The 227,641-nt window shown below is 56.9% G+C and carries 224 protein-coding genes and 2 tRNA genes (1 of these 226 only partly in view); 98 read left to right on the forward strand and 128 right to left on the reverse strand.

The window, feature by feature from the left end; all coding sequences use genetic code 11:
• A protein-coding gene (locus ACR0DG_RS03685; RefSeq protein ID WP_480694414.1) for a DMT family transporter crosses the window boundary here: on the reverse strand, window positions 1-826 show its 5' portion. It extends 110 nt beyond the left edge of the window; the window shows 826 of its 936 coding nt (coding positions 1-826); the start codon lies at window positions 824-826; the stop codon falls past the left edge of the window.
• A 152-nt stretch (window positions 827-978) separates the two neighbouring features.
• Between ACR0DG_RS03685 and ACR0DG_RS03690 the strand changes: the two genes are divergently transcribed.
• Window positions 979-1,992, forward strand: a complete 1,014-nt coding sequence (locus ACR0DG_RS03690) for a hypothetical protein (RefSeq protein WP_480694416.1) — start codon at window positions 979-981, stop codon at window positions 1,990-1,992.
• A gap of 6 nt (window positions 1,993-1,998) precedes the next feature.
• On the opposite strand, the gene upp is transcribed toward ACR0DG_RS03690, so the two are convergent.
• The 7 genes from upp to ACR0DG_RS03725 all read right to left on the reverse strand — a co-directional run bounded on the left by upp (window position 1,999) and on the right by ACR0DG_RS03725 (window position 8,382).
• The gene (gene upp, locus ACR0DG_RS03695; protein ID WP_480694418.1) at window positions 1,999-2,631 is read right to left on the reverse strand and encodes a uracil phosphoribosyltransferase; all 633 of its coding nucleotides are present in this window, start codon (window positions 2,629-2,631) and stop codon (window positions 1,999-2,001) included.
• Window positions 2,628-3,614, reverse strand: coding sequence for an adenosine deaminase (locus tag ACR0DG_RS03700; RefSeq protein WP_480694420.1), 987 nt, complete (start codon window positions 3,612-3,614; stop codon window positions 2,628-2,630). The genes upp and ACR0DG_RS03700 overlap by 4 nt, the downstream gene beginning before the upstream one ends.
• Entirely contained in the window at window positions 3,611-4,822 is a 1,212-nt protein-coding gene (locus tag ACR0DG_RS03705) for a phosphopentomutase (protein WP_480694422.1), read from the reverse strand. The genes ACR0DG_RS03700 and ACR0DG_RS03705 overlap by 4 nt, the downstream gene beginning before the upstream one ends.
• A complete protein-coding gene (locus ACR0DG_RS03710; RefSeq protein ID WP_480694424.1) occupies window positions 4,819-6,126 on the reverse strand; it encodes a thymidine phosphorylase in 1,308 nt (435 codons plus the stop codon). Before ACR0DG_RS03710 ends, ACR0DG_RS03705 begins: the two co-directional genes overlap by 4 nt.
• 4 nt (window positions 6,127-6,130) lie before the next feature.
• Window positions 6,131-6,523, reverse strand: a complete 393-nt coding sequence (locus ACR0DG_RS03715; RefSeq protein WP_480694426.1) for a cytidine deaminase — start codon at window positions 6,521-6,523, stop codon at window positions 6,131-6,133.
• A 103-nt stretch (window positions 6,524-6,626) separates the two neighbouring features.
• Entirely contained in the window at window positions 6,627-7,718 is a 1,092-nt protein-coding gene (locus ACR0DG_RS03720) for a cupin domain-containing protein (RefSeq protein ID WP_480694428.1), read from the reverse strand.
• A complete protein-coding gene (locus ACR0DG_RS03725; RefSeq protein ID WP_480694430.1) occupies window positions 7,693-8,382 on the reverse strand; it encodes a hypothetical protein in 690 nt (229 codons plus the stop codon). The genes ACR0DG_RS03720 and ACR0DG_RS03725 overlap by 26 nt, the downstream gene beginning before the upstream one ends.
• 176 nt (window positions 8,383-8,558) lie before the next feature.
• Between ACR0DG_RS03725 and ACR0DG_RS03730 the strand changes: the two genes are divergently transcribed.
• From ACR0DG_RS03730 to ACR0DG_RS03740, 3 genes are all read left to right on the forward strand, one after another.
• Window positions 8,559-10,832 carry an NADP-dependent malic enzyme gene (locus tag ACR0DG_RS03730; protein WP_480694432.1) on the forward strand — a complete coding sequence of 758 codons (2,274 nt, stop codon included), beginning with the start codon at window positions 8,559-8,561 and terminating at the stop codon, window positions 10,830-10,832.
• Window positions 10,833-11,101: 269 nt separating this feature from the next.
• Complete coding sequence (gene prpE, locus ACR0DG_RS03735; RefSeq protein WP_480694434.1) at window positions 11,102-12,991, forward strand: propionate-CoA ligase PrpE; 1,890 nt, start codon at window positions 11,102-11,104, stop codon at window positions 12,989-12,991.
• Window positions 12,992-13,084: 93 nt separating this feature from the next.
• The gene (locus ACR0DG_RS03740; RefSeq protein WP_480694436.1) at window positions 13,085-14,518 is read left to right on the forward strand and encodes an amidase family protein; all 1,434 of its coding nucleotides are present in this window, start codon (window positions 13,085-13,087) and stop codon (window positions 14,516-14,518) included.
• A 247-nt stretch (window positions 14,519-14,765) separates the two neighbouring features.
• On the opposite strand, the gene ACR0DG_RS03745 is transcribed toward ACR0DG_RS03740, so the two are convergent.
• Window positions 14,766-15,572: an NAD kinase gene (locus ACR0DG_RS03745; RefSeq protein ID WP_480694437.1), complete on the reverse strand. Its 807-nt coding sequence runs from the start codon at window positions 15,570-15,572 to the stop codon at window positions 14,766-14,768.
• A 122-nt stretch (window positions 15,573-15,694) separates the two neighbouring features.
• Between ACR0DG_RS03745 and glyA the strand changes: the two genes are divergently transcribed.
• The gene (gene glyA / locus ACR0DG_RS03750) at window positions 15,695-16,990 is read left to right on the forward strand and encodes a serine hydroxymethyltransferase (protein WP_480694439.1); all 1,296 of its coding nucleotides are present in this window, start codon (window positions 15,695-15,697) and stop codon (window positions 16,988-16,990) included.
• Window positions 16,991-17,039: 49 nt separating this feature from the next.
• Here glyA and ACR0DG_RS03755 read toward each other — a convergent pair whose 3' ends face one another.
• On the reverse strand, window positions 17,040-17,414 hold the full coding sequence (locus tag ACR0DG_RS03755; RefSeq protein ID WP_480694441.1) for a hypothetical protein: 375 nt from the start codon (window positions 17,412-17,414) through the stop codon (window positions 17,040-17,042).
• Between the two features lie 91 nt (window positions 17,415-17,505).
• Between ACR0DG_RS03755 and ACR0DG_RS03760 the strand changes: the two genes are divergently transcribed.
• Window positions 17,506-18,264, forward strand: a complete 759-nt coding sequence (locus ACR0DG_RS03760) for an alpha/beta fold hydrolase (RefSeq protein WP_480694443.1) — start codon at window positions 17,506-17,508, stop codon at window positions 18,262-18,264.
• On the opposite strand, the gene ACR0DG_RS03765 is transcribed toward ACR0DG_RS03760, so the two are convergent.
• The 5 genes from ACR0DG_RS03765 to ACR0DG_RS03785 form a co-directional block, all read right to left on the reverse strand.
• Complete coding sequence (locus ACR0DG_RS03765) at window positions 18,261-18,638, reverse strand: rhodanese-like domain-containing protein (protein ID WP_480694445.1); 378 nt, start codon at window positions 18,636-18,638, stop codon at window positions 18,261-18,263. The two genes, ACR0DG_RS03760 and ACR0DG_RS03765, sit on opposite strands and share 4 nt — an antisense overlap.
• 70 nt (window positions 18,639-18,708) lie before the next feature.
• Window positions 18,709-20,061 (reverse strand): HlyD family type I secretion periplasmic adaptor subunit, encoded by a 1,353-nt coding sequence (locus tag ACR0DG_RS03770; protein WP_480694447.1) that lies wholly within the window; start codon window positions 20,059-20,061, stop codon window positions 18,709-18,711.
• Window positions 20,062-20,067: 6 nt separating this feature from the next.
• Window positions 20,068-22,284 carry a type I secretion system permease/ATPase gene (locus ACR0DG_RS03775; protein ID WP_480694449.1) on the reverse strand — a complete coding sequence of 739 codons (2,217 nt, stop codon included), beginning with the start codon at window positions 22,282-22,284 and terminating at the stop codon, window positions 20,068-20,070.
• A gap of 37 nt (window positions 22,285-22,321) precedes the next feature.
• Window positions 22,322-24,265: a type I secretion protein gene (locus ACR0DG_RS03780; RefSeq protein ID WP_480694450.1), complete on the reverse strand. Its 1,944-nt coding sequence runs from the start codon at window positions 24,263-24,265 to the stop codon at window positions 22,322-22,324.
• A 140-nt stretch (window positions 24,266-24,405) separates the two neighbouring features.
• Window positions 24,406-26,790, reverse strand: a complete 2,385-nt coding sequence (locus ACR0DG_RS03785; protein ID WP_480694452.1) for a hypothetical protein — start codon at window positions 26,788-26,790, stop codon at window positions 24,406-24,408.
• Between the two features lie 597 nt (window positions 26,791-27,387).
• Between ACR0DG_RS03785 and ACR0DG_RS03790 the strand changes: the two genes are divergently transcribed.
• Together ACR0DG_RS03790 and ACR0DG_RS03795 are read left to right on the forward strand one after the other, a co-directional pair.
• Complete coding sequence (locus ACR0DG_RS03790; RefSeq protein WP_480694454.1) at window positions 27,388-28,128, forward strand: helix-turn-helix transcriptional regulator; 741 nt, start codon at window positions 27,388-27,390, stop codon at window positions 28,126-28,128.
• Window positions 28,121-28,618 (forward strand): hypothetical protein, encoded by a 498-nt coding sequence (locus ACR0DG_RS03795; RefSeq protein WP_480694456.1) that lies wholly within the window; start codon window positions 28,121-28,123, stop codon window positions 28,616-28,618. The genes ACR0DG_RS03790 and ACR0DG_RS03795 overlap by 8 nt, the downstream gene beginning before the upstream one ends.
• Before the next feature lie 9 nt (window positions 28,619-28,627).
• Here the strand turns inward: ACR0DG_RS03795 and ACR0DG_RS03800 are convergent.
• Window positions 28,628-28,713 (reverse strand) — tRNA-Leu (locus ACR0DG_RS03800).
• A gap of 208 nt (window positions 28,714-28,921) precedes the next feature.
• Window positions 28,922-28,997: transfer RNA gene (locus ACR0DG_RS03805), tRNA-Thr, on the reverse strand.
• 163 nt (window positions 28,998-29,160) lie between these two features.
• On the opposite strand from ACR0DG_RS03805, the gene ACR0DG_RS03810 reads away from it, so the two are divergent.
• Window positions 29,161-30,057 (forward strand): hypothetical protein, encoded by an 897-nt coding sequence (locus tag ACR0DG_RS03810; protein WP_480694458.1) that lies wholly within the window; start codon window positions 29,161-29,163, stop codon window positions 30,055-30,057.
• 152 nt (window positions 30,058-30,209) lie between these two features.
• Here the strand turns inward: ACR0DG_RS03810 and ACR0DG_RS03815 are convergent, their stop codons facing one another.
• Window positions 30,210-31,319: an HlyD family secretion protein gene (locus ACR0DG_RS03815; protein WP_480694459.1), complete on the reverse strand. Its 1,110-nt coding sequence runs from the start codon at window positions 31,317-31,319 to the stop codon at window positions 30,210-30,212.
• 129 nt (window positions 31,320-31,448) lie between these two features.
• Here ACR0DG_RS03815 and ACR0DG_RS03820 point away from each other — a divergent pair, with 129 nt between their 5' ends.
• Complete coding sequence (locus tag ACR0DG_RS03820; protein WP_480707043.1) at window positions 31,449-31,592, forward strand: hypothetical protein; 144 nt, start codon at window positions 31,449-31,451, stop codon at window positions 31,590-31,592.
• Window positions 31,593-31,660: 68 nt separating this feature from the next.
• On the opposite strand, the gene ACR0DG_RS03825 is transcribed toward ACR0DG_RS03820, so the two are convergent.
• Together ACR0DG_RS03825 and ACR0DG_RS03830 are read right to left on the reverse strand one after the other, a co-directional pair.
• Window positions 31,661-31,870, reverse strand: a complete 210-nt coding sequence (locus ACR0DG_RS03825) for a hypothetical protein (protein ID WP_480694461.1) — start codon at window positions 31,868-31,870, stop codon at window positions 31,661-31,663.
• A 317-nt stretch (window positions 31,871-32,187) separates the two neighbouring features.
• Window positions 32,188-32,457: a DUF2312 domain-containing protein gene (locus tag ACR0DG_RS03830; RefSeq protein WP_480694463.1), complete on the reverse strand. Its 270-nt coding sequence runs from the start codon at window positions 32,455-32,457 to the stop codon at window positions 32,188-32,190.
• 162 nt (window positions 32,458-32,619) lie between these two features.
• Between ACR0DG_RS03830 and ACR0DG_RS03835 the strand changes: the two genes are divergently transcribed.
• Window positions 32,620-32,838, forward strand: coding sequence for a hypothetical protein (locus ACR0DG_RS03835; RefSeq protein ID WP_480694465.1), 219 nt, complete (start codon window positions 32,620-32,622; stop codon window positions 32,836-32,838).
• A 9-nt stretch (window positions 32,839-32,847) separates the two neighbouring features.
• Here the strand turns inward: ACR0DG_RS03835 and ACR0DG_RS03840 are convergent, their stop codons facing one another.
• Window positions 32,848-33,063: a hypothetical protein gene (locus tag ACR0DG_RS03840; protein ID WP_480694467.1), complete on the reverse strand. Its 216-nt coding sequence runs from the start codon at window positions 33,061-33,063 to the stop codon at window positions 32,848-32,850.
• Window positions 33,064-33,308: 245 nt separating this feature from the next.
• Here ACR0DG_RS03840 and ACR0DG_RS03845 point away from each other — a divergent pair, with 245 nt between their 5' ends.
• Genes ACR0DG_RS03845 through ACR0DG_RS03860 form a run of 4 tightly spaced genes read left to right on the forward strand, consistent with a single transcriptional unit; the run spans window position 33,309 to window position 35,497 of the window.
• On the forward strand, window positions 33,309-34,172 hold the full coding sequence (locus tag ACR0DG_RS03845) for an MBL fold metallo-hydrolase (RefSeq protein ID WP_480694469.1): 864 nt from the start codon (window positions 33,309-33,311) through the stop codon (window positions 34,170-34,172).
• A gap of 30 nt (window positions 34,173-34,202) precedes the next feature.
• Window positions 34,203-34,625 (forward strand): YeeE/YedE family protein, encoded by a 423-nt coding sequence (locus tag ACR0DG_RS03850; protein WP_480694985.1) that lies wholly within the window; start codon window positions 34,203-34,205, stop codon window positions 34,623-34,625.
• Window positions 34,625-35,056 carry a DUF6691 family protein gene (locus tag ACR0DG_RS03855; protein WP_480694471.1) on the forward strand — a complete coding sequence of 144 codons (432 nt, stop codon included), beginning with the start codon at window positions 34,625-34,627 and terminating at the stop codon, window positions 35,054-35,056. The genes ACR0DG_RS03850 and ACR0DG_RS03855 overlap by 1 nt, the downstream gene beginning before the upstream one ends.
• A 9-nt stretch (window positions 35,057-35,065) precedes the next feature.
• On the forward strand, window positions 35,066-35,497 hold the full coding sequence (locus ACR0DG_RS03860; RefSeq protein WP_480694473.1) for a protein tyrosine phosphatase family protein: 432 nt from the start codon (window positions 35,066-35,068) through the stop codon (window positions 35,495-35,497).
• 7 nt (window positions 35,498-35,504) lie between these two features.
• Here ACR0DG_RS03860 and ACR0DG_RS03865 read toward each other — a convergent pair whose 3' ends face one another.
• The 5 genes from ACR0DG_RS03865 to ACR0DG_RS03885 all read right to left on the reverse strand — a co-directional run bounded on the left by ACR0DG_RS03865 (window position 35,505) and on the right by ACR0DG_RS03885 (window position 41,403).
• Window positions 35,505-36,590 (reverse strand): FliM/FliN family flagellar motor C-terminal domain-containing protein, encoded by a 1,086-nt coding sequence (locus ACR0DG_RS03865; RefSeq protein ID WP_480694475.1) that lies wholly within the window; start codon window positions 36,588-36,590, stop codon window positions 35,505-35,507.
• Between the two features lie 78 nt (window positions 36,591-36,668).
• On the reverse strand, window positions 36,669-39,347 hold the full coding sequence (locus tag ACR0DG_RS03870; protein ID WP_480694477.1) for an ATP-binding protein: 2,679 nt from the start codon (window positions 39,345-39,347) through the stop codon (window positions 36,669-36,671).
• Window positions 39,335-39,649 (reverse strand): hypothetical protein, encoded by a 315-nt coding sequence (locus tag ACR0DG_RS03875; protein ID WP_480694479.1) that lies wholly within the window; start codon window positions 39,647-39,649, stop codon window positions 39,335-39,337. The genes ACR0DG_RS03870 and ACR0DG_RS03875 overlap by 13 nt, the downstream gene beginning before the upstream one ends.
• Window positions 39,646-40,026 carry a response regulator transcription factor gene (locus ACR0DG_RS03880; protein WP_480694481.1) on the reverse strand — a complete coding sequence of 127 codons (381 nt, stop codon included), beginning with the start codon at window positions 40,024-40,026 and terminating at the stop codon, window positions 39,646-39,648. The genes ACR0DG_RS03875 and ACR0DG_RS03880 overlap by 4 nt, the downstream gene beginning before the upstream one ends.
• Window positions 40,027-40,104: 78 nt before the next feature.
• A complete protein-coding gene (locus ACR0DG_RS03885) occupies window positions 40,105-41,403 on the reverse strand; it encodes a short-chain fatty acyl-CoA regulator family protein (RefSeq protein WP_480694986.1) in 1,299 nt (432 codons plus the stop codon).
• Window positions 41,404-41,616: 213 nt separating this feature from the next.
• On the opposite strand from ACR0DG_RS03885, the gene ACR0DG_RS03890 reads away from it, so the two are divergent.
• From ACR0DG_RS03890 to aat, 4 genes are all read left to right on the forward strand, one after another.
• Window positions 41,617-42,153 (forward strand): helix-turn-helix transcriptional regulator, encoded by a 537-nt coding sequence (locus tag ACR0DG_RS03890; protein WP_480694483.1) that lies wholly within the window; start codon window positions 41,617-41,619, stop codon window positions 42,151-42,153.
• A 150-nt stretch (window positions 42,154-42,303) separates the two neighbouring features.
• Window positions 42,304-42,804, forward strand: coding sequence for an acetyl-CoA carboxylase biotin carboxyl carrier protein (accB, locus tag ACR0DG_RS03895; RefSeq protein ID WP_480694485.1), 501 nt, complete (start codon window positions 42,304-42,306; stop codon window positions 42,802-42,804).
• A gap of 9 nt (window positions 42,805-42,813) precedes the next feature.
• Window positions 42,814-44,163, forward strand: a complete 1,350-nt coding sequence (gene accC / locus ACR0DG_RS03900; protein WP_480694487.1) for an acetyl-CoA carboxylase biotin carboxylase subunit — start codon at window positions 42,814-42,816, stop codon at window positions 44,161-44,163.
• A 52-nt stretch (window positions 44,164-44,215) separates the two neighbouring features.
• Window positions 44,216-44,848, forward strand: a complete 633-nt coding sequence (gene aat / locus ACR0DG_RS03905; protein ID WP_480694489.1) for a leucyl/phenylalanyl-tRNA--protein transferase — start codon at window positions 44,216-44,218, stop codon at window positions 44,846-44,848.
• Here the strand turns inward: aat and ACR0DG_RS03910 are convergent.
• The 6 genes from ACR0DG_RS03910 to ACR0DG_RS03935 all read right to left on the reverse strand — a co-directional run bounded on the left by ACR0DG_RS03910 (window position 44,803) and on the right by ACR0DG_RS03935 (window position 48,566).
• Window positions 44,803-45,171 carry a DUF2155 domain-containing protein gene (locus tag ACR0DG_RS03910; protein WP_480694491.1) on the reverse strand — a complete coding sequence of 123 codons (369 nt, stop codon included), beginning with the start codon at window positions 45,169-45,171 and terminating at the stop codon, window positions 44,803-44,805. The genes aat and ACR0DG_RS03910 overlap by 46 nt on opposite strands.
• Window positions 45,168-45,620: an outer membrane lipid asymmetry maintenance protein MlaD gene (gene mlaD, locus ACR0DG_RS03915; protein WP_480694493.1), complete on the reverse strand. Its 453-nt coding sequence runs from the start codon at window positions 45,618-45,620 to the stop codon at window positions 45,168-45,170. Before mlaD ends, ACR0DG_RS03910 begins: the two co-directional genes overlap by 4 nt.
• 12 nt (window positions 45,621-45,632) lie before the next feature.
• Entirely contained in the window at window positions 45,633-46,016 is a 384-nt protein-coding gene (locus ACR0DG_RS03920; RefSeq protein WP_480694495.1) for an NADH:ubiquinone oxidoreductase subunit NDUFA12, read from the reverse strand.
• 79 nt (window positions 46,017-46,095) lie between these two features.
• On the reverse strand, window positions 46,096-46,470 hold the full coding sequence (locus tag ACR0DG_RS03925) for a Rid family hydrolase (protein WP_480694497.1): 375 nt from the start codon (window positions 46,468-46,470) through the stop codon (window positions 46,096-46,098).
• A 63-nt stretch (window positions 46,471-46,533) separates the two neighbouring features.
• Window positions 46,534-47,799, reverse strand: coding sequence for an ATP-dependent Clp protease ATP-binding subunit ClpX (gene clpX, locus ACR0DG_RS03930; protein WP_480694499.1), 1,266 nt, complete (start codon window positions 47,797-47,799; stop codon window positions 46,534-46,536).
• Window positions 47,800-47,933: 134 nt separating this feature from the next.
• Complete coding sequence (locus tag ACR0DG_RS03935) at window positions 47,934-48,566, reverse strand: ATP-dependent Clp protease proteolytic subunit (protein ID WP_480694501.1); 633 nt, start codon at window positions 48,564-48,566, stop codon at window positions 47,934-47,936.
• A gap of 340 nt (window positions 48,567-48,906) precedes the next feature.
• On the opposite strand from ACR0DG_RS03935, the gene ACR0DG_RS03940 reads away from it, so the two are divergent.
• Window positions 48,907-49,248 (forward strand): ArsR/SmtB family transcription factor, encoded by a 342-nt coding sequence (locus ACR0DG_RS03940; RefSeq protein ID WP_480694503.1) that lies wholly within the window; start codon window positions 48,907-48,909, stop codon window positions 49,246-49,248.
• Window positions 49,249-49,270: 22 nt separating this feature from the next.
• Here ACR0DG_RS03940 and ACR0DG_RS03945 read toward each other — a convergent pair whose 3' ends face one another.
• Window positions 49,271-50,440 carry a zinc ABC transporter substrate-binding protein gene (locus ACR0DG_RS03945; protein WP_480694505.1) on the reverse strand — a complete coding sequence of 390 codons (1,170 nt, stop codon included), beginning with the start codon at window positions 50,438-50,440 and terminating at the stop codon, window positions 49,271-49,273.
• Between the two features lie 92 nt (window positions 50,441-50,532).
• Between ACR0DG_RS03945 and ACR0DG_RS03950 the strand changes: the two genes are divergently transcribed.
• The 4 genes from ACR0DG_RS03950 (at window position 50,533) to ACR0DG_RS03965 (ending at window position 52,769) form a co-directional block, all read left to right on the forward strand.
• Window positions 50,533-51,012: a transcriptional repressor gene (locus ACR0DG_RS03950; RefSeq protein ID WP_480694507.1), complete on the forward strand. Its 480-nt coding sequence runs from the start codon at window positions 50,533-50,535 to the stop codon at window positions 51,010-51,012.
• The gene (locus ACR0DG_RS03955; RefSeq protein WP_480694509.1) at window positions 51,009-51,764 is read left to right on the forward strand and encodes an ATP-binding cassette domain-containing protein; all 756 of its coding nucleotides are present in this window, start codon (window positions 51,009-51,011) and stop codon (window positions 51,762-51,764) included. Before ACR0DG_RS03950 ends, ACR0DG_RS03955 begins: the two co-directional genes overlap by 4 nt.
• Complete coding sequence (locus tag ACR0DG_RS03960) at window positions 51,764-52,558, forward strand: iron chelate uptake ABC transporter family permease subunit (RefSeq protein WP_480694511.1); 795 nt, start codon at window positions 51,764-51,766, stop codon at window positions 52,556-52,558. The genes ACR0DG_RS03955 and ACR0DG_RS03960 overlap by 1 nt, the downstream gene beginning before the upstream one ends.
• A 73-nt stretch (window positions 52,559-52,631) precedes the next feature.
• Entirely contained in the window at window positions 52,632-52,769 is a 138-nt protein-coding gene (locus ACR0DG_RS03965) for an entericidin A/B family lipoprotein (RefSeq protein ID WP_480694513.1), read from the forward strand.
• A 1,086-nt stretch (window positions 52,770-53,855) separates the two neighbouring features.
• On the opposite strand, the gene ACR0DG_RS03970 is transcribed toward ACR0DG_RS03965, so the two are convergent.
• From ACR0DG_RS03970 to lepA, 5 genes are all read right to left on the reverse strand, one after another.
• Window positions 53,856-54,308: a hypothetical protein gene (locus ACR0DG_RS03970; RefSeq protein ID WP_480694515.1), complete on the reverse strand. Its 453-nt coding sequence runs from the start codon at window positions 54,306-54,308 to the stop codon at window positions 53,856-53,858.
• Window positions 54,309-54,419: 111 nt separating this feature from the next.
• Window positions 54,420-54,728: an SMR family transporter gene (locus ACR0DG_RS03975; protein ID WP_480694988.1), complete on the reverse strand. Its 309-nt coding sequence runs from the start codon at window positions 54,726-54,728 to the stop codon at window positions 54,420-54,422.
• Window positions 54,729-54,905: 177 nt separating this feature from the next.
• A complete protein-coding gene (locus ACR0DG_RS03980; RefSeq protein ID WP_480694517.1) occupies window positions 54,906-55,388 on the reverse strand; it encodes a hypothetical protein in 483 nt (160 codons plus the stop codon).
• Between the two features lie 284 nt (window positions 55,389-55,672).
• The gene (locus ACR0DG_RS03985) at window positions 55,673-56,590 is read right to left on the reverse strand and encodes an LAPAL motif-containing putative phage structural protein (RefSeq protein WP_480694519.1); all 918 of its coding nucleotides are present in this window, start codon (window positions 56,588-56,590) and stop codon (window positions 55,673-55,675) included.
• A 163-nt stretch (window positions 56,591-56,753) separates the two neighbouring features.
• Complete coding sequence (lepA, locus tag ACR0DG_RS03990) at window positions 56,754-58,553, reverse strand: translation elongation factor 4 (protein ID WP_480694520.1); 1,800 nt, start codon at window positions 58,551-58,553, stop codon at window positions 56,754-56,756.
• A gap of 253 nt (window positions 58,554-58,806) precedes the next feature.
• Here lepA and ACR0DG_RS03995 point away from each other — a divergent pair, with 253 nt between their 5' ends.
• On the forward strand, window positions 58,807-59,115 hold the full coding sequence (locus tag ACR0DG_RS03995) for a hypothetical protein (protein WP_480694522.1): 309 nt from the start codon (window positions 58,807-58,809) through the stop codon (window positions 59,113-59,115).
• 66 nt (window positions 59,116-59,181) lie between these two features.
• Window positions 59,182-60,123 carry a LysR family transcriptional regulator gene (locus ACR0DG_RS04000; RefSeq protein ID WP_480694524.1) on the forward strand — a complete coding sequence of 314 codons (942 nt, stop codon included), beginning with the start codon at window positions 59,182-59,184 and terminating at the stop codon, window positions 60,121-60,123.
• Here ACR0DG_RS04000 and ACR0DG_RS04005 read toward each other — a convergent pair.
• Window positions 60,120-60,563: a low molecular weight protein-tyrosine-phosphatase gene (locus tag ACR0DG_RS04005; protein WP_480694526.1), complete on the reverse strand. Its 444-nt coding sequence runs from the start codon at window positions 60,561-60,563 to the stop codon at window positions 60,120-60,122. The two genes, ACR0DG_RS04000 and ACR0DG_RS04005, sit on opposite strands and share 4 nt — an antisense overlap.
• Window positions 60,564-60,590: 27 nt before the next feature.
• On the opposite strand from ACR0DG_RS04005, the gene ACR0DG_RS04010 reads away from it, so the two are divergent.
• Both ACR0DG_RS04010 and ACR0DG_RS04015 read left to right on the forward strand, forming a co-directional pair.
• The gene (locus tag ACR0DG_RS04010; RefSeq protein WP_480694528.1) at window positions 60,591-61,286 is read left to right on the forward strand and encodes an NAD-dependent deacylase; all 696 of its coding nucleotides are present in this window, start codon (window positions 60,591-60,593) and stop codon (window positions 61,284-61,286) included.
• Window positions 61,287-61,348: 62 nt separating this feature from the next.
• Window positions 61,349-61,957 (forward strand): HdeD family acid-resistance protein, encoded by a 609-nt coding sequence (locus ACR0DG_RS04015; RefSeq protein ID WP_480694530.1) that lies wholly within the window; start codon window positions 61,349-61,351, stop codon window positions 61,955-61,957.
• Between the two features lie 81 nt (window positions 61,958-62,038).
• Here the strand turns inward: ACR0DG_RS04015 and ACR0DG_RS04020 are convergent, their stop codons facing one another.
• From ACR0DG_RS04020 to meaB, 5 genes are all read right to left on the reverse strand, one after another.
• The gene (locus ACR0DG_RS04020; RefSeq protein ID WP_480694532.1) at window positions 62,039-62,512 is read right to left on the reverse strand and encodes a copper chaperone PCu(A)C; all 474 of its coding nucleotides are present in this window, start codon (window positions 62,510-62,512) and stop codon (window positions 62,039-62,041) included.
• Between the two features lie 38 nt (window positions 62,513-62,550).
• Window positions 62,551-62,901, reverse strand: a complete 351-nt coding sequence (locus ACR0DG_RS04025) for a hypothetical protein (RefSeq protein ID WP_480694534.1) — start codon at window positions 62,899-62,901, stop codon at window positions 62,551-62,553.
• Between the two features lie 83 nt (window positions 62,902-62,984).
• Window positions 62,985-63,134, reverse strand: a complete 150-nt coding sequence (locus ACR0DG_RS04030) for a hypothetical protein (RefSeq protein ID WP_480707046.1) — start codon at window positions 63,132-63,134, stop codon at window positions 62,985-62,987.
• Window positions 63,135-63,310: 176 nt separating this feature from the next.
• Entirely contained in the window at window positions 63,311-63,598 is a 288-nt protein-coding gene (gene rpmB, locus ACR0DG_RS04035) for a 50S ribosomal protein L28 (RefSeq protein WP_480694536.1), read from the reverse strand.
• A 351-nt stretch (window positions 63,599-63,949) separates the two neighbouring features.
• Window positions 63,950-64,927, reverse strand: a complete 978-nt coding sequence (gene meaB, locus ACR0DG_RS04040) for a methylmalonyl Co-A mutase-associated GTPase MeaB (protein ID WP_480694538.1) — start codon at window positions 64,925-64,927, stop codon at window positions 63,950-63,952.
• An 84-nt stretch (window positions 64,928-65,011) separates the two neighbouring features.
• Here meaB and ACR0DG_RS04045 point away from each other — a divergent pair, with 84 nt between their 5' ends.
• The 4 genes from ACR0DG_RS04045 to ACR0DG_RS04060 all read left to right on the forward strand — a co-directional run bounded on the left by ACR0DG_RS04045 (window position 65,012) and on the right by ACR0DG_RS04060 (window position 70,373).
• On the forward strand, window positions 65,012-65,719 hold the full coding sequence (locus ACR0DG_RS04045; RefSeq protein WP_480694540.1) for a DUF3108 domain-containing protein: 708 nt from the start codon (window positions 65,012-65,014) through the stop codon (window positions 65,717-65,719).
• A gap of 41 nt (window positions 65,720-65,760) precedes the next feature.
• A complete protein-coding gene (hrpB, locus tag ACR0DG_RS04050) occupies window positions 65,761-68,193 on the forward strand; it encodes an ATP-dependent helicase HrpB (protein WP_480694542.1) in 2,433 nt (810 codons plus the stop codon).
• 149 nt (window positions 68,194-68,342) lie between these two features.
• The gene (locus ACR0DG_RS04055; RefSeq protein WP_480694544.1) at window positions 68,343-68,801 is read left to right on the forward strand and encodes an NUDIX hydrolase; all 459 of its coding nucleotides are present in this window, start codon (window positions 68,343-68,345) and stop codon (window positions 68,799-68,801) included.
• A 93-nt stretch (window positions 68,802-68,894) separates the two neighbouring features.
• Window positions 68,895-70,373: an inorganic phosphate transporter gene (locus ACR0DG_RS04060; RefSeq protein WP_480694546.1), complete on the forward strand. Its 1,479-nt coding sequence runs from the start codon at window positions 68,895-68,897 to the stop codon at window positions 70,371-70,373.
• 9 nt (window positions 70,374-70,382) lie between these two features.
• Here ACR0DG_RS04060 and ACR0DG_RS04065 read toward each other — a convergent pair whose 3' ends face one another.
• The 3 genes from ACR0DG_RS04065 to ACR0DG_RS04075 form a co-directional block, all read right to left on the reverse strand.
• Window positions 70,383-71,342, reverse strand: a complete 960-nt coding sequence (locus ACR0DG_RS04065; RefSeq protein WP_480694990.1) for a 2-dehydropantoate 2-reductase — start codon at window positions 71,340-71,342, stop codon at window positions 70,383-70,385.
• Window positions 71,343-71,418: 76 nt separating this feature from the next.
• Complete coding sequence (locus tag ACR0DG_RS04070; protein ID WP_480694548.1) at window positions 71,419-72,381, reverse strand: pirin family protein; 963 nt, start codon at window positions 72,379-72,381, stop codon at window positions 71,419-71,421.
• A gap of 117 nt (window positions 72,382-72,498) precedes the next feature.
• Complete coding sequence (locus tag ACR0DG_RS04075) at window positions 72,499-73,377, reverse strand: phytanoyl-CoA dioxygenase family protein (protein WP_480707048.1); 879 nt, start codon at window positions 73,375-73,377, stop codon at window positions 72,499-72,501.
• Window positions 73,378-73,500: 123 nt separating this feature from the next.
• Between ACR0DG_RS04075 and ACR0DG_RS04080 the strand changes: the two genes are divergently transcribed.
• Window positions 73,501-73,980, forward strand: a complete 480-nt coding sequence (locus ACR0DG_RS04080; RefSeq protein WP_480694552.1) for a twin-arginine translocation pathway signal — start codon at window positions 73,501-73,503, stop codon at window positions 73,978-73,980.
• 3 nt (window positions 73,981-73,983) lie between these two features.
• Window positions 73,984-74,583 carry a ferric reductase-like transmembrane domain-containing protein gene (locus tag ACR0DG_RS04085; protein WP_480694554.1) on the forward strand — a complete coding sequence of 200 codons (600 nt, stop codon included), beginning with the start codon at window positions 73,984-73,986 and terminating at the stop codon, window positions 74,581-74,583.
• On the opposite strand, the gene argF is transcribed toward ACR0DG_RS04085, so the two are convergent.
• Both argF and ACR0DG_RS04095 read right to left on the reverse strand, forming a co-directional pair.
• Entirely contained in the window at window positions 74,580-75,506 is a 927-nt protein-coding gene (gene argF / locus ACR0DG_RS04090; protein WP_480694556.1) for an ornithine carbamoyltransferase, read from the reverse strand. The genes ACR0DG_RS04085 and argF overlap by 4 nt on opposite strands.
• 28 nt (window positions 75,507-75,534) lie before the next feature.
• A complete protein-coding gene (locus ACR0DG_RS04095) occupies window positions 75,535-76,722 on the reverse strand; it encodes an acetylornithine transaminase (RefSeq protein ID WP_480694558.1) in 1,188 nt (395 codons plus the stop codon).
• A gap of 288 nt (window positions 76,723-77,010) precedes the next feature.
• On the opposite strand from ACR0DG_RS04095, the gene ACR0DG_RS04100 reads away from it, so the two are divergent.
• Window positions 77,011-77,901, forward strand: coding sequence for a DMT family transporter (locus ACR0DG_RS04100; protein WP_480694560.1), 891 nt, complete (start codon window positions 77,011-77,013; stop codon window positions 77,899-77,901).
• Here the strand turns inward: ACR0DG_RS04100 and ACR0DG_RS04105 are convergent.
• Window positions 77,883-78,686 carry an ABC transporter permease gene (locus tag ACR0DG_RS04105; protein WP_480694562.1) on the reverse strand — a complete coding sequence of 268 codons (804 nt, stop codon included), beginning with the start codon at window positions 78,684-78,686 and terminating at the stop codon, window positions 77,883-77,885. The two genes, ACR0DG_RS04100 and ACR0DG_RS04105, sit on opposite strands and share 19 nt — an antisense overlap.
• A 125-nt stretch (window positions 78,687-78,811) precedes the next feature.
• On the opposite strand from ACR0DG_RS04105, the gene ACR0DG_RS04110 reads away from it, so the two are divergent.
• Window positions 78,812-79,387 carry a GcrA family cell cycle regulator gene (locus ACR0DG_RS04110; RefSeq protein WP_480694992.1) on the forward strand — a complete coding sequence of 192 codons (576 nt, stop codon included), beginning with the start codon at window positions 78,812-78,814 and terminating at the stop codon, window positions 79,385-79,387.
• Window positions 79,388-79,785: 398 nt separating this feature from the next.
• On the opposite strand, the gene ACR0DG_RS04115 is transcribed toward ACR0DG_RS04110, so the two are convergent.
• The 3 genes from ACR0DG_RS04115 to ACR0DG_RS04125 are packed head-to-tail and all read right to left on the reverse strand — an operon-like array spanning window position 79,786 to window position 81,910.
• Entirely contained in the window at window positions 79,786-80,601 is an 816-nt protein-coding gene (locus tag ACR0DG_RS04115; protein WP_480694564.1) for a 3-methyl-2-oxobutanoate hydroxymethyltransferase, read from the reverse strand.
• A gap of 4 nt (window positions 80,602-80,605) precedes the next feature.
• On the reverse strand, window positions 80,606-80,920 hold the full coding sequence (locus ACR0DG_RS04120; RefSeq protein WP_170714131.1) for a MocE family 2Fe-2S type ferredoxin: 315 nt from the start codon (window positions 80,918-80,920) through the stop codon (window positions 80,606-80,608).
• 27 nt (window positions 80,921-80,947) lie between these two features.
• Entirely contained in the window at window positions 80,948-81,910 is a 963-nt protein-coding gene (locus ACR0DG_RS04125) for a fatty acid desaturase (protein ID WP_480581725.1), read from the reverse strand.
• Between the two features lie 234 nt (window positions 81,911-82,144).
• Between ACR0DG_RS04125 and ACR0DG_RS04130 the strand changes: the two genes are divergently transcribed.
• Window positions 82,145-83,188, forward strand: coding sequence for a LacI family DNA-binding transcriptional regulator (locus ACR0DG_RS04130; RefSeq protein WP_480707050.1), 1,044 nt, complete (start codon window positions 82,145-82,147; stop codon window positions 83,186-83,188).
• 3 nt (window positions 83,189-83,191) lie between these two features.
• On the opposite strand, the gene ACR0DG_RS04135 is transcribed toward ACR0DG_RS04130, so the two are convergent.
• On the reverse strand, window positions 83,192-84,229 hold the full coding sequence (locus tag ACR0DG_RS04135) for a LacI family DNA-binding transcriptional regulator (protein WP_480581721.1): 1,038 nt from the start codon (window positions 84,227-84,229) through the stop codon (window positions 83,192-83,194).
• A gap of 168 nt (window positions 84,230-84,397) precedes the next feature.
• Here ACR0DG_RS04135 and ACR0DG_RS04140 point away from each other — a divergent pair, with 168 nt between their 5' ends.
• The 5 genes from ACR0DG_RS04140 (at window position 84,398) to ACR0DG_RS04160 (ending at window position 89,161) form a co-directional block, all read left to right on the forward strand.
• A complete protein-coding gene (locus ACR0DG_RS04140) occupies window positions 84,398-85,393 on the forward strand; it encodes a TRAP transporter substrate-binding protein (protein WP_480581719.1) in 996 nt (331 codons plus the stop codon).
• Window positions 85,394-85,457: 64 nt separating this feature from the next.
• Complete coding sequence (locus ACR0DG_RS04145; protein WP_170410378.1) at window positions 85,458-85,961, forward strand: TRAP transporter small permease; 504 nt, start codon at window positions 85,458-85,460, stop codon at window positions 85,959-85,961.
• A gap of 1 nt (window position 85,962) precedes the next feature.
• Complete coding sequence (locus ACR0DG_RS04150) at window positions 85,963-87,243, forward strand: TRAP transporter large permease (protein WP_170410381.1); 1,281 nt, start codon at window positions 85,963-85,965, stop codon at window positions 87,241-87,243.
• A gap of 149 nt (window positions 87,244-87,392) precedes the next feature.
• Complete coding sequence (locus tag ACR0DG_RS04155; protein ID WP_170410384.1) at window positions 87,393-88,283, forward strand: NAD(P)-dependent oxidoreductase; 891 nt, start codon at window positions 87,393-87,395, stop codon at window positions 88,281-88,283.
• Between the two features lie 14 nt (window positions 88,284-88,297).
• A complete protein-coding gene (locus tag ACR0DG_RS04160; RefSeq protein ID WP_170410387.1) occupies window positions 88,298-89,161 on the forward strand; it encodes a sugar phosphate isomerase/epimerase family protein in 864 nt (287 codons plus the stop codon).
• A gap of 404 nt (window positions 89,162-89,565) precedes the next feature.
• On the opposite strand, the gene ACR0DG_RS04165 is transcribed toward ACR0DG_RS04160, so the two are convergent.
• Window positions 89,566-90,642, reverse strand: a complete 1,077-nt coding sequence (locus ACR0DG_RS04165) for a DUF2235 domain-containing protein (protein ID WP_480694570.1) — start codon at window positions 90,640-90,642, stop codon at window positions 89,566-89,568.
• Window positions 90,620-92,911, reverse strand: coding sequence for a xanthine dehydrogenase family protein molybdopterin-binding subunit (locus tag ACR0DG_RS04170; RefSeq protein WP_480694994.1), 2,292 nt, complete (start codon window positions 92,909-92,911; stop codon window positions 90,620-90,622). The genes ACR0DG_RS04165 and ACR0DG_RS04170 overlap by 23 nt, the downstream gene beginning before the upstream one ends.
• Before the next feature lie 139 nt (window positions 92,912-93,050).
• On the opposite strand from ACR0DG_RS04170, the gene ACR0DG_RS04175 reads away from it, so the two are divergent.
• From ACR0DG_RS04175 to ACR0DG_RS04185, 3 genes are all read left to right on the forward strand, one after another.
• Window positions 93,051-96,224: a valine--tRNA ligase gene (locus ACR0DG_RS04175; RefSeq protein WP_480694572.1), complete on the forward strand. Its 3,174-nt coding sequence runs from the start codon at window positions 93,051-93,053 to the stop codon at window positions 96,222-96,224.
• A gap of 111 nt (window positions 96,225-96,335) precedes the next feature.
• The gene (locus tag ACR0DG_RS04180) at window positions 96,336-97,514 is read left to right on the forward strand and encodes a benzoate/H(+) symporter BenE family transporter (protein ID WP_480694574.1); all 1,179 of its coding nucleotides are present in this window, start codon (window positions 96,336-96,338) and stop codon (window positions 97,512-97,514) included.
• A gap of 39 nt (window positions 97,515-97,553) precedes the next feature.
• Window positions 97,554-97,886: a DnaJ family domain-containing protein gene (locus tag ACR0DG_RS04185; protein WP_480694576.1), complete on the forward strand. Its 333-nt coding sequence runs from the start codon at window positions 97,554-97,556 to the stop codon at window positions 97,884-97,886.
• On the opposite strand, the gene ACR0DG_RS04190 is transcribed toward ACR0DG_RS04185, so the two are convergent.
• Together ACR0DG_RS04190 and ACR0DG_RS04195 are read right to left on the reverse strand one after the other, a co-directional pair.
• A complete protein-coding gene (locus tag ACR0DG_RS04190) occupies window positions 97,887-98,669 on the reverse strand; it encodes a crotonase/enoyl-CoA hydratase family protein (protein WP_480694578.1) in 783 nt (260 codons plus the stop codon).
• Window positions 98,670-98,729: 60 nt separating this feature from the next.
• A complete protein-coding gene (locus ACR0DG_RS04195) occupies window positions 98,730-99,806 on the reverse strand; it encodes an SMP-30/gluconolactonase/LRE family protein (protein WP_480694580.1) in 1,077 nt (358 codons plus the stop codon).
• A 92-nt stretch (window positions 99,807-99,898) separates the two neighbouring features.
• Here ACR0DG_RS04195 and ACR0DG_RS04200 point away from each other — a divergent pair, with 92 nt between their 5' ends.
• Complete coding sequence (locus tag ACR0DG_RS04200) at window positions 99,899-100,999, forward strand: pyridoxal phosphate-dependent aminotransferase (RefSeq protein ID WP_480694996.1); 1,101 nt, start codon at window positions 99,899-99,901, stop codon at window positions 100,997-100,999.
• Between the two features lie 18 nt (window positions 101,000-101,017).
• Here the strand turns inward: ACR0DG_RS04200 and ACR0DG_RS04205 are convergent, their stop codons facing one another.
• From ACR0DG_RS04205 to ACR0DG_RS04230, 6 genes are all read right to left on the reverse strand, one after another.
• Window positions 101,018-102,208 carry a pyridoxal-phosphate-dependent aminotransferase family protein gene (locus ACR0DG_RS04205; RefSeq protein WP_480694582.1) on the reverse strand — a complete coding sequence of 397 codons (1,191 nt, stop codon included), beginning with the start codon at window positions 102,206-102,208 and terminating at the stop codon, window positions 101,018-101,020.
• A gap of 51 nt (window positions 102,209-102,259) precedes the next feature.
• The gene (locus tag ACR0DG_RS04210) at window positions 102,260-102,892 is read right to left on the reverse strand and encodes a bifunctional 4-hydroxy-2-oxoglutarate aldolase/2-dehydro-3-deoxy-phosphogluconate aldolase (protein ID WP_480694584.1); all 633 of its coding nucleotides are present in this window, start codon (window positions 102,890-102,892) and stop codon (window positions 102,260-102,262) included.
• 4 nt (window positions 102,893-102,896) lie between these two features.
• Window positions 102,897-104,702: a phosphogluconate dehydratase gene (gene edd, locus ACR0DG_RS04215; protein ID WP_480694586.1), complete on the reverse strand. Its 1,806-nt coding sequence runs from the start codon at window positions 104,700-104,702 to the stop codon at window positions 102,897-102,899.
• A 2-nt stretch (window positions 104,703-104,704) separates the two neighbouring features.
• On the reverse strand, window positions 104,705-106,150 hold the full coding sequence (zwf, locus tag ACR0DG_RS04220) for a glucose-6-phosphate dehydrogenase (RefSeq protein ID WP_480694588.1): 1,446 nt from the start codon (window positions 106,148-106,150) through the stop codon (window positions 104,705-104,707).
• Between the two features lie 152 nt (window positions 106,151-106,302).
• Entirely contained in the window at window positions 106,303-108,546 is a 2,244-nt protein-coding gene (gene ptsP / locus ACR0DG_RS04225) for a phosphoenolpyruvate--protein phosphotransferase (protein ID WP_480694590.1), read from the reverse strand.
• A 330-nt stretch (window positions 108,547-108,876) separates the two neighbouring features.
• Window positions 108,877-110,115: an aspartate kinase gene (locus ACR0DG_RS04230; RefSeq protein ID WP_480694592.1), complete on the reverse strand. Its 1,239-nt coding sequence runs from the start codon at window positions 110,113-110,115 to the stop codon at window positions 108,877-108,879.
• Window positions 110,116-110,280: 165 nt separating this feature from the next.
• Here ACR0DG_RS04230 and ACR0DG_RS04235 point away from each other — a divergent pair, with 165 nt between their 5' ends.
• The gene (locus ACR0DG_RS04235) at window positions 110,281-110,637 is read left to right on the forward strand and encodes a hypothetical protein (protein ID WP_480694593.1); all 357 of its coding nucleotides are present in this window, start codon (window positions 110,281-110,283) and stop codon (window positions 110,635-110,637) included.
• On the opposite strand, the gene ACR0DG_RS04240 is transcribed toward ACR0DG_RS04235, so the two are convergent.
• The 5 genes from ACR0DG_RS04240 to ACR0DG_RS04260 form a co-directional block, all read right to left on the reverse strand.
• Window positions 110,631-111,269 (reverse strand): SDR family NAD(P)-dependent oxidoreductase, encoded by a 639-nt coding sequence (locus tag ACR0DG_RS04240; protein WP_480694595.1) that lies wholly within the window; start codon window positions 111,267-111,269, stop codon window positions 110,631-110,633. The two genes, ACR0DG_RS04235 and ACR0DG_RS04240, sit on opposite strands and share 7 nt — an antisense overlap.
• Before the next feature lie 2 nt (window positions 111,270-111,271).
• A complete protein-coding gene (locus ACR0DG_RS04245) occupies window positions 111,272-111,727 on the reverse strand; it encodes a DUF1178 family protein (protein WP_480694597.1) in 456 nt (151 codons plus the stop codon).
• A 71-nt stretch (window positions 111,728-111,798) separates the two neighbouring features.
• Window positions 111,799-112,263 (reverse strand): NUDIX hydrolase, encoded by a 465-nt coding sequence (locus ACR0DG_RS04250; RefSeq protein ID WP_480694599.1) that lies wholly within the window; start codon window positions 112,261-112,263, stop codon window positions 111,799-111,801.
• 124 nt (window positions 112,264-112,387) lie between these two features.
• A complete protein-coding gene (locus ACR0DG_RS04255; protein ID WP_480694601.1) occupies window positions 112,388-113,131 on the reverse strand; it encodes an EcsC family protein in 744 nt (247 codons plus the stop codon).
• Window positions 113,132-113,182: 51 nt separating this feature from the next.
• A complete protein-coding gene (locus ACR0DG_RS04260) occupies window positions 113,183-113,677 on the reverse strand; it encodes a GNAT family N-acetyltransferase (protein ID WP_480694603.1) in 495 nt (164 codons plus the stop codon).
• Window positions 113,678-113,749: 72 nt separating this feature from the next.
• Between ACR0DG_RS04260 and ACR0DG_RS04265 the strand changes: the two genes are divergently transcribed.
• Window positions 113,750-114,355 (forward strand): flavin reductase family protein, encoded by a 606-nt coding sequence (locus tag ACR0DG_RS04265; protein WP_480694605.1) that lies wholly within the window; start codon window positions 113,750-113,752, stop codon window positions 114,353-114,355.
• Between the two features lie 131 nt (window positions 114,356-114,486).
• Here ACR0DG_RS04265 and ACR0DG_RS04270 read toward each other — a convergent pair whose 3' ends face one another.
• A complete protein-coding gene (locus ACR0DG_RS04270; RefSeq protein WP_480694607.1) occupies window positions 114,487-116,121 on the reverse strand; it encodes a SulP family inorganic anion transporter in 1,635 nt (544 codons plus the stop codon).
• Between the two features lie 165 nt (window positions 116,122-116,286).
• Between ACR0DG_RS04270 and ACR0DG_RS04275 the strand changes: the two genes are divergently transcribed.
• Together ACR0DG_RS04275 and ACR0DG_RS04280 are read left to right on the forward strand one after the other, a co-directional pair.
• Window positions 116,287-116,844 (forward strand): hypothetical protein, encoded by a 558-nt coding sequence (locus ACR0DG_RS04275; RefSeq protein WP_480694609.1) that lies wholly within the window; start codon window positions 116,287-116,289, stop codon window positions 116,842-116,844.
• A 76-nt stretch (window positions 116,845-116,920) separates the two neighbouring features.
• Window positions 116,921-117,793, forward strand: coding sequence for an S-methyl-5'-thioadenosine phosphorylase (locus tag ACR0DG_RS04280; protein WP_480694611.1), 873 nt, complete (start codon window positions 116,921-116,923; stop codon window positions 117,791-117,793).
• Here the strand turns inward: ACR0DG_RS04280 and ACR0DG_RS04285 are convergent.
• Window positions 117,788-118,660 (reverse strand): alpha/beta hydrolase, encoded by an 873-nt coding sequence (locus ACR0DG_RS04285; RefSeq protein ID WP_480694613.1) that lies wholly within the window; start codon window positions 118,658-118,660, stop codon window positions 117,788-117,790. The two genes, ACR0DG_RS04280 and ACR0DG_RS04285, sit on opposite strands and share 6 nt — an antisense overlap.
• 238 nt (window positions 118,661-118,898) lie before the next feature.
• On the opposite strand from ACR0DG_RS04285, the gene ACR0DG_RS04290 reads away from it, so the two are divergent.
• Both ACR0DG_RS04290 and ACR0DG_RS04295 read left to right on the forward strand, forming a co-directional pair.
• Window positions 118,899-119,915, forward strand: coding sequence for a DUF418 domain-containing protein (locus ACR0DG_RS04290; RefSeq protein WP_480694615.1), 1,017 nt, complete (start codon window positions 118,899-118,901; stop codon window positions 119,913-119,915).
• A gap of 52 nt (window positions 119,916-119,967) precedes the next feature.
• Window positions 119,968-120,597, forward strand: a complete 630-nt coding sequence (locus tag ACR0DG_RS04295; RefSeq protein ID WP_480694616.1) for a LysE family translocator — start codon at window positions 119,968-119,970, stop codon at window positions 120,595-120,597.
• A gap of 3 nt (window positions 120,598-120,600) precedes the next feature.
• Here the strand turns inward: ACR0DG_RS04295 and ACR0DG_RS04300 are convergent, their stop codons facing one another.
• Window positions 120,601-120,774 carry a hypothetical protein gene (locus ACR0DG_RS04300; RefSeq protein ID WP_480694618.1) on the reverse strand — a complete coding sequence of 58 codons (174 nt, stop codon included), beginning with the start codon at window positions 120,772-120,774 and terminating at the stop codon, window positions 120,601-120,603.
• A 106-nt stretch (window positions 120,775-120,880) separates the two neighbouring features.
• On the opposite strand from ACR0DG_RS04300, the gene ACR0DG_RS04305 reads away from it, so the two are divergent.
• The 3 genes from ACR0DG_RS04305 (at window position 120,881) to ACR0DG_RS04315 (ending at window position 122,281) form a co-directional block, all read left to right on the forward strand.
• Window positions 120,881-121,015 carry a hypothetical protein gene (locus ACR0DG_RS04305; RefSeq protein ID WP_480694620.1) on the forward strand — a complete coding sequence of 45 codons (135 nt, stop codon included), beginning with the start codon at window positions 120,881-120,883 and terminating at the stop codon, window positions 121,013-121,015.
• A gap of 78 nt (window positions 121,016-121,093) precedes the next feature.
• The gene (locus tag ACR0DG_RS04310) at window positions 121,094-121,633 is read left to right on the forward strand and encodes an adenine phosphoribosyltransferase (protein ID WP_480694622.1); all 540 of its coding nucleotides are present in this window, start codon (window positions 121,094-121,096) and stop codon (window positions 121,631-121,633) included.
• A gap of 168 nt (window positions 121,634-121,801) precedes the next feature.
• The gene (locus ACR0DG_RS04315; RefSeq protein ID WP_480694624.1) at window positions 121,802-122,281 is read left to right on the forward strand and encodes a fasciclin domain-containing protein; all 480 of its coding nucleotides are present in this window, start codon (window positions 121,802-121,804) and stop codon (window positions 122,279-122,281) included.
• A gap of 34 nt (window positions 122,282-122,315) precedes the next feature.
• Here the strand turns inward: ACR0DG_RS04315 and ACR0DG_RS04320 are convergent, their stop codons facing one another.
• The 11 genes from ACR0DG_RS04320 to coxB form a co-directional block, all read right to left on the reverse strand.
• The gene (locus ACR0DG_RS04320; RefSeq protein ID WP_480694626.1) at window positions 122,316-123,731 is read right to left on the reverse strand and encodes an FAD-binding oxidoreductase; all 1,416 of its coding nucleotides are present in this window, start codon (window positions 123,729-123,731) and stop codon (window positions 122,316-122,318) included.
• Window positions 123,732-123,769: 38 nt separating this feature from the next.
• Window positions 123,770-124,588, reverse strand: coding sequence for an MBL fold metallo-hydrolase (locus tag ACR0DG_RS04325; RefSeq protein ID WP_480694628.1), 819 nt, complete (start codon window positions 124,586-124,588; stop codon window positions 123,770-123,772).
• A gap of 103 nt (window positions 124,589-124,691) precedes the next feature.
• Complete coding sequence (locus ACR0DG_RS04330; protein WP_480694998.1) at window positions 124,692-125,276, reverse strand: GNAT family N-acetyltransferase; 585 nt, start codon at window positions 125,274-125,276, stop codon at window positions 124,692-124,694.
• On the reverse strand, window positions 125,276-126,538 hold the full coding sequence (locus ACR0DG_RS04335) for a M16 family metallopeptidase (protein WP_480694630.1): 1,263 nt from the start codon (window positions 126,536-126,538) through the stop codon (window positions 125,276-125,278). The genes ACR0DG_RS04330 and ACR0DG_RS04335 overlap by 1 nt, the downstream gene beginning before the upstream one ends.
• Window positions 126,535-127,923 (reverse strand): threonine synthase, encoded by a 1,389-nt coding sequence (gene thrC, locus ACR0DG_RS04340; RefSeq protein ID WP_480694632.1) that lies wholly within the window; start codon window positions 127,921-127,923, stop codon window positions 126,535-126,537. Before thrC ends, ACR0DG_RS04335 begins: the two co-directional genes overlap by 4 nt.
• Entirely contained in the window at window positions 127,920-128,597 is a 678-nt protein-coding gene (locus tag ACR0DG_RS04345) for an SURF1 family protein (RefSeq protein WP_480694634.1), read from the reverse strand. Before ACR0DG_RS04345 ends, thrC begins: the two co-directional genes overlap by 4 nt.
• 156 nt (window positions 128,598-128,753) lie before the next feature.
• Window positions 128,754-129,569, reverse strand: coding sequence for a cytochrome c oxidase subunit 3 (locus ACR0DG_RS04350; RefSeq protein ID WP_480694636.1), 816 nt, complete (start codon window positions 129,567-129,569; stop codon window positions 128,754-128,756).
• A gap of 22 nt (window positions 129,570-129,591) precedes the next feature.
• Window positions 129,592-130,167 (reverse strand): cytochrome c oxidase assembly protein, encoded by a 576-nt coding sequence (locus ACR0DG_RS04355; protein WP_480694638.1) that lies wholly within the window; start codon window positions 130,165-130,167, stop codon window positions 129,592-129,594.
• Complete coding sequence (locus tag ACR0DG_RS04360) at window positions 130,167-130,328, reverse strand: hypothetical protein (RefSeq protein WP_480694640.1); 162 nt, start codon at window positions 130,326-130,328, stop codon at window positions 130,167-130,169. The genes ACR0DG_RS04355 and ACR0DG_RS04360 overlap by 1 nt, the downstream gene beginning before the upstream one ends.
• Window positions 130,325-131,281 (reverse strand): heme o synthase, encoded by a 957-nt coding sequence (cyoE, locus tag ACR0DG_RS04365; protein WP_480694642.1) that lies wholly within the window; start codon window positions 131,279-131,281, stop codon window positions 130,325-130,327. The genes ACR0DG_RS04360 and cyoE overlap by 4 nt, the downstream gene beginning before the upstream one ends.
• Window positions 131,282-131,353: 72 nt before the next feature.
• Entirely contained in the window at window positions 131,354-132,265 is a 912-nt protein-coding gene (coxB, locus tag ACR0DG_RS04370; RefSeq protein ID WP_480694644.1) for a cytochrome c oxidase subunit II, read from the reverse strand.
• A gap of 176 nt (window positions 132,266-132,441) precedes the next feature.
• Between coxB and tldD the strand changes: the two genes are divergently transcribed.
• From tldD to ACR0DG_RS04400, 6 genes are all read left to right on the forward strand, one after another.
• The gene (tldD, locus tag ACR0DG_RS04375; protein ID WP_480694646.1) at window positions 132,442-133,863 is read left to right on the forward strand and encodes a metalloprotease TldD; all 1,422 of its coding nucleotides are present in this window, start codon (window positions 132,442-132,444) and stop codon (window positions 133,861-133,863) included.
• A 240-nt stretch (window positions 133,864-134,103) separates the two neighbouring features.
• Window positions 134,104-135,237, forward strand: coding sequence for a DNA-processing protein DprA (gene dprA, locus ACR0DG_RS04380; RefSeq protein WP_480694648.1), 1,134 nt, complete (start codon window positions 134,104-134,106; stop codon window positions 135,235-135,237).
• A 151-nt stretch (window positions 135,238-135,388) separates the two neighbouring features.
• Entirely contained in the window at window positions 135,389-138,004 is a 2,616-nt protein-coding gene (gene topA / locus ACR0DG_RS04385) for a type I DNA topoisomerase (RefSeq protein WP_480694650.1), read from the forward strand.
• A 121-nt stretch (window positions 138,005-138,125) separates the two neighbouring features.
• Complete coding sequence (locus ACR0DG_RS04390; protein ID WP_480694652.1) at window positions 138,126-138,653, forward strand: superoxide dismutase family protein; 528 nt, start codon at window positions 138,126-138,128, stop codon at window positions 138,651-138,653.
• A gap of 111 nt (window positions 138,654-138,764) precedes the next feature.
• On the forward strand, window positions 138,765-139,469 hold the full coding sequence (locus ACR0DG_RS04395; RefSeq protein WP_480694654.1) for a CoA transferase subunit A: 705 nt from the start codon (window positions 138,765-138,767) through the stop codon (window positions 139,467-139,469).
• Window positions 139,469-140,095 (forward strand): CoA transferase subunit B, encoded by a 627-nt coding sequence (locus ACR0DG_RS04400; protein WP_480694656.1) that lies wholly within the window; start codon window positions 139,469-139,471, stop codon window positions 140,093-140,095. Before ACR0DG_RS04395 ends, ACR0DG_RS04400 begins: the two co-directional genes overlap by 1 nt.
• Before the next feature lie 49 nt (window positions 140,096-140,144).
• On the opposite strand, the gene ACR0DG_RS04405 is transcribed toward ACR0DG_RS04400, so the two are convergent.
• Entirely contained in the window at window positions 140,145-140,960 is an 816-nt protein-coding gene (locus ACR0DG_RS04405; protein ID WP_480695000.1) for a lytic transglycosylase domain-containing protein, read from the reverse strand.
• Window positions 140,961-141,359: 399 nt separating this feature from the next.
• Here ACR0DG_RS04405 and ACR0DG_RS04410 point away from each other — a divergent pair, with 399 nt between their 5' ends.
• The 15 genes from ACR0DG_RS04410 (at window position 141,360) to pdeM (ending at window position 156,605) form a co-directional block, all read left to right on the forward strand.
• On the forward strand, window positions 141,360-141,572 hold the full coding sequence (locus ACR0DG_RS04410) for a Flp family type IVb pilin (RefSeq protein ID WP_480694658.1): 213 nt from the start codon (window positions 141,360-141,362) through the stop codon (window positions 141,570-141,572).
• Between the two features lie 80 nt (window positions 141,573-141,652).
• A complete protein-coding gene (locus tag ACR0DG_RS04415) occupies window positions 141,653-141,880 on the forward strand; it encodes a hypothetical protein (protein ID WP_480694660.1) in 228 nt (75 codons plus the stop codon).
• A gap of 153 nt (window positions 141,881-142,033) precedes the next feature.
• Entirely contained in the window at window positions 142,034-142,909 is an 876-nt protein-coding gene (gene cpaB, locus ACR0DG_RS04420; RefSeq protein WP_480694662.1) for a Flp pilus assembly protein CpaB, read from the forward strand.
• A 191-nt stretch (window positions 142,910-143,100) separates the two neighbouring features.
• The gene (locus tag ACR0DG_RS04425) at window positions 143,101-144,507 is read left to right on the forward strand and encodes a type II and III secretion system protein family protein (RefSeq protein WP_480694664.1); all 1,407 of its coding nucleotides are present in this window, start codon (window positions 143,101-143,103) and stop codon (window positions 144,505-144,507) included.
• 17 nt (window positions 144,508-144,524) lie between these two features.
• The gene (locus ACR0DG_RS04430; RefSeq protein WP_480694666.1) at window positions 144,525-145,148 is read left to right on the forward strand and encodes an OmpA family protein; all 624 of its coding nucleotides are present in this window, start codon (window positions 144,525-144,527) and stop codon (window positions 145,146-145,148) included.
• 198 nt (window positions 145,149-145,346) lie between these two features.
• Complete coding sequence (locus tag ACR0DG_RS04435) at window positions 145,347-146,582, forward strand: CpaE/TadZ family protein (RefSeq protein ID WP_480694668.1); 1,236 nt, start codon at window positions 145,347-145,349, stop codon at window positions 146,580-146,582.
• 24 nt (window positions 146,583-146,606) lie between these two features.
• Entirely contained in the window at window positions 146,607-148,046 is a 1,440-nt protein-coding gene (locus ACR0DG_RS04440; RefSeq protein WP_480694670.1) for a TadA family conjugal transfer-associated ATPase, read from the forward strand.
• Window positions 148,047-148,058: 12 nt separating this feature from the next.
• Window positions 148,059-149,027 (forward strand): type II secretion system F family protein, encoded by a 969-nt coding sequence (locus tag ACR0DG_RS04445; RefSeq protein ID WP_480694672.1) that lies wholly within the window; start codon window positions 148,059-148,061, stop codon window positions 149,025-149,027.
• Between the two features lie 10 nt (window positions 149,028-149,037).
• Complete coding sequence (locus ACR0DG_RS04450) at window positions 149,038-150,018, forward strand: type II secretion system F family protein (RefSeq protein WP_480694674.1); 981 nt, start codon at window positions 149,038-149,040, stop codon at window positions 150,016-150,018.
• Window positions 150,019-150,067: 49 nt separating this feature from the next.
• Complete coding sequence (locus tag ACR0DG_RS04455) at window positions 150,068-150,607, forward strand: tetratricopeptide repeat protein (protein ID WP_480694676.1); 540 nt, start codon at window positions 150,068-150,070, stop codon at window positions 150,605-150,607.
• A 28-nt stretch (window positions 150,608-150,635) separates the two neighbouring features.
• The gene (locus ACR0DG_RS04460; protein WP_480694678.1) at window positions 150,636-151,487 is read left to right on the forward strand and encodes a tetratricopeptide repeat protein; all 852 of its coding nucleotides are present in this window, start codon (window positions 150,636-150,638) and stop codon (window positions 151,485-151,487) included.
• Between the two features lie 4 nt (window positions 151,488-151,491).
• Complete coding sequence (locus tag ACR0DG_RS04465; RefSeq protein ID WP_480694680.1) at window positions 151,492-152,037, forward strand: prepilin peptidase; 546 nt, start codon at window positions 151,492-151,494, stop codon at window positions 152,035-152,037.
• A 115-nt stretch (window positions 152,038-152,152) separates the two neighbouring features.
• A complete protein-coding gene (locus ACR0DG_RS04470; RefSeq protein WP_480694682.1) occupies window positions 152,153-153,460 on the forward strand; it encodes a P-loop NTPase family protein in 1,308 nt (435 codons plus the stop codon).
• A gap of 40 nt (window positions 153,461-153,500) precedes the next feature.
• Entirely contained in the window at window positions 153,501-155,924 is a 2,424-nt protein-coding gene (locus tag ACR0DG_RS04475; protein WP_480694684.1) for a ligase-associated DNA damage response DEXH box helicase, read from the forward strand.
• Between the two features lie 18 nt (window positions 155,925-155,942).
• Window positions 155,943-156,605, forward strand: a complete 663-nt coding sequence (pdeM, locus tag ACR0DG_RS04480; protein WP_480694686.1) for a ligase-associated DNA damage response endonuclease PdeM — start codon at window positions 155,943-155,945, stop codon at window positions 156,603-156,605.
• A gap of 6 nt (window positions 156,606-156,611) precedes the next feature.
• On the opposite strand, the gene ACR0DG_RS04485 is transcribed toward pdeM, so the two are convergent.
• The 14 genes from ACR0DG_RS04485 to ybgC all read right to left on the reverse strand — a co-directional run bounded on the left by ACR0DG_RS04485 (window position 156,612) and on the right by ybgC (window position 170,211).
• Window positions 156,612-157,355: a LytTR family DNA-binding domain-containing protein gene (locus ACR0DG_RS04485; protein ID WP_480694687.1), complete on the reverse strand. Its 744-nt coding sequence runs from the start codon at window positions 157,353-157,355 to the stop codon at window positions 156,612-156,614.
• 219 nt (window positions 157,356-157,574) lie between these two features.
• Complete coding sequence (gene folD / locus ACR0DG_RS04490) at window positions 157,575-158,465, reverse strand: bifunctional methylenetetrahydrofolate dehydrogenase/methenyltetrahydrofolate cyclohydrolase FolD (RefSeq protein ID WP_480694689.1); 891 nt, start codon at window positions 158,463-158,465, stop codon at window positions 157,575-157,577.
• A 51-nt stretch (window positions 158,466-158,516) separates the two neighbouring features.
• A complete protein-coding gene (locus ACR0DG_RS04495; protein ID WP_480694691.1) occupies window positions 158,517-158,822 on the reverse strand; it encodes a chorismate mutase in 306 nt (101 codons plus the stop codon).
• A 57-nt stretch (window positions 158,823-158,879) separates the two neighbouring features.
• The gene (locus tag ACR0DG_RS04500) at window positions 158,880-160,556 is read right to left on the reverse strand and encodes a formate--tetrahydrofolate ligase (RefSeq protein WP_480694692.1); all 1,677 of its coding nucleotides are present in this window, start codon (window positions 160,554-160,556) and stop codon (window positions 158,880-158,882) included.
• A gap of 186 nt (window positions 160,557-160,742) precedes the next feature.
• Window positions 160,743-161,318, reverse strand: coding sequence for an MOSC domain-containing protein (locus ACR0DG_RS04505; protein WP_480694694.1), 576 nt, complete (start codon window positions 161,316-161,318; stop codon window positions 160,743-160,745).
• A 95-nt stretch (window positions 161,319-161,413) separates the two neighbouring features.
• Window positions 161,414-163,330 (reverse strand): ATP-dependent zinc metalloprotease FtsH, encoded by a 1,917-nt coding sequence (ftsH, locus tag ACR0DG_RS04510; protein WP_480694696.1) that lies wholly within the window; start codon window positions 163,328-163,330, stop codon window positions 161,414-161,416.
• A gap of 76 nt (window positions 163,331-163,406) precedes the next feature.
• Window positions 163,407-164,660, reverse strand: a complete 1,254-nt coding sequence (gene tilS / locus ACR0DG_RS04515; protein ID WP_480694698.1) for a tRNA lysidine(34) synthetase TilS — start codon at window positions 164,658-164,660, stop codon at window positions 163,407-163,409.
• Window positions 164,657-165,481, reverse strand: a complete 825-nt coding sequence (ybgF, locus tag ACR0DG_RS04520; RefSeq protein WP_480694700.1) for a tol-pal system protein YbgF — start codon at window positions 165,479-165,481, stop codon at window positions 164,657-164,659. Before ybgF ends, tilS begins: the two co-directional genes overlap by 4 nt.
• A 4-nt stretch (window positions 165,482-165,485) precedes the next feature.
• A complete protein-coding gene (gene pal, locus ACR0DG_RS04525; protein ID WP_480694702.1) occupies window positions 165,486-166,004 on the reverse strand; it encodes a peptidoglycan-associated lipoprotein Pal in 519 nt (172 codons plus the stop codon).
• Window positions 166,005-166,092: 88 nt separating this feature from the next.
• Window positions 166,093-167,412, reverse strand: a complete 1,320-nt coding sequence (gene tolB, locus ACR0DG_RS04530) for a Tol-Pal system beta propeller repeat protein TolB (protein WP_480694704.1) — start codon at window positions 167,410-167,412, stop codon at window positions 166,093-166,095.
• Complete coding sequence (locus ACR0DG_RS04535) at window positions 167,409-168,509, reverse strand: energy transducer TonB (protein ID WP_480694705.1); 1,101 nt, start codon at window positions 168,507-168,509, stop codon at window positions 167,409-167,411. Before ACR0DG_RS04535 ends, tolB begins: the two co-directional genes overlap by 4 nt.
• Before the next feature lie 9 nt (window positions 168,510-168,518).
• Window positions 168,519-168,995 carry a protein TolR gene (gene tolR, locus ACR0DG_RS04540; protein ID WP_480694707.1) on the reverse strand — a complete coding sequence of 159 codons (477 nt, stop codon included), beginning with the start codon at window positions 168,993-168,995 and terminating at the stop codon, window positions 168,519-168,521.
• 1 nt (window position 168,996) lies between these two features.
• On the reverse strand, window positions 168,997-169,692 hold the full coding sequence (tolQ, locus tag ACR0DG_RS04545) for a protein TolQ (RefSeq protein ID WP_480694709.1): 696 nt from the start codon (window positions 169,690-169,692) through the stop codon (window positions 168,997-168,999).
• A gap of 111 nt (window positions 169,693-169,803) precedes the next feature.
• The gene (ybgC, locus tag ACR0DG_RS04550) at window positions 169,804-170,211 is read right to left on the reverse strand and encodes a tol-pal system-associated acyl-CoA thioesterase (protein WP_480694711.1); all 408 of its coding nucleotides are present in this window, start codon (window positions 170,209-170,211) and stop codon (window positions 169,804-169,806) included.
• Window positions 170,212-170,404: 193 nt separating this feature from the next.
• On the opposite strand from ybgC, the gene ACR0DG_RS04555 reads away from it, so the two are divergent.
• On the forward strand, window positions 170,405-172,111 hold the full coding sequence (locus ACR0DG_RS04555; protein ID WP_480694712.1) for a SulP family inorganic anion transporter: 1,707 nt from the start codon (window positions 170,405-170,407) through the stop codon (window positions 172,109-172,111).
• A 17-nt stretch (window positions 172,112-172,128) separates the two neighbouring features.
• On the opposite strand, the gene ACR0DG_RS04560 is transcribed toward ACR0DG_RS04555, so the two are convergent.
• From ACR0DG_RS04560 to ruvC, 4 genes are read right to left on the reverse strand one after another with little or no spacing between them, the layout of a single operon-like run.
• Window positions 172,129-172,752, reverse strand: coding sequence for a hypothetical protein (locus ACR0DG_RS04560; RefSeq protein WP_480694714.1), 624 nt, complete (start codon window positions 172,750-172,752; stop codon window positions 172,129-172,131).
• A gap of 60 nt (window positions 172,753-172,812) precedes the next feature.
• Window positions 172,813-173,832, reverse strand: a complete 1,020-nt coding sequence (gene ruvB, locus ACR0DG_RS04565; RefSeq protein WP_480694716.1) for a Holliday junction branch migration DNA helicase RuvB — start codon at window positions 173,830-173,832, stop codon at window positions 172,813-172,815.
• A 4-nt stretch (window positions 173,833-173,836) separates the two neighbouring features.
• Complete coding sequence (gene ruvA / locus ACR0DG_RS04570) at window positions 173,837-174,514, reverse strand: Holliday junction branch migration protein RuvA (RefSeq protein WP_480694718.1); 678 nt, start codon at window positions 174,512-174,514, stop codon at window positions 173,837-173,839.
• Entirely contained in the window at window positions 174,511-175,008 is a 498-nt protein-coding gene (gene ruvC / locus ACR0DG_RS04575) for a crossover junction endodeoxyribonuclease RuvC (protein ID WP_480694720.1), read from the reverse strand. The genes ruvA and ruvC overlap by 4 nt, the downstream gene beginning before the upstream one ends.
• 333 nt (window positions 175,009-175,341) lie before the next feature.
• On the opposite strand from ruvC, the gene ACR0DG_RS04580 reads away from it, so the two are divergent.
• Window positions 175,342-175,554, forward strand: a complete 213-nt coding sequence (locus tag ACR0DG_RS04580) for a DUF1127 domain-containing protein (RefSeq protein ID WP_480694722.1) — start codon at window positions 175,342-175,344, stop codon at window positions 175,552-175,554.
• A gap of 109 nt (window positions 175,555-175,663) precedes the next feature.
• Here the strand turns inward: ACR0DG_RS04580 and ACR0DG_RS04585 are convergent, their stop codons facing one another.
• The 4 genes from ACR0DG_RS04585 to ACR0DG_RS04600 form a co-directional block, all read right to left on the reverse strand.
• A complete protein-coding gene (locus ACR0DG_RS04585; protein WP_480694724.1) occupies window positions 175,664-176,008 on the reverse strand; it encodes a hypothetical protein in 345 nt (114 codons plus the stop codon).
• A 100-nt stretch (window positions 176,009-176,108) separates the two neighbouring features.
• On the reverse strand, window positions 176,109-176,987 hold the full coding sequence (locus ACR0DG_RS04590; RefSeq protein ID WP_480694726.1) for a 50S ribosomal protein L11 methyltransferase: 879 nt from the start codon (window positions 176,985-176,987) through the stop codon (window positions 176,109-176,111).
• Window positions 176,988-177,051: 64 nt separating this feature from the next.
• Window positions 177,052-178,284 (reverse strand): MFS transporter, encoded by a 1,233-nt coding sequence (locus tag ACR0DG_RS04595; protein ID WP_480694728.1) that lies wholly within the window; start codon window positions 178,282-178,284, stop codon window positions 177,052-177,054.
• 79 nt (window positions 178,285-178,363) lie between these two features.
• Complete coding sequence (locus ACR0DG_RS04600) at window positions 178,364-180,559, reverse strand: primosomal protein N' (RefSeq protein WP_480694730.1); 2,196 nt, start codon at window positions 180,557-180,559, stop codon at window positions 178,364-178,366.
• Between the two features lie 88 nt (window positions 180,560-180,647).
• On the opposite strand from ACR0DG_RS04600, the gene fsa reads away from it, so the two are divergent.
• The 4 genes from fsa to ACR0DG_RS04620 all read left to right on the forward strand — a co-directional run bounded on the left by fsa (window position 180,648) and on the right by ACR0DG_RS04620 (window position 183,891).
• Window positions 180,648-181,301 (forward strand): fructose-6-phosphate aldolase, encoded by a 654-nt coding sequence (gene fsa / locus ACR0DG_RS04605; RefSeq protein WP_480694732.1) that lies wholly within the window; start codon window positions 180,648-180,650, stop codon window positions 181,299-181,301.
• A gap of 201 nt (window positions 181,302-181,502) precedes the next feature.
• Window positions 181,503-182,210 (forward strand): DUF484 family protein, encoded by a 708-nt coding sequence (locus ACR0DG_RS04610; RefSeq protein ID WP_480694734.1) that lies wholly within the window; start codon window positions 181,503-181,505, stop codon window positions 182,208-182,210.
• On the forward strand, window positions 182,207-183,127 hold the full coding sequence (locus tag ACR0DG_RS04615) for a tyrosine recombinase XerC (RefSeq protein WP_480694736.1): 921 nt from the start codon (window positions 182,207-182,209) through the stop codon (window positions 183,125-183,127). The genes ACR0DG_RS04610 and ACR0DG_RS04615 overlap by 4 nt, the downstream gene beginning before the upstream one ends.
• Before the next feature lie 68 nt (window positions 183,128-183,195).
• Window positions 183,196-183,891: a CDP-alcohol phosphatidyltransferase family protein gene (locus tag ACR0DG_RS04620; RefSeq protein WP_480694738.1), complete on the forward strand. Its 696-nt coding sequence runs from the start codon at window positions 183,196-183,198 to the stop codon at window positions 183,889-183,891.
• Between the two features lie 2 nt (window positions 183,892-183,893).
• Here ACR0DG_RS04620 and ACR0DG_RS04625 read toward each other — a convergent pair whose 3' ends face one another.
• The 8 genes from ACR0DG_RS04625 to ACR0DG_RS04660 form a co-directional block, all read right to left on the reverse strand.
• A complete protein-coding gene (locus tag ACR0DG_RS04625) occupies window positions 183,894-184,361 on the reverse strand; it encodes a hypothetical protein (protein WP_480694740.1) in 468 nt (155 codons plus the stop codon).
• Window positions 184,362-184,436: 75 nt separating this feature from the next.
• Window positions 184,437-184,892: a methylated-DNA--[protein]-cysteine S-methyltransferase gene (locus ACR0DG_RS04630; RefSeq protein WP_480695001.1), complete on the reverse strand. Its 456-nt coding sequence runs from the start codon at window positions 184,890-184,892 to the stop codon at window positions 184,437-184,439.
• Window positions 184,893-185,026: 134 nt separating this feature from the next.
• Window positions 185,027-187,939 (reverse strand): isoleucine--tRNA ligase, encoded by a 2,913-nt coding sequence (gene ileS, locus ACR0DG_RS04635; protein WP_480695003.1) that lies wholly within the window; start codon window positions 187,937-187,939, stop codon window positions 185,027-185,029.
• A gap of 165 nt (window positions 187,940-188,104) precedes the next feature.
• Complete coding sequence (locus ACR0DG_RS04640) at window positions 188,105-190,795, reverse strand: DUF2339 domain-containing protein (RefSeq protein ID WP_480694741.1); 2,691 nt, start codon at window positions 190,793-190,795, stop codon at window positions 188,105-188,107.
• A 136-nt stretch (window positions 190,796-190,931) separates the two neighbouring features.
• A complete protein-coding gene (locus tag ACR0DG_RS04645) occupies window positions 190,932-191,642 on the reverse strand; it encodes a VIT1/CCC1 transporter family protein (RefSeq protein ID WP_480694743.1) in 711 nt (236 codons plus the stop codon).
• Window positions 191,643-191,696: 54 nt separating this feature from the next.
• The gene (locus tag ACR0DG_RS04650; protein WP_480694745.1) at window positions 191,697-192,686 is read right to left on the reverse strand and encodes a YcjF family protein; all 990 of its coding nucleotides are present in this window, start codon (window positions 192,684-192,686) and stop codon (window positions 191,697-191,699) included.
• Window positions 192,679-193,134 carry an N-acetyltransferase family protein gene (locus ACR0DG_RS04655; protein ID WP_480694747.1) on the reverse strand — a complete coding sequence of 152 codons (456 nt, stop codon included), beginning with the start codon at window positions 193,132-193,134 and terminating at the stop codon, window positions 192,679-192,681. The genes ACR0DG_RS04650 and ACR0DG_RS04655 overlap by 8 nt, the downstream gene beginning before the upstream one ends.
• Window positions 193,131-194,543 carry a YcjX family GTP-binding protein gene (locus ACR0DG_RS04660; protein ID WP_480694749.1) on the reverse strand — a complete coding sequence of 471 codons (1,413 nt, stop codon included), beginning with the start codon at window positions 194,541-194,543 and terminating at the stop codon, window positions 193,131-193,133. Before ACR0DG_RS04660 ends, ACR0DG_RS04655 begins: the two co-directional genes overlap by 4 nt.
• 107 nt (window positions 194,544-194,650) lie before the next feature.
• On the opposite strand from ACR0DG_RS04660, the gene truA reads away from it, so the two are divergent.
• A complete protein-coding gene (gene truA / locus ACR0DG_RS04665; RefSeq protein WP_480694751.1) occupies window positions 194,651-195,418 on the forward strand; it encodes a tRNA pseudouridine(38-40) synthase TruA in 768 nt (255 codons plus the stop codon).
• Here truA and ACR0DG_RS04670 read toward each other — a convergent pair.
• From ACR0DG_RS04670 to ACR0DG_RS04685, 4 genes are all read right to left on the reverse strand, one after another.
• A complete protein-coding gene (locus ACR0DG_RS04670; RefSeq protein WP_480694753.1) occupies window positions 195,415-196,326 on the reverse strand; it encodes a nickel/cobalt transporter in 912 nt (303 codons plus the stop codon). The genes truA and ACR0DG_RS04670 overlap by 4 nt on opposite strands.
• Window positions 196,311-196,958 (reverse strand): DUF1007 family protein, encoded by a 648-nt coding sequence (locus ACR0DG_RS04675; RefSeq protein WP_480707053.1) that lies wholly within the window; start codon window positions 196,956-196,958, stop codon window positions 196,311-196,313. The genes ACR0DG_RS04670 and ACR0DG_RS04675 overlap by 16 nt, the downstream gene beginning before the upstream one ends.
• A 72-nt stretch (window positions 196,959-197,030) precedes the next feature.
• A complete protein-coding gene (locus tag ACR0DG_RS04680) occupies window positions 197,031-197,837 on the reverse strand; it encodes a thioesterase family protein (RefSeq protein WP_480694757.1) in 807 nt (268 codons plus the stop codon).
• An 8-nt stretch (window positions 197,838-197,845) separates the two neighbouring features.
• Window positions 197,846-199,081 carry an acyl-CoA dehydrogenase family protein gene (locus ACR0DG_RS04685; RefSeq protein WP_480694759.1) on the reverse strand — a complete coding sequence of 412 codons (1,236 nt, stop codon included), beginning with the start codon at window positions 199,079-199,081 and terminating at the stop codon, window positions 197,846-197,848.
• Between the two features lie 106 nt (window positions 199,082-199,187).
• Between ACR0DG_RS04685 and ACR0DG_RS04690 the strand changes: the two genes are divergently transcribed.
• Entirely contained in the window at window positions 199,188-200,144 is a 957-nt protein-coding gene (locus ACR0DG_RS04690) for a 2-hydroxyacid dehydrogenase (RefSeq protein ID WP_480707055.1), read from the forward strand.
• Between the two features lie 7 nt (window positions 200,145-200,151).
• On the opposite strand, the gene ACR0DG_RS04695 is transcribed toward ACR0DG_RS04690, so the two are convergent.
• The gene (locus ACR0DG_RS04695) at window positions 200,152-200,541 is read right to left on the reverse strand and encodes a hypothetical protein (RefSeq protein WP_480707056.1); all 390 of its coding nucleotides are present in this window, start codon (window positions 200,539-200,541) and stop codon (window positions 200,152-200,154) included.
• Between the two features lie 143 nt (window positions 200,542-200,684).
• Here ACR0DG_RS04695 and ACR0DG_RS04700 point away from each other — a divergent pair, with 143 nt between their 5' ends.
• From ACR0DG_RS04700 to ACR0DG_RS04710, 3 genes are all read left to right on the forward strand, one after another.
• A complete protein-coding gene (locus ACR0DG_RS04700; protein ID WP_480694764.1) occupies window positions 200,685-201,518 on the forward strand; it encodes a bifunctional allantoicase/(S)-ureidoglycine aminohydrolase in 834 nt (277 codons plus the stop codon).
• An 89-nt stretch (window positions 201,519-201,607) separates the two neighbouring features.
• Window positions 201,608-201,931 (forward strand): hypothetical protein, encoded by a 324-nt coding sequence (locus ACR0DG_RS04705; protein WP_480694766.1) that lies wholly within the window; start codon window positions 201,608-201,610, stop codon window positions 201,929-201,931.
• A 54-nt stretch (window positions 201,932-201,985) separates the two neighbouring features.
• Complete coding sequence (locus tag ACR0DG_RS04710) at window positions 201,986-202,972, forward strand: type I glyceraldehyde-3-phosphate dehydrogenase (protein WP_480694768.1); 987 nt, start codon at window positions 201,986-201,988, stop codon at window positions 202,970-202,972.
• A gap of 116 nt (window positions 202,973-203,088) precedes the next feature.
• On the opposite strand, the gene ACR0DG_RS04715 is transcribed toward ACR0DG_RS04710, so the two are convergent.
• Complete coding sequence (locus tag ACR0DG_RS04715; protein WP_480694770.1) at window positions 203,089-203,571, reverse strand: ureidoglycolate lyase; 483 nt, start codon at window positions 203,569-203,571, stop codon at window positions 203,089-203,091.
• A complete protein-coding gene (gene puuE / locus ACR0DG_RS04720) occupies window positions 203,568-204,986 on the reverse strand; it encodes an allantoinase PuuE (RefSeq protein WP_480694772.1) in 1,419 nt (472 codons plus the stop codon). Before puuE ends, ACR0DG_RS04715 begins: the two co-directional genes overlap by 4 nt.
• 209 nt (window positions 204,987-205,195) lie before the next feature.
• On the opposite strand from puuE, the gene uraH reads away from it, so the two are divergent.
• Window positions 205,196-205,549: a hydroxyisourate hydrolase gene (gene uraH / locus ACR0DG_RS04725; RefSeq protein WP_480694774.1), complete on the forward strand. Its 354-nt coding sequence runs from the start codon at window positions 205,196-205,198 to the stop codon at window positions 205,547-205,549.
• 207 nt (window positions 205,550-205,756) lie between these two features.
• On the opposite strand, the gene ACR0DG_RS04730 is transcribed toward uraH, so the two are convergent.
• Window positions 205,757-206,680 (reverse strand): LysR family transcriptional regulator, encoded by a 924-nt coding sequence (locus ACR0DG_RS04730; RefSeq protein WP_480694776.1) that lies wholly within the window; start codon window positions 206,678-206,680, stop codon window positions 205,757-205,759.
• A gap of 96 nt (window positions 206,681-206,776) precedes the next feature.
• Here ACR0DG_RS04730 and ACR0DG_RS04735 point away from each other — a divergent pair, with 96 nt between their 5' ends.
• From ACR0DG_RS04735 to ACR0DG_RS04745, 3 genes are all read left to right on the forward strand, one after another.
• Window positions 206,777-208,000 (forward strand): urate hydroxylase PuuD, encoded by a 1,224-nt coding sequence (locus ACR0DG_RS04735; RefSeq protein ID WP_480694778.1) that lies wholly within the window; start codon window positions 206,777-206,779, stop codon window positions 207,998-208,000.
• A 159-nt stretch (window positions 208,001-208,159) separates the two neighbouring features.
• Window positions 208,160-209,965 (forward strand): autotransporter assembly complex protein TamA, encoded by a 1,806-nt coding sequence (locus tag ACR0DG_RS04740; RefSeq protein ID WP_480694780.1) that lies wholly within the window; start codon window positions 208,160-208,162, stop codon window positions 209,963-209,965.
• The gene (locus ACR0DG_RS04745) at window positions 209,962-214,041 is read left to right on the forward strand and encodes a translocation/assembly module TamB domain-containing protein (RefSeq protein WP_480694782.1); all 4,080 of its coding nucleotides are present in this window, start codon (window positions 209,962-209,964) and stop codon (window positions 214,039-214,041) included. The genes ACR0DG_RS04740 and ACR0DG_RS04745 overlap by 4 nt, the downstream gene beginning before the upstream one ends.
• On the opposite strand, the gene ACR0DG_RS04750 is transcribed toward ACR0DG_RS04745, so the two are convergent.
• From ACR0DG_RS04750 to ACR0DG_RS04770, 5 genes are all read right to left on the reverse strand, one after another.
• Window positions 214,035-214,547: a thioesterase family protein gene (locus tag ACR0DG_RS04750; protein WP_480694784.1), complete on the reverse strand. Its 513-nt coding sequence runs from the start codon at window positions 214,545-214,547 to the stop codon at window positions 214,035-214,037. The two genes, ACR0DG_RS04745 and ACR0DG_RS04750, sit on opposite strands and share 7 nt — an antisense overlap.
• Entirely contained in the window at window positions 214,540-215,328 is a 789-nt protein-coding gene (locus ACR0DG_RS04755) for a cyclase family protein (protein WP_480694786.1), read from the reverse strand. Before ACR0DG_RS04755 ends, ACR0DG_RS04750 begins: the two co-directional genes overlap by 8 nt.
• Window positions 215,329-215,424: 96 nt before the next feature.
• Complete coding sequence (gene fdhF, locus ACR0DG_RS04760) at window positions 215,425-218,208, reverse strand: formate dehydrogenase subunit alpha (protein WP_480694788.1); 2,784 nt, start codon at window positions 218,206-218,208, stop codon at window positions 215,425-215,427.
• A gap of 14 nt (window positions 218,209-218,222) precedes the next feature.
• On the reverse strand, window positions 218,223-219,926 hold the full coding sequence (locus tag ACR0DG_RS04765; RefSeq protein ID WP_480694790.1) for an NAD(P)H-dependent oxidoreductase subunit E: 1,704 nt from the start codon (window positions 219,924-219,926) through the stop codon (window positions 218,223-218,225).
• Window positions 219,927-220,011: 85 nt separating this feature from the next.
• Entirely contained in the window at window positions 220,012-220,893 is an 882-nt protein-coding gene (locus ACR0DG_RS04770; protein ID WP_480694792.1) for a LysR family transcriptional regulator, read from the reverse strand.
• Window positions 220,894-221,038: 145 nt separating this feature from the next.
• Here ACR0DG_RS04770 and ACR0DG_RS04775 point away from each other — a divergent pair, with 145 nt between their 5' ends.
• A complete protein-coding gene (locus ACR0DG_RS04775; protein WP_480694794.1) occupies window positions 221,039-221,503 on the forward strand; it encodes a MaoC family dehydratase in 465 nt (154 codons plus the stop codon).
• Between the two features lie 26 nt (window positions 221,504-221,529).
• Complete coding sequence (locus tag ACR0DG_RS04780) at window positions 221,530-221,886, forward strand: YybH family protein (protein ID WP_480694796.1); 357 nt, start codon at window positions 221,530-221,532, stop codon at window positions 221,884-221,886.
• Window positions 221,887-221,908: 22 nt separating this feature from the next.
• Here the strand turns inward: ACR0DG_RS04780 and ychF are convergent, their stop codons facing one another.
• A complete protein-coding gene (ychF, locus tag ACR0DG_RS04785; protein ID WP_480694798.1) occupies window positions 221,909-223,006 on the reverse strand; it encodes a redox-regulated ATPase YchF in 1,098 nt (365 codons plus the stop codon).
• Window positions 223,007-223,199: 193 nt separating this feature from the next.
• On the opposite strand from ychF, the gene ACR0DG_RS04790 reads away from it, so the two are divergent.
• The 5 genes from ACR0DG_RS04790 (at window position 223,200) to pth (ending at window position 227,587) form a co-directional block, all read left to right on the forward strand.
• Window positions 223,200-223,685, forward strand: coding sequence for an acyloxyacyl hydrolase (locus ACR0DG_RS04790; protein ID WP_480694800.1), 486 nt, complete (start codon window positions 223,200-223,202; stop codon window positions 223,683-223,685).
• A gap of 78 nt (window positions 223,686-223,763) precedes the next feature.
• A complete protein-coding gene (gene trpA / locus ACR0DG_RS04795; RefSeq protein ID WP_480694802.1) occupies window positions 223,764-224,555 on the forward strand; it encodes a tryptophan synthase subunit alpha in 792 nt (263 codons plus the stop codon).
• A 160-nt stretch (window positions 224,556-224,715) separates the two neighbouring features.
• A complete protein-coding gene (locus tag ACR0DG_RS04800) occupies window positions 224,716-225,882 on the forward strand; it encodes an alpha-hydroxy acid oxidase (protein ID WP_480694804.1) in 1,167 nt (388 codons plus the stop codon).
• A gap of 229 nt (window positions 225,883-226,111) precedes the next feature.
• A complete protein-coding gene (locus ACR0DG_RS04805) occupies window positions 226,112-226,768 on the forward strand; it encodes a 50S ribosomal protein L25/general stress protein Ctc (protein WP_480694805.1) in 657 nt (218 codons plus the stop codon).
• A 138-nt stretch (window positions 226,769-226,906) separates the two neighbouring features.
• Window positions 226,907-227,587: an aminoacyl-tRNA hydrolase gene (gene pth, locus ACR0DG_RS04810; RefSeq protein WP_480695005.1), complete on the forward strand. Its 681-nt coding sequence runs from the start codon at window positions 226,907-226,909 to the stop codon at window positions 227,585-227,587.
• The last annotated feature ends 54 nt before the right edge of the window (window positions 227,588-227,641 follow it).

The raw sequence follows: 227,641 nt of genomic DNA on the forward strand, positions 1-227,641 counted from the left end.
CCAAAACGGCCCAAGCGAACAAAGGACCAAACACCATGACCGAGTATTCAAAAACCGCGACGTAGGACGGCTCACCGATCTGGTAGGCCCGGATCAGCATGAAAACCGCAATCGTTGATCCGACGGCCTGCACGATGATCCAAGGCAAAGCTGGTTGCATGGCCCAAACCCAGCCGCGGCTTACAAAACCCTCGGCACCCTCGGGTGAAGCAACTGGCCAAACGGACAAAAAAATCAGGCCGGCAGCCCCCGCAGAACCCAGCGTCACAACCATTGCGGCAAGCAACGCAACTGTGCTTTCACCAGCACAATGCGTGCGCGTCACGATTGCGCTAAGAGCGTAGAACAGCCCCCCGGCCACCGGCAGAAGGGTCAGAAAATCGAACTCGTAAGGGTTGGGTTGCAGGACGCATAGGATGCCAGCGAAACCAACAAAAACGGCCAGGATGCGCCAGCGACCAATTCTCTGCTTCATCGCCAACGCCGAGATCAAAAGGACGAAGATCGGCGAGGTGAATAGCCCGGCCAGTGCTTGCGCAATCGGCATCAGCGCAAGCGAAGCGAAATAGAACAGCATCGCCAGCGTGATCAGAATACTGCGCACCATCACCGGCGTCAGACGGTTGGGCCGTAAGGTGCCGAACCCCAACAGAGACAACCCCACAATCAACGGTAACATCAGCAGCGCACGACTAAGGTGGAACTGCCACAACCCAATCGTGTCAGCGAGCAGGATCACCACGTTATCGACCACACCAATGATCGCCATAGAACCTATCATCAAAATCGATGCCAGGATCGGAGAAGTCTGGGTGTCAGTCTGCATCTTGGGTCCTAAAGCGAACGGGAACGCCGGACTTCGATCTGCCGCGCGTCCGGATATCCAGCACATTTTCGGAACATCGCGCAACAGGTTTGCGCCACTGGATTTTTGCGTGCTAAACTGACCGTAATTCATAACGAGCAGTTCCAACCGTGATGACGGCCCTCAAACAGTACCAGCGGATCGAAGCCACCGGTCTGTGGCGCCCCTCGCCTGATGTGCAACGGCGCGAGGTCGTTGTGTCCATTGGCGAAGCAACACTGACCATCTCGGACTTCAACGACCGCGCATTGACGCATTGGTCGCTGGCTGCGTTGGTACGGCAAAACCCAGGCGCGTATCCGGCAATTTACAACCCGGACGGCGATCCGGACGAAACACTGGAACTGGCCGAAACCGAAACCACGATGATCGAGGCGATCGATCGCCTGCAACGTGCTATCGACCGTGCACGGCCACATCCCGGGCGATTGCGCTGGTTCACAGTGGCAGGGGTTATCGCCGCCGTCGCGATCTTGTTGGTTCTCTGGGTCCCGGTCGCGTTGCAAAGCCACGTGGTATCGGTCGTGCCGGAAATCAAACGGCACGATATTGGCGACGCAATTTTGCACCGAATTGAACGTGTATCCGGTCGCGCTTGTTCATCTGGCGACGCGCAGGACGCGCTGGATCAGCTGGCTGCACGAACCGGAGTGCGTGAGGTCGTCATTTTGCCCGCAGGTGTTCAAAGCAGCCTGAGCCTGCCGGGTGGAATCGTTCTGCTGAACAGATCTCTGGTCGAGGATCACGAAGACCCATCGGTGGCTGCCGGTTACATCATAGCTGAACGTGCACGTGTACTGGCCGAGGATCCCTTGGACGATCTTCTGGACCGCACCGGTGCAATGACAGCCTTCCGCTTGCTAACGACCGGAGAACTGACCCCCGAGATTGTCGATGCATATACCGAAGAAGTGCTGTCAGAGCCGCGCCCATCTTTGCCCGACAGTGATCTGCTTGAGGTTTTTGCCCAGGCCGCGCTGCCCTCGACGCCATTCGCCTACGCGATGGATGTCACGGGTGAGACTGTATTGGGGTTGATTGAGGCCGACCCGATGGCGGGTCGTCCCCTGCAGCAAGTGCTTCCCGACCGCGATTGGGTTCGGTTGCAGAATATCTGTGGCGAATAACGCAGGTTACTTGGTGCCGAACATCCGGTCACCAGCATCCCCCAGCCCCGGCATAATGTAACCTTTCGAGTTCAGCTCGCGATCCAAAGAGGCCGTGACGATCTTCACGTCAGGATGGGCTTCTTTCATGCGTTCGACACCTTCCGGCGCGGCAAGAAGGCAGAGAAAGCGAATATCGGTCGCACCGGCTTCTTTCAGCAAGTCAATTGCGGCGGCCGAACTGTTCCCGGTCGCCAGCATCGGGTCGACCGCAATCACCAGCCGGTCTTTAAGACCTTCGGGCGCTTTGAAATAGTACTGAACAGGTTTCAGCGTCTCTTCGTCACGGTATAGCCCGACAAAGCCGACACGAGCCGAGGGGATAAGCTCGAGCACGCCGTCCAGCATACCGTTTCCGGCGCGCAGGATTGAAACCAGCGCCAGTTTTTTACCCGCCAGAATTGGCGCATCCATTTCCTCCATCGGGGTTTCGATGTGGCGCGTCGTGAGCTTCAGCTCACGCGTGACCTCGTAAGCAAGCAACAATGTGATCTCACGCAGCAGCTGACGGAAAACAGCGGTCGAGGTGCCCTTGTCCCGCATGAGCGTCAGTTTGTGCTGGACCAGTGGGTGGTCAACGACGGTCAGATGTTCGCTCATGTTTTCTCCAGTCTTTTCTTGACCCGCGCACGGGTTTCTTCATCGCAAAAGGCCGCGTTCAGGGCCGTTTCATTCAGGGCAGCAAAATCTTCGGCGGTCCAACCGAAGGCCGCGGCCAGCATCTCATATTCGCGCCGCATGTTAGTGTGAAAAAACGGCGGATCGTCGGTAGACACGGTGACATTGACACCGTGATCGCGCAACCGGGCAATCGGATGCGCTGCGAAATCGGGAAAGAGGCCCAATACCACATTGGACCCCGGGCAGACTTCAAGCGTCACGTCCCGGTCGACGATTTCGTGGATCAAGTCCGGGTCTTCGATCGCACGCACACCGTGGCCGATGCGCTCAACACCCAAATCACGGATCGCGTCCCGTACACTGTGCGGCCCTGCGAACTCACCTGCATGTGTTGTCAGGCGCAGCCCCGCCTCACGCGCGCAATCAAAGGCCCATTTGTAATCGCCCTGCGCGCCCACGGATTCGTCACCGCCCATCCCGAAACCTGTCACCCAGTCCCCGGCGGTTTCCGCAGCGCATATGGCGCTGCGCTTGGCCTGATCAGGTCCGAAGTGGCGCACACATGTGATGACACCTCGCAGGGTAATATCATGCTTTCGCTCGGCCTCATCCGCCGCGTCCTGAATAGCGCTCAGGTAATCGCGCCATGCATGCAGATCGCCGCCACCGCAAAAATCCGGGCTTAGGAAGGTTTCGGAATAAACCACACCGTTCGCGGCACTTTCTGCAAGAATAGCGAGCGTAAGGCGGCGGAAATCCTCAGGCGATTTCAATACTTCGCAAGCGGCCTCATACACGCTGAGGAAATGCGCAAAGTCCCGAAAATCATAACTGCCATCGGGCTTGAAAATTCCGCTTAAATCCACGCGTTTTTCATGGGCGAGTTGGCGGATAAAGGCCGGAGGGGCAGCACCTTCATGGTGAAGGTGCAGTTCCACCTTGGGCAAGTCTGCAACGGTCATAGAAAACTCCGCCCCGGACCCTGCGCCGGGATATTCAGGTGCTGCGCGATACTGGCGGCTATGTCGGCAAAGTTAACCGCGCCAATCTGGCCCGCCCCCAGACCCGCGACCAGCACGGGCACTTGTTCGCGCGTATGATCTGTTCCGATCCAACTAGGATCATTGCCGTGGTCAGCCGTCAGCACCAACATGTCGCCCAGCCGCAACCGTGGCAGGATCTTACCGATCTCATGGTCAAACCATTCCAGCGCGCGGGCATACCCGCTGATATCGCGGCGGTGGCCGTATAGGCTGTCAAATTCGACGAAATTGGCGAATGTCAGGCTGCCCTCTTCGGCCTCATCTATAAGCTCCGAAAGGTGCCCCATCAGCTCGGCGTCCGACCCTTTGCGCAGCGTGTCGATCCCCTGCATCGAGAAGATGTCGCCAATCTTGCCGACCGCGTGAACTTTGCGCCCGGCATCCTGTACCCAGTTGGTCAGCACCGGTGCGGGGGGCAGAATGGCGAAATCCTTACGGTTGGTTGTTCGCGTAAAGCCTTGCTCGGGCGAACCGACAAAGGGGCGTGCAATCACACGACCCACTTTCATCTCATGCAAAATCGGCGCAAGGGTTCGGCACATCTGTAGCAGGCGATCAAGGCCAAAACTTTCTTCGTGCGCCGCGATCTGGAAAACGCTGTCTGCCGACGTGTAGCAGATCGGCCAGCCGGTGCGCAAATGTTCAGCCCCAAGCTCGGCGATGATGGTTGTACCGGACGCGTGGCAATCGCCAAGTATCCCCTCAGTACCAGCGGCTTTGGCTGCGGCCTGCCTCAGGTCAGGTGGAAATGACGGCTTTGTATCCGGAAAAAAATGCCAATCCCAAGGCACCGGCAAACCGGCCAGTTCCCAGTGTCCCGACGGCGTGTCCTTGCCGGGCGAATGCTCTTGCGCGCATCCCCACAAGCCAGTTGGTTCCGTCTGCAATCCCGGCGTATCAGCCCCCGAAGCCAAACGCGCCGCAGCGCCCAGCCCCAATGCATCCAGATTGGGAACATGCAATGGGCCGGAACGCCCTTCTTCGGCTTTGCCGTCTGCACACGCTTGCGCAATATGCGCAAGTGTGTTTGCCCCAGTATCTGGCACATCCCCGTTAAAGAACTGATCGGCGTCGGGTGCACCACCGATACCGACCGAGTCCATCACCACCAAAAAGGCCCGCGTCACGGCCTGATCCTTTCATGGACCAGGCCAGGTACGCTAGGTTTGGCGGGTCCGAGTTTAACCGCCCCCAACACTGCTTCTGATGCCCGCTGCGCGGCGTCTTCGCGCGCGGCATGCACCACAGCCAGTGGCGCGCCCTTTTCGATCCTGTCCCCAAGTCTGACGATATTCGACAACCCGACAGCGGGGTCAATCACGTCGCCCTCGACTTGACGACCGCCACCCAGCGCGACCACTGCCAAGCCTAACGCCTCACCATCCATTTGGGTGACATACCCGCTGGTCGGAGACGACACCTCTAGGATTACGCTGGCTTCCGGCAAGTAGCGGGACCAATTCTCAATGAACTGGAGCGGTGCGCCAACGGCGGCCATCATCCGGCCAAAACGCTCGGCAGCGCGTCCATTTCGGATTATTTCAGCCACATTGTCGCGGCCTTCTTCCACCGTCGAGACCATCCCGGCATCGTTTAGCAGAACGCCGCCCAACTCCGCTGAAATCTCGGCAAGTGGGGCATCCTGCCCGCTGGTGAGCACCTTCATGACCTCGCAAACCTCCAGCGCGTTACCTAATGCTGGCGCCAGCGGTTGGTTCATATCGGTGATTACGGCTGATGTGCGACACCCGGCTGCGTTTGCGGTTTCCGACAAGGCCTGCGCCAGATTGCGCGCGTCTTCATGGGTTTTCATGAACGCACCGCTGCCGACTTTAACGTCCAACACCAAAGCATCCGGGCTGGCCGCAAGCTTTTTGGACAGGATGGAAGCTGTAATCAAATCCAGGCTCTCGACCGTCGCTGTCACGTCGCGGATCGCATATAAACGTTTGTCAGCCGGTGCGATTTGCCCCGTTGCGCCTACGATAGCCGCGCCAGTGTCCCGTAGGATCTGCGCCAACCGTTCCTGGCTGATCTGAGTACTCACGCCCGGAATGGCCTCGAGCTTGTCCAGCGTCCCACCGGTATGTCCCAGCCCGCGCCCTGAGATCATAGGGACATAAGCACCAAGCTCGGCCAGAGCAGGCGCCAGAACAAGACTCACGCTGTCACCCACCCCACCGGTTGAGTGTTTATCGATCACCGGGCCGTCCACATCCCAAGTCAGGACATCGCCACTGTCGCGCATGGCCAGGGTCAAATCCGCCCGACCTTGCGCCCCCAACCCGCCCATGCAGACCGCCATTGCAAACGCCCCGGCCTGTGCGTCGCTGACCCCTCCGTCTGCAAGGCCCTGGGCAAACCACGACAACTCTCCCGCGGTTGGAACCTCGGACCGGCGCAGCTTTGCGATGATCGAACGCGCATCCATGGGATCAGATATCCTCCATATGCGAGGCACCGAACGCGCCGGGCAACAGGTCACCGATTGTGGTTTCCAGTTCGGCACCATCAACGCTGGCCAACGTCACCTTGACATCTGGCTTGCCAAATTCTGCCAGCTTCTGACGACACCCGCCACAAGGCGGAACCGGTTGCGGGGATGAGGCGACAACGTACACCTCAGCCAGTTCCTGATCCCCCGCAGCGACCATTGCAGCGATCGCACCAGCCTCGGCACAGGTACCCTCGGGGTAGGCGACATTCTCAACGTTGCAGCCGGCGTAAACCGCACCGGACACCGCCCGAATAGCTGCGCCAACCTTGAAATTCGAATAGGGCGCATATGCCTTTTCCCGAACCGAGAGGGCCGTGTCTTTCAAGCTCATTGCGATTCCTCGATTTTTTGATCATCTGGTCAGAAAAATGCAGTCTTACGCAAGCGACGCGGGGAATTGAAGCCCCACAGGCAGATTTCCCCAACCAAATGCCTTAGTCCAGCACCGTGTTAAACGTTCCGGGCAACGTCACCTCGAGCAGTTCAATGTCATCCGAAGGGTCGGCCAACCGCGTCCGCATTCCCGGCGGAATGACAAAGGCGTCACCCTGCTCCAGACGATATGGATCGCGCCCTTCACCTTCCAGCGTGACCTGACCGTTCATGACAAAGGTAAAGTGGATATCCGTATCGTGGGTGGCCCAAGCGGGCGTCCCCTGCCCTTTGCGTACAACCTGAACCCCTGCCACACCCTTGGTGTTCTCGGCGATCGTTGTGTCGCGGCAGACATACCCCGGCAGACGGAATTCCGTCCATTCGGCACCTTCGGCCTGATTGAACACAAACCGTTGCCCCTGCCATTCACGTTCGGGCCGGTACTGCGCTGTGGGCAGCGTCATTTCGTGGTCAATCTCGGTGACATGCTCGGCTGGAACGCCGATTTCGATGACCTGAACGTTGTCGGATGCCTCCAACACGCGGTGGCGAATCTCGGGCGGTTGGATAAAACAATCCCCTGCTGTCAGCCGCATTTTCTCGCCCTGATCTTCGTAAACCACATCAACCCAACCGTGGATGCAAAAGATCAACTGAAACCCGACCTTATGGAAATGCACCATATCGGGCACGGGCCCACCATCCGGAATACGAATGTGGCTGGCGATGATCGACCCACCCAAACGGTCTGGCACCAGATCGCGGTAGTGCATCCCCGCACGACCAATAATCCACGGCGCCTGATCTTTGAGCCTGCGTACCACAAAAGAATGTACCGTTTCCGGCATCGCCATAGGCGGATTGAGTTCATCAATCTCCACCCGCGTTCCGTTTGGTGCCAAAAGGCTACGCTGACCATCCGCAAAAGCGTCCGGGTCATCCGTCAGAATTCTGAGGGTACCCGGGCTCTCAGCCGCGCCTTTTTCGACGCGTACCCGCACCCCGTGACCAGAAAAAACGGCTATGCGCGGGTCATCCGCCGGATAGATCATATCCATCCGCATCCCCAGCACCTTGGTGAAGAATGGAATGTCGTCGCGCAGTTCCTGGGTTGGCAGGCGAAATTCAGCTCGGGTTTGGCTGTCGGTCATTTAGTGTCTCTTCGGTCTTGTCTTTTGGCCATCCGATCAGAACGGCGGCCAAAATGCCAATCGAAAAGAACATCTCAAGCGTTTCTTCCAGCACAAACAACCGCATCATCATAGTTTGCGACAACGTACCGCCATACATGCCGGATAGTTCCTCAAGCAGCTGCGCCACAACCGCGCACAATCCAGCTATGAAAAACACAACCAAGAAAGGCGCGCGCTGCTTCAACGCCTGCCACCCGTTCGGAACGCCATGCCAAACAAGACCGCCCAGCACCGCAATCCCCAGAACGACGCGGACCACAGTCATGTCCAGTGCCGCGTCCAATCCGCTTAGAATCATTTGTGGAAAGCTGCCAACTGCGTAAACGTCGGCCTCAAGCTCGCGCTCAGCCAGCAGCAGGCACACCACACCAATATACAGACGGGCAATACCCGGGAACCTGTAGAAAGCCGCAAGGCCCGCTGCCAAAAGCGCAAAGGCGGAACCGGTTTCGATCAATCCACCTTCCTGATTGAAGGTCGAGGCCTGCTCGGGCCAAATTGAAATCACGACCAGTAGAGCGACAGCTACCAAAATAGCCATGCCAACGGGATAACGTCGGGTTGTCACGCGCGCGCCGCCTGAAACGTCAGGCTCGGGATGTAATTCGTCGTTATAGCTCATACTGGGCCCGGTGCGTCACTTTGAATTTGAAGTTGTGCGAACGTAAACGTTTTGTGAATGCTTTCAACTAGGGACCCCAACCCCGGCCGCATACTGTTGCAAAATGACGTAACGTAGCCAAGCCAGAAAAAATAGTTTAACGATCAAACAAATTTCGGAACGGAGATGAATCGCCAATGTCTGACACACCCAGCCTGCGGCAGGCCGCGCTTGACTATCACGCCCATCCAAAGCCCGGAAAGCTTGAGATCAAAGCCACCAAACCCATGGCCAACGGCCGCGATCTGGCCCGCGCCTATTCGCCGGGAGTGGCCGAAGCCAGCCTTGAGATCAAGGCCGATCCTGCCAATGCCGAGCTATATACCGCTCGCGGAAATCTTGTGGCGGTGGTCTCAAACGGGACAGCGGTGCTGGGTCTGGGTGATATCGGCGCTTTGGCCTCAAAACCGGTGATGGAGGGCAAGGCCGTCCTGTTCAAAAAGTTTGCCGGGATCGACTGTTTCGACATTGAAGTGGACCAACCGGACCCCGAAAAGCTGGCCGATATTGTCTGTGCGCTGGAACCCACCTTCGGCGCGATCAACCTTGAGGACATCAAAGCGCCCGATTGCTTCATCGTCGAAAAGCTTTGCCGAGAGCGCATGAACATCCCGGTTTTCCATGACGACCAGCACGGTACTGCCATCGTTGTTGGGGCGGCGGCTAAAAACGCGCTTCATGTGGCAGGTAAAAACTTTGAAGACATAAAGGTCGTGTCCACCGGTGGCGGAGCAGCGGGGATCGCTTGCCTCAGCATGTTGGTCAAACTGGGTGTCAAACGCGAAAACATTTGGCTGTGCGACATACATGGGTTGGTCTACGAGGGCCGCGCCGAAGATATGAACCCGCACAAGGACCAGTTCGCGCAGAAATCCGATCTGCGCACTCTGGATGACGTGATCGCTGACGCCGATTTGTTTCTTGGCCTGAGCGGACCGAATGTGCTCAAGCCGGAAATGGTTGCCAAGATGGCCAGCCGCCCGATCATCTTTGCGCTGGCCAATCCAACACCTGAAATTCTGCCGGACGCCGCGCGAGAGGTCGCACCCGATGCGATCATTGCCACAGGCCGGAGCGATTTTCCCAATCAGGTGAACAATGTCTTGTGCTTTCCCTTTATCTTTAGGGGCGCGCTGGATGTCGGAGCAACCGAGATCAACGACGAGATGCAGATCGCCTGCGTCGACGGCATCGCCGAAATGGCGCGTGCAACCACGAGTGCCGAGGCGGCGGCAGCGTATAAGGGCGAGCAGCTGACTTTTGGCCCCGACTACCTGATCCCCAAACCTTTTGACCCGCGTCTTGTTGGCGTTGTTTCTTCCTCTGTTGCCAAAGCGGCGATGGCCAGCGGCGTAGCGAGGCGCCCAATCGAGGACATCGAGGCATATAAAGAAAGCCTGAATCAGACAGTCTTCAAATCCGCCCTGATTATGCGCCCTGTATTCGAGGCAGCCGCAGCCGCCTCACGCCGTATCGTCTTTGCCGAAGGCGAAGATGAGCGTGTCTTGCGCGCGGCACAGGCAATTCTTGAGGAAACAACCGAAACGCCGATCCTGATTGGACGCCCGGATGTGATTGATGCGCGGTGCGAACGACTTGGGCTGACGGTCCGCCCCGGCGAGGATTTCCAAATCGTGAACCCGGAAAATGATCCTCGTTATTACGACTACTGGACCTCATATCATCAAGTTATGCAGCGCCGCGGTGTTACGCCGGATCTGGCCAAGGCGATCATGCGCACCAACAGCACCGCCATCGCTGCAATCATGGTCCAGCGGGGTGAAGCGGACAGCATGATTTGCGGAACCTTTGGTGAATACCGCTGGCACCTGAATTACGTTGAGCAGGTTCTGGATGACGGCGAACTACGTCCTCATGGCGCTTTGTCTTTGATGATTCTCGAGGACGGCCCCCTGTTTATCGCCGATACACATGTCAGACAGCTGCCAACCCCCGAGGAACTGGCAGAGTCGACCATAGGTGCCGCGCGACACGTCCGTCGCTTTGGACTTGAGCCCAAGATAGCCTTTTGCTCTCAGTCTCAGTTTGGCAATCAGGCCGAGGGCTCCGGGAAACGCCTGCGGGCCGCATTGGACATTCTGGATTCAGAGCCTCGCGATTTCACCTACGAGGGCGAAATGAATCTGGATGTCGCGTTGGACCCCGAATTGCGGTCGCGGATCTTCCCCAACTCGCGCCTGAAGGGTGCGGCCAATGTCCTGATCTTTGCCCATGCCGACGCTGCCAGCGGCGTTCGCAATATCCTCAAAATGAAAGCCGATGGGCTTGAGGTCGGTCCAATCCTGATGGGCATGGGCAACAAGGCCCATATCGTAACACCGTCGATCACAGCGCGTGGCCTGCTGAACATGGCCGCCATCGCAGGCACGCCGGTCGCGCATTACGGTTAAGCAACCTTGGAAACACAAACCGGACGCCCGATCGGGCGTCCGGAGTGATTCTTGGTTCGGTTTGCACGAAAAACTTTGCAGATTTGCAAACGCCTCCCGTTTGCGTCGAACGAAACTGCCCTGAAAGTGAATTTGCAAAACTTTGCAGGTCAAAATCGGCGATTCTGCAAATTTTTTGCGATAAAGTGACGCTCCGTAACGCCCCTCGCTTGTCCGATGGCGTCTCTCCCCCTTACACACTGCACAGGGAATTTACGGAGGAGGTCACCGTGGCTTATCAGGACGTTTACGAGAACTGGAAATCCAACCCCGAGGCATTCTGGATGGAAGCTGCGCAGGGTATTGATTGGGTTCGCCCACCGACCAAAGCGCTGTTCGATGATAATGCGCCGCTCTATGAATGGTTCTCTGACGCCCGGGTCAACACCTGCTGGAACGCAGTCGACCGCCACGTTGAAAACGGTCGGGGTGAACAGACCGCGATCATCTACGACAGCCCAATTACCCACACCAAAAGAGAGATCTCTTACGTAGAGCTGCGCAACCGCGTCGCCAACCTGGCCGGGGCACTACGCGCCAAGGGTGTCGAAAAAGGTGACCGCGTCATCATCTATATGCCCATGATCCCCGAGGCGCTTGAGGCGATGTTGGCCTGTTCCCGTCTCGGTGCCGTGCATTCGGTGGTGTTTGGTGGCTTTGCCAGCAATGAACTTGCGGTCCGGATCGATGACGCCAAACCCAAAGCCATCATCGCCGCGTCTTGCGGGATGGAGCCGGGGCGCGTTGTTCACTACAAACCTCTGCTGGACGGTGCGATCGACCTCGCCACCCACAAGCCGGACTTCTGCGTGATCTTCCAGCGCGAGCAGGAAGTCGCCCAATTGATCGAAGGGCGTGACTATAACTGGCACGGTTTCCAATACGGTGTTGAGCCCGCCGAATGTGTGCCTGTGGACGGTAACGATCCGGCCTATATCCTGTACACTTCGGGCACCACTGGCGCGCCAAAGGGTGTCGTTCGTCCGACCGCAGGCCATTTGGTCGCGCTGAACTGGACGATGAAGAATATCTATGACCTCGACCCGGGCGATGTCTTCTGGGCCGCGTCAGATGTCGGCTGGGTGGTGGGGCACTCCTACATCTGCTACGCCCCGCTGATCCACGGCAACACGACCATCGTTTTCGAAGGCAAGCCCGTGGGAACGCCGGATGCAGGCACTTTCTGGCGTGTCATCTCTGAACATAAGGTCAAAAGCTTCTTTACTGCCCCGACAGCGATCCGCGCCGTAAAGCGCGAAGATCCTTCTGGCGAGCTGATCGGCAAATACGACCTGTCGAACCTGCGTGCCATGTTCCTGGCCGGCGAACGTGCTGATCCGGATACCATCGAATGGGCGCAAAAAGCGCTGCAGGTGCCGATCATTGACCATTGGTGGCAAACGGAAACCGGATGGGCGATCGCAGGTAACCCGCTTGGTATCGAAGAGCTTCCGGTCAAACTGGGCTCGCCCGCCAAGCCGATGCCCGGTTATGACGTCCAAATCCTTGATGAAGGCGGACATCCGGTACAAGCTGGCGAGCTGGGTGCAATCGCGGTCAAATTGCCTTTGCCTCCGGGTACGTTACCGACCCTTTGGAATGCAGAAGAACGTTTCAAGAGTTCGTATCTGAACCACTTCCCCGGATACTATGAGACCGGCGATGCAGGCATGATCGACGAAGACGGATACCTGTATATCATGGCGCGCACAGACGACGTCATCAACGTGGCGGGTCACCGCCTGTCTACCGGTGGCATGGAAGAGGTGCTGGCCGGGCACCCCGATGTGGCCGAATGCGCGGTTATCGGAGTGACCGATCAGCTGAAAGGTCAGATGCCTGTTGGGTTCCTGTGCCTCAACGCAGGGTGCGACCGTGACCACGGCGAAGTCGTGCAGGACGTCGTCAAACTGGTACGTGAAAAGATCGGCCCTGTTGCTGCCTTCAAACAGGCCGTGGTGGTAGACCGTCTGCCCAAAACCCGGTCGGGCAAAATCCTGCGGGGCACGATGGTGTCGATTGCCGACAATAAAGAATACAAAATGCCGGCTACGATAGATGATCCCGCCATTCTGGATGAGATCACCGACGCGCTGAAAACCATCGGCTACGCTCAGTAAAAAGGCCAAGGGGCGATACCAATCGCCCCACCCCGCCTTTCTCTTGCAACCTGACAATGGGCCACTACTGTCTGACCAAGACAGTGAGGTCCCATGACATCAACCGACATCTGGCGTTTGACCGCCACCGAACTGACCGCCCTGACCCGCAACCGGGAACTCAGCGCCAAAGAGGCGGTCCAATCTGCCATCGATAGAATGCGGCAGGTTAACCCTTCGCTGAACGCAGTGGTCGAACACCTGAGCACCGAGGCTTTAGCTCGCGCCAAGGATCTGGACACTGCGGTGTCACAAGGTGCCCAACCCGGCCCACTGCATGGCGTTCCCGTAACCATCAAGATCAATGTAGACCAAACAGGGCACGCAACGTCGAACGGGGTCGTGGCCCTGAAGGATGTTATTGCGCCTGACGACGCACCGGTTGTGTGCAATCTGCAAAAGGCCGGAGCCGTCGTAATCGGACGCACAAATACGCCCGAGTTCTCTTTTCGCGCAGATACAGACAACCCATTGCACGGCAGGACCGTAAATCCTTGGGGCCCCCATATTTCGCCCGGCGGGTCGTCTGGTGGCGCCGGGGCATCTGTAATAGCGGGAATCGGGGCATTGGCCCATGGGAACGACATAGGTGGTAGTCTGCGGTTTCCGGCTGCTGCAAATGGGGCGGTCACAGTCAAACCCGGCCTTGGGCGCGTACCCGCGTGGAACCCAAGTCAAAAAGCCGAGCGCGGTTTGCTGGCGCAATCCATGTCCGTACAAGGGTTGATCACCCGTTCGGCGGCTGATCTGCACCTGTCAATGCCAAGCCTGATCGCACCTGACCCGCGCGATCCGTTCCACGTACCTTTGCCTTGGCGTGGAGATTCATTGGAAGGGTCGATCAAGGTGGCCTTTTCAAAGGAAACCTACGGCTACGATCTCCATCCGGAGGTCGACAAAGCCTTGGATGCCGCGCGCGACGCGTTGGTCGACGCAGGTTATACGGTCGAGGAAGTCACCCTACCCGATGTGTTCGAATGTGGGCGCAATGGATATCGCGCGTTGATGGGCGAAGTGCTGACCTTACTGAAAAACGATATCGAGGCCGCAGGCTCGCAGACAATTCGCGATATCTTTGACGTATACTTTCAGGAATTCCCTCCGATCACAGGCACGGACCTGATCGAGATGATGGCCAAACGCAGCCACTATGCCCGCGTGTGGTCCATGTTCCTGCAGGATTACCCACTGGTCCTGTCACCGTTCTTGCCGCAACCATTCTTCAAACCGGACCGTGACACAGAGGGCCCCGAGGGCGTGCACGAGGTTTTGGGATGTGCTGTCTATTCCTATGCGATGAACTTCCTTGGATTACCGGCAGCCTGCGTCCCCGCGCGGCTGGCTGAATTGCCGCAAGGGCCGCAGCCAATCAATGTTCAGATTGCGGCCCGACGCTGGCGTGAGGATTTGGCCGTAGACGCAGCGCTGGCAGTCGAGACACGTATAGGCCCGATGTGCCATCCCTTGTGGGAACGAATGGAAGCCTGAAAAGAAATTGACCCCGGGGTTTTGTGCCCGGGGTCCGCTTTCTTAAATATGCCTAGAGATCCAATAACAAGCGTAGCACCACCTACCCTTGCCAGCGCGTAAACTGCGCGTTCATTTCGAAAACACCGTTGGCGGCCACTCACTCCCGCCGTGATGTATCTCCGGGCATGTTCAGATTAATCAAACCTTAATCAAACTCCTGTGAACTGGTTCACATAAGTCGAAAAAAACGTATCGGTTTGCAGATTTAGGTGAATTGTTCGGAGATCAGACGCTCTTCCAGACCGTGACCCGGGTCAAAAAGGATCCGATGTTGGATGGACGGCTCGGATCGGATTTCGACCCAGTCTATATCCGGGAAAGATACCGAATCGGCATCAGCCATGACCGGGCGTTTTTCGGCATCCAGAACGTCAAATCGTACCTTGGCAATCTTAGGCAGCAATGCCCCCCGCCATCGGCGTGGACGAAAAGCCGCAATCGCCGTCAGGGCCAGAACATCCGAGCCTATAGGCAAGATCGGACCATGCGCAGAATAGTTATATGCGGTAGATCCGGCCGGCGTTGACAGCAACGCTCCGTCGCAAACCAATTCGTTCATGCGAACCCGACCATCAACGCTGATTTTCAGCCGCGCCGCCTGCGGACCCGCCCGCAACAGCGAAACCTCATTAATGGCCAACGCCTCGTGCAGCTTGCCGGACTGATCCATCGCCCGCATGGTCAGAGGATTGATCACCTCTTCTTCGGCATCGGCAAGACGCTCCATCAGGTCGTCTTCATGAAACTCGTTCATCAGGAACCCGATCGTGCCCCGATTCATTCCGTAAACCGGTGTATCGAGGTGCTGCATGTTGTGTAGCGTGTGCAGCATAAAGCCGTCCCCGCCCAAGGCGACGACAACGTCTGCGTCCCGCGGCGCGGCATTGCCATACAGTTTAACAAGGCTGTCCCGCGCGGATTGCGCCACTTTGGCGTCGCTGGCCAGAAAAGCGATTCTTTTTGTCATCCGTTCCCGTTTCCGGTGCTGCACATTTGGTTCCGAAACAAACATACCTTTCCCCAATAGGCCAGACTTGACGCCCCAGAGAACCAAATCGTCGCTTTACCACTTTTTCCCCCGCTTCGTTTCCGATAGGAAATCCGCAAGTCAATCCCCAGCCATGTGGAGCCACAATGAACGCCAATCTTCGTGATACCGGTTTCTTCACCCAATCCCTGTCCGCGCGTGATCCAGAGCTGTTCGGCTCGATCACGTCCGAATTGGGCCGCCAGCGTGATGAGATCGAACTGATCGCTTCGGAAAACATCGTCTCTGCCGCCGTAATGGAAGCGCAGGGTTCGGTCATGACCAACAAATACGCCGAAGGCTACCCCGGTCGTCGCTATTATGGCGGATGCCAGTTTGTCGACGTGGCGGAAAACCTTGCCATCGACCGCGCCAAGCAATTGTTTGGCTGTGAGTTCGCAAACGTACAGCCGAATTCCGGCAGCCAGGCGAACCAAGGTGTCTTTCAGGCCCTGATCCAGCCCGGCGACACCATTCTGGGCATGTCGCTGGACGCAGGTGGGCACCTGACCCACGGTGCGCGCCCCAACCAGTCTGGTAAATGGTTCAACGCTGTCCAGTACGGTGTGCGCCAGCAAGACAACATGCTGGACTATGATCAGGTTGAAGCACTGGCCAAAGAGCACCAGCCCAAACTGATCATCGCTGGTGGATCGGCAATCCCGCGTCAGATCGACTTTGCCCGGATGCGTGAAATCGCAGACATGGTCGGTGCCTATCTGCATGTGGACATGGCCCATTTCGCCGGTCTGGTTGCTGCGGGTGAACACCCCAGCCCCTTCCCGCACGCCCATGTTGCGACCACAACCACGCATAAAACCCTGCGCGGACCACGTGGCGGCATGATCCTAACCAATGACGAAGCGATCGCCAAGAAAGTGAACTCGGCCATCTTCCCCGGCATTCAGGGTGGACCTTTGATGCATGTCATCGCAGGTAAAGCCGTGGCGTTCGGCGAGGCCCTGCGCCCCGAGTTCAAAACCTACATCCAGCAGGTCATCACCAACGCGCAGGCGCTATCGGATCAGCTGATCAAGGGCGGTCTGGACACCGTGACCCACGGCACCGATACCCATGTCGTGTTGGTTGATCTGCGCCCCAAAGGCGTCAAAGGCAACGCAACCGAAAAGGCTCTGGGCCGTGCGCATATCACGTGCAACAAGAACGGTGTGCCTTTTGATCCCGAAAAACCAACTGTCACCAGCGGTATCCGTTTGGGCTCTCCTGCTGGAACCACCCGTGGATTTGGTGAGACTGAATTCCGCCAGATCGCGGACTGGATCATCGAAGTGGTCGACGGGCTGGCCGCGAATGGCGAGGAAGGCAACGGAGAAGTCGAAGCCAAGGTCAAGGCAGAAGTTGCCGAACTCTGCGCACGCTTCCCGATCTATCCGAACCTGTAAGGTCTTTTGGAATCAAAATTTTTGCGGCGCCCATTGGGCGCCGTTTTACTTAGATGAAGCCTTGCCATCTTAGAAAAACCAACAGCAAAACGAACAGTGCCAGCATGTTGAAGGCAAGGCCGCCGAGCATCCCCAGAAACCATCCCAATCGCCGATCAGCAAGGCTGATACCACCCAGATATTCCTGGACGTCTTCGGATGCCTGAACAAGTTTTGGGGTATCCAACACCAAGCGTAACTTGGGATGAGCCGCCATCTGTTCGGCCTGTGCCAAAAGAATCGCTTGTTTGTAGACGCGTCGCGGCAACTGACGTTTGGCCTTTTTGACCGAAGCGGTCAGTGTTTTGTCACGCACACCCAGCTTGTCGCGCAACAGCTGAACTGTCTGTGCGATCTGGCTCTGGATGTCTGAATTCTGCGGCATTTGGCGGCCTCCTGACGCGTCACCATATCTATGTCGCGTGGCGCGGACAATGGGGCTGGTTGTTTGAAGCCTTGGCAGGTATCACGGCACTATGCTGAATACGATCCTTCATGGCGAACCAACCGAAAACCCACCCCTGTTGATCGCGCATGGCCTCTATGGCTCTGCCCGAAACTGGGGCGTTATTGCGCGCAGGTTGTCGGATGAACGCCAAGTGATCGCCGTAGACATGCGCAACCACGCCAACAGCGAATGGACCCAGCAACACGACTACCCCGGCATGGCAGAGGACCTGGCCGAGGTGATCGACAGTTTCGGTGGACGCGTTGACGTCGTCGGGCATTCTATGGGTGGTAAAGCCAGCATGGCACTAGCCTTGCAACACGGCGCGCTTGTTCGAAAGCTGGTCGTGGCTGATATCGCGCCGGTGACGTACACTCATAGCCAGCTTCAGTTCATTGATGCCATGCGTGCCGTAGACCTTTCTGTGGTCGAACGTCGATCAGATGCCGAACAGCAATTGGCCACGCTCGGGGTGGATAAATCACTGCAGAGCTTCTTTACGCAGTCTCTTGATATCAAGGGGCAAAGATGGCTGCTGAATCTGGACACCCTGGCGGCAGAGATGCCCAAGATCATGAGTTTTCCTGGTCTGCACCTGACATGGAACGGCCCCGCGTTATTCCTGTCTGGCGCTGACTCAGACTATGTTTTGCCAGAGCACCGAGAAATAATTCGCGGGCTTTTCCCGTCGGCCCGTTTTGCCAAGATCCCGGGTGCCGGTCATTGGTTGCACGCCGAAAAACCCCGGGAATTCGAGGCCGCCGTCAGAACGTTCCTCAACGCTTAGCCGTCTGAAACCTCGCCACCGGCGTTGACCCAGTCGGCAAAGCCGCCCAGGTTGTATACTTGGGAATATCCCATATCGTTCAGAAGCTTGCCCGCCAAAGCAGCACGCCCTCCGGCGGCACAGTACAAAACGATGGCTCTGTCTTTTCGAAGTTCGGGGTCATACGATTGCAACGCATCATCAGCGCGAAACTCCAACATACCCCGCGGGATGTGATGTGCACCGGCAGCGCGACCGTTTTGCTTAAGCTCCATCGCATCGCGAACATCCAGCAACAAAGCGCCTTCAGCGATAAGCTCGGCGGCCTTTTCCATCTGGATACGTTCAACGACCGCGTTTGCGGCTTCCATCATCTCTTTTACCGTCAACGGCATGTGGGCTCTCCTGGTGAATCTCACCAGATGCTAACATGCTGAATCTGCGCGGTGTAGCCTGATCAGACGATCAGTGTTCTCGGAAGGCGCGTGACATGCTGTCTGTCACCGGTTTTGCGATATAGGCTGCAAAGGTGCGTTCTTCGGTCTGAATCATGATCTCTGCTGGCATCCCTGGTGTGGGTATGAACCCGCGGACACGCTCGATTTCATCTGGCGCAAGCGAAATCCGGGCAAGGTAAACCTCCTGTGGCGTGCCAGACGAATCCTCGACCAGTGCATCGGCGGAAACATAAAACACTTCTCCGCTCAGAACCGGAGTTGTGCGCTGGTTCAGCGCAACAAGGCGCACGGTTGCATTCTGACCTGTTCCGACGCTGTCGATCTCGGTACGTGGGATCTGTGCTTCGATGATCAAAGGCGCGTCAGCCGGGAGGATTTCGGCAATCGGCTCACCTGTTTCGATGACGCCGCCGGGCGTGTGGTAATGCAGGCGAACAACTGTTCCCGTTACCGGAGCCCGCACAACGGCGCGATCCAAAACGCTGCGCGCCTGACGCGCTTTTTCGCGTACACTTTCCAGATCAGCTTCAATCACGCCCAACTCATCCAGAGCCGCCTCGCGGTATGCCGACCGCGTCCGGGTAATCTGTTCTTCGAACTTCAAAAGCATCTGGTTGATTTCCGAGGATTCAGCCGCCAGACGCGCCTGTTGGCCTTCGGCTTCTGCCTGAACGCGCCGGATTGTATTCAAATCACCCTTTCGCACCAACCCTTTGTCAAACAGTGCTTTTTTGGTTTCGTATTCCTCTTGCAGGATGTCCGAACGGCGCTTCATGCTTTCCAATTGCGCTTCAAAGCCGCTGGAGCGGATTTTCAGCGCTTCCATGTTCCGTTCTAGCAGGGCGATGTCGTTCAACAGGGTCTTTCGCGATACGTCGAAGCTGATCCTTTGACCGTCAAGAATGGTCATGACCTCGACGTCATCTGTGGCCTCAATCAAAGACGTTGAAAACTCAAGCCGCTCCTTTTCGTTGTACTCAGCCTGCAGCCTTTCCGTCATCGCCCGCAAACGGATTTTACGGATAAAAAGCTCTCTCTCATTCGCTTCGGCCGAGGTTTGGTCAAGCGTCATCAAGACCTGTCCGGCCTCGACCTGCTGCCCTTCAATCACCTTGATATCTTCGATGATGCCACCTTCAAGATGCTGCACGATCTTGTTGCGTCCCGTGGCAACAAAACTGCCCTGCGCAATCACCGCAGCCGCCAGCGGGGCGCTGAACGACCAGACGCCAAACCCGCCAAAACAAACGACAAGCATAAGGAACCCGACGACGATCAGGCGGCCGATGGATCGCGGAACTTCGGCGTACCAAACGGTCGGATCATTAGGATCATTGTTGACCGGAACCAGATCATTCATTTGACTTCACCCCTTCTGATCTTCGATGCCGGATTGTTTGCGCGGTCCGTTCAACTGTTGCAGCACCTGCTCACGTTGACCGAACAACGCAACACGCCCATCTGTCAGCAGCATGATTTTGTCGACCGCATTCAAAAGCGTCGGTTTCTGCGTGATCACCACCACAGTGATCTTATTTTCCTTGGCCTGAGCGATCGCTCGGGCCAGGGCCTGATCGCCGGCGACATCCAGGTTCGAGTTCGGCTCATCCAAGACAACCATGCGTGGGTTGCCAAAGAAGGCCCGCGCCAGCGCAATCCGTTGTTTTTGACCACCAGACAAAGGTGATCCGTCCGCCGCAACCACGGTTTCATACCCCTGAGGAAGCGTTGCAATCATGTTGTGCACGTCCGCCAAAACTGCTGCATCATGGATCTGTTCGTCCGTGGCGTCTTCGCGCATACGTCCGATATTGTCCTTGATCGTACCGGGAAACAGCTGAACATCCTGAGGCAGGTACCCGATGCTTTCACCAAATTGGCGCGGATCCCAGTTGCGGATATCCATAAGGTCCAGCCGAACACTTCCCGACGTTGGCAGTATCGATCCGACAAGCGTCTTGCCCAAGGTCGTTTTACCCGCACCTGAATTGCCGATGATTGCCAGTGTCTCACCGGGGTTGAGCGAAAAACTGATGCCGTTCAACACAACGCGCTTGGTACCGCCGGGCACGTACAGCAGACGTTCGACATCCAACCGGCCTTCGGGGCGCGGCAGGCGCAGTTTTTCAAACTGAAGCGCCGAGTTGGTCAGCAGGTGGCTGATCCGCGCATAAGCGCCGCGTGTCAGCAGGAAAGAGTTCCACCCTTCGATGGAACCTTCGATCGGGGCGAAGGCACGCCCTGCAATGATCGACGCAGCAATTACCATGCCGCCGGTGATCTCACCCTGCAGGGCAAGATATGCCCCCCAACCCAGAATTGCGATCTGCGTCAGCAGGCGAACCGCTCGGGAAATCGCAGCAAAGATCACGTTGCGATCCTGTGCACGGACCTGCCAGGTCAGAGACTGCGCCGTATCGCGCCCCCAGATCCGCACGGCCTCGGGGATCATAGCCAGCGCGTTGATGATCTGACTGTTGCGCGACATGGAATCCAAGTGCTGATTGGCCATGGATTGCGCCTTGTTCGCCTCGGCAAAAGGCTTGGCTGTCATGCGCTGGTTGATCAGCGCGATGACCATCAGCAACAGCGCCGTAACGATGACGATCGTGCCCAATTGCGGGTGAACAAGAAAGATCATCAGAATGAACAAAGGTGCAAAAGGTACATCAAGAAATGAGATCAGGGTCCCCGAGACGAGAAAGCCCCTGACCTGCTGTAGATCTCCAAGTGTCTGATATTCGCGACCTGTCCCATGCAAAGACGCGTGGGCAGCGGCGCTCAGGATAGGGGCGCCCAGTCGCGCGTTCACCTCGACCGCAGTGCGCATCAACATGAACCTGCGAACGGCATCAAAAGCCGATTGAAAGATCACAGCCCCTGCAACGATCGCCGTCAGCATGATCAAGGTGTCCAATGAGCGGCTGGTCAAAACCCTGTCGCTGATCTGGAACAGGTAAATCGGGATCGCAAGAATCAGGATGTTGGTTGCGCATGTCAGAACCAGAACGAACGCAAGGTTCCGCAATATCGCCCGCATCGAAATTTGCAGCGTCCGCTGAAAGTCTTCGGGCGGGGTACGCTTGTGAAAAGTCTGGGGTGGCCCGTTACCGTCCCCACCACCACCCTTTTTCAGGGGCAGTGGCTGGTTTGCCTTGGCCTCGATGGTGGTGCCAATATTCGCACCGCCTTTCGAGCGCGACGAGGGGGGGACCCGCGCGGTCTGGTCTTTGGCGGTTTGAGGTTCGGGGCCTTCAGCATCGGCCACCCCAGCGCCACGGCCCTCAGTGGTTCCACCCTTATCGGACTGCGGCGAAGCGCGCTGAAACGACGTTTCGGCGCGTTTTTGAAAAGCTTTGTTGGTTGGGTTCTCGGCAATATCCACGTCTATCTTTTTGACTTCTGGTTTTGCTGAACTGTCCCTGATCGGGCGAACGCGCATTTCTTCGCTTAAGCGCAGCTCTGGCATGGGTTTAGCCGATCTTTGCGACTGCCCAGCAGGCGGTTTCGACGGATCGGCACCGCCCCGGCCATCCAATGGGCTGGCAGGAAAAGAGCGGCGCGACGAAAACAATATCGACATACTCAAACTTTCAGATCACTCGTAAAAAACAGGGAAATTAAGCTAACATCGTGCTTAAGGCGTCATCGGCATTGATCATCTCTGACGGTGTCAGCTTATTGTGCCCGGGCGCCATGTCGGATTTGCCGGGTCCACTTGTTTCTTCCAGCAACATCGCGATGGCATCATTGCCAATTTCGACCTCGAGATCGTCTTCCGGAGTGTCGATCAGGCTGGCCTGATGTAACAACACGTCAGAATATTCACCTTCAGACGCCATAATGACCGAGTCGACGCCGATAGTTGAAACGCTTGCGGCGTTCAACAGCGCGTTGCCCGCGCCAAGGGCCGAAGCTTCGGCACCTTTGCCACCTTTAATGTGAACGTCGTCCTGATCGGTCAGCGTGGTCACCTGCTCGATGACATTAAGCTGCACCAGGTCGCCTTCGATCTTGAGCACTCGAACTTGCTCCATCCCCGCGTAGAGCGGGTCGTTCAACAAGGCATCTTCTAAGGCTTCTGTGTCCATCTCCTGCAAAGGTAAAACCTCGGCCAGAGTGTCTGAAAGTTCTTCGTGGGTATCCTCGCCGATTGTCGTCAACTCGACATGGTTCATGACAAGGTTTTCGTTCAATTCTTCTTCGACCGTCACACCCACAAGGTTGTCGTCGTCGACCAAAGCAATCGTCTGATGGATCATATCGACGGACACCATGTCGCCGCCGACGAGAACCAAATCGTAGTAGCTGCCTAGCTCCACGATATTCGTGGCGTTTACCAGATCGTTGTCGCCCATGATGTACAGGCTGGTCGTTGCTTCGATCTCGGTTTCGACGTGGTCGATATCTGTCGCGTCGATAACCTGTTTCACGAAATTTGTGACGAACAGATCGCTTGAGATCCAGGTGATCGCTATGATCGGGTCCTGCCCGGGTTCTGATACGTTCTGGTCCAGCCAGGGCGCCTCGTTGCTTTCCACAGATATACTTGAGGATTGTACGACCTTGGTTTCGCTTTGGACGTCTTCCTCACCCAGATCATGGTCGGATACGACCGCGACCTGACTTACAACCGTCAGGTTAACGGCTTGTCCGCCAACCGCGATAACCGGCGCGTCCACCCAACCTACTGTAATAGCGACTTCATTTATCGCAAGATTGCCGCCCGCAATGACACTATGGCCGTCACCAAATTCAGCATCCTCAGACTGATCCCATTCGACCGGAAGCGGGTCAAACTGATCTTCGTCTTCCTCTTCTTCATCAGGAAGGTGGTGCTTGGGGACGATGTCTATCCAATCCTCCACCTCTTCAACATGCTCACCATTCACGATAACACCCAAAGCCGCGTCACCCTGGAATTGGTGCACAGTTGCCCCTTCGACCGACATCGCGATCGGCGTCTGAATTTGCTCCTTGAGGGCTTCGAGGTTCTCGGCGGATTGGTAATCACTAATGTCGAACGACGGGGCAGCGACAGCGTGCAGCGAGACGGCGGTCTCCAGCAACTCCTGTCCTTGCTGCATCAATTCTTCAACGTCTCGGAAATCACCCAGCCCGATCGTGTCATTGTCACTCAGGTTCAGGGTTTGGAAATTGTACGTGACGGCCGATCCAATCAGTTCGGGGGTCAAAATGGGTTCTTCCACAATGATCGTAAACGACCCTGTGAAAATGGCCGCGTCGGGGGCAACATAATCTGGTGCGGCAACAGGTTGATAGAATGTCTCCGTGCCGGGGCCGAGCGCAGGGGGCACCGGCGGAAGGGGGATATCAGCGTGATCAACCGCGGATGTAAAGGGCAAAGCACCGTACTTTCCGGGATCAAGCTTGAGGTCGGCTTTTACTTTGACAGCTTTACCTTCTTCCAGGTCTTCCAGCTCGGCCTTTCGCCTGAGCGCAGTGAATTCCTGATATTGATCTCGCATCCGGGCCTGCTCGCTCGTCAGCTCAAATGTTCCTATGAAATGGGCAATCGTCTCACTGATACTATCAAAAGACATTTTGTTTTTCCCTTCCCCAAAACGATCAAAATAAGTCGTTGAGGGTTGAGTTGAATCGGGGCCATCTGCCTTGGCCCCGACATTTTTCATCGAATGGATCAGGGCCCGGTAATTCAGGCCCTGATCCGTATTGCACCAATTTAAGTGTCGTTATCGTCGCTAGCGTAGCTGGAGGTCATCGAACCACCGACCATTGTCGTATCGACCGAGTTACCCAGAACGTTGGCACCCATAACGATCGACTGGTTGAAGGCCGAGGTATCGACCACTGCAGCCGCCGATGCGTAGGATTCGCCCGTTACGATGCCGTCGCCAGCATTGTTGGAGCCCCATTCACCAGCGTGGCCGCCAGTGCCGCCCGCGCCGGAATACGCACCCGACGCATCGCCACCGTTCACCATGGCACCTGTGGTCGCACCGGACATAGCGGTACCTGAAGCGTCGCCGCTGGTTCCACCATTGCCCGCGCCGGCACCGCCACCGCCGCCGAAGCCGGACGACGCCGTGCCGGTTGCAGTGCCGGAACCAGTCGAGGTCGCATCATTGTCGGACATGGCGTCACCACCGTATCCAGCAATCGCTTCAGCCAGACTATCTGCCGAACCGTCGGTTTCCGCAGATGAGAACAGGTCGGAGGCACCACCGCCACCCGCAGTATTGCTGGCGTCGGCTGACCCTGCACCGGTTCCGCTGGACATCGCATCCTGCTGGATCGCGCCGCCACCGCCACCAAAGCCGTCTGCAGTTGCAGTTCCGGTGCCAGTACCAGTTGCGGATCCATCGGTGTCATTCGTACCGGCCGCACCGCCATCGCCGCTCGCGTTTTGCGGCAGGCTGGCTGTACCATCTACATCACCCGGTGTTTGTGTGATGTTCGGGCCGGTTGTGGTCTGCTCGCCAACACCCTTTGAATCCGATCGAGAATCGGCGATTCCACCGTAGGCCTTACCACCATCGCCGTCGCCGCCAACACCTGTGCCGCCGGTGCCGTCGCCGCCACCTGCTCCGCCGCCAGTGCCTTCACCGCCACCTGCTCCGCCACCGATGCCTTCACCGCCAACACCCGGGTTTCCACCGTTGGTGTCACCGCCGCCGTTCCCGGCACCTGCTTGACCAGCGTTCAGGCCAACCAGACCGTTCTGCTGGTTCAGCGCCGCCAAAGCCGCGTCTACCTGACCGGAGTTGCCCCCGCTACCAGATGCGCCGGTTCCTGCTCCGCCAGTTCCTGCAGCACCGTTACCGTTGCCAGCGGTTCCGCCTGAACCGTTACCATTGCCACCCGTGCCGGTTGCACCATTGCCATCGCCCGAATCTGCATCGGCTGCACTTCCTGCAAAGCTGCCCGCAAGACCAAGTCCAAGGTTACCGGCATCAGCGTCATTGGCTTCGGTATTGCTGCCGCCAAGGTTGATTGCGGCACCGTCATTTTCAGCGTCACCCTCTCCCCCATTGGCACCATTGGCATCGGAGTCATTGGACGCGCTACCTGCACCCAGTGCTCCAGCGTGCGAAACATTGTCGCCGCCTTTGGTCGTTCCGTCGTTATCGGCGTTCGACAAACCTAAACCTAAGCCCAGACCGATCGATCCAGCATCACCGCCTTCACCGGCTGTACTGGTCCCATCAGAGGCCGAAGCACCAACATTGTGAGCAGCCGCATTACTCGCAGCCTGTCCTCCATTACCAGCGTTACTGCTGCCATTTGAAGTGGCATCAGAATGACCAAAACCCACACTAAAATTGGTCGCATCGCCGGAAGAGCCGCCTAGGCCGCCAACTCCCGTTCCATCAGCTTGGCCGCTGTGGCCCCCAAAGGCCCATGCGTCACCTCCGGTGGTGTTGCCAGATGCATTGCCCGCAGCAGTGGAACCACCGTTTCCGGAGTTACCACCATCGGAGTGCGAGCCGATACCTTCATCAGCGGTGGCACGGCCTCCATGGGCGCTACCCTCCTGATCAAACTCTCCGGTATTGGACACTGCAGCCGAACCAAGATGGTCATCATCGCTTAGGTTAGCCAACTGATTATTGATGGTTGACATGTCGTTTCCTGGACCACTGAGGTTTATGTCCAGGTTCAGGTCATCGCCCGGGTCGTAGTCAAAATCGTCTCCGACCGTAATGACTTTACCGATAGAGGATCCCTCGGAAACGTCTACATCGACTAGATCATCATCCCGACCTAACGCGCCGGCATCACCAAAATCTATGTGAACCGAATTAGAATTGTCATTATTCCCGTTAACTTGTCGCTGCCCTTGGTGCTGATCCTGACCCTGATCTTGGCCTTGACCCTGATCTTGGCCTTGACCTTGGTCCTGACCCTGACCGTTTTCAACGACTGTCGCCTGGCCCTGAATCTGGCCTTGGTCCTGGTCTTGTTCGTTGTCTACGTTGGTTTCTTGTTCGGTCAGTTCGGCCTCTACGTCGGCGTCTTCAACGTAAATATCTGCGTCCACCGGAACATAAGCTTTACCGACGTTGACTTCATCAATGTCGATGGCTGGGTTACGTGTCTTACTCATATCAAATTCCACTTACTGAGCGCACTGACCGTCATTCATCTCCAAAACGGTGACTGGCGCGTTGAAACAAAAATGCACGCAGGCGCAAAACACGCATGAGTGCGGGTTTCTTCGGTGAATTCGTCTCCCACCCTCCTTTCTCGGCCAAGCCGGACCTGCGTCTGCTGGAAAAACTCGCGAGAATGCACGATTCGCGGACGCATCAGGAAAATCAGCCCCTCAAATTGGAGCCCGTTCATGGTTGCAGCAGTAATCCGCCGTGAATAGCTAACCGTAGGTTTTAGAAAATTTAACCTGTTGTTTTTATTGTTGTATTTTTGGTTTTGTTGAATTTTTGTTCGAAATAAAGCGGAAAAATCGATTTAAAACCGGCAGTTTAGGAAACCCATTGATTTCTTCTACTTATACGAGAAGTGGTAAGTTTAACCTGACCGAAAGTTCTAGAACCAAACACCTGTTAACTATCGAACTTTTCGAAAAATAGTACTTTCTTCTATGGCCGTCGCCTCAAATGCGTTAATATTCGGTTAATATTTATTTTGATGTTCAGTTGACGATTTCGCCGTTTGTGCGGCGTGGTTTTGATAGGGGGAGAGAATGAGCATTCCGCTTCGGGATAATGCCATAGAAAACCAACAAAGTTTGGATGAATTCTCGATCAATTTTATCGGCAAGGCTCTGTTTTACTCAGACCAAACCATTGAGGGTGTCCAAAAGGAATTCGGTGTCGCCACACACCGCTACGAATCGATTTCTTCGATGCCGAATCCAAAGCTACAAGACAATGGTCTCGGAAGAATAATAATTGTTGATCAGATGGCGACAGAAGACTTGCTGGCGCGCCCTCAACAGTACCGTGACAGCGCGGGATCAGGCAGTGTCGTGTTTGCTTACCGCAAAGAAGATTCCGCGCGATACCTGTTCGACAGATGGAATCCTAAGGAACATGGCGACATCGGTTACTTGCCGATGAACATAGCACCTGATGCTTGGCGCTCTATACTGCGGCTCTTGCTGCACGAAGAACTCTACCTGCCCAGTTTTCTGTTTCATTGCGTGTCAAACACAAATACGCCTGCTCAAAAATCCCCACAGGTTTCTGGCGATCTGCATCCTTTGTACTCCAAGCTAACACGGCGAGAGAAACAGGTTTTGCAGTTGGTCTCGAAAGGTCAAAGCAACAAGATCATTGCATCGAACCTTGGGATCACTGAACATACGGTCAAATTGCACATGCACAACGTGGTGGGCAAAATCGGCGTCAGCAACCGAACGGCAGCGGCGCAGTTCTTTTTTGAGGTGGCCCCGGAAGAGGCGCAAAACGTGACTATTGACTGAAGATTTCGAGGCCCGCTTTGACCGTCTGATCCTGCTGGTTGGCAAGCTCAACTACATGTGGACCAACACGGAAAGCCTGCTGATCCATCTGATCGCGGGTCTAACACGTACGCATAAAGACGTAGCCGTAATTATCTTCTTGACGCTGAACACCACTCGAGCGCGCATTGACCTGGTTGAACGGCTGGCCAAAATGGAGGGCCGCCCTCCGGACATTCGCGACCCGATTTTGGAGCACACGCAGAGGTTGTCCAAGCTTTCAGGCATCCGCAACAGATACAACCATTGCATCTACTCCTTCGATCCTGACAGCGGCAACCCAAAGACAATCCTGATGCGGATCGCCGACAGAAAAACAGATATTCGCCTTGGTCGCGAAGACACCGTCGACGAAGAGGCGATGCAGGAAATCGAAAAAGTTGTCACCCAGCTGTCAGAGGCCAACCGAGACATCTGGCGACTGATAAACCAGTTGGGTTTTCCGGTATAAGAACGCAGCTGGTGCGGGCGGTGGGACTCGAACCCACACGGGCATACGCCCTTCAGATTTTAAGTCTGATATGTCTACCATTCCATCACGCCCGCACAGCGCGGGAGTTCGTCTTTGAACTCGGAAAAACCACTAATCCCATAATTCCACGAACACAATCTGTTTCATCATCCCTGTGTAAGGATTCCATGTATGGAAAATGGCGACACAGCCATCCCTGCCAATTGATCGATGTTATGTCCCTCAAGTAAGCAATAGAAGGTCGCTTACTAATGGCAGAACTAACCATATATTCAGGGTAAATGGTGCCCCCACACGGACTCGAACCGCGGACCTACTGATTACAAATCAGTTGCTCTACCAGCTGAGCTATAGGGGCACTTGGTGTCGATTAATATCTCTGAACGGGGACTGCAACCCTCAATTTTCAGACGAACTCAGGTTATCTGAGTTTTCTTTGACACACGGCGCTATGCCGTGGTCCTCAGCCGTAGGTTTGACTGCCCGATGTTCAGCCTGTAACCCGGCAGGTGAGGCTAAAGATGCAAGGACAAGAACCAACTATGCAGGTCGCTATCCACGCCGGTGCCGCCTTTACAGACCATGGTCGACTTCTGTCGGCGCTGCAGGCCAACAACAAGGCTCTGGTGGAACATGGCGTCGCCTATTTTGGGCCGCGCAGATACCGACGCACGTTCAAACCTTCTTTCGACGCGCATTTCTCGGATTCGGCGAATGCAAAGGCTGATGCAGTGTTCCGTAGTGCTCTGCCCGCGCAAGCACATATCCAACGCGCGGTTTTCACAAGCAGCGAGTTTGCGGGCGAGCAAAACCTGGCCCTTCAGGATGGTCAGCTTTATCCTATGGCGGGTCAGCGAATGGCGCTGTTGGAACACGTTTATCATGACCATGAAGTAGAGCTGCTCTTTGCTCTGAGGAACCCCGGCACCTTTATTCCGAAACTTTTGATGTCTCTGTCCGAAGCCGACCGGGCGCATATCATCAGAAATACGGATTTAAGCTGTCTCAGCTGGATAGGGATGGTGGATGACATCCGGGATCTTGCGCCCAGTGTCCGCATAACCTTGTGGTGTAACGAAGATACGCCACTTCTTTGGGGAGATGTCGTGCGCGCCACAGCAGGGTTGCCTCAAGGCACCGAACTAAATGGAGAGTATGACCTGCTGCTTTCCTTGCTGACCGAGGAAGGCGCACAGCTTGCCAAGAACGAGGCCTTGGCCGATCCGGATCTGCCTGACACCGAGGTCCGAGAAATTCTGTCGCAAATCCTTGAAGACCACGCGCACCCCGAAAAGGTTGAGGAAGAGTTTGAGCTACCGGGCTGGAACGCTGAGATTTTCGATGCCTTTTCCGAGCTATACGAGCAAGACGTTGCGCGGTTGGAAACAACCCCAGGGGTGCGGCTGCTTAGGCCCTGAACGGTCGCAAATTCGGCCGCCAGCAAACCTGCGCCTGACACCGACCATACTGTCAGTTTCAGACCGCTTACTGCATTAATTCAGGCACCGAAGACGGTTTCTCGGGATCGCCACGGGGTCGGTCCAATGCAATTCATTCGAACGCAATTCGCTTAGATGTAATTAAGCTTCTTGGTAATCCAGAACAGTATCTCTGCGAGCACTGAAATTGCCCCTGCCCCTTCGGTGATGACCAAAGCCGATCCAGATGCACCCAGCTTGGTAATCTCGGCATCGATGTTATCCGGAATGTCCACGATTACGATGTACTCGGATGATCCGGTGAGTTCCCTCAGAGATGGCAGACCGGATCTTAGATCCAATGCACCTTCACTGGTGGCTGGGGGGATATCCCGTATTGTTGCCTCAAATTCTTCTCCGGGTGCGCTTCTTAGCGCGATTCGAATGGTGTCTCCGATGTGGACGTTCTGAAGACTGCTAAGGGGCAGCGTCGCAATAAGAACCCGATCACCGGGCACAACGAAATTTATCGCGCCCTGCAGCGTTGTGACACGGTTACCCGGACGCAGCGATAGCCCGGTTACCATGCCATCCGCAGGGGCTCGAACAACGGTCTGCTCAAGCGTCCATTGGGCCCGGGCCAGCATATTTTCAACCTCGACAACACCCACATCAACCCCACTCACTTGAGCCGCAATTCGGCGTTCAAGGCTGGCTTTACGTGCTTTTGCCGCGCGCAAACCGGCTTCGAGCTGTTCAATCGTGGACACAGCTTCCTGAAGTGCGAATTCCGAAGTTGCGCCACGATCCGCAAGGCGGATGATATCGTCACGGCGCGCCGCGCCAAAGGAAAGTTGAGCCTCGAGCGACGCGATATCTGCGTCAGCTGCATCAAGATCATGGCGCAATTGATCGGCGGCTGCCTGTGCCGAAGCCAGCGACGCCTCTAGCCGCGCAACCTCTGCGGTATATTCGGTGTCATCGATACGAAACAAGACGTCGCCAGCCTTTACGGGCTGATTGGCTTTGACCGCGACTTCAACCACTGGCCCAGACACGTTCGGAGCGATATTGATGACGGCACCTTGAACAGAGGCCACACCAGACGGGGTCGTATGGTTCAGCGCCCCGATCACCACAAGCGCAAGTATCACACCGCCGCCGTAGATGACTGATTTAGATACAGCGTTCCACGGCAAAAGCTTGAGCTTGGAAAAAACAAGCCACGCGATTCCAAAGTACAGCCCTAGGACAATCAGCATATCTATGCGCCTTTTCTGTTTGAGGCTTCGTAGTAGCCTTATTTTCGCGCCGATCCCAAACGCGGCTCACATCAAAACCTCAGTGGGGCGTCAGCACGCGAGTTTTGCACCAATAGTTCGACCCGCAGAGTGCATATCGCTGACCAAATCCGAATTGCCGATGTTCCAATCAAGGTGGCCGCACCCAAAAATCAGGTCCCAAATTTTGATCCGGCAATCGAATATCACACCTACTTGCCGGATCAGATCGCTGTCGCCTCTGGCAATGCCTGAGGTGAACGGCGATGCCCGTCGAATCCCCGGAGGCGCCACTCTGAGGTAATGGAGGCCGCCAAAACCAATCAAATGCCCATCCTGCGTGCGCTTAAATCATATCCGACCGAGCCGGTGAAGACGACCGATGTTGCGTCCGTATCTGCGGTTGAGGGGGGCTCTCGGCTGATCTCTGCAATACCCCCACATCCTCGGAACAGTGTGTGCACCTGCCCGATCACATGTTTGAAATAAATCTTCAACGCGACGCTCCAGTACTCTCCGGCTTTGTTGGCCACCTATAGGCTTCGGCGGATGAGATCTGAATAATTGAAGAATTCGGACAGGTGTAGTTTCATAGGGCGTGTTACTGTTACACGTACCCTCTAAGTATATGCAAAAAAACAATTAACTTAAACATCAATACACAAGAGGAAAGCCAAAAGCAGTCAGAATTGGCTGACAATCAAATGGCAAATCCCGTTCAGCGGGTGACATCCCAAAAGGCATTTGCATGGGCAGACGGTCTTAAGGAGTTTTTGGCAGACTATTTAGGTAAACGGCAGGGTACATGGTGCGCCATCTAAGACGGCGCGAAACCCGTACCCTACGCGGATCAGCTCATGCCCAGCGCTTCTTTGTACATTTCCAACACCGCTTCTTCTTCTGCGATGTCATCTTTGTCCCGTTTGCGCAGCGCAATCACCTTGCGCATGACCTTGGTGTCATAGCCGCGCGCCTTGGCCTCTGCCATGACTTCTTTTTGCTGCTCCGCGATGTCTTTCTTTTCAGCATCCAAACGCTCGAACCGTTCAATGAACTGGCGCAACTCGCCCGCGGTTACGCGATAATTGGCGGAGGCCTGATCTTCGGTCATATCTTCCATCTACGTCTCTCCCAGAGGCTGCGTTCGAATGCTTATGAAACGGCTCCAAGCCGGATACATCGCCTCTGCACCCTCCGCAAGCACACAATCCCCCATCGGACTTGTCTGATGAGGGGTGATCCGATAAGCGCAGTGGAAATCTGCTGATTTAAGTTGGGAACTATGTTCGAAATCATCACCTGGGGCGGTGCCGCCCTTTCGCTTGCCGGTCTGCTGGGCTTAGTCTGGTGCATTCTGCGTGTGATGAAAGCGCGCAAGTCTGGCCTTTCGGACGATGAACTGCGCGCTGTGGTTCAAGGTGTTCTTCCGTGGAACCTGGCCTCGTTGTTTCTTTCGGTGCTGGGCCTTATGCTTGTGATCCTCGGGATATCGTTCAGCTAAACCTGTGCCTCAAACGGGCAAGTTATCGAACTGAGCTTCCATTGCGTCTTCGCACAAAGCAGCGTCCAGACGCCGTAGACGCGACGGGATGTGCATACCCTGCTGTCGCATACGGTCGATAACCTTGGTTACACTGGGTTGCAGAGCCAAACGGGTTTCAAGGCAGGCGCCTTTCAGCCTTTCTTCCAGTTGTTCAGCTTCGGAATACAAATTAACTGTCGACATTGCCATCCTCCCAAATGCTGTCTGACTACCTTGATATAGGTACCATTTTAAGACTTGCTGATCTTAGACTGCCGATCCGCGAAAAACTGCCTGTGTGTCCTGTGTATTTGGCAGGTTTCAGCGGATTGGTTAAATTCTACGCCAAATTGATCTGACCTGCCTTGACCAGCATCAAGTCACGAACTGTTGATTGCCATACATTCCGCAATTGATATACGAAAAATACAGGGCTGACGGAGGGAAACATGACACCCAAGGTAAAGGCGTTTTTTGATACTGATACGTTCACGGTCTCATACCTTGTGCAGGAACCCGAAGGCCTGTCCTGCGCGATCATTGACAGCGTTCTGGATTTTGACCACGCCTCTGGCCGCACTGCCACCACCTCAGCCGGAAAGATCGTAGATTATGTTCGCGAAAACGGACTGAAGGTCGAGTGGATTCTGGAAAGCCATGTTCACGCGGATCACCTGTCTGCGGCACCGTTTCTACAACAAGAATTGGGCGGCAAAATTGGGATCGGCGACCAGATCATCACCATTCAGGAAACCTTTGGGAAAATATTCAACGAAGGGACCGAATTCCAGCGGGACGGCAGCCAGTTTGACGCGTTGTTCCGCGAAGGTGACAGTTTTCACGTCGGACAAATGCGCGGGGATGTTTTGCACACTCCGGGTCACACCCCAGCTTGCCTGACTTATGTCTTAGGGAATGCCGCATTCGTTGGCGACACGTTGTTCATGCCGGATTTCGGTACGGCCAGATGCGACTTTCCCGGCGGATCATCCGAAACGCTATATAGCTCAATCCAGAAAATCCTGTCGCTTCCGGATGAAACCCGTGTGTTTGTCGGCCACGACTATAAAGCGCCGGGTCGGGATGAATACGCATGGGAAACCACCGTCGGAGAGCAGAAGGCGCTGAACGTCCATATCGGCCAGGGTCGCCCCATTGAAGAATTCGTCAAAATGCGCGACGCGCGTGACGCGACCTTGGGCATGCCGCGCCTTATCCTTCCCTCTCTACAGGTCAATATGCGGGCGGGGCAAATGCCACCTTCGGACGAAAATGGTGATATTTTTCTGAAGGTTCCGCTGAATAAGCTGTAACTCAAAACCCGACCTGAAAAAGGAATGACGATGTACACCGAATGGATTTGGGGACTGGCCGGGGGTTTGATGATCGGACTGGCGGCCGCTATCTACTTGCTGGGGAACGGTCGCGTCATGGGGGCCAGTGGCATACTCGGCGGATTGGTCGATAACTCTGATCGCTCGCAAGAGCGGTTGGCCTTTGTCGCCGGCCTTGTCGGCGCTCCGTTACTGTTGAGCCTGTTTATGTCGCCCGCCCCGCAAACGCATCTGACCGGCAATCTGACAGTCGTCATATTGGCGGGTCTTCTGGTTGGTGTCGGCACACGCCTTGCAAACGGATGTACATCCGGCCACGGAGTGTGCGGGATATCCAGATTTTCGCTGCGCGGCATCATGGCCACAATAATCTACATCGGCGCCGGGGCGGTGACATTGGCCGTACTGCGTCACATGTGGGGGCTGATTTGATGCGCACGATGATCTCGCTTTTTTCAGGCGCGTTGTTCGGCACCGGTCTCTTGATCTCTGGCATGACGGACACTACCAAAGTGCAGGGCTGGTTGGATTTCTTCGGACAGTGGGACCCGACCCTTGCCTTCGTAATGGCAGGCGCAATCCTACCCATGCTGATAGCCTGGCGGCTGACACCGCATCGTCAGCCGCTCACAGGGGGCCAATTTCCCGTGATGTCATCGCCTGAACTGGATCGACGCCTGATCGTTGGGTCAGTGATGTTCGGCATGGGATGGGGTCTGTCGGGGCTGTGCCCGGGGCCTGCGATTGCGTCAATTTCCTATGGCGGCCTTGGCGGTGTTGTTTTTCTGATCGCGATGATCGCTGGAATGTTCGCGGCCCCGACACTTGGTGCGCAACTGGACAGGGCGGCCAACCCGGCCTAAGCAATTGCCATGGAGATTCGACCAATTACCCCCCGCTACGCCGTCTCGCCGCAAATCACGGTCGAGGACGTTCCAGCCATCGCCGACGCCGGTTTTGTCAGGGTGATCTGCAACCGTCCGAATTCCGAAGTCCCGATGGACATGCAATCTGACGCAATTGGTCAGGCCGTACGCGCGGCAGGGCTGGAATACGAAGTTCTTGAGCTAACGCATCAGACGATGACACCGGAAAACGTCGCCCTTCAGCGAGAGTTGGCCGAAAGCTGCAGTGGACCGGTTCTGGCTTATTGTGCCTCGGGTACGCGATGCTCTGTTGTCTGGGCCCTGGGTCAATGCGACCGGATGAGCACAGACGACATTCTGGATGCAACCGCCAAAGCGGGCTACGCGCTGGAAAACCTGCGTCCGACTCTGGATCAAATTCGGAACTCGGCTGACTGACGCCGTTTTATCCCGCTGGACCCGGGACATCGCCTAGCCCGGCCAGCTTGGATATCTCGGCTGCGATTGCATCCGAGTCGCCCAAATCAAGATCATGACCAAGTGTTCTTGTTTCAACGGGATCAATCGGCGTCACATCCATCAGTTGTTCGGCTGACGGCCCCATCTTTTGGGTTGGGGTGTGTGCCTCCAGAAACTCCGTTGTATCCGCGTCAGAGATTGACAAGGCGTTCTCGTATTCGTTCAAACGAACCGCGCGCATCCCTCCGGTCTGCCCCAACCGCCCAACGGCTGCGCAAAAACGATCGATTGTCAGCACTTCCGCTTGGTCAAGTTTGGCACCAACCAAAGGTAGAACGTCATCCACCGTCAACGCAGACAGGGACGCAAATGGCAAGGACATACGGCAGATGATGGTGTTCAGATCGGCCCGCAGAACGCCCGATGCTTGCTCAAGGTTTGGTCCAGCGGGCTGTTTTTCTGCTTCGTCAAGGTCCTGATCTTCATCTACAGCGGGTAGAACGAACGATATCTGACCTTGTCGCACTCCACCGGCCAGTTCGACCGTCAGGTCAAAGACGTCATATGCATCCTCGACCAGAGTCAGGCCCAGTGTTCGCAGGTTCTGCAGCCGAGCCTTGTATTCGTAGCCCGTTAGCCGCGCCTGATCCCCCGTGGCCTCAACTACGTGTACTGCGCGAGACAACACTTGTTCGACCCACGGAGAAACCATTGCGGCATCAGTGTCTGTAAATAGACGCACAGATGGTGCGTCAGCCATAACTTCACCAAAGGTTTGCACCTGTACGATCGCCGAGACCGCACCGACGTCCAGACACACTGCAGCTTGCCTTTCGTCTGCGGTGGCGAATACCAGCAGCAACCAATCGTCACCGATACTCTCTGGCAGAGTATCCGGCGCGCGGCAGGATTGCTTTGCCCCTATGACAGACATAGGCAATTGCAGCCCATCCGACGCCACCCTTGCACAGGTCAGACGCAAAGCACGCAATACAGAACGCGGCTTGTCGCCCTGTTCCCCACGTGCTGTTGAAAGCTTTCGCGCTAAAGCTGTGCTATCCGGTTGCGCCATGCCCCAAAACCGCCATTCATTCCCATGTCAGGTTCAAGGTCTAACCCAGCGCGGGTTACGAATTTCTTTATGACAGGGTTATTGAGCCGCCTGGCGATAAGCGAGCGGAACCCTGACGCGGAAGGCCGCCCCGCCTTGTCCGGGCAAGTAACTGATTTCCCCACCAAGGCGCTGCATGATCTCGCGGCAGATCGCCAGACCCAACCCTGCCCCGCCCGCCTTGTCACTTCCCACGCGTGAGAATTTTTCGAACACCATCGATCGCGCCTCGGGCGGGATTCCGCTGCCGTTATCCGCAAAGTCGATCACAACCTGCCCTCCGACATCGTGCGCCGAAATGGTCAGGACAGGATCATCCGCATCGCAGTATTTCTGGGCGTTTGAAATCAGGTTGATAAATACTTGCCCCAAACGGTCCAGATCAGTGTGCAAAGGCAGACGCTCAGCCGCCCGAGAACGTTTTACGGTCAACGTCTGGCTGGTTCCGGCCAATGCACTTGAGACGGCCCGATCAAGCACCGAGCGCAACGTGTCGCCGCCCATATTCAAGTTGACCCGACCACTTTCCAGCACGCTCAGATCCAGCAGATCATCCAGCAAACGCGTCAGCCTCAGGGCTTCATCATGTATGATCGCGGCATAGCGGGTTTGTTCGTCAGCGCTCAACTCTTCTGTGTCACGCATGATTTCGGAAAACGCCCGAATGGAAGTCATCGGTGTCCGTAACTCGTGACTTACCTGGCTGAGAAAGCTGTCTTTTTGTTCGGAAATCTGGGTCAGCTTGGTATTTGCTTCGCGCAACTGGCCTGCTGTCCGGGTCAACTCTGCCGACTTCGCTTCCAATTGGCTGGAATATTCCAGCAATTGCGCGGACTCGTTCGCAACAGCCAACAGGTCTTCGACCGAGACCGACGATCCGCCCACAATCTGGCCGATCATGGCGTGTGCGGTCGCGGCACCAACAGAACCGCTCAGCTCTCTTTCGAGACGCTCCAAAAATGCAGGAGTCGGTTCTGGCAGACGCGATCTGCCACCTTGTCGTTCGGCCTCGGCCTGGAAGAATTCCTGTGCTGGCCCTGTCCCCAGAATACGCTGGGTCATAATCATCAGGTCTTCGCTTTGCGCCACGGAACCCGTCCACCCGCGCAAGGCTACGGAATGGTCGAACACGTTGACAAACTGCGCACCTTGCAGACGCTCAAGCGGGCTTGGAAAGCTCAGCAGCGATGCTACGCAAAACGCGACTGTGTTCAGGGAAAGCGACCACATGACGGAATGTACCAACGGGTCCATGCCCTCGATCCCGAACAGCGCTTGGGGGCGCAACCACTCCAATCCGAATGGGCCGTTTTGAATGACAGCGTCAGACATCAACGCGCCGCCCATACCGGGCAAAAGCAACGTGTAAATCCACAGCAAGAACCCCACCGTCAGCCCGACCAAGGCCCCGGTGCGGGTAGCGCCGCGCCAAAACAGGCCACCGACCAACGCGGGCAGGATCTGTGAAATCCCGGCGAAGGCCACAAGCCCGATAGAGGTCAGGGCCGCGCCGCCGCCGGACAGGCGGTAATAGTAGAAGCCCATGGCCATGATCACGGCGATTGAGATCCGGCGCGCGACCAGAACGACATGGCGGACATCCCCCGAAACAGCCCCCGTCCCTTCCTGCGTGCTCAGCCAGATGGGCATGACCACATGGTTGGAAACCATGGTGGACAGCGCCATGGCGGTAACGATGACCATCGAAGTCGCCGACGAAAACCCACCAATGAAGGACAGCATCGCCAGCCATTCGGCATTCTGAGACAAGGGAACCGTGAGGACGAACAGATCAGGGTTTGATCCTTCGGGTAGCAAGTCCAGCCCCACCACTGCGATAGGGACAACGAACAAGCTCATCAGCAAAAGGTACAGCGGGAAAGCCCACGCGGCGGTTTGCAGATGGGTCTCGTCCGCGTTTTCGACGACCATCACCTGAAACATGCGCGGCAGGCACACAAAAGCTGCAGCGGACAGGAAAACCAAGGTTGTCCACCGGCCAGCATCCACATTCCACTGACCAATTTCCGATGCATCAATGCGCTCCATCGTGGGGCCAATTCCACCTGCCACGCCCCAAACCACAAATATGCCGACGGCAAGCAGAGCAAACAGCTTCACCACCGATTCCAATGCGATTGCCGTGACAACCCCGTGGTGCCGTTCGTTCGCGTCCAGATTGCGTGTCCCGAACAGGATGGCAAAGATCGCAAGACCAGCCGCCACCCAGAAAACACTGGACCCTTCCTGATAAAGCCCAGTGGGATCTGCTTGGGCAAAAATCGAGAAGGACAGTGTAATCGATTGTAATTGCAGCGCGATATAGGGCGTGCCACCCAAGACGGCCAGAATGGTCACGCAGATCGCCAGCGTATTGGATTTGCCATAACGCGAAGAGATCAAGTCTGCGATAGACGTCACACGCTGACTGCGGCCGACACGAACCAGTTTGCGTAGACCCCACCACCAGCTGATCATCACCAACGTCGGACCAAGGTAGATCGTCACGAATTCCAACCCTGAACGCGCAGCATTACCGACCGCGCCATAAAACGTCCAGGCGGTGCAATAGATGGACAAGGAAAGCGTATAAATCAGCGGAGATCGCAACCAAGCGCCCCGCCCCGATGCTGCCAAGCGGTCGGCTGCAAAGGCGACGCCAAACAAAAGCACGACGTAACCCAAACAAACCAGGATCAGTAGGTTTAGCGTTGCCATTGGTCCGAATCCGGATCGGCATCATCCCGTGCGGCCATGCGTCCTGCTGCAAAGCCGAAGGCAAGGCTGAGCAAAATCAACAAGCCCCAACAGGCAAAAATATAAAGTATTGCCGAAGACAGCGCGACACCGTCATCAGGGGAATCTGAACCGGGCCAAAGCAATGGCAAAGCAATCAGGGCGGACCCCAGTATCGGCAATAGTCGCGCCGCATCGGTCAGACGCCGCCTGCGATAACTCTGGCGTTCCAAAAACAGCGAAGGCCGAACACCCGGGGGCTGTCGATCTTCGCCGTTGCTCATGACCGGGTTGCCTGTGCATGCAGGTCACGTACGGCCGTCAGAACCTCGGCGTTTGAAAACGGTTTGGTCATGAAGCGACTGACGCCTGCATTTTCGGCCATCTCACGGTCGCGAGATTGACCACGCGCCGTCAGCATCAGCACCGGCAAAGTTTGCATGCCATCCAGCTCGCGCAGGTCACGCAAAATCTCCATCCCGTTTTTACCCGGCAACATAACGTCGAGTATAACCAGATCCGGACTGGCGCTTTGAATGACCTGTACCGCATCCGTCCCCTCGGCATGTGTTTCCACCTGCCAACCCTCGCGCGTCAGCAAAAACCGAATGGCCTCGGCTATGTTCGGCTCATCCTCGATTAGTAGAACCTTACGGCTCATATGAATTATTCCTCCCCGTGACGGGCTACCCATCCGTATACCTGTCTGGCATAGCTTACGCCGTCTGTCAGGAAAGTGTCAAAAACCTTCGCTTAGAATTGATGGTTCTCGACGAGAGGCGCAGTCGCTATTTGGGCAAACGCGGCAACTTGGCCCCACATGGGCAGTGTTTTGGGCATCTTGGCCACCCTCTTCCACGGATCGGACCAGCATGACAGACCTATAAACCGGCGCATCATCGAACCCGGAAACCGTTTGCGGCCACGCATAGGCAAAGCAATCGAACTCGGCCGCAGACCGACCCAGTTGAACAATGCGCCGACGAATGGGGACCAAAGGCCGATTCAGTGCCTGAAACAAGGGCCACAGCGGGCAGGCCTCACCAAATCGCGGCATAGCAAACCCAGGCACAGATTTTGAAAACAGAATGCTGCCGGATGCATCACATACCACCAAACCAGTAGGCCGCGATAACACACCATCCGGAAGTGCCGCCAAACGCCTTAGCACCGTCGCGACATCAACCCTAAAATGAGCGGCCAGTTTCAGCGGGTCAGGTTCCGCGCCTTCCAAGGCCGCTGTAACCGCGTCCAAAGGCATGGCTTTCGCATCCTCGGCATAGGTTTTCAGCAAGTCTCGGGTCACGGTTTTGACAGCGGCAGAGTCCAGTTGGCCCAGATCGACCTCGTCACTATCTGCACCAGCTTCAATTTCAGGAAAATGGTGGCCATGCTGCTCGAAAAAGGCTTCGACGTCTTCAAGTGGAACTCCCCGCCGATCCTCGGCAGTTTCCGAGTCGTCCAAATAGGTCACCAGAGATTTGGAACTGTCAGCCAGACGTTCGGCATCCTGATGCAGGTTGCGATGGAACCTGTCCTGCCATTCCGGCTCAATCTCTTGCGTATCGGCCAGAATCGCTGCGGTAGAACGGATCGCAGCCGCTGTTGACAGAACTTCGTGCATGGATGCCGCCAGATGTGGGTCATGCGTTAGCCTGTCGGACAGTGTTTCCACCGTCCGCTCCAACGACACCACACGCCGGTGCATCTGCGCCAGAACCCCTGCCCAACCCGGAAATCGGCCAGCGAACTCTTCCAAAGCGTCGACTTCGGCTTGTTGTCCGACCGCGTCGGCAGCGGCTTCGCGCAGGGCAGAAATCAATGTTGCTTCAATGCCTTGCGTCAGCACCGATGGCTCCACTGCCAAAGCCGCTGCGATATCGACAAGCAGTTTACCACCAATCCGGCGGCGATTGTGCTCGATCAGATTGAGGTACGATGCTGAAATACCCACCTGCTGCGCCAGAGCGGACTGCCGCATACCGGCAATCTGGCGGCGCTCTCGTATTCGGCTACCAGTCAGCGTGTCGCGCAAAATCCTGCCTTTCGTCAACTCGGGTTCGTAAAGGTAGACTATAATTTATTTTCAGAACTATTGATATATTTCTGTTAGTTAAAAGGCAGTTTTCAGATCAAGTTTACACCATTAACAAATATCGTTTACCCCGCAACGCTCGCCCCGACTTCGATTGGTGACTAATTTACCGACCGGCCCCTTCTCATTCCGCGCAAATCCCTGCACGATAAAGGGATGAGTGATACCGCATTCGAATACGCGCCAATCGGGCTGGTTGAGCTGGAAAACCGGATCATCCGGCGCTGCAACTTGCAGTTCGCGCGCACTTTCGGGGGTGACGAAGCGGACTACCGCAATATGCCTCTGCTGCATTTGTATCCATCAGTCGCGGATTGGGAACGGATCGGCGAGCGCAGCCTACAGGTGATGCGTGATACCGGGTATTACACCGACGAACGGGTTATGCGGCGCCGCAACGGAGACCTTTTCTGGTGTCGCGCGCGTGGGCGGTCACTGACTCCGGACGACCCTTTCCGGCATGGAATCTGGAGTTTCTCTGACATCTCCGAGGAACGCCCGCTGGTCGAGTTGACCAAACGCGAACGCGACGTAGCGATCCTGTCCTGCCGGGGGCTGTCTGCAAAGGAAATTGGCGTCGAATTGGGGCTAAGCTACCGCACGATCGAAGCCTACCGCGCACGTTTGCTGGAAAAATTCGGCGCGCGCAAACTGCCTGAACTGGTTGCGAAACTTTCCGGAATGCCGCTTTGACCCGGCCGCCCCCTAGAAAACTTGGCTAAACCCCTGCCAGACAGGGCCAGACGCGCTTTTCATGGGAAGGCGCATAGCTTATAACGCTGCGTAATCAGACCAAAGCCCACACAGAACAGATGGGCCAAAGGGGAACCGTCGAGGACACTCATGACAGACACCAAACACGAAGCGGACGTGGCATTCATCAAGGCACTGGCCGAGTTGCTGCGCGAAAACGACCTGACTGAGCTGCAGGTCAAACGCGAATATGGCGAAGAAGACAGCCTGAATGTCCGCGTCAGCCGTATGACGCCGACCGCAGCAGCCCCCGTGCAGGTCGCTGTCCCCGCCGCGGCCCCCGCTCCGGCAGCACCGGCCGCGGCCGCCCCGGCACCAGCCGAAGCCCCCGCCGCCGTTGAAGATCCTGCAAGCCATCCGGGTGCCGTGACCTCGCCCATGGTTGGGACAGTCTATATGCAGCCCGAACCCGGGGCCCCGTCTTTTATCTCGGTTGGCGCATCTGTATCCGAAGGCGACACCCTGCTGATCGTCGAAGCGATGAAAACAATGAACCACATCCATGCGCCCAAATCCGGCACCATCAAGCGTATTCTTGTTGGGGATGGTGACGCTGTGGAATTCGGCACACCTTTGGTCATTGTTGAGTAAGGCGGGCCCATGTTCGACAAAATCCTGATTGCCAACCGAGGCGAGATCGCCCTGCGGGTGATCCGCGCGGCGCGCGAAATGGGGATTAAGACGGTTGCCGTCCATTCCACTGCCGATAGCGACGCAATGCACGTACGCATGGCCGACGAATCGGTATGTATCGGCCCCCCGCCCAGCCCGCAAAGCTACTTATCGGTGCCCGCGATCATCTCGGCCTGCGAGATCACCGGCGCGCAGGCGATCCATCCCGGCTATGGTTTTCTGTCCGAGAATGCCGAGTTCGTGCAAATCGTCGAGGATCACGGCATCACCTTCATCGGCCCCACCGCCGAACATATCCGCGTGATGGGTGACAAGATCACCGCCAAGGACACGATGAAGGAACTGGGCGTGCCGTGCGTTCCGGGCTCCGACGGCGGCGTCCCCACGCTGGAAGACGCCAAGCGCATTGGTGAGGAATTCGGCTATCCCGTCATCATCAAAGCCACTGCCGGTGGCGGCGGTCGCGGCATGAAGGTCGCGATGAGCGCGGATGAGATGGAAAGCGCATTTATGACCGCACGGGCCGAGGGCAAAGCCGCCTTTGGCAACGACGAGGTATACATCGAGAAATACCTGACCACGCCTCGCCACATTGAAATCCAGGTCTTCGGCGACGGTAAGGGCAACGCGGTACACTTGGGCGAACGCGACTGTTCGCTGCAACGTCGCCACCAGAAAGTGTTCGAAGAGGCCCCCGGCCCCTGCATCACCCCTGAAGAGCGCGCCAAGATCGGTAAGGTCTGCGCCGACGCTGTGGCCAAGATCAACTATATCGGCGCGGGTACCATCGAGTTTCTGTATGAAAACGGCGAGTTCTACTTTATCGAGATGAACACACGTTTGCAGGTGGAACACCCGGTGACCGAAGGCATTTTCGGCGTCGATCTGGTTCGCGAGCAAATCCGCGTAGCCTCGGGTCTGCCGATGTCATTCGGTCAGGATGACCTTGAGATCAACGGCCACGCCATTGAGGTTCGGATAAACGCGGAAAAACTGCCCAACTTCTCGCCCTGCCCCGGCAAGATCACAGCATATCATGCGCCCGGCGGTCTTGGCGTGCGCATGGATTCGGCGCTTTATGACGGGTATTCGATTCCACCCTACTACGACTCGCTGATCGCCAAACTGATCGTTCAGGGCCGCGATCGGGCCGAAGCGCTGGCGCGTCTGGAACGTGCCTTGGGTGAATTGATCGTCGACGGCATCGACACCACAGTTCCTCTGTTCCACGCCCTGTTGCAGGAAGCCGACCTTCATAGCGGCGACTACAACATTCACTGGCTGGAACATTGGCTGGCAGAGAACATGGCCGAGTGATGAACCTAACCGGGCCGAAAGGTTCAAGCCTTTCGGCCCCGGACCAACCTGTATGAGCCTTTCTCCGGAACTTTTGCTACACGGGTACTCCATCGGTATTTTTCCGATGGCTGAACATCGCGACGATCCGGAACTGTTCTGGGTCGATCCCAAGTTCCGCGGTGTTTTTCCACTGGATGGCTTCCACATTTCGCGCAGTCTGGCCAGGCGCATCCGTAAAAGCGGTTACTCAATCACGATCAATCGGGACTTTGATGGTGTCGTTGAGGGATGCGCTGATCGCGCTGACACTTGGATCAATGACGAACTGCGACGGCTTTATCGTCGGCTTCACGAATCTGGACATGCGCATTCTCTCGAAGTCTGGGATGGCTCAAAATTGGTTGGGGGTGTGTACGGCGTGGCCCTCGGCGCTGCATTCTTTGGCGAAAGCATGTTCTCGCGTCAAACAGATGCCTCGAAAGTCGCACTGGCATACCTGGTAGATCGTTTACGCCAAACCGGGTTTCTGCTGTTCGATACACAGTTCCTGACTGCGCACTTGGCCTCGCTTGGCGCTATTGAAATCTCACGCGCGCACTACCGGCAGCTTCTGGAAGAGGCAATCGACGCAAGCGCGGATTTCACCGCACCGTTGGATCAGTTGCCCGAGGGCGTCATACAGCGAATTACCCAGATGTCGTAGCGCGAGTGATCCAAGGCATTCAGCGCCGGAGACGTCGCGATCATCCATCCGTCAAACAATTGATCTGTCTTGCCTTTTTCCCAGATCGTCAAATAGGCAAAAGCATCACCTGTCGGGTTGTCGACCGGGAAACGGCAATCCCCCAACGCGACGTCCAGGCCAAAAATCGCTTCGGTTCGGCCATTCTGCATTTCGACGTCAACCGTCTGCCCGCTGACCTTGTCCAACCCACGCAGCAAGGCACCGGGGCCCGATTGCACTTTTTGTTGGGCGGCTGCACCCGAAGCCGCCAAAACCGCTGCAATCAGGGCGAGGTGCCTCATTGGCTGCCATCCCCGGCAACAAACTTAACCAATAGGGAAATCAGACTGACCGCGCCCTGCGTGTCTTCAACTTGATCGCCGGCTTCGAAATAGAACGGCGACCCACCCGGCATAACTTCGACAAAGTTACCACCCAGCAGCCCTTCGGATGAGATCACGATTGCGCTGTCATCCGGCACCAGAATACCGTCAATAATACTAAAGGTCGTATCCGCGCGATAGGTTTCCGGGTTCAGAGTCACACCGGTAACCGTGCCGATTTTGACGCCTGCCAGTCGCACATCCGTGCCCACTCCGACACCTTCCAGCGATCTGAAGGACGCGCCCAGTTCATACCCCGTTCCGCCCTGCGACAGACCGGTAGACTGGCTGGCATATACGCCAAACGCAACGGCGCAGGCCAATACGGCCCCGCCAACAAGGACTTCGGTCACATTATAGCTCGACATCATTCGCCTCGTTTATTCCGGGCTCCACGCCTCATAATCCGAACGCTCGACCGGGTCGGGGCGCCGCAACGACCCCGCGGGCGCGTATGCCAAAGCGGTCCCTGTCAGGTTCTCTTGGTGCGGTTTTTCCCACGACTTGTGCTCTAGCGGTTTGTCGGTGGGCGGCTCATCCCAGGTCCGGTGCAACCAGCCATGCCATTCAGGGTCAATACGGCTGGCTTCCGCCTCACCATTGAAAATCACCCAACGCTTGCTGTCATCGGCATTGCGGTAAAAGACATTGCCTTCATTGTCTTCACCGACCTTTTCTCCTTTGCGCGCAGTGTAGATCTGCGTGTTCAAAGTTGCCCCGTTCCACCAGGTCACGGCCCGCAGAAGATTGTTCAGGATACCCATCGGCTGCCTCCGGCAATTCTGTTTCCGCAGATATGGACCAAAGGCGCGCCAAGGTCCAGTGTCACAAGGACCGCACCCATCATTCCGGCAGATATGCGGTCACTTCGATTTCGATCCGGTCTTGAGGCGTAATCAAATTGCATTCGATGACCGTCGCGGCAGGTGGGTTCTCCCCAAATGCTCCTTTGAGCAAGGGCCAACATAGCTCGAATTCAGCCATATCCGGGAGGTAGTAGTTCACGCGAACGACATGCTCAAATCCTGTTCCGGCCTCTGCAAGAGCACGCCCGATTGCATCAAGGGCGGACTTGCACTGACCTACGATATCCTCAGGGGTTTCTTCACCTTGCGCGCAGGTTCCTGCAACAAAGACAAAACCGTTAGCCACCACCGCGCGGCAATATCCGACCTTTGCTTCATACTCACCACCCGAGGAAATGCGTTTGATTTTCATGGCATCCTCCACAGAAAAACGGCGCGGTCAGTGCCGCGCCGTGTCTGTAAATTCGTCTTGATCTTACCCGGCCGAAGCCGACTCCGCCGAATCTGCGTAAATGATCAGAGGCTGCGCGTCAGACGATACTGCCTCTTCGTTCACGACCACTTCGGTGACGTTTTTCAACCCTGGCAGCTCGAACATTGTGTCCAGCAGAATATCTTCCAAGATGGAACGCAAACCGCGTGCGCCTGTCTTCCGCTCGATCGCCTTCTTGGCGATCGCCTTTAACGCATCATCCGTAAAGGCAAGCTCTGCATCTTCCAACTCGAACAGGCGCTGGTATTGCTTGACCAAAGCGTTTTTGGGCTTGGTCAGGATAGTGACCAGAGCGTCTTCATCCAGGTCTTCCAAAGTCGCCAGAACTGGCAGACGGCCAACAAATTCCGGGATCAGCCCGAATTTCAGCAGATCCTCAGGTTCAAGATCCTTAAAGATCTCACCAACGCCGCGATCATCGTTGTCACGCACATCAGCACCAAAGCCCATAGCTGAGCCTTTGCCACGCTGCGCGATGATCTTGTCCAGACCGGCAAACGCACCGCCACAGATGAACAGGATGTTAGTCGTATCCACCTGCAAGAATTCCTGCTGCGGGTGTTTACGCCCACCTTGCGGCGGAACGCTGGCCACAGTGCCTTCCATCAGTTTCAGCAACGCTTGCTGCACACCCTCACCCGACACGTCGCGCGTGATCGAGGGGTTCTCGGACTTACGCGTAATCTTGTCGACCTCGTCGATATATACGATGCCACGCTGAGCGCGCTCAACGTTGTACTCGGATGCCTGAAGCAGCTTGAGGATGATATTCTCGACATCCTCACCCACATAACCGGCTTCGGTCAAAGTGGTGGCATCCGCCATGGTGAACGGAACGTCCAGAATACGCGCCAAGGTTTGCGCCAGCAATGTTTTACCGCAACCTGTTGGCCCGATCAGCAGGATGTTGGATTTTGCCAGCTCAATGTCGCTGCCGGCTTTTTGCGCATGGTTCAGGCGTTTGTAGTGGTTGTGGACCGCAACCGACAGGACCCGTTTCGCCGTAGCCTGGCCGATCACATAATCATCCAGCACTTCGCAAATATCCTTGGGCGTTGGCACCCCGTCGCTGGATTTCAGGCCGCTGGCCTTCGTCTCTTCGCGGATGATGTCCATGCAGAGTTCGACGCATTCGTCACAGATGAAGACCGTAGGCCCGGCAATCAGCTTGCGCACCTCATGCTGGCTCTTGCCGCAGAAACTGCAGTAGAGCGTGTTTTTGCCGTCACCGCCTGAATTCGTCGCCATGTTCTACCTTTCGGGCTTCGTCCATGCGGCCCCCTCTGGACCGCGATTGCCGCCATTTGGTGCAGCTTAGGCCACCACTGAGGCGGCCACAATCTCAAAAATGTACCCCGCGCCATCGGCGCAGGGTCTTAATCTCAGGCGTCTTCACCGCCCATTTTGGCGCGGTTTTCAACGATTTCGTCGATATGACCCCAGTCTTTGGCTTCTTCTGGGCTCATGAAATTGTCGCGATCCAGCGCCTTCTCAACTGCCTTTTTTGTTTGCCCTGTATGGCGTACGTAGATGTCATACAGGCGATCTTTCAGTTTTTGCGTCTCGGCGGCATGGATCATGATATCGCTGGCCTGACCCTGATAACCTCCGCTGGGCTGGTGCACCATGATCCGGCTGTTTGGCAGAGAAAAGCGCATTCCTTTCTCACCACCCGCCAACAAAACAGACCCCATCGAAGCCGCCTGACCGATTACCAATGTCGAACATTTAGGCTTGATATACTGCATTGTGTCGTAAATCGACAAACCACTGGTCACGACACCGCCAGGTGAATTGATGTAGATCGAGATTTCCTTATTCGGGTTTTCCGCCTCAAGGTGCAGCAACTGGGCGACGACCAGATGGCTCATGCCGTCATGGATCGGTCCGTTGATGAAAATGATCCGCTCTTTCAGAAGGCGCGAGAAGATGTCGTAGGCGCGCTCTCCCCGGCTGGTCTGCTCAACGACCATCGGGACGAGCGTATTCATATAGGTATCAACGGGATCGAACATTAAGAACCTGCCTGCTTTGCTATGGATCGGGACATTACCCGAAGAAACGTTACCTGAGTCTTAGTGTTGCCACCGGGGGGCCGCAAGGGGGGCCGGTGACTTCTGGACAAGACGGCGCTTTTTGACAGCAGCAATGCCCATGTTCTGGCCTTCCGTCGCCCTGCGCCACATGGCCATCACAGCACCCACGAGGTTTTGACCGGCGGGCTCCATCCCATCACGTCATTTTGATTCATGCATATGGAAATATTTGGTCACTATATATCCAACGCCAGATCGCAAGATCCGTGGCGCATCCGCATTCGTAACGACGCCCAGTCGGGCAAAAAGGAAAACAGAAATGGCACTGGCGCAGGTTTCACAGGAAAACCCTACCGACAACTTCGAACTTATCGCAGGCAATGCAACTCAGGCATCGAACTTCCTCAAGGCGATCAGCCATGAAGGTCGGCTGATGATCCTATGCCATCTCATATCGGGCGAGAAATCCGTGACCGAGCTGGAAGAACTGCTGTCTGCGCGCCAAGCGGCCGTCTCACAGCAATTGTCCCGGCTGCGCTTGGAGGGGCTGGTAACACCGCGCCGTGAAGGTAAGGCGATTTATTACCGTCTGGCTGACGATCGCCCGCGCCGGATGCTCGAAGTCGTGTACGAGTTATTCTGCACCAAAGAAGCGGCCTGAAAAGGCCGCCTCGGTTCCGGTTTTAGGATCCGGTTGCGCAGTTCTGAAATGCGACAGCCATTGCACGCAACAAGTTCGGGTAGTGGTCTGGGCCGGGGTCGATAGATGTTCCCACCGGATCCAGATCGTAAATCTTGGCGCCGGTTCCCTCGATCGCAGTTTCGACCAGCCGCATGTCGTATTGCGGTTCTGCGAAAGCGCAGACAATTTTGTCGTCGGCGACTTTTTCTCGCAATGCAGCAAGACGTGCAGGACCAGGGTTCGATGCGTCGCCAAGGCTGACTGATCCGGACGTGTTCAGTCCAAACCGCTTTTCAAAGTACTGGTATGCGTCGTGGAATGTGATGAACGCGCGGTCTTTTGCGTTTTCCACCTCTGCGGAAATTTGATCCACAAGTTCATGCAATTCCGCATCCGCAGCTTTGGCATTGTTCTTGTAGGTCTCTGCGTTTTCGGGGTCTGCCTTTGCGAGTGTATCCGCAATCACGTGAACCCAAACACGCGCGTTTTCAGGGTCTAGCCAAGCATGGGGGTCAACACCGTCATGGTCATGCCCGTGCCCATGATCATGACCGGCATGATCATCATGGTCTGCGTGGTCTTCATGACCTGCATGATCGTCATGTTTTTTAGCGTGATCATCATGACCTGCATGATCGTCATGTTTTTCAGCGTGATCATCATGGCTGGCATGGTCATCGTGATCCGCGTGGTCATCATGATCGGCATGTTCTGCGTGATCTTCGTGCCCCGCGTGGTCATCGTGTTCTTCCGCATGATCGTCATCTTCAGCGTGATCATCATGACCTGCGTGGTCGTCATGATCGTCATGATCGTCCTCTTCGACGACATCACGAAACTCATGCAACGTCGTGCCATCTACTTCCAGCAGCGCAATCTGCTGGGCATTCCCCGACAATGCTTCAAGCGGCTTTTCCATCCAGGGCGTCAGCTCCTCACCGACCCAGAACACGACATCGGCAGATTGCAAAGCCCGCGCTTCTGACGGACGCATTGCGTGATCGTGTGGCGATGCACTCGGCGGGATAATCAGCGCTGGCTCCGAAACACCTGACATAACGCGCGCGACCAATGAATGAACCGGGGCAATATCGGTTGCAACTTTAGGGGGCTCGGCCGCAGCTTTGCCCGCGAGAATAGTCCCAAAAACACAAAGGGTTGACCGTAACATGAGCACTCCTGAATGATATGTTATTACATAGTCTGACCGCTTGATATGCCCCACGTTATAACATATCAAGCAAAAAACACTTGGAGCGCCTGATGAGCACAGTCGGTTTCAGACAACATGATCACACCCATTGCGTGCATACTGCGATGGCCCAAGCCGAAGCGAAGTGTAAGGCGCAGAGACTGCAATTCACTCCGGTCAGAAAGCGTGTGCTGGAAATTCTGCTGGAGAAACACAAAGCTATGGGTGCCTACGACATTCTTGCAGTGCTTGCTGCGGAAGGCATGGGTTCGCAGCCCCCCGTTGCCTATCGCGCCTTGGACTTTCTGGTGCAAAATGGCTTCGTTCATCGCATCGAGCAATTGAATGCCTACGCGGCCTGTGCACATCCGACGCATGACCATGTTCCGGCCTTCCTGATTTGCCGCTCTTGCAAGACCGTCGCTGAAACCGAGACTGAATTGACCCAAGGTCGCTTGGGCGCTGCGGCAGATACGTCTGGTTTCCTAATCGAGCGAGTCGTCGTCGAAGCCGAGGGCCTTTGTCCGGAATGCATTGAGATAAAAGCGTGACGCAGAAACTAATTGCCCTAAAAAACCTGTCGATCAAAGCAGATGGTCGAACAATCCTTGAAAACGTAAATGCCTCGGTTTCATCAGGTGAAATTGTAACGGTCGTCGGGCCGAATGGCTCGGGCAAGTCTACCTTGCTGCGTGCCATGATTGGTGCCGTTTCACCTGCTCAGGGCACGGTCGAGCGCGCCAAGGGGCTGCGTATAGGCTATGTCCCGCAGAAACTGGCCTTGGACGCCGCGCTCCCTATGACGGTCCAACGCTTTTTAGGATTACCAAAACGTATTTCCGCGCGGGACGCTGTTACAGCACTCGAGCTAGCAGGTGTTCCCGACCTCAGAACACGGCAAATGACCAAGCTTTCGGGCGGTCAGTTCCAGCGCGTTCTTTTGGCACGCGCGCTTTTGGAAAGCCCCCAACTTCTGTTGTTGGATGAGGCCACTCAGGGACTTGATCAACCGGGGGCCGCCGCGTTCTACCAACGCATTGAACAAGTGCGCAGTGACCTAGGCTGCGCCATTGTCATGGTTAGTCACGACCTGCACGTGGTCATGGCGGCCTCGGATCGCGTGCTTTGCTTGAATGGTCATGTGTGCTGCGAAGGCTCGCCCCGTAGCGTCGCGGATGCACCTGAATACCGCGCGTTGTTTGGTAGTGGCACCAAAGGCACGATGGCACTTTACCAACATAAGCACAGTCATTCGCATGACCATGACCATGATCACCACCATGCAGCGAATGGATCCGACTGATGCTGGATGATTTCATGGTCCGTGCGGCGCTCGCCGGCGTTGGCGTTGCGATCGCTGCCGCGCCGCTGGGATGTTTCGTCGTCTGGCGCCGCATGGCCTACCTTGGAGAAGCTACGGCCCATGCCTCGGTTCTGGGTGTCGCGCTGTCTCTGGCATTTTCCCTACCCTTACTGCCCGCGGTTATTGCTGCAGCACTCGCAATGGGTTTGACCGTAACCCTTTTGCGCGGAAAGGGGTTTGCGATGGACACTCTATTGGGTGTAATCGCACATACCGCGTTAGCCGCCGGTCTTGTTACCGTGGCGCTCTTGTCTGACGTCCGGTTGAATCTTGATGCATTTTTGTTTGGCGACATTCTGGCAGTCACCAAAAGCGATCTTTTGACCATCTGGATCGGAGGAGCGCTTATTCTGGCTGTCATGGCGCAAAGATGGTCTGCCCTTCTGGTGTCCACACTGAACCCGGATTTGGCATATGCTTCGGGCGTAGATCCAAAACGGGAGGAACTTTGGTTGACACTGGCCATGGCGCTCGCCGTGGCCGTCGCTATCAAAGTGGTTGGCATACTGTTGATTGCCGCCCTGCTTGTTATCCCTGCGGCTGCGGCTCGATCTCTGGTTAGGACACCGGAGACCATGGCTTTTTTGGCTGCCACTATTGGTTCGGTTGCGGCACTAGGGGGGCTTGCTGGCGCCTATCTTGCTGATACTCCGGCTGGGCCCAGCATTGTCTGCGCCGCAGCAATTCTATTCCTGATAACCGCAGCATGCGGTCCCTTGATCCGCCGCGACTGAATACGCGCAAAGCACTGGTTTCGTTCCGGGAAAACTGGTACGGAAAACTCAATTGACACCAATGGAGACACCGATGATCCGTACCGTTCTGATAGGGTTGGCCCTGATCACACTTACCGCTTGCGAGACGGCAAAAGGCGCAGGCAGGGATATTGAGAAAGCCGGCGACGCCATTACGAACGTAGCATCGGACGTCCAGCAAAGCTTCTGAATAGAACCGCATATAGCGAAATTTCACGCGCAATACGCAAGATATTGTTGATTTACCCGGGTTACTCCGGTTATTGTGCGTGTACAGGTGCATAGACGCGGCATTGCATATCTGACAAACGTTCGGGGTTCTTGTGAAAGCACAAGAACCCCGTTCCCGTATAAAACGGCTAAACGTGGCAGTCTGTAAATTCGTTTCCGGCAAAAGGAAAAGGCGTCAGGTGCGCAGACGCGGTCTTTGCATGTGCCCAAACGGGCACCCCTGACGCCTTGCCGGGTCGACACGCCCGAGGGACGTTTCGATCCAGTTGTCACGGCCTCCTAAAAAGCCGCGACTGTCGCACAACACCCGTAAGTGTCACGCAACCCACAATGACCTGCTGAGAAGGTTCCAAATCAATTCAAGCTTTCGCCTGTATCAACTAAAAACCCACCGGTAAGCCGTTGAACCAGATGAACAATCCTAAGACCGCCCTTCAAGCTCCTCGACCCCCTTGGCCTTCGCGGCCCACCCCGTCCCTCTCGAGCCGAAGTGGTATGTTGAATGTTGCATCAGCTTTTCTACCCGGCAAGAAAATAGCACTGCAGCATTGAATTCTGTGGTGGATAAGTTGTTGATATCCAGTCGGAGAACTTTGTGGACAACTCCAGAAACCCACACAGCTCACAGGGTTGTTACTGGAAAAGTCGCAGTCACAGAAAATGCCCCCATATTTGGCAGTTTCTGCACTTGCAAACACCGGCCTCTGGCGATTTTCCGAGTTTCCTTGTGAACCTCAGGCGGAATCGTCCGAATCAAACGGGGAAGTCAGGACTGAAATGGGTCGGGCTGCTCAGACACCATACTCTGCAAATCGCGCTGAAGGTTCCGCGAGATCCAGTAGTCCCAAAGCCGGGGAACGCCGCTATCCGACCTTAAGTTGCCTGGATCCTTTGCAAGCGGCCTTAGTGCCGCCCGACCCGTCTCCTCCCTTCGGAGACGTGTTGTCCGCTTCTGAGAAGCGCTCCGACCTGACCGGGATTACTTTTTATGCGCCGCAAAAAGCGCGGCCAGTACCCCCTACTGCCCGATCAGGCCAGAGACGCTTCAGTTCACCTGTCGTTCGAGTACAACGCTGTACGTTGTCCCGCGACGCAGGCTACGGAAATCCGCATAGATCTTGCCGTCCTGATACCGGGCATCAATCAACGCGTTCACACCGATCTCGGGATTGGCCGAGCTTTCAACGATGCTGATCCGGTTCGGATCATCCAGACTGACAGTCCCGGTCGCATCCATGACGCGCCAGCCTTGGCTTGCATTCGGACGCCATTTGCTCGGCCCCCAGAACACATTGTCCTGCTGTTTCTGGATATCCAACACCCACTCAGCATTGTTGAACCTAGGCACATCTCCGGTCGTGGTCCGGTTTGGGCCGACGGCGGTATAACTGCCCGTCCATGTGCCCCGCAGGTCCGGCATGGTTTCGGCCATCGAGGCCGTGGCAAGGGTGAGGCTCGTGGCCAGAGCGGCTGCTCCGGCAGTCATAAATCTGGTCATGGTCTCTTCCTTCTGATGTCTTGGCCTTCGCTGGCCTGCTCAACAGATTGGAAGAGCCCGTGAGGGTTACAAGTTACCTAAGGGAAAGTTCATAAAGGCTTAACCCGCCCCTTAGGCCCAGGCCAGCGCAGTGCCGATAAGGACCAAACCGATACCGACGATTTCGCGCTGTGAAAAGTTCTCGCCGAACAGAAAATACGAGGCGATGGCGATCAGAATAACCTCGGCCCCAAGAATGCCGGTGTAGATAATCCCCAACCGCTCTTCCCGCAGGGCCGCAAGTTCCAGCGATGCCGCGGCCAGCAGTGTTGCGACGATCAGCAAGCTCAGCCAAATTCCGGGGATTTTCCACCAAAACTTCATCGCAATCATGGCAACGGAATACAGACCTGCAGATCCGAGAGCGATGAAAGGGATCATGGACACTTGGGTCTCCTGTCGAAGGTTCCGTTACGTCAACGTTACCAGACAGACAGTGTTAGCACTGTGAGGTTGATCACAAAGGGTTGGCGGCGTCTGCATCGCCTACTCCGCGGAACCCGAAATGAGAAAAGCGTGCAGGATCAACCTACTCCGCACGCTTTTCTACAGAACTATTCAGTTGATCGTGATGTCGCCCGAGATCGTATTTACGAACTTACCCGTGTCCGGATCGGTAAAAGACGAAAATCCACCACCGCCCGACGCGCTCGCCCAGTTTCCGGTGCCGCCCGACACAGTCCAGTCGCCGGTCAGCGCACCATCAGCACCCAGCCCGGTCGCCGTCCAACTCATCACCGCCCGCTCGCCCGAAGCCGTGTTGAACACGCAATTCCCATTGCCCGACGCTTCGGCGCCCCTGACCATCAAAGCCCCAAAACACGTACCCGAAGCCCCCTCGAGCGGGTGGCCCGCGGCGACTTCGAAGCTCTCGTAATTTGTCTGTGATTGAATGACCGCATACCCGTCCGAGATGCCGTGAACCTGGCTGGCATTCATGCCCATACCTTTGGCGCCCCCGCCATAGGTCTCGGCCAGCGCACCGGCATGTGGGCTTATCGCCAGAACGGCGACTGCGGTGTTCAGTAAGAATTTGTGCATAATAACCTCTCATTTCTGAGGGTCTTGCGTCCCAAACGTCTAACAAAAAAGCCCGCTTGAACGCGGCCCCCAAGTGGGAGGATAACATATTCAGGTTTTAAGGTCTAAAGGGGGTTCGATTGGATTGAGCCAGAAGCTGGGATTGAGGGTCTTGTCTGAAAGAACAGGCGGAGCCTTGAGGCGCAAAAGCGCTGAAAGGTTAATCTGCGGAACGAAGGGCAGCACCGACCTAAGGGCGCAGGTCGGCGCTGCCCACGGGCGGATGGGTAAGTTAGGCTTTGTTGTTAATGACCATCGAACAAGTCGCTGGGCTTTCCAGCATCTTCAATCACCTCGAAGACTTTCACTATTTCTTCCGATGAACTAGTCAAATTCCCTTTTGCATCATAATGATGCTCTATTCGCAAACGAACTTTTAGCGCATCACCGGGCTTGATCGGGAAGCTGCCTTTTTTAAACTCTGAGAGCCAAGCTTCGTCTAGAATATTTAGCGTCAGTGTCTTTTTACCGTGCTTGAACGTCCACTTGGCTTTCCCAAGGAAGTCAGGTTTTCCGATAACTAGGAATAGGTCTTGTTCGTTGACCAACTCCTTATCATCGCCGGTGTCTTCGCTTGTTTCGGAAGGCAACCAATCGCTCTTGAGGTTAACTGTATAATCCTCTTTTCCCAGAGTGATTGTTAGTCCTTCCCCCGACGTGAACTTGCGCTTTGTTTCTTGGAACCTGTCAAGTGGTTGCGACAGTCTTGTCGGGTTCGGGGGAGGATAGTCTGGCAGTTGCCGAACTTCTGTCGCTCTTGCCAGCTCTGCAATTTCCTCCGTCAAATCGGTAAGCTTTCTGTTCTCGTTCTCCGGTTCATCGAGCCACTCAATCGCAGCATACTTGGCCTTGAGCAGATAGTGACCAATCAGTTTCTTGATATCCGCATCTTTTAAAGCTTCGTCTGGAAGACTCTTTAGTACATTTCGAAGAAATATTTTTAGACTCGACTTTTGAAGGTCTTCTACAATCAACGCTGTTTCAAGTTGCGCATCAATGGTTTGCGTAAAAACTCTATCCATATCCTCCAGCGAATGGATCAGGTCTGCCGCTATTTCAAATGCACGCGCGGCCGATCCAACCCTAGGGTCGTAGTTGATCTTTAAAACAAGATCTGCGGCGGTATCGGGTTCTTCGTCTAAAATGCGTATTTTTCTAACCATGTTATCACTCTAATGAAATCCACTCAGAAGTGAATCCCTCAAGATGAATCAATCTATGGGTAGTAGTATTTGAGTGGATATTGGTTTCCTACCCCAATCGTGAGAATACGCCGTTGGTAACACCAAGCGCTTCCGACCACCCGACCAAAAAACTGGCCAGCCCTTAGCTGTCCATCTTCAACGCAGAAATAAACGCCTCCTGCGGGATATCAACCTTCCCGAACTGGCGCATCTTCTTCTTACCCGCCTTCTGCTTGTCCAGCAGTTTGCGTTTCCGCGTGGCGTCGCCTCCGTAACACTTAGCGGTCACGTCCTTACGCAGCGCCGAGAGGGTCTCGCGGGCGATGACCTTGCCTCCGATGGCGGCCTGGATCGGGATTTTGAACATGTGACGCGGGATCAGGTCCTTGAGCTTTTCGCACATCGCGCGACCCCGCATCTCGGCGCGGTCGCGGTGAACCATGGTTGACAGCGCATCAACCGGTTCGTCATTCACCAGCACCGACATCTTGACCAGATTATCCTCGGTATAGCCGGTCATCTGGTAGTCAAAGCTGGCATAACCCTTTGTTACCGATTTCAGGCGATCATAGAAATCGAACACAACTTCGTTGAGGGGAAGGTCGTACACAACCATCGCGCGGGAGCCCGCGTAGGTCAGGTCCAACTGAATGCCGCGGCGGTCCTGGCAGAGTTTCAGCACGTCGCCCAGATATTCATCAGGCACCAGAATAGTCGCCTTGATGCGCGGTTCCTCGATATGGTCGACCTTGGACGGATCGGGCATGTCGGCGGGGTTGTGCAGCTCGATCATCTCACCATCTTTCATGTAGACGTGATAGATCACCGACGGTGCGGTGGTGATGAGCTCAATATCGTATTCGCGCTCAATCCGGTCGCGGATCACCTCAAGGTGCAACAGGCCAAGGAAGCCGCAGCGGAAACCAAAGCCCAGCGCCGCTGAGGTCTCCATCTCGAACGAGAACGACGCGTCGTTCAGCGCCAGTTTGTCGATCGCATCGCGCAAGTCTTCGAATTCAGAACTGTCGACGGGGAAGAGGCCACAAAACACCACCGGCTGCGCAGGTTTAAACCCGTCGAGCGCGTCTTCAGTCCCATTGCGATCATTGGTGATGGTGTCACCAACGCGGGTGTCGCGGACTTGTTTGATCGAAGCGGTCAGAAAGCCGATCTCACCGGGTCCAAGCGAGTCCACCATCTCCATCTCAGGCCGGAAGACACCGACGCGGTCGACATGGTGCAGGGTGTTGTTCGACATGAACTTGACCCGCATCCCCTTTTTCAGCGTCCCGTCCATGATGCGGACCAGAACGATCACGCCCAGATAGGCATCGTACCACGAATCCACCAGCATCGCCTTGAGCGGTGCGTCCAGATTGCCCTGCGGTGCGGGCAGTTGCTGGACGATAGCCTCAAGCGTCTCATGGATACCCTGCCCCGTCTTGGCGCTGACCTGAATGGCTTCGGTCGCGTCGATGCCGATCACATCCTCGATCTGTTCGGCCACGCGATCACAGTCGGACGCAGGCAGGTCGATCTTGTTCAGCACCGGCACGATCTCATGATCCGCGTCGATGGCTTGGTACACGTTGGCAAGCGTCTGCGCCTCGACCCCTTGGGTCGAGTCCACGACCAGCAGCGAGCCCTCGACCGCGCGCATCGACCGGCTGACCTCATAGGCAAAGTCCACGTGGCCGGGAGTGTCGATCAGGTTCAGCACGTATTGCTCGCCATTGTCGGCGGTATAGTCGATGCGAACCGTGTTGGCCTTGATGGTAATGCCGCGTTCACGCTCGATATCCATGCTGTCGAGCAGCTGTTCCTTCATGTCGCGATCCTTGACCGTTCCGGTCTCTTGGATGAGCCGGTCAGCAAGGGTGGATTTGCCATGGTCGATATGCGCGACGATGGAGAAATTACGGATATGAGCGAGGTCTGTCATAGCGTCGGGATATGGTTCGAAAACGGACGCTGGTCAAGGTGAGTCAATGCTCTTATCGGCCTAAATGCAACGGCCTGAGACGCAAATTCCGACGCTCAGAACGACAGCCATATTTTAGCCACCGTTTTCAATGACATTGATATGATCACAATTCTGCATCCTAAGATTGATCCGGAATCCAGTTTGATTCATACTCTCGCAAAAGCCGAGAGGGGCGCAGATCTCTCCGGGCAGGCAAAAACGAGGCTCGAGCATGAAAAACTTCCTCTTAATAGCTATTTGCGCCACATCGTTGACGACGGTGGCTTCGACGACAGACGCAGCACAGATCAAGCGGGCGTGTCTGGCATCGGACCGGTCGGCAGCGACACAGGATCGGTGCAGCTGCATTCAGCGTGTTGCAGATCAGGCCCTGACGCGCAGCGATCAGAATACCGTATCCAAATGGTTTGCTGACCCCCATCAGGCACAACAACTGAAAATGTCGCAAACCGCGCGCGACGATGCGCTGTGGGACCGGTACCGGAACTTTGGACAGATGGCGCAGGCGATCTGCAGCTAACCCATTCAGAATACTTGACCTGACCCGCACTGCGCCTCAGAAAAGGCGCAGCGAAAGGTGTATGTCATGGTTATGAAAGGGCTGACGCTGCGCGGGCTTGAAGTGTTCGAAGCACTGGCGCGGACAGGTTCGGTGGCTCAAGCAGCCGAGATCACAGGTCTTAGCCAGCCTTCGGTCAGTCAACAATTGCGCAATCTTGAAAATGCCCTGGGTACTGAACTGGTCGACCACGGGCGACGGCCTATGCGCTTAACACAGGCCGGACGCAGTTTTCTGGCGCGCACTCAGGCAGTGCTGGGCGAGTTGCAGGTCGCTCAAAGCGAGCTGGCGGTCATGGATCTGGGTCATCTGACCACGCTATCCATCGGGTTGATTGATGATTTTGACAATGACCTGACACCGCGGTTGGCAACTTTGCTGGCCGACAGTCTGACCCGCTCAAAGTTTAAGCTGATCACTCTGCCCAGTCTGGATCTGTTCGCCGAGCTGGAAGCGCAGCGCCTGCATTTGGTCGTTTCAGCGCATTCCGGTGAAGTTTTCGAAGGGGTGGTCGAATACCCGTTGGTCCAAGACCCGTTCATCTTGGTTACGCCCAAAGGGGTCGAGGACCCGATGCAGGACCTTCCGTTTCTTCGCTATGCCCGTGAACAGTTGATCAGTCGTCAAATCGAAGCCCATCTGGCGCGCCAACAATTAGAGTTCGAGGAACGTTTTGAAATTGGGTCTCATCTGGCCCTTATGGCGATGGTCGCCCGTGGACTGGGCTGGGCAATCACGACACCGTTGGGTTACATGCGCGCCGCACGCTTTCATGATGGGATTGAGGCGCACCCCGCCCCGTTCGGTGATTTCGCACGTACGATTTCTTTGTTCACTCGCACCGACTGGTCCGATCAGGTCCCGCAGGAGGTTTCGGGCATGATCAGACGCCTCATGCAAAGCCAGATCGTAGACCCGGCAGTCGCGCAGCTGCCCTGGCTCGGCAAGCAGTTAAAGGTGATGAACTAGCCTTTCAGATGCGCATCCAGCCCGGCGACCGCCTGTTCGATCAGGTCCAACGCACCGTCGAAGTCGCGGGTATAATAGGGATCGGGCACGTGATCCGCGTCCAAATGCGGGGCAAAGTCAGTCAGCAGACGCACCGGGGTTCCATTCCCCATCGGTCGCATAGCCTCGATTTTCGCAATGTTGTCCCCATCCATCCCAACGATGAGATCGAAACGATCAAAATCTTCAGCCACGAATTGGCGGGCCCGCAGATCGCTCAGGTCAATATTGCGGGCACGTGCCGCGTCTTGCATCGGCCCATAAGGCGGATCCCCGATATGCCAGCCTGATGTTCCGGCACTGTCCGTTTGATGATGGCGCGCACGGTCCCGAAAAACGCCCTCGGCGGCAGGTGAACGGCAGATATTGCCCAGGCAGACGAAAAGGATACGGTGTGACATAGCACAGGTGTAACGCGCGAGGCAGCAATGGAAAAGATCGTGATCCTGACCGGGGCCGGAATCTCTGCCGAAAGCGGTTTGGGCACATTCCGCGACGAAGATGGATTGTGGTCCCAACACAGGATCGAGGACGTCGCCACTCCAGAAGGCTTTGCACGCGATCCCGCACTGGTTCATGGTTTTTACAATGCCAGACGCAAACAGGCCGCCAAAGCGCAACCCAACGCAGCGCATCAGGCATTAGCACGCCTGCAGCGCGATTGGCCTGGCCCCGTGATTATCGTAACCCAAAATGTCGATAGCCTGCACGAAGCCGGAAGCGCAGAGGGTGTTATCCATATGCATGGCACCTTAGCGGGCGCGCTATGTGCAGCCTGCGGGCACCGTTGGATCGCACCATCCGAAATGTCTGTTGGGGAACCCTGCCCTGCTTGCTCTGGCCCGTCCGCACGGCCTGACGTCGTCTGGTTTGGCGAGATGCCATACCACATGGACACTATCTACGAACACCTGGGCGAAGCCTCGCTCTTTGCGTCAATCGGGACGTCTGGTCAGGTTTACCCCGCAGCCGCATTCGTGCACGAGGCGGCGATGTCCGGCGCACGCACCGTCGAGTTGAATCTCGAGCCATCCGACGGGGCATCAAGCTTCGACGAAGTTATCCTTGGCCCCGCCTCGGAAACGGTTCCCCTGTGGGTCAACCAGCTTTTGGGTCAACGATAATCGGCAGACATCCCGCGATTTTGTTGTTTATACTGAATGCGTAACCAAATCCGGAGGCCCGCATGACCGACCCCCATACCCCCCGCGAAGAGATCATCGACGACCACAGTCTTGATGGACGAGACGCGATGGGTGACAAACTGGCCAACCTCTGGTGGACATTCCTGTTACGCGGCATTTTGGCCGGTGCGCTTGGTGTGGCCGCCCTGTTCTGGCCGACAAGCAGTATCTCAATATTGCTCAGGCTGGTGGGGCTGCTTTTGGTGCTTGACGGCGGGCTTACCCTACTGGGCTTCGGACGGCGGGGGTTGATCGGTGGCTTTGGCCTCGCAGCCCTTATCATAGGCTTGATACTGCTCATTTGGCCCGAAGGGGTGGCCCGGCTGACGTTTTTCCTGATGGGCGCTTGGGCACTGATCGTGGGTGTCGGGTCATTGGCGGCATGGCGTCAGATGCCGGACCAACACCCGGACGCTGGAACTCTGCGTAACTCTGGTATCGTTGCGTTGATTATTGGCCTGGTCCTGATGCTATGGCCCGGCAGCGGGATGGTGGCGCTGGGGTGGGCGATCGCCTTTTCCGCCCTCGCCTTCGCAGTCGTCATGTTTTTCCTCGCCAACCGTTTCAAACAGGCCCATGACCGCATCACCATGCGGGTTGTGAACCGCTGAATTCAAACGCGAACAGGCCGGACAAAGGTCCGGCCTGACGCATGGATGACGGCCGCATCGCGGCCCGAAGACAGGCGCGGCTCAGTTCGAGTGCGATCCGTGGCCGCCAGAGTCCTTCCGTTCCAGATCGACCGGTATCTGGATCTCGACCTCACCGGCCTTTTCAAAGATCAAAGTCACAGGGATAGCGGCACCTTGTTTGAAGGGCGCAGTCAGCCCCATGAACATCACGTGGTCCCCTCCGCGCTGTAAGACATAAGATTCACCAGCCGGAATGACGAACCCGCTCTCGACATGCGTCATCTTGGCGATACCGTTGTCATCGATCACATGTGTATGCAGCTCAACACGCACTGCGGCGTCCGAGACGACTTCGATTAGCCGGTCGTCGACGTCGCCCGTATTCTGGATCATCATGAACGCAGCACCCGCCTTGGCTGCCTTACCAGACGAGCGCGCGTATGCGTCATCCACGCGGATCGTTTCTTGCGCCACAGCAGCCGTTGAAAACGCCACCGCTGCCGCGGCGGCTAGTAGTTTATAGGTAAAGGGCATCCTGCCTCTCCCAGTTAATTGTTTGAAAATTTGAGGGTTCAAACAAGGGCGGGTGGCGCACGCGCTGGATGAGACGGAATCGGTGTGGCGATCAGGTTCTCGGATGCGCGCACAGGCGCAGGCCCCGGAACGATTGGTGCATCCGGCAATCCAGCAACCGCTGCCTCAACGGCCCCCAAAAGGGTCAAAGCGTAGTCCGGGCAGAAATGCGGTGGCTTTGTCGGCTGCCCTTCAGCATCTGTGTAGACGACCACTGGCCCTGTTCCAGTGCACAAGACCATTTGCCCGACCGCGGCGTCCACTCCGCGGGTCGCAGCCACACCCTGTCCGGTCAGCACGACCACTAAAGACAGCAGGAGCGGCAAAACTCTGTTCAGAAAAAGTCTCATCCTGACCCGGGATATAGGCCGGACAAAGGGCGGGCTTCAAGCGCTATCCAACACGCCCGAAGCCCTAGCTGAGGAGGAAAGTGTCAGCCGTCCAATTCTGGACGTTTGACGGACCCTTTGGTCAGACTGGTATGCAGCCTGTTCACCTGACGTTGCATCCGAACGCATGCCCCAAAGGTCTTGCCGAAAAATCCGGCCAACAAGGAGAAAGTATCAGAGGATTTAAAAGACATTAAGGCTCACTCCGCCAGATAAATATGCCTAATCATAATCCTGTGATAGCCATGTGTATGTGAACAACGTCACGCTTTCCCGGCTGATCACGTTGTCATTTGAAAACCCCTGTTCAGAAACAAAAAGGCCCCGCACCTTCACGGTGCAGGGCCAAATTCTTTCGCCCGAGCGGGGTTTACGCCGTAGCTTGCGCCTTGGCGATTTCTTTTTTCACTTTCAGAGCGTTAGCCGAAAGCTCTTCGTCCTTGGCTTTGGCCAGGAACGCGTCCAGACCACCGCGGTGGTCGACCGAGCGCAGAGCAGCCGCCGAAATGCGCAGCTTGACGCCACGACCCAGAGTTTCCGACTGCAGAGTAACGTCGTTCAGGTTCGGCAGAAAACGACGACGAGTTTTATTGTTGGCGTGGCTGACATTGTTGCCAGTCATCGGGCCTTTTCCGGTCAGTTCGCAACGGCGCGACATGGTTTCTTCCTTTGTTTCTGGAGGCCGGGCATACTGCCCTCGGCCAAATCACAAGGGGCGCAACCCGAAGTCGCGCCCGAAAACTGGTTGGATGCGTGTAGTGGGAATCGCCGGAAGCGTCAAGACAGATCAGGCGAATTCTTTGCGGCGGTGCTCATTGCCATATTCGCCAACAGGTTTCGGGCGGCCAACAGGGGCGGACGAGCACCGATAGCTTACTCTATCCGGCCCTTCTTGAATAACTTCAGGGCTAAGCAACCCACTGCAATTTCTCGTTCAGATGTCGCTCAACGGCACGTTTAGCCAAGCCTATCTGACATCCAACGCGGCTAACGCCCATCCAAGACGCAATTAGCTGAGATTTAAAGCCTCCAACATCGTCTCTGCCGCTGACGACGGGCTAAGACCCTGCGTTCGCACTTGCTCACCCAGCTTTTCCATCTGGGCACGGGCTTGTGCGGTTGCAAGCTTGGACAAAAGCGCCGCGCGGACTTCTTGCTCGAACCAGTATTGCGCTTGTGCGGCCCGATTAGACTGCCAATGCCCTTTATCTTTTCGCCAAGCCGTCAGGGCCTGCATCTCATCCCAGCTTTGTTCTAACCCGTGCTCTTCCACCGCCGAGACGGTCATAGCCTTGGGAAACCCCTCAGGATCTTGTGGCCGCTTGCGCAGCAATCGCAGGGCACCTGCATAATCCGCGCAGGTCCGCGTCGCCGTTGCCTTCAAGTCACCGTCGGCCTTGTTGACCAGGATCATATCGGCCATTTCCATGATGCCGCGTTTGACACCTTGCAGTTCGTCCCCTCCTGCAGGTGCAAGCAGCAGCAAGAACAGATCCGACATTTCGGAGACCACGGTCTCGGATTGCCCAACACCAACCGTTTCGATCAAAACCACGTCGAACCCAGCGGCTTCGCACAGGGCAATCGCCTCGCGGGTGCGCCGCGCAACCCCGCCAAGATGAGATTGGCTGGGTGAGGGCCGAATAAACGCGCTTTTCTCGCGGCTCAGACGCTCCATCCGCGTTTTGTCACCAAGGATGGACCCTCCTGACCGCGTCGAACTTGGATCAACCGCCAGCACAGCCACACGCAGGCCCTGCCCGATCAGCATCATTCCAAAGCTCTCGATAAAGGTCGACTTCCCCACTCCGGGCGTTCCGGACAAACCAATCCGCAGCGACTGTCGACCAGCCGCGCCAAGCTTGGTCAGCAGTTCAGTCGCCTGCGCGCGGTGGTCCTCGCGGCCGCTTTCGACCAACGTGATAGCGCGGGCCAGTGCGCGCCGGTCTCCGTTCAAAATCCTGTCACTCAGGTTGTCTATGTCCATCTTCGTCCCGATCTTTTGCGGCACGTCTACTTGCCGCCCCTTAGGGGTGTTTGTCCAGTCCGCACCGCTTGGGAGGCTTATCCTATGCCTGCAATGCGTCCTTTGGTGTTTTCTTTGATCCTAAGTTGGCTGCCTGTGATGGTCGCAGCTGAACAAAGTCGGTTCGCTTTGCGCGCCTTAGGTGTGAAAGTGGGCGAAATGCTTCTGGATACCGAATTGACTGAACGCAGCTACGCGGTCAGCAGCAGCCTTTCGACCACAGGTCTGGCCGGGGCGATAAAACGGGTACGCTTTGTGATCGAGGCACAGGGGCGTCGGAAAGGATCCGACTTTGCCCCCACGCTCTATCTTGAGGATATGGACACGGGACAGCGGCAAAACCGCGTGCGGCTGGATTATCGAAACGGTTTGGCCCGCGCCAGCGGTCCGAAAATCAGCGACCGCGGCGACTATGCCGTGACCGACGCCCAACAGCGCGGTGCTGTGGACCCGCTGACCGGGATATTTATGGTTCTGCGCGATCAGGATCCCTTGGAGATGTGTACGCTGAAGCAAAAGATATTCGACGGCGAACGCCTGACCGAGATCGCTCTGACAGCTCGTCAGAACCACGATGACCGCGTGATTTGCAGCGGGGCGTTCACACGTGTTGCGGGGTATAAGCCCGGTGACTTGCGTACCGGTAGCCAATTCGCCGTTTCCGTCACATATGTTCCGTTCGGGCAAGTTATGCGCGCAACCCGGGTCGAGGCGCAGACTATCTATGGGGCGGCAGTCGTCGTACGAAAATAGAGACGCTGGACGCCGTCAAACCATTGGCAGATAAAGCCCCCATGACACGCCTGCCCATTGACGACGCGATCCCCGAACTGCTTGCAACCCTAAAGTCGGCGGGGCACGCTGTTTTGCAGGCACCTCCGGGCGCAGGTAAAACGACACTTGTGCCGTTGGCCATGCTGGACGCCAAGCTTTGCGATGGCCGGATCGTCATGTTGGAACCCCGCCGTCTGGCCGCCCGGGCGGCTGCCGAACGCATGGCGGAAACGCTGGGGCAGCGCGTGGGCGAAACCGTTGGCTACCGGGTGCGCGGGGAAACCAAGGTATCAAAGTCCACCCGGATCGAAGTGGTCACCGAAGGCATTCTGACACGAATGCTGCAATCCGAACCGGATCTACCCGGTGTGGGTGCCGTCATCTTCGATGAATTCCACGAAAGATCCCTGAACGCCGATTTGGGTCTGGCCTTGTGCCTTGAAGTAACCGAGGCCCTGCGGGACGACCTTGTGCTGCTGGCGATGTCGGCCACCCTGGACGCCGAACCGGTCAGCCGCCTGATGAATGCGCCGCTGGTTACCTCAGAAGGGCGCAGCTTTCCGGTCCAGACAAAATGGCTGGATCGCCCCCTTGGCGCAAAGACCAGGCGTCTGGACGCATTGATTGATTTGGTCGTTCAGGCAGAACGCGAGACAACAGGCGGGATGCTGGTCTTTCTGCCCGGCGAAGGCGAAATACGCCGGGCGGAGGCCGCCTTGTCTGGAAAGTTGCCAGACGGGTGCACCGTTCGACCGTTGTTTGGTGCGATGCCTTTTGCCGCCCAACGCAAAGCGATCGGCCCCGTCGAAAACGGCCGCAAGGTGGTGCTGGCGACTTCGATCGCAGAAACATCCCTGACCATCCCGGATATCCGCGTGGTCGTAGACATGGGACAGGCCCGCAGGGCACGCTTTGATCCCGGTTCCGGCATGTCCCGCCTTGTGACCGAGCGTGTCACACGCGCCGAAGCGACCCAACGCGCGGGTCGCGCAGGTCGCGTCGCAGAAGGCGTCTGTTATCGCTTGTGGTCCAAAGGCGAAGAAGGGGCGCTGGCCGCCTTTCCCCCTGCCGAGATTGAGGCCGCCGACCTGACCGGTCTGGCTCTGGAACTTGCCCTCTGGGGGGCCGAGCCCGAGGACCTCGCCTTTCTGACTGCACCGCCCGAGGGCGCAATGGCTGAAGCGCGGTCATTGCTGAGAATGCTGGGGGCCTTGGACCCCAAGGGGCGGATCACGGAACATGGGCGTGCATTGTCCGCCCTGCCCTTGCACCCTCGGCTGGGTCACATGCTTGAGGTCGCCGGACCTGAGTCGGCCTTATTGGCTGCGCTAATGGCAGAGCGTGATCCACTGCGCGGTGCACCGGCTGACCTGTTGTTCAGGCTTGAGGCGATACGTGATACCCGCGCCTTTCAGCGCAATCGCGTCTGGCAGGTCAACATGGGTGCGGTTGAGCGTATCAAATCCGAGGCGAAACGGCTGCACCGAAAGGGCGACTCCAACGGTTTTAGCACCGCAGCAACGGCCGCATTGGCCTACCCCGACCGAATAGGACAACGCCGCAAAGGCGACATCCCGCGATATGTCTTGTCAGGTGGCAAAGGCGTCGTGCTGGATAGCGATGATACACTGGCCGCCGCACCGTTTCTGGTGGTGCCGGATACGGATGGCGATCCCCGAGAGGCCCGTGTCAGAATGGCAGCGCAGATTTCTGCGGGCGAGATCCGGGACCTGTTCGCCGATCAGATCAGTTGGGTTGAAAGTTGCGCGTGGTCCAAACGAGAAAGGCGCGTGATTGCCCGCAAGCAAGAAAAGTTCGGCGCAATCATTTTGGATGACCGGATTTGGAAAGATGTTCCGGACGAGGCCGTGGGACACGCCATGCTGGACGGTGTCCGTGATCTGGGGCTGAAGCTTGAAGGGGCTGCAGCGCGACTGGCATCACGTGTTGAACTGGTCAGGGCCGAAGGCGTGGATTTACCGGACTTCTCTATCCAAGGGTTGATGGAGACGCTTGAAGATTGGTTGCTGCCGGTGCTGGGCGGCGTCCGCAACGCCGATGACTGGAAACGGTTTGACCTGCTACCCGCCCTGCGCGCTCGGTTGGACTGGTCGCAAACCCAAACGCTGGATCGCCACGCCCCGGGTTCTTTTGAAACACCTTTGGGACGCAAGGTACCGATTGATTACAGCGGCGCGGTGCCCGAGGTCTCCATCCGGCTGCAAGAGCTGTTCGGTGTTACGCAACACCCGACAGTCGGGGGCGAACCGCTTAAGATTACTCTGCTTTCTCCTGCTCAGCGACCCATTCAAATCACGCGTGACCTACCCGGATTTTGGGCCGGATCTTATGCCGATGTTCGCAAGGATATGCGCGCGCAATACCCCAAGCACCCTTGGCCGGACGACCCGACAGAGGCCGATCCCACATTGCGCGCAAAACGCCGTCGTTAATCATTTGTCAGGAAATCCAAAGGATCTTGACCAAGTAACCGCCAGCTACCTTAGGCACAGCGGTAGGAAACAGCGGTTTGTTGAACATATCCTGCTTCGTTGTTATGTCAGCGCGTAAGGAGACGCTCGGTCGAGCGCGGGAATAAAACATGACCAAATGGCTGCGAAACATCTGGGAGGAGGTCGCAAGACCTCTGTTTCTGCGCCCACGCCGGGTGCAGTTCGCAGCCTTGTGCACGCGTCAAACCGACGACGGCACCCAAGTGTTGCTGATCACAAGCAGGGACACGGGCCGCTGGATCATCCCAAAAGGTTGGCCGATTGACGGGCTTGACGGTGCCGACACCGCGCGACAGGAAGCATGGGAAGAAGCCGGTGTGCAATCCGAAACCGCCTGCAAAGTCCCCGTGGGGTCATTCACCTACGACAAGGTACTAAAGGATGGGTCGGCCATACCCGTGCTCACCAATGTTTACCGCGTTGAAGTAGAAGGCCTCGCCGAAGATTACCCAGAAGCTGGTCAGCGAAAACGGGAATGGGTTTCACCAAAGACCGCAGCCGAACGTGTGCAAGAGCCCGAACTGCGCGAAATGCTGCGGGCAATGTGACAGTTTTACACGGATTTGATGACTATTCGGTTGCCTACCCAAGGCAAACCCTCTAGCGGCGTGCGCTAAACCTAAAAAACTGCAGCCGCATAAATGTCGGATATGAACACTAAACCTCGCTGGCAGGCGCTCGACAGCGATCTGAACCGTATTTCGCGTGTCGAATCCGCGAATGCGCATGTAGCACGCCCCATGCTGGCACCGGGTATCGCGCTCGCCTTCATGGCGCTGGCCGGATTGTCAGCTGCCTTGTTCTTTGGGCAGGCAAACGGAGGTTTGGTCGTTGTAGCGGCTGCAGCGTTTGGTGCCTATATGGCGATCAATATCGGCGCCAACGATGTTGCAAACAACATGGGCCCAGCCGTCGGAGCAAACGCGCTGACGATGGGTGGTGCAATTGTCATAGCTGCCATCGCCGAAAGTGCAGGCGCGCTTCTGGCTGGTGGAGACGTCGTTTCCACTATTTCCAAAGGGATCATCGACCCCGCGTCTGTTCAGAACAGCAGCGTGTTCATCTGGGCAATGATGGCCGCCCTGATTTCCTCGGCAATGTGGGTCAATCTGGCCACTTGGGTCGGCGCACCTGTGTCCACCACGCACTCGGTCGTGGGTGGTGTCATGGGCGCAGGTATTGCAGCCGCGGGCCTTAGCGCTGTCAGCTGGGGAACGATGAGCGCGATTGCCGCCAGTTGGGTGATCTCACCTGTTTTGGGCGGCGTGATTGCTGCTGGTTTTTTGGCGCTTATCAAAGCCAAAATCCAGTATCAGGACGACAAGATTGCCGCCGCACAATGCTGGGTTCCCATCTTGGTCGGGATCATGGCCGGGGCATTTGCGACATACCTGGCGGTCAAAGGTTTGAAAAAAATCGTCAAACTTGATCTTGAGATGGCTCTGCTTATCGGAATTTCTTCGGGGATCTTGGTTTGGTCTGCCACCGTTCCGTGGGTGCGACGCAAGTCTGCTGGGCTTGAGAACAGGACCAAGTCACTAAAAACCTTGTTTGGGCTGCCCCTTGTCATTTCAGCCACTTTCCTAAGCTTTGCGCATGGGGCGAACGACGTCGCCAACGCCGTCGGGCCGCTAGCCGCGATTGTCCATGCAGCCGAGTTCGGCGATTTTGCCTCGAAAGTCACGATCCCAAGCTGGGTCATGGTGATCGGCGCTTTTGGGATTTCTTTTGGTCTTTTCCTGTTTGGGCCGAAACTGATCCGAATGGTCGGAAGCCAGATCACCAAACTGAACCCAATGCGTGCATTCTGTGTCGCGCTGTCGGCTGCAATCACAGTGATCGTCGCCAGTTGGCTGGGCCTTCCGGTGAGTTCGACCCACATCACGGTCGGGGCGGTCTTTGGTGTTGGATTCTATCGCGAATGGCATTCGGATCGCCGCTGGAAAAGCACGAACGAGCAGCGCCTGCCAGAACGCCGCCTTGCCCGCGAAGAGCATAAAAGGCGCAAATTGGTTCGACGTTCGCATTTCATGACAATTGTCGCGGCGTGGATCGTGACGGTTCCGGCCGCAGCCCTGATGTCCGCCATGATCTTCTGGCTATTGACTGCTTTTCAGTAAACCCGACGATCAGCGACGTATTTGCTGCGGTGTGAGGTTCGTCCCCGCTCCACTTTCGACAAGAACACGGACTTTTTCACATATTGGCGTGGGGATGCCGTGTTGCGCGCCAAGGCGAATGATTTCGCCTTGAAGGCTGTCTATTTCGGTAGGTCGACCGTTCATCAGATCGTAGGCCATTGATGTACGCGCCGAAGGATCAATGGTTAGCATGCGCGCCGCGATCCGTCGAAACAACGGCGTCGGCAGGCGCAGGATATGTGGCGTCACCCAAGCGGGCAAAGGCGTCGTGGACGCAACCGAGTGACCTGCGACTTGTAAAACGGCAAGCCCCTCGGTCATTTGGTCGGCCATCAACCTCCGCCAATCGCGGTCCATTAACTGCTCTACCAGCGTCAAACCGGACAGCGCGTTCAGCGCATTGTTGAGGTTTAGTAACAACTTACCCCATTGCACGGCCGTAATATCATCCGTTTCTGTTATCGGCAGATCGTCACTGGTCAACACACTCGACAGATCAGCAGCCCCGCTCTGAATGACGATATCGCCGGAAGTGGCGCGGTGAAATTGCGCGGGCCCGCTCGGAACCACATTGAAAGGAACCATTCCGGCACGTACGTCATGGCCGGTTAGCGTCGCCTGAAGAATACGCGCATTATCCATCCCATTCTGCCACGAAAGCACCGGAACAGATGCAGGCGTATGCTGCGCAATCAACGCAGCCATTTCAGCCGTTGCACTGGCCTTAACCGTTACGACTACAATTTCGGCTGCCGCCAAACAGACTGGGTCTTCGGTCAGAATCAACCCGGACACATGGCGTTGCAAACCAGAAAAGTCGGTCACCGTAAGTCCGTTGTCACGGATCGGATCAAGGATGCGCGCGCGCCCAAGCAAGGTCACATCGTGACCAGCATGCGCCAGTAACGCTCCGCAATAGCAGCCAATGCTTCCTGCCCCGGCAATCACGATTCTCAAACCCGTTCTCCCCTTTTTCAAAGGATCGCCGGGTTCTGCGATACAGGCAAGACCAAGTGACGCTTGGTCAGCGCGCAAGCCGGGGGCGCGTACCCTCTAACTGCTCTGAGATCTCAATGTATTCCTGATCATCACCGGGTGGCAATTGGAATGCGCCATTGGCCCAGTCGGCAGCTTTCCACTCCTGCGTGGCTGCTTCGATTTTTTCTTTCGAAGACGAAACAAAGTTCCACCAGATATAGCGATCTTCGTTCAGCGTCGCACCGCCCAACAGCATCAACCGCGCACCGGTTGGACCGGCTTTCATGGACAAACGGTCACCGGGTCGAAACACCATCATGCGCCCGGCCTCGAACGCATCCCCAGCAATTTCGACCGAGCCTTGGGTGACGTATACACCACGATCCTCGTGCTCATCCGGCAAAGGAAATGAGGCCCCTGCTTCCAGCTGCACATCCAGATAGAACGTCTCGGACAGGATCGAGACAGGGCTGACCTCGCCGTAAGCATTGCCAAGAATGAGGCGGGCACTAACGCCCTGGTCCTGAAGATGCGGCAACGCGGCCTGTTTGTGATGCTCGAAATCGGGGGCCATATCTTCGTGTTGTTCGGGCAGAGCAATCCAGGTTTGTATCCCGAATAGACTGTGTTTCTTGCCCCGCGTTTCAGGGCTCGTCCGTTCGGAATGCGTGACACCTCGGCCCGCAACCATCCAGTTTACCTCTCCGGGGTAGATCATCTGATGGGTCCCAAGACTGTCGCGATGTTCGAACTCGCCCTGATACAGATAGGTTACTGTCCCCAACCCGATATGAGGATGAGGCCGGACATCGATACCGCCCTCAGTCAGGAATTCCGCAGGCCCCATCTGGTCGAAGAAAATGAATGGCCCGACCAGTTGGCGTTCGACCGATGGCAACGCCCGCCGCACTTCGAAGCCGCCCAAATCACGTGCGCGCGGGATAATCAGCGTCTCGAGCGATGTGCCATCAGATACACATTCGGGGCTGTGGGTGGGGTTCCAACTCATTCCTGCATCTCCTGTGGTTTGGGCTTTTCCGTTCGCATATGCAGGATATAGGTCAAAATCACACGCTGAAACGTCTAAATTCGCACACTAATCGTGCGGAATAGATGTAATGTTATCTCATACACCGTCTTGAGGCCAAAGTTTTGGGAAGAACCCGCCATCTATGCGGTCGCCCTCATGATAGCCGGCCGCTTCGAATTGTGCCCGCTCGCCCTTGGCCCAATCACCGCGATAGCGGATCACTCCATCCGGTGCCGTCATTCGCAACGTATAGCGTCGCACCGTTTCGGTGGGCGTGATCGACGACAAACCACCATGCAAGGTTCGCATGTCAAAAAAGATGCAGTCCCCCAACTCCAAATCCCATTGAAGCAGCTCAAAGGCGTCAGGGTCAGCGTTTACATCTGGCGGTGGATGATAGGTGCGGCCTGCAACCTGTGTCGGCTCATAGCTGGGATGGCCGTCCGCAAATCGGACACGCATAAAGAGCTTGTCCCAAAGATGTGACCCTTTGACAAAAGCGATGCCGTTTTCCTTGCTTACCGGCTCAAGCGGCAACCAAAGCACGCACATTGTGCCTTCGAAATCGAAATACGACAGATCCTGATGAAATGGCGGGCGCGATGTTGACCCCGCTTCACGCATGAACCAGTTGTCCATCACCAGATTGATGGACGGCGCATTCAGCAGTTGTGCGGCCAGCTCAGCACAAGGCGAGTTATGCACGAACTGCTTGAACTGCGGGAATTTACTCCAGGCCCAGTAATCCTCGAAATAGGCGGGTGCATTCGGATCTTTGGTGTGTCGTGTGAAATTTTCGGTCGGGTTTGCAAGATCTGCGTCAATGCCCGCTCGCAGAAGTTCAAGCCAGTCGTTTGTAAACTTTGACCGCAGCACCACGGCTCCGTCCTTTTGAAAGTTGGCGATTTCCTGGGGTGAGATGTCAGTGTTCGGCGTCATAGCTATGGGCCTTTCGGGCAAATCTGCACGTTTCATCAGGATTGCAGCCGATACGCTTTGCGTCAAAGGAAATCACAATTGATGACGTGCCCTCGGAACTGGAAACAATCGTGCTATCTATGGAAGGGTAAGGGAAACCGACCGAGACAAGAGGTTTACATGACCGCTCCTGCATTTACCCGCCGCACTCTTATTGCTGCCGGAGGGGCCATTATGGCCTCGGGGCTGATGATACCCGCACGAGCCAGCGGTTTGGCGCCGACACCCTCGATGCGGGGCGGGTCCAACAACTATCGTCCCGGCGCACCTATTGTAGAACGGATCGGTGGCGGCGGGTTCTGGATGACGGGAACAGTCCGGCGCGCAGGCGACGGTGCCCCTTTGCCCGGCCAACGCATTCAAATCTGGGCGCACACGACTGAAGGTCATGAAAGAGACCCCCAGAGCCATGGCGCAACACTGACTGATGCAAATGGTGAATTCCGGTTGGAAATGCCGCAAATCGTTCCTGCCTTTGGGCAGCCGCACGCTCATCTGGCCTATGACAGTGGTGATTTTGAAACCGTATTCTTGCGCCCGATCATGCCCAGCGCCAAAGACACGACATTGGCTGCACATTTTGTTCTGACGCCTGCCTGACCTGTGCGGTCTAAATTTGTGATCTGGGCGGCTTTGGCAGTCGCCGTCGCAGTACCTATTGTGGTGGCGGCAAACAGCCCCTATCTGGCTTGGCGCAGTCCTGTCTATATCATTGCTGGATTTGCCGGAATTATCGGTCTGGCATTGCTTTTGTTGCAACCCCTTCTGGCAGCGCGCGATTTGCCTGGGCTGTCGGTAATGGCAAGCCGCCAATGGCACAGATGGGTGGGGATTGGCTTGGTCTGTGCCATCGTGGTCCACGTGGCAGGGCTGTGGATCACCAGCCCGCCGGATGTCGTTGATGCATTGTTGTTTGTATCCCCGACACCTTTTTCAGCTTGGGGCGTTACCGCCATGTGGGCTGCCTTTGCGGTCGCACTATTGGGTGTGTTCCGACAACGCGTGAAGCTGAGGTTCCGTGTCTGGCGGTTGGCTCATACAGGCTTGGCCGCTGTCACCATTCTCGGCACTGTCGTGCACGCAATGCTGATAGAAGGCGCGATGGAAATCGCGACAAAAACAGTATTGTGCATTCTCGTATTGTTGGTGAGCGCCCGCGCGCTCACCAAACTGCGTGTTTGGGATATCCGGAAACGTACTTAAACGCCCAGACACCAGCGCATGACGGCTTTTTGCGCATGCAAGCGGTTTTCGGCCTCGTCAAAGATCACCGAATTGGGGCCGTCCATCACCTCGGATGTCGCTTCTTCTTCGCGGTGGGCAGGAAGGCAGTGCATGAACAGTGCGTCCGGTTTCGCATGGGCCATCAGATCGGTGTTGACTTGATAGGGGCGCAAAAGGTTGTGCCGACGCTCCTTGGCAGACTGTGAATCGTGCATCGAAACCCACGTATCGGCGACCACAAGGTCAGCGCCCTGAACGGCTTTGTACGGGTCACGCTCAACCACGATTTGCGAGCCCTTCTGGCGGGCAAAACCCATGAACTCTTCTTCGGGATCGAACTGCGCCGGACCAGTAAAGGTCAGGTCAAATCCGAATTGGCCTGCCGCATGCAGGAATGAGGCACAAACGTTGTTTCCGTCCCCGGTCCAGACGACCTTTTTGCCTGCGATGGGGCCGCGATGTTCCTCAAAGGTCAAGACGTCGGCCATGATTTGGCAGGGATGCGTGCGGTCGGTCAGGCCGTTGATCACGGGCACGTCCGAGTATTCCGACATCTCGGTCAGGATCGTCTCATCAAACGTCCGGATCATGATCATGTCGACATAACGTGACAGCACACGGGCGGTATCAGCAATGGTCTCACCGTGGCCCAATTGCATGTCTTTCCCGGACAGCACCATTGTCTGCCCGCCCATCTGACGCACACCCACATCAAAGGAAACCCGCGTCCGGGTCGAAGGTTTTTCAAAGATCAGTGCGACCATCCGATCTTTCAGCGGTTGCTCGTCGTCCAGCGCAGCCTTGGGACGCCCCAAACGGGCCTGCTTCATGGCACCGGCCTGATCAATCATATTCCGCAGTTCACCCGCGTCAGTTTTGTGGATATCAAGGAAGTGTTTCATTTCATGTCACTTTTCGTCTCGGGCTCTATCAGGCAGAGGCCAGATTGCTTTCAACCTGTGCAGCCGCCTTTTCAAGGCGGATCACGGCCTGTGCAATATCGTCTTCGGTCAGGGTAAGCGGCGGCAGTAACCGGATCACGTTATCGGCAGCAGGTACCGTAATGACCTGATTGTCATAACCTGCGTTTACTACGTCTATATTCGTCGGCTTGCATTTCAAACCCAGCATCAGGCCCATTCCGCGCACTTCTTCGAAAACATCGGGATGATCTGCGATCAGCCCCTCTAGTTTTTGACGCAGCATTCCCGCTTTGCGGTTCACACCCTCAAGGAAGGCGGGTGTCGCGACCTGATCAATCACGGCGCACCCTACCGCGCAGCCCAGTGGGTTGCCGCCATAGGTCGAACCATGCGTGCCCGCGGTCATTCCGCTGGCTGCATCCTCGGTTGCCAGAACTGCGCCCAACGGAAAACCACCGCCAACTCCTTTTGCAACCATCATGATATCCGGGGTGACCCCGGCCCATTCATGCGCAAACAGCTTGCCGGTCCGCCCAACGCCGCATTGAACCTCGTCAAGGATCAACAGCAGTCCATTGTCATCACAAATCTGGCGCAACGCCTTAAGCTCGGCGTCAGGAACGGGGCGAATACCGCCCTCACCCTGCACCGGTTCGATCATAATCGCGGCCGTCTTGTCCGTGATCGCATTAGTGACGCCATCCAGATCCCCAAAAGTCAGATGCACGAAACCCGGTAGCAATGGGCCAAAACCCTTGGTCATTTTTTCTGCACCGGCCGCCGCGATACCGGCTGAGGACCGCCCGTGGAAAGAGCCGTCGAACGTTATGATCTCAACCCGTTCAGGCTGACCTTTGTCATAGAAATACTTACGGGTCATCTTGACCGCCAGCTCGCAGGACTCGGTGCCCGAGTTGGTGAAGAACACCGTATCAGCGAAGGTGTGTTCAACCAGCTTATCGGCCAAAGCCTGTTGCTGCGGGATATGATAGAGGTTCGAAACATGCCACAGCGCGTGCGCCTGTTCGGTCAATGCGTTGACCAGTGCCGGATGCGCGTGCCCCAGCGCGTTCACCGCGATCCCGGCACCAAGGTCCAGAAAACGTCGGCCATCCGCCTCTGTCAGCCATGCGCCTTCACCCTTCACGAAAGTCAGGGGCGCGCGGTTATAGGTCGGCAGAACGGACGGGATCATTGGATCATCCTTTTCGATATGTTGAGCCCCGTGAGTGGTACACGAAGACCCTATTCGTCAACAGATTTGGTGGAGTTCACGCTGATTTACAGCGCACAAAGATCAAACGGGCCGGTTACGCAGCAGTGCGTCGGCGTCGGAGTCGCAGGATATCAGTGCTTTTGATCATGTCGCGCCGTATAACGGGGATGTCCGTTTCTGGGAACCCCGAAATTAGATGTATGTTTTATTTTGATACCTGAGCATTTGCCGCTTGCTATTGGACACGCGCTGGCGCACCGGTTGCACATGACATTCGCTCGTCACAATCCACCGCTCGCAGCCCTGCTTATCCTTGGGGCCAGCGCATTCATGGCAGGCACGACCCTGCTGGCCAAGGCATTGGGCACGGATGTTCTTGGCCCAGCGCTGCACCCGCTGCAGATCAGTCATGGGCGATTTCTATTCGCCTTTCTCGTGATCGTTTCGGCAGTTGGTGTCCTGCGCCCTCAACTCAGACGCCCGCACTGGGGGCTGCACATTGGGCGTACCAGCTTTGGCTGGTTGGGGATCACTCTGATGTTTGCGTCCGTCGCGTATATTCCAATAGCCGACGCAACCGCGATTTCCTTTCTAAACCCGGTTTTTGCAATGGTACTGGCGGTCCCCTTGCTGAAAGAGGGTGTAGGTCCGTGGCGCTGGCTGGCGGCTGGCGTTGCATTGGTTGGGGCGTTGATCCTGCTGCGCCCAACGCCCGACAGTTTTCAACCCGCAGCCCTGCTGGCCCTGACAGCGGCTGCAGTGATTGGGATGGAGCTGATTTTCATAAAGAAACTGAGTGGTCGGGAAATTCCGCTTCAGATTTTGCTGATCAACAATGCCATGGGTTTGACGATCGCGTCGGTCGCTGTGAGTTTTGTGTTTCGCATCCCAACGCTCGAGCAATGGGCCGCGCTTGCGGGTATCGGCGTTTTGATGGCCTGCGCACAGGCTTGTTTCGTCAACGGAATGGCCCGGGCGGATGCGTCTTTTGTGGCGCCCATCAGCTACGCCACATTGGTATTCGCGGCGTTCTACGACTTCGTCGTGTTTCGCGTCGCGCCCGACCAGATCAGCATGATCGGATCTGCCATCATTCTGACCGGCGGGCTGATCCTCGTCTGGCGCGAGGCTCGCGCGCGTCAGGCCTTGAGCCGATAGCCGGTCCGCAACATCTGCCACGTCGCAGCGCCGACCAGTAAGGTCGCCACACCGCACACAGCCATTCCTAACCAAGGAGAGCTGTCAGACACACCGATCATTCCATAGCGCAGGCCGTCGATCAGATAGAACACCGGATTAACGTGGCTCAACCGGTTCAAAATCGGGGGCAAAGCCTGAACCGAATAAAAAGTCCCGGACAGAAAAGCCAAAGGCGTAACGATGAAATTGGTAATCGCCGCCATCTGGTCGAATTTGTTGGCAAAAATCCCGGCAAGCAAGCCCAGTGCCCCCATGAATGCCCCGCCAAGTATGACGAATATCAGCGCCACCAACGGGTTTTGAGGTACGACGCCAACCACCAAAGCCAATGCGATGGCCACAACGACGGCAATCAGAACACCGCGCGCGATCCCTCCGGCCAAGTAGCCCAGCAGAATCTCCAGCGGTGAGAGGGGTGGCATCAATGTGTCGACGATATTGCCCTGTACCTTTGCAATCACCATCGAGGACGAGGTGTTTGCAAATGCGTTCTGGATCACCGTCATCATCATGATTCCGGGTGCCAGAAAAGTCAGAAAGGGTACGCCCATCACATCCGAACGACTGGGCCCGATCGCAATGTTGAAAATCAGCAGGAACAAACCCGCCGTGACCAGCGGGGCCAGCAAGGTTTGGGTCCACACCCCCATAAAGCGCTGTGTTTCGCGTTGTGCCAGCGTGTATAGGCCCATCCAATTGACCGCACCAAAGCGGCGAGTGTCGTGATCGATAAGATTCTGCATGATGTGCCCATACCTGATTCGAAGACCGCTTGTAACTCGGCTCGCAGTGATTAGAATAGGGCGCTGAGATGATTTCCCAAGGCGGCCCGAATCCGGGGCCGCTTTCCGCTTTTGAAAGGCAAATGATGTCCTGGACTGACGAGCGTGTAGAGCTGCTGAAAAAGATGTGGGGCGAGGGCCAGTCGGCCAGCCAGATCGCCAAGGAACTGGGCGGCGTGACACGCAACGCTGTGATCGGCAAGGTCCACCGTCTGGGTCTGTCGAACCGCGCAACCGGTGCAACACCGGCCAAGGCCGAACCCAAGGAAAAACCGGCCCCCGCACCCAAGGCCGAAGCCAAGCCGAAGCCCGCGCCCAAAACAGAACCTGCGCGCCCGACCCCTGCCCCAACGGCCGAGGTCAAACCTGCGATTCCTGCCCGCCGGCAGATCATCCCCGCCGGTCAGCCACTGCCGCCGCAACCATCGGCCAACGAAATCAGCCCCGAGGCGCTGGCCAAGGTCAACGAGGTTGAGAAGAAAGCCAAAAAGCTGACGCTGATGGAGTTGACCGAGAAAACCTGCAAATGGCCTGTCGGCGACCCCGCGACCGAAGATTTCTGGTTCTGCGGTCTGCCCGTTGAAGCAGGCAAACCCTACTGCGAAGCGCATGTGGGAGTGGCGTTCCAACCCATGAGCTCACGCCGCGACCGTCGGCGGTGATTGGGAACGCCAGAACCTAAAACAGCATCACAGAGCATGAAAAGGGTGCAAGCGGTTCACCACACTTCTTAATGGAAGCGTTGCATAGTCAAAAACGACGCAAGGCGTAACGAGCTCTGACAAAGAACACACCCTCGCCAAAAGCTGCGAGGGTGTTTCAGCTCCGGCCGTTAGATGTGCGGACAAAGTCCGAATTCGCTGCGGTTGCTCGAACGACAGCTGCTGGCGGGTTGCGACGACAACGCCCTGCTGGTCGGGCGGGAAAGGTACTTGCACTGCGATTACAAAATTCTTTGCTACTCGTCGCGAATGGGGACCAACGTACATCGGTCATCGTTGGGTGATAATTCCGGTTCTCAAAATGTGGTTCTGGGTGCAACTTTCCTTAGCCAAATAGACTATTTTAGTCGTGTAATAAAACTTTCAAACTCCGCGTCTGAGATTGTTGCGCATTCGCTTGGGCTTGGAAATTGCTCCTCTTCAACAGATTCTCTGAACGCCGAAAGTGCGACTCGGCGGTGGTGATTTATCTGTTCATACAGTGAATCGAGATCGCCAAAGGCACGCGCATGGCGCGGGCTTTCGGGTTGCTCCCCGCATACGTCATTTTGAAAAAGGTAGATAATGTCTGCACTGGGGCCCGATCCGAGTGAGGACGTTATCAGAGATGTGCGGGCGGAAATCTCAGCCATTACTCGGTCACAGATAACTTCAGCCTCTACCGAAAAAGCTCCGGCATCTTCCATTGTGCGGAACGCATTCCAAAGCGCGATAGCCTCGTCCGCAGTTTTACCAACGGCGCGCAGGCCGCCCCGCCAAGTGGATTTGCGAGGAACCAGGCCAAGATGACACATCACGGGGATATCTTCGCGCGCTAAAAGTTCAACAATGTGCGGCCCTCTTGCCGTGTAGATGCTGTCGGCACCATCCTTCATGGCCGCAAACGCGGCGGTCAGGACGTCCCTTTCCGTCGCAAAGTCCGGAAGACCAAGTGCAGCAGTGAAGAACAATTCAGGCGCGCCTTGACGCACGGTAAACGTGTTGTGGGCATTGCCCATGATCAAATCAATTCCGGCATCTTTCGCGGCTGCTGCCTCTTCGGTTGTATTCGCCGTCGTCTGAACCAGCTTGCGGATACCCTTTAGCGCACGAAGGTCGGAAGCGGTGTAGTTTCTAAGTGAGAACTTCGCATCCCAGTCGTAGATCCGTTTCATGGCATCACCCGATATCGATAAAGACATCTCCGTCTTCGACCTTAACGGGGTAGGTTTTCAGGTTCACACAGACGGGTGAGCGCTTTGCCTCGCCGGTGCGATAATCGAATTGGCCGTTGTGCATGGGGCATTCGATCAGATGATCGATGACCAGACCGTCTTCCAGATGCACTTCTTCATGGGTGCACAGGCCGTCGGTGCAGTAAAAATCGTCCTCGGGGCTTCGGTAGATGGCAAAGGTACGATCGCCATTGTCGTAACGGATAAGGTCTTCGGTTTCGATGTCATCGCAAGCGCAGGCGCGGGTCCAGTTCGTCATGGGCTTTCCTGTATTCCGGGGATTGATTTACTCGGCCGCTATGGCTGTTGGTCGAGTGTATTCTGGGCTGGGGTTAGCGTCCTTGGGCAGCAACGGCTTGCGGTCGACAAAGTAGAACGGATCGCGCCGCTGGATCAGAATGGCTGGGAGCATTTCGCGAAACGCGGTCAGTGTTCCCGCGTACGCTGGTGGGCAATCGCCTTTGATTTCTTCGTGCAAGGCCGGGAGATTGTAGAATGGAACCATGGGATACATGTGGTGTTCAACATGGTAGTTCATGTTCGAATATACGAAGCGGAAGAACCGGTTCATGTAGACGGTTCGCGAGTTCAATCGGTGATCCGGGACGTCTTCTGCCAGCCCGGCATGCTGCAGTGACGCCAACAGGTGATGCAGCCACGAACCATAGAAAGTGGGACCGCCGATCAGCACAATGGGCAGCCATGATTGCAGCACCATTGCCAAAGCAAATGTCATTGCGAGGATTGCGAGATGAACACGCGACGCCAAGAACGCCTTAGAACGGTCGGCTTCGATGAGGAAGGTTTTCTGATCTTTGGTCAAACGACCAGCCGACAACCGAAACATCTTCTTCAATTCATTCCAGCCAGATTGCAGATGCAGCATGTTCCATAGGAGGTTGAGTGGATGCGGAGGCCGGGGAAATGCAATCTCGGGGTCTTTTCCGACGATCACCGTATCCGTGTGATGGCGTGTATGGCTCCACCGCCAAAGATAGGGGTTTTTCAGCGACATAAATGAGGCCAGCTGATAGGCTGCGGTGTTCAGCCAAGGCGTTTTGAACACAGTCCCATGGCAGCACTCGTGCCAACGACTGTCGGCACAGGATCCATAAAACACCCCGTACAGGATAACAGACGGCACTGCCCACCACGTACCCCAGGTCAGAATGACCAGAGCACCGGTTGCCAACACCAATCCCAGCCAAATCCCGTAGTCGATCAAGGCCGGAGCATCACGGCGCTTCATCAATTCCTTCATCCGTTTCCGGGGGACTGGAGTAGAATACCACTGTTTAGGTGCAAAGCTTGGACCGCTGTCCCGGCCCGTCAGCGAATAATCCCGCCAAGGAAGGGTATTGTCCTTCGGCACATCAGGTTCCTTATCTACATTGCTGTTGCCGAGCAGAACCGAAGGGCGTCTGAATCGTCAAACCTGTCGTGATATTTTCTATCATTTCTCTCAGAAAATTCTGTAAAATAGATGATACGTTTTATCATGGAGCGTGCTATGGCCCGTGTCACACTCAAAGACGTCGCAGAAAAGGCGGGGGTAGGCGTCGCAACAGTAGACCGCGTTCTGAATGCGCGCGCGCCAGTTACTGCGGCGACATCTGCGCGGGTTCTTTCAGCGGCGGAAGCGTTGGGGTATCGCTCGGCAGGATTGTTGCGGCGCCGGGTTGAGGAGATGGCTCCAGCAAAACGGCTGGGCTTTATTCTTCAAAAGGAAAGCAAGTGGTTTTATCGCGAATTGGCAATCGAGTTGCAGCAAAAAGCAGAGCAGTTGCGCAGTATCCGGGCAAAAGTTGTAATCCAATACGTAGAAAGCCTGTCGCCGTCCGAGCTTGCAACTGCGATTGACGAAATGCACGGCAAGGTAGACGCCATAGGCTTGGTTGCGATTGATCATCCGGAGATCAATCGTGCGATCGCCAGCGCCGATGTCCCTGTCATTGCATTGCTCTCGCCCCTGTCATCGCCTCACGTTACTGCCTATGTCGGGATCGACAGTCGAAAAGCGGGGCGGACGGCAGGTTGGGCGATGGCGCGTCTTGATCGAACCGAAGGCGTGGTTGGCATCCTTATCGGGTCGCACAGGTATCTGGGGCACGAAGCGCTTGAGAGTGGGTTCAGAAGCTACATGCGCGAATTTGCACCGCAGAAACCTCTTCGAGACTCTGTGGTGTATCTGGATGACGCCGCGGTCGCATATGAAGCGACAGCAGAATTGCTGCGGGCCAACAAAGACCTCTCCGGCATCTATCATTGCGGAGGCGGGGTGACTGGAGCCTTGAAAGCGCTGCGCGAGGCAGGGCAATCGCGGGAAGTTGTCTACATCTGCCATGAACGGACACCAGTTACCGAAGCCGCGCTTGCCGATGGCAGCATCGATTTGGTGATTAACAACCCGCTGGATCAGGTTGCAGATCGCGTGACACAGATGATGTCTCGGTGTCTGACCGGAAAACCAATTCAGGAACAGGTTGGAGTTATTCCGTTCGGTCTCTGCACATCTGAAAACCTGTGAGCATCAACCGAAGGTGGCGCCGTTGATGTTTTCACGGGTGATGACTTCAACTGGAACGACCTCAGCCTGATGGGACCGGTTTTCCAGTGTCGCGATCAGGGTCTGAACGGCTTGTTCAGCGATCCGTTGCATATTCTGATGAATGACAAGATCCATTGATCCGTCCAGCAGGTAGTTTCTCGTCTTCGGCGTAAGGTTGTGGCCGATCAGCATGATTTCTCCCGTCAAATCGCGATCAGCCAGAGCCGCAACAATGCCTTCGTTGCCACCGCCAACGTTATAAATGCCCAGCAGCCCGGGATGTTCGTCCAGCATCTGGCCCACCACCACGCGATTTTCCTGCACATCATCGTGGCCGATATAGGTGCCCACAACGCGGAGGTGGCTAAAATCCCTTCGCAAGGCTGACCGAAACCCCATCTCGCGATCCGAATGGTTGCGATATAGTTGCTCGCCGGAAATCACGCCGACGGTTCCGGATTGCCGTAGCATTCGACCCATAAAATAGGCCGCTGTTCGTCCTGCGGCCATGTTGTCCGTCCCGACAAATTGGCCCAGAACAGGGCTGATCAGATCGGAGACGACAGGTATGCAGGGAATATTCAAACCGTGCAGCTCTTCAACTGCGTCGCGAACCCGCGGATCATCCAAAGCCTGAAAGCCAACTGCATCAATTCCCTGCCCGGCGCAGGCTCTTAGTTTTCGAGCCAACACTGATGGTTCCAATTTCGTGGAAAAGACACACTCGACAGTGGCGCGGCCATTGGTGAAAACATTCTGAAAACAGTTGCCCAGAAATTCTGTCGATGGTCCGGCTTCCTCTGGTAGAAATATCTTCAGCCGCCAGGGTCGCGCAGGCTGGTCCAATTGAGCGCCGGATTCGATCGCGTGCTTGGCCTGCAAAACCCGCTGGCGGGTCTCAGGCTTTACGTTTGATCTGTTGTTCAAAACCCGGTCAACCGTAGCGGTGCCGACCCCCGCGATCCTCGCAATCTCGGAGACACGTGCCTTCTTTGGGATTATTACAGCTTCATCGCTCATGAGCCTCTGCTAACATCATTCCCGATCAAAATCATCCTCAAATAAACCTCTAAGAACATCAAAAACCATCATTCCCGTCATTTGATGCAATTTCTCTTGCCACCGAATTGTAAGGGGGCTTATCCCAACGTCATGCAACGGGATCGAGTCCCGTTCAGGGAGGATAACATGACCTACACAGCTAAATTACTGGCCGGGGTAACCGGCCTATTAATGACGGCCAGTACAGCACTGGCGGCGGACTTCACCTTTAAATATGGTAATGAGCAGCCGGAAACCTCAATCCGTTCGCAGTCCATGGACTGGTTCAAGACTGAACTTGAAAAACGTACGGACGGTCGCATCGAAGTCGAGAATTTCTTTGGTGCCGCGCTTGGTAATGAGCGTGAAATGATGGATCAGGTGACGGCCGGTTTGCTGCAAGGCACGCGTGGCGGTTTCTTTGCCGACGCGTCCGGGGCATTCAACCTGTACCAATTGCCGTTCCTCGTCGCGAATTGGGATGAGATGGAATGTCTGGTCGGTTCGGACTTCACCAAGGGCGTTCAGGCCCGTGCTGAGGCGAACGGATATCACATCCCTGCCACCGGTATCAGCCAAGGATTCCGGGCCTATACCAACAACGTTCAGCCAATAACATCGGTTGCTGATCTGCAAGGACTGCGCATTCGCGAACCTCAATCTGATCTGATGATCGCCACGGGCACAGCCATCGGGTCGGTTCCGGTCGCCATGCCGTTTTCAGAGGCATATCAGGCATTCAAACAGGGCGTGATTGACGGGCAGCATAACCCGCCGCAAAATATCTGGGACTTCAATATTCACGAAGTGCAAAAGTATCTGACGCTGTCGAACCATATGACAGGCCCCGATCCTTTGATCGTCAACAAGGCGTGGTATGATGGTTTGCCCGAAGACCTTCAGGCCACCTTTGACGAGGTTGCGGTCGAAGCGATGGCGATGTCGGACAAGCTGTATCGCGATGCTGAAACGAACATCGTCGGCGAACTCGGCAAGCACATGGAGATCAACGAACTGACGCCCGAAGCCCTGGCGGGTTTCCAGGAAGCCGTTGCGCCGGTCTATCAACAGATGATCGACGCGGGTCATTTCACGATGGATGATATCGACGCAGCCCGTGCTGCAGCGGCGTCCTGCGGCTGATCTGAAACGGCAATTCCGGGCGCTCTTACTTGCGCCCGGATTCGCTTCTTAATGGAACCGGTTTATGGATACGCTCTCTGCAATTGACCGTGTACTGACGCGCGTTATCGAAGCGCTGATGGTCGTGCTGTTTGGGGTGTTTTTGGTGATTGTCGTCACCAAAGTCCTGATGCGCCCCTTTGACATGGCGATCTACGGCGTCGACGAACAGGTCAAGATCGCGTTTCTTTGCACCTCGGCCTTGGGCGGTGCCGTGGCGATTACGAAGCGTGAGCATATCGCGATCACATTCTTCATCGACATGATGCCCTACTACGTCAAAATGGCCTTCTACGTGGCAGGGCTTGTCCTTGTCGGAGTGATGAACGCGGCATTGGTCTGGCTGTCCATCGATTGGATCGCGGGGCCAGGCAAAAACATGTGGCAACCCTTCGGGATGCCTCAGGCTTATGTGTTCATCATTGTTCCAATCTCCTGTTCGATTGCCGTGTTCTATTGCTTTGTTCGTGTGGTTCTGACTCTGGGCGGTCGGGATTCCATCGATGTTCTCTGGATGCCGGAGGACTGACATGCTGATCCTGTTCGCCACACTGGGAATACTGTTGGTCTGCGGAGTTCCAATTGCCTATTCTCTGGGGCTGGCGTCACTGGCGTATTTCCTGATCGAGGCCCCCGCAGCGACCGGGTTCGTTGTTCAGCGTTTCTTCTCCGGCATCAATAATTATCCGCTGGTTTCACTGCCCTTCTTCATCCTGATGGGCTTGGTGATGAATTCCGGAGGCATCACGCGGCGCCTGCTAGACCTGTCCATGTTCTTCGTCGGCCGCCTTAAGGGCGGGCTGGGATTGGTTAACGTGGTCGGCTCGATGATCTTCGGCGGTATCTCGGGTTCTTCTGCCTCGGATACTGCTTCAATCGGGTCTGTTCTGATCCCTGAGATGGAAAAGCGCGGATACCCCAAGAGCTTTGCGGCGGGGATCACAGTTGCCTCATCCACAATGGGCATGATCATTCCGCCGTCTGTTCCGATGATCATCTACGCTGTTGCCGCTGAAGAAAGCATTGGTCGCCTGTTTCTGGGCGGGATCATTCCCGGCATCATGGTTGGCCTGCTGCAGCTGATCGTCGTGTGGTTGTTGGCCAAGAAGAACGATTACCCGACCGAAGATGTACCGTTCACGTTGGCCGAGGCAGGGCGACAGGCGCGGCGTTCGGCTGCCGTGGCGTTGATGCCAATCCTGATCGTGGGGTCGGTTGTATTCGGTTTCGTTACTCCGACCGAGACAGCCGGAGCGGCGGTGGTTTACGGTCTGATCATCGGCTTATTCATCGTCGGCTTCGGCGTTCTCAAAGATTTGCCGGGGGCCATGCGCCACGCGATCATCATGTCCGCCAAGATCATGATGATCATCGCGTTCAGTCAGGTGTTCATCACTGTACTGGCGCTGGAACGTGTACCCAATCAACTGGCCGATTTCGTTTCGGGCCTCGGACTTGGCCCGGTCGCCTTCATGGTTCTGACAGCCATTTTGATCCTGATGGCGGGTACGTTCATCGACGTTAGTCCCGCCATTCTATTACTGACACCGGTTTTGTTGCCGGTCGCTGAAAAGCTGGGCGTGTCTGGTGTGCATTTTGGTGTGGTGATGGTCTCGGGACTCGCGGTTGGTGCATGCACACCGCCAGTAGGAAATTGCCTGAATGTCTGCGCTGCAATCTGCCGTATGCCGATCGGAAAGATTTTCGTCGGTGCCGCGCCGTTCCTGCTGGCAAATGTGGTGGTGCTGATTTTGATCGCGATCTTCCCGCAACTGGTCCTTTGGATACCGGACGCGGTCATGGGTCCGTAGCCACACGGAATTGGGCAGCGGGGTGTCTTCCGGACCTGCCCGGCCTTGGTCAGCCAAAGCCTGAAATCCCCGCACACATCGACGCCTCGGAAGATGGGGCGCCAAACCTCAACTCCGGCCGGGCCGGACGACACATTAGGAAGACAATTATGCAACGTGCAGGTGTCATTGGATTAGGGGATATGGGCAGCGGGCTGGCGAAGAACCTGATCAAAAACGGGTTCGAAACCACCGGGTTTGATCTGAGTGAAGCGCGCCTGAAGGCGCTGGCTGAAATGGGCGGAACGCCTGCAGCAAGTGTTGCAGATGTAGGGGCCAACGCGGATGCAGTCTATGTCATGGTCATGAACGGCGATCAGGCCAAGGCTGTCATTCTTGGTGAAAACGGTCTGGTCCGTCACATGGCGCAGGGCGGCGCGGTCATTCTGACCGCCACGATCAAACCGCGTGAGGCCCGCGAGATTGGCGAGGCCATGGTCGGTTCGGGCATCCACCTGATCGACAGCCCTGTCTCTGGCGGCTTTCCGGGTGCGCAGGGCGGTACACTAACCATGATGGCCGCAGCCCCTGATGCCGTACTGGACGAATTCCAACCAGTGATGGAGGCGGTCTCGGCCACTATTCACCGCGTAGGGGACGGGCCCGGCCAAGGTCAGACCGTAAAAGCATGTCTGCAGACTCTGATCGGTTCAATCTTTTCGGCAACATTTGAGGCGTCGGTTCTTGCCGCCAAGGCGGGCGTGAAGGGCGAAAACCTGTTCAAGGTCTTTTCGACCTCTGGCGCGGGATGCGGATGCACCAACACGGCGCTGGAGAACATCATCGACCGTAAATTCGAAAACACTGGCTCGGGCATCGGCACCATGCACAAGGACCTGACCATCTCACTGGATCTGGCCGAAGAGCTCGGCGTTCCAATGCATACTGCTTCATCTGCCATGCAGATTTTCCATGCTGGCAAAACCAAATTCCCCGATGGCGACAACTGGGCCTGCACCCGCGTGATCGAAGACATTGTCGGCGCTGAGTTGCATCGCTGAGAAAGGACAAGAACATGAAACTTGGCGTTATCTGTGATGGCATCAGTCGCGACCTGAAACACGCGGTCGATGTGATGGATGAGTTTGACCTCGAATATGCCGAACTGCAATTTGTCGGCGATACGGAGGTTGGCGATCACTCTGCGGATGAGATCAGGGAAATTGACGCGCTGCTTCGGGATCGGGGCAAGCCTGTATCCTGTCTGTCGCGCCACATCTTCGCGGGAATGACCGGGGCGAACAAACCAGGGGACGACCTGCACAGCAAGCATATGGATTCTCTGAAGCGCGTGATCGACATGGCACATGTGGTCGGCAGCCCATTGGTTCGCATTATGACCCCCAAGAAAGAGCAAATCCTTTGGGGGTATGGAGGTGCCGAAAAGTGGAACGTCGCCAAGGGTGCATGGGACGCTATGCTGCCCCTGATTGCACCGGCGATTGACGTTGCCAAGGACGGCGGAGTGACTTTGGTCGTCGAAACGGGCAACGGGACCATGGTGAATTCGAACTACACCGCCCGTAAGCTGATCGATGATCTGGATGCCAAAGACACGTTAAAGGTACTTTGGGACCCGGCCAACAATTGCTGGTGTCACGAACAAGCGTTTCCTGCTGGGTATGACGAAGTGAAAGAAGGCTATCTCGGGCACATCCACATCAAGGACGTTCAAGTCGATACGCCCCGCGCGACATTGACGGTCAAACAAATGGGCGAAGGCCAACTGGCCGATCAGTTTCAGCCGATGGCGGATGCTCTGAAAACCGACGCCTATGATGGGGTGATATCATTCGAAAGTGTCTACCACCCCGGTAACGGAAATTTCGAAGACGGTTTCCGCCGCTGTATTGATCGCTTCAAAGAGCATTTTGGTTGAACCTCTGGCGAGACCAAAACGGCCAATCGATGTTCCTCCCAATACATCGTTCGACCGAAACACAGACCCGTCGTTAGGCGGGTCTGTTTTGGGTTTCAGGTGAAAACCGAAAAACGGTCAAAAGATCTGACTCTGCGTGACGACTGAGGAGATGTAGCATTATTTGCCAAAAACATTTCTCTTTCGGCAATCGTGCCGCGGTATAACTATGGCAGCTTAGGCGGACCGCACCGTAGCGTGGAGATAGTCTGGTCAACATCAGCAAGGGGTAATCGTTGCGCAGACCCATGGCAGCAACCAGAGCTTTGAAGTCATTCGTGCGCGGCGCAGCATTTGTCAAAATGGGCTCATTACTGACATTCAGGTGTCGGCGATCTTGGATCAACTAGCACATGACCCGCCTATCACTGCGCCGGATGCGACGGTAAATCCGGCATCGGCACCCAGCCCGGTAAGTCGTCAGGAGAGACCGAGACATGCAGTCTCTCGGACCTATCGCGACCCACTTTGCGGTGTTTACGCAGCAAGAAAATCTTACCCCAGCCGCGCCACGTGCCGACCGACGGGCCGGTGGTCGCCGTGGGAAAGCGGTCGCGCCAGCCTTCGGGCAAAGGCAAGCCATGCAATTCGGCCTTATCCAGCATCCAGATGAGAGAGACGTTGCTGAGCGGGCGCGCCTCTTCATAGCCGTTCAATTGGCCACCCACGTCGCCATGGGTGCCGCGGAACCAGACCTGCTCGACATGGCCTTTGAAACCGGGGGTACATTTCCATAACACTGGCTCGAACACTTCGCGGGTCTCGTCCAGTGCCATGGCGTGGTATCCGTGGCGGGTGGCCGGGCCAAGCTGGTGGTTGTGGAATGCGTGGCGTTCCTCGGCCCAGCGCCACAGCAGCGGCAGGCGCAGACCCAGCGCTTTGACTGTATCCCAGACACCGACCATCTCGATCGCGACATCCTCGTGGCAGTACGCCTGCCGGAACTCGGCCGCTGCCTTGCTGTTCGCGTTGCATTCATAGTGGCGATAGGCCTGCTGAATGTTGCGCTCCGTTGCATGCTCGGCCTTGATCAGACCAATCATGTCGATCACACCGGCAAGGCTACGGACCCCGTAGGCCCCACGCGAATATCCGATAAAGAAAATGCGATCGCCGGGTTTGTAGCGCGACGCCAGATAGCCGTAAGCGCGCCTGATCTGGCGGTTGATCCCCCGCCCCATCATCACGTCGAGCGAGGATTTCCAGCTTTCCCACTGGACCCCGGCCTCATAAAAAACTGAAACCTTACTGCCCATTTCACAGCACAAGCGAAACGTCTGACCTGCGTGGGTTTCGCGGCCGGGCTCTAGCGTAGACATGGTTCCGTCAAGGATAATGACGTGGCTGATAGGTTCACGATGGCGCGTCTCACCCGAGTGCTCGGAACGAAGAGGCCGTCCGAGCCATCCCAGTACCTTTCTACTCAGCCGCGACAGAACCATGTGTCAGCAATTCCCATACTTTAAGGGGTGTGAACGGCATATCCGCCTGCCGCACCCCGTGATCCCAGAGCGCGTCCTGAACCGCATTTGCGACAGCGGCCAGTGCGCCCACGGTGCCTGCCTCGCCACATCCTTTCATCCCCATCGGGTTGGACGTTGACGGAACCGGCGCCGAGGTAAACTTAATCATGGGTATCCCGGCAGCACGGGGCAAGGCATAGTCCATCAACGAAGCCGTGAGCAGTTGCCCCTGCGCATCATGCACAACATGCTCGGTCAGCGCCTGTCCGATCCCCTGCACCACACCGCCATGCACCTGCCCTTCGGCCAGCATCGGGTTGATAAGGTTACCAAAATCATCCACGACTGTATAGCGGTCGACCCAAGTTTCGCCGGTGTAAGAATCTATAACGATTTCGGCAACATGTGCGCCATTGGGATAGCTGCGTGCATCCAGGTTCGCCCGCGCGTAGTGCTGCATCAGGTCGGTGCGACCATCGGCACGGGCCATGTCGGCGGCCTCGGTCAAGGTCGGGGTCACATTCGATCCGGGCGCGCGGAAGGTTTCATGGTCAAATCGAACCTCGTCTTCATCGACACCCATCTTGTCCGCCAGATAAGGCGTGAATGCGGCAATCATGACGTCTATTGTAGCCAGAGTTGCCGTGCTTTGCACTGTCACCGATCGGGACCCTCCGGTGCCCCCACCGTGAGGCAGCTGATCCGTGTCGCCCTGCAAAACGTTTATGCGATCAACCGGAATCCCCGTCTGGTCCGACAGGAATTGAGCATAGACCGTTTCGTGCCCCTGCCCATTTGACTGCGTGCCAACGTAAAGGTTTACGGTGCCATCCTCGCAGAACTCAATTTTGGCGTTCTCGGACGGGTCCCCCAGAATGCTCTCGACGTAATAGCACAACCCTTGTCCCCGGATCAGACCGCGCTCTGCATCCGCCGCTTTTCGGGCGGCAAAGCCCAGCGTTTGCTCTGCAGCACGGGACAGGATCATGTCGAAATCGCCCACATCATAGGTCTCACCCGTGGCGGTTTTGTACGGGAACGCATCGGGTTTGATGAAATTTCTTCGACGCAGTTCCCACGGATCAATGCCCAATTCGCGTGCGGCCCTGTCCATCACACGCTCGAGAACATAAATCGCCTCGGGGCGACCCGCGCCGCGATAGGCGTCAACCTGTGTGGTATTGGTAAAAAAGCCTTCGACCCGCAGATAGGTGGTTTGAACATCGTAAACACCCATCAGGACCTTGCTGAACAGGCTTGTCTGGATCGCCTGCCCAAAATGGCTGCTATAGGCCCCAAGGTTGACCTTGCTGTGCACCCTGTAGGCCGTGATCTTGTGGTTCTCGTCGAAGGCCAGTTCCGCAAATGAGGTCAGGTCACGACCATGATGATCCGACAACATCGCCTCGGACCGATCCGACATCCAGTGAACGGTCCGACCCAGTGTCATAGCCGCAACCGAAACGCAGAAATACTCGGGATAAGGCATGACTTTCATGCCAAACCCCCCGCCGACATCCGGTGTCGTGACGCGGATCGCCTCGGGGTCAAGCTTTAGCTTTTGCGCAAGCTGCGCACGCATGGCCCAAACGCCCTGACCACCGTAGGAAAAGTGCAAATGATCGTTTTCCCATGACGCCCGGCAGCCTCGTGGCTCGATCGACGTGATAATCACCCGGTTGTCGACGACGTTCAAAGACACTGTTTTGGACGCTGTTCGGAATGCTTCTTCAGTTGCAGCCTCATCCCCCAGACCCCAGTCAAAGGCGCGGTTGTCGGGGGCCTCGGGGTGCAAAGTCTCACCACCTGCCGCGACATCCAGTTTGGCTGGAAGCTCGTCAATCTCTGCCCAGACCAATTCTGCGGCGTCGCGGGCGCGCTCTGGCGTCTCGGCAACCACAACGGCAATCGGCTCGCCAACAAAACGGACATGATCTGCCGCCAGCATGGGCCTTTGCGTCTGTATGACATCCGATCCATCGCGGTTCGGCACGGTTGCCGCATTCATTACCGTGTCGATCCCAGCCGATTTCAAATCATCCAAAGCCAGAACCAGATGCACCCCATCGGCAGCCCGCGCGGCATCAAGATCCAGCGCAGTTATCCTGCCATGGGCAACCTGACTGCGAACGAAAACGGCATGCAGGGCCCCTTCGGGCACGGCGTCATCCATGTACTGCCCTTGTCCGGTCAGAAATCGCCGATCTTCGGTCCGTGTCACAGACTGGCTTTTGCCGAATTTTTCCATGGGTGATCCTCTGGCTGCGTCAAAGGCGACATTAGGGTGCACAGGTTCGTTGTCCAGAGCGTCCGCAAACCCTTCCACTTCGCGCCGCGTTTCGTTATTGCAGGCGCTGACCAAGCATTGATGACGCAGGACGCACCCCATGGCGATGGAAAAGACATTCAACGCGGCCGAGGCCGAGGCCCGCATCTATGAGGCCTGGGAACAGGCCGGAGCCTTCAAGGCAGGCGCAAACCGCTCGCGCGACGAAAGCTTTACCATCATGATCCCGCCGCCCAACGTGACAGGTGCTTTGCACGTGGGGCATGCGTTCAACAACACGCTGCAGGACATCCTGATCCGTTGGCACCGGATGCGCGGGTTCGACACGCTGTGGCAGCCCGGTCAGGACCACGCGGGCATCGCCACGCAGATGCAGGTTGAAAAGATGCTGGCCAACACCCAGCAACCCGGAAGGCGTGAACTTGGGCGCGAGGCATTTCTGGACAAGGTCTGGGAGTGGAAGGGCGAATATGGCGGCACCATCATTGAACAGCTGAAGCGACTGGGCTCCAGCTGCGACTGGTCGCGCAACGCCTTCACCATGGCAGGCGCACCGCGTGACCCCCGCACCGGCCACGAAAATTCTGCGAATTTTCACGACGCGGTGATCAAGGTCTTCGTCGACATGTACGAAAAGGGTCTCATCTATCGCGGCAAGCGGTTGGTCAACTGGGACCCGCATTTCGAGACTGCGATATCGGATTTGGAAGTCGAGAATATTGAGACGCCCGGCCACATGTGGCACTTCAAATACCCGCTGGCGGGTGGCGAAACCTACACCTATGTCGAAAAGGACGAGGACGGGAACGTCGTCCTGACGGAAGAGCGCGACTATATCTCGATCGCCACGACCCGCCCCGAAACCATGCTGGGCGACGGCGCAGTTGCGGTTCACCCATCGGATGAGCGTTATGCGCCAATCGTAGGGAAACTCTGCGAAATCCCGGTTGGCCCGAAAGAACACCGGCGTCAGATCCCGATCATCACCGACGAATATCCCGATCCCAATTTCGGCTCGGGCGCGGTAAAGATCACTGGCGCGCATGACTTCAACGACAACATGGTCGCCAAGCGTGGCGGCATCCCGATGTACCGCCTGATGGACACCAAAGGCGCGATGCGGGCCGATGGTGCGCCTTATGCCGAAGAGGCAGGTAAGGCGCAGGAATATGCGCGCGGCAAGGACTTCACCGAGAACGAGATCGACGCGATCAACTTGATCCCCGATCACCTGCGCGGCCTCGACCGGTTCGAGGCACGGGCGAAAGTCGTCGAGGAAATCACCGCCGACGGTCTGGCCGTGATGACCCGCGCGGATGACCCGCGCTTGGGCACAAAACTGGGCGAGGAAGACGACCCGGCGGCGCTGGTTCCGCTGGTCGAGAGCAAGCCGATCATGCAGCCCTTCGGCGACCGCTCGAAAGTGGTCATCGAGCCGATGTTCACCGATCAGTGGTTCGTCGACGCCGAAAAAGTCGTCGGCCCCGCGCTGGACGCGGTCAAGGACGGCACGGTCAAGATCATCCCCGAGTCGGGCGAGAAGACCTATTACCACTGGCTGGAAAACATCGAGCCGTGGTGCATCTCGCGCCAGCTGTGGTGGGGACATCAGATTCCGGTTTGGACCGCAATGGTTCCTGCAAAAAATGGTGAGGTTGGAACTTGGAGAACAAGCGTCGGAGGAAGTGTTCCTCTAGAAAGGGCTCAGGAGTTTCTCAGAGAAAACAGGTTTGACGAAGATGCTCTAGGCGGTCGTCTGACGCCGGGCGGCATTCTGACAATGGAATTCTGCGCCGCTTCTGTAGAAGAAGCTAAAGAGCAAATCGCACAAGTCTGGCTCGAACGTAAAGGCGTAAAGCCAGAAAAACTTGTTGAAATTGAAGGTGATCCGGGTCGGTGGCCACTCGAAGGTGAAAGCTACGAGGAAGACGGTTACTTCAAAATTCCAATGTGGCGTGACCCCGACGTCCTCGACACCTGGTTCTCGTCCGGCCTCTGGCCCATCGGCACGCTGGGTTGGCCCGAGCAGACCGAGGAACTGGAGCGCTACTTCCCCACGGACGTTCTGATCACCGGCGCGGATATTCTGTTCTTCTGGGTCGCCCGGATGATGATGATGCAACTGGCCGTGGTGAACGAAATCCCGTTCCACACCGTCTACCTGCACTCGCTCGTCCGCGACGAGAAGGGCAAGAAGATGTCCAAGACCACCGGCAACGTCATCGACCCGCTTGAAATCGTGGACGAATTCGGTGCCGACGCACTTCGGTTCACCAATGCCTCGATGGCGGCGATTGGCGGCGTGCTGAAACTGTCCCGCGAGCGCATAACCGGCTATCGTAACTTCGGCACCAAGCTTTGGAATGCCGTCCGCTTTGCCGAGATGAATGAGGTTTTCACCGACGCCGTGCCGCAACTGGATGTGGCCGACCTGAAACCCAAGGCCGCCGTGAACCGCTGGATCATCGGCGAGACCGCCCGCGTGCGGGAAGAAGTCGACGCAGCGCTGGAAAGCTATCGGTTCAACGATGCGGCAAACGGGCTTTATGCCTTTGTCTGGGGCAAGGTCTGCGACTGGTATGTGGAATTGTCGAAACCCCTTCTGCAAGGCGACGACGCCGAGGCCCAGGCCGAAACCCGCGCCACCATGCGCTGGGTTCTGGATCAGTGCATGGTCCTGCTGCACCCGATCATGCCCTTCATCACCGAAGAACTCTGGGGCCTGACCGGCAACCGCGCCAAGATGGTCGTCCACGCCGACTGGCCGACCTATGGCACCGAACTGGTCGACGCGGATGCGGATCGTGAGATGAACTGGGTGATCTCGGTCATCGAAAACACCCGCTCGGCCCGCGCGCAGATGCGGGTTCCGGCTGGCCTCTATGTGCCAATGCTGGTGACTGAGATCGACGCCCACGGCCAAGCCGCATGGGACCGTAACGAGGCGCTGATCAAACGTCTGGCCCGGATCGACAGCCTGACCAAAGCGGATGAGCTACCAAAAGGCACGATCTCAATCGCCGCCCCCGGCGCGTCGTTCGGCCTACCGCTGGCTGATATCATCGATATCGGAGCGGAAAAGGAACGGCTGGAGAAAGCCAAAGGCAAACTGGCCAAAGAACTCGGCGGTCTGCGCGGACGTCTGAACAACCCAAAATTCGTGGCATCGGCCCCGGAAGAAGTGGTTGAGGAAGCCAAAGCCAACCTCGCCGCCCGCGAAGAAGAAGAGGCGAAACTGAACGAAGCCCTCGCCCGTCTGGCCGAGATCGCCTGATCATTTTGCAGAACACACCCAGACCCCGCCGCGCACTGCCCGGCGGGGTTTTTCTTGGCTCTATCGACCTTTACACTTTTCACACGGGTTGGCGATTGCTAGCACTTGCCAATGGCATCGGCTGACCTGACATCGCGCTATTTTCCCCCATTGCAGACCATCTCAACCGGATTGGTGGTCGCCATTGTCGGTTTTTTCAGTTCATTCCCCATCGTCTTACAAGGTTTGGCCGCGATGGGAGCGTCTTCGACCCAAGCGGCCTCGGGCCTGATGAGTGCGGCGATTGCAATGGGGCTTACAGCTATCGTCCTCAGCCTGCGTTACAAGATGCCGATCAGTGTGGCATGGTCCACGCCCGGAGCGGCGCTTTTGGCTGTATCCGCCACGCCGGTCGAAGGGTTTTCCGGTGCGGTCGGCGCGTTCCTTTGCGCCGGGGCCCTGACCGTTCTTGCAGGGTTGTGGAAACCGCTCGGGCGTCTCGCGGCAGCGATCCCGACGACATTGGCACAGGCAATGTTGGCAGGTGTGTTGTTACCGCTCTGCCTTGTACCATTCAAAGCAGCAGTTGAAATCCCGTGGCAGGCCCTGCCGGTGATTCTGACTTGGTTTGTTGCCGGGCGTATCAACCGCCTGTTCGCCGTACCTGCCGCTGTGGTCGTGGCAGCCGTTGTCGTGTGGCTGAACGCAGAAGATACGCTGATCTCCGCCGGCCTGATCGCGGCTCCGACGTGGACTATGCCGACCTTCTCGGTCGCGTCAGCCATTGGGATCGGCGTGCCGTTGTTCATAGTCACAATGGCCACCCAAAACATCCCCGGTGTCGCCGTGATGCGCAGCTTTGGCTATGCGCCCGCCCCCGGCAAGCTCTTCTCGGCCGTCGGTGGTGCAAGTTTGATGTCCGCACCGTTCGGAGCGCCCGCAACTTGTCTGGCCGCTATCACGGCCGCCATGTGCTCAAACCAGGACAGCCATCCCGATCCATCACAGCGTTATTGGTCTGCGATCATGGGGGGCGTGTTCTACTGCCTGTTCGGCGTCTTTGCCGTGGCGATCACCGGCTTTGCCGCCAACGCCGATCCGCTTTTGATGGGAACTTTAGCCGGTGTCGCGCTAATCGGCGTGATGGCGAATTCGATGCATGCTGCATTGGATGTGCCAGCCGAGCGCGGGGCAGCGGTTCTGACGCTGGCCATTACGGCATCTGGCATCACGGTCTTTGGACTGGGTGCCGCCGTTTGGGGCCTGCTGGCCGGTGGCATCGCGTATCTGGTCACGAACAGAATGCGTTGATCCCTTTCGTCCAACGGCCATTCCCGGTACGATACAACCATGTTCGGATCGCTTGGAAAACTTGTGGAACGCCAGATCAAAAAGGCGCAAGCCGAAGGCCAGCTCGAAGGTCTTGCGGGCGAAGGTGCGCCCCTGCCCGACCGTTCCTCAGAAGCGCATGGCGACCCGGCCATCGCTGCAGGTCATCGGATCATGGCGCAAGCCGGTGTGCTGCCCGAAGAGTTCAACATCAAGAAAAAGCTGGACGCTGCGCGGCAAGCCTATGCGCAGCTGACTGATGCCAACGAAAGGAAAGCCGCCATGACGCGCATTGCCGACCTGGAAATGCGGTACAACATGAGCCGTGATGCGCGGCGGGCCTTCATGCGGTGATTATTTGAACTCGGGCTTACGTCCCTGCATCTGCGCCATCACCACCTCCATCTGGTCCGGCTTGCCGATCAGTTCGACCTGTTCGGAGGACTCGGCCAAAAGAACTTCGGCACGACCTTGGGTTTCCGCAACCTCGATCAGCCGTTTTGCGGCACGAATGGCCGACGGGCTTTGACCCGCAATGTTCTCGGCCAAAGCAATAGCTTCGGTCAAAGGGTCATCTGACAGTTTGGTCACAAGCCCCCACTCGGCGGCCTGCGTGGCCCCCACTGGGCGGGCCGTATAGGTCAACAGCCGTAAAACATCGGAGCGCACAAGGTTCGGCAGTAATACCATCCCGCCCATGTCCGGGATGATGCCCCACTTCATCTCCATCACGGCAAGCTTGGCTTCGGGATGGGCAACGCGGATATCTGCGCCTAGCGCTATTTGCAGCCCTCCGCCATAGGCGACGCCTTGGATCGCACAAATGACCGGCATGGGCAGACGCCGCCAGATCAGAGCTAATTCCTGCATCTCATTCGCGTCTTCGTGGCTGCGCTTCATCAACCATTCCCGCGGGTCAACATGCGCCATCTTGGCAAAGCTGGCCATGTCCAGCCCGGCACAGAAACTTTTACCTTCACCAGACAAAACAACTGCACGGGCATCCGACGCGGCAACCTCCTGCCCTGCATTCAGGATTGCCTTAATCATCGCATCATCCAGCGCGTTCATCTTGTCGCCACGGGTCAAGGTGACATGGGCAACATGATCTTTGTACTCAACGGAAACGCGTGACATCCAAAGGCTCCTAACGGCTGGTTTTGGCAACCATGCCCGGACGGGCCGGGAAGTTCCAGATCAACGTTGGGGCAGGTCAGAGACCGGCATCCTGCCAAACCACGGTGAATCCAGTGTCATAACGTAGAAATCATCGCCGACAGCTTTGCCACCGGTAGTGATACCCAGACGCCCGTCAGGGTCCTGCAGGTTTCTGAGAATCTGGCCGTCGCCGTCGAACTGAATCATCATTCCCCGATGGATCGGAGCGGGTCGAACGGCCGGGCCCAATCGCCAGATTACTTTGCGCAAAAATGGATACGGCATCAGAAACTCGGTCGGGACGCGAGGGCTGGCAAAGGCCAACCAATAGGTCCCATCGCCTTGCGCTTCGATGTTGTCTGGGTAACCGGGCAAATTATCCATCAGGACTTCTCTGGTTCCTGCTTTGGGACCGGTCAGCCAAAGTTTATGAACCCGCGCCCGCCCGGTTTCCGCAATCAGCAGGAAATCTTCGTCCGGAGAAAGCGCGACACCGTTCGTATACACAAACCCTTCGGTCACTTTCTGTGTCGTACCATCGGGATCGCGACGGGCGACATAGCCGGTATCCGATTGCTCCCATATTGTTTGCACCGAGGTGGGCTTGGTTCCTCCCATCGTTTCAGGATCAAAACGGTCAGTGGAGTTTGAGAAATACACCGTACCGTCCTGCGCAACATCCAGTTGGTTGGCATAGATGACAGGCGCACCGTCAATATCCGTTACCAAAGCTTCCAAACTGCCCGGACCCGTCCAGCGCATGAGACCGCGATAACTGTCTGCAACATAAAGCGCCCCGTCCGGACCGGCCTTCAGGCCAAGCGGACGCCCACCAAGGTCATCGATCTTCACGGGTTCCTCGCCGTCAATTCGGTACAGCGCACCGGACAATGTCGTCGTATAAACCGCACCGTCGGGCAGAACGGCAATATCCTCAGGCCCTTCTTCCCCATCCGGCAAACGGATCAACGCGAGCTGGTCCAGCGCGTTATTGGCTGCAAAATCACCCATGAAATCTGGCGCTGTTGGTGGGTTCCACTTAACAGGCTCTACCTCAACCGGCCAAAAAACCAGATAGGCAACGCCAACAAAGATCAGGCCGAGTAGGATACGCATTGACAGTCCTTCCTGTTATGTCTCGCAGGGTGCTGGGTTGCCGCAAGGAACGCAAGCTTGCCTGAGAGATGACCTTGCGTTTATCTGCCCATATGACCGAACCTCGTTACACCCCGCTTGCCCTGTCCCTGCCTGCCACTGTGCCCTTTGTCGGCCCTGAAACGCAGGAACGCCAACGCGGAGCGCCGTTTGTGGCAAGGCTTGGCGCGAACGAAAGTGTTTTCGGCCCGTCGCCTAGTGCTATCAAGGCAATGTCTGAAGTCGACATCTGGAAATATGGTGATCCGGAAAACTACGACCTGCGCCATGCATTGGCAGAATATCATCAGGTCAGCGCAGACAATATCGTTGTGGGTGAAGGCATTGACGGGTTGCTGGGATATCTCGTCCGCTTGCTGGTGGGCGCAGGAGATTGCGTCGTTACCTCGGACGGCGCCTATCCAACCTTCAACTACCACGTCGCCGGGTTCGGCGGAACGCTGCACAAGGTGCCCTATCGGGACGATCATGAAGACCCTGCCGCTTTGTTCACCAAGGCCTCGGAAGTGGGTGCCAAACTGGTCTATCTCGCCAATCCGGACAATCCGATGGGAACATGGCACAAAGGCGCGGACATCGTTGCCGCGTTGAAAGACTTGCCGGACGGTTGCGTACTGGTTCTGGATGAGGCCTATGTCGAATGCGCACCCGAAGGAACGGCAGCCCCGATATCGGCGGATGATCCACGTGTCATTCGAATGCGCACGTTCTCCAAGGTCTACGGCATGGCCGGTGCGCGTGTTGGGTATGCAATTGGCGCGCCAGGCTTGATTTCGGCGTTTAACAAGGTTCGCAACCATTTTGGAATGAACCGCGCAGCGCAGGCCGGAGCATTGGCCGCTTTGCAGGATGACGCATGGTTGGCCCATGTGCAGGAAAAGATTGTCGTTGCCCGCGACCGCATCGGCCAGATCGCGCGGGAAAACGGGTTGCAGCCGCTGCCCTCCGCCACCAACTTCGTTGCGATCGATTGTGGTAAGGATGGTGTATTCGCCAAAGCCGTTCTGGATGCCTTGGTCGCGCGGGGAATTTTTGTACGAATGCCATTCGCCGCGCCCCAAAACCGTTGTATTCGGATCAGTTGTGGCGACGACGCAGACTTGGATGCCTTTGCCGCAGCTTTGCCAAAGGCGCTGGCCGACGCCCGAACATAACTGACGTTTGAGGGTTGGTTAGGCGGCTAAAGCAGCGGCCGCCGCATCCAACGCCCCTTTGCCCCGCGGGATGTCCAAAGCGGCAAAAGCCGTCTCCATGCCACCCAGCATCGCCATAATCATCTGCCCATTTACATGGCCCATATGACCAAGACGGAAACAACCGTCCCAATCCTCCATCCCCAGACCGATACCAAGCGTCAGTCCAAGCTGGTTTTCGGTGTACTTACGCAGCGGCGTGCCGCGCCCTTCGGTCAGGCGCAATGCGGTGACGGCGTGGCTGCGATATGCGCGGTCCGCGACGTTGAGGTTTAGCGCGCCGCCCTCGGCCCACATTTCACAGGCAGCCCATATGGCTTGGGCTATGCGTTCGTGGCGGGCCCAAACATGTTCGATGCCCTCAGCATGGATCAGGTCAAGCGCGGCCCTCAGGCCATAAAGATGGTGCGTTGGCGCCGTTCCGTTGAAATGCTGATAGAACAGATCCGGGTTTGCGCGCGGCTGCCAGTCCCAATATTGCGAGACCCGCGGCATGGTCGCCCTTTTCGCCTGAGCCTTCTCGTTAAAGTAAACAAAACCCATACCAGCAGGGGTCATAAGGCCCTTTTGGCAGGCGGTCACCGTCACATCGACACCCCATGCGTCCATCTCGAACCGATCGCACCCGAGCGAGGCGATACAATCCGCCATCAGCAAGGCGGGGTGGTTCAAATCGTCGAGCAGAGCGCGCAGCGCCGGAATGTCGTTGCGGATCGAAGTCGACGTGTCGACATGGACCGCAAGCACCGCCTTGATTTCATGCTGCACATCCGCACGCAGCGCATCTGCAACCCGGTCGAAATCCCAGGGTGACGCCTGACCGAAATCTATGATCTGAGCTTTTGCCCCAATCCCCTCGGCCATCTCAGCCCAGCCATGCGTAAACCGACCCGATGCGGGCGCAAGGACGGTTTCCCCCGGAGCAATGACGTTGGACAGCGCGGCCTCCCATGTGCCGTGACCGTTGGCGATATAGATCGCGACGTTATGGTCAGTGCATGCCACGCGACGCAGGTCTTGCAACAGGGCGGGCATCATCTCGACCAGCTCACCCTCGTAGATATTGGGCGACGGGCGATGCATCGCCTGCAACACGGCGTCGGGCATCACCGAGGGGCCAGGAATGGCCAAGTACTCGCGCCCATGCGCGAGAGAGATTTGGTTTGTCATGAGGGCAACCTGTATGAATTGACGCCTACCCTAGCGCTACGCTGCGCGGCGTCAATCCATCAGCAGCGAGGCATCCCGAGCCAGGCTTTGAATGCCGACCCAGTCGCCGTCCAGAACCATCTGTTTGGGTGCGACCCAGCTACCTCCGGCGCAAACAACGTTGGACAAAGCCAGATAATCCCTTGCGTTTGACGGCGACACACCGCCCGTTGGACAGAATGTGATCTGTGGCAGCGGCGCGCCAATTGCTTTCAACGCAGGTGCTCCGCCCGATGCCTCAGCCGGGAAGAATTTCAGCATGTCGTACCCTTTTTCCAAAAGGGCCATTGCCTCACTCGCCGTCGCAGCGCCGGGGAGAAGAGGCAGGTCTTCCGCCTCACATGCCGCGATCAAAGCATCCGTTGCGCCGGGCGAGACACCGAATTGCGCACCGGCGGCCTTGGCTGCACGAACATCCTCGGGCGTGACCAGTGTACCTGCGCCGACAACTCCACCGGGCACATCGGCCATCGCCCGTATGACATCAAGCGCCGCGGGGGTACGCAAAGTGACTTCGAGCGCAGGAAGCCCGCCAGCGACCAACGCCTCGGCCAAAGGGCGTGCATGGGCGACGTCATCGACGACCAGAACCGGAACGATTGGGGCCAGTGCGCAAATCTCGCGGGTGCGTTGGGTTTTGGACATGAGCTTAAACTCCGAAAATACTGGCGCCTGTATCGGCCGAGCCGACATTCTGACGGAACGCGCCAAAAAGATCACGACCCACGCCGTGCTGGTTGGCCGAGAGATCAGCCGTGGCCGGAGCACGGTCAAGAACACCGGGGGTCAGAATTTCCAACTCTCCTTTGACGGCATCCACTCGTAGAACATCCCCGTCTTGCAGGTAAGAAATCGCGCCGCCATCCAATGCCTCGGGGCATACATGGATTGCTGCGGGCACCTTACCCGACGCACCCGACATGCGACCGTCAGTGACCAGCGCCACCTTTTGGCCCCGCCCCTGCAGGATTGACAGCATTGGCGTCAACGAATGCAGTTCCGGCATCCCGTTGGCCTTGGGGCCCTGGAACCGAACAACCACGATTACATCACCCGTAAACTCTCCGGCCTTGAAGGCCGCTTTGACATCGTCCTGATCATGAAAGACACGCACGGGTGCCTCGACCACCTGATGTTCGGGCGCAACCGCCGAGACTTTCATAACCCCCGTACCCAGATTGCCCGTCAGGCGAGACAGACCGCCGGTAGGTTGGAACGGGTCGCTGGCGGGACGGACGATTTTATCGTTCAAAGAGTGACCTGCGCCCTCTTCCCAGATCAGCTCTCCGTCTATCAGCTTGGGTTCTTTGGTGTAGTTGTGCAAACCCTGCCCGGCGACGGTAAGGGTGTCAGGATGCAACAGCCCGCCTTCCAGCAGGGTGCTGATCGTAAAGCCCAAACCACCGGCAGCATGGAAGTGATTCACATCTGCCAAACCATTGGGATAGACCCGCGCCACCAAGGGGACGACGGCGGAAATATCTGAAAAATCCTGCCAATCCAAAACGATACCACCTGCACGCGCCATGGCGATCAGGTGAATCAAAAGGTTGGTCGAACCACCCGTCGCCATCAAGCCGACGATCCCGTTTACAAAAGCACGCTCGTCAAGAATCTGGCACACGGGGGTATAGTGATTGCCCAAGGCACTCAACGACAGCGCACGGCGCGCGCCTTCCTCAGTCAGGGCATCGCGAAGCGGCGTGTTGGGATTGATAAAGCTGGATCCCGGAAGGTGCAGCCCCATAAATTCCATCAGCATCTGATTGGTATTTGCTGTGCCGTAAAATGTGCAGGTGCCCGGCCCATGATATGCGGCCATTTCCGCCTTCATCAACGCATCGCGCCCCACCTCACCGGCGGCAAATTGCTGACGGACTTTTGCCTTTTCATCATTCGGCAAACCACTGGTCATTGGACCTGCGGGCAAGAAAACGGCGGGCAGATGACCAAACGCCTGAGCGCCAATGATCAGACCCGGCACGATCTTGTCGCAGACACCTAGGAAAACGGCCGCGTCATAGGTGTTGTGGCTGAGCGCCACACCAGTCGCCAACGCAATCACATCGCGCGAGAACAGCGACAGTTCCATCCCCGCCTCGCCCTGCGTGACGCCGTCGCACATGGCTGGAACGCCGCCCGCGACCTGTGCGGTGCCGCCCGCGGCTCGGATCGCATCGCGGATCAGGGCGGGGTAGCGTTCGAACGGCTGGTGGGCCGAGAGCATGTCGTTATAGGCAGTGACGATACCCAGATTGCCCGCCGTACCCGTCGCCATGGAGTGTTGATCTTCGCCCGCCCCGGCATAGGCATGGGCCTGACCGCTGCAGGACAGATGGGCGCGTGCCGGGCCCTTGGACTTGGCCTGTTCCATCCGTTCCAGATGAGGGCCACGCAAGTCGGCGCTGCGGTTGATGATGCGTTGAGTGACATCGGAAATGACTGAATGAACCACGGTTAACCTCCGATCTGGCGCCAACGGCGACCATCGCGATGCATCAGCATCAGTGCTTCTTCCGGGCCGGAACTGCCCTGATCATATTTCGAAGGGCGGTCCCCGCGCTGCTCCCATCCTTGAATGATGGGGTCGACCCAGGCCCACGCGGCCTCGGCCTCGTCCCCACGCATGAACAACGTCTGATCGCCGCGAATGACGTCCATGATCAGCCGTTCGTAAGCGTCCGGAGACTTTGATCCATCGCCCAGCGCGTCTGCAAAGCTCATGTCCAGCGCAACATCGGACAGGCGGAACCCGCCTTGTCCCGGCTCTTTGATCGTTGTCCGCAAGGTGATACCTTCATCCGGTTGCAGACGAATTACCAACACGTTGCCGTGCAAGGGTCCAACATTTGGAAATATTGTATGAGGCGGGTCCCGAAAGAAAACTGCGATCTCGGATTCGCGCGCCCGCAAACGTTTACCTGTGCGTAAATAGAAGGGCACCCCGGCCCAGCGCCAGTTGCCGATATGGGCCTTGAGGGCGATGTAGCTTTCCGTTCGGCTGGCAGGATCACCGACGTGATCCAGGTAACCGTCGCCACCGTTGGCGGTGCGGTACTGGCCACGTGCAATATCGCTTGGCGCGACCGGCTCTAACGCCTCGATGACTTTGACCTTTTCATCCCGCACTGCGTTGGGAGCGAATTTCGATGGCGGCTCCATCGCGGTCAGGCACAAAAGCTGCACCAGATGGTTCTGGATCATATCCCGCATCGCGCCGGACTGATCGTAGTAGGCGCCCCGCCCCTCAACCCCTACGGTTTCTGCCACCGTGATCTGGACGTGGTCGACATGAGTTGCGTTCCACAACGGCTCGAACAGAGAGTTTGCGAACCGCAGCGCCATCAGGTTTTGTACGGTCTCTTTACCCAGATAATGGTCGATCCTGTAAATCTGGTGTTCCTCGAAACAGGCGCGCAATCCTTCGTTCAAGGCTTTGGCCGACGCCAGATCGTGACCAAACGGTTTTTCGACCACAATCCGACTATCGGGTGTGGCCAGGCCAGTGTCATTCAGACGCTGCGCAATGCCCGGAAACAGGCTTGGCCCCACCGACAGGTAAAATGCACGTACGACGTCTGGTCGCAATAACTTGGCTAGGTCTGACCAGCCGGGCTCGCCCAACGCATCCACCGGGACATATTCCACATGCGTCAGAAAGCGGTCCAACGTGTCCTTGTCGAAATGCGGAGCGAATTCATGAACCGAGGCGCGCAGTTGATCGCGAAAACCCTCACTGTTCAAATCAGAACGAGCCGTACCAATGATGCGAGCACCCTCTGGCATCTGACCAACTTCGAAACGGTGATAAAGACCCGGCAAAATCTTGCGTTGGGCCAGATCGCCTGTCGCCCCGAACAGCACCAGATCAAACGCATCTACCGGAATTACGCGTGAAACCATCTAGGGTCTCCTCCAGTTCTCATCGGCCTGTACATTGCGGCCTAGAATAGCGATAGCATAAATGTTATCGCTAACATTCACTGTGGAAGTATTAAAAACCAGCACATAAATCAACACCGGAGTCGAAATTAATTTCAAGGCTGCGGTCGTGATCAACCCTGACTGCGAAGCCATTCCATGACAGCTGGTCGCACGGATTGTTCGCCGCGATGACGCGCATCGGCGATGATCTTGCGCAGCGATTGCAAATCGGCGCGTAACAATACGCTTTTTACCGGGCCAATTGATGCCGGACGCATCGACAGCGTTCGGATACCCATCGCCGCAAGACAAAGTGCCTCAACCGGGCGGCCAGCATCCTCTCCGCAGAAACTCAGCGGTGTGTCCGAGATATTGCAGCGTTCCACGATACGCTCGATAAAGCTTAGAAAACTGACGTTCAGCGTATCATACCGGCGGCGCACCAGCTCATTCTCGCGGTCTGCGGCAAAGAAGAACTGTTTCAGATCGTTGCCGCCAATCGAGACGAAATCGACCTCGTCAAAGAATTTCTGAGGGGCAAACGCCAATGAGGGCGTTTCCAACATTGCGCCGACCTCTATTTTCTCAGGCAATGCGTGGCCCAGACGTTTTTCACGCTCGATCGTTTTTCTGACTTCCCACCTTGCCTCACGGAACTCGTCTGCCTGCGCAACGAACGGAAACATGATGGTCAAAGGACGGCCATTCGCCGCACGCATCAACGCCTGCAACTGCATGCGCATCACGCCCCGCTTGTCCAGACCAACCCGAATCGCGCGCCAACCCAGCGCGGGGTTAGGCTCATCCACGTGCTTCATGTACGGCAAAACCTTGTCCGAGCCGATATCCAGCGTGCGAAAGACAACCCGCTTTTCCCCGGCCGCATCCAGAACCCGTTGATACTGTGTCACCAGCTCTGAACGTTTGGGCATCTGGTTTCGGATGAGGAACTGAAGCTCGGTCCGAAACAGGCCCACGCCTTCGGCACCGGAATTCCCCAACGAGGGCAGATCCGCCATCAGACCGGCATTCATCACAAGGTGCATGCGTTCCCCGTCACGCGTGACAGTCGGGGTCTCACGGATCGACGCATAGCGTTCTTGCGCCTGGGCTTGCATCGCGATCTTGTCGCGGAACGCGGTTACGACCGTATCTTCGGGGCGCAGGTGCACCGTGCCCTGATCACCGTCAACAAGGATGTGGTCGCCGTTCAGCGCCTCGGTCGTGATACGTCCGACATGCACCACAAGGGGGATAGCCAAAGCTCGGGCGACGATTGTCGCGTGGCTGCCCACCGAACCCTCTTCGAGCACGATGCCTTTTAACGAGCGGCCATATTCCAGCAAATCGCCTGGACCAATATTGCGCGCGATCAAAATCGGGTCGGGTGGCAGGTCGGCGCCGTTAGTGTTGCCTTGCCCAGTCAGGATGCGCAACAAACGATTGCTGAGATCATCAAGATCCGCCAACCGTTCGCGCAAATATGGGTCCGTGACTTGCCCCATGCGTGCGCGAGCTTGCGACTGCTCTTTTTCCACCGCGGCCTCGGCGCTTAGGCCCCGGGCGATGTCTTCCTCCATACGGCGCATCCAGCCTTTGGAGTTGGCAAACATGCGGTAGGCTTCCAGAACCTGCAGCTGCTCCGTGTCGCCATCTCTGGAAATCTCGAGCATCTTGTCGACGCCAACGCGCAGTTCGTCGATCGCCTCGTTCAGACGTTCGCTTTCTCGCTGCGGGTCGTCGGCGATCGGGTTCGTTACCACGACGCGGGGCTCATGCAGCCATACATGCCCTTCGGCCGATCCCTCCTGAGCCGGCCCCCCGGTTAGCTGAACCGATTGCTGGTGTCGCGGCGACAGGGCAGCCCCCTCACCAACGAATGCGCCCAGTTCAGCCATCTCGGCCAGAACCATCGCAACAACTTCCAGCGCGTAGACCTCGTCTGCCGAAAACTCTCGGGCCTCTCGGGACTGAACAACAAGCACGCCCAACTTTTCACCCAGGCGCTGAACCGGAACACCCAGAAAAGAGGAAAACCGTTCTTCCCCCGTTTCGGGCATATAGCGAAAGCCCTTGGCCGATGGCGCATCCGGGGTGTTTACGATCTTGCCGTACTTGGCAACGCGACCTACCAGCCCCTCGCCCATACGCATGCGGGTCTTGTGAACAGCCTCGGGTGAAAGACCTTCGGTCGCACACAGCTCCAGCGTTTCATCATCACGAAACAGGTAGATCGAGCAGACCTCGGCCCTGATGCTATCAGCGATCAGGTGCGTAATTCGGTCAAGGCGTTCCTGACCGGCAGCTTCGCTCGCCATCTCCTCGCGCAGCCGCCCCAGCAGCTTGCGGGATTCTGTTTCGGTGCCGTCCGCCATTAGGTTCCACCCAAACCATTCCTCGCCTCTATCTATAGGCGAGCAAAATCCCAGATGAAACCGGAGATATTTACATCGTCAATCTTAACGGCATTTCAGCGCGGTTCTAGATAGAACACTTTGCAGCTTGTATCACGACGTCCCTGCGCGTCGAAATACTAGCGACCACAACTCCTTACAGCGCTTTTCTCAGCCTGTTGCGACCAAGCAGAAATGTCACCGGGTTGGCAGAGCAGAAGTGTCACCACGGGACGCGGCGGGAGCAAGGCTTAGCAGCCCAAAGACCTTGAATATCACAGGGCTGCGAACGCCAACCGCCTAAGGTTCAATTCAAGCCGCCTTGTCCAGCTCAAACGCATCGTGCAGAGCCTGAACCGCAAGCTCCATGTATTTCCGATCAACAAGTACAGAGATCTTGATCTCGGATGTCGTGATCACCTTGATGTTGATCCCCTCATCCGAGAGCACCTTAAACATCTTGGCCGCAACGCCCGACTGCGAACGCATGCCGATGCCAACCACAGAAACTTTGCATACATCTTCGTCGGCAACCAGCTCGGCATAGTTCAACTCGCCTGCTTCCTTGATCGCCAGCAGCGCTTTTTCAGCGCGCGCGACCTGATCGGTGGGGCAGGAAAACGTCATGTCCGTACGCCCCTCATCCGAGATGTTCTGCACGATCATATCGACGTTTACGCCCTCATCACTGAGCGCGGTAAAGATGATCGAGGCGATACCGGGACGGTCTGCCACTGAGACAACGGTCATCTTGGCCTCGTCGCGGGAATAGGCCACGCCAGCCACAACATTAGATTCCATGATATCCTCCTCGTCGACGACCAGCGTGCCGGCCTCGTCGGATTGTTCTTCGAAACTTGAAAGAACGCGCAGTTTCACTTTGTAACGCATCGCCAGCTCGACCGAGCGGGTCTGCAGCACCTTGGCCCCCAATGAGGCCAGCTCGAGCATCTCTTCGAACGAAATACGATCCAGCTTGCGTGCCTTTTCGCAGATGCGCGGGTCCGTCGTGTAGACACCGTCCACATCTGTGTAGATATCGCACCGCTCGGCTTCGAATGCGGCGGCAAAGGCAACGGCGGTCGTGTCCGAGCCACCCCGCCCCAACGTAGTGATGCGTCCTTCCGGGCTTATCCCCTGGAACCCGGCCACGACGGCCACACGCATACCTTCATCGAATTTCTGAGACAGGTTATGTGTCGGGATGTCTTCGATCCGCGCCTGGCTGTGTGCGCTTGTGGTCAATAGCGGTACTTGCCAGCCCTGCCAGCTGCGTGCAGGAATATCCATTTCCTGCAAAGTCAGAGCCATCAGACCGGCGGTCACGTTCTCGCCCGACGACACAACGGCATCATATTCCCGCGCGTCGAACAGCGGCGATGTCTCGTTGACCCAGCCAACCAATTCATTGGTTTTACCCGACATTGCCGAGACGATGACAATGACATCGTAACCCTTTGCCACCTCAACGCCGATACGTTTCGCAGCGCGGCGGATGCGGTCAAGATTGGCGACCGAAGTGCCGCCGAATTTCATCACGAGTACGGGCATGGGGGCAATTGTCTCCGCGCCTTGGAATTCAGATCCCGTGCGTCTTATGCGAGGGGGGCCGTAAGGGCAAGTGTTCAAAACGGTTTCGCCAAGGATCGCAGGCCGCTTTACATCGTAACAACACAATGTCAGCTTAACTGCATCTGATTTTCCATGAGGTTTTCCATGCGCTGTCTCACCATTGCCTTTGTCCTCGTCGCCACCTCTGCGGTGGCTCAGGTTTCAACGTTGGCCGGGACCGATGGCCAGAATGCCCTTGGAACCGTTCCTTGCGCTACCCTGGCAGGACAGCCATTGCGCAGCTGCAACGCCGAGCTTCGCCGCCGCGACGACGGCAGCGCGACACTAGCCGTCGGCATGGGCAACGGTGACGTGCGCAATATCTATTTCACCGATGGAATACCGGATTCCACCAACTCGACATCCAAGCTCAGTTATGAAACGCGCGGTGACGTTATGGTCATTTTTGTAGAACCCGGCGAGGTCTACGAGATCCCCACGGCTGCGCTCACCGCTCAGTAGGCGTGCGGTTCGCCTTCGAAAGTTTCGAAACATCCGGTGTTGTCCAAGGATAACGCATCAAACCGATCCATCAGGCCCTGAACGGCCTGTTCCACAGGTATTTCTGCAGCGGCGCCCCCCATATCCGTTTGGACCCATCCCGGATGGTAGATCCCAACGGCGATGCCATCCGTCCTAAGGTCTGTCGCAAGGTTACGCCCCAAATTCAAAACAGCGGCCTTGGACGCCCTGTAGATATAGCTGCCGCCCGGTGCGCGCGTATGTGACGCCATCTGCGACGACAGGATCGCGATCTTTCCCTTGGCGGCCTGCAATTGCGGCAACAAGGCCTGAACGGTCAGGAACACTCCCGTCACATTGGCCGCGAAGGTTTGCGCCCACATTTCGGCCGGATAACCATCCATGCCGTGCCCTTTGTCGAGATACACTCCGGCATTGCACACCAGCAGATCGACGGCCTTGCCATCCAACTGTGCGGCCATCGCCTTTTGATGACCAGGATCGGTGACATCCAGAGTCACATCGGAAGTGCCGTCTCTGGACGTGCCAGTGACATCGTGCCCCTGCGCCCGATAGCGATCTGCCAGAGATTTGCCGATTCCACGGTTAACTCCGGTAATCACAATATGCATGTTCAGTTTGTCTTTCGCGTCGGAACAAACGGTAAGGGCGCCACAGGCACGCCGTCTTCGATCAGGGCTTTGGCGTCTTCGGGTTTGGCTTCGCCATAAATGGCCCGTTCGGGGGCATCCCCCAAATGGATCTTGCGCGCTTCGCTGGCGAAATCCTTACCGACATAGTCCGAGGTCTCTTCGACCTTGCGGCGCAATTCGGTCAAAGCCTGTTGCACCTCTGCCGAAGGAACCGCCACGTTGGCAGTATCCTCTTTTTGGACAGGTTCGCTTTTTCGGGCCTCGGCATTTCGTGCGGGGCGGACACGCGGCGTCATGATCGCCTTTTCGACATGCACATCGCCGCAAACGGCACAGGTCACCATGCCCGCAGACGCGAGTTTGTCGAAAGCGGCAGCCGACTGGAACCAACTGTCAAACGCGTGGCCCTGGCTGCATTTCAAAGCATACTGAATCATGATCCGTCCGGTTTTGGGTTGCCAAATAGATACTGACCAACACCGCAATAGCAAGCCCCTGCACAGCACTCTTAATGTGCAAAAAAGCCGACACGTCGTAACAAATGGGCGAGCTGAGGCGCGCTGACACGCTCGGCGGCCTGCTGCGGCGAATACCACTGGCGCAGGCGTTCATCTATCTCAGGATAGTCGCATGACACTTCGTGGACGAGCAATGGGAACACCGCGACTTGATACCAAATCGCGCCGCGTTTTCTTTTACTTTTGCAATATAGAAATTCACCAATCGGCTGCGTACCGATTTCGCCTTTTACCCCGGCTTCTTCCCACGCCTCCTGCCCTGCGGTTTCCGAAGGCGTCATCCCATCGATCAACCCGCCTTTGGGAACGATCCATTTACCCGAACGGCGCGTCGTGATCAGCAGAATTTCTGGTCCGTGATCCAGTAGGCGATAGCACAAAGCGCCCGCTTGCGGCACAGGCTGAACAGCCTGACCTGGCTGTGTACCATCCCTCCAAAGTCTTGGCTCAATCACTTGGTGGGCTCTTTTTCGACTATGTTCATGCCTGTTTGCCCTGCTGCTTGGACACGCTTATTTGGTGGGCGATTACTGAGACGCTACCATATAATGCGTTTCGCTCCAAGCCCTTGCAAACGCTCTACATACGGGCCGCAAGCCTGCGCACAAGATCATCGTGTGGAATATCGGCATCGATTGCCAGACGTCGCAAACCAAAGTGGATACGCGCGATCTGCTGGTAATAGCGGGAATAGACGAAATTCGTACCACCTCCAGCCAGCGCCCCAAGCACTGGAACGGATTGCGCAGCAAGTTTTTGGCCCAGCACCACAGACAACTTGGGCGCCACTGCGGCCACCAGCTTTTGCAGCGCCGGGCCGGTCACGGTCAAACGCACTGAAAAGAAACCCAAATCAGCCCCGTCGTCATACGACAGCGGACCTGCGGCCGACAGAACGCGGACACAATCAAATTTAACGCCATCTTCCGACGGATCGAACCCTTCTTGCGCAGCGGCGCCTTGTATCGCGCGCAGCAACATGGTTGTGGTCGCAGGCAGCTCGACCAACGCCGAAGACACGCCGCCCAGACCTCCGGCTGCACCCATTGCTGTAGTCACAGCGGTATTCACCCAAGGTTTTTGATCCGGCACCGCACGACGAGACCCTTCTGCAGCATGCATGGCGATCCACAGCGCCTGTTCCGTGGCCCCGGTCAAGCCCTCGCGAACTGCCGCAGGCAATTGTTCCAGCAGGTTTTCAGCTGAGCCGCCGAAACTATTGAGCAGTTTTACACCCGCACCACCGGCAGATCGGTAATGCGCGGCCAGCCGGTCAAGCTCGGCTTCGGGGTCCAGCTTTTCGATCAGAACAACGTCCTGCATGAACATCCTCCTGTTAAAGAGATCGGAGGTTCCACACCGGATTTCAATAGGTCAGCGCGACCAACGCGTTACCAGCCCCGTCACTGCTGACCATGCATCTGGTACCAAATCAACGCCCAGAACCCTGTCTGGGTTCGTCGGAGGGGGCATTTCGACGTCCTGCAGGCGCGCGAAACCGAACCTTGCGTAATAAGGCGCGTCACCGACCAGCATCACGCGTTTCCAGCCTTTCTCACGCCCGGTTTGCAACCCTTCATGGATCAGAAAGCCACCCAGCCCTTCGCCCTGATGCGTCGGGTGCACGGCGACCGGCCCCAACAGCAGCGCATCCCGGTCGCCCACATGAACCGGCCAAAACCGAATAGCACCGGCCAGAATGCCTTGGCTGTCCCGAGCCACCAGAGATAAACCGGAAACAGGCGGAACATCGTCACGCAAACGATAGGACGACAGCGCCTCGCGGCCGGGCGCAAAGCACAGGTCATATAAAGCCTCGACTTCCCACCAATCGTCCGGCTCTTCTGGCTTTATGGTGAATTGCTGCAACCCTGCCCTCTTTTCCTTGCTGGAATTCGCCCTAGCACTTCGATACGCCTTGGGCAAACGCTTGGAGACCATATGTTCTATCGCCCCGAAGACGGCCACGGCCTGCCGCACAATCCTTTCAACGCCATTATCACGCCCCGACCTATCGGCTGGATCTCGTCGCGGGACGCCGACGGGATCAATAATCTGGCGCCCTATTCCTTTTTCAACGGCGTTGCGTACACCCCGCCTCAGGTCATGTTCGCCACAACCGGCACCAAAGACGATCAGATCGGGGGCAAGGACAGCATTGCCAATATCGAAGCAACCGGCGTCTTCTGTGTGAACGTTGTGGCCCATGCGCATCGCGATGCGATGAACGCCAGTTCGGCGGGTCTACCAAAACATGTCGACGAGTTTGAACACGCCGGTCTAACCCCGGTCGAGTGTGAGACCATTCCCTGTGCACGGATCAAAGGGGCTCCGGCAGCTTTGGAATGCAAGCTGACGCAGATCGTAACCTTGCCGGGTGAAGCCAATCGCGTGGTTTTTGGTGAAGTTATCGGCGTGCATCTGGACGATGCTTGTATTCGCGATGGCAAGTTCGATGTCACCACCTACCAACCCTTGGCGCGGCTTGGGTATCGGGACTATTCGGTTGTTACCGAATTGTTCTCGCTCAACCGTCCGGATGACTGACGCTTTGGCGGCGGATTTCACCTCGTCCAAGCGTTTGGTCAAAACGTCGGGTGCGTCGGCGAAACTGTCGACCTTATCGGTTGCACTGTCTGTAAAAAAGGGCGCTCGTATCGGCGCCCTTTTCTGTGATCTCAGTGACCACCCAGAATGCCGGTCCGTACTGAGTAATCGACGGCGATTTCGTAATCCGGGTCGTCATCGCTGTCGACCATCAGGTGACCTGCTTTGTTCAGCAGCCTGTGGCAATCGCGGCTCAGGTGACGCAGCATGACACGTTTACCGGCGGCTTCGTATTTACCTGCGATGTTTTCGATTGCCTGCAGCGCGGATTGATCGACAACGCGGCTGTCGGCAAAATCGACAATCACGGTTTCAGGATCATTAGGCACGTCGAACAGCTCGACAAAACCGTCGGACGATCCAAAGAAAAGTGGCCCCTGGATCTCATAGACTTTTGCGCCCTTCTCTGTCACGGACTCGCGCGTGATGGCGTGGATGCGTTTGGCATTGTTCCACGCATACGCCAGCGCAGACACGATCACGCCTACGACCACCGCAACGGCAAGGTCTTCCATCACCGTCACAACCGTCACCAGCACGATGACAAAGGCGTCCATCAGAGGAACCTTGCGCATGATATTGAACGAGTTCCATGCAAAGGTGCCGATGACCACCATGAACATCACACCAACCAGCGCGGCCAGCGGGATTTGTTCGATCAGCGGCGACGCGAACAGGATAAAGATCAACAGGAACAACGCAGCAGCGATACCCGCAATACGAGTACGACCACCGGATTTCACGTTGATCATCGACTGACCGATCATCGCACAACCGCCCATACCACCGAAGAAACCGGTCGCGACGTTGGCCACGCCTTGCGCGATACACTCCTGCGAAGCTCCACCGCGCTTGCCGGTGATTTCACCCACAAGGTTCAGGGTCAGCAAGGATTCGATCAGACCGATTGCAGCCAAAATGACGGCATATGGCAGGATAATTTCAAAGGTTTCCCAGGTCAGCGGCACCATAGGAATATGGAACGGAGGCAGCCCCCCCTCGATCGACGCCAGATCGCCGACACGCGGTACATCCAGACCAAAACCAATCACCAATGCAGCGACCACGACGATTCCCGCAAGCGGTGCAGGAATGATGCGCGTCACGCGCGGCATGGCCCAGATTACCGCCATGGTCAGCGCAACCAGCCCCAACATGGTGTAAAGCTGCATTCCTGACAGCCACTCACCACCGCTCATGCCGTGGCCTGTGTTTTCCATACTGCCGGGTACTTTGAACTGTCCCAACTGCGCGAGGAAAATGACAATCGCCAGACCGTTCACAAAACCCAGCATAACCGGATGCGGCACCAGACGGATAAACCGCCCCCAATGCATGGCCCCGGCGATGACTTGCAGAATGCCCATCAGAACAACGGTTGCGAACAGATATTCGACGCCATGTTCAGCCACCAATGCGACCATGACCACCGCCAATGCCCCCGTCGCGCCCGAGATCATCCCGGGGCGGCCACCAATCAGCGCGGTGATCAGGCCGACCATAAACGCCGCATAGAGGCCAACCAACGGGTGTACGCCTGCAACAAACGCAAAAGCTACCGCTTCGGGTACCAGCGCCAAAGCCACCGTCAGGCCAGAGAGCAGTTCAATCCTGAGACGCGAGGCGGTCAACCCCTCATCCGGCACCCAACGCAGGTCGGGTTTAGCAATACGGTTGGCAAAGCTTGCCAGCATGGCTCGGGGCATGGGGCGTCCTGTAGATTGGTATATTCGCGCGAAAGGGGCCTTCTACCTTCCATCGGCCTCTGGAGCCACTGCGCCAGGTGGGATGCCGATATGCACAAAATGCATACCGGCCATCTCGCAAAGTCGTGAGTTGAAGACCCTGCGTCCGACGCGCACCATAGTGCCATGCGATGGATTATCCCACTTTTACTGGCCCCTTTTGCAGCGTTTGCGCAGGACTTGCAGGGCAATGACACAGCCAGCAACTGGCGCGTGACCCATTACCAGTCGTTCGGCGTTTGGAATTCCATATGCGACGAGCGCGAGGAATACGGAAACCTGAAACAACGCTGCTACATCCGCCGCGCCGAGGTGTTTTCCTATCGGCCCAAATTCGGTGCTCAGTTCGTTTTCATCACACCCGCACCTGACGGCGTGCAGATCGAGTTCGGCATTGAACCCGGCACGCTTTTCAGCCCGTCGGGATTTCGCATTGATGGTGGGAATAACGTGGTCTGGCGGACAAGAAGGCCGAGATGTCTGACCGGGTTAAGTTGCACATTCGACGGAACATCGGCAGACGAAATCGTAGACGCCATGCTTGCAGGAGACGCCTATCGCTTTGTTTTTCGCGACCGGCACGGGCAATCGCAGGATCTGACATGGCCACTGCAGGAATTCGATGAGGCATGGGGTGATTTTAGGCAGCAGGCACAGGATCGCAATCTGTGGGCGCGGCAGTAACCGCCTTTACCCCTTGTCAAACACCGCGCCGCGGCCCACAAATCCGTCAACATCCACCACAACCCGGAGAGAACACGTGACCCAGACCAAGATTGCTGTCATCGGCGGATCAGGCATCTATGAGATTGACGGGTTGGAAAACGCGGAATGGGTCACGGTTGAGACACCTTGGGGCGACCCTTCGGACCAGATCCTCACAGGCTCTTTGGATGGGGTCGATATGGCCTTTTTGCCGCGGCATGGGCGGGGTCACGTGCATTCTCCGACCGAAGTGCCCTATCGCGCCAATATCGACGCCCTAAAACGCTTGGGGGTCACGGATGTGATTTCAGTATCTGCCTGCGGCTCGTTCCGCGAACATATGACACCAGGTGATTTTGTCATCGTCGACCAATTCATCGACCGGACCTTTGCGCGTGAAAAAAGCTTTTTCGGAACCGGGTGCGTCGCCCATGTCAGCGTTGCACATCCGACCTGCCCGCGATTGTCCGACGCCTGTGAAACTTCGGGCACCGCGGCTGGTATAACGATCCACCGTGGCGGGACTTATCTGGCGATGGAAGGGCCGCAATTCTCATCACTGGCCGAATCCAAGATGTACCGTGAGCATTGGGGCTGCGACGTGATCGGCATGACAAACATGCCCGAGGCAAAACTGGCCCGTGAAGCCGAGCTTTGTTATGCCTCAATCGCCATGGTGACGGACTATGACAGCTGGCATCCGGACCACGGAGAAGTTGATGTTACGGCGATTATCGCCACCCTGACCGGGAACGCCGAAAAGGGTCGCGCTTTGGTCAAGGGATTACCGGCCTTGCTGGGCAAAGACCGCGCCCCCTGCCCGCATGGATGCGACCGCGCGCTGGAATACGCCATTCTGACTGCCCCCGAGAAACGCGACCCGGCGTTGCTGGCAAAGTTGGATGCGGTTGCGGGCCGAATACTATGACCCGCTTGCGGGGGTCAGCGTAGTCAGAACCTCGTCCCACAATCCATGCGTCCACAGGTCGTTGTGGGTGCCATCCGTAATGATATGCAGCTGTGCGGTGTCACCTGCCATATCAGCTAATGCCTGACCATGATGCACCGGGATCGTTTGATCTGCTGTTCCGTGAAAAATCAGCGTTGGAACTGTTACATCGTCGATAAGGTCCCGTGTTCTGAACTGATCCTGCATCAGGGATGAGACCGGCAGCCACGGGTAACGCTCGGCCGCGACATCGACGGTCGCCGTATAAGGTGCCTCCAATACCAAAAGACGGGCTTCGGGGCGCTGTGCGGCGACGGCAGTCGCAATCCCTGTCCCCAGGCTTTGCCCATGCAAAACAACTGTTTGCCCTTCGCTGCTCAACTGGTCGAACATCTCAATGGCATCTGCAATCAGCGCCTGTTCCGAAGGTTCACCTTCGCTCCCCGGGAATCCGCGATAGCTGGGTGCCAATAGACCAAATCCGCTCTCTCGGATTTGGCTCATCCTGTCTGCCCGGTCGCTTAGGCTGCCGCTTTGGCCATGAAAGAACAAAACGGTGGGAGTGTTTTCCGTGGCCGGCGCTGCAGACCAGGCCGTCAGCACTGCGCCATCCGACATCGTCAGCGATATCACGTCAACGTCTGCTAAACCAACCGCGGCCGGGCTAAGCAGCTGGCCATCCGGTTTAAACACCATAGACTTCTGATTGAAGTAAATATACCCGAGCACCCCGACATAGATCGCGGCGACACCAATCACAGAAAAGATCAATGCGCGTTTGATACGACCCATCTTTGAGCCGATGTTATGCTGCGCACTTGTATTTGTCTCATATACTTGTGTCATTGGTCCCTCCGTCCGGGTTGCATCCTTGATTTCGGGCATCTCTAACCCTGTTTCAAGCAGTGGCCCCGAGGATTAATCCAGAGTTTAACTTTTCTACAGAAACCTTCGGATCGGCGAAAGAACTTGAGGTCCGCGTGCGTCTTGAGATGCTCGCGATTTCGTGATCCAGCCCCTTGCGTTGGCCGCAGTTGCGCCACAAATCCAAGGCAGAAAGCCTTACGCAAGCGCAGAGGACAACATGCAACGACTTGAGGCTTTGGATGCGGCCAGATTTCTGGCTTATTGTGGAATGGTGCTGGTCAATTTCCGCATCGCCGCGCAGGTTGTGCCGGGCCATGACATTGCGTCCTTTCTTGTCGACGCGATTGAGGGGCGAGCCGCCGCCTTGTTCGTAGTCCTCGCTGGAATTGGGATTAGCTTATCCGGCGTCACTTCAGATGTGTTGCTGCGACGCGCTGCTTTTTTGTTCGTCCTGGGCCTGATCAACATGACGGTGTTTGAGGCCGACATCCTGCACTTCTACGCGCTGTATTTTGTCGTTGGCGCTGCTATTTTGTCCGCGTCCTCACGCGGTCTGTGGCTTGCAGCGGTGGGAATTGTCGGGGCGTCAATAGTGCTGACCCTGACTTTCGACTACGACCGCGGGTGGGATTGGGCCAGCCTGACTTATTCCGACCTTTGGACTTTGCCCGGTTTTCTACGAAACACGTTTTTTAACGGATGGCACCCCGTGCTGCCTTGGGCATCTTTCTTGCTGATCGGCATGGCAATTGGACGAACTGAGCTGCATACCTTGTGCGTCCAGCATCGCCTGATCATGTGGGGTTTCGGCGCCGTCGTTTTGTCCATGTTCCCCGGCATTCTCATCTCGGATCCCGATTTAGCGGCTTATCTGGGCACCAAATCCATCCCGCCGGGGCCGTTTTACATTCTGTCCGGAACAGGCTCGGCCTGTGTGGTGATAGGACTGGTTCTCAAGTTGTGGTCAAAGCTGCAACAACCCGGTCTTGGACCCATCCTAACTGCGCCCGGACGAATGAGCCTGACACTTTACATGGCACACATTCTGATCGGAATGGGGTTGCTTGAGGCGGTCGGTCTGCTGAACGGCTCACTTAGCCCAACACAGATCGCAGGTTACGCCTTGGCGTTCTGCGTCCTTTCCGCCGTGTTTGCCCAATTCTGGCTTAAGCATTTCCGCAATGGCCCGCTCGAAGCGTTGATGCGCCGCACATCACAGCCACGAATGGCTTGACCTTCAAACCTTATCAGGGCTTGCTCCACAGGACATTCTAACCGGAGCGCTCATGTCTCTCGACCTTTGGCTGGCCTTCGTGGCAGCATCTACTGCACTTTTACTCATCCCGGGACCAACCGTTTTGCTGGTCCTCAGCTACGCCTTGTCGAAAGGCCGCAGTGTCGCCGTCGCCTCGGCAACAGGAGTTGCTTTGGGGGACCTTGTGGCCATGACCGCGTCGCTGCTTGGGCTAGGGGCACTGGTTTTGGCCTCGGCAACTCTGTTTTCGGTACTGAAATGGGTCGGTGCCGCCTATTTGGTCTGGCTTGGGATAAAACTGCTCAGAAGCGCTCCGTCAGATGGCCTACACTCGGTGGAAACCCAAAAAGACGTGACCGCTGGCAGTGTTTTTGGACACGCGGCGGCGGTAACGGCACTGAACCCAAAATCGATCGCATTCTTCATCGCCTTCGTGCCGCAATTCCTGAGGCCTGCTGATCCACTGGCTCCGCAGTTCCTCATACTCATCTCGACGTTTGTGGCTTTGGCCTGGTTGAATGCGCTGGCCTATGCGCTTTTGGCCGATCGGTTGCGCCTGATGATTGGGCGCGCGGGTGTGATTGCGGCGCTGACCCGGTTCGGAGGGCTTACCTTGATCGGAATGGGCATCGCGACAGCCGTCTTGCGACGTCCCGCCTAAAGATCAGTTCTCGGCGTTTTCTTTCATAAAACTGCGGATAAACCGCCGGATTTCTCTTGCTGCGGACGTGTCCAATTCCTTGCAAAGCTCGACAAAAGCGTCACGTTCATCTTTATCCAGCCTCAAGACTAACTGGCTGTTTTTCTTTGTAGAACTCTTTCCGTCTTTCTTCGCCACGCACCAAATCCCCGTCTAACACTTGATTCTACACGAGATGCATTGTATATACACTGCATAGAAGTTGTAGTTATCGAGCACCTAACAATAAATAAGGATTTTGGCAATGAACCTTCATGCTGCTCAGGCATTTCTTTTGCGCGACCAGCGCAATTGGCGCAAACCGCATCTGTCGTGGCTACCTGCCCCGCTGTACCGTTACTACAGTCTGCCGAATGCAATTCGGGGACGTCGCGATTAAGCGAGGCCATTCTTTTCTTGCATGACTGACCCCAATGGGCCAAACAGCCCAGCGTGTTTCACGCCTAAGGGGTCGATCATGTCCAGAAACAAATCGGTTAAGGATTACATCCGCACAATCGTCGATTTCCCGCATGAGGGGATCATGTTTCGGGACGTCACAACGCTGTTTGCTGATCCACGTGGGTTTCGCATGGCGATTGACCAGATGCTGCACCCCTATGCCGGAGAGCGCATCGACAAAGTCGTCGGGCTAGAGGCGCGCGGCTTTATTCTGGGCGGTGCTATCGCACATCAACTCAGCGTTGGTTTTGTTCCCATCCGAAAAAAGGGCAAACTGCCCGGCACCACCATCAGTCAGGACTACAAGCTGGAATACGGTGAAGCGATCGTCGAAATCCATGACGATGCCATCGAACCCGGTGAGAAAATTCTGGTCGTTGATGATCTGCTTGCTACCGGCGGCACGGCTGCAGCCGGTATAAAGCTGATCGAGCGTTTGGGCGGTGAGATCGTGTCCTGTTCCTTTATCGTCGATCTGCCCGAGCTGGGCGGGCGCAAAATGCTGGAAGACATGGACATGGATGTGCACGTTCTGTGTGAATTCGAAGGTCTTTAACGACGCCACATCACAAAAAAGTGAGTGGAAATTCAACTTCAGCGTGGCTTAGCCCAGCGCATGCTCAGATCAACGATATTTCATAGAGATATTCAGTGATCTTGTTTTGTCGATCCCCCGTATCCCTGTTGATGTCACTTCAGGCATCCCAACAAGGGAACCTTTATTATGCTTCGTAAACTTGCTTTTGCCGGCGTTGCTGGCGCTCTGATCGCTTCAACTTCGTTTGCTGGCGGCAACAAAGATATCGTGGACACCGCCGTTGGCGCGGGCAGCTTTGAAACGCTTGTTGCAGCTGTTCAGGCGGCCGAACTGGTCGATACGCTGAAAGGTGACGGGCCGTTCACCGTCTTCGCACCCACCGATGAAGCATTTGCCGCCCTACCGGAGGGCACCGTCGAAAACTTGCTGAAACCGGAAAACAAGGATCAGCTGGTCGCTATCCTGACCTACCACGTGGTACCGGGCAAAGTAATGTCGGGTGACTTGTCTGACGACATGACAGCGGCCACTGTTCAAGGTGGCGACATCACTGTCGATCTCGACAACGGCGTGATGATCAACGACGCGGCCGTCGTTCAGGCGGACATCGAAACCTCAAATGGCGTGATTCATGTGATCGACAAGGTCATCCTGCCAGCATCCTGATCAACAAAGCGGCTCGGGTAATCCCGGGCCGCTTTCACGACTTCAATACAGCACCCGGATTCATGATCCCTTTCGGATCTAAAGCCGATTTTATAGCACGCATCGCAGCCAATTTGACCGGGTCCCCGTATCGTTCAAGATCGCCCGTCTTCAGACGCCCAACACCATGCTCGGCGCTCACCGATCCCTCGAACGCGTGCACAAGGTCATGAACCACACGCTTTATCTGCTTTCGTTGGTCATCAAATTCGGAACGCGAATGCCTGATGGGTGGGAACACGTTGTAGTGTAAATTTCCATCGCCCAAATGACCAAAACAATTGATCCTGAAAGGGCCGAGTGGCGCGATAGCTTCCTGACCCCAACGAATGAACTCGGGTATTTTGGAAATCGGCACCGAAATGTCGTGGCTGGACACCGAACCGATCAGCCTATTGGCCTCGGGGATACGCTCGCGTACGGCCCACAGGTCCAAGCGCTGCCCTTCGCTTTGTGCGATAACGGCGTCCAGAACCAGACCCCGTTCATGAGCCTCAGCACAGAGGTCCTCTAACGCAGACGTTGGCGACAGACCTGAGAATAACCCCACCTCAATCAAAACCGACCATTCGGGCTGGGTGTCAAAAGGCTGGCGAACATCAGGCAACACTTCAGTCAGGAACTGCAGCCCTTGTCGGTGGATCAGCTCGAATGTGCTGACCCCGTCTCCCACCTGGTCCCGCGCCATTGCCAAAAGCTCGATCGCGGCTTCGGGCGACGCTACTGCTATCATCGCAGTCCCAACGCCCGCAGGACGAGGAAACAGATTGAGCGAAGCCGCCGTGATGATCCCCAACGTTCCTTCGGACCCGATCAACAGATTGCGCAGGTCATACCCGGTGTTGTCCTTCCGCAAACGACCCAGCCCGTGCCAGATTTCTCCGTTCGGCAAGACGGCCTCCAGCCCCAAACACAGGTCGCGCGCATTGCCGTAACGCAAGACGTTCACGCCACCGGCATTCGTGGCAAGGTTACCGCCGATGCGACAGGATCCCTGCGCGGCCAGTGTCAAAGGAAATAGCCGGTCCACCTGTTCAGCCGCATTCTGCACATCCGCCAGAATTGCACCGCCTTCGGCGATCAGGATATTCTCAGCCGGATAAACGTCCCGGATCGCGGTCATCCGCTCCAGCGAAATCAGCAACGGCGCAGGGCCATCGGACATCACCTGCCCACCGACAAGCCCAGTCCCACCGCCATAAGGAACCACCGGCACACCCGCATCAGACGCCATGCGAACCAGCCCTGATACCTCGTACACAGTACGCGGCAATGCCAGCACCCCGGCTTGACCAGCAAAACGTCGGCGCGGTTCCTCAAGATAACGCTCGGCTACAGGCCGCAGAATATCCGCGCTAAACGCACGCTGGACAGACTGGGCAAATGCATCATCGGCAGGCTTCAAACTCATAGGACTTCCTTGCCCAACCTGCGGCAGCGCGACAAGGCCTATTCCAGTTCGATCAGATATTGCGGTTCAAGCACAACCACTGTGGGACGGTCAGGCAAAGTGCGCAGCGAAACGACAATCTCGGAAACACCATTGCGTTCAACTGGGAATTCGTCCCGGATATCAACCAGAAACCGATCCAACGAAAACCCCGAAAACCAGTGCATCGGTATGATAACAGAACTTTTCAACCGCCTGAGAACCGAGATCATCTCGGGCAAGGGCATTGTCGTTCCCCCATCCACGGCCGCCATGACCACGTCCAGACGCCCAAGTGCAGCAAACTGCTCCTCTGACGGAACGTGATGCAGGTGGCCCAGATGGCCAATGCACAATCCTTCGATCTCAAAAACAAAGATCGAATTCCCGCGTTCCTCTACCCCGCCATACGCAGAACGGATATCAGTCGATACATTGCGTACCAGCATTTCGCCCAGATCCAGGTGATGCTCAATGCCCTGACCAAACTCGCCCCACCCTGGCAGCACATGCGGGATTGCAGGGTCAGGGTTGGCTGTCCAGTGCGTGCTATGCGCGTGGTTCATGGTGACAACATCCGGAATAAGATCGGCACTTCCGATAAACCCCGTGAAATCCGTCACCGCGTTCAACCCACCCTGCGTCTGGATCAGGAAAGACGCGTGAGCAACATAACTTATCCGAACCGAGAACTCGGGAACCGGGTCTTGCCAAGAAGCCTTCTGTATGTATTCAATTCCCGGTGCAGCATCCGCGATGGCGATACAATGACTTGGCCGCCGCTCTTGTGCAGCAGCCCCACCCGAAATCATCAACAATACCGCAAGAATCCACCGCATGACCCGAGTATAGTGCGACCGCGCACCAAGTCATGCCCCTTGTTCATCTGGCAAAAAATATCCCGGGGTTTGGGGCAGCGCCCCAATGACCCGCAGGGTCACCCTACCCTGCGTCTGTCTTGCCGCGCCGATCTGAACGCAGACAGGCGTACAGAACATGCGTCCGCCAACGGCCGTTGATTTGCAGATACGACTGCGCAACGCCCTCATACTTGAAACCCGATTTTTCCAGCACCCCTCGCGAGGGTTTGTTTTCCGGCAGGCACGCCGCCTCTATCCGGCTCAGGTCTAGTCGGGTAAAGGCATGATGCACAACGGCCCCGATCGCCTCACGCATGTAGCCATTGCGGGTGAATGCCTGACCGGTCCAGTAGCCCAGCGTGCCCGCCTGTGCTGGACCGCGCCGGACGTTATCCAGCGTGATGGCGCCTACCAAAACGTCATCTTCTCGCCGAAACAGAAAAAGCGGGACTGCCGTTCCACTGGCCACGGAACGCTGCGCCCAATAGACCCGGTTGGTGAAGGACTTACGGCTGAGGTGATCCTTGGCCCAGATCGGCTCCCACGGGGTGAGGAATTCTTTCGAGGATCGGCGCAGCGCTGACCAATCGTTGAAATCCGAATGCACTGGCGGACGCAGGCTGAGGCGCGCTGTCTCAAGTTTCAGCTTGCGTCGGCCCAGAAGCATCACGCCGCACGCCTCTCCTGCAAGGTTGCCAGCGTTGGCGCACCAGCCACCGGCCCATAGAGCGCCAGCGCCGCCGGGGCCTGTACGGCCATCGTCTCGGCAAAGGCGCGCACGTCCTTTGTGCTGACCGCGTCGATCTTGGCGACCGTATCCTCAAGCGAGGGCACCCGGCCCCAAATCTGTACCAGCCGCGCCAGACGTTCTGCCCGGTTCGACGGGCTTTCCAGCCCCATCAACATTCCGGCCTTCATCTGCGCGCGGGCCCGGGCGACCTCTTCAGGGCCCATATCTTCGGCAGCGCGCTTCATCTCATCAATGGTGATCGTCGCAAGCTCGCCCACCTGATCCGCCGAGGTTCCAGCGTAAATCGTGGTGGTTCCGGTATCCGCATAGGCTCCGGTTTGCGCAAAGATCGTATAGCAGAGCCCGCGTGTCTCGCGCACCTCCTGGAACAAGCGCGAGGACATGCCACCACCCAAAGCGGTCGAGTAAATCTGTGCGGTATAGATCGCGTCATCACGGTAGCCGGGGCTTTCCAACGCCAGCGCAAAATGCGCCTGTTCCAGCTCTTTCTCCTGCCGCGCTTCACCGCCGGTGAACTTCGCTGGCGCGGCGATCAGCCCCTTGCGCGGCCGCAAATGACCAAACATCTCTTCGGCCATTTTCATCAGCGCATCGTGGTCAACCGCACCCGCCGCCGACAGGATCATCTGTTCAGGCCCGTAATGCTCGGCCACAAAGCCCGACAGGTCTTCGCGTGAAAACGCGCTCACCCGCTCGGACGGTCCCAGAATGGTGCGGCCCAGGGGCTGGTCGTGATAGCTCTGCTCTTGCAGCCAATCGAAAATCACATCGTCGGGCGTGTCATAGGCCTGACCGATCTCTTGCAGGATCACGCCACGCTCAACTTCGATCTCACGCGGGTCGAAGATCGGGTTCAGAACGATGTCCCCGATCACATCCATCGCCAGCGCCACATCGTCTTTAAGAACGCGCGCGTAATAGGCCGTCACCTCGCGCGAGGTATAGGCGTTGATATAGCCGCCCACATCCTCGATCGCCTCGGCGATTTGCAGCGCGGACCGCCGCTCGGTTCCCTTGAACGCCATATGCTCAAGGAAATGCGCAATGCCGTTCTGTTCGATCCGCTCGTTCCGCGCACCCGCGGTCACCCAGATGCCGATGGCTGCCGATCGCAGCCCCGGCATATGTTCACTGACGATACGAAACCCGTTCTTCAGTTGGTCTTGTCTGACAGTCACTCAGCAATGTGCCTTCTGATATGATCCTCAAGGGCGCCCAGGTCGTTGGCAATGCGGGTCACCCGTTCCGGACGTTCATACAGATCAGACATGCGGGATGGAAGAGGCGGATGTTCACCACTCGCCTTCTCAACCGCTGCCGGGAATTTCGCCGGATGCGCGGTGGCCAGAGTGATCATCGGCACGTCTGCTGTGCGGTGATCTTCGCCAACTTTGATGCCGATGGCCGAGTGCGGGCATACCAGTTCGGCGCTATGAGTCAGAGTGTGTTTGATCGTCGCCAGCGTTTCGTCCTCGGACACACGGCCCGAGTCAAAGCTCTCGCGCAGTGCTTCCATCGCGCCTTGGCTCACGTTGAATCCGCCTGTCTTCAGCTCATCCATCAGCTGCGCGACGGCCGCGCCATCCTCGCCATAGGCATAGTACAGCGCCCGCTCAAAGTTTGAGCTGACCTGAATATCCATCGACGGACTGATCGAGGGGATGGTCTCACCCTTGAAATACCCCTCCCCTGACAGACACCGGTGCAGGATGTCATTCTGGTTGGTTGCGACGACCAGACGGTCGATGGGCAGTCCCATGCGCTTGGCCAGATAACCCGCGAAGATGTCGCCAAAGTTGCCGGTGGGCACGGTAAAGCTAACCTTGCGATGCGGCGCTCCAACACTGACAGCCGCCGAGAAGTAATAAACAATCTGCGCCAGCACCCGCGCGAAGTTGATCGAGTTCACCCCGGCCAGTTTCACCCCATCGCGGAAGTCGAAATCGTTGAACATATCCTTCAACGCGGCCTGACAATCGTCAAAATCACCATCCACGGCCAACGCGTGCACATTGCTGTCGGCGGGCGTGGTCATCTGGCGGCGCTGCACCTCGGACACGCGGCCATGCGGGAACAGGATGAACACATCCACCGCGTCCAGCCCACGGAACGCCTCAATCGCGGCTGATCCGGTATCCCCACTGGTCGCGCCCACGATGGTCACGCGATCATTGCGCCGCTTCAAGGCCACCTGGAACAATTGGCCTATCAGCTGCATGGCAAAGTCTTTGAAGGCCAGCGTGGGACCGTGGAACAGTTCCAGCAGGAAGTGGTTCTCGTTCAGTTGCTTCAGCGGCGCGCGGGCGTCGTGGCCAAACCCTTCATAGGCGCGGGCGATGATGTCCTTGAATTCCTGCTCGGAGAACGAGCCGCTGACATAGGGCCACATCACGCGGAACGCGATCTCTTCATAAGGCAGACCAGCTAGTGCTGCGATATCATCATGGCTCATGACCGGGATCTCGGCAGGCAGGTACAGGCCGCCGTCGCGGGCAAGGCCGGTCAGCATCGCCTCTTCAAAGGTCAGTTCCGGCGCTTGGCCTCGGGTCGAGATGTATTTCATTGCTCTTCACTCTTTGCAGGGGCGCGGTTGCGCCACAGGAAATAACCGGTCATCGCGGCCCAGACCAGAGCCAGACCAAACCATGTGATTGCGTATTGCAGGTGATCGTTGGGAATGCCCGCCGTATCAACAGGCAAAGGCGTGATATCGGGGTCAGTTTCCGACCGTGCGATCAGCAGAATGGGCTCTGCCCCCAGCGCGGCGGCCAGATTGGGCACATCGCGGGCAAACCAGATATTGTCGTCAATATCGGGTTCCGGCGTGTAGCTGTCGATCTCATCCGGCCAATGCAGATTGCCCGTTACGGTCATCGGGCCCGTCAGACGTTCGGCCTGCTTTGCTGTTGTCGGCACAAAGCCGCGATCTACAAGGATCGTACGATCTGCCGTGCTAAAAGACTGGATGATCCGATACCCCGCCCCAACCTGCTTGACCGACACCAGAACGTGGATTTCGCCCGGTTCCATCTCACCCGTGATCGTGACGGGCAGGTACCTGTTCTCTTCTTCCGACACATTTGCCGGTAAGGAAACTGGATCAGCCGCAATCCGGGCGTCAATGTCAGCCAGAATAGCCTGTTTCCACGCCAGCCTCTGCACCTGCCAAACACCCAGTGACAGCAGCACACCCAGGCCAGCGAGACCAAAGATCAGCAGGAAAAGAATGCGGTGCATGGCGGGGCGGATACCTTGTTGCAGAAACCGGCGTCTTGTTACGGGCGGAGCAGATGAAAATGCAACTACGCAATTGTATGGGGCGCAATCTTGCGCCCGGAATAGAGAAAAAGCCGCCCCGAGGGCGGCTTTTGCAGTTGGATCACCTGACCTGCGTTACAGGAACGGAGCCTGACCCCAGATGTAGACGGCGAAGAACAAGAACAGCCAGACGACGTCAACAAAGTGCCAGTACCAAGCAGCGGCTTCAAAGCCGACATGCTTCTCAGGTGTGAAATCGCCCCGCAGTGCGCGGATCAAACAGACACTTAGGAAGATCGTACCGATGATCACATGCGCACCGTGAAAGCCCGTGGCCATGAAGAAGTTCGAATAGAACTGATCACCGCCGAACACCCAGTCTTCGTGCGCCAGCAGCTCATAGTATTCGTAAGCTTGCAGCGCCGTAAATGCGATGCCCAGAACGATACCGATGGCCAGACCATTGATCAGCGCCTTGCGATCGTTGTCATGCACCAGCGCGTGGTGCGCCCATGTGATGGCACAACCCGACAGCAGCAGAACCAAAGTGTTGATCAGCGGCAGATGGAACGGGTCAACCGCGTGGATATCAGGCTGAATATATTCGGTGCCGGCATAGTCGTACATCGGGTACATGCGATGTTTGAAGAACGACCAGAACCAGGCAAAGAAGAACATCACCTCGGACATCACAAAAAGGATGAACCCATAGCGCAGCCCGATACGAACGACCGGTGTATGGTCACCAGCGCGGCTTTCCGCCACCACTTCGGACCACCAGGCGAACATGGTGTAAAGAACGGCCACCAGCCCCATCCAGAACAGGAATGAGGTAACACCGTGCATCCAAAGGACGGCTCCGAACAGCATCACAAAGCCACCGACGGCACCGATCAGAGGCCAGATCGACGGGGCCAGAATGTGATAATCATGGTTTTTAGCGTGTGCCATCAGCGTCCCTCACCTAAAGGCATTAGTTCGTGTTTGTATCAGCCTGCGCGTCAAGGGCGGCATAGCCCTCGGGCAGGTCAATTTCGTAGAATGTATACGACAGAGTGATCGTATGAACATACTTGGCTTCCAGATCTTCGACCATTTCCGGGTCGACGAAGAAACTCACCGGCATCTGAACCCGTTCACCAGGCTGCAGAACCTGCTCTTCAAAGCAGAAGCATGCGATTTTCTGGAAATACCCTCCGGCAGAATACGGGGCGACGTTGTAGGACGCCTGCCCGGCAATCGGACGATCGGTCGGGTTATAAGCCTCATAGAAGGCCAGCCCGGTTTCACCGATGCGAACTTCCATTTCTCGTTCGACCGGCTTGAACTCCCAAGCCATATCCTTGGCCTTGGAGGCGTCAAACCGCACGGTGACCTTGCGGTCGAGAATTTCTTCGGGCGCAGCTTCGGCTACGCCGGTCGTGCCACCAAAGCCTGTTACGCGGCAAAACCAGTCGTAGAATGGCACCGCCGCCCATGCTAGGCTTCCCATCAGCAGAACGACGCCCACTGTTTGAACAACTGTCTTCTGAGGACCTGACAACGCCATCAGTTTTGCACCTCTTGCGTAGCGAGATTGAAATCAGTGCCCGAGACCTTGACGATTGTCAGGCCAAAAATAATCACGATGAACGCAGCCAATGTGAGGCCCACCCCAAGATTGCGGCTGAACCGGCGATGGTGGAGTTCATGGCTCTTGCGCAGGCTCATGACCAGCCTCCCAAACCATAGGGTTTCAACAGCGCTTCGACCAGAATTGCCCCGAAATGCAGGAACAGATAGAGCAGCGACAACTTGAAGAAGCTTCGTTCAACCTTGAAGTTATCGGTCTCCGAATCCTCTTCTGTCCGGCGCGAGATAGACCATGCTCCACGCAAGAAAAGCGCGTTCATGACCACGGCAACGGTCAGGTAGATCGGACCACCAATGCCTGAAAACGCGGTACCGACAGCCAACAGTGCCAACAGGACCGTGTAGACAAGGATATGCCAACGTGTGGCGCGACGGCCGTGGGTCACGGTCAGCATCGGAACACCGGCGTCATCGTAGTCTGAGCGCATGAACAGCGCCAAAGCCCAAAAATGCGGGGGTGTCCACATGAACGTCAACGCGAACATGAGCCACGGCTCGATGGACATGGTTCCAGTTGCGGCAACCCATCCGATAACAGGTGGGAAAGCCCCAGCGGCACCCCCAATGACGATGTTTTGCGGTGTCGAACGTTTCAGCCACATCGTGTAAACCACGACGTAGAAAAAGATCGTGAAAGCCAGGAAAGCGCCTGCAAACCAGTTGGTTGCCAGCCCCAGCATGATCACGGAAAGACCGGACAAGGCCAAGCCAAGTGCAAGAGCCTCGCCTTCCTGAACCTTGCCTGACGGAACCGGGCGCCCCTTAGTGCGCTTCATAACGCGGTCGATATCCGCGTCCCACCACATGTTCAGCGCACCAGATGCGCCACCGCCGATTGCGATGAACAGGATAGCGCAAAAACCGACGAAAGGGTGCACAGGCACAGGCGCAGCCAGCAACCCGACCAGAGCCGTAAAAACAACCAATGACATCACGCGTGGCTTCAGCAGGGCGAAATAATCGCCAAAGCTGGCCTCGTCCGCGTGCGCCTTGGCGGTCACTTGGCTGGCATTGATGCTTGCGTCGCTCATTTCCGGTCCTTCTGGTGCAAAAGCTGCGCGTTCCCCGCGCAGCATGCGTTCGTTCGTTAAGTCGCCAAAGCGTTACTTCGAGGCAACCTGATAAGGCACAGGCTGACCTGCGTACTCTTCCAAGGCACCCTGAAGCCATTCTTCATAGGCTTCTTCGCTCACAACCTTGACGGTGATCGGCATGTAAGCGTGGTCCTTGCCGCACAATTCCGAGCACTGGCCAAAGTAGACACCTTCTTTGTCAGCCTGGAACCAAAGCTCGGCCAGGCGGCCCGGCACGCCGTCCTGCTTCACACCAAAGGACGGGATCGTCCACGAGTGAATCACGTCAGACGCGGTGACCTGCATGACAATGATCTTGCCAACCGGGACAACAACCGCTGTGTCCGTCGCCAGCAACCATTCATCATCGCTGTATCCAGCCTCGGCCAGCTTGGCGCGCATCGCATCATCCAGAACAAACGGTGTCACATCTGCGTCTGCAGGGCGCGCGCCTTCGTCCAATGTTGCGGGGTGACCCAACAGATAGCTGTCAAACGCGAAATCGTGATCGACGTATTCGTAGGTCCAGTACCATTGGTTACCGACCACCTTGATGACAACATCGCCTTCCGGGATTTCCTGCTGTTTGAACAGCACAGGCAACGAGAACGCGCCGATGAAGACCAGAATCAGAATCGGCCCCAAAGTCCAGGCAACCTCAACCGGAGTGTAGTGCGAGAATCGCGCAGGTTCGGGGTTGGCGCGGCTGTTGTACCGGACAATGCAATAGATCAGCAGGCCAGCAACAAACAGACAAATCGCTGTGATGATGACAAGAATCATCCCATCCAGCCGCTGGATCCCCTCGGCAAGGCTTGTCGCCGCGGGCTGAAAACCAAGGCCGCCATCGACGGGCTTGCCAATAATTTCAAGCTCCTGAGCCATGGCGGGAAGGCTGGAGAGGGCTGTCATAAAGCCCGAAAGCATCAAAGCATTCTTCATGTTCTGTCCTGATCGTTTGATCTTTGCGTCCCTGGCGAAAAGGTGTGAATCGACCACACCTCACCCGTTGTCTTTGGCCGCGTTAAAAACCATATTCCTGCGGGTAGATAAAGCAAAATGCTTGCGTCAAACAGACGCTATTTTTGATCTGGATCAAACCCGAAAGGTCCCAACCCATGCCCAACGACCCGTTTCGCCCCTTTGACAGCGCTCTTCCCAAGGACGAAGCGCTTGCGGTTCTGCAGTCAGCGACAGCCGGAGCCGAAGATGGCGAACTATTTGTTGAGCGTCGAAAGTCCGAGTCTCTGGTCTTTGATGATGGTCGGCTGCGCACCGCATCATATGACGCCTCCGAGGGGTTTGGGCTCCGCGCTGTTCAGGGTGAGGTGGCAGGTTACGCGCATTCAACAGACGTTTCGATCCCGGCCTTGAAACGGGCCGCTGAAACTGCGCGTCTGGCAGTTGGTGACGGTGGCGGAACATTGGCCGAGGCACCGCGAGCGACCAATACCCGGCTTTATACCGACGAGGACCCGATCGAATCCGCAGATTTTCCGGTCAAGATCGAAACCCTTCGCGAAATTGACGCGTTCGCCCGTGATCTGGACCCTCGCGTTATTCAGGTCAGCGCCACTATCGCAGCTGCCGTTCAGGAAGTTGAGATTTTGCGCCCCGATGGCGTGATGGTCCGGGACGTGCGTCCCATGACGCGACTCAACATCTCGGTCATCGTCGAACAGAACGGCCGGCGCGAAAGCGGCTCGACCGGAGGTGGTGGACGTGTCGGGCTGGACGGGCTGATTGATCCGGCTGACTGGCAGGACAAAGCGCGTGAGGCTCTGCGCATCGCTTTGGTCAATCTTGACGCCATCCCTGCCCCGGCTGGGGTGATGGAGGTCGCGCTTGGGCCCGGATGGCCCGGTATCCTTCTACACGAAGCAATCGGGCACGGCCTGGAAGGTGATTTCAATCGCAAAGGCAGTTCGGCCTTCGCAGGACTTATGGGCCAGCAAATTGCGTCCAAAGGCGTCACCGTCGTTGACGACGGCACAATTCCGGATCGGAGAGGCTCGATATCGGTTGATGACGAAGGCACGCCCAGCTCGCGTACCGTTCTGATCGAGGACGGGATTTTGACGGGATACTTGCAAGACCGCCAGAATGCGCGCCTGATGGGAGTTGCGCCAACGGGTAACGGACGTCGTCAGAGCTATGCTCACAAACCCATGCCACGCATGACAAACACAGTCATGCTGGGTGGTGATGCGGACCCCGCATCGCTGGTCGCAGATATCAAGGACGGCATCTGGGCGGTCGGTTTCGGCGGTGGCCAAGTGGATATCACAAACGGCAAGTTCGTCTTTTCCTGCACCGAAGCGTACCGGGTCGAGAACGGCAAAATCGGCGCACCCGTTAAGGGTGCAACGCTGATCGGTGATGGTCCTTCGGCTTTGAAACGCATTCGCGGTTTGGGCAATGACATGGCGCTTGATCCGGGCATGGGAACCTGCGGCAAGGACGGTCAATGGGTGCCTGTTGGGGTCGGTCAGCCGACAGTATTGATGGATGGGCTGACGGTCGGCGGATCGGCGACCTGATACACACCGGTAATGGAAAAACACCGGGGCGCAGGGTTAACACTGCGCTCTGGTTTTTTGGCCTTTAGACCCATCATTTCGCAAAGTGCAGAATTTCTCGGAAGCTTTTTTCATTTAATTTCAGTGTATTAAATTGAAATCTTCCGCTCATACCAAATAATATTTGAAAAATTTGAAGCGATTCAGAAGCTGTTAACCCTCCGCGCCGTAAACCAGTTTTGCAATCAGGCGGAGCGACGGATGACCGAAGAGCAGCTTTCTTCCTATCACCCCACACTCCCACCCACCACGGAAGAGGATCGGTTTTCCTGGCTTCGTCTGTTGCGCTCGCGCAAAGTTGGTCCGGCGACATTCCGTCGGTTGCTGCGCGAACATGGCTCAGCGCAGAATGCGCTGGCCGCGCTGCCGGAAATGGCACGCGCTGCCGGAATTGAAGGGTATGAAATCTGCCCATCCGGCGTGATTGAGGCGGAACTCAAGGCCGCAAAAGCAGCGAATGCTCAGCTTTTGTGCCTTGGGTCCGCCGATTTTCCGACAGCACTGAACGATTTGAATGACGCACCTCCGATCCTTTGGGCCATAGGGGATCTGACTTTGTTACAACGCCCTGCAGTGGCAATGGTCGGCGCTCGCAACTGTTCATCCCTCGGCGCCAGAATGGCGCGAGGATTGGCGAGTGAACTGGGGAAGCAAGGTTTTCCAGTGGTTTCAGGGCTAGCGCGCGGAATCGACACCGCGGCCCATATGGCCACCTTGGAAACGGGGACAATTGCCGTGATGGCCGGTGGCGTCGATGTCGTATACCCCGCTGAGAATACCGAACTGGCTGAGAAAATCGCGCGATCAGGTTTGCGAGTCTCTGAACAACCGATGGGCGTGACGCCGCAGGCCAGACATTTCCCGCGCCGCAATAGAATCATATCCGGGTTGGCGCAGGCGGTTGTCGTTGTCGAGGCAGCTGCAAAGTCTGGCAGCCTGATCACAGCGAGAGACGCGCTGGATCAGGGGCGCGAGGTTTTGGCCGTTCCTGGACACCCGTTTGACGCACGCGCCGCTGGCTGCAACCTTTTGATCCGCGATGGGGCCACGCTTGTTCGGTCTGCAGACGACGTGGTAGAGGCCCTGCCTCCACAAGCGTATCCGAGGCAATCCAAAAAGCCCGACAGCACGGTCGCGCCCTCCAAACCGCCAAGTGCTACCGTCGATCTACATGCAGCGATCCTGACTTGTCTGGGCCCTTCTCCAATCGCCGAAGACCAGTTGATTCGTGATGTCGCAACGACCGCTGGAGAGATCGGCCCTGCTCTGATCGATCTCGAGTTGGACGGGCGCATTCAAAGGCAACCAGGCGGTTTGCTTTCATTGACAGCATAACCACCCAAGCTAAAAATTTCTCGGTGATATCAGTTTGAAATCGCCACCAAATTCACGTGCGCGAACGAACGCATTGACAATTCGCTCTTGCCCTACACATTTTGCACCATCATAGAAGGCGCTATATTCGTCGAGCGAGGTTTCCCCCTAAATGCCTGTAGTTGTTGTAGAATCCCCTGCCAAGGCCAAAACAATCAATAAATACCTCGGCCCCGACTACACGGTTTTAGCGTCTTATGGCCACGTCCGGGACCTGCCGCCAAAGGACGGATCGGTGGATACCGAAGACGAATTCACCATGAAATGGGAGGTCGGCAACGACAGCCGCAAGCACGTCAAAGCCATTGCCGACGCCCTCAAAGAAGACAACGCATTGATTCTGGCGACTGACCCCGATCGTGAAGGGGAAGCGATCAGTTGGCACCTGCAAGAGGCGCTGACCAAACGCCGCTCGATCAAGAAAGACACACCGGTCAGCCGCGTTACTTTTAACGCCATCACCAAGGACGCCGTGACCGAGGCGATGCAGAACCCGCGTCAGGTCGATATGCCGTTGGTCGAAGCTTATCTGGCCCGTCGTGCGCTGGATTATCTGGTGGGCTTCAACCTGTCGCCCGTCTTATGGCGCAAATTACCCGGTGCAAAATCCGCTGGCCGCGTGCAATCGGTCTGTCTGCGCCTGATCGTCGAGCGCGAGATGGAGATTGAAGCCTTCAAACCGGTCGAGTACTGGTCGGTTCGCGCGCTGTTCGAAACGCCACGTGGTCAAACCTATGAAGCGCGACTGGTCACGTTGGCGGGCAAGAAACTGGACAAGCACGACCTGACCAACGCAACACAGGCCGAGCTGGCGGTTCAGGCCATCACGAGCCGCGCGCTCAGCGTAACCTCGGTCGAAGCCAAGCCCGCTGCGCGCAACCCAAGCGCCCCGTTCATGACCTCGACCCTGCAGCAGGAAGCCAGCCGCAAGTTTGGCATGGGTGCGCGTCATGCGATGCAGGTGGCGCAACGGCTATATGAGGCCGGATACATCACCTACATGCGGACCGACGGCATCGACATGGCCCCCGAGGCCGTATCGGCAGCACGTGACGCGATTACAGACCGCTATGGGGCAGAGTACGTGCCCGACAGCCCCCGCATTTATAAGAACAAAGCCAAAAACGCGCAGGAAGCCCACGAATGTATCCGCCCGACGGATATGTCACGTGACGCAAAAGCGCTGAAGGTCACGGATGAAGACCAGCGTAAGCTCTACGATCTGATCTGGAAGCGCACCATCGCCTGCCAGATGGCTGCCGCACGTTTGGAACGCACAACGGTTGAGATCGGCAGCGATGACGGGCAAGTCGGGCTGCGCGCCACTGGTCAGGTTGTGTTGTTCGACGGTTTTATGCGCGTCTACGAAGAAGGGCGCGACGACGTCACCGACGACGACGAAAAGCGCCTGCCGCAGATCATGCAGGGCGACCCTGCGCGCTTTGCTAAAAGCTCACTGCGGGATCAGTTCACCAAAGCGACCTCAGACTCGGACAAGGCCGCAATTCTGGCCGACAACGAAGCCGTTCTGGCGCTGCAACACCACACCCAGCCCCCTCCGCGCTATACCGAGGCGACTTTGGTCAAGCGGATGGAAGAATTGGGCATCGGACGGCCTTCGACCTATGCCTCGATCGTGACAACGATTCAGGACCGCGAGTATGTCCGCAAAGACAAGAACCGACTGATCCCCGAGGAAAAGGGCCGGATTGTCACGATCTTCCTGCTGAACTTCTTCCGACAATATGTGGGCTACGAATTCACTGCCAACCTCGAAGAACAACTGGACGATGTCAGCGCGGGTGACCGCGACTACAAGGACCTGTTGGGCAAGTTCTGGCGTGATTTCTCGGCCGCCATCGGCGAGACGTCCGAGCTGCGTATCTCCGAAGTCCTGGATAAGCTGGACGAAGCGCTGGCCCCACAATTGTACCCGCCGCGCGAAGATGGGTCTGACCCGCGTGTTTGCCCGAAATGCGGTGTCGGCCAGCTCCACCTGAAAACATCGAGGACCGGTGGGTTTGTTGGCTGCGGCAACTATCCGGAATGCACCTATACCCGCCCTATTGCCGGTGAAGGCGCAGAAGGCGACGAACGTCTGCTGGGTGAAGATGCAGGCGACGAGATCTGGCTGAAATCCGGGCGCTTTGGGCCTTATGTCCAACGCGGAGAACCGACGCCCGAAAACAAAAAGCCCCCGCGGGCATCCCTGCCCCGAGGCTGGAGCAAGGATGACATGGATCTGGACAAGGCGTTGACGCTGTTGTCCCTGCCTCGCCAAATCGGCGAACATCCCGAAGGCGGCATGATCACCTCGAATTTCGGGCGTTTCGGACCTTACCTGATGCACCAGTTGGCGGATGAGGCGAAACCTGTTTATGCCAACCTCAAAGACCCGAACGACGTGTTCGAGATCGGCATGAACCGCGCGGTCGAGCTTTTGGCTGAGAAACGCGCCAATCCTGGACGCGGTCGGCGCGCTGCCGCAAAACCGTTGAAAGAACTGGGGGAACATCCTGACGGTGGACCGATGCAGGTCCTGGACGGGCGGTACGGGCCTTATGTGAAATGGGAGAAGGTCAACGCGACCATTCCCAAGGACATCAAGCCCGAGGACGTAACACAGGAAATGGCCATAGAACTGGTCAATGAACGCGCCGCCAAGAAAGGCACCAAGAAAAAAGCGGCCCCCAAAAAGAAAAAAGCAGCGACCAAGAAAGCTGACTGAAACAGGCCCGGGTATGGCGTTCTGACGCACCGGGCACCTGTACCTGAATAAATCAGTCAGATTGTGTGTTTCCCCTGCAGACGCGACATGAAAATGCGTTGGCAAGAAAGGGAAAAGACTCATGATCAGAATAGCCACATTGGGCGTCGCTATTGCTTTGGGCTGCGCGGTGCAAGTAGACGCCTCGCACGACGACAAGACTGCAACTGCCGAGATCATCAATGCGGACGGCAAGGTGATTGGAGAAGCCCATGCCAAGCAAGGCCCGAATGGGGTTCTGTTGCACGTAAAAGTCTCGGACCTGCCGCCGGGCAAACACGGGCTGCACCTGCATAGCCACGGCGTGTGCGAGCCGGGTGAAGGATTCAAAACAGCGAAAGGCCACGTTGGTAAGGTCGAAGGGGCGCATGGCCTCATGAACCCCCAAGGGCCAGAGCCGGGCGATCTGCCCAACATGTATGTCGGTGCCGACGGCGTTGGTGAGATGGAGGCCTTCACCACCCTGGTCACGTTGGATGGCGGTGATCACGCACTGTTGGACGCGGACGGGTCGACTTTCATCATTCACGAAAAAGGTGACGACCATATCAGCCAGCCTATTGGTGGTGCCGGTGGGCGCATTGCTTGCGGAATCCTGAAAGCCAACTAACCAAGTAATCAGCGGGATACCGTAGAAATACCTGAACCCGCTGATTTCATTGACTCCCCCGAGGCACAACGGCACAACCTGCCCATCACCACGTCATTGGGGGAGTTTTCCATGAAGAAAGTCTATGCCAATGCCACCGAGGCGCTCGATGGGGTGCTATCGGATGGCATGCTGATTGCAGCCGGCGGGTTCGGCCTGTGCGGTATTCCAGAGATGCTGCTGGAGGCGATCAAGGCCTCGGGCGCTAAGGACCTGACGTTCGCGTCCAACAACGCCGGTGTGGATGACTTCGGCATCGGTATCCTGCTGCAAACCAAGCAGGTCAAAAAGATGATCAGTTCATATGTTGGTGAGAACGCAGAGTTCATGCGCCAATACCTCAGTGGCGAGCTTGAGCTGGAATTCAATCCCCAAGGCACCCTTGCCGAACGTATGCGCGCCGGTGGGGCCGGCATTCCGGGCTTCTACACCAAAACAGGTGTGGGCACCGTGATCGCCGAGGGTAAAGAGCACAAGGACTTCAACGGTGAGACTTACATCATGGAGGAAGGCATCTTTGCCGACCTTGCAATCGTGAAGGCCTGGAAAGCGGACGACACCGGCAACCTTGTTTTCCGTAAGACCGCGCGTAACTTCAACGTCCCCGCCGCGACCTGCGGTAAGATTTGCGTGGCCGAAGTGGAAGAAATTGTTCCGCGCGGCTCGCTGGATCCTGACGGGATTCACCTGCCCGGTATTTATGTGCACCGCCTGATCCAAGGCAGCCACGAAAAGCGCATCGAACAGCGCACGACTCGCAAGAAGGAGGACGCATAATGCCTTGGGACCGCAATCAGATGGCCGCACGCGCGGCCGAGGAATTGGAAGACGGCATGTATGTGAACCTTGGCATCGGGATTCCGACGCTGGTCGCCAACTACGTGGGTGACAAGGACATCACGCTGCAATCCGAGAATGGTATGCTGGGCATGGGCCCCTTTCCTTTCGAGGGCGAAGAAGACGCCGACCTCATTAACGCCGGCAAGCAAACGATCACTGAATTGCCGCGCACGTCCTATTTTGACAGCGCCACATCGTTTGCCATGATCCGCGGCGGCAAGATCGCAGCAGCGGTTCTGGGTGCGATGGAAGTGGATGAGAAAGGCGATCTGGCGAACTGGATGATCCCGGGCAAGCTCGTCAAAGGTATGGGCGGCGCAATGGACCTCGTCGCCGGTGTGGGCCGGGTGATCGTGGTGATGGACCACACCAACAAGCACGGCGACTCTAAGGTGCTTAAGGAATGTACCCTGCCTCTGACCGGTCAAGGCGTAGTGGATCGTATCATTACGAACCTGGGTGTACTGGATGTGGTCGAGGGCGGCTTAAAGATCGTCGAACTTGCTGATGGTGTCAGCGAAGAAGAGATGCGCGCAGCGACCCAGGCGACACTTGTCGACTGATCCGGCGCTACCGTTACCAAAAAGGCCCGCCAAACCTGGCGGGCCTTTCTTAGTTACCGGTCTGAAACACGCAACCGTCCGAAATGAGTTGCGGTGGCGTTAGGCATAAAGCCCGCGCCACCTGAAACGCGGCAAGAACTTTGGGAACGTAATTACGCGTCTCGGTATAAGGCGGCACGCCCCCGTGCTTTCGCACAGCCCCTTCGCCTGCATTGTACCCAGCCAGCACCAGAATCGGATCGTTGCCGAATTCTCCCATCAGCCAGTTCAGATATTTCACACCGCCAGAGATATTCTGACCGGGATTAAAGCTGTCATTCACCCCAAACCGTTTCGCAGTAGCAGGCATCAACTGCATTAACCCCTGCGCTCCCGCCGAGCTGACTGCATCGGAACGACCTGCGGATTCAACTGAAATGACCGCCAGAACCAATGCAGGCGACACGTTTGTCCCGACGGTTGAGCGCAGAATGTCGATACCTTGCTTCTGAGCAATCGACTGCAACGTCTGCAATCGCGGCGAGGCAACGTTAATCGCAGCCAGCGCGTTCATGGCGTCCTCAAGCCGGCCCGCCCCTGCTTCTTCAGCGCCTGGTGAAATTCTTTCCCAGAAAGCCGTATACGAGCCGATTGGTTTTTTCGGCCCACCGGGAAGGCTTGGAGGTACCACACGGGTTCGGGCAATAATCTTCGATGTTTCGATCTCAAGCCCGGTACTGGGCGCAAAGGGTGCAGTTGCGTGTTCCTCAGGTGTGATCTGAACTGTCACCTTCGGGCGCGTGCCCGGTGTCGGCGCTTTGACCCGCTTGTAAACGCCGCGCGGTTCAATCGTTTGCGCCACAACAAATACAGGCGATGAAACCATCACAACCGATAGGACAAAGGGGATCATTACGTCCCGCAGATTCATTTCGCCCGCCTCATGCTTTTTGCTTTTGGGTGATTTGAACCAATAAACTGCCCACAACACCATAAAAACAACGTGAATTGGGGCGATTTCGCCTCATTTGGCACAATTTTGCATCGGGCAACGTAGGGGGCGCGTTAAATTTTCCTTTTTTATTTATTATATTTCAAAGTGTTACAGAAAAAATTTCAAAAAAAATAAACTTCAGCGCAAAAAAATTGGGTTTGGCCCAATTCCTGCCACGCCTACCCGTCAAACATAATGCCATACCGAGACGGTCGGGAGCGGACTGAGAGAGAAAGCTCTGGGAGACCCCGAGGTTCAATTGACTTTTAGATCCTTTAGGAGGGACGTAACATGATCAAGTTCATCAAGAACTTCCGCAAAGACGAAGACGGCGCCGTAACAGTTGACTGGGTTGTTCTGACCGCAGCCATCGTTGGCCTGGCAGCAGTTGCCTACACTCAGATCGGTCAGGGCACTGGCCGCGTTGCAGGAGAAGTAGCTGGCGCGCTGACTGGTGTTGAATCCGGCGTTCAAGATCCTAACGTGAACTTCACTCAGCCGTAAGCACACGTGAATTACGCATGGTGGGGTCAGGCTGTTTCCAGCTTGGCCCCATTTTTTAACCACGAGTTTTCGAGGTTCACATGTTAGAAAAAAAATTGCGTTTTATTAGTAGCGAAGATGGTGCTGTTACTGTGGATTGGGTCGTTTTAACAGCGGCCATAGTCGGCATGGCTATTTTTATCGGCTTGTTCATAGCTGACCCAGTGCGCAATTTAGATGCTCGGAACGGTCAAGCTTTGACCGCCGTTGGCAACCAAGTAAGTGGTGTAGAAATACAGGTGAATTTCGAACTACCTACGATTCAGTAAGTACGTTCTTGTAAACCTAGCCCCACTTAGCACTAACGAAAAAAAAATCAAATATTGTCCCCCTTTTCGACACAATTCGCCGGTAATCCAGAAAGCATTAGTCGTTCTAAACAGTTCGACGTGACCAGAACAGAATAATACGAGGGTACGCGAATGCGCGCAGTATTTGGACTTGTCCTGATTGTCGGGGTGGCATTGGCCGGCGGCGCCGTTTATCTGGCGCAAGATTACATCTCCCAGACACAGGCCCAACTTGAGCGAGAGAAGAAAGCTGCTCAGGACGCTCTTGCGAACGTCAGCACAGTCACGACGACAGATGTGCTGGTTTCAAACCGAGCGCTGAAATATGGTGAGCGCCTGTCGGAAGAAGACATAAGAATTGTGAAATGGCCTGAAGATGCCATTCCAGAAGGCAGCTTCCTTGAAATGGCCGCCTTGTTCCCCGAAGACGCCAAAGGTGATCGTTTTGTCCTGCGGGCAATGGAAAAAGACGAAGCGCTTATGGAAGTGAAGGTAACGAAGCCCGGCGAATCGGCCGGCCTCACCTCGCGCCTGCAAAAAGGCATGAGGGCCTTCGCGATCAGTGTGGATGTCGCATCGGGCGTTTCTGGTTTCTTGCGGCCAGGTGACAATGTCGACGTATATTGGACCGGCTCCTTGAGCGGAACGATCGAAGGGAATCGCGGCGAAATCACTCGTCTGATTCAAACCAGCATCGAACTGATCGCTGTTGACCAGACAGCGGGCTCAGATCTGACCGGGGCGACAATCGCGCGCACTGTAACTGTTGCCGCGACACCGGAACAAATTGCTGCGCTTGCCCAAGCTCAGAACACGGGGCGCCTGTCGCTTGCCTTGGTTGGTGTACAGGATGAAACCGTCGCCAGCGCCATTGAAGTAGACCAACGAAAACTGTTGGGAATCAAAGAAACAGCCCCAGAACCGGTCCAGGCTAAGGAAGAGGTTTGCACCGTAAACACACGTCGCGGCGCAGAGATCGTAAAAACGGTAATTCCCTGCACAAACTAACGTTTTTTCAGAGCCTTACAGGTACAAGCCGCGCAGTTCGCGCGGCTTGTCTCGTTTTGCATGTTGCGAATTGTCCACATAAGGAAAATTCCAGAAACCATTGATTATTGCAATAAATTAGCAATTCGCGCAGTGTTAATGGGCATAAGGCGATAGCCCTAAAACGAGGCGTGATCGGAGAGGCAGGTCACATGAAAATACATTCTTGGATCAGCGCAACCCTTCTGGGGTTGGCGCTTGTAATGAGTTCGGTCGGCGATGCCGCCTGGGCGCAAAATCTTCGCGTAGTGAAGAAGGGCACAGCGGAAACGCTGGATGTCCCGATGAACCGCGCAATTGTTGTTGAGAGTGAGGAGCCGTTTGCTGAACTCAGTATTGCCAACGCTGGCATTGCTGACATTTCGTCGCTTTCGGACCGTACCATTTATGTATTGGGCAAAGCGCCCGGTCTGACCACTCTGACATTGTTTGACGGTGCTGGTAACTTGCTGGCCAACGTTCGTGTTCGGGTATCTCCGGATGTTTCCGAATTCAAAGAGCGGCTACTGCAAATCTTGCCGGGGGAACCGATCGAAGTACGCACCGCAAACGACGGAATCGTACTTTCGGGTACCATTTCTAGCGCGGCAAAACTTGCGCGAGCTCTGGAACTTGCGGAACGCTATGCACCCGACCGGGTTTCTAACCTGATGTCGGTTGGCGGTGTCCAGCAAGTTATGCTGAAGGTGCGATTCGCTGAAATGAGCCGGTCGGTTGCGAAAAGCCTGACTGCATCGCTGGGCTTCGGCGGAAGCGATGTCACAGGTGGTTTCAACACACTGAACACCGCAGGTGCACTGGCTAACGCGTTGAACAATAACATTCCGGTTCAGCAAACCAACACTGGTGCAATCCTATTTGGTTTCGGCGCGGGTTCGACGCAAGTTCGTCTGTTGCTGGAAGCACTTGAAGCCAAAGGGCTTGCACGCAGCCTTGCAGAACCTAACCTGTCGGCCCTGTCCGGTCAGGAAGCAGAGTTCCTTGCAGGTGGCGAAGTTCCGATCCCCGTTCCATCGGATGATGGTAACATCGCGATTGAATACCGCGCATTCGGTGTACAGGTCATCTTTACACCGCGCGTTGTCGACGGCGATCTGATCAACCTTGAAATGGGCACGTCCGTGTCGAGCATCGACAATAGCTCGGACTTTACCATTGCTGGTAACAACGTGCCGTCCTTTATCTCGCGCCGGACCAAGACTACGGTTGAATTGCGGGATGGTGAAAGCTTTGCGATTGCCGGCCTCATTCAGGACGACTTTACCGACCTGAACAACCAGGTTCCATGGTTGGGTGACGTACCTGTGCTGGGTGCCCTGTTCCGTAGTGCAGAATATCAGCGCGCTCAAACGGAACTGGTTGTAATCGTTACAGCTCACCTGGTGTCACCGACACGCGGCGAAGCGCTTGCTCTGCCGACAGATCGGGTCAAACCGCCCAGCGAATTTGATCTGTTCATCAACGGCAAGACAGCTCGTACCGAACGCGCTGGTTCTGGTGGCGCATCAGAAGTCGCCAAGCAGGGCTTTGGCAGCTCGTACGGCTACGTGCTGGAATGATTAGGAGGATAGGACCAATGCAAAAGTGGATAATAGCACTGGGTCTTTCGGTCGCTGTCGCCGCATGTACGCGTGAGGCCGGATACGAAGTCGACCAAGGTGCCTTTGGCAATGCGACGCTGAACAACCAGCAGGTTCTGACCGGTGAACTGACATACGCCCAGATCCTGGGACAACGGTTCGCCGCCGAGGTACCGACGCAGATCAACTTTGACTTTAACAGTTCACAGTTGGATGCAGCTGCTCAGCGGATTCTTCTGCGGCAGGCCGATTGGATCAAACAGTTCCCTGAGGCACGGTTCCGGGTCTACGGCCACACTGACCGTGTCGGATCGCAGGCTTATAACCAAAGCCTGGGCCAGCGTCGCGCCAACGCGGCAGTTGCGTTCCTGACAAGACAGGGTATCTCGCGGTCGCGCCTGGAAGCCGTTGTTTCCTTTGGTAAAACGCAACCTCTGATCGACACACCGAACAGAGATCGACGCAACCGTCGTACTGTGACCGAAGTATCAGGCTTCTTGGATCGTGAACCGCAGCTGCTTGACGGCAAGTACGCGGAGGTCATTTACCGCGAATACGTCGAGAGCGCGACGACCGAGAGTGTTATCCAAGATATCGACGCGACAGACATCGCTGAATAATAATTCGAATTGGGCGACATCGTCGCCCAATTCCCAACAATTGGTTCTTTTGCGCCCCATTCTCGCCTAAGTTCCAAGCCACATTTTCTACAATTGGGTGTTAAGCGGCCGATAGCGCCGTGACAGGGCTTCAGCTCTCCAAGGCGAACCTTTTTAGGTTCGCTTCGGCTTGCTGCCCTCTGGACGAGGATTGTGTTAATGACAAGCGCCACGACAAACGAAGACAACAACGCCATTCTGGCTTGCACGATTAGCCGTGATGTTCAGAATTTCGATTTGTTAATTGAAGACATGGAAGCCGCCTTGGGCGAACGCTGGGGTGACTTGGGCTTTGCCGAGGCTCTGGCATTTTTCGGCCAACCCGAAGCGGACAATCTTGAATTCGTTGCTCTTGCCATTGATGGCGAGGACGAGGACAACCTGACAATGATGGGTGAGATCATCACCCGCGCAAAAGAAAAGAAAATCAAAGTTGTACTGATCGCCGAAGACGTAACGCCGGCATCCTTGCATCAGCTTTTGCGTTCAGGCGCCGATGAATTTGTCCCCTACCCTCTGCCCGAGGGAGAGTTGCGCGAAGCAATCGACCGTATGAACAAACCTGACCCCGTGGTCCTGGCCCAAGAGGCCGCAGTGTCGCTGGCGCAGGGCGCATCTAAAGAGGGCGCGCTTTTCGTCGTTCAAGGTTTGGCCGGGGGTGTCGGATCAACAACGCTCGCGGTTAATCTCGCGTGGGAACTTGCAACTGTTTCTGAAAAGGAAGCGCCGACAGTCTGTCTGATTGATCTGGATCTACAGTATGGCACCGTTTCGACTTACCTCGATCTTCCGCGCAGAGAGACCGTCTTCGAGATGCTGTCCGACACGTCCGCCATGGACGACGACGTCTTTTCTCAAGCACTTCAGACCTACGAAGATAAAATGCAAGTGCTGACGGCCCCGTCAGACATGGTTCCGCTGGATCTGATCACCTCTGAAGACATTCAGCGTGTGATCGAAACAGCCCGCAAACATTTTGATTACGTCATCGTGGACATGCCAACGACCCTGGTTCAGTGGTCCGAGACGGTTCTGCAGGCCGCCCATGTCTATTTCGCACTGATCGAGCTGGATATGCGCTCAGCACAAAATGCGTTGCGCCTGAAACGAGCCCTTCAAGCCGAAGAGTTGCCGTTCAACAAGCTGCGTTTTGCAATGAACCGGGCACCTAAATTCACAGATTTGAACGGTAAAAGCCGGGTCAAACGCATGAGCGAAAGCCTTGGCATTTCCATCGATCTGCAACTGCCGGACGGTGGTAAGCCCGTTATGCAAAGCGGTGACCATGGATTACCGCTGGCAAATTCCGCCGCAAAGAACCCTCTACGTCGCGAAATCGCAAAACTGGCCAAGTCGCTTCACAGCCTTGGCAGCAGCAACGCCGAAGCCGCGTAAAACAGGTCCAAAGGGGTAACCGTCGTGTTCTCAAGATACAAAAAACAGCCCGAAGCGCAGCCTGTTCAGGCCGAGGTAAAGACCGAAGCACCTGTACCTGCTGCAGAAAAAGCGCCAACCGCAAACGCGGTCATCCGGAAGCCGTTAAAAAAGAAAGAAGCCGCGCCAACAGCTTCTGACCGGGACCGCAAGCGAAAAGAACGTCTTGGCGAGATCAAGATCGAGCTTCATCGCGAATTGCTGGAAAACCTGAACCTTGCCGCATTGGAAAACGCAGGCGAGGCTGAATTGCGCACTGAAATCAGCGCAATTGCCAGCGAAGTGTTGGAAACAAAGAACATTGTTCTGAACCGCGAAGACAGATCGCAACTGAACAAAGAGCTTTACGACGAGGTGACTGGCCTGGGTCCGCTTGAGACATTGCTTCAGGACGACACGGTCAACGATATCCTCGTAAACGGTCCGCAACAGATTTTCGTGGAACGTGCAGGTAAGCTAGAGATCAGCGACATCACGTTCAAGGACGAGAAACACCTGATGCGGATCATCGACAAGATCGTGTCCGCGGTTGGTCGTCGCGTCGACGAATCCAACCCATATGTTGACGCCCGTCTGGCGGATGGTTCACGCTTCAACGCGATGGTGCCGCCGATTGCCGTTGATGGCTCGCTGGTTTCCATTCGTAAGTTCAAAAAGGACAAGCTGGGTATTGATGACCTGGTGAATTTCGGTGCGTTCACCGAAGAAATGGCCGCCTATCTGCAGGCCGCTGTATCCACCCGTCTGAACGTGATCGTGTCGGGCGGTACGGGTTCCGGTAAAACGACAACCTTGAACGCCTTGTCCAGCTTTATCGACGACGCCGAACGTATTCTGACCATCGAGGATACGGCGGAACTTCAGTTGCAACAGACCCATGTGGGCCGGATGGAAAGCCGCCCGCCAAACGTCGAAGGCAAAGGCGAAGTCAGCCCGCGGGACTGTCTGAAGAACGCCCTGCGTATGCGTCCCGACCGCATCATCGTGGGTGAGACGCGTGGCGCCGAGGTGATCGACATGTTGCAGGCCATGAACACCGGCCACGACGGATCGATGACAACGATCCACGCCAACTCGGCCCGTGACGGGATTTCGCGTCTGGAAAACATGATCGCGATGGCGGGGATCGAGATGCCGATCAAAGCGGTCCGCAGCCAGATCTCAAGCGCTGTGAACCTGATCGTACAAGCCAGCCGTCTGCAGGATGGCTCGCGTCGAATGACCTCGATCACCGAGATCACAGGCATGGAAGGCGACGTGATATCGATGCAAGAAATATTTAGATTTCAACGCGTTGGCCTGACACCCGACAACAAGATCATTGGTCACTTCACCGCAACCGGCGTGCGCAGTCACTATTCCGAGCGCTTCCGTCTGTGGGGCTTTGACCTGCCCGCATCCATCTATGAACCAACGACGATGTAAGGTGACTTTGATATGCAACTGCCCATTGAAGCTCTAATTTATGTTGTGATCTTCGTCGCCGTTTTGGCGCTTGTCGAAGGCATATATCTGGTGGCTTTTGGTAAATCCATCAGCCTCAACAGCCGTGTTAACCGCCGCCTTGATATGTTGGAAAAGGGCGTCGGACGTGAACAAGTGCTTGAGCAGCTGCGGAAAGAGATGCAGCAGCACATGCAATCTCAATCCATCCCGCTGTATTCGTTGTTGGCAGACAAGGCGCAGAAAGCGGCCATCGCGTTCTCTCCTCGTCAGTTGATCATGATTATGGTACTCGTTTCCAGCTTTGCGTTTGTTGGACTGAGCATTGGAACAGCAACTGAAACATTCTTGAGGATCGCACTATCGATCGTAATCGGTGTCGGCGGCGTGTATGCATGGGTCAATCATAAAGCCACAAAGCGTATGGGCTTAATGGAAGAACAACTACCTGACGCTGTCGAGCTAATGGTGCGCTCTTTGCGTGTCGGCAACCCGTTCGTATCCACGATTCAGATTGTTGCTAACGAAGTTCAGGATCCTTTGGGTACTGAGTTCGGTGTTATTGCGGACGAGTGTGCCTATGGGCGTGACGTAGGCGACGCCCTGAAAGACATGGCACAGCGACTGGGTATGCAGGACTTGCGCTTTTTGTCGGTTGCCGTCGGTATTCAACAGCAGTCGGGTGGTAACCTAGCTGAGATTCTTGCTGGGTTGGCGCAGGTTATACGTGCGCGCTTCCGCCTGTTCCGCAGGGTCAAGGCAATCACCGCCGAGGCGAAATGGTCCGGTAAATTCCTGTCTGGCTTCCCAATCTTCTGCCTCGTTTTCATTCTGGTTAAAGACCCTGGCTACTATGACGAAGTTATTGACCATGCATGGTTTATTCCGGCCTGTTTCTTCGTCGGCATCATGCTGACGTTGAACCTGATCGTCATGCGCATTCTAACGAATATCAAGGTTTGAGGGCTCAACAATGGAATTTCTGACCCAAATCAACACCCTCCTGACAGACAACTTGGGAGAGTTCGGTCCCCTCATAGTAGTGGGAATTCTCGGCTTGGTAATGATACTCGTCGCCGTTCCACTGATGATGAACCAGCCAGAAGATCCTTTGAAAAAGCTGCAGCGCTCGACGGCTGCGCCCAAGAAAAACAAGAAGCAGGACAAACGTGATCGTTTAAGAAATGCCGGTCGCAATGAGCAGCTGGAAAAGTTTTCGACATTTCTGGAGCCGCAAGACCAGGAAGAATTGTCGGCAATGCAGCTTAAACTGCGCCAAGCCGGCTATCATTCCAAGGACGCAGTGCGTTTTTTCCACTTCGCTCAATTTGCACTCGGTATGATCGGTATCCTTATCGGTGTTGCACTGGTTACGGTCTTGGCCGGTGACAATGAATTCACGGGGCAGCAGACAGCGACCCGCGTAATTGTACCGGCGCTAGCTTTGTACTACTTGCCAAAATACTGGATCACGCGCCGAATTGCTGAACGAGAAGAGGCAATCGTCGCGGGCTTTCCGGATACACTAGATTTGATGCTCGTATGTGTGGAGGCGGGTCAGTCACTCGATCAAGCGATTGTTCGCGTGGCAGCTGAAATGAAAGCTTCTTATCCAGACATCGCACAAGAATTCGAGGTCGTAGCTTACGAATTGAAAGCTGGTAAAGACAAAGATACCGTTCTGCGCGATTTCGGTACGCGCTGCGGCGTTCAGGATGTCAGCTCTTTTGTTACGGTCATGATCCAATCGGCGACGTTCGGTACATCAATCGCAGATGCCTTGCGTGTCTACGCGAGTGAAATGCGTGACAAACGCGTGATGCGGGCAGAAGAGGCTGCTAACAAGTTGCCAACCAAGATGACACTTGCCACTATGATGCTAACGGTACCGCCGCTTTTGGTTATTCTTGTTGGCCCTTCGGCAAAAGGTATCGCGGATTTCGCAGGGGGCTGATGGCCTGATGATTTTAACGTCCAGGTGTGTCCACCACAGGATTCGCCAAGTGCTCGGGGCCGCCATGGTGATCGCCATGGTGGCCTCTTGCACCGAAAAAAGCTTGTACGACAGCCTTGATCCACCAGGTTTTGACCCAAGTGGAGAGGTTGAAGACCCTCTGGTCGTTGGCAACCGGTTACTCTCAGCTGGCGAGTATGATCTTGCGCTGGACTCTCTCGCCCGCGCCGCATTGGATCAGGGGATGACCGCAGAAATAATGGCGGCGATGGGCACTGCCAACCTTGGGCTTAGGCAATTGGGGCCCGCAGAAACTCTGTTGCGGCGTTCAGTTGCGGAAAACCCCGACTGGCCTGTTGCGTGGAACAATCTGGGCGTCATCCTCATCGAAAAGGGCGAATACCCAGAAGCCGCTCAGGTCTTCCAACGCGCGTTCGCGCTGGACAATGGCGAAAGTGACGCAATCCGCGACAATCTTCGCTTAGCGCTCGCAAAAATGGAAAATCCTGTTAATACTACTGACGAAGAACAAGAATACACGCTGGAGCAGCAAGGCGACGGGCAATTCAAGCTTCGCAAGCTCCCGTAACATAGGCAAGAGCAGTAAGGGACGCAAAATGCGCCAACAATTCTTGATTCCGACGATGCTGGTCTGTGGGTTGCTTGTTGCTGCCTGCGAAAAAGAGACCGAGGAGGAAAAAGTCGAAAAAACCTTTCAGGAGGTTAACGTCATTGACGAAACCAACCTGAACGAGGTTCTGCTTTCGGCTGCCGACCCAAACGAAGCTGTGACCTATTTCCAAGGTGCGGCGGCCAAAAACCCCGGGCGCATTGACCTGCAGCGTGGACTGGCAATTTCCTTGGCACGGGCAAAGCGGACGACCGAGGCCGCGGCCGCGTGGAAAAAAGTGACGACCATGAAAGGCGCAGGCAACGTCGACCGTGTCGAATATGCCGACTCGTTGGTGCGTTCTGGTAATTGGACCGAGGCAAAAAAGGTACTGGATTCGATCCCGCCAACGTTTGAGACATTCAAGCGTTATCGCCTCGAAGCTGTGGTTGCGGACTCCAACCAAGACTGGAAGCGCGCGGACCATTTCTATGAAACCGCAGTTGGGCTGACCACCCGTCCCGGTAGCGTCATGAACAACTGGGGATATTCGAAACTGTCCCGTGGTGAATTCGAAGAAGCCGAACGCCTGTTTTCAGAAGCGATCCGGCAGGACAGCTCTCTGTTCACGGCGAAAAACAACCTGGTTTTGGCACGTGCAGCGCAAGGCAACTATAGCATGCCGGTTGTGCCTCTGTCACAGGTTGAACGCGCGCTGCTGCTGAACACAATGGGCATCTCTGCGGTAAAGCAAGGCGACGTTACCACGGCTAAGAATCTGTTCCGCGAAGCCATCGCAACGCATCCGCAGCATTTCGAAGAAGCCGTTCGCTCATTGCGGGCACTCGAGGAAGCCTGATTTGATGCAGATTCCTGCAGTGGCTGCAGGCTGGTTTCTACCGTTCGTTCTGCCGATCTGCTTTTACGTGGCCTTCACGGACCTACGTTCCATGCTGATCAAGAACCACGCGGTCGTGGCGCTGGCCGCGGTGTTTCTAGTCGTCGGTCTTTTTGTTTTGCCACCATGGTCAAACGACTGGACAAAAGGCGGAATTGGCCCACTTTCCATGGCTTTACCGCCTTACCTTTGGCAGCTTGTTCATATCCCGGTTTTTCTGATCCTGGGGATTTTGTTCAACGCCGCAGGCGTGATGGGGGCTGGTGATGCCAAGTTCATCGCAGCGGCTTCAGCGTTTGTTTGGGCAGGTGACGTCATGGTGATTCTGTTCATCCTGATGACGGCTACGCTGGCCGCTTTCGTAACGCACAGATTGGCAAAACACACGCCGTTGCGGACAATCGCGCCCGATTGGGAAAGTTGGGACCGGGGCAAGCAATTCCCCATGGGATTTTCACTGGGCGGCAGCCTCGCCATCTACCTGATTTTGGGCACTGTTTACGGCTCGTAAACTATCATTACTCCGCCTTGTCCCTGCCTTGGTGATGCCACAAAGCAAGACCAGATTTTCACCAAGCGGCCCATGCGGGCCTATGGCGTGAATACTGGATGGACGAGCAACGCTCATGAATATGCAGACGACCTCGGTAATGGCCCCCCCTACCCCCAAAGGGCTCGGCGAAATGCAATTGCCTATCGTAATGATGCGGGACATTTTGCTGAAAACGATTTTCCGCAAAAACGTCGACACGGTTTCGGAAGTGGCCGAAGCGGTTTGCCTTCCGGGTGCGGTGACGCAGGAACTGATCGATATCGCGCGCGAGCAGAAGCTGCTCGAGGCGACTGGTACGCTGAATGCCAACAGTGGCAACGAAATGGGTTACCAGTTGACTGACGCAGGCAAGGCGCGCGCTTTGGATGCGCTCAGCCAATCCGAATATTTTGGTGCGATGCCGGTTCCTTTGGATGTGTACCGGGAACAAGTGAAACGCCAGTCGATCCGCAACATTCAGGTCACCCGCGATCAGTTGACGGGTGCGATGGGCCATCTGGTTCTGCCGGATATGCTACTTGATCAGTTGGGGCCTGCTGTTAGCGCGGGTCGCTCGGTACTGATGTATGGACCTCCGGGCAACGGTAAGTCCTCAATCTCGAACGGTATTCGGGACGCGCTGGGGGACAACGTGTACGTTCCGCGCGCCATCGAATACGCCGGTCAGGTGATCACAGTTTACGATCCAATCGTGCATACTGCCATTGAGCAAGAAGCTGACGATCCCAATAGCCTGCGGCGACGCAAGCGGTTCGACACGCGTTACGTTCAGTGCGAACGTCCCACTGTTGTAACTGGTGGTGAATTGACGCTCAGCATGCTGGACTTGGTCTACAACCCCACGGCCCGAACCTATCAGGCCCCTCTGCAGCTAAAGTCGACCGGTGGGATCTTCATCGTGGACGACCTTGGCCGTCAACAGGAACCACCTCAGGCTCTGATCAACCGTTGGATTGTTCCGCTGGAAGAAAACAAGGATATTCTTGGTCTTCAGTCGGGTGAAAAGTTCGAAGTTCCCTTCGACACGCTGGTCATCTTCTCGACCAACTTCCACCCGAACGAGATCTTTGACCAAGCGGCTTTGCGCCGGATCTTCTTCAAGATCAAGATTGACGGCCCGAACCAGGAGAACTTCCTGAAAATCTTCGCCATGGTCGCACGCAAACGCGGTATGCCGCTGGACGAGGCCGCGTTGGTGCATCTGCTCAAGGTGAAGTACCCAACCATCAACAATATCTACGCTAACTATCAGCCGATCTTCCTGATCGACCAGATGATCTCGATCTGCGAGTTTGAAGGTATCCCCTATCAAATGAGCCCGGACTTGATTGATCGTGCGTGGGCCAACATGTTCGTCAAGGACGAGAAAATCGTCAAATAACGGCGTGTAAAATCCATAATAGGGCGGTTAATCTGCGGCTATGACGCAGATTCCCGCCCGGATCACAAACTGGTTTGAATCCAGAGGCTGGTCCATCCATCCGCACCAGCAACAGATGTTTGATCGGGCCTCAGACCCTGCGACACTGCTTATTGCGCCGACTGGCGGCGGCAAAACAATGGCGGGCTTTCTTCCCACCCTCGCAGATTTGGCGGAACAAGATCACGCTGGCCTGCACACGATCTATGTCTCGCCGCTAAAGGCGCTTGCGGCTGACATTCGGCGTAACTTGCGTGGCCCTGCTGAAGAAATCGGCCTGAACATACGTATCGAAGACCGAACCGGAGATACCTCAGCCACGCAGAAAAAACGGCAACGTGTCGATCCTCCACACATCTTGCTGACAACCCCCGAGAGCCTTGCGTTGCTGACTTCGTACGAGGATGCGCCGCGTATGTTCCAAGGTGTGCAACGAGTCATTGTCGACGAAATCCATGCATTGGCCGAAAGTAAGCGCGGCGATCAGTTGATGCTGGCCTTGGCGCGGCTTCAAACCCTGTGCCCTGATCTGCGCCGGGTCGGGCTGTCTGCTACGGTTGAAGACACAGAGGCAATCGCCCGTTTTCTGGCCCGCCATCCTGATCCCTGCCCCGTTGTTCATGCGGACCCAGGCCCAGATCCGGATATCCGCATGCTGGAAACCGCCGAAGCGCCGCCTTGGTCGGGTGGTGGGGCTGCCTATGCGATTCCGACCGTGCTGGAACAGGTCAGGCAGCACAAGACAACTCTGATCTTTCACAATACCCGCGCACAGGCCGAGATTTTCTTTCACAACCTTTGGCTGGAAAATGAGGAAAGCCTGCCAATTGGTATCCACCACGGCAGCCTGGATCGACAACAACGCGAACGAGTCGAGGCTGCGATGGTTCGTGGCGACCTGCGCGCAATTGTCTGTACCGGAAGCCTCGATCTTGGGATCGACTGGGGCGATGTGGACTTGGTGATCCAGATTGGCGCACCCAAGAACGTCAAACGTCTTGTTCAACGCATAGGGCGCGCAAATCATCGCTACAACGCCCCATCTAAGGCTTTACTGGTGCCCACGAACCGGTTCGAAGTGGTAGAGTGCGTTGCCGCGCTGGAAGCCGCAAAAGCGCATGAGCTTGACGGCGAGCCACGGGGTTCCGGCCCGCGGGACGTTTTGTGCCAACATATCCTGATCGCGGCAGCAGCTGGCCCCTTCGATGCCGACACACTTTATCGCGAAATGTCCACTGCTGGACCCTATGCTGACTTGGACCGTGCCGCCTTTGACGCCTGTCTGGATTTCTGTGCCACAGGAGGTTACGCGCTGCGCGCCTATGACCGTTGGCAGCGGCTGCAAAAACGGCCCGATGGAAAATGGCAGTTACGCGATCCACGGGCGGCACCGCGCATCCGAATGAATCTGGGCACAATACAGGATACCGACACGCTGAAAGTTCGCCTGAAACGCAATCGTGGCGGCAAACCTTTGGGTGAGGTTGAAGAAGCTTTTGCGGCATCCCTGACCCCGGGTGACACCTTCCTGATCGGGGGCCAGATCGTGCGATACGAAGGGTTGCGCGAAATGACGGTTGAGGTCAGTCGACGTGCAGATCGCAAGCCCAAGATTGCCACGTATTCCGGCACAAAATTCGCTACCTCGACCCAACTGAGCGATCGGATATTGAGCATGTTTTCGCAATCCGATTGGCCGCAATTACCAGCGCATACGGCGGACTGGCTAGCCTTGCAGCGCAACATGTCTCAACTGCCTCAGCGTGATCGTTTGCTTGTAGAAAGTTTTCCCAACGACGGTCGGGAACACCTGTGCGTTTATGGGTTCGCGGGACGAAACGCGCAACAGACGCTGGGCCTGCTGTTAACCAAACGTATGGAAGAAACAGGCCTTGCCCCTTTGGGCTTTGTCGCCACGGATTACGCAACGCTGATCTGGGGTCTGGACGCGGTGGTTGACCCGCGACCCTTATTTGAACTGGACAAGCTGCGCGATGGGCTGGACACATGGCTTGCTGGCAATGCCGTGATGAAACGCACCTTCCGCTCTTCGGCGACCATAGCCGGGCTTATTGAACGAAACACCGGCGGGCAGCGCAAAAGCGGACGGCAGGCCACATTCTCGTCCGACATCCTGTATGACACGTTGCAAAAATACGATCCTGAGCACCTGTTGATGCAGATCACACGTGAAGAGGCGATGCGTGGGCTTGTCGACTTTGGCCGAATTGAAGCAATGATTGCCCGCATCGGCGGTCGCATTGATCTGTTGAGGTTGGATCGGGTCTCGCCGCTTTCAGCGCCCCTGTTTCTTGAGGTTGGAAAAGTACCGGTCAAAGGCGCCGCCGAGGAACGCCTTTTGGCCGAAGAAAGCGCCCGCTTAATGAAGGAGGCGGGTTTGGAATCGCTTGCCTCGAACGCTTAATCACGTCAAGAACGTAACATGAACGAATTGCCGTTTTCATTTGCGGGGCAGACCCTGCACGCCTTGGGGTCAGGTGCTTTGTGGTGGCCCAAGCACAGCGTCTTATGCGTCTCGGATCTGCATCTGGGGAAGGCAGAGCGTATCGCCCGACGAGGCGGGGCATCCCTGCCACCTTACGAGAACCTTGATACACTGACCCGACTGTCCGGTGATGTTGAATACACTGGTGCCAGCACCGTAATATGCCTCGGTGACAGTTTCGATGATCTGGATGCGGTGATGACCTTGGACGCGTCTGATCAATTGCAGATCAATGCCTTGCAAGCTGGTCGTCAATGGATCTGGATCGAAGGAAACCATGATCCCGGACCCGTCGATCTGGGCGGAACTCACTTGGCTGAGTATAGGGCCGGCCCCTTGGTATTCCGCCATATCGCTCAACCCGACGGTCATGCCGAAATTTCAGGTCATTACCATCCCAAAGCAAGGCTTCGTACCCGAGGGCGTATGATTTCGCGCCCGGCGTTTCTGGCGGATGACAGGCGGTTGATCATGCCCGCCTATGGCACTTATACCGGCGGCCTTTTCAGCTCAGACCACGCATTTGGTGACCTTATGGGCAATAACGCAGTGGCGATCTTAACCGGTCGGAATCCTCAGTTGATACCAATGCCACGATAGGTGCGCTTAAATCACTCCATCGCGTTCAAGCATCGGTTTGTATTTTCGACTGATTGGTACAAGGTTGTTGTTCGTCAGGCGCAAAAAGATCTTACCTCCCTCCCGCTCCACTCCGGCAATGGCGGCGTCCACGACCCAGTGCGACCGGTGCGTGCAATGGCCCGGCTCAGGCTCCATCTCGGCGATGGCGTCGCTCAGACGGGAACGGATCGTGTATGTCCCTTCTGACGTGACGACATCCACGCTATGGTCACGCACCATGAGGTGTAGGATCTGACCTGAAAAACCCTCGGGAAGCCTTTTGAGAAGGCGCGGTTCAACGCGCGCGACATCCTCTGGCTCCGCTACTGCCGGAGTTCTGCGGACCAATAGCAAACCGGACGCTATCAGCACGCCATAGGAAGCCACGGACCATACATCGGGGGCTGTCTGCCCCTCGACCGCGAATAAAAGCCAGGCCATTAACCACAAGGCCGGAACGAACAGCACGAAAACGATCGGAACAATAACCAATTCTCGCGCCGTGAACTGGCTATGCGCAAACCACCTTGCCAGTAGCCGCCGCGCGACCCAGCTTACCCCCAGCGCCAGCGCCATGACGCCGGTCCAAAAGATCAGGCGAAGCGAAAAGGACAGCTCCATGTTCTGAAAAGGTTGGAAAACCAGCGCCATGATGGGCAAGAAAATCAGTCCCGCAATCAATCGCAGCACCGTCACCTCGGCCAAAACTGAGTTCAGACTAATCCTCATACCTTCTCGGTTTTCTATTCTTTGTATCCGGTCAAAGCTAATGCCACGTTTAGCTGGAACCAGTTAACCAAATGGAAATAAGGACTTATCACTCATCAGATCACAATCAAACCCCTGCAATTCAAACTTAATTGTTATCTTAATCCAATGAAAAGGGCCGAAGGGATCTCTCACCCCTCGGCCCTAGCTTTCCAATCAACGCGCTGATGCGCGGTTGTATCAGGCAGTCAGGCCTTCCGGCTCTGGCAGGCCGTTTGCGCGGCAGCAGGCCGTCACTGTGTTTGCCAACAGGCAAGCGATGGTCATTGGCCCAACGCCACCCGGTACCGGAGTGATCGCGCCCGCACGTTCCGCGGCACTGGCGTAGTCGACATCGCCGACCAGCTTGTTCTTGCCGTCGCGCTCGACCCGGTTGATGCCCACGTCGATCACGGTCGCGCCTTCCTTGATCCAATCTCCGGGCACCATTTCAGGGCGACCTACGGCTGCAACGACGATGTCGGCGCGGCGAACAACTTCTGGCAGGTCTTTGGTGCGACTATGCGCGATCGTCACGGTACAGCTATCGCCCAGCAGCAGCTGCGCCATCGGCTTACCCACGATGTTCGAACGACCGATCACAACCGCGTCCATACCCGACAGCGAACCGTGATAGTCGCGCAGCATCATCAGACAGCCCAGCGGGGTGCAGGGCACCATGGACTTCTGACCGGTGCCCAGCAGACCCACGTTCGAGATGTGGAAACCGTCCACATCTTTGGCCGGGTCGATCGAGTTGATTACCAGGTCTTCGTTCAGGTGCTTGGGCAGCGGCAGTTGGACCAGAATGCCGTTAACAGCCGGATCGTTGTTCAGCTTGTCGATCAACGCCAGCAGATCTTCTTCTGAGGTGTCGGCTTCCAGCTTGTGCTCGTACGAGTTCATGCCGACCTCGACGGTCTGCTTGCCTTTCGAACGGACATAAACCTGGCTTGCCGGGTCTTCGCCCACCAGAACCACGGCCAGACCGGGCGTGATGCCGTTTTCCTCTTTCAGCTTTGCAACCTGATCGGCAACTTGCGCGCGCACTTTGGCGGCAAAGGCCTTACCGTCGATAACCTGGGCTACCATCCTGTGATCCCTTCTTTCCAAAAACGGATCGGGCGCACAGCGCCCGTTCATTCAGTCCGGGCCGAGAACGCGTTCCTCACGCGCAATCGACCAGTCAATCAATATGCGCCACAACTCTTCGGCCAGATCAGGGTCCATTCCCATTTCGTCCGAACTGTCGCGCACGCGTTGCACCACCTGTTCGACGCGATCCGGGATTCGGGCCGGCAGGCCCTCGCCGGGTTTCAGCTGCGAAGCGCGGTCGATGTAACCTGCGCGCGTCACCAACATCTCGATCAGTTGGCGGTCCAGCTTATCGATCTGATCCCGCAATTCCTGCATCGATTGACAGTCTTGCGGCGGTGTCAGAGTGGGCATTGCGATCTCCTCATGGCCCGGGGTATCCCCGGACCACGAGATGGTTCAAAAAACGGCTTAGAACAAGCCCTCGATCTGGCCTTCATCGTTGAGACGGATCGTCTCAGCCGCAGGTTTGCGGGGCAGACCGGGCATGGTCATGATCTCACCACAGACAACCACGATAAAGCCAGCGCCTGCGGACAAGCGAACTTCACGCACCGGGACCGAGTGTCCAACCGGCGCACCGCGCAGGGTCGGGTCGGTTGAGAACGAATACTGGGTTTTCGCCATGCAGACCGGCAGGTTGCCGTAACCCGCATCTTCCCACTCGCGCAGTTGGTTGCGGATCTTGTTGTCGGCCAGAACCTCGTCCGCGCGGTAGATGCGCTTAGCGATGGTTTCGATCTTTTCGAACAGCGGCATATCGTCGGGGTAGATGGGCGCAAAGTTCGCGGTGCCACCTTCGACAATTTCGACAACTTTCTCGGCCAGCGGGGCCGAACCTTCCGAACCCAGTTCCCAGTGACGGGACAGGATCGCCTCAACGCCGTGCTCACCACAGTAGTCCTTAACCGCCTGCACTTCGGCGTCGGTATCGGTGACAAAGTGGTTAATAGCAACGACGACCGGTACGCCAAAGGACTTCACGTTTTCGATATGACGTCCCAGGTTGGCACAGCCTGACTGAACCGCGTCGACGTTTTCCGCGCCCAGGTCAGCCTTGGCAACGCCGCCGTTCATCTTCATCGCGCGTACGGTGGCAACCAGAACGACCGCCGAAGGTGCGATACCTGCCTTGCGGCATTTGATGTTCATGAACTTCTCGGCACCCAGGTCGGCACCAAAGCCCGCTTCGGTCACGACATAGTCAGCAACTTTCAGCGCGGTCTTGGTCGCGATGACCGAGTTACAGCCGTGCGCGATGTTCGCGAAAGGGCCGCCGTGGACGAAGGCCGGGTTGTTTTCCAGCGTCTGCACCAGGTTCGGCTGCATCGCGTCCTTCAGCAGAACGGTCATTGCGCCTTCGGCCTTGATGTCGCGGCAGTAGACCGGAGTTTTGTCGCGGCGGTAGGCCACGATAATGTCACCCAGGCGCTGCTCGAGGTCTTTCAGGTCGTTGGCCAGGCACAGGATCGCCATAACTTCGGACGCCACTGTGATGTCAAAGCCTGCTTCACGCGGGAAGCCGTTCGACACGCCACCCAGCGAAGCGGTGATCTGACGCAGAGCACGGTCGTTCATGTCGACCACGCGGCGCCATGCAACGCGACGGATGTCGATGTCGCACTCGTTGCCCCAATAGATGTGGTTGTCGATCATCGCCGACAGCAACGAGTGAGCCGAGGTGATGGCGTGGAAGTCGCCGGTGAAGTGCAGGTTCATTTCCTCCATCGGAACAACCTGTGCGTAGCCACCACCTGCAGCGCCGCCCTTCATGCCGAAGTTCGGACCCAGCGAGGCTTCGCGGATACAGATCATCGCGTTCTTGCCGATGCGGTTCAGGCCATCACCCAGACCAACGGTCGTGGTGGTCTTACCTTCACCCGCCGGGGTCGGGTTGATCGCGGTGACAAGGATCAGCTTTCCATCTTCGCGGTCCTGAACCGAGTTGATGAAGTCCTGGCTGACCTTCGCTTTGTCGTGCCCATAAGGCAGCAGGTCGGCGGACTCGATGCCGATCTTGGCGCCGATTTCCTGAATCGGCTTTTTATTCGCTTCGCGAGCGATTTCGATGTCGGATTTGTAGCTCATTGGGCCTGATCCCTGATTGAATGCCGTGCAAACCGGCGCAAATAGCCCGGTGCTGGTCAATCCATACCGTTGTGCACTAATGCAATGGATATAGATTCCGACATAATCGCGCTGTGAAACGGCGTAGAGTCACTTACAGGTTCGCGTCACGGAACTTTGATCGTTTCCCATAGGAAAACCTGTATCTTAAGGTGTCCAAGCGCGTTGATCCGGGACGAATAGTTTCAACTTATCCCCCAGTTTCAAAGCACCCGGTTTTTCGACCCATGCCGTCACGCCGCGCCGACCCTGCGCGGCGGGTTTGAAAGATGCACCATGGCCGGGTAAATCAGCCTCGACCTCACGCCCGGGTATCACGCAGGGACGATTTTCCATATCTACAGTGATCGTCACACCATCCGGTCCCTGCAGACGCGAGGACGGAGGGATATGCGTGAAGTCGGGAATCCCGCGCAGCACGACGCTCACGCCAAGGAAAGAAGGGTCGAGGGTTTCCAAACCCATTGCGGTGGCGGTTGCCTGCATCTCTTCTTGCGATAGCACGGACAGCTGGCGCACGTTTCGAATTTCCGTTCCCTTCGCATAAAGGTTTTGGACGCGCACACATGAGGCGCGATTGACTCCTTCGTGACGTTCGCCTGCCACGCCCGAAAATCCAAGCGACAAACTGTCGACCGCTTGCGCGCGGATCGAGTCACCGGCAGGAACACACCCCAGCCAAACAACTTCGCCCGTGAATTCCGTTTCCCGCAAAACTGGCATAGCAACACCTTTCCCTTTCCATGGTCCAAAGGTGAATAGAGGCCAGTCAGGGGGCAAAGAAAAGAAAAAACCCGGGAGGTACCCGGGTTTTGTCATTATGCTGTTGGTTCAGGCTCCATCCCGCCTTCTGGTGGGGATTTCTTGACCTTAGTCTTTGGAATGGCCGTGACGCTCGGTGCGCTACCTTCATCCGGGCTGTCGCCTTCGTCATCGCCTTCGGTCGGCGGTTCGCCGTTCATGACGCGTTTGATTTCGTCCCCGGTCAGAGTTTCGTACTCCAGAAGACCCTGAGCCAGACGTTCCCATTCCTCATTCTGATCTGTCAGAATTTGGTGTGCACGCTCGTACCCTTGCTGGATCAGACGCTTCACCTCTTCTTCGATCAATTCCTTGGTATGGGCGGAGACCGAGAAGCCCGCGGTGTTACCCTGATAGCCCTCATGCGCTTCGGCATAGTCGATATTGCCGACCTTGTCCGACATGCCCCAGCGCATCACCATGGCGCGCGCCAACTGGCTAGCCTGCATGATGTCACCGGCCGGTCCGTTCGAGACATGGTCTTCGCCGTATTTGATCACCTCAGCCGCTTTACCCGCCATGGTCATGGCAAGCTTTTGCTCACACTCATCGCGGTGATAGTTCAGGCGATCCATTTCCGGCAGCGAGACAACCATACCCAACGCACCACCGCGCGGAATAATCGTTGCCTTATAGACAGGATCACACAGCGGCAGGGTCAGGCCAACAACTGCATGTCCGGCCTCGTGATAAGCGGTCTTTTCCTTCTGATCCTGGGTCAGCACCATGCTGCGGCGCTCGGCCCCCATCATCACCTTGTCTTTGGCATTCTCGAAATCTTCCATGGTGACAAAGCGGCGGCCCACACGCGCGGCCATCAGCGCAGCCTCATTCACGAGGTTGGCCAGATCAGCACCCGAGAAGCCCGGCGTACCGCGTGCAATGATGCGCAGATCGACATCGGGGCCCAAAGGCGTCTTGCGCGCATGCACGCCCAAAATCTTCTCACGACCTTTGATGTCGGGATTGCCGACGGTCACGTTCCGGTCAAAACGGCCCGGACGCAGCAGTGCGGGGTCCAGAACGTCCTTACGGTTGGTAGCCGCCAGAATGATTACACCTTCGTTGGCCTCAAAACCGTCCATTTCAACCAGCAACTGGTTTAGGGTCTGTTCGCGTTCGTCATTACCGCCGCCATAACCGGCACCACGATGGCGGCCCACGGCGTCGATCTCGTCGATAAATACGATACAGGGCGCGTTCTTTTTGGCCTGTTCGAACATGTCGCGCACACGGGACGCACCCACACCCACAAACATCTCAACAAAGTCCGAGCCCGAGATGGTGAAGAACGGCACACCCGCCTCACCCGCAATCGCACGGGCCAGCAGCGTTTTACCTGTACCCGGAGGGCCAACCAGCAGCGCGCCTTTGGGAATCTTACCGCCCAGACGGCTGAACTTCTGCGGGTTGCGCAGGAATTCGACGATCTCTTCCAGCTCTTCCTTGGCCTCGTCGATGCCAGCAACGTCGTCAAAGGTCACGCGGCCATGCTTTTCGGTCAGCATCTTGGCCTTGGACTTGCCAAAGCCCATCGCGCCACCTTTGCCGCCGCCCTGCATCCGGTTCATGAAATAGACCCAGACACCGATCAGCAGCAGGAAGGGCAGCAACGTGATCAGAAACGATTGGAAACCCGATTGCTGTTGCTTCACCGCCTGAACGGGGATGTTTTCGTCGATCAGAAGCTTGGTCACCTCGGCGTCGCCGGGTTTGATGGTGACATAGCTGGCACCACTTTGCGTGGTATAGCGAATCTGCTCGCCATCAAGCGTCACATTTTTGACTTCGCCATTCTGAGCGGCAGCCACGAAATCGGAATAGGTTCTTTCATTGCTCTGAAGTGTTCCACCCGGTCCGCTGAACAGATTGAACAGTGCAAGGATCAGCAAAAAAAGAACGACCCAGAAGGCGATGTTACGAGCGTTGCCCAAGGAAAATCTCCCAAAAGATTTCGGCAGATGGGGATCTGCCGGGTTGCTGTATAAAATAGAGATGATTCAAGCAGGTTCAATGCGATAAAAAAGAAGAGTGAAACTCAGCCGCATCTGACGTCAATTCTACGCGCCAACCATTGGAAAAGCCCAGTAATGGGGCAGAAACAAGGTCCGTGCCCACCCAAACAGAGGGCGTTGCCAAGGCCGCGCCACGTGGTTTTCCCGATGCACGCCAATCTTGCACAAGCCGAATTCCGTCTTCGCCAAGCGCGCGAACTTCGGCTGAGGCACTCGATGGCCCAGTCAAAATCCACCGCCCATCCCAGATGGCGCCGGGCGCGCTGCTTTTGTCTAGAACGGCGTTTAGTTCCCTGCAAACCCACGTTTTCTGGCCTTTTGGTATTATAATGCAGCCGCCGATCGTCGCGGTTTCTCCGTCACGGATCGAAACCAGGGCCTGATCAACGGCCCCCTGGCGCGGCGGGTAGCCGGCCCCTGCGATCCATCCGACACAACCGATCAGAAGCCGGCGCTGAATTTCGGTTGGCAACGCGCTGAACGCCCCACGGTCAACACAAACATCGCCACCATCCACTTGCAGCACGTTTCGGGCGGATTCCTGCGTAAAATGCTCTAAGGCGTCACGTGCCTGTGTAAGGTTGTCAGTCACACGGGCCAATGTTTGGGCGGTGATTCCGATATCACCGAGGCCAACCAAGGCATCGCGCGCCTTAATCCGATCAAAACGGCGGTCCTGATTCGAGGGGTCTTCAATCCAAGTGCCACCAATCTCCGTCAGATAATCGCGCAGTTGCTGACGTGTGATCCCAAGCATCGGACGCAACAGCGTCACTCCACCCTGATTGCGCGCCCAAGGCATGCCGGACAAACCGGTGACACCGGCAGATCGCCCGAGACGCATCAAAAAGGTTTCTGCCTGATCATCCGCGGTGTGTCCCAACGCGATCGCACCGAGTTCACGGCGACGCGCCCAGCCTTCCAGCAAACGGTACCGTGCCTGTCTGGCCTGATCCTGCAGATTTCCTGTCTTGTTCCATCCCTGCCAGATCAAAATTTCATGCGACACGCCCAGATCTTGGGCGCATTGTGACACCCAACGCGCCTCATCGGCAGATTCTTCGCGCAAATTGTGGTTTACGGTGGCTGCAAACAGCGTCACCCCTTCCGTCTGCGCAATCTCATGCAAAGCGTGCAACAGGGCAACCGAGTCACCGCCGCCAGACACAGCAACCCCAATCTTGGGCGGCAGCTGCGCCGGTAGTCGTGCTCGGATCTGTGATCTGATGGTGTTGGCGTGCGTGCTCAAGAACAGCCCAGCGCAATCATTTCCTGTGATGCGCTGGAGGCCGCTGGTGAAGTTGGGAATCGTACGCCGACCTCACTGAGCGTAATACAGGCCTGATCTCTCTGACCCAGACGCCCCAAGGCAGAACCCAGTTCAAACAGGGCGTCCGGTGCAAAAGTGCCCTCAGAATCTCCGGTGAAGCTGGCCAGAAACGCCCTCGCCGCTTCGCGCGTGTCCCCAAGGTTCTCAAGCGCCTGTCCGCGTTTCAGGTTCGCTTCGGGCGCAAGAGGGCTGCCGGGGTATGACGTGTCGAATACCGCGAACTGATCCGCCGCAGCTTGAAAGTTACCTTCGGCCAGAGCCTGCGCTGCCGCGTCAAAATCAGCGCGTTCTCCGACGGCCAGTTCGCCTTGGTCCGGGATGGACGGGCTGATTGGGGCCGTCGGGGTCGCCGCCGCAATCTCGGTGTCGCCGCCCAGCGTCGAGGTTTCGCCCAGCGTGCTCAGATCGCCGCCTTCCAGTTCGACCAAACGAAATTCCAGATCGCCAATTCGGTTGGTGCCATCTGTCACCACGTTTTGCACGCGCTGGTTCAGTTGTTCTGTCTGCCTTGTGAGACGCTGCAATTCCGCCTCGATTGCATCCACACGTTCCAGAATAGAACTGCCGGACAGGTTTGGCGCCGGTGATCCGGTAGTCGAAAACTCACGCTTGAGGCGCTGGATCTCGACATGCAGCACCGTCAGCTCCTGACGGATATCCGCCAGGGTCTGTTGATCCTGCGCTTGCGCCATCCCAGAGGCCGCCAGAACCGCGGCCAAAACCCATCCTGCAATTCTCATCACGTTACCCCAAGGTTGAACCGGTCAGCACCGTCACCGCGCGGCGGTTTTTGGAATAGCATTCCTCGGTGCTGCAAATCTCGATCGGGCGCTCTTTACCATAGCTAACCGTGTTCAGACGGGTGCCCGCCACACCTCGGGAAATCAGGTACTCACGAACCGAGTTCGCCCTGCGCGCGCCCAATGCAAGGTTGTACTCGCGCGTGCCCTGCTCGTCTGCATGGCCTTCAATTGTTGCCACAAAGTCAGGATTTGCCAAAAGCCAGTCTGCCTGCCCCTGCAAAACGGTCTGCCCCTGCGGCGTCAAGGTCGATTGATCCACAGCAAACAGCACGCGATCACCAACGGTTTGCTGGAAATAGGCCGGCGATGTTGGATCGCTTGGCGACCCGGCGACCAGACCGCCATTTGCACCGTTCGCACCATTCCCAAATCCACCGCCAAGCGTCGACGGATCGTTGCTTGTACACGCAGCCATTGCGCCCAAAAGGCCAACTGCCGCGACTTTGCCCAATACGTTCATCTCAAGTGCCTCGTTGTGTTATCTGTTTATTGCCGTCTCTGTACCACAGTGCAGGTTTCTTGTGAACTTTTCCGACCTGCCGCCGCGATCAATTCTGTAAGGGTCCCCACGAGGGATCGCTACCACCATCCGGCGTACGAACGGGGCGCAGGTTGCGGCCCGAAATATCCACCGAATAAAGCGCCGCACGACCGCTTGCACCCTGCGTTTCACGGGTGAACATGATCACACGGCCGTTGGGTGACCAGGTCGGCCCTTCGTCCAGGAAAGATGAGGTCAAAAGACGCTCTTCATCCCCATTGGTGCGCATAACGCCAATGTGGAACCGGCCCCTGTTCTGCTTGGTAAACGCAATCAGATCCCCACGCGGAGACCAGACCGGAGTGCCATACCGCCCCTGCCCAAAGCTGATCCGCGTCGCCTCACCGCCATTCGCGGGCATGACATACAGCTGTGGCGTGCCGGAGCGATCGCTTTCAAACACGATCTGCCGGCCGTCAGGTGAATAGCTTGGCGCTGTTTCGATGGCGGGAGTATTGGTCAGCCGGGTGCTTTGACCAGAGGCCAGGTCCATCTTCCAAAGGTCGGTATTCCCCCCTTGGATCAGCGAATAGACAATCGAACGCCCGTCCGGTGAAAAGCGGGGCGAAAAGCTCATGGTGCCGCCCGGCGTGTTCAACTCGGTCCGGCGGACGCGGTCAACGTCCAGAACATAAATGCGCGGCTGCCCGGTTTCATAACTGGTATAGAGCAGCCGATCGCCGGTGGGCGAAAAGCGGGGGGCCAGAACGATCGCGGCGCTATCAGTCAGGAACTGCACATTGGCGCCGTCATAATCCATGATCGCCAAGCGTTTCAGGCGCTGATCCTTCGGCCCGCTTTCCGAGACAAACGCAACGCGGCTGTCAAAATAGGCACCCTCGCCCGTGATCCGGCTGTAGACCTGATCCGACACTTTATGTGCCATGCGCCGCCAACCATCGGTGGTGCCCGCAAATTGCAGCCCATTCCCCAATTCCTGACCGGAAAAGACGTCCCACACACGGAAACGCACCGTCAGTCGGTTACCCGAGACATTGACACCCCCTGTCACCAAAGCATCCGCATTAATGGCCTTCCAATCCGCAAATTGTACCGGTGCCTCAAAGCTGCTGACCCGGCTGATAAAAGCGTCGGGCGAGATTTCTCGGAATAGCCCCGTGCCCGTCAGGTCATCTGCCACCACCCGAGAAATATCCCGTGCGAACTGCGCCGCTGCCGGACCGTCGGGTACGAAACTGGGCACCGCAAAGGGCAAGGGTTCGATGATCCCCTGATCCAGTTCCAAACGCAGCGGTCCGTTCTGGGCGTAAACCGGCGCTGTCAATAGCGTCAGGCCAAGCAACAAGCTGGTCAGAAGTTTCATCATTTGATCCGCATCCTCTCGGGATTGAATGTAATCTCAATATCCTGCCATTGGGCATATTTGTCAGCAGGCAGATCGTAACCTTTCGCACCACAGCGCAGAATTGCGCGTCGCGCGGCCTCAAATGCCTGTCTTGCAGCACCAGCCGACCCGCCTGAGCTGTCAATCATGCGCAAGCTACCCCCTACGACCTTGCCGTCGGGGGTCAGTGAAAATCCGACAACTACCACAGTCTGCAGCGCATCCGTTGACAAAGAACCAACGTTCCAACACTGCGACACGGCTAGGCGCATTGCGTCTTTCTCACCGCTGGTCAGCGGTGGGCCGGAAGGTTCACTGCCCTGACCCAGCGCTTCGGCCAATGCGTCTTGGATAGCGCTTTCATCCGCGGCCGGGGGCGTCGGTGCCTCGGGCTCTGGCTCTTGGGCGACTTCCTCTTGCGGAGGGGGTGATGGCCGCCGGGGCCTGACTTGGGGGCGTGGCGACGTCCGCGGGGCGTATTCCTTAGCCTCTTCAGCCTCGGTTACGATCTCGTCCGTCGCTTCTTCGGGGGCTGTCTGGTCCTGTTGTTCCTGCTGAGTCTCGGCCCCCTCGTCCAACGAAACTGCCGGCGTTTCGATGTCGTCCGGCGCGGCCTCTGGTGGCGGCGGTGCAATGGGTTCGGGCGCGACCTTGTCGGCAGGCCGCGGCAGCGCCTCGGGGCCCGGCGGCACCGGCAGCGCCGCAACCTCAGGCTCGGGCGGCTCCAATGCAGGAGGTTGTTCGATCACGACCGGCTCGGGCGGCGGCTCGACCGCTTCGGGCTCCGGTTCGGGCTCGGGTTCAACCGGTTCCGCGACCTCGGGAATGGTCTGTTCTTCCTCGACAGGCTCTGGCGCGTTGACGTCTTCGACCGGCTCTTGTGGTTGCTGCAAAGCAGCGGGTGTGGGCACTTCGGGCGCGTCCTGCTGGGCGGTCATAGCCGCGAATTGCTCAGCCGAGATTACGGACACATCCTGCACAGCCATAGGGAGCGGCTCGGACCGGAAGGTTCCGCCGAAAAAAGCCCACCCTATCAAACTGACGTGGGCAATTGCCGAGATCTTGGTGCCGGTGTCCACCGTGCGGCCTCACTCTCCACCTTCGTCCAGCGTCGGGCCGCCAGTGTCGGTCACAAGGCCCACATTGGAAAACCCACCCGCATTTAACGCACCCATTACCTGCATAACCTGCGCATAGGGAATGGCACCATCCGCGCGCAGGAACACGCGGTCGCTGCTCCGTTCTGCCGCGATAGCGCGCAATCTGCCAATCAACTCTTCGCGCAAGATATCCGTCGTCTGTATCTGAACACGGCCATCGGCTGTCAGCGTGACGGTCAATGGCTCTTCGTTATCGCCGGGTAATGCGCTGGCTGCGGTTTTGGGCAGGTCTACCGGAACCCCGACAGTCAACAGCGGCGCGGCAACCATGAAGATGATCAGCAAAACAAGCATGACGTCTACAAAGGGCGTCACGTTGATCTCTGCCATCGGCTGGGCCCGCCCGCGCCGACGTCCACGTCTGCGCCCATTCCCGCCAGAGGGTTGCTGAACCGCAGCGCCCATATCAGCTGTCCAACTGGCGCGACAGGATCGTGGCGAATTCGTCGGCAAAAGCCTCATAGCCGCCAACGATCCGGTCACTATCCGCGCTGAGCTTGTTGTAGAAAATCACTGCCGGGATCGCAGCCAACAGGCCCAAACCGGTGGCCAACAAAGCCTCGGCAATACCGGGGGCCACAACTGCCAGATTGGTGTTTTGCTGTTCGGCAATTTCGATAAAGGCATTCATGATGCCCCATACGGTTCCGAACAGACCGATAAATGGCGCGGTCGAGCCGACGGTTGCCAGAATCGGCAATCCCTTTTGCAACGTTTCCGCCTCTTTCGCGATGGCCACGTCCATTGATCGGTCAATCCGCGCGGTCGCCCCGGCAATCAACCCACCATCTGTGCGGTGCGACCGTCGCCACTCAATCATTCCTGCGGCAAAAATCTTTTCAGAGCTTCCGTCGGGTTGCGTTCCGATCTGTTCGAATAATTCGTCCAGAGGATTGCCCGACCAGAAAGCCTCATCAAATACCTGTGCCTCGCGACGCGCTGCACGGTAATTGATTGTCTTCTGTATGATGATCCCCCACGACCAAACCGACGCGCCGATCAACATCAGCATCACCAATTTCACGATAAAGGTCGCGCGGGCATACAGCCCCCACATGGAGAAGTCGATCTCCTGCGCCAGCGCCAGCGTTTCAGCTTCCATGAACCTGCTCTTTAGTTTTTGCCTGACGGCCGTTGGTTTGGCCTTGTTTTGTCGAACGCTAACGCAGTTGGATTTGAAATGCCAACAGAACCACTGCAATCCTGAAAATTGTTACACCAATGCGCGAATCTCTGCCGGAAGACGCACCGGCTTACCCTGATTGTTCATGCAAACAGCCGTCACAGTTGCCTTGAAAATCTCGGTCTCGCCTCGTTTGACCAATTGCGCCATCGTCAGCCGGACACCCGAAATTGAGACGATCTTTGTTTCCACGATCAGCTCGTCGTCAAATCTGGCCGTTGCAAGGTAATCTGCCTCGACCCTGCGCACGACCCAAACGAAGCCTGCGTCGCGCATGGCATTCTGGTCATTTCCAATGTTTCGCACATAATCCGAGCGCGCGCGTTCGATATATTTCAGGTAGTTCGCGTGATAAACGACACCGCCCATATCCGTATCTTCGTAAAAGACCCGGACCGGGTAAATGTGCGTTTGCTGTTCGGCTGCATCTTGGGTCATGGAGCGGCTCTCTTACTAACAGGCTGATCGGCAGGCCGAGGACGGACCCTACCCCAAACAGATGCATACCCGGCAACCGAGCTGCAATCCCTGCGGGACCATAAAGTTAAAGTAAGCAGTTATCCGCACTCGAAAATCAGCGATATGGCCGATAACGTTCAATAAATCAGCCGGTGAGTGAACGGACATTACAATGGCACAAAACGACGGCAGCAAGAAAGCGATGGCTTTGCCCCTGCTTCAGGGTGTCTTGCCGCTGGACAAATCCCGTCTTCCAACCGAGGTTTTGGCCGGATTGACCTTTGCTTGCCTCGCGATCCCCGAGGTCATGGGATACACCAAGATCGCAGGAACCCCGGTCGTCACCGGGTTGTACACGATCCTGATACCTATGGCGCTGTTTTCGATCTTTGGCTCATCACGGCACCTCGTCGTCGGAGCGGACTCAGCCACGGCTGCCATAACAGCTTCGGCCCTGGCTGGCATGGCGGTTTCCGGCTCGTCCGAATACCTTGCGCTCGCGTCGTTACTGGCCCTGATGGCAGCCGTACTTTTGGTGGCAGCGCGCCTTGTCCGATTGGGCTTTTTGGCGGATTTCCTGTCGCGCACCGTCCTGATCGGCTTTCTGACCGGCGTCGGCATTCAGGTCGCCGTCGGAGAAATCCCCGGAATGCTGGGTATCGAGGCCACCGGGCACGGTACTGTCGAAAAGCTACGCGGCGCATTGCTGCATTTTGAGCAATTCAGCATGCCGACCCTGATGGTCTCAGTCGCAATTCTTGCCACGGTATTGGTGTGCAAACGCGTATCAGCCAAGATCCCGGGGCCTTTAATTGCGATTTTGGGCATCATATTTTGCAGCTGGGCCTTCAAACTTGGTGCTAACGGGATATCAGTGCTGGGTCCGGTACCGGCAGGCCTTCTCAGCTTGTCGTTTCCAAACGTCGATTGGAGCTGGAACCTTTTCAAACAACTGCTGCCGACAGCCCTGTCAATTTTCGTTGTCATCCTAGCCCAAAGCGCAGCAACCTCCCGTGCATACGCCGCGCGTTTCGAGGAACGTTTCAACGAAAACACCGACCTCGTCGGGTTGGGGCTGGCAAACCTTGGTGCGGCTTTCAGCGGAACCTTCGTGGTCAATGGCAGCCCCACCAAGACCGAGATGGTCGCCAGCGCCGGTGGGCGCAGCCAGATTGCTCAGCTCACCACGGTAGCGATCGTACTTGCAGTGATCCTGTTTCTGACCGCCCCCTTGGCCTATCTGCCCAATGCTGCCCTTTCAGCAATTGTCTTTCTGATCGGGATTAAGTTGATCGACCTGAAAGGGCTGGCGGCCATCTACCGGCAGGCGCGATCCGAATTCTGGATCGCAATCGCAACAGCGGCCGTTGTCGTATTCGTAGGGGTCGAACAAGGCATTTTATTCGCGATGGTATTGTCCCTGATCGACCACACCCGCCGGGGATATCGACCCAGAAACACCGTCCTTGTCAAAAACAAAAATGACGGCGGTGCTTACCCCAAATCAATATCGGCCCCAAACCAGTTTGAACCCGGACTGGTCATCTATCATTTTTCACACAGCCTGTACTATGCCAATGCGCAACGACTTGCTGACGACATAACCGCGATAACTGCGGATCCAAATTCGGAAATCCGTTGGTTTTGCATCGAGGCTTCTGCGGTGGATGATGTCGACTTTACCGCAGGCTACACGCTGCGCCACGTCCAAAGCAGGTTAGCCGACAAAGGCATTCAATTGGTTTTCATGCATGTAACACCCAAGGTCCAGCGAGAGCTGGATAGATATGGCGTAACGACCCTCATTGGCGGTGGCGCATTCTTTACGTCGGACAAGGCGCTGCTAGACGCGTATCACGCCAGCCATATCCCTGCGTAAGCGGGGCGCAAAGGCACCTATTGCGTCGGCTGCAAACGCGCAAACAGGCGCAATGCATGAGATGCGTCTTGCGCCGCCGCGGGCAGGACCGGATCATAAGCTGCGCGGATCAGGTCAGCGATATCCGGTCGCAAAACTGTGGTTCCGCCAGCAACCGCAAGCGGGGATTGCGTCCGAAATGCAGTATCTGACCACAAGAGGATGGTCTGAACGACCTGGCTAAGTGCAAGCGTTTCGGCGGGAACCTTCGACAGCTCATTATCCATACGCAAGAAGACAAAGGCGGCTCTGATCGCGCCATCCTCTTCAAAACGGAAAATTCTGTACTGGTTGGCATCGGCAGAGACCAGGCGGTCGACCAAAGGCGCAAGATCGGGGATCAAACGATCCAGATCCGGTACTTCCAGCAGTTCTTTCCAGTCGCGAAAGAAGAACACCATGCAATTAGCACCCAGTTCGGGATCGGTCTCGGCCATCTTATGGTCGGCTAATGCCACCACGGCCTCGAACGCGCCCTTGACAGTCGACAGCGTTTCATCCTCGACGCCAAAGACGATGGGCACGATGGGGCGGCCCCAGCGTGCGAACAAGAATTCTCCGCTTTCACGGGTGAACAACGCCTGAATGTCTTCCGGTGTCACGCGCAATCCTCAACGAACGAAACAAGTTGGGCCAACGCTTAAATTCTAAGTCACGCAGGTTCAACCAAACAGATCGCTCTGCCCTTTTGGGGCGGCCATACCCAGATGGCTCCATGCCTTTTGCGCCAGCATACGCCCGCGCGGGGTTCTTTGGATCAAACCCTGCTGCAGCAGGTAAGGCTCGATCACTTCTTCCAGCGAGTCGCGGCTTTCCGACAGCGCCGCTGAAAGTGTCTCAATCCCAACCGGCCCACCGGCGTAGTTTTCCGCAATCAGTGTCAGATAACGCCTGTCAGCGCCGTCCAAACCCAGATTGTCGACCCCTAGCCGCGTTAATGCTCCATCGGCCAGATCGCGTGTAATCCGGCCGTCACCTTCGACAATCGCAAAATCCACAACCCGGCGCAGCAACCGCCCTGCGATCCGGGGGGTTCCACGCGAACGTCGCGCGATCTCGCGCGCGCCTTCGTCATCCGCAGGTGCGCCCAGCTTGCGTGCGTTTCGGGTGACAATCTCATGTAGCTCATCAACCGTGTAATACTGCAGCCGGGTCGGAATACCGAACCGATCCCGCAACGGGGTCGTCAAAAGCCCCATCCGAGTGGTCGCACCCACCAGCGTAAAGGGCTGCAGCTCGATCCGGACCGTGCGGGCGGCAGGGCCCTCACCGATCACGAGGTCCAGCTCAAAATCCTCCATCGCGGGGTAAAGCACTTCTTCGACCGCAGGGTTCAGACGGTGAATTTCGTCGATGAAAAGAACATCACGCGACTCAAGATTGGTCAGGATCGCCGCCAGATCACCAGCCTTGGCCAAGACAGGGCCGGATGTCATACGAAAGTTAACACCAAGCTCCCGCGCCATGATCTGCGCCAAAGTCGTCTTTCCCAACCCCGGGGGGCCATGGAACAGCGTGTGATCCATCGCCTCGCCCCGCTGTCGGGCCGATTGAATGAAAATCCGAAGATTAGCACGTGCCTCAGCTTGCCCAATGAATTCATCTAAACCCTGGGGGCGCAGGGCGCGGTCGTTATCCTCGGGCATCGGCTCGGGGCGCAGCGTTGGATCGGCGTCTACCATTCACTTACCCTTTCGGAGCCAGAAGTTTAAGCGCAGCCCGGATCAGTTCGGCTTCCCCCGCCTCCGGCAGGTTTGCTGCCGCCTCAGCGACTGCGGATGCTGCTTCGGAAGGACCATAACCAAGGTTGGAAAGCGCAGACAACGCTCCGGCAGACGCGGCTGCATTGCCCGACGGTTTTACTGTTTTCCGTTTGGGCGCAGGTGCAGGTTCCGCAAGTTCAACAACCTCAAGATCGGGGCCGTCCATTGCTTCGGTCACTGTTCCGCCCATGGCCATGACACCCGGCGCCTTATCCTTAAGATCCAGAACGATCCGCTGGGCTGTTTTTGGTCCAACACCTTTGGCCGCCTTGACCGCCCCCCAGTCACCCAGCGCAATCGCGCGGCTCACACCATCGGGGCCCAAGGCACTGAGAATGGCCAGCGAAACCTTGGCCCCAACGCCCTGCACCGAACATAACAGGCGATGCCATTCTTTTTCGACCAGTGACAAGAAACCATAGAGCTGCATCAGATCTTCGCGGACGACCATGTCTGTGTAGATCGACACGGCCTCACCCACGCCCGGCAGCGCGGCCATCGTCCGGTCCGAGCAGTAGACGATGTAACCAACCCCGCGCACGTCGATCAGCACATGATCCGCCGCCCGATAGTCCAGCCGCCCGGTGAGTTTTCCAATCATGCCTGCACCCTTTTCATTCGCGACTGGGGGGATGCCCCGTAATAGGAATGGCAGATCGCAATCGCCAAAGCATCAGCGGCGTCCGCCCCTTTGGGCTGACATCCCGGCAATTGCAATTTGACCATGTGAAGGACCTGCTCTTTTTCGGCGTGACCAACACCAACCACGGTCTTTTTGACCCTGTTCGGCGCGTATTCTCCAACCGGCAAACCGGCCTGCGCCAAGGTCAGCAAAGCAACGCCACGGGCTTGACCCAATTTCAGCGTCCCTGCTCCATCCTTGTTCACAAAGGTCTGTTCGATAGCGGCCTGATCAGGCGCATGCTCAGCAATGACTTCGACGATTTGATTATGGAGCGACAGCAGGCGTTCCCCAAGGTCGTCACCGTCGGATTTGCACAACCCATTGGCCACGTGACTTAAACGACTGCCATGCGATTCGATGACGCCCCATCCCAAGGTTCTAAGCCCCGGATCAATGCCCAGAATTCGCATAATTCGCCTCGGCCCGCGTTGTTTTTTTGTTACTTAATCCTCGACTAGCACGAAGGGTGAACATTTTCCAAGCAAATTGACCAAAAGTCGAAAAACGACGGACCTGTATCAGTCCCGACACCATCGCCTGTTTGCGACAGCGAAATGCCTGAATTCGACACCTTTATGAAGCGAAAATGGTCAATGAATTAAAGGACTTTCATGAAATTCGAGACTTGCAAAAAATGCATAGGACACATGCATTTTCTGCGCTTGCAGTGCCGATCTGACATCACTAAATGCCGCTCAGATCGAATGATCGACAGATGAACTCTAACCAGAAGGAAACAGGATATGGCTGCACTGGACATCACCCGCGCCACCACTGGCTCGTTCGGCCTCGCTGGCCGTATCGGCGGATTTTTTGCATCGGCTATCAACGCCGTTGTCGAATGGAATGACGCCCGCATTACACGCAATGTGCTGAACGGCCTGACGGATCGCGAACTGGATGACATCGGCATGTGCCGTGGCGACATCGACATCGTCGCTGAGGGCCGCCGGTAAGACCTGGCACAATAGCCACTCACTCACTCGCCCCTTCTCCTCCCTCGGGGGCACAAAAGAACGCCGCGCATCAATAATGCGCGGCGTTTCTCGTCAGAGCAGACGAAACTCAGGGAATATACTTGCTGACCTGAGTCGAGAGAAATTGCGAAACCGGGTCGATCTGCATGATCCACGCGCCGGCTTGCTCGACGGGCGTTCCTTCATTCAGACTATCGACACGGTATTGATACCCGGCCGCACCAAGGCTTGTCAGCAGGAACGTTTTGAACGCGAAAAAGCCGACAAGGCAGAGAATCAAGAACTTTGCTGGCACCGCAGACTGAACGCGTTGCGGGCGCATAACCACAAGGCCATCCTTACGCATCGTCGCGCGGTAACCCCGGCTTAGTTTGGCGTGCTTTTTATTCAGGCGATGAACACGCTGATTAAAATCCAATTGCTTCGTAGTCATGGCAGCCTCCAATAACCGCCCCCAAGAATTCACCCTTAAAACGGTAGAAAGAGATTGCGCCAAAAAAGTGGCGAGAATCCAGAAAACTCCTGTAAATGGCCTAATTTACGCCCTGTTTGCTTAAGATTAGCGTCGTCCATTCACCAATCTGAGACCTGTCAGTCCGATTGAACCCATTTTGGAGATAAACATCGGCTACCTCGTCGGCCTGCTCGTTGAGGATTCCCGACAATATCGCATAGCCACCGGGGCGCAGATTCGTGGCAATTTCTGGTGACAGGGCAACCAGCGGTCCTTTTAGGATATTTGCAAAGATCAGATCATACGGCGCGTGGGATTTAAGGTCCGGATGATCGAAACCCGCCGCCTCGACGCAGCGGACCTGACCCGTCATGCCATTTGCTTTCAGGTTGGCTTCGGCCACGTCAACGGCGACTTGGTCAATGTCACTGGCGATGATCTCACCGTCCCACACCCGCGCTGCAGCCATCGCCAAAACGGCCGTACCACAGCCGATATCCGCAACCTTGGTCGCCGAAAAGCCCTCGTTCAGCAAATGATCCAGCGCTTTGAGGCAGCCCAGTGTGGTACCGTGATGACCCGTCCCAAAAGCCATCGCGGCCTCGATCAACAAAGGGATGCGCCCTTCGGGCAACTTGTCCGCATCATGGCTGCCGTAAACAAAGAAACGGCCTGCTTCGACCGGGGCAAGTTCGCGGCGTACATGAGCGACCCAATCCGTTTCAGGCAATTCAGAAACGACAAAGGGCTTGGCTTCGAACGCCACCGCAAGCACTGCAAGGGCGGTTTCGTCCGGGGTTTCGGTGAAATACCCGCCGACTTCCCAAAGGCCCGAGCCGTCTTCGACTTCGAACACGCCAACACCCGTCGGCTCCGGGTCCAGCCTCTCCATCGCCTCACCCAAGCCTTCGGCTGCTTTCTTACCGGTCAGAGTGGTCAATGCGGTGAATGTGGGCATCGTGGCCTCCTGAGTCATTTGCCACAGCGCCTAGGGTGCCTCGCCGCCAAGGTCAAGCATTGCCTTATTCGGCGGGTGACGGCGCGAATTTCGACAGGATCGTCTCGTTGCCCGGTTCAGGATGGCGCGGTATCAAAAGTGACAATCCCAGTGAGATCATCGCCATCATCGCGGCCAGTAAGAAAACAGCGCCGGGGGACACGACCCACAACAGACCCAGCAGCGCAGGCAAGAACACGGCGGCGATATGGTTAATCGTAAAGGCCACCGCAGCCGTCGGCGCAATATCGGCGGGATCCGCGATTTTTTGAAAGTAGGTCTTCAAGGCCAAGGCCAGCGCGAACAGAACGTGGTCAATCACATAAAGGATCGCGGCCAGCACAACGCCCCAACCGAACCAGTAAATCCCACCATATGCAGCGAACACGATGGCAAGCCCCGCATATTCGAAAATCAAGGTGCGTCGTTCGCCAAAGACCGACACGGCTTTTCCCAACATCGGTGCCGCAGCCATGTTGATCACAAGGTTGATAAGGTACAGGCTGGTCAGTTCGTGCACTTCAAAGCCGAACTTCTCGACCATCATGAAACCGGCGAAGACGACAAAAATCTGCCGCCGCGCCCCTGCCATGAATTGCAGTGCATAATACAGCCAATAACGGCGGCGCAGGATCAGCTTTTTGGTCTGCGGCGTGGGCGCGTCAAACTGCGGATAGGCGAACAGACAAAACAGCGCCAAGAACGCAGTGACACCACCAGCGGCCATAAAGACAAAGTTGTAGGACAGATCGAAACGATCCCATGTCAGCACGATCAAGCCATAGACCACTGCGGTCGCCGCGGACCCCATTGCCACGAGCCATCCCAACACTTGCGGGGCGCGATCCTTTGGCAGCCATTGCAGCTGCAGCGACTGGTTGACCGTTTCGTAATAGTGAAAGCCGATCGAGCTGAATAACGTGACAAACAGCAGCCCACCCAGACTGGGGAACCATGCGGTGATCGCGGTGGCCACGCCTAGCATCATAAGCGAGATCATCGCCAGCACCTGCTCGCGGATGAAGATGATCACAGCGATGACACCAACGGCCAGAAAACCGGGTATCTCGCGCACTGTGTGCAGCAGTCCAATATCTGCCCCGTCGAAATTCGCGACCTCAATGACGAAGTTATTCAACAGCGCGCTCCACGCGTTGAACGCAATGGGCATCATCAGCGCCATCATGAACAAAAGCGTCATAGGGCGGCGCCAGAACGGCAGGCTCTGGGCCTCGGAGAGCGGCATGGGTTTCAGCATGGGTTCCCCTCTACGCCGATTTCTTGCAATTGGCGAGAGGCTACACGTGCCCGCACAGTCAATCTGCGCCCATGCAGAGTCAGTAAAAGCTTTGCGGATCGATATCGACGGTCAAACGAATATCGCCCTTGAGGCGCAATGGTGCGATCCAGCGGGCGATAGCGTCCTGAATCGGCGCCCCCTTAGGGGCTTTAACCAGCAAACGGACACGATGCCGTCCACGGATACGCGCAATCGGTGCCGGAGCGGGTCCAAACACCTGAGCGCCAATGTCGCGCAAAGGCGCATCATTCCGCGCCATTGCATTTCCGATGTCAAACACCGGCCCGACTTCGGGGCCGGACAATACGATCCCAGCCATCCGCCCATAGGGCGGTACTCCGGCGGCTTGCCGCCCGGCAGCCTCGGCCTTCCAGAACCCTTCTTCGTCACCCGACAGAATCGCACGGATCACCGGATGCTCTGGTTGAAACGTCTGTAACAGCGCCTGCCCCGGTTTGTCGGCTCGCCCAGCGCGACCCGCCACCTGACGCATCAGTTGGAACGTGCGCTCCGCCGCGCGCAGGTCTGCGCCATGCAGCGACAGGTCGGCATCGATCACCCCTACCAAAGTCAGCTTGGGGAAATTGTGCCCTTTGGCCACCAGTTGCGTGCCGATGACGATATCCGCGTCACCTTCAGCAATCTCTTCGATCTTGGCCTTCAGAGCGCGGGCTGAACCAAAGAGATCGGAACTCAGCATCGCGATCTTGGCCTCGGGAAAGGTGGCTTCGGCTTCTTCTGCCAATCGTTCAATTCCCGGCCCAACCGGGGCCAGCTTGCCCTCGACCCCGCAGGATGGACATTCCTCGGGCATTGGCTTGGTTTCTCCGCATTGGTGGCACATCAAACGTTTGAGAAAACGATGCTCGACCATCCGCGCATCGCAATGATCACAAGCGATCTGCTCGCCACACGCCCGGCACAAGGTCACCGGTGCATACCCACGACGGTTGATGAAAAGCAGCGACTGTTCGCCCCGCTCGATCCTCTGAAGCACCGCTTGCCGCAACGAGGGCGATATCCACGTCCCCGGTTGCATCTGCTCGGCGCGCATGTCGATGGGCTTCATCTCGGGCAGAACGGCGGCGCCAAACCGCGCGGTCAGGTCAACACGTGCGTATTTTCCGGCCTCGGCGTTGGCCCAGCTTTCCAGCGAGGGTGTCGCACTGGCCAAAATCACGCGCGCCCCACAGATAGCGGACCGCAGCACCGCCATGTCCCGCGCGCTGTAATGCACGCCGTCTTCCTGCTTGTATGAGGTGTCGTGTTCTTCATCGACCACCACTAGCCCCAAATCGCGGAACGGCAGGAATAAGGCCGATCGCGCACCCACAACCAACTGCGCATCCCCCTGACCGACCATCCGCCAGACCCGGCGGCGTTCGGTCATGGTGGCGCCCGAATGCCACTCGGCCGGACGCGCGCCAAAGCGTGCCTCGACCCGCGTCAGGAATTCGGCGGTCAGGGCGATCTCGGGCAACAAAACCAGCGCCTGCCGATCCATTCGCAAGGCCTCTGCCACCGCTTCCAGATAAACCTCGGTCTTGCCCGAACCGGTCACACCTTTCAGCAAAGTCGTGCCGTAGTCACCTGTGCGTTGCCCCGCTTGTAACTGCTGCACAGCAGCGGCCTGATCCTCGGTCAGCGCCTTACCCGGCAAATCCGGGTCCAAATTCGGATAGGGCAGATCGCGCGGGCTGTCCTCCTCCCGGACAGCGCCTTGCTTGACCAGCCCCTTTACAACGGATGAGGTAACCCCCGCCTGTTCCGCAAGCTCTTTCAGGGTAAAGGCCAGGCCTCCGTATTCCCGTAGAACCTCCAATACGCGCGTCCGCGCCTCGGTTACCCGGTCGGGGTCACCCTCTCCCAAGCGATATATTTTTCGCATAGAAGGCGGATCGCTTAACCCCGGAGCACGCGTCGCAAGCCGCAGCATCGCAGGCATCGGCGTCAGCGTATAGTCTGCCACGCGGCCCAGAAACAGCCGCATTTCCTCTCGCATCGGCGCGACCTCAAGCACCCGGATCACCGAACGGGCCTTGCTTAGGTCAAAACCACCCTGCCCCGGCCCCCACACGACGCCCAACACTTTGCGCGGTCCCAGCGGCACCTCGACATACGCACCCAGAAAACACCCACCCACGGGTGCCTTGTAATCCAGCGTCCTGTCCAGAGGCTGTGTGGTTAACACGGCCACTAGCTCTCCTTGATCGAAATACTCCTGGGTACCCAACGCATATCCTTTGCAGGGGGTTTCAGCATGTCTCTCTTTGGGGTAAAGCCATCCGCGACCAAGGCCAACCCATCAAAGGACTGCCCTCATGAAATTCTTCGTAGACACCGCCGAGATCGACGCCATCGCTGAACTGAACGATCTGGGCATGGTGGACGGCGTGACCACCAACCCCTCTCTGATCTTGAAATCGGGCCGTGATATTCTGGAAGTCACCAAAGAGATCTGCGATCTGGTCGAAGGCCCCGTTTCCGCCGAAGTCGTCGCCACCGAGGCTGACGACATGATCGCCGAAGGCCGCAAGCTGGCCAAGATCGCGCCGAATATCGCCGTCAAAGTGCCGCTTACATGGGCCGGGCTTAAGACCTGTAAAACCCTCAGCGATGAAGGCCAGATGGTCAACGTCACACTGTGCTTTTCAACCAACCAAGCCATTCTGGCCGCCAAGGCGGGCGCGACCTTCATCTCGCCCTTCATCGGTCGCCTGGACGACATCAACCTCGACGGAATGGACCTGATCGCGGATATCCGTCAGGTCTATGACAACTATGGGTTCGAAACCGAAATCCTCGCCGCCTCGATCCGCACCGTGAACCACGTGACCGACAGCGCCCGCATTGGTGCCGACGTGATCACCGCCCCTCCGGGCGTGATCAAGAAACTGGCCGATCACCCGTTGACCGACAAAGGCCTTGAAACCTTCCTAGCCGACTGGGCCAAAACCGGTCAGAAAATCCTCTGATCCCCTGCGCGACCGCGCGGTGCCGAAAGGCGCCGCGCCCGGCCCAACTGCTTAGAACCTGATCTCTGATCTGGTTCTTGCAGGCGGGAGAGCCCACCCTATCGGTAAAACGCACGAATTCCCGGCAACTGCTCATTTTTCCCGAGTCAAAAGGCGCCAGCCGTGTTATAAGGCGTCAAAACAAAAAAGACCGGACGGGACATGAGCAGTAACACCAAACTCAAGGACACTCTCCGCGAGGCGATTCTGGCCGAGCCTGATGCAGTTCTGGACGATAAGGACCTCATGCAGGCTCTTGTCACGGCGGACGAACAGGCACGCGGCGACAACATCATCGACCTGCGCGGCATCGCGATGCAACGGCTTGAGGCGCGACTGGATCGCCTGGAAGACACCCATCGATCAGTTATCGCCGCCGCCTACGAAAATTTGGCGGGCACCAATCAGGTCCATCGTGCAATCCTTCGATTGCTTGAACCCGTCGGGTTCGAGGATTTTCTCACGACACTGGGCACAGACGTCGCTGAAATCCTGCGTGTCGATCGCATCACGCTGGTTCTGGAAACGTCAGCTGTTCAGGACGACCCGGCAATCGACAAGCTGGGCCGAGTGCTGACCGTGGTCGAACCGGGCTTTGTCGACAACTACCTGACCTTTGATCGCAGCGGCCCCCTGCGCGAGGTCGTGTTGCGCGAAGTCATCCACCCGACCCACCGCATCTTTGGCGAGCAGGCCGATCACCTCAGATCCGAAGCCTGCCTGAGACTAGATCTGGGTGCGGGTCGGTTGCCCGGCATGATCATCATGAGCGCCAGAGACCCCAACCATTTCTCGCCGCAGTTGGGTACAGACCTGCTGTCCTTCTTCGCAGGTGTGTTTGAACGCTCCATGCGCAACTGGCTGTCGTGAGCCTGATCTCACCGGCCTGCCGCGACGCGCTGCAACACTGGCTGGAAAGCCTGGGCGCTCTTGGCGGTCGGTCCGAGAACACGCGATCTGCCTATCGTGGCGACGTGACCGAGTTTCTGTCATTCATGACATTACATCATAGCGAACGTCAGGGGCTTGCTGCTCTGGCTCGCATTTCGGTCTCGGACATGCGCGCCTGGATGGCTGATCAGCGCGGATCAGGGGTCGGTGCCAGGTCGTTGGCGCGAAAACTGTCCGCCGTAAAAAGCTTTTACCGCTGGCTGTCAGAACGCGAAGGGTTTGAACCGACTGCAGTTTTATCGACCCGATCGCCCAAATTCACCAAAAAGCTGCCGCGCCCACTGGCCGAAGACGCCGCACGCTCGATGATCGATACGGTCGAGCTCCAATCCTCCAGCGACTGGGTCTCCGCTCGGGACGTCGCTGTGGTCACGCTGCTATACGGCTGCGGCTTGCGTATCTCAGAGGCACTGTCCCTCACTGGAAAGGACGCGCCGCTTGCAGGGACGCTGCGGATCATCGGCAAGGGGAACAAAGAAAGAATCGTACCTGTCCTTCCTGCCGCCAGCGCGGCAGTCGACAGGTACCTTCAGCTATGCCCGCACCCGCAAGCCGACGACAAAGCTCTGTTCCGTGGCGTTCGGGGCGGGCCTTTGAACCCCGGCGCAATTCAAAGCGTGATGGCCAATGCGCGGGCTCAATTGGGGCTGCCAGCGACCGCAACACCGCATGCTTTGCGGCACAGTTTCGCCACACATTTGCTGTCTGCCGGGGGCGACCTTCGCGCGATTCAGGAACTGCTGGGCCACGCCTCTTTGTCGACAACCCAAACCTACACAGCGGTAGATACCGCCCGCCTGATGGAAGTCTACAACCGCGCGCACCCCAAAGCCTGAGACACTACATCTGGCTGTGTTGCGGCTTTTGGTTTGCATCTCGCCCCCGCATCGTACAAGAGACACGGATGACAATCAGATTCAAAGCTTTACTCGTTCATCTGTTCACCGCCACTGGTGCCGTTTTTGCAATGCTCGCCATGTTGGCAGCGGTCGACGAAAAGTGGAGCCTGATGTTCCTGTGGCTTGTCGTTGCCTTCATCGTCGATGGCATAGATGGCCCGCTAGCGCGCCACTACCACGTCAAGCAGAATGCCCCGCAATTCGACGGCATGATCCTGGACATGATCATCGACTACCTGACTTATATCTTCATACCAGCCTTTGCACTGTTTAAGTCTGGCCTGATGGATGGCTGGACCGGTTGGTTCGCCATCATTGTCATAACATTCGCCAGCGCTATGTACCTCGTGGGCACCGGCATGAAGACCAAAGACAACTCTTTTGCCGGTTTTCCGGGCTGCTGGAACATGTTTGTGATTGTGATCTTCGCGCTGCAGCCAAACTTCTGGATCATACTGGCTTTGGTGACGGTGCTGTCGGTTGCAATGTTCTTGCCGCTCAAGTTCATCCACCCTGTTCGCACGGAACGGTGGCGGACAATTTCCCTGCCCATGGCGCTGGCATGGACATTCTTTGCCGGCTGGGCCGCGTGGGTCGATTTCCACCCTGAAAGCTGGGCGCATTGGGGGCTGGTGATTACAAGCCTTTACCTGGCATCAGCCGGAATCCTACAGCAGATCATTCCGCCCCGAAAAGCCTGAGGTTACAAAACCTCGTCGACCTCATACTCTGTACCGTTATGGGTAAACACGTCGCCCTGTTGCAGACCTGCCATAGCAAGGTAGATCGGGCTTTGTGTTGAAATCCCCATATATGTTGTACCCTCAACCTCGAACCGCGTGGTCGAAACGCAGACAACGAAACTCCGGCCATTGAAGCGGACAACAGAGCCCGGTTGCACCGTGTCCTTCAGGCCGAAGTCCGTATTTTCGATCACGTCGATTTTGGCATGATGGGCTTGCAAAGGGGCATCAAACGCAGCCGCCAGATCCGCATTCTCGCGCGAGGCCACCATGTCATCCTTGTCATGTACCTCACGATCATCCAACTGCGAATCCTTAAGAAACGCGTCATAATGCGCTTGCGCCGCCGCAAGTTCCTGTTCCTCAAGCGACATCAGGCGATCGATGATGGCCTTTTTGCGAACGCCCGGATCTGGTTGCGCAGTCATTCCATACCATCCTTTGAAATCTCTGTTTGATACAAAGTGGGCCCCAAGCAATGGAATTGCAACAGAAATCCGCCTTCAGATCAGCAGCCCCGCAGCCCGTTCGTGACGTAACAAGGCCACTTTGGTCTCAATCCCACCCTCGCCCGAAAAGCCACCTAAGCCGTTCGCGGCCAACACTCGGTGACACGGGATGATGACCGGGATCGGGTTGGCACCACACGCCTGACCGACGGGCTGAGGTGGCTGCCCCAGTTCTTTCGCAATATCTCCATAGGTGCGCGTGTCGCCCAACGGAATGGCAAACATCAAGTCGCAGACTTTGCGTTGAAACTCCGACCCGACGATGCGGTAAGGTAGGTCAAATCGCTCCAGTTTCCCTCGATCATAAGCCACCAATTGCGCGGCAGCTTCTTTTAGCAAAGGCGTTACAGGGCCTTCATCCACCCCATTCCAAACAAGACGCGTTATCTCGCCCTCTGTTTCTTCGACCCCAAGGCGGCCGAATTGGGTATCAACAGCAATCATCGGCATGAAAAAAGGTTGCAGATGTATCGCAACACCTGCAACCCGATTCCCGACGATCCGCCCCTTCATCTGGCTAAAAATATCCCGGAGCGCGAGGCAGAGCCTCGCAAAACTCTCAGGACACCCGCGAAAAGGCGGACTTAACTTAGTGCCTCATCGCAACGTCCGCAGACACCGTCATGCGCGTGGCGACCCACATCTGGCAAAATCTTCCAGCAGCGCTGGCATTTTTCGCCTTCGGCCTTTTCAAAGACCACTGCAACCCCTTCGATTTCCGGCACACGGAAAGCTTCGGCGGGGGCCGGGTCGCCAGTTACGGTCAGGCCCGAGGTGATGCACATGTCATCGACATCGAAAGTCGCCAGCAGATCACGTGTTTCCTGATCTTCGACATGAACGATTGGCGCAGCCTCAAGGCTGGAGCCGATCACCTTGTCCTGACGCTGTACCTCAAGCGCGGCGGTGACCGCACGGCGGACGCGACGCACCTTGGACATATTGGCTTCCAACTCGGCGTTACGCCAATCGGCAGGCGTGTCCGGGAAATCCACCAGATGGACTGAGCTGTCATCGCCCGGGAACCGCTCCAGCCAAACCTCTTCCATGGTAAAGACCAGAACCGGGGCCAGCCAAGTGGTCAGGCGATGGAACAGGATATCCAGCATGGTGCGCGCAGCGCGGCGACGCAGGTTATCACCGTCGCAGTACAGCGCATCCTTTCGCACATCGAAATAGAACGAGGACAGATCGACCGTGGCAAAGGTGAACACTGCGCTGAACACGCCCTGGAAGTCGAACGCGGCATAGCCATTGCGCACCTGCTCATCCAGCTCAGCCAGACGGCTCAGCACCCAGCGTTCCAGACGCGGCATATCCTCGGGCGCAACCCGATCCGCTTCGCTGAAATCAGCCAATGAGCCCAGCATGAACCGCATTGTGTTGCGCAGGCGCCGATAGCTGTCGGCAGTGCCCTTCAGAATCTCCGGCCCAATCCGCTGGTCAGCGGTATAATCGGTCTGAGCCACCCAAAGACGCAGGATATCGGCTCCGTATTGCTTCACGACCTCTTCCGGCACGATGGTGTTGCCCAGCGATTTGGACATCTTGTTGCCCTTGGCGTCCAGCGTAAAGCCGTGGGTCACGACGTTTCGGTACGGCGCACGCCCCTTGGTGCCACAGGCTTGCAGCATCGACGAATGGAACCACCCACGGTGCTGGTCGGTGCCTTCCATGTAGACATCCGCAATGCCATCCTCGGTCCCGTCCTCGCGGTCGCGCAGAACGAAAGCGTGGGTCGAACCCGAGTCGAACCACACGTCCAGCACATCGAACACCTGATCGTAGTCGTCAGGGTTTGCGATGCCGTCGAGGATCGTCTCTTTGAACCCATCGGTGTACCAGATATCCGCGCCATCCTTTTCGAACGCCGCCTTGATGCGGGCGTTTAGTTCCTCATTGCGCAGCAGGTAATCAGAGTCGGTCGGCAGAGCACCCTTCTTAGTAAAGCAAGTCAGCGGCACGCCCCAGGCGCGCTGGCGGGACAGAACCCAATCCGGGCGCGCTTCGATCATCGAATACAGGCGATTGCGACCGGTCTGCGGCGTCCATTTCACCAACTCATCGATGGACCGCAGAGCGCGTTCGCGGATGGTATCCCCCATCTCGCCCATACCATCGTTCAGCTTTCGGTCGACCGAGGCAAACCACTGCGGCGTGTTGCGATAGATGATCGGCGCCTTCGAGCGCCACGAATGCGGATAGCTGTGCTTGATCTTGCCACGCGCCAGCAGCCCGCCAACTTCGACCAGCTTGTCGATGACGGCTTTGTTAGCGTCACCCTCACCGCCCTTGCGGGACAGGATGAACTTACCGCCAAAGAACGGCAGATCGGCGCGGAAGCTGCCATCATCCATCACGTTATAGGTGATGACCTGCTCCAGCATGCCAAGATCGCGGTAAAGCTCGAATTCCTCCATCCCGTGCGAGGGCGCGCAGTGAACAAAGCCGGTCCCTTCGGTGTCGGTCACGAATTCAGCCGCACGGAAATCACGGATGTCGTCCCATTCGCCATTGCCGCCCTCGGCCCCGGCCAGCGGGTGGGTCAGCTGGACGCCTGCCAGCTCATCGGTGGTCACGTCACGAACGCGGGTCCACTGGTCGTCGTTCAAACGGGCGCGGCCCAGAACATCAGCGGCCAGATTGTCCGCCAGCAGGAATTTATCGCCCACATTGGCCCAGCATTCCTCAGGCGTGCCGATGACTTCGTATAGGCCATACGAGATGTCCTCGCCGTACACGACCGCCTTGTTCGACGGCATGGTCCAAGGGGTCGTCGTCCAGATCACGACAAACGCGTCGTCCAGATCGCCCGCATTCACGACCTTGAACTTTACCCAGACGGTAAAGCTTTCCTTGTCGTGATACTCAACCTCGGCCTCGGCCAGAGCAGTCTTCTCGACCGGCGACCACATCACAGGTTTTGAGCCCTGATAAAGTGTGCCGTTCATCAGGAACTTCATGAACTCATCCGCGATCACGGCCTCGGCGTGATAGTCCATGGTGATGTAAGGGTCAGGCCAATTGCCGGTGATGCCCAGACGCTTGAACTCTTCGCGTTGGATGTCGATCCAGCCCTCGGCGAACTTGCGGCATTCCTGACGGAAGTCGACGATGTTCACCTCGTCTTTGTTCTTACCCTTCTTGCGGTACTGTTCCTCGATCTTCCATTCGATCGGCAGACCGTGACAGTCCCAGCCGGGCACATAACGCGCATCAAAGCCCATCATCTGATGCGACCGTACGATCATGTCCTTGATGGTCTTGTTCAGAGCGTGGCCGATATGCAGGTGGCCGTTCGCATAGGGGGGGCCATCGTGCAGGGTAAAGGGCGTACGGCCCTCTTTCTCACGCAAGCGGTCATAGACGCCGATTTGTTCCCAACGCTCCAACCATGCAGGCTCGCGCTTGGGCAGGCCAGCGCGCATGGGAAAGTCAGTTTTGGGCAGGTTCAGCGTGTCTTTGTAATCAGGTGTCTGGATCGTGTCGGCGCACATTGGGGGCGTCCTTTGGATGATCTTGTCGTCGTAGGGATCGAAGCGGTCGGTGCGAAGTCTCAAACACCTTTGCCCGGCGTCTCAGAGGGTCAGAGCGCCGGGGATATAATTCGAATAATGATGGCCATCTGCTCATACATGGCCGCGCTTATAAGACGCCCGCCCTCAATGGTCCAGAGGTTCCGACCCATGCGGCGAATGGCGCAGCTGCGCCCATCGGTTGAGCCACGCCAGACCGGCCAACGCAAGTCCCAAAACAAGCAGCGAAAACACCCGGATGAGCCCGCCCAAGCCCGAAATATCAATCAAAAACACCTTCGCGACAGCCAACCCGATAACAATCAAGCCCGCCTTACGCATCAAATCAGACTGGCGCGCCAGAGATTGATAGAAAAGCACTGCCCCAATCAACAGGAGAATAAGCGTATAGGTGTAAAGTTCGGGCTGCGTGACGCCGTTGCCCTCAAACATACCACCCGCGCCTTGCCAGGCATGACGGATCGCGAGCCCCAACCAGACAGCGACCAACGCGACGGCCGCCCCAAAGCTGATCCGCCTTAGCAGTGCAGGTGCCGCAACAATCCGCCAGGCGGAAAAGCCAATCGCCAGAGCCGGCAAAAGATACCCAACCGCAAGGGTGTTCAGTACCGGTGGCCCCAAAACTGGATCGGCCATTGGGTTAAGCAGCGGATTGGCGTCGGACAGTGCTTGCCCCAGCCGTGCGACACCATGTGCTGCAAAAAATGCGGCAAGCAAGTAGCGCGCGTAATTCAGTTTGCCGCCCAGTTCGAACCTTTGCACCTGCGCATAAGCCAGCAGCAGCCAGATGACTGCCAGCAAACCCAGCCCCCAATGGCTGTCATCTGCGCCACCCTCACCAAAGCCCTCAAGCCAGCGCAACAGAAGCAGTGACAGCAAGATACCTGCCGTCGCCCACGCAGCACTCTCTAATAGTAGGATCGCAACGGGGCGCTTAAGCCGTTTCAGAAGCCACCAACCAACGACAAAACCGATCACTGCGGCCAGATAAACCATCGTCATCTCGCCGAGCGGGGCCGCTTCGGCCCATTTGAGCCCGGGGTTCAGGACCAACCGCACCGTCACAGTGAAGACCCCGGCCCAGATGAACCAACTCATCGCAGGTAGATTAAACCGCCGGTCCAGCGCCGCGGCAGCGACAATCATGACAACCAAGGCCACTGTGAGCGCAGCTGAGCTGAGCACGATGATGCAAGCAAAACTCAGACAGGACAGCGCAGAAAGGGTTGCCAGAGCCGGACGCATGCGATCTTCCCCGTCAACCCGCGCGAACCGCTCCGCCCAAAAGACCATCATCGTGCCCAGTGCAATTGCGTGAAGTCCCCAAGGGTACGCCCCGATTACTTGCGCGGGGCGCCAGCCAATTTCCAAGGCGATGGCCAGCGACGGTGCGAACACGGCGGCCACCCCAGCCCAAACCTTTGCATAGCGCCCGCCATTCAGCGATCGCCACGCTGCCGACACACTGATGGCCGCACCAATCAAGACCAGAGCCGTGATGACCATAGGATAATCTGCCTCGGCAGTTTCCGCGTAAGTCTCAGCGAATGCCCGAAACGCTGCGCTCTTGTCCAAACCGTGCATAAGCACAAAGCAGATCAGACCCAGTCCCGATATTATGGCCGTGTCCTGCAAAGCACGCGCGCCCCTTGCCCAAAGGATCAACGCTAAGGTCAACCCGGCCAGTAACACGATACTCAACCAGAACTCTGCGACTGAGTCCGCCCAATGGATCGACAAGATAACAGAAGTGGTCGCGACCGAACCAAAGGCCAGACGGGTCGGAAATTGAGGCCACGGATCGCCTTTGTGACGCCAGATAGCCTCGGAGATCATTGGCCCGGAGTGATTGGGCCAGATGCTTCGAACAGGAATTACAATGGCGATCAGCGCAAGGGCCGTCACAGTGGTTAAGTACGCAGGTTCAGTCGACGGCGAAGACACAACCATCAGGAACGCCGCGCCATAGGCCCCGACCAGCGCCAGCACCGAAACCCACGCCCATCGGCGCACGGTGTCTATTCCCAAACCCAAAACAGCGATCACAAAGAAATAGCCGTATAGCCACGTGGGATCCTCGGATGATCCTCCGACAACGAACGGGCCCATGAATGCGCCAATCAAACCCACCGCTGCAAGTAAGGGTCCGTGAAACCAACCCAAAACCAACCCGATCAGCGATACACCTATCATGCCGGTAAGAGCGGCTTGGGGTCCGATCAAGTCATAGAGCTGACGTGCAGCCAGGATCGCGCCGAACAAGGTGACAAGCCCCGCACCCGAAAACACGGACGGCAGATAGGCAGTGGACGTGCTTTCATCATCACCAAAGCGACGGCGGACAACTTCGCCCGCAACAATCAACGCGAAGCCAAACCCAAGCGCTGCGATCACCCGAGCGGGTGGCGGCAAGAGCCCACTCTCGACCCCGTATTGAACAAGAAAAATCCCGGCCAGCGCCAAGGAAAGCGCCGAAACTGCATAAAACCAGTTCTCGCGCAGCCAGGCACCCAATGCAGAAAAGCGATCCTCGCGCAGAACGACAGCAGCAGGGGTGTTGTCGGTATCTTCGGACGGTACATCTTTGGTTGCTACACGATCTTCCGGGGCTGGTCCCCAAGGCCTTTTTGAGGGCTTCACCTCAACAGATTCGGTTGGTTCAGGAACTTGAATGGGTGCCTCAGGCGTTTGCTCTGCCAGTCGATGTTCCAACTGCTCTACCCGCCTGCGTAGCCTCATATGAGCAACCAACAGGAAGATGATCGCAACCGGGATGGCCATCACGATCAGACCGGCAAGTACAAGCAACGATTCCAAACAAATTCTCCAAGCGATAATGACCTGAAGCTATCGCGCGCAAACTTCTGTTCATAGTCCGTAAATCCGGATGTATCCCGCTTAGTCAGCAGGTTAATACAGGCCCTGAAGGCGGATAGGCAGAGCGAAGTTGCTTTCAGGGATGGAACAGTGATCCGACCCAATAGGCGATTGCCGCTGCTGCGCCACCGATCAAGAGGGTCTCAACGCCGGATCGCCACCACGGGGCCAGAGACCAGCGGCTTTTCAAAGCCCCGATTGCAAAAAACACGGCCATAGTCATCCAGGCCGACAGAACAAAGGCCCGGTCCATAGAGAACAAAAAAGGCAGCAACGGGACCATTCCAGCGACCAAAAACGCCAGAAACGTCGCCATCGCGGCTTTTAGCGGGTGGGGATCAACACTGCCCAGACCATACTCGCCCTCGATCATCAGGTTGATCCAGTTGTCATGGTTAGCAGTGATAGCGTCGGTGGCTTCTTCCAGAACCCGCCCTGACAGACCTTTTTGGGCAAGTATCGCGCGCACTTCTGCCCTTTCGCCATCAGGATAGAGGTGGATATGACGCTCTTCGATCGCACGAATGCGACGGATGTTGTCCAGCTCGGCCTTGGTGCCGGAATAATTGCCCGCCGCCATCGAAAACCCATCCGCCAGCACATTCGCCAATCCAAGGGCCACAATGATGAACGGGGACAACCCTGCCCCGGCTACACCTGCGACGATGGCAAAGGTCGTTACAGACCCGTCGATCCCTCCGTAAACCACGTCGCGCAAGACGCCCCGTCCCGGCGGAGCATTTATGCGGTCTGTTATTTCCTGCTGGCTGTGTCCGTGCTCGGTCATGGCTGGCTCCGGCTTTTCTATGCCATCCAGCAGACGTCAGTTCCTTGCGGCAGGTCAAGTTTTCGAGAACAACCCCGCAAGGGCGCGCTTGATCATTCCGCGCGTCGACGGCTTGTGCCGCTGGGAAAAGGGTAGCGGTCGGCAAACTTCCATTGCAGCGACACCCACACGTGCACTTAGTGCGCCATTTACCAGACCTTCGCCAAATCGCCGCGATAACTTGCTAAGGACCGATCCACCCAAAACAGGTTCCAGCAGGTCATCCCCAACCGCCACTGCCCCCGTCGCGACCAGATGCACGAACACCGCCCGCGTCAGCCGCCAACTACCAAGAAAACCGGCCCGACCGCCATAGATTTCCGCAATCCGTCGGATCATCCGCAGCGACGCGGCCAGCGCTGTGGCGACATCTGCCAAAGCCAAAGGAACCAGCGCCGTGACGGTGGCGACCTGACGGGCGGCGGCTTCTACCTCGCGACTGGCAGCGGCGTCCAGGGGGGCCAGCAATTCATCCTCGGCCAGGGTCAATAACCCGGACGCGTCGAACTGCTCGCCCATCCGTTCGGTCAGGCGCTCCCTGCCCCATTTGGTTTCGTCCCGACCTTTATAAAAGGCGATCAGGCGAATGGTTACTGCACGTGCTTGCGCCAGATCTTCGTCCGCCAATGCGGTGTCGGCAGATTGGCGTATGTCATCAACCCGCGACAAACGTGCTATGGCGGCAAGCTCACGTGTGGCGATGATCAGTGCAACAAGCACCAATGCCACAAACAAACCGGTGACAACCCATCCTACCACCGGTGCACGTAGCAGCAAAGAATTCACAAAGTCCCACGCAGCGACGGACACCACTGCGCCAACCACCGCCAGAGCGAGCCCCCAAAACCATCTCGACAACGCCGATGGTCGTCGCGCAGCAATACGCGCAGCGCTTTGCATTGCCTGCCCTTGCGGTTGCGCCACATCCGGCACCGGAGGGGCCTGCGCCACGTCTACAGGCGCATCATCGGCCTCAAGATCAATCAGAACCGGACCCTTAGCCATTGTCTGTCCCTTCGCATGTCCAGACGTATTTGATGTCCGGCAAGTTTTCATCATTCTCGGCCCCATCGCTGCGAGAGACCTCAGAAAATCCATTTCGCTCGTAAAAGCGACGGGCTGGCAAATTCGCCTGAAAAGCGAACAGCGAAAGCCGCGCCCGTCGTTTTTTCGCCACCTCCAACAGGTGTTTTCCTATGCCTTGCCCTCGCGCATTGGGGGACAGGTAAAGCGAGTGTATCTCGTCTCCGTTCAACGCCAGAAACCCTACAACCCTACCCTCAAGTTCAGCCACTGTGACCCAGTCCTGATCAATCATACGGCCACAGAATGCGATTGTTTCTGCGCACGAATGAAGTTCGGGCATCCAATCGTTTTCTCGTGCGAAGCCGTGCAAAATCTCGCCAGTCGCACCAGCGTCCGTACTGCGGGCAGAGCGCAAGACGAAGCTCACAGCTTATCTCCGATCAGGAACTGTGCGGCCCGATCCAAACGGATATGAGGGGGGCCATCACCCGGGCGCAGGTTCAGATGCGCGGGGGCAAACGTCATGAAACCATAATCCGCGTCCAGCCAGCTGTTGGCCCCGCTTCGGGCAGCATTCAGCAGCTTTCCCGGATCGTCGGGTAATTCACCCGGGTAGAACGCCGCCTGCTTGCCATCCAAAAGGGTTCCCCGAACACAAGGAAGCTCGATCCCGTCATGTTTGCGAATCTCTTCGGTTGTGGCGCGCAGGGCGGCAATCGACAAAGCCGTTGTTTCGGCTCCGGCAAAGCTTGCGCGGTCACGAGCGTCGCGGGTCAATGCCTCCATGATGCTGGTCAGGCGCTGATGTTGCTGATGATGCAGGTGGTCCGCCTTGGTCGCAGCAAACAAGATGCGCTCGACACGTCTGCCAAGCAACAAACGGCTTAACCACGCATTGCGGCCCGGACGAAACGCCGACAGGATATCCGCCATCGCGCGGCGCATATCCTCGACAGCTTGCGGCCCTTTGTGGATTGCGCCCAGCGCGTCGACAAGGACAACCTGTCGGTCGATCCGGGCGAAATGGTCCCGAAAGAACGGTTTGACGACCCGAGATTTATAAGCCTCATACCGGCGCGCCATTTCGCGATGAAGACTGCGTCTGGGGGCCGGGCCATCCACGGGCAAAGGCGCAAAGGTCAGCACCGGCGACCCGGCTAGATCACCCGGCAGCAAAAAGCGACCGGGCGTACAGTCATAGAACCCGGCATCGCGAGCCGCGCCCAGATATTCGGCAAATGCCGCAGACAGCGATTGTGCCGTGGGTTCGTCATGCGCCCCATCCGGTTCGGCGGCTTTTGCGCGGGCCAGAAAGGCCGACGCTTCGGCCCGGTCAGACATGCGCGCCAATGTCTCTGACGACCAGTCCTCGTAGGTTTTTTCCAGCAAGGCCAAGTCCAGCAGCCATTCACCGGGATAGTCGACAATATCCAGATGTACGGTCCTTGGACCCTGAAGGCCCGACAACAACCCGGAAGGCCGGGCTTTGAAAGACAGGCGCAGCTCGGACACGGCGCGTGTGCTGTCGGGCCAAACCGGTTCCGGGCCCGTCAAAGCGGCCAAGTGGTTTTCATAGTCAAAACGCGGCACCGTGTCGTCGGGTTGGGGTTGCAGGTAAACCGTATTGATCCGGCCTTCCTGTTGGGCCACCAGCCCTTGCATCCGACCGCGATCCAGCAGGTTCGCAACCAAAGACGTGATGAACACCGTTTTGCCCGAACGCGCCAGACCCGTTACACCCAAACGGATCACCGGTTCGAACAAAGCCTCAGACACGCTGTCGCCGACGGATTCAACACCGCGTACCACGCTGTCTGCCAAGGTAGAGATGACCAAACCGTCGCCCCGCTTTTATCGTTTTTCTCAAGATAGGTAGCCGTTGCAAGAACTGCCAGCGCTTTCCCGCTCTTGCCCGTATCCATATGTCGCGTTACCAGCGGCGCATGCCAAGATACGCTTTGAAAGTCGAATACCAAGGGGAACCGTTCGCAGGTTGGCAACGGCAAAAGGATCAGCCGTCCGTTCAGGGCGCGATCGAGCAGGCCCTGTCACGCATCCAGCCGGGCGCGCATACAATCGCCGCCGCCGGTCGCACGGACGCCGGAGTGCACGCATTGGGTCAGGTTGCTCATTGCGATCTGGACAAGGAATGGGATCCGTTCCGGTTGTCAGGTGCTTTGAATTACCACCTTAAACCGCAACCGGTCGCTATCGTGCAGGCTGCGCGGGTTGACGACGATTGGCATGCGCGGTTTTCAGCGCTTGAGCGGCAGTACCTATTCCGGATTTTGATGCGCCGTGCGCCCGCGACCCACGACGCGGGCCAAGTCTGGCAGATCAACCACCATTTGGACGTATCAGCGATGCAGGCGGGCGCAGATATGTTGATTGGCCGACATGATTTTACCACGTTCCGCTCATCGATTTGCCAAGCCGCAAGCCCGGTAAAAACCCTGGATGAATTGCGGGTCGAGGCCGTCACCGGGTTTTCCGGCCCAGAGGTTCATTTTCACGTTCGGGCCCGGTCGTTCCTGCACAATCAGGTACGCAGTTTTGTTGGCACGCTCGAACGTGTCGGCGCAGGCGCGTGGACGCCGCAGGATGTCAGGAATGCCCTTGAGGCTGCCGATCGCTCGGCCTGTGGGCCGGTTTGCCCGCCGCAGGGCCTTTATCTTGCACGCGTCGGCTACCCTAAGCCGGTATTCGACTAGATCGCCCGCAACAGCAGCCCGCTGGCAATCACCGCAATCAGCAGACCCGCGACCAGTTCGATCGTAGGGGCGAGAACTTGCGCAAAACGCGTGGCCGAGGCCGAGGCAAGCAACCCGCCACGCAGGCCAAGTGACGTCCAGCCGACCAGGGTTGTGACCAAAGCCGTGCCCAAGGCCATTGCGAAAGCGCCAGCCACCCCAACCATCGCAATCCCCATTTGCCATGTCAGGATCAATACGAACAACGCGCCGGTGCAGGGGCGCGCCGCAATGCCTGCAATCAATACCGCCGCTTCTTTGAACGAGCCAACTTGGGCAACCTCTTCGGCCGTCGGGCCATGACGATGACCACAATCAGAACAAACGTCGTGATCGTCATGGTGGTGATGGTGATGGTTTGATTTATCCGCCCGATATCGCTTGGCAAAGCTTCGCAACGCCCTGAAAACCAGCCACAAACCGATCGCTACGATCGCACCATAGCTGATGGGCGCCATGACTCGCTCGGTGGTTCCAACCAGGCTTTCACGGGACATCTGGAAAACCAGAACACCGGCATAGACCAGCACAACCGCCGTTACGGCCTGTCCAAGACTGGACAGAACACTGATTGCCGACAGGCGCCAGAACGCAACGCGTCGACCCAACCCATAGCCCCCAATCAATACCTTGCCGTGGCCGGGTCCGATTGCGTGGAAAAACCCATATGCAAAACAAACCGTCAACAGTGTCGCGACCGCCTCAGGTTGTTCGGCCCGCGCAGCGCGCAGAGAGCGGGCAATCTGGTTCTGAAACTCGCGCTGCTCACCCGCGGCCCAGGCTGCGAGGTGATCAAACCCTCCGCTTCCCCAGAACCACAGCAGCAATCCGATCGCCAGAGTTACGGGAACAATCAGGTACTTGGACATGAAACTCTGATCTCGGTTGCAAAGCTTTCGCCGACCAGTGGGATATCATTCTCTGCGAGGTCGTAATCGGCATCCAAGGTGCGTAAGAAAGCCTGCATTTGCGCCAGTTGCCCGTCTATGTCCGGATCGACCCGGTCGATCTGGCACGCCTCAGGCCCGGTTACCGTAACCGCGCGCGTCACTTCGTAGGCCGTGTAATAGGATTCATCAAAGGGCTTTGCGGACAGATCGACCGCAGCCACTGCGCCACCCTCGACAGCGCGAAGATGGGACGTCACGATGCGCCCATCTTCGGTCGTCGCACTGGGCTCCAGCGGACCGGAAAGGGTCACAGGCTGTCCGTCTGCCGTTACAACCAAGTCGCCGTTATAACCGTCAATCCAATGAGCATCGAAACCGGCGAGGAATCCCTTTTCACCTTCGGTCAGAATACCGTCGGCATCCTGATCCAGCTTCATGTCCTCGAGCACCAACAACGAGTAGAACTCGTCATAAGCCCAGGTGACACGAACATGCGTCAATTGCCCCGTCTCGTCCACAATGAATTCTAACCCTGTGTCGATAAAGACATGAGGGTGGGCAAGCGCCGGGATCGGCGCACTCAAGGTCAATAGGGTCACAAACCAGCGCATGCGCGAAAGATAGGGGCTTGGCCCGCACGGGACAATGCGCATTTGCGTTAGCGTGCGGAAACCGGCCTGTGATTACCGGGGCGGGAACAGGACCAGCGTTTGCAAAGCCGTACCAACGGGGCCCTCGGTGTCATAGAGAACTGACTGCGACATACCGATTCCGGATGGCTGCCAGTGGCAGATGGAATCCGATGCCAGCCAGTCCGATACCGGCTCGCGATGCACCTGGACGGTCAGATCGGTATTCATGAAACCCATCTCAGTCGTTGGTGCATTCCAAGAAATTCCATTACCGCAATCCGCCAAAGGACACAGTGCCTGTATCGGCGACTGCATCTCGTCGGCAAGCAGTTGCGGTGTCCGCATCCAGACGACCTTGGGGCCAACGCCCTGATTGCCACCCGCCGGATACAGAATCTCGGAATGGTTAGCGAAGCCCGGCAGGTCGTGGCGTGTCTCACCAATCGGGAACGGGCCGGTAACGGCGTCCGCCAGCCTTGGAGCCGGCAAACTAACGTTGGGAACAGCGCCCAAATCCCGGCGCACCAGATGCATCGTTGTGGCTGTTGCGCATAAGGTGTCGTCCAGATCATGCACCGTCACACGGGTTGTCGCCAAGGTTTTGGTGTGGCGCGTGGTCTCAGCGGCCACGCGCAAGCCCGATAAAGGCAGCGGGCGCAAAAGATCAACGGTCAGACGGGTCAACATCTTGTCCGGGCCGACCTCGGTTTCGGCTGCCCGCACGATCAACCCACTGACAGGACCCGCGTGACAATGATCCGCTGACCACGGCCCGCGTGCAGGATCGTTGCCCACGAAAGCGCCGTCCGCGCTGACGTGGAAATAGGCCTGCTGGGTCAGATCCGGGTTCGATACCATTCCTTCCCTCAGACCTTTTCCTGCGTGTGCTTTTTCAATTCGGCCCGGGCAACTTGGCGTCGATGCACCGCGTCAGGTCCGTCCGCCAGCCTGAGCGTCCGGACATGGGTCCAGGCGGCGGCCAACGGTGTATCCTGACTGATCCCCTGTGCGCCAAACATCTGCACCGCCTCGTCAATCACCTTGAGCGCCACGCGTGGGGCCACAACCTTGATCTGGCTGATCCAAGGGGCCGCAGCACGCGCGTCGCCCTGATCCATGAACCACGCAGCTTTGAGACATAGTAAGCGGGCCATTTCGATCTCCATCCGGCATTCGGCAATGATGTCGAAATTCGCCCCAAGCTGGGCCAGCTTTTTGCCAAACGCCTCACGCTGCAGCGATCTTTTGCACATCTGTTCCAAGGCTATCTCGGCTTGACCAATAGCGCGCATGCAGTGGTGAATACGCCCGGGGCCAAGACGACCTTGCGCGATCTCGAACCCCCGTCCTTCACCCAACAGAATGTTCTGAGCGGGAACACGGACATTGGTGAAACGGATGTGCATATGCCCGTGCGGGGCATCATCGTGACCGTAAACCTCCATCGGGCGCAGAACCTCGATCCCCGGCGTGTCGGCGGGCACAACGATCATCGACTGCCGTTTGTGCTTGGGTTGCTCTTCACCCGCGGTTTTGACCATGACGATGTAGACTTTGCACCGCGGATCGCCTGCCCCGGATGACCACCATTTTTCACCATTGAGGACATAGTCATCGCCATCCCGAACGCAGGACATGGCGATATTCGTCGCGTCAGACGACGCGACATCAGGTTCGGTCATCAGGTACGCTGATCGAATTTGACCTTCCAGCAACGGTTTCAGCCACTGCTCTTTCATGCGCTCTGTCCCATAGCGCTCAAAGACTTCCATGTTACCTGTATCGGGGGCCGAGCAGTTGAACACCTCAGCGCCAAGCGGTGTCTTACCCATTTCCTCAGCGAAATAGGCATATTCCACGGTGGTCAGACCAAAACCCTTGTCGCTGTCCGTCAACCAGAAATTCCACAAGCCCGCAGCCTTGGCCTTTGCCTTGAGACCTTCCAGAATCTCCGCCTGACGGGCCGTGTACTGCCAACGATCGCCCTTGTTGATTTCCTCAAGATACTCTGCCTCAAGCGGCATGATCTCATCACGGATCATATCCACCACGCGTTGAAGCAACTGGCTGTTTTCCTCGCGCAGGCCGAATGACATGCTCATGGTTTTTCCTCCTACGACCCGGCGCGCGGGCTTTACCTTTGGCCTGAGAATGACTTAGCTGCCGATGGAATGTCCAGTTGGGTGACGGAACGTCAATTCAGACCAAATGACACAGGGAGTGGCCAAAATGGCGTTGTTGATTGAAACAGGATTGTCCGATTGGATCAGCGACGAGGAAATCGCCGAGCAGATCCGAGAGCTGCACCCAGACTTGGACGTCAGAACGCCAGGCGATATCGGAAACGCAAACGAGATCACGATGGTCGCGCTGGTTGGATTAAGTCAGGATCAACCGGCCAGACTTCCGAACCTTGAGCTGGTTCAGAAATTGGGGGCCGGGGTGGAAACCATTGTCGGAAACCCCGCGCTGCCGGATCACGTGCGTGTCGCCCGTCTGAAACCCGATGCACCTGCGCAGGGCATTGCAGAGTGGTTCGTTGCCTACATCTTGCGTCATCAGCGGCACATCCCGTTCCACGAAGCCGCCCAGCGCCGCGCCGAATGGGTTCCAAAGGCTCCGCGACAGGCTGCTGAGACGGTGGTTGGCGTGTTGGGGCTCGGTCATATCGGCGCGCGAAGCGCCAAGATGCTGCGCGACGTCGGCTTTCAGGTCATGGGATGGAGCAGATCGCCAAAACAGATCGAAGGGGTAACTTGCTTGCATGGAAACGACGCGTTGCCCGAGCTGTTGGGCCAGTGCGATCATGTCTGCGCGATACTCCCTTCGACACCCGACACCATCGGTTTGTTCGACGACCAGATGCTGGCCAAAATGAAGCCCGGCAGCCAATTGCTGAACGCAGGGCGCGGTGATTTGATTGAGGAAAGAGCGTTGATTGAAGCCCTGAACACGGGAACGCCGGGTCATGCAGTGCTGGACGTCACTTCAACAGAACCCCTGCCCGCAGACAGCCCGTTGTGGTCGCATGCCGGCGTCACGATTACGCCCCACGTTTCAGGCTGGCATTTGGGCGACGCCATGCGAGACGTGGCCGAGAATTTTCTGCGCCTGAAAGCGGGTTCGGCGTTGTTGCACGAAGTTGACCGTACACGCGGCTACTGACCTGTGATCAGGGCGTCAGGATCCAGTTGCCCTCGGCCGTCCGGCATCTGCGCGTTCTGACTTCGCGCGTTTGGTCGGTGTCTCCGGGCTGGACGACGTGCTGCAGGTACACGCAATTGTCTTTGACGTCTTGTACGCGAATGGTTCCCTGCGACCCACTGGCCGCGTTGGACCAAGCGCGCTCGGTGCCGACCTGAGGCGTGCCACCCTCAAGCATCGCATCCGCCGTGGCGTTCACCACGTTAAAGTCATCCGGGCTCAATCCCATTTCTGCAATGATTCTGGACAGCGGCTTGGCTTCGGCAGCCATACCGGACACTGTAACGGCCATCGCCGCCAGAATGGTCATAAATCGGGCTTTCATGATCGCCTCGCCTTTTTCGAAATAGATTTGCATTCAAGATTATACCGGCAACAGGTTGGGGCCAAGCCCTGTTGCCCAACCTTCAAATAATCCCGAACAAACCTATCGCGACTCTGACGCTAGGAGCGAAAGATCAATCCGCCCATAGTGCCCAAAACATCACCCAGAGGCACCAAATGGCACAGCCAAGCTACTATGCGCCGACAGGCGGACACCCCGGACAAGACCAGCTTTTGACCGACCGTGCCATGTTCACGGACGCATATGCCGTCATCCCGAAAGGCACGATGCGCGATATCGTGACCAGTTATTTGCCGTTTTGGGAAGAAACCCGGCTTTGGGTTCTGTCGCGGCCCCTCAGCGGCTTTGCCGAGACGTTCTCGCAGTACATCATGGAAGTGCAGCCCGGCGGGGGAAGCGACCGCCCGGAGACCGACCCACAAGCCCAAGGCGTTTTGTTTGTCGTTGAAGGCAAGGTAACATTGGTTCTTGCAGGAGACACACACACGCTGGAAACTGGGGGCTACGCCTATATCCCTGCCGGTTCGGATTGGAGCTTGCGCAACCACGGTCGTGAAACTGCGCGGTTTCATTGGGTTCGCAAGGCTTATCAAGGTGTTCCGGGCTTGCCCGCCCCGGACCCGATCATCACAAACGAACGCGACATCACCCCAATTGCCATGCCCGGAACCGAGGGGCGTTGGGCCACGACACGCTTTGCTGATCCGCAGGACCTGCGTCACGACATGCACGTCAATATTGTCACCTTTGAACCCGGTGGCGTGATCCCATTTGCCGAAACACATGTCATGGAACACGGGCTTTATGTGCTTGAGGGTAAAGCCGTTTACCGCCTGAATCAGGACTGGGTGGAAGTCGAGGCAGGCGATTACATGTGGCTACGCGCATTTTGCCCACAAGCCTGCTACGCAGGTGGCCCCGGGCGATTTCGGTACCTGCTTTACAAGGATGTAAACCGCCATATGCCGCTGACTTTGGCAAAACCCTGAAGCAGATCGTCCTTTTTCCGCGTCAGGGGTTCACAGAAGCCTCTGAATCTGGTGAAATAACCACGTTTTTTAGCACTGGAGATTGTTCAATGGTACTGCGCGGTTCACTGCTTACACTGGCGGCAATAGTCGGCCTGACGGCTTTTGACCCAACCCCCGCTATCGCGAAAGAAGAAAGCAAGTCGGTGTCTGTCTTCAGCCGCACCTGGGCGATCACGCAGGTTTCCGAAGCTCCGGTCGTGTATCGTGCAACGCGGGACAATAACAATCTCAACCCCTTTGGTCCGCCCCCACGCCTGCGCACGCTGCAAGCGATTGCCGCCATTCAGCAAGCAACCGGGTGCAAGCCGGTCGTCGGAAGCATGTATCAAAACATCTCAGGACAGTTCTTTTCGCAAGTCAGCTGCAACTAACCCGGGCGCGAAACGGGCATTGAGCTTGGCAGGGCGCGCTGCCATAGCTTGCGCATGAAACTCGCGATCAACGGATTCGGCCGTATTGGCCGCACAATTCTGCGGCAGCTTTTGGCTATGCCGCAGAATGCAGGCATTGAGTTGGTGTTGATTAACGACATCGCCCCGCTTGAAACCTGCACTTATCTGTTCAAATACGACAGTACCTTTGGTCCCTACCCAGGCATTGTCGAGCACAGCGCAACTGACCTCGTGGTCGATGGCCGCGCCATTCCCGTGACGCACAGTGCCGACTTGTCTCGCGTTGATCTGACGGGTGTAGATGTCTTGATGGATTGCACAGGGGTTGCGCGGACTTCGGATGTCGCCCGCCAGGGGCTGACGGCAGGCGCGCGTAAAGTGCTGATCTCTGGTCCCTCTCCCGCGACCGAGGTCACAATTGTTCTAGGCGCAAACGAAGATCAATTGGGCGACGCCTGCGTCGTATCGAATGCGTCTTGCACCACCAACGGGCTGGCACCGCTGGTCAAGGTTCTGGACGGGATGGCTGGCGTCGTATCGGGGCATATGACGACGATCCACTGCTATACAAACAGCCAGCCAATGGTCGATGCCCCACGCGGCGATCTGGCTCGGTCGCGCGCCGGGGCATTGTCGATGGTTCCCACGACCACCAGCGCCATGCATTTGATTGACGAAGTTCTACCTCATCTGGCTGGTCGCATTTCGGGCGCTGCGGTTCGTGTGCCTACGGCTAGTGTTTCAGCCGTCGATCTGATCGTTACATTGAACCGCAGCGTCGCCGCCGACCTTTTTCAAAAGGAACTACGCGAAGCGGTCGTACAATCTGCGGTGCTAGGTTGGACGGATGAACCTTTGGTCTCGTCCGACTTGCGAACGCGCCCGGAATCGCTGGTCATCGCAGGACCTGAGACGCGCCAAATCGGTGAGCATCAGGTGCGTGTCTTTGGCTGGTATGACAACGAATGGGGATTTTCCGCCCGGATGCTGGATGTCGCCAAACTCATGGCCGAGGGCTGAAACGGTCACAGCATTCTGCCTCCGGAAAGGTTCTATGATTAGTCGCTGGCTTGAGCCATTAATCCCAGATGCCAATTGACTGGCGAAGTATTCGCCATTTCATAGGGTTGCGCCGATCACTCTACGATCTCATACGGCGTATCGAACCAATGCTCTTCAAGGTTGGGACCGTCTCCGATCCGATCGACCACCGCGAATAGGCCCGGCCCATGCAAAGGTGTCAGAACCCCGTGCCACGTGCCGCGGTGGTAATTTATGGCCTGACCCGGAGTGGTTATGAACGCCATCAGAGCACCGGGTTTGCCGTTTTCATCCGTTGCCACAACAACCAGAAAGGGTTGATGTGTCATGGGAATAAACGCCTGACTGCCGTCAGGGTGGCGTTCGACCATCTCTAGTTTGTAGGGTATCGCCCGTTGATTGGCGTTGAATAAGCTGATCCCTGCCCGGCCATCGGACATGTCTAACCGCGCGCGATCATGGAACCGCTCACACTGACCCTGATTGATGATCTTATCCGGCGCGCCAGAAACCTCGATGACATCCCCGAACGGGGCGAAAGCCTCAGGTGTCAAAAGAACCGCTTTGACCTGCTTCATGATGGCAGAACGTCCCGCAACCGAAACTCGGCGATGCGTTCAACCTGACGGCACGCTTCGGCAAATTCCGTGTCGCGATCCTGTTCGATCCGGCGTTGAAACGATTGCAATATCCCGATTTTGTCGTGATCCCGTACCGCGATGATGAAAGGAAAGCCAAATTTCTGAGTGTACCGCGCATTCAAATCGGTAAAGGCTTCACGCTCCTGATCTGTGAGCGCATCCAACCCTGCAGACGCTTGTTCGGACGTGCTTTCCTGGGTCAAACGTTTTGCCTGCGCCAGTTTTCCCGCAAGGTCGGGGTGCGCGGTCAAGACACCCAAACGTTCATCCTCCGAGGCCGACCGGAACACGCGGGACAGCGCGTTGTGCAGCCCCCCGGCAGTATCATGCGCCGGCCCCAGCTCAAGGTCGTAGGCACGTTCGGCGATCCAAGCGGAATGTTCGAATATACCACCATAATGAGAGACAAAGCTCTGACGCTCCATTTGCGACGGCTTGGGTCGGCTTGTGGGCGGATGGGTCGCCGCCCAGTGTTGCGCGATCTGCAGGCGCGTCGCGAACCAGACGTCACTGTGCCCTCTGGCGTAGTCCAGAAACCGTTTCAGAGCCATGATGCGCCCGGGCCGTCCAACCAAACGGCAATGCAGCCCAACGGAGATCATCTTTGGCGCGCCTGCCTGTCCTTCGGCATAGAGCGCATCAAAACTGTCCTTGAGGTAGCAAAAGAACTGGTCCCCGGCGTTGAATCCCTGCGGTGTCGCAAACCGCATGTCATTGCAGTCAAGCGTGTAGGGAATAATCAACTGATCCTGCCCGGACACAGCAGTCCAATATGGCAAGTCATCGGCGTAAGTGTCTGAGACATAGTCAAACCCGCCCTCTTCAACGACCAGCCGAATTGTGTTGTCAGAGCACCGCCCTGTGTACCAGCCTCGGGGGCGCGTACCGGTGACTTCGGTGTGCAAGCGAATGGCCTCGGCGATTTGAGCGCGTTCTTCGTGTTCGGGCATGTCCTTGTGTTCAATCCATTTCAGCCCGTGGCTCGCGATCTCCCATCCAGCAGAGTGCATTGCGGCGACTTGATCCGGTGAGCGTGCCAAGGCGGTCGCCACTCCATAAACAGTAACCGGCAGGTCGTTCATCAGCCGGTGCAGACGCCAGAACCCGGAACGCGCCCCGTATTCGTAGACCGACTCGATATTCTTATGCCGCTGACCGGGCCAAGGAACGGCCCCAACTGTTTCGGACAGAAAAGCTTCGGACGCGTCATCCCCGTGCAGAATACAATTCTCACCGCCCTCTTCGTAATTCAACACGATCTGCAGGGCCAGCTTTGCACCACCCGGCCACTTTGGGTCCGGCGGGTTGGCTCCGTAACCTATCAAGTCCCGGGGATAACGTGGGGGCTGCATAATTGTCTTCGCCTTCATGTTTCTGCGTGATCTACGCTTTACCTCAGAAACCAACACAGGATTATCAAATCAATCCGAACGCTGTTTCCTTTTCTTTCGACATTCCCAAAGTTTCAGGATTTAACCCAGACTATGTCAAACATTTCCAAGCACGAATGCGGGATACCCTGCAAACAGCTTGAAATACGGCTAGAAAACAGGAGAGCCCCTTGGCTGGATATCTGACAACCCATGTATTGGATACGGCGCGCGGTTGCCCCGCAGCAGGGCTTCGGATTGCCTTGTTTGAAATATCAGACGACAGACGGAAACTGGCCGAGTTGCAAACAAACGAAGACGGCAGAACGGACAGCCCCATTTTGCCCGCGGATGCATTCAAAACAGGAACATACGAGCTTGTTTTCTTTGCCGGAGACTATCTACGTGCCACAGGCCAAACTGCCGATAATCCGCTGTTTTTGGATGAAATCCCGATCCGTTTTGGTATTTCTGACCCCAAGGCGCATTATCACGTGCCGCTTTTACTGTCGCCATATGGCTATTCGACCTACCGGGGCAGCTGAGCGGAGAACCAACCTCTCCCGCCCGTCGTACGCCCCTTTAGGGGCTTCTCCGGTTGGGCCAAGCGCCGCACCTTACAGGCGCGGCGCGGTTGCGCCAGACTGTTAGGGGTTTTCTGAGGAATGAGGTGCGACCGCGCTGCGGCGCAGCCGCAGCGCCGGGCCCAACTCTGTACAGCCCCCGCAGGGCGCCAACAGAGGCGGGAGCACCTATGGATCGCTAACCTCAGAGCCGATCACGACTTTGCTGATACGCGCGATCATAAATTCCATGAACAACCGCGCTTTTGGGTCCTGATGACGGCGATGGGTGTAAAGACACGCCATCTGTACCGAAACAGGAGGTGTTTCGACCGCGACGGGAACAAGCCGCCCGGCTTTTAGATATTCGGCCACTTCGAAGATCGGCTTCATCGCGATCCCCTGCCCCGACAAAGCCCAATCTGTCAGGACATCTCCGTCGTCGCACTCGAACCGGCCCGATACCGCGAACCGTTTGGGGCCATCCGACGTTTCCAACATCCACTTAAACTCCGACGCGCCGGGAAATCTCAGGTTCAGGCATTCGTGTTTGTCCGCAATCAAATCTGCCCCCGTGCGCGGCATACCGCGGCGTTCGACATAGCTGGGCGACGCGCATAATACCCGTTGGCAATCGGCAATCTTGCGAATACGCAGGGTGCTGTCTTCGGGCTGGCCGATAAAGAACGCCAGATCCAGCCCTTCTGTCGTTAGGTCAACGGACCTGTCCGTCAGGCGCAATCGGACATCAATTTCGGGATAATCGGCCAGAAAATCCGGCACGTGGGGTGCCAACAAACGTCGCCCCACGCCAAGGGGTGCGGCGACAAACAGCGATCCTCTGGGCGCTTCGGTCAGATGAACAACTTGCGCCTCGGCTTCATCAACCGCGTCCAGCACCGCAACCGCACCCGGATAGAAGGCCCGCCCCTGCTCTGTGGGTGACAGGTTCCGCGTCGTCCGCTGAAACAGGCGTACGCCAAGATGATCCTCAAGCTGAGAAATCCGGGCCGAGGTCACAGCCGGCGAAATACGCAGGTCGCGGCCCGCAGCCGACATGCTGCCCAAATCATAGACCCTGACGAACGTACGGATATTGTCGAGATAGGACATCTTATCGTTTTTTTTGATACAGTTTGACAATATACGGGAATACCGAAGAAAAGCCCATTTGCCTAGTGTGACGGCAAGTTACCGGAGAGACTCCTGATGTTCGAATTCGCCGTATTCTGGGATTGGATGGCTTTTGCCGTGCGCTGGCTGCACGTCATTACCGCGATCGCATGGATCGGGTCATCCTTCTACTTCATTGCTTTGGATCTTGGCCTGAACCGCAATATCCCCGGCCCCGCCGATGGTGAGGAATGGCAGGTTCATGGGGGCGGCTTCTACCACATCCAGAAGTACCTTGTGGCACCCGAAAAGATGCCGGATCACCTTACCTGGTTCAAATGGGAAAGCTATGCAACCTGGTTAAGCGGCGCGGCCCTGCTGATGATCGTCTACTGGGTCGGCGGAGAGCTGTATTTGATCGACGCCCAAAAGGCGGATCTGGCGCTTTGGCAGGGTATCCTGATCTCGGCCGCTTCGCTCACTGTGGGTTGGCTGATCTATGATTTCCTGTGCAAATCCGGACTGGGCGAGCGTCCAACGCTGCTGATGGTTTTACTGTTTGCTCTGCTGGTGGCGATGGGCTGGGGGTACAATCAGATTTTCACGGGCCGGGCCATGATGTTGCATCTGGGTGCATTCACCGCCACGATCATGACTGCGAATGTGTTTTTCATCATCATGCCGAACCAGCGCATCGTGGTCGACGATCTGAAAAACGGGCGTACGCCTGACCCCAAATACGGCAAGATCGCCAAACTCAGATCAACGCACAACAACTACCTGACGCTGCCGGTGGTTTTCCTGATGCTTTCGAACCATTACCCGCTGGCTTTCGCAACGCAATACAACTGGATTATCGCCGCTTTGGTTTTCCTGATGGGCGTCATGATCCGGCACTATTTCAACACACGCCATGCCCGCACCGGAAACCCGACCTGGACATGGCTTGCGACAGCGCTGCTGTTCATCGCGATCATGTGGTTATCCACCGCGCCAATGTACAAACCGCTGGAAGAAGCCGAGGCCCTCCCCCTCACCGCTGCTCAGCAGAAATTCGCGGCAGCAGACGGGTTTGAAGACGCCCATGACATCGTACTGGGTCGGTGTTCAATGTGCCATGCACGTGAACCGGTTTGGGAGGGTATTCTATGGGCCCCAAAGGGGGTTTTGCTGGAAACGCGAGCGGATATCGCGGGTAATGCAAAACAGATTTATCTTCAGGCCGGCATAAGCCACGCCATGCCACCCGCCAACGTTACCTACATGGAGCCCGCAGATCGCGAAGCGATTATTCGATGGTTCCGCAACGCCGGGTCCTAGTGCCGATACGCAAGCGCCACATCCGGGGTAAAATGAGACTGCGCGCGATAAGTTCTTCCCCTTGGCTGGAACTGATGCTCTAACATGAATGCAACGAACCGTCGTATTGGAAAAAGACGGTAACAGTTGATTTCGACTTGGGGCAGTTGGAGCCATCAAATGCAGAAGACCCGGCCGCGTGCTGTTGTGAAAAGTCACCTGTTCGGCCTGCTTGTCGCCTCTGTCCCAATGTCTGCTGTCGCGTTGGAAACGACGTTGAACGTGCCCGGCGCCTCAAGCGAGCTGGTGGACAGGATCGAAACCACCTCATCCGTGACAACTGCCGAATCCCGCGGGCTGGATACGCCCCTGGAAATCCTGTCCGCCGCCTTGTCGGATTATCGCACAATCGTGCAGATCCTATACGACGAGGGGTATTTTAGCCCTGTTGTCAGCATCAAACTTGACGGGCAAGAGGCCGCCGAACTCAGCTCTCTCAGTGTGCCGACGCAAATCAACCGCGCTGTAATCACGGTCAATACCGGCCCGACGTTCCAGTTCGGCGAGGCAATCGTGCAACCTTTGGCCCCGCAAACCGAGCTGCCCGAAGATTTCGCGACTGGCAAGCTGGCGACGACCGGCGCGATCCAGCGGGCAGGGTCTGCCGGGGTGCAGGGTTGGCGAAACGCCGGACATGCAAAGGCCGGGATTGAGGATCAGAACGTCATCGCGCGCCACGCGCAGAACCGGCTGGACGCGCAGATTGATCTGGCCCCGGGCCCCCGCCTGACCTTTGGCAAGATGATCATCTCTGGGGACACCGACGTAAAGCACCGCTCAATCGAAAAGATCGCCGGTTTTCCTGCGGGTGAGGTCTATTCGCCAGAAGCGATTCAAAAAGTTGGGACCCGGTTACGCCGCACCGGCACCTTTAACGTTGTCGCTATCGAAGAACGCGAAACGCCCAATCCTGACGGCACGCTGGATTTCGATGCCTATTTCGAAGACCTGCCCAAACGTCGCCTGACCTTCGGCTTTGAAGTCGCCTCGCGCGATGGGATCGACCTTACTGCGACTTGGACCCACCGCAACGTGTTCAAACGTGCCGAACGGCTGCGTTTTGAGGCAGCGTTACGCAATATTGGCGGGTCCGAGCAGCTGGACGGTCGCATCGGTCTGCGTCTGGACCAACCCGACCGGCTGGGGCCCGATGACAATACCTTTTGGAACGCCCTGTTAGAGCAACGCAACACAGACAATTACGACGTAACAGTCACTTCACTCGCCTACGGTGCACGTCGCACGTTTTCGGATCGGCTTTATGCAGAGGCATCGGCAGGCTTCCAGTTCTCCAGTGCCAATGACGCTTTTGGTGATGATCGCAAGTTCCGTTACTTTATCATCCCGGCACGCTCGGAATGGGATCAACGCGACAGCAAGGTCAGCGCGACCCGGGGCTTTTTTCTGGACGCCCAGGTTATGCCCTTTGTTGGCCTTTCCGGCACTGAGACCGGAATTAGGTTTTTTGCCGATGGCCGCAGCTACACCAGTCTGGGCACCGGGGGCCGCGTCGTATTGGCTGGTCGTGTTCAGGTTGGATCGGTTGTCGGGCCAGCGCTGGACGGCGTGACCCCGGATTTCCTGTTCTTCTCGGGCGGCGCCGGAACAGTGCGCGGGCAACCATTCGAAAGCCTTGGCATTCCTATCGGAGACGAAGTCGCGGGTGGCAGATCCTTCCTTGGCCTGTCGGGTGAGGTGCGCGGCAAGGTCACCGATGCGATTTCACTGGTCGGCTTCTATGACTATGGTGTGGTAGACTCGTCTTCGTTCGTGACCAGCGCGGCAGATGCTCATTCGGGTGCTGGTTTTGGCGTGCGCTATGATTTGGGCGGGTTTGGACCCTTGCGGCTTGATCTTGCATGGCCCGTTCAAGGCGACACTGGGAACGGTCTGCAATTCTATATCGGGATCGGACAGGCATTTTGATACGGCGATTTACACATACTGCCCTGACCGCAACGTTCGTCCTGTACGCCCAACCACTGATCGCGCAGGAAGACGGCGGTGGCAGCATGCTGGAAAATTTCCTGCAGGACACCTTGTCTGGTGACAATCAGAATGTCACCGTCAAAGGCCTTCAGGGCGCATTGAGTGCACGCGCAACGATCGACGAAATTACCGTCGCCGATGATGAAGGGGTCTGGTTGACGATCAAGGATGCGCAGCTGGATTGGAACAGGCTGGCTTTGATCCGCGGCAGGTTTTCGGTCAACGCGCTGACTGCACAGGAAATCGACATTGCCCGCGCGCCTGGTGCGACCACGACGGACGAACCCGCACCTTCCGCTGAAACGCAACCTTTCCAGTTGCCGGAACTGCCCGTTTCCATTGAAATCGGTGAAATCCGGATCGACGAAATCTCATTAGGCGAACCTTTGATTGGGGTCGCGGCCGAACTTTCGGTGACCGGCAACCTGTCGTTGGCTGATGGAACGCTGGACACCAACCTTGACGTCACCAGATTGGACCGTGCCGGGGACGAGGTTACGCTGGCCGCTGGCTTCCAGAATGCGAGCCGGGAAATCAATCTGGACCTTGTGGTTACTGAGGCCTCGGGCGGTCTTATCTCGACCGCGTTAAAGATACCGGACAGCCCACCGATCGGACTGACGGCAAAAGGCACCGGCCCGCTGTCCGATTTCACGGCCGATATTGGACTAAGCAGCGACAACCAACAGCGCGTTTCCGGGCAGGTTCGGTTGCGTGCATCCGAAGGTGGTGTATCCGAAGGCATTGCCTTTACCACCGATCTCAATGGCGATCTGACGCCGTTTCTTGCAGCAGAAATCGATCCCTTCTTTGGCACAGAAACCCGCCTTTTCGTAAATGGTCAGACCAAACCGGAAGGCGCTTTAGATATCTCGGATCTGGAGCTGACAACGCAGGCCCTGAACCTGAAGGGCGAGTTGCAACTGGCTGAAGGCAGCACTTTGCAATTGGCCGCTTTGCAGGGACGTATCACACCGCCTGATGGGCAAAAAGTTGTGCTGCCGGTAGCGGGCGGAGACACCTCGATCGAAGCGGCACAGATATCCGCTCTGTACGATCAGAAGAACGGCAACCTTTGGGATCTGAGCCTGACCGCAAATGCGTTCAGCTCTCCTCAGGCGAATCTGGAAAGCGCGCGGATCACCGCACAGGGCGTTCTGGAACAGGGCGAGGCTTTTTCCGTGAGCGGCGACCTTCAGGCCAGCGTGACCGGCATCGACCTGACCGACCCCGCCATAAACGCCGCTTTGGGGCAACGCGTTACGCTGGATGGTCAATTTGACTATGGAAGCGATCAATCGCTGAATTTGTCGGGCTTCGAATTGGTCGGATCTGACTACGAACTGGCGCTGGACGCATTGGTCAACGGCCTGAACAGTGGCCTGAGTGTGGACGGATCGGCAACACTGATTGCCAGCGATCTGGCGCGTTTCTCGGACCTTGCACAGATGGACTTGGGCGGTCAGGTCACGGCAAGCGTCGACGGCAAAGGCTCGCCTCTTGAGGGAAGCTTTGACGGCAAGTTAGAGGTCGAAGCACGCGACCTTTCAACCGGAAGAGACGACATTGATCCCGTCATCACCGGTGAAACGACCATATCGCTGGACGCCAGCCGCGGCGGTGATGGTATTACGATCCGAAATTTTGCGTTGGATAGCGAGGCCGTGCAGGCGCAGGCCAGCGGCGACGTGACGACCCCTGATGGCAACCTGTCAGTTGACGGGCAAGCCAAAGTCAGCGTCGCAGACTTTTCGGTGTTTTCCGGCCTTGCACAGCAAGAGCTTGCAGGCTCGGTTCGGGCAGAGATTGCTGGCAAAGGCACCGTGCAAACCCAGGAGTTTGACGGCAAGGCGAATGTGGTCGGCCGAAACATCCAGATTGGTATGCCTGACATCGACCCCTTGCTTGCGGGTCAAACCACAATCAATTGGGATGTCGCCCGTACCGCCGACGAAATTGAAATTCGCAGCGCGACGATCAACGGAAACGCCCTGAGCGCGCAGGTTCAGGCGATTGTGAAAGACCCCACAGGGACCCCTTCCGGCGAAGGGCAAGTGCAACTGGATGTCCCGGATCTGTCCCTATTCTCAGGTTTGGCCGGGCGAGACCTTGCAGGATCGGTGACCGCCAACGTGGACGGTAGCGGTGATCTGGCGACCCGTGCATTCGATGTGAAAGGCAATCTGGACGCCCAGAGCATACAGGCCGGCATCGATATCGTCGACAAGCTGATCGGGGGCCGGACAACCCTTGTGGTGGACGCTGAGAATGGGGAACAAGGTCTTGATGTCCGGAACTTCCGACTGAATGGCAGCGCGATTACGGCAACTGCATCCGGTCAGGTTAACAGAGATGCTGGCGGGTTGAACTATGAAGTCACCCTGGACGACATGGCGCGGCTGTCTGAGGCTCTGTCAGGCCCATTGACGTTGGACGGGAACGTGGCACCCGCAGGGTCTGGTCTTGAAGGAACCGCCAATCTGCGTGGACCCGACAGTTCTTATGCGGCTCTGCAGGGCGAGGTCGATGCCGATGGAAACGCGGAACTGGAATTTGACGCCAAGCTCAACAGAATTGAGCGGTTTGCGCCAGATTTTCCGGGCACAGTATCTGCCACCGGAACAGCCAAGCGCGACGGCGGTCTTTGGACGATCGACGCCAATGCGGAAGGCCCGGCAGAAATAAACAGCCAAGTATCCGGAACCTTTGATGAAGCATCCAGTGAGGCCGATCTAAAGGCGGTAGGTGGCATCAATATCGGCATTGCCAACCTCTTTATATCGCCCAACAAAATTGATGGCACTGCGCGTTTCGACTTGGCCCTTAAGGGCGATCCTTCGCTTGAGGCGTTAAGCGGTTCCATCACGACATCAGGTACGTCATTGGCGATCCCCGGTGCGGGTCAGACGATCACCGGGATAAGTGGCTCGGTTGAACTGGCACAAAGCCGCGCGACGGTGTCGATCACGGGTGGGCCGCGTGCGGGTGGCTCGTTCACTGTCGCTGGGCCGATCGGTCTGACACCACCGTTCAATGCCAACGTAACAACCACGCTGAACAGTTTGGTTCTGACGGACCAACTTTTGTACGAGACCATTCTGGGCGGTCAGATCGCAATGACTGGCGCACTGGCGGGCGATAGCGCGATATCCGGGCAAATCACCTTCGAAGAAACCAACATCAATCTGGCCGCGGCTACGGGCGCAGTTGGTGCGGCTCCGATACCGGATATTCAGCATATCGGGGAAAGCAACGCCGTGTTCGTCACCCGCGAACGAGCCGGGTTGGTTGTGGACGAAACAGCCCCCAAAAGCGATTCACGCATCGCCTTGGATATCGCACTTCTGGCCCCAAAAGAGGTGTTCGTACGGGGTCGCGGTTTGAATGCCGAACTGGGTGGCCGCCTCTTTATCGGCGGCACGACAAGTTCGGTTGTTCCCTCTGGCCAGATTGAGCTTATTCGCGGAAACTTCGACATTCTTGGGCGTCGCTTGGCGCTGACCAAAGGGATCGTGACGCTGCAGGGCGACCTGACGCCCTATATCGAGTTTGAGTCCTCAACCAGCACTTCGGACGGCACCGCCACGATCGAGATCGCCGGCCCGCTGGACGCACCCGAGGTCGACGTATTCTCGGACCCCGAGCGCCCTGCAGAAGAAGCTTTGGCGATGCTCTTATTCGGCAACCGTTTTTCGGAATTGTCGCCTTTTGTAATTGCGCAGATGGCTGCTTCGCTGGCGCAACTCAGCGGCGCGGGCGGTGACGCCACCAAAGGTCTCAGGGACGCAACAGGAGTTGATACGATTGACGTAGGCGCTGCTGAAGGTGGCGGCGGACAATTCGGAGCCGGTGCCTATATCAGCGACAATGTATACACCGATTTCACGGTCAATACCGAAGGTGACACTGAAGTGAACCTGAACCTCGACGTCACAGACAATTTCACGGTCCGCGGTACTGTTGATGGGCGTGGTGAAACCGGCGTGGGTTTGTTTTTCGAACGTGATTACTGACGTCTGATACCTATGGGCTGTCCAATCTGCGCCACGGGTTCCAGACCGGCATGGTCACGCACCATTCGGGCAAGGCGGGCCGCCGCCCAATCGGGGTAAGGTTCCGAACGTCCCGTTGTGTGACTGACATTCATGAACAACGCTTCCTGGGTCGCGCAAACGATTTCTTCTTTTTCTGACACCATCTGCGCAAAATAGTGCCCGCGCTTCAGATCCGCATCCAACATTCGGAAGCGAAAAAAGAATGGCTCACCTTGCTGAACTTCGCGCAGGTAATTCATGTGCGACTGAAGGATATATGGTCCCTGCCCCAACGCTTCGACCTGAACTTCGCCCAGGCCGAGGTGATCAACCATCAGCCGTTCGAGTGCCATATCGAACGCGACTCCATAATAGCCAACATTCATATGGCCATTATAATCGATCCACTCTGGCAACACGGTAAAGCCGCGGATCTCGACGGGCGCGTCATATGGCCCATCATGCCCACTTAGAGGGTCAGTCATCAGTATCCTCTTCGAAAATTGCCACAGCGCGGACAAAGCCAGCGGACGCACCTTTGATCTTGAACGGAAAGCACGAGATTTCGAACCCTGTCGGCGGCAAGCTTTCAAGATTGGTCAGTTTTTCCATGTGACAATACCCAATTTCCATCGACGCACGGTGCCCTTCCCAGATGATGGATGCGTCTCTGGTTTCGGCATATTCCTGTGCGGTCAAAGGGAACGGAGCGTCCCAACTCCAGGCATCGGTTCCCGTTACGCGAACGCCGCGGGTGGTCAGATACAACGTGGCTTCGCGCCCCATCCCGCAGCCCTTCATCAGATAGTCGGGCTGCCCGTAATGGGTACCCGCCGCAGTGTTCACTACGACAATATCCAGCGGTTCAAGCGTATGACCGATGCGGTTTAGTTCGGCCTCCACATCGGCTGCGGTCACGACATAGCCGTCCTCAAAATGGCGGAAATCCAGTTTCACCCCCGGATTCATGCACCATTCCAGGGGAACTTCGTCGATGGTAATCGCACGCTCACCGTTATTCATGGTCGAGTGGTGGTGATACGGCGCGTCCAGATGCGTCCCGTTATGTGTGGCGATCTGCAGGCGTTCAATGGCCCAGCCTTCGCCCCCCGGCAGATCGGTTTTCTCAAGCCCCGGAAAGAACGACATGACCTGATCGGAGGTTTGGTCATGCGAAAGGTATTCGATTTCTGGCTGCATAATCGCCGGATCAGAAACGATCCCGGTTTCCAAAGGTACGGATAAATCTACAAAACGGCGGGGCACAACGCTCTCCACTACCAATAACGGTAACAGGGTTGGCCGCAAGTAACCCGCTGTCAAGGAAAGAAAAAGGCGACCACTAGAGCCGCCTTTTTGGGATTATTCCGCCGCGATGGCGTCTTCTATCTTTTCGACCCGGATCGCCGAGAACTTGAACTCGGGGATTTTGCCATAGGGGTCGATGGCCGAGTTGGTCAGGATGTTCGCCGCTGCTTCGACATAGGCGAAGGGTATGAACACCATATCCTCGGCAATCGCCCGGTCGGCACGCACCATAATCTCGATCGAGCCGCGCCGGGTGGTCAGACGGATCGTCTCACCCGGTTCAATGCCCATCAATTTCAGGGTCCGCGGGTTCATCGAACAGTTCGCTTCGGGCTCAACCGCGTCCAGAACGTTGGACCGGCGGGTCATCGACCCGGTGTGCCAATGTTCCAGCTGACGGCCGGTGGTGGCGATCATCGGGTATTCGTCATCCGGGGCCTCATCCGGCGGGATGACGCTGGCCGGGGTGAACTTGGCCTTGCCGTCCGCGCGCGGGAAACCATCACCAAACACGATGGACTGACCGGGATCGGTTTCCGACAAAGACGGATAGGTAATCGTCTCGGTCTTCAGGCGGTCCCATGTGATGTTGTTGAGCGAGTTCATCGTCAGTTTCATCTCATCAAACACCTGAGACACATCGGTGTAATCCCAGTTCAGACCGATGCGCTGCGCCAGTTCGACAGTAATCGCCCAATCCTCGCGCGCTTCACCCGGAGGGGTCACGGCCGGACGCACACGCTGTACCTGACGGTTGGTGTTCGACACGGTGCCGTTCTTCTCATACAGCGCCGAGGCTGGCAGGATGATGTCGGCATAGTTCGCTGTCTCGGTCAGGAAGATATCCTGCACGATCATCAGGTCCAGCTTGGCCAGCGCATCGCGGGCGTGGTTCACATCCGGGTCAGACATGGCCGGGTTCTCACCCATGATGTACATACCCTTAATGTTGCCCTGATAGGCTTGGTCGATGATCTCGGTCACCGTCAGACCCTTCTCGTTCGAGAAGTCGTCCGAGTTCCAGACCTCGTTGAACTTGGCGCGAACGCCATCGTCGGTCACGGTCTGGTAATCCGGCAGGAACATCGGGATCAGACCCGCGTCCGAGGCCCCTTGCACGTTGTTCTGACCACGCAGCGGGTGCAGACCCGCGCCGGGTTTACCAACGTTGCCGGTCATCAGAGCCAATGAGATCAGGCAACGCGAATTGTCGGTGCCGTGGATGTGCTGGCTGACGCCCATACCCCAGAAGATCAGACCGGCCTTGGCCTGCGCAAAAGTGCGCGCGACGCGGCGCAGTTGGTCTGGTTCGATGCCGCAGATCGGAGCCATCGCCTCGGGCGTGAACTGGCGCAGATGCTCTTTCTCGGCCTCCCAGTTCTCGGTCCAGCGGTGGATGTACTGGCTGTCATACAGCTCTTCCTCGACGATCACATTCATGATCGCGTTGAGCATCGACACATCCGCCCCTGGACGGAATTGCAACATTTCGTCTGCGAACTTGCGCATACCAACGCCGCGCGGGTCCATCACGATCAGCTTGCCGCCGCGCTTGGCGAATTGCTTGAAATACGTAGCCGCGACGGGGTGGTTCTCAATCGGGTTCGACCCGATGATGATCGCCACATCCGCGTCTTTGATATCGTTGAACGCAGCCGTCACCGCACCTGATCCGACGTTTTCAATCAGCGCTGCCACAGACGACGCATGGCACAGACGGGTGCAGTGGTCGACATTGTTGTGGCGGAAGCCCTGACGGATGAATTTCTGGAACAGATAGGCTTCTTCGTTGGTGCACTTGGCCGAACCGAAACCGGCCACGCTGCGCGGATCTTCGTCGCGCAGGGCCACCAGTTTGGAGGCCGCCAGATCCATCGCCTCTTCCCATGTCGCTTCGCGGAAATGGGTCGACAGGTTCGCGGGATCGACATTCAGGCCCTTGGCAGGCGCGTCCTCACGCCGGATCAACGGCTTGGTCAGGCGGTGCGGGTGGTGGATGTAGTCAAAGCCGAACCGGCCTTTGACACACAGACGGCCTTCGTTTGCAGGGCCGTTGATGCCCTCGACATATTTGACCTTGCCGTCCTTGACCTTCAGCGAGACTTTACAGCCCACACCGCAGAACGGGCAGACGCTTTCGGTTTCGCTGTCGTAATCCTTGCTGTCACCCTTCTGCTGGTCGTCCAGCACAGTGGCAGGCATAAGCGCACCGGTCGGGCAGGCTTGAACGCACTCACCACAGGCCACACAGGTTGAATCGCCCATCGGGTCGTTCTGGTCGAACACCACTTGCGCCGTATGGCCGCGACCGGCCATGCCGATCACGTCATTCACCTGCACTTCGCGGCAGGCGCGGACACAAAGGTTGCAGTTGATGCAGGCGTCCAGATTGACGCGCATCGCAACGTGGCTGTCATCCAGCAGCGGGATCTTCTCGGCTTCTTTCGCGGGGAAACGGCTGTCGCTGACATCGTTCAGCTTGGCCATGTCCCAGAAATGGCTGGAGGTGTCGTGGGCCTCTTCCGGTTGATCCGCGACCAGCAGTTCCATGACCATTGCGCGCGATTTCTCGGCACGGTCGCTGTCGGTCTTGACCACCATACCGTCGGCGGCAGGGCGGATGCACGAGGCGACCAGCGTGCGCTCACCTTCTACCTCGACCATACAGGCGCGGCAGTTGCCGTCCGGGCGATAACCCGGCTGCGGCTTGTGGCACAGGTGCGGGATGGTGAACCCTTGGCCCTTGGCGGCTTCCCAGATGGTCCAGCCCTCGGGCACGGTGACATCTTCGCCATTGAGGTTGAAGGTGACGGTCTTGGTTGGGCTTGCGTCTAGCATGGCTCTGTCTCCCTTCAGATTTCGTCAGCGAAATGTTTCATGACCAGGCGGATCGGGTTCGGGGCCGCCTGCCCCAGACCGCAGATCGAGGCATCGCCCATGACCTGACACAGGTCTTCCAGCAGGTCCTGATCCCACTTGTCGGCTTGCATCAGTTTTACCGCCTTCTCACAACCTGCTCGGCAGGGTGTGCACTGACCGCAGCTTTCATCTTCGAAGAAGCGCAGCATGTTCAGCGCCGCGTCGCGGGCGGTGTCCTGATCAGACAGAACCACCACAGCGGCCGAGCCGATAAAGGTGCCATGCGGTTGCAGCGTGTCGAAATCCAGTGGGATATCGTCCATCGACGCAGGCAGCAGGCCTGAGGACGGACCGCCCGGCTGGTACGCCTTGAAGGTCTGGCCTTCGGCCATGCCCCCGGCGGCTTCGATCACGTCCAGAATAGTCGAACCGGCGGGTAACAGATAGACACCCGGCTTCGCCACGCGGCCCGAGACAGAATAGCTGCGCAGACCTTTACGGCCGTTCTTTTCGGTGCTGTTAAGGCATTCCGGCCCCTCGCGGCAGACTTTGGTGACCCAATACAGTGTCTCAACATTGTGCACCAAGGTCGGACGGTTAAAGACCCCAACCTGCGCCACGAACGGAGGACGGTGACGCGGCAGGCCCTTTTTACCCTCGATCGATTCAATCATCGCGGACTCTTCACCGCAGATGTACGCACCCGCACCCCGGCGCAGATCGATATAGCCGGGCTCAACAATCCCGGCGTCTTCCAGCGCGGCAATCTCGCGACGCAGAATCTCCAGCACAGCGGGGTATTCGTCACGCATGTAGATAAAGCAGGTTTGTGCCTCGACCGCCCAGGCGGCGATCAGCATGCCCTCAAGGAATACGTGCGGCGTGCGTTCCAGATAATAGCGGTCCTTGAACGTGCCGGGTTCGCCTTCGTCCCCGTTCACAGCCAAATAGCGGGTGCCTTCGTTCATGCGGACAAAGCCCCATTTCTTGCCCGACGGGAAACCAGCACCACCCAGGCCGCGCAGGCCCGAGGACAGGACGTCTTCCTGTACCTTCTCCCAATCGCCACCCGCGCGCAGCTCCTGCAGCTTGGCATAACCGCCTTCGGCCTCATAGGTCGCGAAGGTTTCGTAGTCCGGCAGATGGGCATGGGTGTCATCGGCAGCAATTGCAGCCTGTACCTTTTCGGGGGTTGCATGGTCGATATGGTTGTGACCGATCTCCAAAACCGGAGCGGTATCGCAGCGGCCCATGCAGGGCGCACGGACGACACGGACCTGCGACGCATCCAGACCGTCTTCCAGCGCTTTTTGCAGCTGCTGGGCACCGGCCATCTCGCAAGACAGAGAATCACAGACGCGGATCGTCAACGCCGGAGGAGGCGTCTCGCCCTCTTTCACCACATCGAAATGGGCATAGAAGGTGGCCGTCTCATAAATCTCGGCCTGACCGATACGCATCTCAACCGCTAGTGCCGCGATATGGTCGGCACTGATGTGGCCGTGTTCGTCCTGAATCAAATGCAGGAATTCGATCAGCAGGTCCCGGCGGCGCGGGCGATCGCCCAGCAGGCGCGCGATCTCGGCCTGTGCCTCATCCGTGAACTGACGGCCTTTGGGCGTGTGCCGCCCTTTGCCTTTACCTGACTTCCAGACGCCCTTGGGTGCGCCTGATGGCTTGGTATCTAATGGTGCCATGATGCCCTCCGATTGAGGCCCCGTCTCTCATCAGCGGATCATATCGTCAAATCGCAAATCTTAATGGCACGATAACGACACCTTATCACCGTAGAGACGACACAACCGCCCTCAGAGCTTGCACAGTCGGCAATTCAGGGTCGCGTGTCAGGGTCGCCAGACAAATCGGTTTACTGACAACAGGATCGACCAGTGGCAGCACCTTTGTGCCACGCAAATCACCCAGCGCACGCACCAGAACTCGGGGGACAACGGTTGCCGCCAACCCCTCTCGCGCCATGACCATTGAGGCAGTGAAGCCACTGGTTTCCGCCACCACGTGCGGGTGAAGCCCTTGTTCGGCGAAAATGCGATCCAGGATTCGGCGATTCTGCATCTGCGGCTCCAGCAGACTGATCGGAAATTCTGCGACCCGAGCCCACGGGATCGGGCCAGTTGCCTCGGTCATATGGGACGGGACCAAAAGCACATAGGTTTCTTCGTACAGTGGCTGAACCTGACGCAGATCAGTGCCAATACTGTCGCCATAGGTGATGCCCGCATCCAGGCTGCCTTCGTCCAACCGGTGCTGGATTGCGGTGGCCGACATGGTCTCGATCCGAGAGAGAATGCGCGGATGTGCCGCCTGCAACCGTTTGATCAGCCGCCCCGTAAAGGCAATCGCAGTCGGGATCACCCCCAAAATCAGCGTGCCGGTTATCTCGCCTTTTATGGCCTGAACCTGCTGTTCCAGAGCCTTGGCATCATCCAGAATGCGTCGTGCACGCAGGACGATCATCTCACCCTCTTCGGTCAAACCCTGAAACCGGTTGGCACGGCGCACGATAGAAACGCCCAACCGATCCTCAAGGTTGCGGATACGCATCGAGAACGCAGGCTGCGATATACCGCATTCCTCGGCCGCCTTGGCAAAATGGCGATGCCGCGCGAGGGCGCTGAGCAGTTGGAGGTCGCGGATTTCTATCATTCAAGATTGGCCAAGCTGGTTCGTCAGCCGTCAGGTTAACGCGTTTTCTCGCGGGTAGAAATGCGTTCTGGCCCTCAGCTTCGTTGCGTTCCTTTTTGCCTCAAACCACGATAGAATGCACATAAGGATTTGCATGGGTGCAGGCATGACTAACGGCAAATTTTTTGATGATCTAGCCGTCGGGGACACTTTTGAAACGGGGGGCATCACACTCACAGAGGGCGGGATTGTTGACTTTGCTCTCGTGCACGACCCGCAGCCCTTTCACGTGGACAAGGTAGCGGCCTCGGAATCGATTTTCGGAGGCCTCATCGCGAGCGGTTTTCAGACGACTGCGCTCACCTTTCGGCTCTTTCGTGACACGGGTGTGCTGACCGGTACAAATCTCGGCGGGCACGGTATGGACGAGGTACGGTGGCTTGCACCGGTCTTTGCGGGCGACACGATCCGCGCACGTGTCACGGTTGAAGCACTCAAGCCATCCCGCTCGAAACCCGACCGTGGTACGGTTCGCTTTCGCTATCGTTCGTTTAACCCAAAAGGCACAGAAGTACTCAGCCTGATCATCGACCACGTCATGGCACGGCGAATGCCCGTTGATTCAGCCTGACCCAAAAGGAAAGCAGTAGGCACAGGATGACAGCGATCCCAGAATTTCAGAAACTGTACGATGGCTATACCAAGGCTTACCGGACCAGAGACGCGGCAGGTTGCGCGTCATTTTTCACTGATGATGCAGAATTATTTTCACCCTATGGCCCTGCTGCCAAGGGCCGAAAGGCCATCGAAGCGTTACATGCCGAATGGGTAGAGGAAGGTGGCGAAAACAAAGTCATAAACGTTGTTCAGGCTGGCATCGACGGGCATATCGGCTGGTGCCTTGCCCATTTTAGTGAAGGGACGACCGATCATGGTACATCCCTCAACGTTTTGCACCGGCAACCCGACGGTGGGTGGCTGATCAGCCATTGCAGCTTGAACGAAACGCTTTGAGGCGGGCTTTCGCCAGAACGTATCAGTTATTAAATAAAAAGTGCATTACATCGCCGTCCTTGACGATGTAGCCCTTACCCTCGGCCCGCATCTTGCCTGCTTCTTTCGCGCCCTGTTCGCCATTGGCAGTAATGTAGTCGTCATAGGCGATGGTTTCGGCACGGATGAAACCCTTTTCAAAGTCACCGTGGATGACCCCTGCCGCCTGCGGCGCAGCGGTGCCGGTGCGGATGGTCCAGGCGCGGGCCTCTTTGGGACCGACGGTGAAATAGGTTTCCAGTTTCAACAGGTCGTAACCGGCGCGGATCAGACGGTCGAGGCCCGGTTCTTCCAGTCCCATTTCCTCAAGGAACATCTGCGCCTCGTCATCTTCCAGCAGGCTGATCTCTTCTTCGATCTTGGCGCTGATAATGACATGGGAATTGCCCTGAGTGGCGGCCATTTCAGCAACCTTGGCTGAGTAAGCATTGCCCTCGGCCGCTTCTTCTTCCGACACGTTGCAGACATAGAGCACCGGTTTGGTGGTCAGCAGTTGCAGCATCTTCCACGCCTTGGCGTCTTCGTCGCTGACCTCGACCAGACGCGCAGGCTTGCCGTTTTCAAGCATAGCTTGCGCCTCGGCCAGCAAACGATCCTGTTGCTGTGCTTCCTTATCGTTGCCCTTCAGCTTGCGCACCAGATTGGCGCGGCGCTTTTCGATGCTTTCCAGATCGGCCAGCATCAACTCGGTCTCGATCGTTTCGGCATCAGCCACCGGATCTACGCGACCGTCAACATGGGTCACGTCACCGTCTTCGAAACAGCGCAGCACATGGGCAATCGCATCCGTTTCGCGAATATTGGCCAGGAACTGGTTGCCCAGCCCCTCACCCTTAGAGGCCCCTTTGACCAGACCGGCGATGTCCACAAAGGTCATGCGCGTCGGAATGATCTGTTTGGACGAAGCAATCGCCGCCAGTTTGTCCAGACGGTCATCAGGAACAGCCACGTCGCCAACGTTGGGTTCGATGGTGCAGAACGGGAAATTCGCCGCCTGGGCAGCAGCGGTTTTGGTCAACGCGTTAAACAGGGTCGACTTGCCCACATTCGGCAGACCCACGATTCCCATTTTAAAGCCCATTGCGGCCTCCTGAAGCGATACGACGGCGTCTTCTATGCAGGTCGGTCAGAATGCGCAACCCGGCGGATAGAATCGGATGCGGCTATTGAACAACATCACAGGCCTGTTACGCCAAGTGTTCTTGCGTGACTTGAACTTGGTGAACCATGATAACCAAGTAGATAACTATGACTAACGATTGACGAAGATCCCTATGAAAGCGCTGCTTATTTCCTCCGCCCTATTTCTGGCCGCAACCTCCGCACATGCACAGTCCATAATTTTCGGTGCCGGGTACGAAGACTTCTCGGACAGCGACGGCAATGACCAGGCCGTGTTCTCGCTGGAGTACCAGCACAGACCCTTTCACGAGGCCACACGCTTCAGCGCCACCTGGGGCTCGGCCCTGACGGTGGACACCGACGGTAACACACATATCGGTGCCGGTTTGGTCGGGATATATTCGTTCTCGGATCGGTGGTTCGCCGAACTCAGCGTGATGCCCGGATATTTCAACGCGTCCAGCAGCGACAATGACCTGGGTGGGAACTTCCAGATCCGCAGCCTGTTGGGGCTGGGATACAACCTGGACAACGGCAACAAGGTTTCAGTTGCGATCACCCATAAATCAAATGCCAGCACCGATTCCACAAACCCGGGCGTAAATGCCTTGTTTCTGCGGTATCACTACGGGTTCTAGGTCAATCTGACCGGTCGGGATTGATTTCCGGCGAAAGTTTCTGCACATCAGGTTCAAACCTGTATGCAAGGACCGAAGATGACCCGTATCGACGCCAAGTTCGCCGCCCTTAACGCCGAGGGCAAAAAGGCTTTCGTTGCCTATATCATGGCTGGTGATCCCGACTTTGACACGTCGCTTGAGATCGTCAAAGGATTGCCCGGTGCTGGTGTGGATGTCATCGAACTGGGCCTGCCCTTTACCGACCCGATGGCCGACGGACCAACTATTCAGGCGGCCGGTCAGCGCGCGCTCGAAAGCGGTATGACATTGCAGCGCACGCTGGATCTTGCCCGTGCGTTCCGGGAAACCGATGACACCACGCCTATTGTTCTGATGGGTTACTACAACCCGATTTACAGCCGCGGCGTCGATGCCTTTCTGGCCGATGCCAAATCTGCTGGTATCGACGGGCTTATCGTTGTTGACCTGCCACCCGAAGAAGACGACGAACTCTGCCTGCCCGCGCAGGAGGCGGGCCTGAACTTCATCCGACTGGCAACACCGACAACCGATGACAAACGTCTGCCCCGGGTTCTGCAGAACACGTCCGGCTTTGTGTATTACGTTTCAATCACCGGCATCACCGGAGCGGCGGAAGCACAGGCGACGAATGTCGGCCCCGAGGTTGCCCGGATCAAGTCCGCCACCGATTTGCCTGTGATCGTAGGCTTTGGCATCAACACGCCAGAAAAGTCCAAAGCCATTGCCAGTGTGGCCGATGGGGCCGTGGTCGGGTCGGCCATTGTCAGTCAAATCGCCTCAGGCAAACCGGTCGAAGAAGTGCTGAGCTTTGTAAACACGCTCGCAGAGGGTGCTCATTCCGCCTGACCCCGCAATAAAATTAGACGTCAATTCAAACCGCGGTCGGCCTTAGCTGATCGCGGTTTTTGCATGTTTTGTCGCGGCAACGCACCGCAGCAGGGCAGAGTTGCGACGTCTTTCGAAAATTGGTAAAGAAAAAGAACCAATCTTTCGAAGGCCGGAATCCATGCCCGTTATCACCAACATAGAAGACCTCAAACGTATCTACGAACGCCGCGTTCCAAGGATGTTCTTTGACTATGCGGAAAGCGGCAGCTGGACCGAACAAACCTTTCGTGACAACAGCTCGGATTTCGAAGACATTCGCCTGCGCCAAAGGGTTGCCGTCGATATGGACGGGCGCTCAACGGCCTCGCAGATGATCGGGCAAGACGTGACCATGCCAGTTGCCCTGGCACCGGTTGGCCTTACAGGAATGCAGCACGCGGACGGAGAGATGAAGGCGGCAAAAGCCGCGGAAGAATTCGGCGTGCCTTTCACGTTGTCCACCATGTCGATCAATTCGATTGAAGATGTGGCCGAGCACACAACGAAACCGTATTGGTTCCAGCTCTACACGATGAAAGATCAGGACTATGTCGGCCGCCTGATCCAACGCGCCAAAGATGCAAAATGTTCGGCCTTGGTCATCACACTTGACCTGCAAATTCTGGGCCAACGGCACAAAGATCTAAAGAATGGCTTGTCTGCCCCTCCAAAATTGACGGCGAAGACAATCGCGAACCTCATGACCAAATGGGCTTGGGGCATTGAAATGTTAGGGGCCAAACGTCGTGAGTTCGGCAATATCGTCGGCCACGCCAAAGGCGTTTCGGATGCGTCTTCTCTGGGCGCTTGGACCGCCGAACAATTCGATCCCAGCCTCGACTGGAAGAAAGTCGAAAAGCTGATGGAACAATGGGGCGGCAAAGTAATCCTTAAGGGTATTCTGGATGCAGACGACGCCAGAATGGCCGCCAAACTAGGGGCAGACGCAATTGTCGTTTCCAATCATGGCGGACGTCAACTGGACGGCGCGCTCAGCTCGATCCGGGTCCTGCCCGAAATCATGGACGCGGTCGGCGGAGACATTGAGGTCCATCTGGACAGCGGCATCCGCTCTGGGCAAGACGTGCTGAAGGCCCTGTCGCTTGGTGCCAAGGGCACTCATATCGGTCGCGCCTTTGTCTATGGATTGGGCGCGATGGGTCAGAAAGGTGTCACCACCGCGCTTGAGGTCATTCACAAAGAGCTGGATAAAACAATGGCGTTGTGCGGCGAACGCAATGTGGACAGCCTTGGTCGTCACAACCTGTTGGTGCCCGAAGACTTCGCAGGCCGCTGGCAAAATTGAAGACTTGAGTAGGGGGCGCTGCCCCCGCCGCGGCAAGCCGCGACTCCCCCGGGATATTTGTAGCCAGATGAAGCTGGGATCCGTTCTTCATCTGGCCAAAAATATCCCGGAGCGCGAGGCAGAGCCTCGCAAAATACCCCTTTCCAAACCAGATGAATCAAGATAAGGACGCGGCTTCACGCGGGCATACAGCCTTGGAGGATGCCCGCCCTAACACTGGAGAATTATCATGGCTGGAGAGATTCCTGATCTCGTAGCTCTGGAACGGACGGGGACAGGCAAGGGCGCCGCTCGTCAAGCACGCCGCGATGGCATGGTTCCGGGCATTGTGTTTGGTGGTGACAAAGACCCGCTGCCGATTCAGATCCCGTTCAACGTTCTGTTCAAGCGTCTGAAAGCAGGCCGGTTCAAGTCGACCCTGTGGAACCTGAAGGTTGAAGGTCACGAAGACGTTCGCGTGATCTGCCGCGACGTTCAGCGTGACGTGGTCAAAGACCTGCCGACTCACCTGGACTTGATGCGCCTGCGTCGGACCACTAAGATCGCATTGTTCATCCCGGTTGAGTTCATCAACGAAGATGCCGCACCTGGCATCAAGAAGGGCGGCGTGCTGACTGTGGTTCGTCCAGAAGTTGAGCTGCTTTGCACCGCTGGCGATATTCCTGAGAAGATCACCGTTGATCTGACCGGCCTGAACATCAACGACGTCGTCACCATTTCGTCGGTTGATCTGCCAAACGGCACCAAGCCGACCATCGACCGTGATTTCGTGATTGCGAACATCTCGGCGCCGACTGGCCTGTCGTCCAGCGACGATGAGGAAGAAGGTGAAGAAGTGGCCGCGGACGAAGTAGAAGTCGTCGGTCAGGACGAAGCCGAAGAATAAGTCCGGGCCTAACGGTTCAGATTTTGGAACGGGGTCCCTTGGGCCCCGTTTTCTTTTGGCAAATGCAGTCTGGTAAAACAGCGACATTCTATGCGATCAACCGATGGCGAGTATGGCCTGCTAGACAAGGACGAGATCATGAAGCTGTTTGTCGGCTTGGGGAACCCAGGCTCGAAATACGCGCGCAACCGGCACAATATCGGTTTTATGGCCGTCGAGCGGATCGCCGAGGATCATGGTTTCGGTCCGTGGAAGTCAAAATTTCAGGCTGAGCTTTCAGAAGGTCGCCTGGGCAGCGAAAAAGTTCTGTTGATCAAGCCGCAAACCTTCATGAACCGTTCAGGACAATCTGTTGGCGAAGCGATGCGGTTCTACAAGCTCGATTCAACCGACGTCACAGTTTTCCATGACGAGCTTGATCTTGCGCCGGGAAAAGTCCGGGTAAAAGCTGGCGGGGGGCATGCTGGACACAACGGGTTGCGTTCAATCCATGAACATATCAGCCCGGCCTATGATCGTGTGCGCCTTGGAATTGGGCATCCGGGCCGCAAGGAAATGGTGTCGCCCTATGTTCTGGGCGACTTTGCAAAAGCGGATGCCGAGTGGCTGGACGACGTCCTAAGGGGCGTTTCAGACGGCGCGGGGTATCTGGCAGACGGTGACGGTGGTAAGTTTATGAACGCGGTCGCTCTGCGGACGGCGCCCCCTCGATCCTCGAAGACCAAAGACACGCCAACCAAGCCCGCTACCCCTGCTGCTTCAGAACCCGAAGTCGACGACCGTTCGGCCATGCAAAAGCTACTGGACAAGTTCAAGTAACCCCGACCAATTTGCCGTAACGTCTTGTTTGCAGATCGCCTTGCACCACGTTCC

It is taken from the genome of Ruegeria sp. BG8 (assembly GCF_056538325.1).

Coding starts and splice junctions, on each gene's coding strand:
- ACR0DG_RS04700 (WP_480694764.1), top strand. CDS start 200,685: ATGGCACAGCCAAGCTACTATGCGCCGACAGGCGGACACCCCGGACAA.
- ACR0DG_RS04680 (WP_480694757.1), bottom strand. CDS start 197,837: ATGGTATCGAACCCGGATCTGACCCAGCAGGCCTATTTCCACGTCAGC.
- ACR0DG_RS04295 (WP_480694616.1), top strand. CDS start 119,968: ATGTCTCTCGACCTTTGGCTGGCCTTCGTGGCAGCATCTACTGCACTT.
- ACR0DG_RS03880 (WP_480694481.1), bottom strand. CDS start 40,026: ATGAGCCGTAAGGTTCTACTAATCGAGGATGAGCCGAACATAGCCGAG.
- pth (WP_480695005.1), top strand. CDS start 226,907: ATGAAGCTGTTTGTCGGCTTGGGGAACCCAGGCTCGAAATACGCGCGC.
- ACR0DG_RS04730 (WP_480694776.1), bottom strand. CDS start 206,680: ATGTCCTATCTCGACAATATCCGTACGTTCGTCAGGGTCTATGATTTG.
- ychF (WP_480694798.1), bottom strand. CDS start 223,006: ATGGGCTTTAAAATGGGAATCGTGGGTCTGCCGAATGTGGGCAAGTCG.
- ACR0DG_RS04180 (WP_480694574.1), top strand. CDS start 96,336: ATGGCATCGGCTGACCTGACATCGCGCTATTTTCCCCCATTGCAGACC.
- trpA (WP_480694802.1), top strand. CDS start 223,764: ATGACCCGTATCGACGCCAAGTTCGCCGCCCTTAACGCCGAGGGCAAA.
- ACR0DG_RS04460 (WP_480694678.1), top strand. CDS start 150,636: ATGCGCCAACAATTCTTGATTCCGACGATGCTGGTCTGTGGGTTGCTT.
- cpaB (WP_480694662.1), top strand. CDS start 142,034: ATGCGCGCAGTATTTGGACTTGTCCTGATTGTCGGGGTGGCATTGGCC.
- ACR0DG_RS04395 (WP_480694654.1), top strand. CDS start 138,765: ATGAAGAAAGTCTATGCCAATGCCACCGAGGCGCTCGATGGGGTGCTA.
- ACR0DG_RS04645 (WP_480694743.1), bottom strand. CDS start 191,642: ATGACCGAGCACGGACACAGCCAGCAGGAAATAACAGACCGCATAAAT.
- ACR0DG_RS04625 (WP_480694740.1), bottom strand. CDS start 184,361: ATGACTGCGCAACCAGATCCGGGCGTTCGCAAAAAGGCCATCATCGAT.
- ACR0DG_RS04000 (WP_480694524.1), top strand. CDS start 59,182: ATGGTTATGAAAGGGCTGACGCTGCGCGGGCTTGAAGTGTTCGAAGCA.
- ACR0DG_RS03760 (WP_480694443.1), top strand. CDS start 17,506: ATGCTGAATACGATCCTTCATGGCGAACCAACCGAAAACCCACCCCTG.
- ACR0DG_RS04585 (WP_480694724.1), bottom strand. CDS start 176,008: ATGACTACGAAGCAATTGGATTTTAATCAGCGTGTTCATCGCCTGAAT.
- ACR0DG_RS04105 (WP_480694562.1), bottom strand. CDS start 78,686: ATGCAGAATCTTATCGATCACGACACTCGCCGCTTTGGTGCGGTCAAT.
- ACR0DG_RS04130 (WP_480707050.1), top strand. CDS start 82,145: ATGATACGTTTTATCATGGAGCGTGCTATGGCCCGTGTCACACTCAAA.
- ACR0DG_RS04140 (WP_480581719.1), top strand. CDS start 84,398: ATGACCTACACAGCTAAATTACTGGCCGGGGTAACCGGCCTATTAATG.
- accC (WP_480694487.1), top strand. CDS start 42,814: ATGTTCGACAAAATCCTGATTGCCAACCGAGGCGAGATCGCCCTGCGG.
- ACR0DG_RS04015 (WP_480694530.1), top strand. CDS start 61,349: ATGACCGACCCCCATACCCCCCGCGAAGAGATCATCGACGACCACAGT.
- ACR0DG_RS04205 (WP_480694582.1), bottom strand. CDS start 102,208: ATGACAAACCAAATCTCTCTCGCGCATGGGCGCGAGTACTTGGCCATT.
- ACR0DG_RS04685 (WP_480694759.1), bottom strand. CDS start 199,081: ATGAGCATGTCATTCGGCCTGCGCGAGGAAAACAGCCAGTTGCTTCAA.
- ACR0DG_RS04005 (WP_480694526.1), bottom strand. CDS start 60,563: ATGTCACACCGTATCCTTTTCGTCTGCCTGGGCAATATCTGCCGTTCA.
- ACR0DG_RS03785 (WP_480694452.1), bottom strand. CDS start 26,790: ATGAGTAAGACACGTAACCCAGCCATCGACATTGATGAAGTCAACGTC.
- ACR0DG_RS04780 (WP_480694796.1), top strand. CDS start 221,530: ATGACAGCGATCCCAGAATTTCAGAAACTGTACGATGGCTATACCAAG.
- meaB (WP_480694538.1), bottom strand. CDS start 64,927: ATGGACATAGACAACCTGAGTGACAGGATTTTGAACGGAGACCGGCGC.
- folD (WP_480694689.1), bottom strand. CDS start 158,465: ATGGTAGCCCAGGTTATCGACGGTAAGGCCTTTGCCGCCAAAGTGCGC.
- ACR0DG_RS03995 (WP_480694522.1), top strand. CDS start 58,807: ATGAAAAACTTCCTCTTAATAGCTATTTGCGCCACATCGTTGACGACG.
- mlaD (WP_480694493.1), bottom strand. CDS start 45,620: ATGTCGAGCTATAATGTGACCGAAGTCCTTGTTGGCGGGGCCGTATTG.
- ACR0DG_RS03960 (WP_480694511.1), top strand. CDS start 51,764: ATGCTGGATGATTTCATGGTCCGTGCGGCGCTCGCCGGCGTTGGCGTT.
- ACR0DG_RS04330 (WP_480694998.1), bottom strand. CDS start 125,276: ATGCTTCTGGGCCGACGCAAGCTGAAACTTGAGACAGCGCGCCTCAGC.
- ACR0DG_RS03715 (WP_480694426.1), bottom strand. CDS start 6,523: ATGAGCTTGAAAGACACGGCCCTCTCGGTTCGGGAAAAGGCATATGCG.
- ACR0DG_RS04675 (WP_480707053.1), bottom strand. CDS start 196,958: ATGCGCTGGTTTGTGACCCTATTGACCTTGAGTGCGCCGATCCCGGCG.
- ACR0DG_RS04100 (WP_480694560.1), top strand. CDS start 77,011: ATGACATTCGCTCGTCACAATCCACCGCTCGCAGCCCTGCTTATCCTT.
- ACR0DG_RS04060 (WP_480694546.1), top strand. CDS start 68,895: ATGTCGGATATGAACACTAAACCTCGCTGGCAGGCGCTCGACAGCGAT.
- ACR0DG_RS04190 (WP_480694578.1), bottom strand. CDS start 98,669: ATGTCACGCGTTTCCGTTGAGTACAAAGATCATGTTGCCCATGTCACC.
- ACR0DG_RS03745 (WP_480694437.1), bottom strand. CDS start 15,572: ATGTTTGTTTCGGAACCAAATGTGCAGCACCGGAAACGGGAACGGATG.
- ACR0DG_RS04590 (WP_480694726.1), bottom strand. CDS start 176,987: ATGCCCACATTCACCGCATTGACCACTCTGACCGGTAAGAAAGCAGCC.
- ACR0DG_RS04410 (WP_480694658.1), top strand. CDS start 141,360: ATGATCAAGTTCATCAAGAACTTCCGCAAAGACGAAGACGGCGCCGTA.
- ACR0DG_RS04805 (WP_480694805.1), top strand. CDS start 226,112: ATGGCTGGAGAGATTCCTGATCTCGTAGCTCTGGAACGGACGGGGACA.
- ACR0DG_RS04740 (WP_480694780.1), top strand. CDS start 208,160: ATGCAGAAGACCCGGCCGCGTGCTGTTGTGAAAAGTCACCTGTTCGGC.
- ACR0DG_RS04790 (WP_480694800.1), top strand. CDS start 223,200: ATGAAAGCGCTGCTTATTTCCTCCGCCCTATTTCTGGCCGCAACCTCC.
- ACR0DG_RS04350 (WP_480694636.1), bottom strand. CDS start 129,569: ATGGCACACGCTAAAAACCATGATTATCACATTCTGGCCCCGTCGATC.
- ACR0DG_RS04475 (WP_480694684.1), top strand. CDS start 153,501: ATGACGCAGATTCCCGCCCGGATCACAAACTGGTTTGAATCCAGAGGC.
- ACR0DG_RS04505 (WP_480694694.1), bottom strand. CDS start 161,318: ATGCCAGTTTTGCGGGAAACGGAATTCACGGGCGAAGTTGTTTGGCTG.
- ACR0DG_RS03865 (WP_480694475.1), bottom strand. CDS start 36,590: ATGGCGCAACCGGATAGCACAGCTTTAGCGCGAAAGCTTTCAACAGCA.
- ACR0DG_RS04360 (WP_480694640.1), bottom strand. CDS start 130,328: ATGAGCCTGCGCAAGAGCCATGAACTCCACCATCGCCGGTTCAGCCGC.
- rpmB (WP_480694536.1), bottom strand. CDS start 63,598: ATGTCGCGCCGTTGCGAACTGACCGGAAAAGGCCCGATGACTGGCAAC.
- ACR0DG_RS04425 (WP_480694664.1), top strand. CDS start 143,101: ATGAAAATACATTCTTGGATCAGCGCAACCCTTCTGGGGTTGGCGCTT.
- ACR0DG_RS04355 (WP_480694638.1), bottom strand. CDS start 130,167: ATGGCGTTGTCAGGTCCTCAGAAGACAGTTGTTCAAACAGTGGGCGTC.
- pal (WP_480694702.1), bottom strand. CDS start 166,004: ATGAACGTATTGGGCAAAGTCGCGGCAGTTGGCCTTTTGGGCGCAATG.
- ACR0DG_RS04595 (WP_480694728.1), bottom strand. CDS start 178,284: ATGCTGAAACCCATGCCGCTCTCCGAGGCCCAGAGCCTGCCGTTCTGG.
- ACR0DG_RS03755 (WP_480694441.1), bottom strand. CDS start 17,414: ATGCCGCAGAATTCAGACATCCAGAGCCAGATCGCACAGACAGTTCAG.
- ptsP (WP_480694590.1), bottom strand. CDS start 108,546: ATGGCGGACGGCACCGAAACAGAATCCCGCAAGCTGCTGGGGCGGCTG.
- ACR0DG_RS04285 (WP_480694613.1), bottom strand. CDS start 118,660: ATGACACAAGTATATGAGACAAATACAAGTGCGCAGCATAACATCGGC.
- ACR0DG_RS03840 (WP_480694467.1), bottom strand. CDS start 33,063: ATGTCGACAGTTAATTTGTATTCCGAAGCTGAACAACTGGAAGAAAGG.
- ACR0DG_RS04800 (WP_480694804.1), top strand. CDS start 224,716: ATGCCCGTTATCACCAACATAGAAGACCTCAAACGTATCTACGAACGC.
- ACR0DG_RS03770 (WP_480694447.1), bottom strand. CDS start 20,061: ATGAATGATCTGGTTCCGGTCAACAATGATCCTAATGATCCGACCGTT.
- ruvB (WP_480694716.1), bottom strand. CDS start 173,832: ATGGTAGACGCCGATCCAACGCTGCGCCCCGAGCCGATGCCCGAGGAT.
- ACR0DG_RS04275 (WP_480694609.1), top strand. CDS start 116,287: ATGCGATGGATTATCCCACTTTTACTGGCCCCTTTTGCAGCGTTTGCG.
- ACR0DG_RS04265 (WP_480694605.1), top strand. CDS start 113,750: ATGTTCTATCGCCCCGAAGACGGCCACGGCCTGCCGCACAATCCTTTC.
- ACR0DG_RS04245 (WP_480694597.1), bottom strand. CDS start 111,727: ATGATTCAGTATGCTTTGAAATGCAGCCAGGGCCACGCGTTTGACAGT.
- ACR0DG_RS04650 (WP_480694745.1), bottom strand. CDS start 192,686: ATGGCTAAGGGTCCGGTTCTGATTGATCTTGAGGCCGATGATGCGCCT.
- ACR0DG_RS03860 (WP_480694473.1), top strand. CDS start 35,066: ATGGAGATTCGACCAATTACCCCCCGCTACGCCGTCTCGCCGCAAATC.
- ACR0DG_RS04115 (WP_480694564.1), bottom strand. CDS start 80,601: ATGAAACGGATCTACGACTGGGATGCGAAGTTCTCACTTAGAAACTAC.
- ACR0DG_RS04290 (WP_480694615.1), top strand. CDS start 118,899: ATGCAACGACTTGAGGCTTTGGATGCGGCCAGATTTCTGGCTTATTGT.
- ACR0DG_RS04210 (WP_480694584.1), bottom strand. CDS start 102,892: ATGTCCAAAACCCAACGCACCCGCGAGATTTGCGCACTGGCCCCAATC.
- upp (WP_480694418.1), bottom strand. CDS start 2,631: ATGAGCGAACATCTGACCGTCGTTGACCACCCACTGGTCCAGCACAAA.
- ACR0DG_RS04470 (WP_480694682.1), top strand. CDS start 152,153: ATGAATATGCAGACGACCTCGGTAATGGCCCCCCCTACCCCCAAAGGG.
- ACR0DG_RS03845 (WP_480694469.1), top strand. CDS start 33,309: ATGACACCCAAGGTAAAGGCGTTTTTTGATACTGATACGTTCACGGTC.
- ACR0DG_RS03950 (WP_480694507.1), top strand. CDS start 50,533: ATGAGCACAGTCGGTTTCAGACAACATGATCACACCCATTGCGTGCAT.
- truA (WP_480694751.1), top strand. CDS start 194,651: ATGCCAAGATACGCTTTGAAAGTCGAATACCAAGGGGAACCGTTCGCA.
- ACR0DG_RS04710 (WP_480694768.1), top strand. CDS start 201,986: ATGAAACTCGCGATCAACGGATTCGGCCGTATTGGCCGCACAATTCTG.
- ACR0DG_RS04135 (WP_480581721.1), bottom strand. CDS start 84,229: ATGAGCGATGAAGCTGTAATAATCCCAAAGAAGGCACGTGTCTCCGAG.
- ACR0DG_RS04195 (WP_480694580.1), bottom strand. CDS start 99,806: ATGCGTATCCTACTCGGCCTGATCTTTGTTGGCGTTGCCTATCTGGTT.
- ACR0DG_RS03700 (WP_480694420.1), bottom strand. CDS start 3,614: ATGACCGTTGCAGACTTGCCCAAGGTGGAACTGCACCTTCACCATGAA.
- ACR0DG_RS04120 (WP_170714131.1), bottom strand. CDS start 80,920: ATGACGAACTGGACCCGCGCCTGCGCTTGCGATGACATCGAAACCGAA.
- ACR0DG_RS03765 (WP_480694445.1), bottom strand. CDS start 18,638: ATGCCGTTGACGGTAAAAGAGATGATGGAAGCCGCAAACGCGGTCGTT.
- ACR0DG_RS03810 (WP_480694458.1), top strand. CDS start 29,161: ATGCAAGGACAAGAACCAACTATGCAGGTCGCTATCCACGCCGGTGCC.
- ACR0DG_RS04240 (WP_480694595.1), bottom strand. CDS start 111,269: ATGCATATTGTGATTACCGGAGTTAACCGTGGAATCGGCAAATCTCTG.
- ACR0DG_RS04430 (WP_480694666.1), top strand. CDS start 144,525: ATGCAAAAGTGGATAATAGCACTGGGTCTTTCGGTCGCTGTCGCCGCA.
- ACR0DG_RS04270 (WP_480694607.1), bottom strand. CDS start 116,121: ATGCCCCGAGCCATGCTGGCAAGCTTTGCCAACCGTATTGCTAAACCC.
- ACR0DG_RS04080 (WP_480694552.1), top strand. CDS start 73,501: ATGACCGCTCCTGCATTTACCCGCCGCACTCTTATTGCTGCCGGAGGG.
- ACR0DG_RS04435 (WP_480694668.1), top strand. CDS start 145,347: ATGACAAGCGCCACGACAAACGAAGACAACAACGCCATTCTGGCTTGC.
- ACR0DG_RS04175 (WP_480694572.1), top strand. CDS start 93,051: ATGGCGATGGAAAAGACATTCAACGCGGCCGAGGCCGAGGCCCGCATC.
- ybgF (WP_480694700.1), bottom strand. CDS start 165,481: ATGAGAATTGCAGGATGGGTTTTGGCCGCGGTTCTGGCGGCCTCTGGG.
- ACR0DG_RS04485 (WP_480694687.1), bottom strand. CDS start 157,355: ATGAGGATTAGTCTGAACTCAGTTTTGGCCGAGGTGACGGTGCTGCGA.
- ACR0DG_RS04445 (WP_480694672.1), top strand. CDS start 148,059: ATGCAACTGCCCATTGAAGCTCTAATTTATGTTGTGATCTTCGTCGCC.
- ACR0DG_RS04255 (WP_480694601.1), bottom strand. CDS start 113,131: ATGCAGGACGTTGTTCTGATCGAAAAGCTGGACCCCGAAGCCGAGCTT.
- ACR0DG_RS04145 (WP_170410378.1), top strand. CDS start 85,458: ATGGATACGCTCTCTGCAATTGACCGTGTACTGACGCGCGTTATCGAA.
- ACR0DG_RS04770 (WP_480694792.1), bottom strand. CDS start 220,893: ATGATAGAAATCCGCGACCTCCAACTGCTCAGCGCCCTCGCGCGGCAT.
- dprA (WP_480694648.1), top strand. CDS start 134,104: ATGACCGAAGAGCAGCTTTCTTCCTATCACCCCACACTCCCACCCACC.
- ACR0DG_RS03910 (WP_480694491.1), bottom strand. CDS start 45,171: ATGAGGCACCTCGCCCTGATTGCAGCGGTTTTGGCGGCTTCGGGTGCA.
- ACR0DG_RS03775 (WP_480694449.1), bottom strand. CDS start 22,284: ATGTCGATATTGTTTTCGTCGCGCCGCTCTTTTCCTGCCAGCCCATTG.
- ACR0DG_RS04160 (WP_170410387.1), top strand. CDS start 88,298: ATGAAACTTGGCGTTATCTGTGATGGCATCAGTCGCGACCTGAAACAC.
- ruvC (WP_480694720.1), bottom strand. CDS start 175,008: ATGCGAATTCTGGGCATTGATCCGGGGCTTAGAACCTTGGGATGGGGC.
- ACR0DG_RS04305 (WP_480694620.1), top strand. CDS start 120,881: ATGAACCTTCATGCTGCTCAGGCATTTCTTTTGCGCGACCAGCGCAAT.
- ACR0DG_RS04055 (WP_480694544.1), top strand. CDS start 68,343: ATGACCAAATGGCTGCGAAACATCTGGGAGGAGGTCGCAAGACCTCTG.
- ACR0DG_RS04095 (WP_480694558.1), bottom strand. CDS start 76,722: ATGATCCCGTCCGTTCTGCCGACCTATAACCGCGCGCCCCTGACTTTC.
- aat (WP_480694489.1), top strand. CDS start 44,216: ATGAGCCTTTCTCCGGAACTTTTGCTACACGGGTACTCCATCGGTATT.
- cyoE (WP_480694642.1), bottom strand. CDS start 131,281: ATGAGCGACGCAAGCATCAATGCCAGCCAAGTGACCGCCAAGGCGCAC.
- ACR0DG_RS04400 (WP_480694656.1), top strand. CDS start 139,469: ATGCCTTGGGACCGCAATCAGATGGCCGCACGCGCGGCCGAGGAATTG.
- glyA (WP_480694439.1), top strand. CDS start 15,695: ATGAACGCCAATCTTCGTGATACCGGTTTCTTCACCCAATCCCTGTCC.
- ACR0DG_RS04230 (WP_480694592.1), bottom strand. CDS start 110,115: ATGCCCGTACTCGTGATGAAATTCGGCGGCACTTCGGTCGCCAATCTT.
- ACR0DG_RS04030 (WP_480707046.1), bottom strand. CDS start 63,134: ATGTCTTTTAAATCCTCTGATACTTTCTCCTTGTTGGCCGGATTTTTC.
- ACR0DG_RS04775 (WP_480694794.1), top strand. CDS start 221,039: ATGACTAACGGCAAATTTTTTGATGATCTAGCCGTCGGGGACACTTTT.
- ACR0DG_RS04580 (WP_480694722.1), top strand. CDS start 175,342: ATGGCTGCACTGGACATCACCCGCGCCACCACTGGCTCGTTCGGCCTC.
- ACR0DG_RS04620 (WP_480694738.1), top strand. CDS start 183,196: ATGACAATCAGATTCAAAGCTTTACTCGTTCATCTGTTCACCGCCACT.
- ACR0DG_RS03975 (WP_480694988.1), bottom strand. CDS start 54,728: ATGATCCCTTTCATCGCTCTCGGATCTGCAGGTCTGTATTCCGTTGCC.
- ACR0DG_RS04630 (WP_480695001.1), bottom strand. CDS start 184,892: ATGCCGATGATTGCTGTTGATACCCAATTCGGCCGCCTTGGGGTCGAA.
- accB (WP_480694485.1), top strand. CDS start 42,304: ATGACAGACACCAAACACGAAGCGGACGTGGCATTCATCAAGGCACTG.
- argF (WP_480694556.1), bottom strand. CDS start 75,506: ATGAAACACTTCCTTGATATCCACAAAACTGACGCGGGTGAACTGCGG.
- ACR0DG_RS04125 (WP_480581725.1), bottom strand. CDS start 81,910: ATGAAGCGCCGTGATGCTCCGGCCTTGATCGACTACGGGATTTGGCTG.
- ACR0DG_RS03725 (WP_480694430.1), bottom strand. CDS start 8,382: ATGAGCTATAACGACGAATTACATCCCGAGCCTGACGTTTCAGGCGGC.
- ACR0DG_RS03855 (WP_480694471.1), top strand. CDS start 34,625: ATGCGCACGATGATCTCGCTTTTTTCAGGCGCGTTGTTCGGCACCGGT.
- ACR0DG_RS04045 (WP_480694540.1), top strand. CDS start 65,012: ATGCCTGCAATGCGTCCTTTGGTGTTTTCTTTGATCCTAAGTTGGCTG.
- ACR0DG_RS04070 (WP_480694548.1), bottom strand. CDS start 72,381: ATGAGTTGGAACCCCACCCACAGCCCCGAATGTGTATCTGATGGCACA.
- ACR0DG_RS03740 (WP_480694436.1), top strand. CDS start 13,085: ATGACATCAACCGACATCTGGCGTTTGACCGCCACCGAACTGACCGCC.
- ACR0DG_RS04310 (WP_480694622.1), top strand. CDS start 121,094: ATGTCCAGAAACAAATCGGTTAAGGATTACATCCGCACAATCGTCGAT.
- ACR0DG_RS04320 (WP_480694626.1), bottom strand. CDS start 123,731: ATGAGTTTGAAGCCTGCCGATGATGCATTTGCCCAGTCTGTCCAGCGT.
- ACR0DG_RS04465 (WP_480694680.1), top strand. CDS start 151,492: ATGCAGATTCCTGCAGTGGCTGCAGGCTGGTTTCTACCGTTCGTTCTG.
- ACR0DG_RS04495 (WP_480694691.1), bottom strand. CDS start 158,822: ATGCCCACTCTGACACCGCCGCAAGACTGTCAATCGATGCAGGAATTG.
- ACR0DG_RS04695 (WP_480707056.1), bottom strand. CDS start 200,541: ATGCAAATCTATTTCGAAAAAGGCGAGGCGATCATGAAAGCCCGATTT.
- ACR0DG_RS04170 (WP_480694994.1), bottom strand. CDS start 92,911: ATGGAAAAATTCGGCAAAAGCCAGTCTGTGACACGGACCGAAGATCGG.
- ACR0DG_RS03925 (WP_480694497.1), bottom strand. CDS start 46,470: ATGAAAATCAAACGCATTTCCTCGGGTGGTGAGTATGAAGCAAAGGTC.
- ACR0DG_RS04235 (WP_480694593.1), top strand. CDS start 110,281: ATGCGCTGTCTCACCATTGCCTTTGTCCTCGTCGCCACCTCTGCGGTG.
- ACR0DG_RS04405 (WP_480695000.1), bottom strand. CDS start 140,960: ATGGTTTCATCGCCTGTATTTGTTGTGGCGCAAACGATTGAACCGCGC.
- ACR0DG_RS03830 (WP_480694463.1), bottom strand. CDS start 32,457: ATGGAAGATATGACCGAAGATCAGGCCTCCGCCAATTATCGCGTAACC.
- ACR0DG_RS03980 (WP_480694517.1), bottom strand. CDS start 55,388: ATGCACAAATTCTTACTGAACACCGCAGTCGCCGTTCTGGCGATAAGC.
- ACR0DG_RS04735 (WP_480694778.1), top strand. CDS start 206,777: ATGTTCGAATTCGCCGTATTCTGGGATTGGATGGCTTTTGCCGTGCGC.
- ruvA (WP_480694718.1), bottom strand. CDS start 174,514: ATGATTGGAAAACTCACCGGGCGGCTGGACTATCGGGCGGCGGATCAT.
- ACR0DG_RS03790 (WP_480694454.1), top strand. CDS start 27,388: ATGAGCATTCCGCTTCGGGATAATGCCATAGAAAACCAACAAAGTTTG.
- ACR0DG_RS04500 (WP_480694692.1), bottom strand. CDS start 160,556: ATGAGCTACAAATCCGACATCGAAATCGCTCGCGAAGCGAATAAAAAG.
- tolQ (WP_480694709.1), bottom strand. CDS start 169,692: ATGGAAGCTGAAACGCTGGCGCTGGCGCAGGAGATCGACTTCTCCATG.
- ACR0DG_RS04690 (WP_480707055.1), top strand. CDS start 199,188: ATGACACAGGGAGTGGCCAAAATGGCGTTGTTGATTGAAACAGGATTG.
- tolR (WP_480694707.1), bottom strand. CDS start 168,995: ATGGGCGCTGCGGTTCAGCAACCCTCTGGCGGGAATGGGCGCAGACGT.
- ACR0DG_RS03920 (WP_480694495.1), bottom strand. CDS start 46,016: ATGGGTATCCTGAACAATCTTCTGCGGGCCGTGACCTGGTGGAACGGG.
- ACR0DG_RS03890 (WP_480694483.1), top strand. CDS start 41,617: ATGAGTGATACCGCATTCGAATACGCGCCAATCGGGCTGGTTGAGCTG.
- ACR0DG_RS04200 (WP_480694996.1), top strand. CDS start 99,899: ATGACCGAACCTCGTTACACCCCGCTTGCCCTGTCCCTGCCTGCCACT.
- ACR0DG_RS03965 (WP_480694513.1), top strand. CDS start 52,632: ATGATCCGTACCGTTCTGATAGGGTTGGCCCTGATCACACTTACCGCT.
- fdhF (WP_480694788.1), bottom strand. CDS start 218,208: ATGCTAGACGCAAGCCCAACCAAGACCGTCACCTTCAACCTCAATGGC.
- ACR0DG_RS03940 (WP_480694503.1), top strand. CDS start 48,907: ATGGCACTGGCGCAGGTTTCACAGGAAAACCCTACCGACAACTTCGAA.
- ACR0DG_RS04075 (WP_480707048.1), bottom strand. CDS start 73,377: ATGAAACGTGCAGATTTGCCCGAAAGGCCCATAGCTATGACGCCGAAC.
- ACR0DG_RS03720 (WP_480694428.1), bottom strand. CDS start 7,718: ATGACCGACAGCCAAACCCGAGCTGAATTTCGCCTGCCAACCCAGGAA.
- tolB (WP_480694704.1), bottom strand. CDS start 167,412: ATGATGAAACTTCTGACCAGCTTGTTGCTTGGCCTGACGCTATTGACA.
- ACR0DG_RS04110 (WP_480694992.1), top strand. CDS start 78,812: ATGTCCTGGACTGACGAGCGTGTAGAGCTGCTGAAAAAGATGTGGGGC.
- ACR0DG_RS04345 (WP_480694634.1), bottom strand. CDS start 128,597: ATGCACCGCATTCTTTTCCTGCTGATCTTTGGTCTCGCTGGCCTGGGT.
- ACR0DG_RS04765 (WP_480694790.1), bottom strand. CDS start 219,926: ATGGCACCATTAGATACCAAGCCATCAGGCGCACCCAAGGGCGTCTGG.
- ACR0DG_RS04715 (WP_480694770.1), bottom strand. CDS start 203,571: ATGAAGCAGGTCAAAGCGGTTCTTTTGACACCTGAGGCTTTCGCCCCG.
- ACR0DG_RS03985 (WP_480694519.1), bottom strand. CDS start 56,590: ATGGTTAGAAAAATACGCATTTTAGACGAAGAACCCGATACCGCCGCA.
- topA (WP_480694650.1), top strand. CDS start 135,389: ATGCCTGTAGTTGTTGTAGAATCCCCTGCCAAGGCCAAAACAATCAAT.
- ACR0DG_RS04390 (WP_480694652.1), top strand. CDS start 138,126: ATGATCAGAATAGCCACATTGGGCGTCGCTATTGCTTTGGGCTGCGCG.
- zwf (WP_480694588.1), bottom strand. CDS start 106,150: ATGGTTTCACGCGTAATTCCGGTAGATGCGTTTGATCTGGTGCTGTTC.
- ACR0DG_RS03780 (WP_480694450.1), bottom strand. CDS start 24,265: ATGTCTTTTGATAGTATCAGTGAGACGATTGCCCATTTCATAGGAACA.
- ACR0DG_RS04705 (WP_480694766.1), top strand. CDS start 201,608: ATGGTACTGCGCGGTTCACTGCTTACACTGGCGGCAATAGTCGGCCTG.
- ACR0DG_RS04610 (WP_480694734.1), top strand. CDS start 181,503: ATGAGCAGTAACACCAAACTCAAGGACACTCTCCGCGAGGCGATTCTG.
- tldD (WP_480694646.1), top strand. CDS start 132,442: ATGCCCAACGACCCGTTTCGCCCCTTTGACAGCGCTCTTCCCAAGGAC.
- fsa (WP_480694732.1), top strand. CDS start 180,648: ATGAAATTCTTCGTAGACACCGCCGAGATCGACGCCATCGCTGAACTG.
- ACR0DG_RS03970 (WP_480694515.1), bottom strand. CDS start 54,308: ATGACCAGATTTATGACTGCCGGAGCAGCCGCTCTGGCCACGAGCCTC.
- ACR0DG_RS03730 (WP_480694432.1), top strand. CDS start 8,559: ATGTCTGACACACCCAGCCTGCGGCAGGCCGCGCTTGACTATCACGCC.
- ACR0DG_RS03850 (WP_480694985.1), top strand. CDS start 34,203: ATGTACACCGAATGGATTTGGGGACTGGCCGGGGGTTTGATGATCGGA.
- clpX (WP_480694499.1), bottom strand. CDS start 47,799: ATGGCGACGAATTCAGGCGGTGACGGCAAAAACACGCTCTACTGCAGT.
- ACR0DG_RS04010 (WP_480694528.1), top strand. CDS start 60,591: ATGGAAAAGATCGTGATCCTGACCGGGGCCGGAATCTCTGCCGAAAGC.
- ACR0DG_RS04450 (WP_480694674.1), top strand. CDS start 149,038: ATGGAATTTCTGACCCAAATCAACACCCTCCTGACAGACAACTTGGGA.
- ACR0DG_RS04155 (WP_170410384.1), top strand. CDS start 87,393: ATGCAACGTGCAGGTGTCATTGGATTAGGGGATATGGGCAGCGGGCTG.
- pdeM (WP_480694686.1), top strand. CDS start 155,943: ATGAACGAATTGCCGTTTTCATTTGCGGGGCAGACCCTGCACGCCTTG.
- ACR0DG_RS03690 (WP_480694416.1), top strand. CDS start 979: ATGACGGCCCTCAAACAGTACCAGCGGATCGAAGCCACCGGTCTGTGG.
- ACR0DG_RS03710 (WP_480694424.1), bottom strand. CDS start 6,126: ATGGATGCGCGTTCGATCATCGCAAAGCTGCGCCGGTCCGAGGTTCCA.
- hrpB (WP_480694542.1), top strand. CDS start 65,761: ATGACACGCCTGCCCATTGACGACGCGATCCCCGAACTGCTTGCAACC.
- thrC (WP_480694632.1), bottom strand. CDS start 127,923: ATGAAATACATCTCGACCCGAGGCCAAGCGCCGGAACTGACCTTTGAA.
- ileS (WP_480695003.1), bottom strand. CDS start 187,939: ATGTGCGCCGACACGATCCAGACACCTGATTACAAAGACACGCTGAAC.
- ACR0DG_RS04415 (WP_480694660.1), top strand. CDS start 141,653: ATGTTAGAAAAAAAATTGCGTTTTATTAGTAGCGAAGATGGTGCTGTT.
- ACR0DG_RS04165 (WP_480694570.1), bottom strand. CDS start 90,642: ATGGTTCTGTCGCGGCTGAGTAGAAAGGTACTGGGATGGCTCGGACGG.
- ACR0DG_RS04150 (WP_170410381.1), top strand. CDS start 85,963: ATGCTGATCCTGTTCGCCACACTGGGAATACTGTTGGTCTGCGGAGTT.
- ACR0DG_RS04670 (WP_480694753.1), bottom strand. CDS start 196,326: ATGTCCAAGTACCTGATTGTTCCCGTAACTCTGGCGATCGGATTGCTG.
- puuE (WP_480694772.1), bottom strand. CDS start 204,986: ATGCAGCCCCCACGTTATCCCCGGGACTTGATAGGTTACGGAGCCAAC.
- ACR0DG_RS04325 (WP_480694628.1), bottom strand. CDS start 124,588: ATGCGGTGGATTCTTGCGGTATTGTTGATGATTTCGGGTGGGGCTGCT.
- coxB (WP_480694644.1), bottom strand. CDS start 132,265: ATGAAGAATGCTTTGATGCTTTCGGGCTTTATGACAGCCCTCTCCAGC.
- ACR0DG_RS03815 (WP_480694459.1), bottom strand. CDS start 31,319: ATGCTGATTGTCCTAGGGCTGTACTTTGGAATCGCGTGGCTTGTTTTT.
- ACR0DG_RS04555 (WP_480694712.1), top strand. CDS start 170,405: ATGGCACAAAACGACGGCAGCAAGAAAGCGATGGCTTTGCCCCTGCTT.
- ACR0DG_RS04020 (WP_480694532.1), bottom strand. CDS start 62,512: ATGCCCTTTACCTATAAACTACTAGCCGCCGCGGCAGCGGTGGCGTTT.
- ACR0DG_RS03945 (WP_480694505.1), bottom strand. CDS start 50,440: ATGTTACGGTCAACCCTTTGTGTTTTTGGGACTATTCTCGCGGGCAAA.
- ACR0DG_RS03875 (WP_480694479.1), bottom strand. CDS start 39,649: ATGAGCAACGGCGAAGATCGACAGCCCCCGGGTGTTCGGCCTTCGCTG.
- ACR0DG_RS03935 (WP_480694501.1), bottom strand. CDS start 48,566: ATGTTCGATCCCGTTGATACCTATATGAATACGCTCGTCCCGATGGTC.
- ACR0DG_RS04185 (WP_480694576.1), top strand. CDS start 97,554: ATGTTCGGATCGCTTGGAAAACTTGTGGAACGCCAGATCAAAAAGGCG.
- lepA (WP_480694520.1), bottom strand. CDS start 58,553: ATGACAGACCTCGCTCATATCCGTAATTTCTCCATCGTCGCGCATATC.
- ACR0DG_RS03870 (WP_480694477.1), bottom strand. CDS start 39,347: ATGGCAACGCTAAACCTACTGATCCTGGTTTGTTTGGGTTACGTCGTG.
- ACR0DG_RS03835 (WP_480694465.1), top strand. CDS start 32,620: ATGTTCGAAATCATCACCTGGGGCGGTGCCGCCCTTTCGCTTGCCGGT.
- ACR0DG_RS04315 (WP_480694624.1), top strand. CDS start 121,802: ATGCTTCGTAAACTTGCTTTTGCCGGCGTTGCTGGCGCTCTGATCGCT.
- ybgC (WP_480694711.1), bottom strand. CDS start 170,211: ATGACCCAAGATGCAGCCGAACAGCAAACGCACATTTACCCGGTCCGG.
- ACR0DG_RS04750 (WP_480694784.1), bottom strand. CDS start 214,547: ATGACTGACCCTCTAAGTGGGCATGATGGGCCATATGACGCGCCCGTC.
- ACR0DG_RS04025 (WP_480694534.1), bottom strand. CDS start 62,901: ATGAGACTTTTTCTGAACAGAGTTTTGCCGCTCCTGCTGTCTTTAGTG.